The following is a 228,162-nucleotide window of genomic DNA, read 5'->3' as shown; positions in this document are numbered from 1 at the left end:
GGGCTCCCGGGAGGCCGATCCCGGTCCGGGGCGCGCCACGACGACCTCCGCGAGTGCGCCGATGCGCTCCGCGACGACCGCGGTGTCCTCCGGCGGGCAGATCACGCAGACATTCGGCCCCGCATCGGCGGTGGCCCACGCCCGGAGGCCCTCCGCGCGCAGCCGCGCGACGGCGTCGAAGATCGACCAGCTCACCGGGGTGAGGTACCGGATGGAGGGGTCGCTGCCTTGGATGACCGCGTGCATGCGCAACGCGTTGGTCTCGGTGATCCGGCCGAGCCGGTCGAGATCACCCGCCCGGCAGGCCTCGAGTGCGGACTCCAGGGTCTGGGCGGTGGAGGTGATCCACGCGGGGTAGAACGGGGAGGTCAGCGCGGTGCGCTTCATCGCTTCGCGGCTGGAGACGGCCTTCTCTCCGGCATCGACGGTCGCGATGACCATCTCGATCGCGGGGGCCTCGACCGGTTCCGCGAACGACCGCTCGTCGTCACCCGCGTGCCACACGGCGAATCGGGGGATGATGGAGCGGGCCGCGGATCCGGAGCCTCTCCGGGCCAGTCGGCTCAGCGCACGAGTGTCCAGGTGGAGTCCGTACGCCTCGGACGCGGCCTGGGCGAGCGCCGCGAACCCCGACGCGGATGAGGCGAGGCCGGCTGCCGAGGGAACCGTGTTCCAACTCACCACCTCCGCGCGGTCGTCGCGCCCCGCGAGACCGCGCACGTGGTCGAGGAAGCGCACGACCCGCTCGCGCACCGTCCCGTCGCGTTCGACGCCGTTGAGCACCACGCGGTCGGCGTGATCGTCGGTGGTGCGCACCGTCGTGGTCGTCGGGAAGATGTCGAGGGTCATCGACAGGCTCCCCGTCGCGGGGAGGTTCGCGGCGGTGTCGGCCTTGCCCCAGTACTTCACCAGCGCGATGTTGGGGTGGGCCTGCGCGGTGGCGACGGTCATGCGATCTCCATGTGGGTGGTCCAGGCCGCGGGTGCCCCGGCGGTGCGCAGGCGCGCGACGAGCTCGGCGGCATGGTCGGGGTCGTGTGCGAGAGCCAGGATGCATCCGCCCCGACCGCCGCCGGTCAGCTTGGCGCCGGGCGCACCGGCCGCGCGGGCCGCTGTGGCGAGGTGGTCCAGAGCCCGGTCGCCCACGCCGAGAACGCCCAGGTGTCGGTGGGCGTCGTCCATGGTCGTGCCCAGTCCTTCGACGTCGCCGTCCGAGATCTGGATGCGTGCGCGGGTGGTCAACGCCGACAACGCCGAGATCGCGTGGTCGAACACCGCGGGGGAGGACTGCTTGAGCGCCCGGACGGACTCGACCGCCTCGCGGGTGCGTCCGCGCACTCCCGAATCGGCGACCACCAGATGCAGCGGTGCGCCCACGGAGATGTGCTCGACGGTGCCGCGACGGAACCAGATCGGGCCGGAAGCGCACACGGCGCGTGCGTCCAGTCCGCTGGGAGAACCGTGGGCGGCGCGCTCGGCGTCCTGGACGAGGTCGAATCGTTCGTCCGGAGTGAGGGTGCGGCCGCGCGCTTGCGAAACGGCGCTGACGACGGCCGCCGCCACGGCGGCGCTGGAGCCCACCCCGCGCTCGGAGGGGATGTCGCTGTCGATGCGCACATGGACGCCGCCGAGGGCCGGATCATCCGTGCCGAGGGCCGCACGGACGGCGGTCACGGTGGGGCGGAGCCGGTCGGGTGCGGAGGAGAGAAGGCCGTGGAAGAGGGCGCTGTCGACGCGTGAGGCCTGCGTCGTGGTCGTCGCCTCGGCGCGGGCGCTGATCGAGGTGATCGGCAACGCGATCGCCGGGTGACCGTACACCACGGAGTGCTCGCCGAGGAGGATCACTTTGCCGGTGGCACGGCCTCGCCCGGTTCGAACCGGAGGGTCCCCGAGGAGAGCGTCGGCGGAGCGGGACGCGCGGGGCTGGGTGGGAGCGTCCCCGCGGAGGGCGCTCGCGTCGATCTCAGGGGTCATAGCGGGCGCCGAACAGCCTAACAGTCGGGGCTCGGCGGGGGCGGGGTGTCGGCCGTGCGGGGGCTCGGTGGGCTAAGGTGTGACCCGAATGCAACCTTTAACGCCGTCCCGTGAGACGGAGAAGGGAGCGACGATGAGCACGCGCACCGTGCTGCACGACGCTGACATGAGTCGGGCGCTGACCCGGATCGCCCACGAGATCCTCGAGTCGAACAAGGGGCCGGACTCCCTGGTCATCCTCGGGATCCCCACCCGCGGTGTCACCCTCGCCCGGCGCATCGCCGGCCTGGTCTCCCGCTTCGGCGGCGCCGAGGTCCCCGCCGGGTCGCTGGATGTGACCATGTACCGCGACGACCTCCACCGCAATCCCACACGTTCCCCGCGCCCCACGGAGATCCCCGCGGGCGGCATCGACGGCAGGACCGTCGTCCTCGTCGACGACGTCCTCTTCTCCGGCCGAAGCATCCGCGCGGCGCTGGACGCCCTCCAGGACATCGGGCGCCCCGCTGCGGTGCGTCTGGCGATCCTCGTGGACCGCGGGCACCGCGAGCTCCCGATCCGCCCGGACTTCGTCGGCAAGAACCTGCCCAGCGCACGCGACGAGCGTGTGAACGTGCGGGTCCTGGAGGTCGACGGGGTCGACGAGGTGGCGATCGGATCATGAGGCACCTGCTCGATACCCGGTCACTTCGCCGCGCGGAGGCGGTGGGCATCCTCGACGTCGCCGAGGACATGGCCGAAACCCAGCTGCGCGAGGTCAAGAAACTCCCGACCCTGCGCGGGAAGACCGTCGTCAACCTCTTCTTCGAGGACTCCACCCGCACCCGCATCTCATTCGAGGCGGCCGCCAAGCGGCTCTCCGCCGACGTCATCAACTTCTCCGCCAAGGGCTCGAGCGTGTCGAAAGGGGAATCCCTCCAGGACACCGCCCAGACGCTGCAGGCGATGGGCGCCGACGCGGTCGTGATCCGTCACGGTGCTTCGGGTGCGCCCCAGACACTCGCCACGAGTGGGTGGATCAGCGCCGGCGTGGTCAATGCGGGCGACGGGACCCACGAGCACCCGACGCAGGCGCTCCTGGACGCGTTCACGATCCGCAAGCGCACGCACGGCGCCGCGAGTCGGGGTCGCGACCTGGACGGTCTTCACGTGGCGATCGTCGGCGACATCCTGCACTCGCGGGTCGCCCGATCGAACGTCTGGCTGTTGACCACCCTGGGCGCACGGGTCACGCTCGTGGCTCCGCCCACGCTTGTGCCGCAGGATGTCTCGGCCTGGCCCGTCACCGTGCGCTACGACCTCGACGAGGCGATCGCGGACGCCCCCGACGCCCTCATGATGCTGCGTATCCAGGCGGAGCGGATGAACGCGGCGTATTTCCCCACTGAGCGGGAGTATTCCCGCCGGTGGGGGCTGGACCCGCTGCGTCTGGAGGCCCTGCCGACAGGTAGCATGGTCCTGCATCCGGGTCCGATGAACCGCGGCCTGGAGATCTCGGCGGCCGCCGCCGATTCCCCCCGAGCAACTGTGCTGGAGCAGGTCGCGAACGGCGTGTCCGTGCGCATGGCCGTGCTCTACCTCCTGCTGGCGGGCGACCAGTCCAGCGCGAACGAGAAGGAGGAAGGCCGATGAGCACCCTTCACGACGGTGCCGCGGGAGGCGCCCCCGTCCTCTACCGCGGTGTGCGGATCAACGGGGACGATCCTTGCGACCTGGTGGTCGAGGGCGGCCTCATCACCTCCCTCGACGGAGATGCGCCCGCAGGGGCCAAGAGCGTCGACGCCGACGGGCTCATCGCTTTGCCCGGCCTGGTCGATCTTCACGTGCATCTGCGCGAACCCGGGTTCGAGGCCTCCGAGACGATCCTCACCGGATCGCGCGCGGCCGCGGCAGGCGGGTACAGTGCCGTCTTCGCGATGCCGAACACCTCGCCCGTGGCCGACACCGCCGGCGTCGTGGAGCAGGAACTCGCGCTCGGGGAATCGGCCGGATACGTGCATGTCCAGCCCATCGGGGCGGTCACCGTCGGCCAGCGCGGCGAGCGGCTCGCCGAACTCGGGGCGATGGCCTCGTCGCGTGCCCGGGTCCGCGTGTTCAGCGACGACGGGTCTTGCGTGTGGGATCCGCTGATCATGCGCAGAGCGCTCGAATACGTCAAGTCCTTCGACGGCGTGGTCGCGCAGCACGCGCAAGACCCGCGGTTGACCGAGGGCGCCCAGATGAACGAGGGCACCGTGTCGGCCGAACTGGGCCTGGCCGGGTGGCCCGCCGTCGCCGAGGAGTCGATCATCGCGCGGGACGTGCTGCTCGCCGAGCACGTGGGCTCCCGGTTGCACGTGTGCCACCTCTCGACGGCGGGTTCGGTGGAGATCATCCGCTGGGCCAAGGCCCGAGGCGTGGACGTCACCGCCGAGGTGACCCCCCACCATCTGCTTCTCACCGAGGAGCTCGTGCGCGGATACGACCCCCGCTTCAAGGTGAACCCCCCGCTTCGACGCGACGAAGACGTGCGGGCCGTGCGGGAAGGCCTGGCCGACGGCACGATCGACATCGTCGCCACCGATCATGCGCCGCATCCGGTCGAGGCGAAATCGTGCGAGTGGGGGGCGGCCGCGCACGGCATGGTCGGACTCGAGAGCGCCGTGCGCGTGGTCCAGCAGAGCATGGTCGACACCGGGATGCTCGGGTGGGGCGATGTCGCCCGCGTCATGTCTGCGGCCCCCGCGCGAATCGGTCGACTCGCCGGGTACGGTACGGCGATCGAGGCGGGCGCACCCGCCTCGTTCACCCTCTACGACCCGCGTCCGGCCCGTCCGTTCACGGTCGCAGACCTGCGCGGACGAAGCGTGAACTCGCCCTATCTCGGTCGGGAGCTGCCCGGCGAGGTGCGGTGGACCGTCACGCACGGGCGGATCACGGTCGCCGACGGCGAGCTGGTCGACCTGGAGGGTCTCGCGTGACCCGGGAGGCCGCACTGCTGGTGGTGATGGCCGTCGCGGTGGCGCTTCTGGTGCTCGCCGCCTTCGGCTGGTGGCGCCGGTCCCGGCGCGATCGCGCCTTCGTACCGCCGATCGGGGAGATCCCCGCCGGGGCCACCGAGCGCGATCGGTTCCGCGCCCTCTATGTGGCCACCACCCGCGCGGACGAGCCGCTGGAGCGGCTGGCCATCCGCGGGATGGGTTTCCGCGCGGCGGCGGAGGTCGTCATCACCGACCGGGGGGTCGCCCTCCGACTCGCGGGGGAGCGTCCGCTCTTCCTGGCACGCACCCGTCTGCGGGACGTCGGTCAGTCCACCGTCGCGATCGACCGGGTGGTCGAACGGGACGGCCTCGTCCGCCTGTCATGGCGGATCACCGACGACACTGTCGTCGACACCTACCTCCGGCCGCAGGACTCCTCGGCCCGCGCTCTCGCCGACGCCCTCGGCGCATCCCTCACCCCGACAGGAGCAGACGCATGACTTCGCTGCTGACCACAGACCCCGCGGTCCTCGTCCTGGAAGACGGTTCCCGACACCCGGGGCGCGCCTACGGCGCGCGCGGGACGACCCTCGGCGAGGTCGTCTTCGCCACCGGCATGACCGGCTACCAGGAGACCCTCACCGATCCGTCGTACGCCGGTCAGATCGTGCTGCAGACGGCGCCGCACATCGGCAACACCGGCATGAACGCCGAGGACCGAGAGTCGCGACGCATCTGGGTCGCCGGCTACATCGTGCGCGACCCCTCCCGCATCGTGTCCAACTGGCGCTCCGAGGAGTCGCTCGACGACTCGCTCGCGGCCGATGGGATCGTGGGGATCAGCGGCGTCGACACGCGCGCGGTCACCCGCCGGATCCGGTCGGTCGGCAGTATGCGCGGCGGTGTGTTCTCCGGTGACGCGGCCGCCCTGGACGCGGAGGAGCAGCTGCGCATCGTGCGCGAAGCGCCCGAGATGACGGGGCGCAACCTGTCCGCAGAGGTCTCCGTCGCCGCGGTGGAGGTCACCCCGGCTCAGGGCGAGCGCATCGGAAACCTCGCGGTGCTCGACCTCGGCGTCAAGCAGGCCACCATCGTCAATCTCGCCGCGCGCGGTTTCGACGTGCACGTTTTCCCGCAGAGCGCGACCGTCGAGGACATCCTCGCGATCGACCCGGTCGCCGCGTTCTACTCGAACGGGCCCGGCGACCCGGCCGCCAGCGACGCCCACGTGCAGCTGCTGCGCGGCATCCTGGATGCCAAGCTGCCGTTCTTCGGCATCTGCTTCGGAAACCAGCTCCTGGGCCGCGCACTCGGCTTCGGCACCTACAAGCTCCCCTTCGGGCACCGCGGCATCAACCAGCCCGTGCTGGACAAGGCGACAGGCCGCGTGGAGATCACGTCGCAGAACCACGGGTTCGCCGTCGACGCCCCACTGGAAGGTACCGTCGACAGCCCCCACGGCTACGGCCGTGTGGAGGTCAGCCACATCGGGCTGAACGACCAGGTCGTGGAGGGGATCCGCGCCTTGGACATCCCGGCCTTCAGCGTTCAGTACCACCCCGAGGCGGCAGCAGGCCCGCACGATGCGAACTACCTGTTCGACCGCTTCCGCGACATGGTGACCGACACCCTGTCCGCCCGACACAACGACGCCCAGGAGGGTGGCCTCTGATGCCCAAGCGCGATGACATCCAGTCCGTCCTCGTGATCGGTTCCGGCCCGATCGTGATCGGTCAGGCATGCGAGTTCGACTACTCCGGCACCCAAGCGTGCCGCGTCCTCCGCGAGGAGGGGGTGCGGGTGATCCTCGTGAACTCCAACCCCGCGACGATCATGACCGACCCCGACTTCGCCGACGCGACCTACATCGAACCGATCTCGCCCGAGGTCATCGAGACGATCCTCGCGAAGGAGAAGCCCGACGCGATCCTGCCGACCTTGGGCGGTCAGACGGCACTGAACGCCGCGATGGCCCTGCACGACCGCGGGATCCTCGAGAAGTACGACGTGGAACTCATCGGAGCGAACGTCGACGCGATCCGCAAGGGGGAGGACCGCCAGGTCTTCAAGGAGCTCGTCATCGAATCCGGTGCCGACGTCGCGCAGAGCCGCATCTGCCACACCATGGACGAGGTCATCTCGGGGGCCGGGGAACTCGGCTACCCCCTGGTGGTGCGTCCCTCGTTCACCATGGGGGGCCTGGGTAGCGGCTTCGCATTCGACGAGTCCGACCTGCGCCGCATCGCCGGCGCGGGCTTGCGCGACTCTCCCACACACGAGGTCCTGCTCGAGGAGTCGATCCTCGGCTGGAAGGAGTACGAGCTCGAGCTGATGCGGGACAGCGCCGACAATACGGTCGTCGTCTGCTCGATCGAGAACGTCGACCCGGTGGGCGTGCACACCGGCGACTCGATCACGGTGGCGCCGGCACTGACCCTCACCGACCGCGAGTACCAGAAGCTGCGCGACATCGGCATCGACATCATCCGCGCGGTGGGGGTGGACACCGGCGGGTGCAACATCCAGTTCGCCGTCGATCCGGCCACCGGGCGCATCATCGTCATCGAGATGAATCCCCGCGTGTCCCGTTCGTCCGCGCTTGCGTCCAAGGCGACGGGCTTCCCGATCGCGAAGATCGCCGCGAAGCTCGCCATCGGCTATCGGTTGGACGAGATCCCCAACGACATCACGAAGGTCACTCCCGCGAGCTTCGAGCCGACGCTTGACTACGTCGTGGTGAAGGTGCCCCGCTTCAACTTCGAGAAGTTCCCGAAGGCCGACACCACCCTCACGACGACCATGAAGTCGGTCGGTGAGGCGATGGCGATCGGACGCAACTACACCACCGCGCTGCAGAAGGCCCTCCGATCGCTCGAGAAGCGCGGTTCGAGCTTCCACTGGGGCGAAGAGGAGCGCACCGTGGAGGAGTTGCTGGAGATCGCCAAGACCCCGACCGACGGGCGGATCGTCGTGCTGCAGCAGGCGATGCGCAAGGGCGCGACGGTCGCGCAGGCCTTCGACGCGACGAGCATCGACCCCTGGTTCCTGGACCAGATGGCGCTCATCAACGAGGTCGCGGAGGAGATCCGTGGCGCTGCCGAGCTGGACTCCGCCGTCCTGCGCCTGGCGAAGGACCACGGCTTCTCGGACGCGCAGATCGCCCAGTTGCGCGGCGTGGACGAAGCCGAGGTGCGTGGAGTGCGCCACGGGCTGGACATCCGCCCCGTCTACAAGACGGTCGACACGTGCGCGGGCGAGTTCCCCGCCCTCACGCCCTACCACTACTCGAGCTATGACACCGAGACGGAGGTCACGCCGTCGCAGCGCACGAAGGTGGTCATCATCGGCTCGGGACCGAACCGTATCGGCCAGGGTGTGGAGTTCGACTACTCCTGCGTCCACGCCTCGTTCGCGCTCAGCGACGCCGGCTACGAGACGATCATGGTCAACTGCAACCCGGAGACGGTCTCGACCGACTACGACACCTCCGACCGGCTCTACTTCGAGCCGTTGACCCTCGAGGACGTCCTCGAGGTGCTGCACGCCGAATCGCGGTCGGGGGAGATCCTCGGCGTGGTCTGCCAATTGGGTGGTCAGACCCCCCTCGGGCTGGCGAAGGGCATCGAGGATGCCGGGTACACGATCCTGGGAACCAGCCCGGCCGCGATCGACCTCGCGGAGGAGCGTGGGCTGTTCAGCGGCATCCTCGACGCGGCGGGCCTGGTCGCGCCCCGGCACGGGACGGCGACGGATGTCGACGAGGCCGTCGCCGTGGCCGAGGACATCGGCTACCCGGTCCTGGTGCGTCCGAGTTTCGTCCTCGGTGGTCGCGGTATGGAGATCGTCTACGACACGGCGAGCCTGCACGACTACTTCGTCCGGATCGCAGATCAGGCCATCATCGGTCCCGGCCTGCCCCTGCTCGTGGATCGGTTCCTCGACGACGCGATCGAGATCGACGTCGACGCCCTCTTCGACGGCGAACAGCTCTACATCGGGGGTGTCATGGAGCACCTCGAGGAAGCCGGCATCCACTCCGGCGATTCGAGTTGCACGCTCCCGCCGATCTCACTGGGACGCACCGATGTGGACCGTGTCCGTACCGCGACCCTCGCGATCGCGCAGGGCATCGGGGTGCGGGGCCTGCTGAACGTGCAGTTCGCGATCAGCGCCGGTGTCCTGTACGTCATCGAGGCGAACCCGCGGGCCAGTCGCACGGTTCCGTTCGTGTCCAAGGCGCTGGGCATCCCGCTGGCCAAGGCGGCTTCGCGCGTGATGGCCGGATCGAGCATCGCCGGGCTGATCGACGAAGGGCTCCTTCCCGCGGCCGACGGCTCGCGCGTGCCGCTGGACGCGCCGGTGTCCGTGAAGGAGGCGGTGCTCCCGTTCAAGCGCTTCCGCACCGCGGACGGCGAGACGGTCGACTCGCTCCTCGGCCCCGAGATGCGCTCGACCGGCGAGGTGATGGGGATCGACCGCGACTTCCCGACCGCGTTCGCAAAGAGCCAGCAGGCCGCCTACGGTGGGATGCCGACCTCCGGGACCGTGTTCATCTCGGTCGCCGACGACGACAAGCGCGCGATCATCCTCCCGGCCCATCGGCTGCGCGAGCTCGGATTCGATCTCGTGGCCACCGAGGGGACCGCGGAGATCCTGGCACGAAACGGTATCGCGGTGAAGGTTGTGGCGAAGTACTCCGAGACCCAGGAGTCCGGTGGCGCGAACGTGGTCGACCTGATCAACGCCGGCAGCATCGACATGGTCGTGAACACACCGTCGGGGGGCATGGCACGCGCCGACGGATATGAGATCCGTGCGGCGGCGGTGGCGGCGGACAAGGCCCTGTTCACCACGATCGCTCTCCTCGGTGCCGCGGTGAGTGCCCTGCCGGCGCTGCGCGAGGGGTTCGAGGTGCGGAGCCTCCAGGAGTACGCCGCGGACCGCGGCCGACGCGCATGACGGGCTTCGGGCAACGAGTGCGGTCGGTCCTCACCACGAGCGGTCCGCTCTGCGTGGGGATCGACCCGCACCCGGGGCTGCTCGCCGACTGGGGCCTCCCCGTCAGCGCGGTCGGCGCCCGCGAGTTCGGCCTCCGCGTGATCGACGCGGCGGCCGATGCGCAGGTGGCGATCGTCAAACCGCAGGTGTCGTTCTTCGAGCGCTACGGGTCGACCGGCTTCGCCGCCCTCGAGGACGTGCTGCGCGCAGGACGGGAGGCCGGCCTGATCACGATCGCCGACGCAAAGCGTGGCGACATCGGCTCGACCATGCAGGCGTACGCCGAGGCGTGGCTGACGCCGGGTTCCCCGCTGGAGGCCGACGCTCTGACGGTCAACCCGTACCTCGGCGTCGGTGCACTCGCCTCGGCCGCCGAGCTGGCGTACGCGCACGGAAAGGGGCTGTTCGCCCTCGTGGCGACGAGCAACCCCGAGGGGGTGGCGCTCCAGCGTTCCCGAGCCGAGGGCGGCCGGACCGTCGCGCGTGCGGTGCTCGACGAGGTCGGCGCGCTCAACGGCCGCCTCACCGCGCCGGGCGAGTGGGGAGGCGTCGGAGTCGTGATCGGCGCCACGGTCTCTTGGCACGAGACCGGCCTCGCCGTGACCGGGCCACCCGCGCCCATCCTCGCGCCCGGCTTCGGCTTCCAGGGCGCCCGGGCGCAGGACCTCGTGGGGATCTTCGGGGCGGACGCCCCGACGGTCATCGCGAGCGAGAGCCGCAGCATCCTCTCGGCGGGGCCGGACGGCCTCGCCGGAGCCATCCGAGACCGCTCTGAGCACTACGGGAGCGAGCGATGACCGTCACCTCACGACCTCCTGACGTCGACCGGATCGCCGCCTCGCGGCGGGCGGTCCAAGCGCGCCGCGCCCGCGCGGCGCTGAAGAAGGACATCGCGATGCGGGTCGTCGCGCCCCAGGACGTGCTCGAGCGCAGCGCGGATCCGGGGGATGCCCCGGCGGCGACGCTGCGGGTGACGGAGTTCCTGACGGCGTTGCCGGCGATCGGCGCCGGAAAGCGCGACCGGGTGCTCGGCGAGCTCGGCATCTCGCCGGTCAAACGCCTCGGCGGCCTGGGTGCACGCCAGCGCGCGGCCCTCGCGGCGTGGCTCGACGACCGGTTCCCGCCGGTACGGCCGCGTGCCGGTCGTAGCCGTCTCGTCGTGCTCGCCGGGCCGACCGCTGTCGGGAAGGGGACGGTCGCCGCACACATCGCCGCCCATCACCCGGAGATCCATCTGTCGGTCTCGGCGACGACACGGCCTCCCCGCCCCGGTGAGGTGGACGGCACCCACTATTACTTCGTCGACGACGACGAGTTCGACCGGATGATCGCCGACGGCGAGCTGCTGGAATTCGCGACAGTGCACAACCGATATCGGTACGGCACCCCTCGACGCCCGATCGAGGCCGCCCTCGCCGACGGGCGGAGTGTGCTGCTGGAGATCGACCTGCAGGGTGCGCGCCAGGTGCGGGCGGCGGACCCGGCCGCGACACTGGTGTTCCTCCTCCCTCCCAGCTGGGACGAACTGGTCGAGCGTTTGGTCGGGCGGGGCACGGAGGATGACGAGGAACGGGCCCGCAGACTGCGTACGGCGAAGGTCGAATTGGCCGCGCAGAACGAGTTCGACCATCGTGTCGTCAACGACACCGTCGCCGAAGCCGCCCGCAAGGTCGTAGAATTGTCCGAAGCGCCCGCGCGGTACTCGTCGCGCGCCTGACGCGCCGTCGACTCACCGCCACCGTCCGAACCAGGAGGTTCCCCATGGCCGGAACGAATCAGGGCATCATCGAGCCCCCCATCGACGCTCTCCTCGAGAAGGTCGATTCGAAGTACCAGCTCGTGATCTACGCATCCAAGCGTGCGCGTCAGATCAACGACTACTACTCCGATCTGCACGAGGGCAACCTCTTCGACAACGTCGGGCCGCTGGTCGACTCGACCGTCGAGGACAAGCCGCTCACGATCGCCATGCACGAGATCCACGAGGACAAGCTGCGCCTTCGCGCCGCCGAGTGATCCCGCCGACATCACCGGCCGCATGACCACGTCATGTCGGCCGGTGATGTCATACTGCCCGCGACCGTGATCCCCGTCTTCCTGGAGCCCCGATGAGCAACCTGCGCCTGTTCACCTCCGAGTCCGTGACCGAGGGGCATCCCGACAAGATCTGCGACCAGATCTCCGACAGCATCCTCGATGCGATCCTCGCCGAGGACCCGGAGGGTCGTGTGGCGGTCGAGACCCTCGTCACCACCGGGCTCGTCCACGTGGCCGGCGAGGTCTCCACCCGCGCCTACGTGGAGATCCCCGCGATAGTGCGCGATGTCGTCAACCGCATCGGCTACACCAGTAGCGAGACGGGTTTCGACGGCGACTCCTGCGGGGTGAGCGTCTCGATCGGCGCACAGTCTTCGGACATCGCCGCGGGCGTGAACAAGGCGTTCGAACAGCGTGAGCGCGGGTCGGTGGATCCGGCCGACGAACAGGGCGCCGGCGACCAGGGCATCATGTTCGGGTACGCCACCGACGAGACGCCGCAGCTCATGCCCATCGCGGCATGGACCGCCCATCGCATGGCCGAGCGACTCGCCGACCTGCGTCGAGGCGGGCGGTTGCCGTTCCTGCGCCCCGACGGCAAGACGCAGGTGACCCTCGGGTTCGACGGCGGTGTGCCGAAAACCGTCGAGTCGGTCGTGTTGTCCACGCAGCACCATCCGGACATCTCGCAGGATGACCTCCGCGAGCGGGTGCGCGCGGAGGTCATCGACCCCGTGCTGGCCGACACCGGGCTCGATCTGCCCGACGTGCAGTACTTCATCAACCCCGCCGGACCGTTCGTGGTGGGCGGGCCCAAGGGCGACGCCGGCCTCACCGGACGCAAGATCATCATCGACACCTACGGAGGGGCCTCCCGCCACGGCGGCGGCGCCTTCAGCGGGAAGGACCCGTCGAAGGTGGACCGCTCGGCGGCGTACGCGATGCGCTGGGTCGCCAAGAACGCCGTCGCGGCGGGACTCGCGGACCGCATCGAGGTACAGGTCGCGTACGCGATCGGCAAGGCCAGTCCGGTCGGTCTGTACGTGGAGACCTTCGGATCGGGTCACGTCGCCGACGAGACCATCACCCGTGCCATCCGGGACGTGTTCGACCTGCGACCGAAGGCGATCATCGACCGGCTCGACCTGCAACGTCCGATCTACGCGGAGACGGCGGCATACGGGCACTTCGGGCGGGACCTCCCGACCTTCACGTGGGAGCGCACCGACCGCGTCGACGAGCTTCGCGCCGCCGCCGGACTCTGAGGTGTCGGCCCGCCGCGTGGCGCGGGTGCTGGTCGATTCCCCGCTGCCCCAGCTGGACCGGCTCTTCGACTACGCCGTCCCGCGGGAGCTCGTCGACAGCGCGTCCGCCGGCGTCCGGGTCAAGGTGCCGCTACGCACGGCCGGGCGAACCGTGGAGGGATGGATCGTCGAAATCGTCGACGAGGAGCCCTCCGACCGGCCGCTGTCCGACGTGGATGAGGTCGTCTCACCTGTTCCGGTGCTGCCCGAGCGTCTCTACGCGCTCGCACGGCGGGTCGCCGATCGCTCCGCAGGATCGGCCAGCGGAGTGCTGAAAGTGGCCGTTCCTCGTCGCATGGTGCGTGCCGAGAAGGCACACCTGTCCGCCGGCACGGTCCCGACGCCCCGCGTCGACGACGTCGCGCGAGCGTGGGCCTACGAGCGACTGTCGGTCTTCCCCGGCGCCGAAGACCTGCTCCGCACGGGCGGGCGCGGAGCGATGTCGGCGCCGCCGGGCGTCGAGCCGGTCACTTCGGAAGGGGACGGGGCGCACACCCCGTATGTGGGCTCCTGGGCCCACATACTCGCCGCGATGGCCGTCGAGGGACTGTCACGAGGCCGCAGCACGATCATCGTCGTGCCCGATCACCGGGACCAGGATCAGGTCGAGAAGGTCCTGCGTGCGCGGCTCCCCGACGAGGCGGTCGTCCGATCGGACGCCCGGCAGAGCGGTCCGGCGCGGTATGCGGCCTACCTCCGCATGCTCGCCGAGGCGCCATGTGTCGTCGTCGGCAACCGGTCTGCGGTGTACGCCCCGGCGGCGGCGCTCGGCGCGGTGATCATCTGGGATGACGGGGATCCGCTGCTGGCCGAACCGCTCAGCCCGGGGGTCCACGCCCGCGACGCCGCCCTCGTACGGCAAGAGGCGGAGGGGTGCGCACTGGTCCTTGCGGGGCTCACCCGGACCACCGACGTCGAACGCCTGGTGTCGGTGGGATGGCTGCACGAGATCGCGCCGGCCCGCCGCGTCATCCCCAAGACCCTCCTCAGCGCCACCCGGGAGGGCGAAGGCCGCGGTCAGCGCATCCCCTCGGCGGCGTTCGCCGCAGCACGCGAGGCGCTGCAGCACGGCCCGGTGCTCGTGCAGGTTGCGCGGCCCGGCTATGCACCCGTCCTGGTCTGCGCCTCCTGCCGTCATCCGGCACGATGCGCGCACTGCGCCGGACCCCTCCGCGCGGTGCGCCACGGGGCCGTCCCGGCATGCGGCTGGTGTGGACGTTCGGCGCCCGCGTGGACCTGTGCGGAGTGCGCGGGGACGACCCTGCGTATGGCGTCTTCGGGCAGTGAACGCACGGCGGACGAACTGGGACGGGCGTTCGCCGGCGTGCGGATCGTCGTCGCCGACGGCGAGCATCCCGTCACCCATGTCGACGGCCGGCCCTCGGTGGTGGTGGCCACGCGCGGCGCAGAGCCGATCGCCGAGGGCGGATACCGTGCCGTCGTCTTGTTGGACGCCGAGCGGATGTTGTTGGCGGAGGACCTCCGCATCGGGGAGTCCTGTCTCCGGTGGTGGTCCAACGCCGCCGCCTTGGCCGCGCCCGGCGCCCCCGTCCATCTGGTGGGTGTCGCCGGTCCCGTCGCGCGGGCGTTCGCGACATGGAACCAGCCCGCATACGCCCGCGCCGAACTGGCCGAACGGGCACCGTTGCGGATGCCCCCGACGGTCCGCGTCGCGGCGCTCGAAGGAGACCGGCGCGCCGTGACCGAGGCGCTGGCCACTGTCCGCTCCGATGTCGACCGGCTCGACGACGGCAGCATCCTCGGACCGGTCGAGACCGAGGGCGGGGGAGTGCGCGCGCTCGTACGCTTCGACTACGCCGTCGGTCCCGCCGTGGCGCAGAGCCTGCGATCCTCACTCGTCGCGGCCGCCCTTCGTTCCCGCAAGCCCGCCAAGGGGCGTGTCCGCACCCCCGGCAATACACTCAGAGTCCGGGTCGACGTACCCGATCTCGATCTGTGAGGAGTCCATGCGTCTCGTCTTCGCCGGCACACCCGACCCGGCTGTCCCCTCGCTGTCCGCCCTCGCGCGCAGCTCCCACGAGATCGCCACGGTGATCACACGTCCCGATGCGCCGCGCGGCCGCAAGCGCGTGCTGACCCCGTCACCGGTCGCCGCCGCGGCGCAGGAGCTCGGGATCGACACCCTCAAGACCGCGCGCCTCGATGAGGACGCCACGGCCCGGATCTCGGAGGTCGGCCCGGATCTGGGGGTGATCGTCGCCTACGGCGGGCTTGTGCGCGAGCCCCTGCTGAGCGTGCCGGCACACGGCTGGATCAACCTGCACTTCAGCCTCCTGCCCCGCTGGCGGGGCGCGGCACCGGTGCAGCACGCCCTCATCGCGGGCGACCGTGTCACCGGGGCGGCCGTGTTCCGCCTGGTGGCCGCGCTCGATGCCGGCGACGTCTTCGCGCAACGGGAGGTACCTGTACACCCCGAGGAGACCGCCGGAGAACTGCTCCACCGTCTCGCGGAGCACGGTGCGGAGCTGCTGCTGGAGGTCGTCGACGAAATCGCCGCCGGGAACGCCCTCGCGCGCCCGCAGACCGGTGAGCCCACGCTGGCCCCCAAACTGACCATCGACGACGGTCGTATCCGGTGGGAAGAACCCACCGGGCGCGTGCTCGACCGGATCCGGGGCACCACTCCCGAGCCCGGTGCGCACACCACGGTCGACGGCGCGCGGCTGAAGGTCCTCCGTGCCGAGGCGGTCCACGACGTCGGTCACCTCGAGCCGGGACAGGTGGTGTGGGCGGACAAACGTGTGCTGGTGGGCACCCGCGACGGCGCGATCGCCCTCCTCGAGGTCCAGCCCGCCGGCCGGGGCGCCATGTCGGCCGCCGACTGGTGGCGCGGTCTACGCCGTGACGAGCTCAGGGTCGACTCATGACCGGCGCGCGGCAGGTCGCCTACGACACACTCCGTGCGGTCCACGAGTCCGACGCGTATGCGAACCTGCTGCTGCCGACCGCGATCGAACGGGCGGGCCTGTCCGAGGCCGACGCGGCGCTGGCCACCGAACTGACCTACGGGACACTGCGACGTCGGGGCACCTACGACGCGGTGATCGGCATCGCCGCCGACCGGGCGCCTTCGAGCATCGATCCCGGGATCCTCGACGCCCTCCGACTCGGTGTCCACCAGCTGCTGGCCACGCGGGTCGCTTCGCACGCCGCCGTGAATGAATCCGTGACCCTGGCCCGACGCGCCGGCGGGCGTGGCGCCGCGGGGTTCGCCAACGCCGTCCTCCGGCGCGTGTCCCGCGACACGCCGGGCGAGTGGTCGGACCGCGTGGTGCGTACCGCGAGGTCGGACGACGAAGCGATCGCCTTGGCCACCTCCCATCCGGTGTGGGTCATCCGTGCGTTCCGCCGTGCGCTGGCCGCCGAGGGGCGCGCGGACGAACTGGACGCGTTGCTGACCGCCGACAACGTCGCCCCACGGGTGACGATGGCGGCCCTCACCGGCCTCGCGGAACCCGGCCCGGAGGCCAGACGGACGCCGTTCTCGCCGCTGGGCTTCCGCCTCGGCGGCGGCGCGCCCGAGGCCGCCGTCACCGATTCGGGCGGACGCGTGCGGGTCCAGGACGAGGGGTCGCAGCTGGCCGCTCTCGCCCTGACGCGGTCACGTCCGGTGCAGGAGGGGGAGCGTTGGCTCGACCTGTGCGCCGGACCGGGCGGGAAGACGGCGATCCTCGCCGCGGAGGCACTGTCCGCAGGGGCGCGCCTGGACGCGAACGAGGTGTCTCCGGCGCGGGCCGGACTCGTGCGGCGATCCATCGCCGGTGTCCCGCTGGAGGTCGAGGTGACCGAGCGCGACGGACGCGACCTCACCGCGGAGCGCCCGGGCACATACGACCGGATCTTGGTGGACGCGCCCTGCACGGGCCTGGGTGCCCTGCGACGCCGGCCCGAGGCGCGGTGGCGCAAGGCGCCGGGTGACGTGCCCGAATTGACCGCGTTGCAGAGTGCGTTGCTGACGGGTTCGATCGAGGCGCTCGCCCCCGGTGGGGTCGTCGCCTATGTCACCTGTTCCCCGCATCTGGCCGAGACCGCCGGCGTCGTCGCCGAGGTTCGCCGTCGGTTCGGCGACGCGATCGAGGAGCTCGACGCACGTGATGTCGTGCGGCGGCTGGCCGTCTCCGAGCCCGACCTCGCGGAGCAGACGGACGGATCCGGCCGCGCACAACTGTGGCCACACCGGCACAACACCGATGCGATGTCCATCACTTTGCTCCGTCGACGTGCGTGAGGCGGCGGGGGAAGAATAATGGGGGTGTGAGCGACATCCGCATCAATCCCAGCATCCTCGCGGCCGACTTCGTCAACATGCAGGCCGAGCTCGCCCGAATCGCGTCGGCGGACTTCGTGCACGTGGATGTGATGGACAACCACTTCGTGCCCAATCTGACGTTCGGACCGCAGATGGTCGAACGCATCCAGGCGACCAGCCCGGTCCCGCTGGACGTGCACTTGATGATCGACGAACCCGAGCGTTGGGCGCCGGGCTATGCGGAGATCGGCGCGGCGTCGGTGACGTTCCACCTCGAGGCGTCCACCGAACCGGTGGCGCTGGCGCGACGGCTGCGACAGATCGGCGCACGCGCCGGTGTCGCGGTCAAACCGGACACACCGGTCGAGGGGCTGTTCGAGGTCCTCGACGAATTCGACCAGATCCTCGTCATGACCGTCGAGCCCGGGTTCGGCGGACAGTCCTTCCGCCCCGAGACGATGCCCAAGTTGCGAGCCCTCGCCGATCACGCACGGTCGGTCGGTTCGCGCGTCTGGCTGCAGGTCGACGGCGGGATCGCGGAATCGACGATCGCGCAGGCGGCGGAGTCCGGAGCCGACACCTTCGTCGCCGGTTCGGCCGTGTTCGGCGCAGACGAACCGGATGCCGCGATCGCCGCGCTGCGCTCACGCGCCGGGCATGCGCATCGCCACTGAACCCGCGCCGGGGCGCATCCGGGAGTCCGACGGACGGTCGGGGTGCGGGAGTTCGGTACGCTGGAGAGGTGAAGACCTTCGACGGCCTGTTCGGCGAGCTTGCGGCCAAGGCCGCGGAACGACCCGAAGGGTCGGGGACGGTGGCGCAGCTGGATGCCGGCGTGCATGCCATCGGCAAGAAGATCGTCGAGGAGGCCGCTGAGGTCTGGATGGCCGCGGAGTACGAGTCCGACGACGCGGCCGCCGAGGAGATCTCGCAACTCCTTTACCACCTGCAGGTGCTCATGCTCGCCAAGGGGCTGAGCCTGCAGGATGTCTACCGACATCTCTGAGCGCATCCCCCCACCCGCCGCCGGAGAAGAAAGTCCACTCACCATGCTTCGCATCGCCGTGCCCAACAAGGGCTCGCTCGCCGAGACCTCGGCGACCATGCTCGCCGAGGCCGGGTACACCGGTCGTCGTGACTCGAAGGAGCTGCACAAAGCCGACCCGGCCAACGGTGTCGAGTTCTTCTATCTGCGCCCGAAAGACATCGCGACCTACGTCGGATCGGGTGCACTCGATGTCGGCATCACCGGTCGCGATCTGCTGAAAGACGCGCGCATGCCCGGCGCCCGCGAGATCGAGGCCCTCGGCTTCGCCGGGTCCACGTTCCGGTTCGCCGCCCCTCCCGGGTCGTTCGGCGAGCTGACCGACCTCGAGGGAAGCCGCATCGCCACCTCGTACCCGGGCCTGGTCGACGCCTTCCTCGATGCACACGGCGTCGCCGTGGACCTCGTGCCGCTCGACGGTGCGGTGGAGTCTGCCGTCCGTCTCGGTGTGGCCGACGCCGTCGCCGATGTCGTCGAGACCGGCACGACCCTGCGCCAGGCCGGTCTCGAGGTCTTCGGGCCCCCGCTGCTCCAGTCCGAAGCGGTCTTGATCAGCGGCCCGGAGGATGCACCGGGTACCGAGACCCTGCTGCGCAGACTGCGCGGGGTCATGGTGGCGCGCCGCTATGTCATGGTCGACTACGACCTGCCCGCGTCCCTGGTCGACCGTGCCGTCGAGATCGCCGGCGGGATCGAGTCGCCGACCATCTCGCCGCTGCGGGACCCGGAGTGGGTCGCCGTGCGGGTGATGGTGGCCCGCTCGAGCGTCAACCGTGTCATGGACGAGCTGTACCAGCTCGGTGCACGGGCGATCCTCGTGACGGCCATCCACAACGCGAGGATCTGAGATGTCGGTCGTGTGCCGCGTCATCCCGTGCCTGGACGTCGCCGCCGGCCGCGTGGTGAAGGGGGTCAACTTCGAGAACCTCCGAGACATGGGCGACCCCGTGGAGCTCGCCCGGTTGTACTTCGCGCAGGGCGCCGATGAGCTCACCTTCCTGGACGTCACCGCGACCGTCGACGAGCGCTCCACGACCTACGACGTGGTTCAGCGCACGGCGGAGCAGGTCTTCATCCCCCTGACCGTCGGCGGCGGCGTGCGCACGCACGAGGATGTCGCCCGCCTCCTGGGTGTCGGCGCCGACAAGGTCGGGGTCAACTCCGCCGCCATCCGGCGCCCGGCCCTCATCGACGAGATCGCCGACCGCTTCGGGGCACAGGTGCTGGTGCTCTCCCTCGACGTCAAGCGGTCGCCGACGACACCCTCGGGTTTCGTGGTCACCACGCACGGCGGACGCACCGAGACCGACCGCGACGCCCTCTCGTGGGCGCGCGAGGCCATCGAACGCGGCGCCGGCGAGCTCCTGGTCAACTCCATCGACGCCGACGGCACCAAGGAGGGCTTCGACCTCGAGCTGGTCTCTCTCATGCGCGAGATCTCCTCCGTGCCGGTGATCGCCTCCGGGGGCGCCGGCGCCGTCGAGCACTTCGCACCCGCCGTGCGCGCCGGAGCGGACGCGGTGCTGGCCGCTTCCGTCTTCCACTCGGGTCAGTGCTCGGTCGGAGAGGTCAAGCGTGCGATGCGCGCCGACGGGATCGACGTGCGCGACAGCCGCCTGGCCACGGGGGAGGACGCATGACCGAGAGCGTGGACGACAAGATCGCCCGCGTCGCCTTCAACGCCGACGGCCTCGTCGCCGCGATCGTGCAGCAGTGGGACACGCGGGAAGTGCTCATGCTCGGGTGGATGGACGCCGAGGCACTCCGCCGAACTCTGACGCAGGGCCGGGTGACGTACTGGTCGCGGTCCCGTCAGAAGTATTGGCGAAAGGGCGACACATCGGGCCACTACCAGGAGGTCCGCGGCATGCGGCTCGACTGCGACGGCGACGCGATCCTCGTCAGCGTCGAACAGCACGGGCCGGCCTGCCACACCGGTACCCGGGCCTGTTTCGACGCCGACGACCTGTCCCCGGTGGTCGAGGGATGACGCGACGCCCGCGCAGCCTTGCGGTGCTCATGATCCTCGTCGCCGGAGCGCTCGGGGTCATATCCTCCACCCAGACCTGGCTCGTCGTGACCCTCGCGTCGGTCGAGGGTGAACAGCTTCCCGTCGCAGGCGCCGACGCCGTCCCGGTGCTCGCGCCCCTCAGCCTCGCCGCGTTGGCGCTCGGAGCTGCTCTGACGATCGTCGGCCGCGTCCTCGTCTACGCCTTCGGGGTGCTCACCGGGCTGCTCGGCGCCGTGGTCGCCGTCGCGTCCGCACGCGTGGCGATCGACACCCCCGTGGAGACGTACGCGTCCACCGTGACGGAGGCGACCGGGATCACAGGGCCACAGGCGGTGCGCGATCTGGTCTCCTCCACCGCCCTCACCCCTTGGCCCGTACTGACCGCGGTGGTGGCCGTCGTCATCGTCCTCGCCGGCGTTCTCACCCTCGTCACCGCGCACCGGTGGACCGGGAGCGGGCGTCGCTACCGTCAGGGGGTCGCCGACGACGCGACGGAGTCGGCCGGTCCCGGCGCCGACCCGTCGCGGCCGCGCGACGCGATCGACTCGTGGGACGACCTCTCACGGGGCGAGGATCCGACGTCCTGACCCGATAGACTTGAACGACCCGCGCAAACGGAGGAGATCCATGAGCAACCCCAACGGCGATCCCGGCCACGGCCACTCACCCGCAGCTTGGACCGCTGTGGTCATCATGCTCGTCGGCTTCGCCATCGGCACGACGGCCTTCTTCCTGGACATCCCGTGGCTCGTGTGGGCTTCGGCCGTGCTTGTGGTCGTGGGTCTCGTCGTCGGCTGGGTCATGGCCAAGGCCGGCTATGGCGTGAACGGTCCGAAGTACACCGCGAAAGAGCACTGAGCGTGCTCGCCGACCTGACGGCCGGCGCGGTGGCGGACGCCGAAGCCCGTGAACGCGAGCGCCCGCTCGCCTCGGTCGAGAAGGTCGCCCTCGCACAGCCCCCCGCGCGCGACGCGCTCGCGGCGCTGGCTCCGGCCGATCGCGTCAAGATCATCGCCGAGGTCAAACGCGCCAGCCCATCACGAGGTGATCTCGCCGAGATCCCCGACCCCGCACACCAGGCGTCCCGGTATGAGCAGGGCGGCGCATCGGCGATCTCGGTGCTCACCGAGGGACGCCGCTTCAAGGGGAGCCTCGCCGACCTGGAGGCCGTGCGTGACACCGTCACGGTGCCGGTGCTGCGCAAGGACTTCATCGCGACGGACTACCAAGTGCTGGAGGCCCGCGCAGCCGGTGCGGACCTGGTCTTGCTGATCGTGGCCGCACTGGAACAGGACGAGCTCCGCCGCCTGCACGATCTCACCGTCCAGCTCGGCATGACACCGCTGGTGGAGACACACAGCGCCGAGGAGGTCGATCGTGCCGCGGACATCGGTGCCCGACTGGTGGGGGTCAACGCCCGCAACCTGTCGACCTTCGAGCTCGACAAGGATCTCTTCGGTCGCCTGGCGCCGCGCCTGCCCGCCGACGCCATCAAGATCGCCGAGTCCGCCGTGCTCGCCCCGGCCGACGTGGCGCACTACCGCCAGGCCGGCGCCGATGTGGTGCTCGTCGGGGAAGCACTCGTCACGGGCGATCCCGTCGCCACCCTCGCCGCGTTCCTGAAAGCGGATGCGGCGGTCTCCTCTCCCACCGAAAGGAGCGGCGCATGAGTCTGCGCGACGCCCCCGGACCCTTCTTCGGCGACTTCGGTGGCCGGTACATGCCCGAATCCCTCATCGCCGCGATCGACGAACTCACCGAGGCATACGAGTCGGCCATGGCCGACGAGTCCTTCCTCGCCGAATTCCGCCGACTCCTGCACACCTACGCCGGCCGTCCTTCGGTCCTCACCGAGGTGCCCCGTTTCGCCGCGCACGCCGGGGGAGCGCGGGTGTTCCTCAAGAGGGAGGACCTCAACCACACGGGTTCCCACAAGATCAACAACGTCCTGGGCCAGGCTCTGCTGACCCGGCGTCTGGGTAAGACCCGCGTGATCGCCGAGACGGGAGCGGGCCAGCACGGTGTGGCCACCGCGACGGCGGCGGCCCTGTTCGGCTTCGACTGCACCATTTACATGGGTGAGGTCGACACCGAGCGTCAGGCGCTGAACGTCGCGCGGATGCGTCTGCTCGGAGCCGAGGTGATCCCGGTCACCACCGGTTCCCGCACTCTGAAGGACGCCATCAACGACGCCTACCGCGACTGGGTGGCCTCGGTCGAGACCACCAACTACATCTTCGGTACCGCGGCCGGTCCGCACCCGTTCCCGGCGATGGTCCGCGACTTCCAGAAGATCATCGGCGAAGAGGCGCGCGCCCAGTTGTTGGAGGAGACCGGCCGGCTTCCCGACGCCGTCCTCGCGTGCGTGGGCGGAGGATCGAACGCCATCGGCATGTTCGACGCGTTCCTCGACGACACGGACGTGCGCCTCTACGGCGTCGAGGCGGCCGGCGACGGTGTCGACACTCCGCGCCACGCGGCCTCCATCGGCCGGGGACGACCCGGCGTGCTCCACGGGGCGAAGACGTTCGTCCTCCAGGACGAGGACGGCCAGACGATCGAGTCTCACTCCATCTCCGCAGGACTGGACTATCCCGGCGTCGGACCCGAGCACGCGTGGCTCGCCGACCTGGGACGCGCCGACTACATCCCCGCCACCGACGACGAGGCCATGCAGGCCCTCCGCCTCCTCTCGCAGACCGAGGGCATCATCCCGGCCATCGAGTCCGCGCACGCGTTGGCCGGTGCGCTGCGGATCGGCCGCGAGCTGGGGCCGGATGCGATCCTCGCGGTCAACCTGTCCGGTCGCGGCGACAAGGACATGGACACCGCCGCGCGGTACTTCGAACTCTACGACGCGGCCGTGGACGCCGCGTCGTCGGCGGCGGCACCGCCCGTCGACGGCGCGAAGGGCGAGGGGGAGAAGCTGTGACATCGCGTGTCGCCGCCGCGATCGACGCGGCCAAGCAAGAGGGGCGTGGCGCCTTCGTCGGGTACCTCCCGCTCGGGTTCCCCGACCTGCAGACGAGCATCGACGCCGCGGTGGCCCTCGCCGAGAACGGTGCCGACATCCTCGAACTCGGCCCTCCCTACTCCGACCCGGTGATGGACGGCACGGTGATCCAGGAGGCCACGCAGGCGGCCTTGGCCGCGGGGTTCCGTCTCCGCGACACCTTCACGGCCGTGCGGGAGATCACGCGGCGCGTCGACGTGCCCGTCTTGGTGATGACGTACTGGAACCCTGTCGTGCAGTACGGCGTGGACCGCTACGCCGACGATCTCCTCGCTGCGGGCGGGGCGGGACTGATCACGCCGGACATCACCCCGGAGGCGGGGGAGGAGTGGATCGCCGCGAGTCGCCGCACCGGTCTGGACCGCATCTTCCTCGCCGCACCGACCTCTTCGGACGCGCGACTGCGCCTGGTCGTGCAGAACTCCACCGGCTTCGTCTACACCGTCTCCACCATGGGCATCACCGGCGAGCGGGCGGAACTCGACGCCGCCGCACGAGTCCTGGTGGGGCGGCTGCGCGCCCAGGGCGCCGAACACGCGTGCGTGGGCATCGGCATCTCCACGGCCGACCAGGTCGCAGGCGTCCTCGACTACGCCGACGGCGCCATCGTGGGGACCGCGTTGGTCCGGGCGTTGCGAGACGGCGGCCTCGACGGCCTGGCGGAGACGGCACGGGTCCTGGCCTCCGGTGCCCGAACGTCCGCGTCGGCGAACTAGACTCAGACCGCTCGCGCCCTCCGAGGGCGCCCCCTCTCGAAAAGGACGATCCGCCCACATGATGAACGCCGCCCTCAGCGTGGTCGCCAGCATCCCCAGCCCGACCGTCAGCTACATCGATCTCGGACCGCTGCGCATCCACTTCTACGCGCTGTGCATCATCGCCGGGATCGTCATCGCGGTGCTCCTGACCAACCACCGCCTGACCAAGCGCGGTGCCGAGCCCTGGGTCGTCATCGACATCGCCCTGCTCGCGGTCCCGCTGGCCATCATCGCGGCCCGTATCTACCACGTCGCGACACACCCGGGATTCTACTTCGGCGAAGGAGCCGACTTCTGGGCCGTCTTCCGCATCTGGGAGGGGGGCATCGCCATCTACGGCGCGCTCATCGGAGGTGCGGTGGGTGCCTGGTTGGGATGCCGCTGGACGGGCATCCGCTTCTGGTCCTTCGCCGACGCCCTGGCCCCGGGACTCCTGCTCGCGCAGGCGATCGGGCGCTTCGGAAACTGGTTCAACCAGGAGCTGTTCGGACTGCCCACCGACCTGCCGTGGGGGCTTGAGATCGACCCCGCGAACTCGGCGTTCCCCGCCGGTCTCGCCCCGGACACCCTGTTCCACCCCACGTTCCTCTACGAGGTGCTCTGGAACGGCCTGGGCGTGTTGTTCCTCCTCTGGGTCGGTCGCCGGTTCACCCTGCAGTGGGGACGCCTGTTCGCTCTGTACCTGGTCTGGTACAGCGCGGGACGAATCCTGTGGGAGTCGATCCGGATCGATCCGAGTGAGATCTACCTCGGACTGCGGACGAACGTATGGGCCGCCATCGCCGGGGTCGTCCTCGGTCTGGTCATCTTCTTCGTGCAGAAGCGCCGCCACCCCGGGCTCGAGCCCTCGCCCTACGTCTCCGGTCGCGAGTGGAGCCCTGAAGGCGCTGTACAATCGGCCGAAGACTTCGTCGACACCAGCGCACCCCCGTCAGCCGGAGCCGACACCCAAGACGCCACAAGCGCACTCCCCACGAAATAGAGCACCCCGCAACGCGTGCACCACGGGCCGACGTCGTCCCACCCTTGAGTATCAACGTGAGGACGGTAGGTATGGCATCGAGCCCCCGTCACAGCGCCGCTTCGGCTGGCGTGTCATCGACCCTGTCCGGGGGCTTCCCCGAGCGCCAGGGCATGTTCAACCCGGCGTTCGAGAAGGACGCCTGCGGTCTCGCGATGGTCGCGACCCTGCGTGGCGAACCCGGTCACGACATCGTCGACCTGGCGTTGACCGCGTTGCGCAACCTGGAACACCGCGGGGCGATCGGCTCCGACGCCGGAACCGGTGACGGCGCGGGGATCCTCACCCAGATGCCCGATGCGTTCTTCCGCGACGTCGTGCCGTTCACGCTCCCGCCGATGGGGGAGTATGCCGCGGGTCTGGCCTTCCTCCCGCAGGAGGCCGACGCGCGCAACACCCAGAAGGCCACGATCGAACGGATCGCGGGCGAGGAGGGGCTCACCGTCCTCGGCTGGCGCGAGGTCCCCACCGCCGACGACAACCTCGGACGTCTCGCCTTCGAGGCCCGTCCGGTGTTCGAGCAGCTCTTCGTGGCCGCGCGCCCCGCCGAGGGCGGCCCGGTCTCCGGTATCGCGCTGGACCGTCTCACGTACCGACTGCGCAAGCGATCCCGCAGTGAGGCGGGCGCGTACTTCGTGTCGCTGTCCTCGCGCACGATCGGTTACAAGGGCATGGTCACGACCTTGCAGCTCGAGCCGTTCTACCCCGACTTGCAGGACGAGCGCTTCGCCACGGAGCTGGCGGTGGTCCATTCCCGCTACTCGACGAACACGTTCCCCTCGTGGCCGCTCGCGCAGCCGCTGCGCATGATGGCGCACAACGGCGAGATCAACACCGTCAACGGCAACCGCAACTGGATGCGCGCGCGGCAGTCGCAGCTCGAGTCCGAACTGGTCGGCGACATCAGACCGCTCCTTCCGATCTGTACCGACGGCGCGAGCGACTCGGCTTCGTTCGACGAGGTCCTCGAGCTGCTCACCCTCACGGGCCGCTCGCTCCCGCACGCCGTCTTGATGATGGTCCCGGAGGCGTACGAGAAGCAGTCCGACATGGACCCGAAGCTTCGTGCGTTCTACGACTACCACTCCATCCAGATGGAGCCGTGGGACGGGCCGGCCGCGCTCATCTTCACCGACGGCACCCTCGTCGGCTCGACCCTGGATCGCAACGGGCTGCGTCCGGGCCGCTGGACCGAGACCACCGACGGCCTCGTCGTGATCGGCAGCGAGACCGGTGTGCTGGATTTCGAACCCGAGCGCATCAAGCGCCGCGGGCGGTTGCAGCCCGGACACATGTTCCTGGTCGACACCGCCCAGGGGCGAATCATCGAGGACGAGGAGATCAAGTCCGATCTCGCCTCGCTGCACCCGTGGCAGGAGTGGCTCGACGCCGGGCGTGTCCGCCTGTCCGAGCTCCCCGAGCGCGAGCACATCGTGCACCCGATCGCCTCGATCACCCGACGTCAGCGCACGTTCGGATACACCGAGGAAGAGGTCCGCATCCTGCTGACCCCGATGGGTCAGAACGGCGCGGAACCGCTCGGCGCGATGGGCTCGGACACCCCCGTCGCGGTGCTGAGCGAGCGACCCCGGTTGCTGTTCGACTACTTCACCCAGCAGTTCGCCCAGGTGACCAACCCCCCGTTGGACTCGATCCGCGAGGAGGTCGTCACCTCGCTGTCGTTGGGGTTGGGACCCGCACGGAACCTGCTGTCGTGGGGCCCCGACCACACCCACACCGTCACGCTGGATTTCCCGGTCATCGACAACGACGAGCTCGCGAAGATCCAGCACATCGACACCGCGGTGCCCGGGCGCAGCTCGGTCACCATCCGCGGGCTCTACCGTGTCGAGGCGGGCGAGAAGGGGATGCAGAAGCGCCTCGACCAGATGTGCGCCGAGGCCGACCGGGCGATCGAGGACGGCGCGGAGTACATCGTGCTCAGTGACCGGGACTCGAACAAGGACCTCGCTCCGATCCCGTCGTTGCTCATGCTCGCCGCCGTGCACCACCACCTCATCCGCAAGGAGACCCGCATGAAGGTGGGGCTCGTCGTGGAAGCCGGCGACGTCCGCGAGGTGCACCATGTCGCGACCCTCATCGGCTACGGCGCCTCCGCGGTCAACCCGTATCTGGCGATGGAGACGGTCGAGTACCTCGTGCGCGCCGGTTACATCACCGGCATCACCCCGGCCAAGGCCGTCGCCAACCTGATCAAGGCACTCGGCAAGGGCGTGCTGAAGATCATGTCCAAGATGGGCATCTCGACGGTATCGTCCTACGCCGGTGCGCAGGTGTTCGAGGCGGTGGGGCTGTCGCAGGAGTTCATCGACAAGTACTTCACCGGTACCGAGACCAAGCTCGGCGGTGTCGGCCTGGACGCCATCGCTTCCGAGAACGCCTCGCGGCACCACTACGCCTATCCGGAGGACGGTGCGGTGCGCGCACACGAGCGCCTGTGGACCGGCGGGGAGTACCAGTGGCGCCGCGACGGTTCGCCGCATCTGTTCAATCCCGATACGGTCTTCCGTCTGCAACATGCGACGCGGACCGGCCGCTACGACATCTTCCGTGAGTACACCAAGCTCGTGGACGACCAGGCGACCGAGTTGAAGACGCTGCGCGGGATGTTCAGGCTACGTACCGACGAGCGCACACCGATCCCGATCGACGAGGTCGAGCCTGTCTCCGAGATCGTCAAGCGGTTCCAGACCGGCGCGATGAGCTATGGCTCGATCTCGAAGGAAGCGCACGAGACGCTCGCCATCGCGATGAACCGCATCGGCGGCAAGTCGAACACCGGCGAGGGCGGCGAAGACGTCGACCGCCTCATGGATCCCTCCCGACGCAGTTCGATCAAGCAGGTCGCCTCGGGACGCTTCGGCGTCACGAGCCTGTACCTCACCGAGTCGGATGACATCCAGATCAAGCTCGCCCAGGGGGCCAAGCCCGGCGAGGGCGGCCAGCTGCCGCCGACCAAGGTGTACCCGTGGGTGGCGCGGACCCGTCACGCAACCGCCGGTGTCGGCCTGATCTCCCCTCCGCCGCACCACGACATCTACTCGATCGAGGACCTCAAGCAGCTCATCTTCGACCTGAAGCGTGCCAATCCGAAGGCGCGTATCCACGTCAAGCTGGTCAGCCAGTCCGGAATCGGCGCGGTGGCGGCCGGGACCGCGAAGGCCCTCGCCGACGTGATCCTCGTCTCCGGTCACGACGGGGGCACCGGCGCGAGCCCGATGAACTCGCTCAAGCACGCCGGGACACCGTGGGAACTCGGTCTGGCCGAGACCCAGCAGACGCTCATGCTCAACAACATGCGCGATCGCGTCGTGGTTCAGGTGGACGGTCAGATCAAGACCGGTCGAGACGTCATCATCGGTGCCCTGCTCGGCGCCGAGGAGTTCGGTTTCGCCACGGCGCCGCTCGTGGTCTCCGGCTGCATCATGATGCGTGTGTGCCACCTCGACACCTGTCCGGTCGGCGTGGCGACGCAGAACCCGGTGCTGCGCTCCCGGTTCACCGGGAAGCCCGAGTTCGTCGTGAACTTCATGGAGTTCATCGCCCAGGAGGTGCGCGAGTACCTCGCCTCCCTCGGGTTCCGCACCCTCGACGAGGCGATCGGCCACAACGAACTCCTCGATGTGGACGGCGCCATCCGGCACTGGAAGGCCAGCGGCATGGACCTCGCGCCCGTCCTGCAAGGTCCCGCTTTCGCGGACGACCTCGCCCGACGTCAGATCCGTGCCCAGGATCACGAGCTGGACGAGCACTTCGACGTGCAGCTCATCGAGCGTGCCCGTGAGGTCATCGACGGTGGCGGCGAGATCACGATCGACCTGCCGGTGCGCAACACCGCGCGGGCGGTCGGCACCCTGCTCGGGCACCACGTGACCGTCGCAAACGGCGAGAACGGTCTGACGAACGGTTCCATCCAGGTCAACCTCACCGGTTCGGCGGGGCAGTCCTTCGGGGCGTTCCTGCCGGCCGGCATCACGCTGCGTCTGGAGGGCGATTCGAACGACTACGTCGGCAAGGGCCTCTCCGGCGGCAAGGTGGTCGTACGCCCGCCGCGTGCCGCGACCTTCGACGCGTCGCAGAACGTGATCGCCGGAAACGTGATCGGCTACGGCGCGACGCGCGGTTCGCTCTTCCTCAGCGGAGTCGTGGGGGAGCGGTTCCTGGTCCGCAACTCGGGTGCCTCGGCGGTGGTCGAAGGTGTCGGAGATCACGCACTGGAGTACATGACCGGGGGTTTGGCGGTGATCCTCGGAAAGACAGGACGCAACCTCGGTGCCGGTATGTCCGGCGGCACGGCCTACGTGTACCGGCTCGATGAGGCGCAGGTCAACCGCGAGGCACTGGCCGGCGGCGAGTTGCAGCTCGGCGCACTGGGCTCCGGTGACGCCGCGATCCTGCGCGACCTGCTCGAACAGCATGTCGCCGAGACCGGCTCCGCGCTCGCGCAAGCCATGCTCGACGATTTCGAAACCGAACTCTCCCACTTCGTCCGGGTTCTGCCGCGCGACTACGCCGCGGTGCTGCAGACCCGACAGGACGCCGTCGATGAGGGGCTGGACCCCGACGGCGACATCGTGTGGAGCCGCATTCTGGAGGTGACAGGTGGCTGACCCCAAGGGATTCCTCAAGACGACCGAGCGGGAGCTTCCCGCCCGTCGCCCCGTCCCGGTACGCATCCTCGACTGGAAGGAAGTGTACGAACCGGGAGACTCCGCCGTCCTGCGCCGCCAGGCCGGCCGCTGCATGGACTGCGGCGTCCCGTTCTGCCACAAGGGGTGCCCGCTCGGGAACCTGATCCCGGAATGGAACGATCTGATGTGGCGCGGTGAGGGCCGCGCCGCCATCGAGCGCCTGCACGCCACGAACAACTTCCCGGAGTTCACCGGGCGGCTGTGCCCGGCCCCGTGCGAGAGTTCGTGCGTGCTCGGCATCAACCAGCCGGCGGTGACGATCAAGCAGATCGAGGTGTCGACGATCGACGAGGCCGTCTCCAACGGATGGGTCGAACCCGAGCCGCCGGAGCGCCTCACCGGCAAGACCGTCGCCGTGGTCGGCTCGGGGCCCGCCGGTCTCGCCGCCGCCCAACAGTTGACCCGTGCCGGACACACCGTCGCCGTCTACGAGCGCGACGACCGCATCGGCGGCCTGCTGCGGTACGGCATCCCGGACTTCAAGATGGAGAAGCGCCACATCGAGATGCGCCTGCGCCAGATGCAGGACGAGGGGACGCGTTTCCGTGCCGGTGTCGAGATCGGCACCGACATCACGTGGGACGACCTGCGCGCCCGATACGACGCCGTGCTCATCGCCACCGGCTCCACCGTCCCCCGGGACCTGCCGATCCCGGGGCGCGACCTCGACGGTGTCCATTACGCGATGGAATACCTCGTCGAGTCCAACAAGGCCGTCGCCGGCGACGCCGTGGCCAACCAGATCACCGCCGAAGGCAAGCATGTCGTCGTCATCGGTGGCGGCGACACCGGCGCCGACTGCATCGGTACCGCCCATCGCCAGCGTGCGCTCAGCGTAACCAACCTCGCGATCGGCAAGCAGCCTCCGAACGAGCGTCCCGAGAATCAGCCCTGGCCGATGACGCCGACCCTGTTCGAGGTGGCCAGTGCCCACGAGGAGGGCGGTGAACGCGCCTACCTCGCCTCGACGGTGGAGTTCCTCTCCAACGACGTCGGCGAGGTGCGTGCACTGCTGGTGGCCGAGACAGAGTTCGTCGACGGCAAGCGGGTCCCCAAGAAGGGCACCGAGCGTGAGATCCCGGCCGACCTGGTCCTCATCGCGATGGGCTTCACCGGCCCCGAGCAGGAGACGCTCGGCGCCCAGATGGGTACGTCGTTCACGTCGCGGGGCAACGTCCAGCGCGCGAAGGACTACCAGACCGACACGCCCGGCGTGTTCGTCGCCGGAGATGCGGGCCGCGGCCAGTCGCTGATCGTGTGGGCCATCGCCGAAGGCCGTGCCGCCGCGGCGGCCATCGACGAGCACCTCATGGGCGTCACCTCACTTCCGGCACCGGTCGCCCCGACCGATGTCGCGATCGGACTGCAGCCTGCGTAGTCTGGTCACGGCCATCAGGCCGACCTCACCCCCAGCACCCGGAGAAGACATCGGATGAGACGTGCCAAGATCGTCGCCACGCTGGGTCCCGCCACATCGTCGTATGAGATGGTCCGTGCGATCATCGACGCCGGTGTGGACGTGGCCCGCCTGAACCTCAGCCACGGCGACTACTCGGTCCACGACAACAACTTCGCCAACGTTCGCAAGGCGGCTGACGACGCAGGTCGCGCCGTCGCCGTGCTCGTCGACCTTCAGGGCCCGAAGATCCGCCTCGGCCGCTTCGCCGACGGACCCCACGAGCTCGCCGAAGGCGACATCTTCAAGATCACCGTCGAGGACATCCCCGGCACCAAGGAGATCGTCTCGACGACCTTCAAGGGCTTGCCGCAGGACGTCAAGGCGGGGGACTTCCTGCTCATCGACGACGGCAAAGTGCGTGTGAAGGTCCTCGAGACCGACGGCACGACCGTCACGACCGAGGTCGTCGTCGGTGGACCCGTGTCCAACAACAAGGGCATCAACCTCCCCGGGGTCGCCGTCAACGTGCCGGCACTGTCCGAGAAGGACGAAGACGACCTCCGCTGGGCGCTGCGCACCGGAGCCGATCTGATCGCGCTCTCGTTCGTCCGTTCCGGAAAGGACGTGCGCCGCGTGCACGTCATCATGTCGGAGGAGGGACGCCACGTCCCGGTCATCGCCAAGATCGAAAAGCCCCAGGCGGTGGACAACCTCGAGGAGATCATCGACGCGTTCGACGGCATCATGGTCGCCCGCGGTGACCTGGGTGTCGAACTGCCCCTGGAGGCGGTGCCGATCGTGCAGAAGCGCGCGGTCGAGCTGTGCCGTCGGATGGCCAAGCCCGTCATCGTCGCCACGCAGATGCTCGAGTCGATGATCAACAGTCCCGTCCCCACCCGGGCCGAGACCAGCGACGTCGCCAACGCCGTCCTGGACGGTGCCGACGCGGTGATGCTCTCCGGGGAGACCAGCGTGGGGGACTACCCCGTCGTCGTCGTGGAGACGATGGCCCGCATCGTGGATTCCACCGAGATGCACGGTCTGGAGCGCATCGCTCCGTTGCGCTCCAAGCCGCGCACCCAGGGCGGCGCCATCACGCTCGCCGCGCTCGAGGTCGCGGCCTTCGTCGACGCGAAGTACCTCTGCACGTTCACCGAGTCCGGCGACACGGCGCGCCGGCTGTCCCGCCTGCGCCCGGGCATCCCGATGATCGCCTTCACGCCCGACCCCGCCATCCGGCGACGGATGGCCGTCACGTGGGGTATCCGGTCGAGCCTGGTCGAGCATGTCCCGCACACGGACCGCATGTTCATCCAGGTCGACGACTACCTGCTGTCCAACGACCTGGCCAAGGTCGGCGACAAGGTCGTCGTGATCTCCGGCTCCCCTCCCGGGATCACCGGGTCGACCAACGACATCCGCATCCACAAGGTCGGCGACGCCGTGCACGGTGCCGCGCCGATCTACCAGTCGCGCGAGTAGCGACGGACGACGACGGAACGGTCGCGCTATCCTTGGCGCGACCGTTCCGTCGTCTTTTGGGGGATCTTCATGATCTGGGACATCTTCTTGTTCATGCTGATGGCGTTCTACGTCGTCGCGTACATCTTCGTCGTCGTCCTGGTGATCGTCGACCTCTTCCGCGACGACACACTCGCCGGGGGATGGAAGGCGTTGTGGATCCTCTTCCTCGTCTTCGTACCGATGCTGACGGCTCTGGTATACGTGATCGCACGCGGGCGGGGGATGGCGGCACGCTCGGCCCGTCGTAGCCACCCTGGGGCGGCCGAGGTCGACGACTACCGGCCGGGCGCGTCCGCGGACCCGTCCGGTGACATCGCCAAGGCCAAGGAGTTGCTGGACGCCGGCGTCATCAGCAAGGGCGAGTTCGATGCGCTCAAGAGCAAGGCCCTCGGCAACCAGTACTTCGGGTAGCGCGACGCCGTCCCCTCCCGACGCATGACAGGGTGGGGGAGTGCAGCTTCTCCGTGGAGGGTGGCCCTCCGACAACGTCCGTGCCAGGAACATCGAGACCGCGCGCGCCCTCGATGCCGAGGGCTTCGTCTTCCGAGGCTCCACGCGTGATGACGCATCCGCGGTCACGGCGCTCGTGCGCGCGCATCTGCCCGGTGCCGGCGCCTTCGAGTACGCCGCGTCCGACGGCGCGGTCGTCGCCGAAGCGCCCGACGGCACCGTCGCCGGCGTCGCCGTGGTGCGCGCGTCCTTGTCCCCGGAGCAGCGGGTCCTCGTGCAGGTCCGCGCCCTGGTGACCGCCCCGGCGCACCGCGGGCGCGGCACGGCGTCTCTGGCGCTGGCGGTGATCCCCCAGGTGATGGGACCCGACCTCTCGCCGCAGGTGGTGTTCGGTAACGCTGCGAGCGAACACGCCACGTTCTTCCAGCGCAATGGGTTCGATGTCCTGCAGCCGGGGGAGAAGCTCACCATCGGCGTCCCCCGCGACACGCTGCTCGCGGGCGCCACCCCGGGACCGTACGACACGTGGTTCGTCCGCGCGAGGTGATCGCACGGATCTCGTACCGGTGGTGGGAGTCGAACCCACACGCCCTTTCGGGCAACCGAGTTTGAGTCGGTCGCGTCTGCCATTCCGCCACACCGGCCAGTACCGACTAGACGATACCGTAGGATTCAAGGGTGACAGAGCAAGATCAGTCCGCGTCTGCGGCCAGCGCCCCCCGTCGAGTCGTCGTCGCCGAGGATGAGTCGCTCATCCGCCTCGACATCGTGGAGATCCTGCGCGACAACGGATTCGACGTCGTCGGAGAGGCCGGTGACGGCGAGACCGCCGTCCAATTGGCGACCGAACTCCGCCCCGACCTCGTTGTGATGGATGTCAAGATGCCGCAGCTCGACGGCATCTCCGCGGCCGAGAAGCTGAGCAAGAACAACATCGCGCCCGTCGTCCTGCTGACCGCGTTCAGCCAGAAGGAGCTCGTCGAGCGCGCCAGCGAGGCCGGAGCGCTGGCCTATGTGGTGAAGCCCTTCACGCCGAACGACCTGCTGCCGGCGATCGAGATCGCGCTGGCACGCCACGAGCAGATCATCACGCTCGAGGCCGAGGTCGCCGACATGGTCGAACGCTTCGAGACACGCAAGCTCGTCGATCGCGCCAAGGGTCTGCTGAACGAGAAGATGGGCCTGTCCGAGCCCGAGGCCTTCCGCTGGATCCAGAAGGCCTCCATGGACCGTCGCCTCACGATGCAGGATGTCGCGAAGGCGATCATCGAGCAGCTGGCCCCGAAGAAGGACTGACGACCGCCGACCCCTCGACCTCCCCGCCTGCCGACGGCCCCGCCGTCAGGAGGCGGGGAGGTTTTTGATGTGATTGGTGATCCGCACGGTGGAGCAGCGCCGCCCGCTCTCGTCCGTGATCACGATTTCGTGGACGGTCAGGCTGCGTCCGAGGTGGACGGGGGTGCACACCCCCGTCACGACACCGGCGCGTGCGGAAGCCGTGTGGGTGGCGTTGATGTCGACGCCGACGGCGAGTCGGCCCGGCCCGGCGTGGAGATTGGCCGCCATGGATCCGAGCGACTCGCCCAGCACCACGTACGCGCCGCCGTGCAGCAGCCCCACCGGCTGCGTGTTGCCCTCGACGGGCATGGTGGCGACGGCACGCTCGACGGTGAACTCCGTGATCCGGATCCCCATCTTCACGGCGAGGGGACCGATCCCTCGCTCGGAGGCCCAGTCGAGTCCGTCGACGGTGGACGCAGAGGTCATCGGAGTGCTCCTTCGTCGGCGCGGTTCAGGGCTGTCGGCACCCGCGTCTAGGCTTGCAGGGTGACGGACTCCGCAAAGCCTACCCTTCTGGTCGTGGACGGACATTCGCTCGCGTATCGCGCGTTCTACGCCCTTCCGGTCGACAACTTCTCCACCCGCGACGGCCAGCACACCAACGGGGTCTACGGCTTCCTGGCGATGCTGGTCAATCTGATCAAGGCCGAGAAGCCCACCCACATCGCCGTCGCCTTCGACACCTCCAGGCAGTCCTTCCGCACCCGCGAGTACACCGAGTACAAGGCCAACCGGTCTGAGACACCGCCGGAATTCGCGGGGCAGATCCCCCTGCTGAAGGAGTGCCTCGCGGCGATGAGCATCACCGTCCTCGAGAAGGAGGACTTCGAGGCGGACGACATTCTCGCCACCCTGGCCACAGCCGGTGCCGCCGAGGGCTTCGACGTGTTGGTGTGCTCGGGTGACCGCGACACCATCCAGTTGGTCGACGACGACGTCACCCTCCTGTATCCGAACGTCCAGGGCGTGTCGCAGCTCAAGCGTTACGACCGCGAGGCGGTCATCGAGCGCTACAAGGTGCCACCGGAGCAGTATCCCGATGTCGCGGCGCTGGTCGGGGAGACCAGCGACAACCTCCCCGGCGTCCCGAAGGTGGGCGAGAAGACGGCCGTGAAGTGGCTGACGCAGTTCGGATCACTCGACGAACTCCTCGCTCAGGCGGACACCATCAAGGGCGTCGTGGGCAACAATCTCCGTGAGCACATCGACGACGTGCGACGAAACCGCGCGCTGAACCGTCTGCTCCGCGACGTCGACCTGCCGGTCGTGCCGGCGGACCTCGCCGTCCGACCGATCGACGCCCAGGCCGTGCGGGACATCTTCGCCCGGTTGGAGTTCCGCACCCTCCTTCCCCGCGTGTTCGACGCCGTGGGCGTCGACGCCGCCGCCGCGCCGATGTCGGTCGCCCAAGCCCCCGCTCCGACCGAGCCGGACGCCGCGACCCTGTCGTCCTGGTTGGAACGCGCCGACGGCGAAGTCGGCGTGACCGTCACCACGCTGGGCGGCCTTCCCGAGCGGATCGGTCTCGCGAACGGAGAGGACGCCGTCGAAGTGGCGTGGAATGAGGACACGGCCGCGGTGCTGCGACCCTGGTTCGCCTCGGCCGCGCCGAAGGTCTTCTGCGACGCGAAGTCCCAAGTCAAGGCGCTCCGGCGCGCTGACGCGGTCGTCGACGCCCTCGCGTTCGACGTGCTCATCGCCGGCTGGTTGCTGCGCCCGAGCCTGCCCGACAAGTCCCTCGCCGACCTCGTCGAGAGCTACCTCGATGAGAAGCTCCCCGAATCGGACCCGACGCAGCTGGTCCCCGAGGAGGAGGGCGCGACCCCCGGTCAGCTGTCGTGGTACGCCCTCCGGGTGGGTGACGCGCTCAGGCAGAAGATCCCCGACCGGGTGTCCGACCTCCTCACCGAGATCGAGCTGCCGACACTCCTGACGCTGGCCGACATGGAGCTGGCCGGTGTCGCGGTCTCGCACCAGAAGCTCTCCACCTTCTCCGCGGAACTTGCCGCCCGCGCCGACGGCATCGCTCAGGATGCCTACGCGACCATCGGCCACGAGGTGAATCTCGGATCGCCGAAGCAGCTGCAGCAGGTGCTGTTCGATGAACTGGAGCTGCCGAAGACGAGGAAGACCAAGACCGGGTACTCCACCGACGCCGCCGTGCTGGCGGACCTGCAGGAGTCCAACCCTCACCCGTTCCTGAGTCTGCTTCTGCAACACCGGGAGGCCACCAAGCTGCGCCAGATCGTCGAGTCGCTGGATTCGGCCATCGGCGAGGACGGGCGCATCCACACCACCTACGTGCAGACCGGCAGCCAAACCGGACGCCTGTCGAGCACGGATCCGAATCTGCAGAACATCCCGATCCGCACGGAGGAGAGCAAGCTCATCCGTGCGGCGTTCGAGGTGGGAGCGGGCTATGAGACCCTCCTGACGGCGGACTACTCGCAGATCGAGATGCGGATCATGGCACACCTGTCCGGCGACGAAGGCCTCATCGAGGCGTTCAACACCGGCGAGGATCTCCACCGTTTCGTCGGAGCGCGCGTATTCGGGGTCGAGCCCGCGGAGGTCACCCCCGCGATGCGCACCAAGGTGAAGGCGATGTCGTACGGACTCGTCTACGGCCTGTCCGCGTTCGGGCTGTCCAAGCAACTGCGCATCGAGCAGTCCGAGGCCAAGGAGCTGATGCTCGAGTATTTCGCCCGGTTCGGAGCGGTGCGCGACTACCTGCGTTCCTCCGTCGAGCAGGCGCGGATCGACGGCTACACCGAGACCATCTTCGGGCGTCGCCGCCCCTTCCCCGACCTCGCCAGCCCCAACCGCGTACTCCGCGAGAACGCCGAGCGCGCCGCGCTGAACGCCCCCATCCAAGGCAGCGCCGCCGACATCATGAAGATCGCTCTGCTGAACATCCACGCGGAGCTCGGCGACGCCGGTCTGTCGTCCCGCGTCCTCCTGCAGATCCACGATGAGTTGGTCGTCGAGGTCGCACCGGGGGAGTGGGACGCAGTGGAGCGCATCGTCACCTCCCGTATGGGCGATGCCGCCTCGCTCACGGTGCCGCTGGATGTGCAGATCGGGCGAGGGGCGGACTGGAGCGAAGCCGGTCACTGACCACCCCTCATCCGCGCGGCGATCTTTTAGGCTCGGATCATGACAACCCCCGAACGCACCCCCACGCCGATCGACACGATCGCGGAGGCGTGGGTAGACACCGTCGCCGAGCTCGACCCGATGGTCGCGACGTACATCGGCCGGTTCGAGCACAACGATCGCTTCGCCGATTACTCGCCCGAGGGAATCGCCGCCGGCGCCGACGCCGCGCGCGGCACGCTCGCGCGTCTGAACGCCACCGACGCGACCGACGAGGTCGACGAGGTCACCAAGGAGGACCTCGCCCGCACCCTCGAGCTCGAGCTCGAGCTCCACGAGGCGCAGTGGCCGCTTCGTGATCTGAACGTCATCGCGTCACCGGCCCAGGACATCCGGTCGGTGTTCGATCTCATGCCCACCGACACCGTCGAGGACTGGTCGGTGGTCTCCGCACGGATGGCGGCGCTGCCCGCCGCGGTGGAGGGATACGCGCGGACCCTTCGCGAGGGCCTTTCGCGCGGCGTCGTGCCCGCGCGACGTCAAGTCGCCGAGGTCGCCGGACAGATCGCGCGTTACACCGCCGACAACGGCTTCTTCGCCGAGTTCGTCGCCGAGGCGTCCCCCCGGGACGGGCAGCTGCCGGCGAGTCTGTCTCGGGAACTGATCGACCATGCCAACGCCGCGCGGGTGGCCTACGACCGGCTCGGGACATTCCTCTCCCGGGAGCTCGCACCGGTGGCGGGGGAGAAGGACGCCGTCGGTCGCGAACTGTACGGACTGCACTCGCGACGGTTCCTGGGCGCCACGATCGACCTGGACGAGACGTATGAGTGGGGCCTCGAGGAGCTCGCGCGCATGGTCGCGGAGCAGGAGACGATCGCGGATGAGATCAAGGCCGGGTCCTCCGTGGAGGAGGCGGTCGCCTTCCTCGAACAGGACGAATCCCGCAAGCTGCACGGCACCGACGCCCTGCAGCGGTGGATGCAGCAGACCAGTGACCGGGCGGTGGCGGAGCTGGGTCGCACGCATTTCGACATCCCCGAGCCCATTCGGCGCCTCGAGTGCATGATCGCGCCCACGCGCGAAGGCGGCATCTACTACACCGGCCCCACCGACGATTTCTCGCGGCCCGGCCGCATGTGGTGGTCGGTTCCCGAGGGCGTCGAGTCCTTCGACACGTGGCGCGAGTTGACGACCGTGTACCACGAAGGCGTCCCCGGGCATCACCTGCAGATCGCCCAAGCCGTGTTCAACCGGTCGATGCTCAACTCATGGCGGCGCCTTCTGGCCGGCACCTCCGGGCACGCCGAGGGGTGGGCTCTGTACGCCGAGCGTCTCATGGAACAACTGGGATACCTGGACGATCCGGCCGACCGTCTCGGCATGCTCGACGGCCAGCGCATGCGCGCCGCACGTGTCGTCCTGGACATCGGCGTGCACCTGGAGAAACCTCGCCCGGACGGACGGGGGACGTGGGACGCGGACTACGCGTTGGAGTTCATGATGCGGAATGTGAACATGCCGGACGAGTTCGTGCGCTTCGAGGTCAACCGCTACCTCGGCTGGCCCGGACAGGCGCCGTCGTACAAGGTGGGCCAGCGCATCTGGGAGAACCTGCGCGATGAGTACGCGACCGCGCAAGGTGAGGCGTTCTCGATCAAGGAGTTCCACAAACGCGCGCTCGATGTCGGCGGCGTCGGGTTGGACACCCTGCGCTCAGCCCTCGTCTGACGTACCGTGCGAGCCCGACTCCGTGCCCGAGCGGTGCGATGGGAATACCCGACGCGGATGAGGTGTTCTCATGCGCGTGAATGAAAATGACCTGTCCGGCGTACAGCTGGGGCTCGACACCTTCGGTGACATCACGATCGACGCCGAGGGGACTGTTCTGACCCCGGCGCAGACGATCCGCAACGTGGTCGATCAGGCGGTACTCGCCGACGAGGTCGGCCTGTCCTTCTTCGGCGTGGGGGAGCACCACCGACCGGAGTTCGCCGTGTCCAGCCCCGAGATCGTCCTGGCGGCAGCGGCCGCCCGAACCCGTCGAATCCATCTCGGGACGGCGGTGACGGTGCTCTCATCCGATGACCCCGTGCGCGTCTTCGAGCGTTTCGCCACGCTCGACGCCGTCTCGAACGGGCGGGCGGAGGTCGTCCTCGGAAGAGGCTCCTTCATCGAGTCCTTCCCGCTGTTCGGGTACGACCTCCACGACTACGAGGTCCTCTTCGAGGAGAAGCTCGAGCTGTTCTCCCGTCTTCGCGACGAACGTCCCGTCACGTGGCAGGGCACGACGCGGGCGCCACTCGTCGACGCCGACGTGCACCCGAAGACGGAGTCGGGACGATTGCCGGCCTGGATCGGCGTGGGGGGATCGCCGGAGTCGGTGGTGCGCGCGGCGCGGCACGGGTACGGACTCATGCTCGCCGTCATCGGCGGACCGGCGGCGCGGTTCCGACCGTTCGCGGATCTGTACCGGCGCTCGCTCGACCAGCTGGGGCGTCCCGCTCTGCCCATCGGCATGCATTCGCCCGGCCACGTCGCCGACACGGACGAGCAGGCGTGGGACGAGGCCTATGACGGCTTCCAGGCGATGCACGACACCATCGGCCGCGAGCGAGGCTGGCCTCCCTTCAGCCGGCTCGCTTTTCAGCGTGAGGTCGGACCGGAGGGCGCGGCTTACGTCGGGTCGCCCGAGACGGTGGCCCGCAAGATCGCCGATGCCGTGCGCACCCTGGGTGTGGATCGCTTCAACCTGAAGTTCGCGACCGGGACGGTCTCTCATGACAAGCTGATGAGGAGTATCGAGCTTTACGGCACCGAGGTGGTGCCGCGCGTGCGCGAAATGCTCTCTTCGTGACCACCGTACGATGGGGCGCATGACAGACGGCGCCGGCCCCCGCATCTCGAATGCCGGCCGACGCCTGGATCGGTTGCCCTTCACCCGGCCACACGCCCGCGTACTCACCGGTTCCGGGCTCGGCTGGGCGCTGGATGCGATGGATGTCGGCCTCATCTCGTTCATCATCGCGGCCCTGGCGCAACAGTGGGACCTCGCCCCGTCGGAGACGGCGTGGATCGCCTCGATCGGTTTCATCGGCATGGCGATCGGGGCCAGTGTCGGCGGGCTGGTCGCAGACCGCATCGGCCGTCGGCAGGTGTTCGCCCTCACCCTTCTGGTCTACGGGTTGGCCACCGGCGCGAGCGCGTTGGTGGGGGGATTGGTCGCGCTGCTGATCCTGCGCTTGTTCGTCGGCCTCGGTTTGGGGGCGGAACTTCCGGTCGCCTCCACCTACGTCAGCGAGTTCGCGCCGGCCCGGATCCGTGGCCGTCTCATCGTCCTTCTCGAGGCGTTCTGGGCCGTGGGGTGGACCGCCGCCGCCCTCATCGGGTACTTCGTGATCCCGCTGTCCGCTGATGGGTGGCGCTGGGCGTTCCTGCTCGGGGCGATCCCGGCGGCATACGCGCTCGTGGTGCGCTGGGGCCTGCCGGAATCCGCGCGCTGGCTCGAAAGTCGTGGTCGCCACACGGAAGCCGATGCGGTCGTGGCGCGATTCGAAGCCGCCGCGGGGACCGCGCGCGTCGACACGGCGCCGATCGATTCGACCGATTCTCCCCGCCACCACGCGCCGACGCCGCCGAAGGCGTCGCTGCGGGCCATATGGGCGCACGACCTGCGTGTACGTACCGCGGCGCTGTGGCTGGTCTGGTTCTGCGTGAATATCTCCTACTACGGCGCGTTCATCTGGATCCCGACGCTTCTGGTCGCCCAGGGCTTCGACCTGGTCCGCTCGTTCCAGTTCACCCTGTGGATCACCCTCGCGCAGCTGCCCGGCTACGCCGTGGCCGCGTGGCTGGTCGAGGTATGGGGTCGTCGCGCCACCCTCTCGGTGTTCTTGGTGGGTAGCGCGGTCGCGGCGCTGATGTTCGGGACGGCGGCGTCCGAGGGCATGATCCTCGGCACGGGCATGGCCCTGTCGTTCTTCAACCTCGGGGCGTGGGGCGCCCTCTACGCGGTGACCCCGGAGATGTATCCGACCTGGTTGCGGGCCACCGGGGCGGGGTGGGCGGCGGGGGCCGGCCGGATCGCGTCGATCATCGCTCCGCTGTCGGTGCCGGTGCTGCTCGCCGTCGGCGGCGCGTCGGTACTGTTCACGGTCTTCGGAGCATTCTTCGCCCTCGCCGCGGTGGGGACCTGGGGGCTCGTGGACCGTCGGGGGGCGGCGCTGGATGAAAGGTGAGGACGGCATGGCTCGGGTGAGGTACGTCGCGATCGGCGACTCGTTCAGCGAGGGGGTCGGTGATGAACTTCCCGACGGGTCGGTTCGCGGCTGGGCGGACCTCGTGGCACGCGGCTGGGCCGACGGCTCCGGAGCTCCGGTCGAGTACGCGAATCTCGCGATCCGCGGCAAGCTCATCTGGCCGATCGTCCAGGAGCAGCTCGAGCAAGCCCTCGCGCTCCGCCCGACGCACCTGTCTTTCAACGGCGGTGGAAACGACATGCTCCGCCCCAGGGTGCCGTTGTCCCGCGTGACGGACGCGTTCAGCACGGTGCTCGAACGCTGCGATGAGGAGGGCGTCACGATGATCCTCCTCTCCGGTGCCAACCCGTCATCGCAACTCCCGTTGTCACGGCTCATCCAGTCGCGAGGGGACGAGCTGTCACGGCAGGTCGTCGCCCGCGTCGCCGATCGTCCGGACGTCATCAAAGCCCTCAACTGGCCGGACAGGGAACTCTCCCACCCGGGGTACTGGTCGCAGGACCGGCTCCATATGAACTCCCGTGGCCACCACCGTGTGGCTGCCCGCGTGCTCAGCGCACTCGGCGTCGAGGCTCCGGGGGAGTGGTGGTCGATGCCGCCGCTGGATCTGCCCCGACTCGGCGCGGGAACCTATGCCCGGGAACACCTCGGTCCGTGGGTGCGGCGACGGCTGACGGGGACATCCTCCGGCGACGGTCGCGCGGCGAAGCACCCGTCGTTGATCACCGTCGCCCCGGGCTCGGGCGAGGCCGCCGCGGCGTGACGCGGGGCATCGCGTTGTCAACTCACCCCGGGCATGACGAGGATGACGTCCGCCCGGCTCGCATGACCGAGCAAGTCGGCGTCGAGGACGCCCTCAACCAGGTCCGGTACCTGTCCGGCCACGGCGCCGCCCCCGCAGCACGAGTCCACTTCCATCGTCCTCGCTGTGCTCGAGACGCAGTCAACGAGAGACGGAGTAGACGAGGTCGACGAACTGCCCCGCCCGCTCGACGTCCCGAAGCGTCAACCGATCGGATGCGATTCGCCGGGGCAGGAGGGGCGCGCCGCCGCCGAGCGTGACCGGGGCGATCGACAGGCGCACCTCATCGAGCAGACCCGCATCGGCGAACTGACCGGCGAGATCGCCCCCACCCGTGATCCACACGTCACGGCCAGCCGCCGACGCGATGATCGCATCGATGTGGTCGACGACCGAACCGGCGACGAAACGAAGATCCGCTCCGTCGACCCCGGCACGCTCCCGACCGGTGAACACCCACGTCGCACGGTCGCCGAACGCGTCGCGCCACGTCTCGGGTCGTTCCCGCAGCCGTTCCTGCGCGCAGACCCACTCGAACGTCGAGGAGCCCATGACCTGGGCTCCCACCGAGTCCAAGAATCGGCCGAATGTCGCCATCGTCTCCTCGGAGGGGACCGCGAGGAGCCAATCCAGGGAGTGGTGGTCATCCGCGAGGAAGCCGTCGAGGGTGGTGGCGGTGGCGTAGACGACGCGGCTCATGGTTGCAGGCTAGGATCGGCCTCCGACATCGGACCGACGGCGGCGGCGCCACTGACGCCAGGCCGCGGTCGACCAGAGCGCCCACAGCACCAGGAGCGGTTGGAAGAGGAGACGGACGCCACGCGCGAGGTCGGAGTTCAGCCCGAAGGCATCGACGCCATCGACGAACTGCGCCACGTTTCCGGGGAAGACCGCGATGAAGAAGGCGGCCGTCGTCCACCCGACCTCGGTACGTCGGTGCGTCCACAGCGCCAGCGCGGCGCCCAGCGCGATCTCGACGATTCCGGACACCACGACCACGACGTCGGTCGGGAGGGGGACCCAGCCGGGCACCTGGGCGAGGAAGTCGGCTCGTGCGAAGGTCAGGTGGGCCGCGCCGGCGAAGATCAGGAAGATCGAGAGAGCGATGCGGGCGACGGTGCGAGCGATCTCCATGCGTCCTCCGAGTCCCGCCCGATGCGATCCGGTTGTCCGCGCCGGCCCGGCCAGCCTACGGCCCCGGGCCGGCGCGGCCCTGACAGTGGGAGAGTCGGTCGCTCACGCGATAGTTGACATAATGTGCATTATCGGTGATTCCACACCGACGTCGATCGTGGTCGTGCGGCACATGCGCCGTCGCGCCATAGTCTGGGTCGGTGCTCGAATCACTCACCGGCTTCGTCGTCGTGGGTGTCGCGATCGCCGTCGGGTACATCATCGCGCGCGTGGATCTGCTCGGCGAGCACGCCCGCCCCGTCTTGGCGCGTCTGACGTTCTTCGTCCTGTCTCCGTTCCTGTTGTTCGTCGTCCTCGCCGAAGCCGATGTGCGCACGCTGTTCTCCGCGCTCCTGCCCGTGTCTGCCATCGCCGCCGCGGTCGCGATCGGCGCATACGCGCTGGTGGCCCGCCTGGTATGGAGACGCGGTGTCGGCGAGACGACGATCGGTGCCCTCGGCGCCGGCCAGGTCAACTCCAACAACATCGGCATCCCCCTGTCGGTCTACCTTCTCGGTAGCGCCGCCTACCCGGCGCCGGTCATTCTTCTGCAGCTTCTCGTCCTCACCCCGATCACGATGGCCATCTTCGAGTCGGTCACCGCGCAGCGACGCTCCGCGGGACGAATCCTCCTGCGAACGGTCACCAACCCGCTCGTGATCGGGTCGACACTGGGCACGATGGTCGCCGTCAGCGGCCTGGAACTGCCCGCGGTCGCGATGGAGCCGGTGCGCCTGGTCGCGGACGCATGCGTGCCGGTGCTGCTCATCAGCTATGGCATGTCGCTGTTCGGCCAGCGCGTCCTCAGCGCGTCGGGCCGGCGCAGGGACGTCCTTCTCGCGACCGCGCTGAAGCTCCTCGTGATGCCGCTCACCGCGTGGGCGATCGCGGAGTTCGTCTTCGGTATGACCGACCACGAGGTGCTTGTCGTCGTCGTGTTGGCGGCCCTTCCCACGGCGCAGAACGTCTTCAACTATTCGCAGCGTTTCGGCATCGGCGAGACCATCTCCCGCGACACCGTGTTCCTGACCACCGTGGGGTGCGTGCCGATCCTGTTCGCCGCGACACTCCTGTGGGGCTGACCGCTCCCCCGACGGCCGACGATCCGCGTACAGTGGAGTCGAGCATTCCCAGAGAACTTTCAGAAAGGCCTCTCATGTCTCTCGAATCCGCGGAGAAGTCCGCCGTCAACGGCATCCGTACCGCGCTCGGCATCGGCGGCGTGCTCGCCGTGATCGTCGGGATCCTGATCCTCGCGTGGCCTGGTCGCACCGCGGCCGTCGTCACGGCGATCATCGCGATCTACGCCATCGCCGCGGGCCTGGTCTACGCAGGCCTCGGCATCTTCTCGAAGGCCAAGGGCGGCTGGTCGCGCGTGGGGCACATCGTGCTCGGCATGCTGTTCGTCATCGCCGGCATCGTCGCGTTCTTCAACCTGGCGCAGACCACCGAGTTCCTCGCGATCTTCCTGGGCATCCTCGTGGGTGTCATGTGGATCATCGAGGGTGTCGTGTCGCTGTCGACGCTGAGCGAGTCGCGTTCGAAGGGGTGGACGATCTTCTTCGCCATCCTGAGCATCATCGCCGGCATCGTGCTGCTGTTCAGCCCGCTGTGGGGTGCACTGGTGCTGTGGTGGGTGCTCGGAATCTCGCTGGTCGTACTCGGCATCGTGCAGATCATCCGCGCCTTCACGTTCAGCCCGCTGGACGCCTGAGCGCGACACACGGACAGGGCCCGCGCGTTCCGACGTGCGGGCCCTGTCCGTGTGTCAGGGCGCAACGGGCAGGTAGCGCGCCCACCAGTCGAGCACCGCGTCGAAACGCTCGACCCGGTGGCGAGGCTGCCCGGTGCGCGTGAGCTCATGGTCCTCGCCCGGGAAGACCAGCAGCTCCGCGGCGACCCCCTGACGTGTGAGCGCCGAGTAGTATCGTGTCGCCTGTTCCAGCGGACACCGATGGTCTGCTTCGGAGTGGATCACCAGCGTCGGCGTGCGCACGCGATCGACGACCGCCATCGGACTCTGCGCGGCGATCTCATCGGGGGCGGTTCCCACGTACTGGTCACCGAAGAACGACCCGATGTCGCTCGTGCCTTGGAAGCTGACCGGATCGAGGAACCCGCGTTCGACGATCGCGGCGGCGAACCGGTGGTCGTGGGCGATCGCCCACGCGGTCAGATACCCACCGTAGGAGCCGCCCATGATCCCGACACGACCGGCATCGAGTCGCGGGTCCTCCCCCGCGACGGCGTCGACGAAGTCGAGGACGTCGCGCAGGTCGTACGTGCCCATCGCCCTGCGGATGCTACGCCCGTGTGCACGCCCGTACCCGGCCGAGCCGCGCGGATTGCAGAACAGGACCGCGTAGCCCGCGTCGACGAGCACCTCGGTCTCGTCGAAGAGATGTATTCCGTAAGCGGCATGCGGCCCGCCGTGGATCTGGAGGATCACCGGATGCGGACCGTCTCCCTCCGGGACGGCACTCCACCCATGCACCGGGTAGCCGTCCCGGCCGATGATCTCGTGCTCGTCGACGCGGGCGCGCGAAACCGCCGCGGCCTGGGTGCCGAAAGCCGTCATCCGACGGACGGTGCGACCGTCCACGAGCATGAGTTCGCCGAAACTGTCGGAGGTGGCGACGGCCGCCAGCGTGCGGCCTCCGGCCGACGCATGGCCGGTGACCTCGACGTCCCCCGCCAAGACGGTGTCGAGGCGGCCGTCTCGGGCGACCCGTCGCAGGTGCACCCGCCCCCGGGTGCGCTGTTGTACGAGCACACCGTCCTCCGCGACCGTGAGATGGCTTCCCGCCTCCCCCAGGTCGACGCTGTCGGGATCGGTGAGCCGCCGCGTCTGGGCTCCGGAGATCTCGAACAAGCCGGTTCCGGCCGCGATGAAGTCCTGCCCGTCGTCTCCGACGTCGGCCGCCAAGGCGAACAACTCCCCGCCCGACGCGGCCAGTTCCGACACCGACAGGTTCGCCTGCGTACCGAGGACCTCCGCAAGCTCACCGGTGTCGATATCGATCGACACGATGCGCGAGCGCAGGTCACGGCGACCGGATTCGATCGTTTCCGCGACGACCACGACACGGCGACCGTCCAGCGCGAGTGACCCGTAGGACACGGAACCTTCGGTGAGGCGGCGGGCCACGGGGACATCGGACCGATCATCGGACTCGTCGAGGTTCGGCGCGGCCGGGTAGATGGGTTCCCCCTCGGGGTCGGAAACGGGGACCACGAACACGTGCGCGGGCCGATCGCCGACATAGCCGAGGCCGTTTGCCAGCCAGCGCACGCCCGTGATGCGTCGGGGCGGTTCCGCCGCGGCGTCCAGGCCGGGAACCGTGCCGTAGCGGCCCGGTTCCGGAACCCGCGCGAGGAAGATCGCCTCCCGCCCGTCCGGTGTCCAGGCGTACTCACCGACTCCCAGCGGCGCGTCGGTGACCTGCAACGCCTCGCCGCCACCGGCCGGGATGACGAACAGCTGCGGACGAGCCTGCGCGTCGCCGCGCACGAACAGCACCCGAGTGCCGTCCGGAGAGATGCGCGGGTTCGAGTCCGAGACGCCGCGCGTCACGCGGCGGGCCGTGCCACCGGGCAGCTCCACCCGCCACACCTGACCGACGTAGCGGTTCGCGCGCAGGTCGGGGCGGGAGGTCGCGAAGACGCCGAAGGAGCCGTCGCGGGCGATATCGGGTCGGCCGACGGCGATCAGGGTCTCGATCTCGGCCGGACGCATGTCACTCCCCCGCGAAGGACCCGGTGTCGCCGACCAGACGCGTGTTGTCCGCCGGGACCGGCTCGAGTGCGGCGAGTGCGACCTCGGCGGCGAACTCCGACACGTTGTAGAGTCGGCCGGCCGACTCGCGACGGTCCGCGATCGCACCCGGGTTCGCCCGCTCGAGGAGGGTGGCGGTGATCGTCCCCTCGATCATGTCACCGGAGACGACGACGAACTCGACCCCACGCTCGGTCAGCGCCGGGATGCGCTCCCGCAGCGCATCCTCGCCGGCGCGCTTGGACAGCGCGACCGGTTCGTATTCGGGCATCGTCGGGGTGGTGCGGATGAAGTGCGCCTGATGGCTGGTGACGAACACGACACGCGCCCCGGAAGACAGCAGCGGCAGCGCGGCCTCGAGCGCTCCGACCTGGGCGTCTCGGTTGAGCGTGAGCGCATAGTCTTCGGCCATGCCCGACTCCATGCCGCCCGAGGCGTTCAGCACGAGGATGTCGAGGGAACCGAACTCTCGCCGTACCTGGTCGAACATCGCGGCCACCGAGTCCGCGTCGGTGAGGTCCGCGCCGACCACCAGGACGCGAACACCGAGTTCGCGCAGCTCGTTCGCGAGCTTCTCCGCGCGGGGCGCCTTGTTGCGGTAGTTGATCACCACGTCGGCCCCGGCCTGGGCGAGATACCGCGCCGTATCGGCGCCGATGCCTCGCGAGGAACCGGTGACGAGGGCGGTCTTGCCGGACAGCGAACCGGCGGGAAGGGGCTGGGACATGGACTTCGCTCCTGGGTCGTGACGGGCGCGCGCGTCCACGCGGGCCGCTGTCGACCCTATCAATCGGCGCCCGGGCGACCCGGTGCGGCGCGGGCGTCGCCGGAACGGCCCCGTCGCACCGGCGCGTTGGTAGTGTTCGATCAAGCGGAAGGAGGAGCCGATGATGCCTGACCTGACGGCATATCTGTGGATCGTCTGGCTCGTGCTCGCGTTGCTGTTCGTGATCGTCGAATTGCTCACGCTCGAATTCACCTTCCTCATGCTCGCCGCCGGCACGCTCGTCGGTGGTCTGGGCGTCAACCTCCTCGGTGGGCCGTGGTGGCTTCAGGTCGCGGCGGCCGCGGCGATGTCCGCGCTCCTGCTGTTCACGATCCGACCGTTGCTCCTGCGTGCACTGCGCCGCTCGAGCGGTGACGCCAAGACCAACGTCGATGCGCTGTACGGCGCCGGCGGACGCGTCGTGGCACCCTTCGTCGACGGCGCGGGCAGCGTCAAGCTCGACAACGGCGAGACGTGGACGGCCCGGCCCGTCGCCGGAGTCCCCGACTCCGGGCTGGCACCGGGGACCCGTGTCATCGTGGCAGCGGTGCGCGGGGCCACCGTCGACGTCGCGCCCGCATCCACACTTCACGAGAGGGAGGCTGACCATGGTTGACGTCGGCTCGTTCATCGGGCAGATCTTCGTGATCGTCCTACTCCTGGTCATCGCGATCTTCGTGGTGGTCGTCATCTTCCGCTCGATCCGCATCATCCCTCAGGCCTATGCCGGGATCGTCGAGCGCCTCGGGCGCTACCAACGGACCCTCAGCCCGGGTCTGAATCTGCTCGTCCCGTTCGTCGACCGCCTGCGCCCGCTCGTCGACATGCGCGAGCAGGTCGTGTCCTTCCCGCCTCAGCCGGTCATCACCGAGGACAACCTGGTGGTGTCGATCGACACGGTGGTGTACTTCCAGGTGACCGATGCGCGGGCGGCCACCTATGAGATCGCGAACTACCTCAGTGCGGTCGAGCAGCTCACCACGACCACCCTCCGCAACGTCGTGGGCGGGTTGAACCTCGAGGAGGCGCTCACCAGCCGAGACAACATCAACGGGCAGTTGCGCGTCGTCCTCGACGAAGCCACCGGCAAGTGGGGTCTGCGGGTATCCCGGGTCGAGCTGAAGGCGATCGATCCGCCGCTGTCGATCCAGGACTCCATGGAGAAGCAGATGCGCGCCGAGCGTGACCGTCGCGCGGCGATCCTCACCGCAGAAGGCTCGAAGCAGTCACAGATCCTCGAGGCCGAGGGCCGACGCCAGTCTGAGATCCTGCGGGCCGAGGGGGACAAACAGGCCGCTGTGCTTCGTGCCCAGGGCGAGGCGGAGGCGATCGAGATGGTCTTCGACGCGATCCACGCCGGCGAACCCGACGACAAGCTCCTCGCCTACCACTACCTGCAGACCCTGCCGAAGATCGCCGACAGCGCCTCCAGCAAACTGTGGGTCATCCCCAGCGAGATGACCGAGGCCCTCAAGGGCATCGGTGCCGCATTCGGCGGGCGTGCCGAAGACATCCCACGCAAAGACCCGACGCCGCGGTCCAAGCCCAACGGCCCTACCCGCGCGGCCGCCGACGCGGCCCTGGCCGCGGCACGGGAGGCGGCCTCGGCCGCGGACGACATCGCCACGGAGGCGCGCAAGACCACACCGGGCACCGCAGCTGGCCCCGGTGAGGCACGCTAGACAGGTGCATCCCTGGTTCGACGCCTCCCCCACTCCCCGCGTCCTCGCCCACCGGGGCCTCCTGCGCGCGGCGGACGCCGACGCCGGGGTCGCGGAGAACTCCTTCGCCGCCGTGACGGCCGCACACGCCGCCGGCGCGGTGTACGTCGAATCCGACTGCCATCTCACGGCCGACGGCGAAGTCGTCCTCTTCCACGACACCGACCTGCGGCGGGTCACCGGCGACCCCCGAACGGTCGAGCAGGTGAGCCTGCGCGACCTCGACGACCTGATGTCCGCGCGCGGCGGTCTGGTCACGCTCCGCCAGGCACTGGAGGCCTTCCCCGACGTCTGCTTCAACATCGACGTGAAAGCCGCACGCGCCGCCGTCCCGGCCGGGCGCATCATCGCTCCACACGCGGAGCGGGTCCTCGTCACCAGCTTCGACGACCGACGCCGTCTCGTCGCACTGGAGGCCGCAGGTTCCGGCGCGACGCGGCCGGCGACGTCGGCGGGCTCGCGCACCGTCGCACGCTTCGTCGCGGCGGTCGCCGCGCGGTCCCGTTCCCTGGTGGGCCGCGCTCTGGCCGACGTGGACGCGCTGCAGGTACCCGAGCGACAGGGGCCCGTGCGCATCGTCTCGCCGCGCAGCATCGAACTCGCCCATGCCGCCGGCGTCGAGGTCCACGTGTGGACGGTCAACGCCCCGGAAGACATGTCACGGCTGATCGGCTGGGGAGTGGACGGCATCGTCACCGACGCTGCCGACGTCGCGCTCGCGGTGTTGGGTGATCGGTGACCGGCTCCGCCACGCGCGGGTGTCGGGCGGCGCTGTGCATCGACTGTGAATGGCGCCTCCGGGGTGCCTGTTCGGATGATTCGCACAGGTCTTGGCGTTATACCTGAGGATCGACGAGAGGACCACCCCCTATGGCAGACCGCAGTCTGCGCGGCATCCGACTCGGCGCCCAGAGCCTACAAAGCGAAGAGGGCGTCGTTTTCCACGACCGCGCGCAGCACACGTACTCGTGTTCGTCCTGTGGACGAGACACGGTGATCACCTTCGCCGCCGACGCGGAGGTCCCCGAGGCCTGGGAGTGCCGCACCTGCGGCGCCGAGGCTCTTCTGCGCATCGGCGAGGGTACGGCGACGGTGGACCACAGCGGCGACAAGGCCGCCCGCACCCACTGGGACATGCTCCTCGAGCGCCGCACGATCCCGGAGCTCGAAGAGCTTCTCGAGGAGCGTCTGGCCTACATCCGCGAACGTCGCGGGGCGGCCACGGCCACCGACAAGCTCAGCGCCTGACCCACGCTCATCGACCGGCGTCGGCTCCCTCGGGAGCCGACGCCGTCGTCGTTCCCACCGTGGAGGTGCCACGCGAGCGGACCCGGACCACCGCGCCCAGGCCGATCAGGACGGCGAGGCTCCCCCAGCCGAGGACGACCTGGACGGCCGGCCCGATGACCACGGCGGGGGTCAGCCCGGTGCGCAACGGCACGTCGGCGACCATCGCCCCCGCGACATCGGTCGGCAGCGCCTCGACGGTCGCACCGGAGGGATCGATGATCTGACTTGTCCCCACGGTCGACAGGTTGACCACGGAGCGCCCCGTCTCGATCGCGCGCATCCGGGCGAATGCGAGCTGCTGGAGGTTCTCATCGGTGTCGCGGAAGTCCGCGTTGTTGGTCTGCAGGACGTACACCTCGGCGCCATCACGGGCGCCCGTCCAGATCACGTCGTCGTAGATGACGTCGAAGCAGATCGCCAGGCCCACCCCCACGCCGTCGACGTCGAAGAAGGGCGCATTCGACCCCGGCGTGTACTCGCGCTGGATGAGACTGATCAGATCCGGCACGATGGCCTCGAAGAACCACCGATCCGGGACGTACTCCCCCATCGGAACCGGATTGACCTTGTCGTGCAGTTGCTCGGCACCGTTCTGCGCGGTCCAGAGGATCGAGGTGTTGAACACGTCGTCGCCACGCTCGGTCGCGGCGTTCACGATGAGCGGTGCGTCGGCGCGGGCGCTGAGTCCGTCCAGTGCCGCCGCCGTCGCCGGATCCTGCAGGGGGTCGTAGCCGATACCCCCCTCGGGCCACACGAGCACGTCGAGGTCGTCGTCGAGGATCGGCTCAGACGCCTCCAACTGGGCGTTCAGAACCTCGTAGGGCTCCCGCTGGTCGAAGTACGCCGACGGGCCGTTCCCCTGGACCGCTCCCACTCGCCACGTGCCGGCCGCGGCGGTCGGGAACGCCGGGACGACGAGCAGCAACGCGGCGGCCACCGCAGCGGGGAGGGCGGTGCGCACATCGCGGAACCCTCCGACGCGCACCGCTTCGATCACGGCGGCCGTGAAGACCACCATGAAGAAGGTCAAACCGCTCACGCCCACCCACGAGGCCACGTGGGCCAGAGGACTCTCGGACTGACTCATGCCGATGCGACCCCACGGGAACCCGGTGTAGGGCCATGAGCCCATGAACTGCTCCCGCATCGTCCACACGCCCCCGATGAGCATGGGAAGTCCGATGAGACGTGCCCAGCGCGACGGCCAGATTCGGGGGAACCAGCGATAGGCCAGGGTGAGCAGAACCGATCCGAGCGCCATGAACAGCGTCTCGATGCCCGCCAGCGCGAACCACGGGATGACGCCGAGGTATCGGGTGATCCACACGATGTGGATCAGGTAGAACGAGGCGCCGAAGACGAAACCGACCAGGAGGGCGCCGCCCACGCTCCGTCCGATGAGGGAGACCAGCGCGAAGCCCACGCCGACGAAGGCCAACGGCCACCACCCGATGTCGGGATACGCCGCATCCAACACGGCACCTCCCACGAGCGAGGCGAGCACCGCCGCCCACAGCGGCAGGACGGGCCGGGGGGCGGGGGCGAGACTCACCCGTCCAGCCTAATCCGGCGGCACCTGCACGGACGCGACGAGCGGCTCAGACCGAGCTGTAGGCGACGATGCCGCGGCGCACGGATTCGAGAGCCTGTCGGGCCGTGCGCGCCAGCTCGGGTTGCGCCACCAGCGACAGTTGATCCAGCAGGTCGATCGTCTGCTTGGTCCACCGCACGAAGTCGCCGGCCGCCATGTCGGCTTCGGCCAACACGGTGTCCAAGGGCAGACCGCGGGCCCAGCCGTGCATCGCCGTCGAGAGGTTCGCGGAGGGCGGCTCGGAGCCGGGGAGCCGGTGTTCGGTCTCGAGATCGTCGAGACGCTGCCACAGATCGGTGGTCTTCTCCAGGGCGATCCGGAACGCCCCGCGCGGAAGCCTGCGGTCCCCGTACCCACCGTCGTCGCGCCGTGGCTCGTACACCAGCGCGCATGCGATCGCGGCCAACGACGGCGCGTCCAGGACATTCCACAGTCGCAACCGCAGACTTTCGGCGACGAGCAGATCGCGTTCGCCGTAGATCCGCTTCATCGTGCGCCCGTCGGCGGTGAGCGTCGTGTCGCCGTCGTCGGACACCCGCACATAGCCGACCTCGTCGAGCACGTCGACGACCCGATCGAAGATCCTCGCCACGGTACCGGTACGGGATTCGATCTGGCCACGCAGTTTCCGCACCGTGCGATCGAGCTTGTGGTACCTCTCGGCCCACCGGGCGTGCCGCTCACGGTCCGGGCATTCGTGGCTCGGGTGACGTCGCATTCGATTGCGTAGCGACTGGATCTGACGCTGTCGCGCGTCGCGCGTCGCCCGTCCTGCCGTGACGTCCTTGCGGTTGATCTTCTCGATGTCGCTGAGTTCGCGGCGGATGGCGGCGTACTCGACGAAGTCGCCTCGATCGCACGTCATCGCCTCGGTGTAGCCCGCCAACGACTCCTCGGCGTCCTTGACCTGCCGAGCCAGGCCGACCACGCCACGGTCGGCTTGGAACTGCGCGAAGGAGGACTGGAGGATCTCCCGTGCCCGGTCACGCCCGAACCGGTCGATGAGGTTGACCGCCATGTTGTACGTCGGACGGAAACTGGAGTTCAAAGGGTAGGTGCGGCGGGAGGCGAGAGCGGCGACGGCCTGGGGGTCCACACCTTCGGTCCACTGCACGACGGCGTGACCTTCGACGTCGATCCCCCGGCGCCCGGCACGGCCGGTCAGCTGCGTGTACTCACCCGAGGTGATGGCCACTCGGGCCTCTCCGTTGAACTTCTCCAGCTTCTCCAGCACCACCGTGCGCGCGGGCATGTTGATGCCGAGGGCGAGGGTCTCGGTGGCGAAGACCGCCTTGACCAGTTTGCGCTGGAACAGCTCCTCGACGATCTCCTTGAAGGCGGGGAGCAGGCCGGCGTGGTGGGCCGCGACACCCCGTTCGAGGTTGTCCTTCCACTCCCAATAGCCGAGCACGCCGAGGTCCTCCTCGACGAGGTTGCGCGTGCGCTCCTCGACGATCTCCCGGATCAGGGCCCGTTCCTCGGGCGAAGTCAGCCGAACACCGGAGCGCCGCACCTGGATGACAGCCTGGTCGCATCCCGCCCTGCTGAAGATGAAGAAGATCGCCGGCAGGAGGTTGGCCCGACGGAGCAACTCGACCACATCTGGTCTGTCGAGTCGCTCGATGCGTTGCGGCTGCCCCGCCCGCTGCGGACGTCGTCCGCCGCGATGCGGGCGTCGGCCCCCGCCGCCCCGGCGTCCGCTGTCGTAACCGCCGCGGGCGGAACGGATCCGCAGCAGCTCCTGGTTGACCTGCGCGGTCGCGACCCCGGCACGGTCGTCGAACAACGGCAGCAGGTCGCCGCGGACGAGCACATGTTGTTCCAAGGGGACCGGGCGCGTCTCCGACACGATGATGTCGGTGTCACCGCGCACCGCGTCCAGCCAGTCTCCGAACTCCTCCGCGTTGGACACCGTCGCCGACAGGGCGATCAGTCGGACCGAGGGTGGGAGATGGATGATCACCTCTTCCCACACCGCGCCGCGGAAGCGGTCGGCGAGGTAGTGCACTTCGTCCATCACGACGAAGCGGAGCCCCTGCAACGCGGGTGAGTCGGCGTAGAGCATGTTCCGCAGCACCTCGGTGGTCATCACCACGATGCGCGCGGAAGCGTTGATGTTGGTGTCGCCGGTGAGCAGGCCGACCTCATCCGGGCCGTAGACCTCGACGAGTTCTCGGAACTTCTGATTGGACAACGCCTTCATCGGCGTCGTATAGAACGCCTTCTCTCCCGCGGTGGACATCGCCAGGTGGATGCCGAACTCCCCCACGATGGTCTTTCCCGCGCCGGTGGGGGCGGCCACCAGCACGCTGCGACCGCCCTCGAGCGCGTGGCACCCGGCGATCTGGAACGGGTCGAGTTCGAACCGTTGGCCGGCGGCGAACTCGCGGGTGCGCGGGTGCTCGCGCTCCTCATTGGCACGTGCGAAGCGCTCGGCGGGTGACAGCGTCACGTGGTGTTCCCTTCGGCGAGGAGCTTCTCCTCGCGCTTGCGGCGGCGCCGATCGAAGAACAGCGAGACCAGGGCCGCCGCGAAGAAGAGCACCGACAGGATCCCTGCGAGCAGGATCATCGACACGACGTCGGCACCGGGCGTGGCGACCGCGGCGAAGATCGTCGCGACGAGGACGGCCACGCGCCACCCCTTCAGGATGTCCCGGCCCGTCATCACGCCGGCGAGGTTCAACGCCACCAGGAAGACGGGCAGCACGAAGGCGACACCCACGACGATGACGAGTTTGAAGACGAAGTCGTAGTAGAACTTCGCATCGTAGAAGGATGCGCCGCCCTCGGGGACGAAGGTGGCCATGATCTCGACGATGTGCGGCATGACGGCCAAGCCCGTCCAGCATCCGGCGAAGAACAGCGGGATCGCCGCGGCCATGAACCCGAACGTGTACTGGACCTCTTTGCGGGTCAGGCCCGGCATGACGAAGGCCCAGATCTGCCACAACCACACCGGGGCGGACAGGAGCAGCCCGATGGCGAAGGCCATACGGATACGGAGGTCGAACGCGGAGGTGACGGTGCTGAACATCAGCTCCACCTCGATCTGGTCACCCCGATCTTCGGCGATGACGCGGATCGGTTCGGTGATCAGATGGATGACGAAGTCCGTGACGAAGAACGAGACCACCATGCCCACCAGGAGCGCGGCGGCCGCGATCATCAAGCGCTTGCGCAACTCGACCAGGTGTTGGCCGAGCGACATACGGCGGTCTCGCCGCGCCGTCTTCGTACCCTTGGCCGCGGGGGTCTCGGTCGCCACCGATCAGGGTTTCGGGTCGGATGCCCCGCCCGCGTTCGATGTCGACGAGGACTCGGCGGTCGGCGTCGGCGCGTCGGTGGCGTCGGCGTTCTTGGGCGCGTCCTCCTCCTTCATCGCCTTCATCTCGCCACGGAAGACACGGGCGGACTGGCCGACACTCTTGGCGAGGGCGGGCAGCTTCGCAGCACCGAACAGCAGCAGGATGACCGCGAGGATCAGCAGCAGGTGCCATGGGCTGAATGCGTTAGCCATGAGGAAGACTCCAGATCGTTGACCTTCATCCAGTCTACCCGCGCGTCCGTCGCCGGGAGCGGAACGCCTCGGCGGCGGGTCTCACGCCTCGCCGTACAGCTCCAGCGCGCAACGCGCCCAATCCGCGGCGGCCCTCCGCGCCCCTTCCGGTTCGAGGATCTCGAGGTCGCCGCCAAGCTTGGCGACCAGTCGCCGCAGACTGTTCTCATCGGCCACCCGCATGGTCGCGGTGGTCGTCCCCTTCTCGGTCTCGGTGTCGGCGCGCGCCAGGTAGTCACCGAGCAACGGTGCCGAGCTCGCCGGGAACCGGATGCGCACCGTGAGCTCGTCGGTGCCGTCGGCGAACCAGTCCGGCACCGGCTCGGTCGCGTGCGAGACCGGCAGGTCGGTGATCCGGATGTCGCTGACACGGTCCAGGTGGAAGGTGCGCATGGCCTCGCGCAGGTGGCACCACCCCTGCAGGTACCACTGCCCGTCGGCGATGCTGACCTTCACGGGGTCGACGGTGCGGGTCGTGGCCGGAGCGTCCGGGGCCTTGTAGGTGAAGGCCACCGCACGCCCGACCCGCAGCGCCTCCGCGACACGGTCGCGCACGTCGTCCACCGGCGCCGGGGCGACGATGAGATCGGCGGGCACGCCGGAGACACCGCGCGAGAGCTTGGCGAGCAGGCCCGCGAACAGGTCGCTGTCTCCGACACCGGGGATGCCGCGCGCGAGCTGCAGTCCGGCCAGGAGCGCCGCGGCTTCGCGGGCGGTCAGACGCGGCGTGCGCTCGAGCGCGACCGAGTGGGTGATCACGATGCGGTCGTCGCGGTCCAGCAGATCCCAGTCGATGTCGAACAGGTCATTGGCCATTTGCCAGAACCCGCCGTCGCCGGGCAGCCCGATGACGGTGAGCTTCTCGACCATGGCGCGCATCTGTTCGGGGGTGACGTCGAACTCTTCCGCCGCCTCCGCGACCGACACCTCGCCCTTGCCGATCAGGTACGGGACGAGTTGAAGGAGCAACGCGGCGCGATCGGTGGCCACCAGGGGCCTGCGCGACACGCTCACGATTCCCCCTCGTGACGCGCGAGCGCTCCACGGAGCCGGGCGACCACCGCATCCCGCAACGGCGCCGGTTCGACCACGCGCACCTCCGGGCCGTACGAGGCCAGTTCGTCGGCGAAGATGTGCAGGTCCACGAACGGGACGCGCAACCCCTGCTCCGCCTTCCTGGCGCGGCGCGTCAGCCGGAGGGACGCCTCGGTGCCGGGCTCGACCTCGAGGAGGGCGATGTTCCGCGCCGCGACCTCCTGCAGTCCGGACAGCGCCCGCTCCCCCGCGCCCACGCGCAGTGCCGCATCGAAGTGTTCTCGGGTGGCGGTGACCGCGCCGACGATCCGCGAGAGCAGGAACGTCCGTTCCTGCTCGACACCGAGGTCGTGCGCGAGGACATGCCATCGCCCCTCGTATTCGACGAGGGCGAGCGGACGCACACGCCGCGTGCGGGGGGCCCCTTCGCCGGGTTTGAGATAGGGGAAGGTCACCACGCGCGCATGCTCGATCGCCTGTTGCAGGGGGCCGAACGCCGCGTCGCTCGTACGCAGCCGTGGGGCGAACCCCTGGATCGGCGCATCCATCGGGATACCGAGGGCGCGGATCTTGCGCAGCCCGGCGCGCGCCTCGACCGACATCGAACTCTCGCTCCAGGCGCTTCCCGCCAGCGTCAGCAACGCCAGCTCCGCAGGCGAGAACTCGAGGTCGTCCGGGAGGGTGTATTCGGCGGCCGGTACCCGGTAGCGTGCCTCCCGCAGGTCGTCGGGGTCGGCCCAGTCGCCGATCGTCTCGATGGGGACGCCGAGCGCGCGCAGGTTCTCCTTGTCGCGCTCGAACATCTTCTCCAGGGCGTCCTTGCCCGCGCCGGCGTCGCGCTGCTCGCGATAGCCGCTCACGTTCGCGAGGATCGTGTCCTTGGTGAGGCCCTGATCGGTGGCCGTCAGCGCGACCACCAGGTTGACCAGTCGCTCCTCGGGCGGGGTCTTCACAGATGCGGTGGCCACGTCGCCAAGTCTAGGCAGACCACGCCACGGAGGGCGTTCAGGACGCCTCGTCGACGCCGAGGATGTCGATGACGAACACGAGGGTCGACCCCGCCGGAATGGAGCCGCTGGCCTGGTCGCCGTAGCCCTGATCGGGCGGGATGACGGCGAGCACCTGGGAGCCGACGGTCTGACCCTCCAGCGCGGCGGCGAAACCGGGGACGACCTGGTCGAGCGAAAGCGCCGCCGGAGACGCGTCCCACGTGGTGTCGAAGACCTCACGTTCGGCCCACGTCAGACCGGTGTACTGCACGCGTACCGTGTCGCCGGGCTCGACGACGTCGCCGTCGCCTTCGATGAGGGTCTGCACGACGAGGTCCTCCGGCGCGGTCGCGTCGGGGATGATGATGCCCGGGCGGCCGTCGGGGGCACGCACGACCGTGGGCATCCCGAGGCTCGAGTTGTACCGGAGCTCGCCCTCCGCCTGCGGCAGGTAGACCTTCCGCACATCGACGACGGCGAGCATCGACTCGTCCTCCGCGAGACCGGCTTGCGCGGCGTAGTCGGGGTTGATCCCATCCGCAGGAAGCCCGACGACGACGCGTGAACCCGCCTGCGCGCAGAGGAGGGCCTCCGACAGGCCCGGCAGTGCACTGACGATGTTCTCCATCGAGAAGACGTTCGACAGGTCTCCGTCGTAGGCCGTGGTCGCGAAGAGCTCGCCACTGTCGCCCGCGTAGAAGGCGTAGTCCATGACCAGAAGCTGGGAGTCGGTGGACAGCTCCGGCCCGTCGCCGTCGGTGAGGTGGTCCACGAGCACCTCGTCGACGTGGAACGGTGTGTAGACATCGACCCGCGGCTCGGTGGCGGTGCCGCCCTCGACCGTCACGAGCGACGCGAGGGCATCCGAGTCGCCCTCCACGCAGGGGGCGGGAGCGGCTTCGACGGTGCAGCCGACGAGGCCGACGGAGGTCAGTCCGACAAGGGCGAGGGCAGCGGAGATCTTGCGCACCGGTTCATCCTAGGCGGTCGGCGTGTCGTCGTCGTCTTCGCGCGCCGAGGCCATCCGCGCACCGGCGGCGGCCCGCTGGGCCTCCCGCACACGCTTGCGGAGATTCTTGTCCGTGATCTCCCGATCGCCGACCGCGCCGGGGGTCCACAGCTCGACGTCGTCGTCCGAGTAGCTCGACTTCGACGCGCGACGCTTCTGCTCGGGCGCGACCGCACCGGGCGCCAGGCGGCGCGCCCACACGAGGAACCCGGTGTGCGCGACCATCCGGTGGTCGGGGCGGACCGCGAGCCCCTCGACGTGCCAGCCGCGGACCATCGTCTCGTTCGCATCCGGCTCGGTGAACAGCCCCGTGCCCCGGATGTACTCCGCGACCCGGCTCAGCTGTGTCGCCGTGGCGACGTAGCAGACCACGACTCCCCCCGGTGTCAGCGCGTCGGCGACGACGTCGATGCACTCCCACGGGGCGAGCATGTCGAGCACGACGCGATCGATCGACCCGGGATCGACGGCCGCGGGAAGGGCTTCGGCGAGATCGCCGAGCTCGATACGCCAGTTCCCGGGTGATCGTCCGAGGAAGGTCTCCACGTTCGCCCGCGCGACGTCCGCGAACTCCTCACGCCGCTCGAACGACACCAGGGAACCGGCCTCACCGATCGCCCGCAGCAACCACATCGAGAGCGCGCCGGATCCGACCCCCGCCTCGACGACGCGCGCACCCGGGAACACATCGGCCTCCGCGAGGATCTGCGCGGCGTCCTTCGGGTACACGATCGCCGCGCCGCGTGGCATGGACATGACGAAATCCCGCAGCAGTGGGCGCAGCGCGAGATATTCGTGCCCGCCGCTGCCGGCGACGACCGATCCGTCGGGCTGGCCGATCAGCGACGAGTGTCGCAGCACGCCGTGATGGGTGTGCAGCTCGCCTTCCTCCCGCAGGGTGATGGTGTGCAGACGCCCCTTCGGGCCGGTCAGTTGGACGCGGTCGCCGACCCGGAACGGGCCGCTCGGACGTGCGGTGGTCATCGGTTCTCCGGGGTCGTGCGATGCGCGGCGTGGAGCGCCGCGAGGTCGTCGGGGGTGCGATCGGCCAGTGTCGGCCACAATTCGTGGGCACCGGCACCTTCGAGGGACACCATGAGCGGCACCCCGAGGGTCACCGCCCCGGACGCCGCGCCGGCGCGTACGCCGGTCGGCGAGTCCTCGATGGCGACGGCTTCGGCGGACGAGACCCCCAACGCCTCGCATGCCTGCAGATACGGATCGGGGTAGGGCTTGGGGCGGGCGACGTCGTCTCCGCCGACGACCACATCGAACGCGTCGAACCCGATCAGCGAGGTCACATGATCGGCCATCCGCCGCATCGACATCGTCACGAGCGCGGTCTTCAGGCCCGCGTCGCGCAGGGCGCGCAGCAGTTCACGGGCACCGGGCCGGAACGGCACGCCCTTGGTCGACAACTGCGTCATGACATCGGCGGTGAGGTGGTCGACGATGTCCTTCCTGCTCATCCGGACGCCCGCGGACTGGAGGATGCCCGCCGAGTCCTCCAGCGCGAGCCCGACCAGCTGGAGGGCCTGTTCGTGCGACCATGTGCCGCCGTAGCTCTCGATCAGCGGGGTCTCGGCGGCCATCCAGTAGGGCTCGGTGTCGACGAGGGTTCCGTCCATGTCCCACAGGACGGCGGAGAAAGGCGGGGAACTCACCCGCCCATGCTACGCACCCCGGCGCGGGTCGTCCGCGCCTGTGCCGCGCCGCGCGCATCCGGTGCAACGCCGGGACGGGTGGGGCGTGCCTATCCTGGAAGGACCGATCGGGGAGGTTGTGTGGACGCACTGGGACGCCGGGTACTGGTCGCCGCGTTCGACGGATGGAACGATGCCGGCGAGGCCGCTTCCGCCGCGCTCGCGCACCTCAAGGAGACCGGGGCGTACGAGCCGGTGTTCTCCGTCGACCCGGAGCTGTACTTCGACTATCAGTACACCCGTCCTCAGCTGGTCGCCGATGCCGAAGGACGGCGACGACTGACCTGGCCGGAGGCCACGGTGCTGCGCCCGACCCGGCCACAGGGGGACACCGAACTGTGGTTGCTCGGGGGCGTCGAGCCGGCCCGGGCGTGGCAGGCCTTCAGCGCCGAACTCGTCGATGTGGCCCTCCGGGAGGACGTCACCGGTTTCGTGTCCCTCGGGTCGATGATGTCGGATGTGCCCCACACTCGCCCGATCTCCGTCTTCGCCGGCAGCGAGAACGATCACGTCCGCGGTTCGCTGGGCCTCGAGCGCGGGAGCTACGAAGGTCCCGTCGGCATCCTGTCGGTGCTGTCCTCAGCCGCGGACGCCGCAGGGATCCCCACGGCGAGTCTGTGGGCGAGCGTGCCCCACTACGTCGCGGGGCACACGCCCTCCCCCAAGGCGACCCTCGCTCTGCTGGACCGATTGGAATCACTCACCGGTATCCCGATGGACCGCGGTCACCTCGTGACCGAGGCGATCGCGTGGGAGACGACCATCGACGCGGCGGCAGCCGACGACGAGGAGATGTCGGAATACATCCGTCAGCTCGAGGAGAACCGCGACACCGTGGACTCCCCCCAAGCCTCCGGCGACGCGATCGCACAGGAGTTCGAGCAATACCTCCGACGTCGCGGAGACGGCCCCTCCAAGCCGGGTCGCGACGACCGACGGTGACCGTCCCGATCAGTACGCGTCGATCACGCCCAGGCTCAGCAGCACGATGACGACCGTGCCGAGGGCCACGCGATAGACGACGAACGGCAGGAAGCTGTGCTGGGAGATCCAGCGCATGAAGAAGGCGATCACCGCGAGGGCCACGACGAAGGCGACCACCGTCGCCAGCGCCGTCTCTCCGAGCGAGAACACACCCGGCTCGTCCCAACTCTTGAACAACTGGTAGAAGCCGCTGCCGAACACGGCCGGGATGGCCAGGAGGAACGCGTAGCGTGCGGCTGCGGCACGCTCATAGCCCATGAACAGACCGGCCGTGATGGTGCCACCGGACCGTGAAACGCCCGGAATGAGGGCGAGGCTCTGCGCGAATCCGTAAACGACACCGTGACCCACGGTGAGATCCTTCAACTTCCGCTTCTTCGCACCGACGTGGTCGGCGATGCCCAGCAGGACGCCGAAGAAGATCAGCATCGCCGCGATGATCCACAGCGACCGGAAGGTCGTCTCGATCTGGTCCTGGAACAACAGGCCCAGGACGACGATGGGGATGCTTCCGACGATGATCAGCCACCCCATGCGGGCGTCCGGGTCACTGCGCGGGATCCGCCCGGCCAGCGCCAAGAACCAGTTCTTGATGATCCGCACGATGTCGCGCCAGAAGAAGACCACGACAGCGGCCTCGGTGCCGATCTGGGTGATGGCGGTGAAGGCCGCGCCAGGGTCCTGCGCGGTGGGGAGGAACTCGCCGAGGATGCGCAGGTGCGCGCTGGAGGACACGGGCAGGAACTCCGTGAGTCCCTGCACGAGACCGAGCACGATCGCCTCGAGCAGTTGCATGGGTCGCCTTTCGGTGAGGTCAGCAGGTGCGCAGCAGGTCGCCGAGCACGCGCCGGCCGAACACGAGGGATTCGACCGGCACCCGTTCGTCGACACCGTGGAACATTCCGGTGAAGTCGAGGTCGGCGGGAAGTCGCAGCGGTGCGAACCCGTATCCGGCGATCCCCAGGGCCGCCAGTGCTTTGTTGTCGGTGCCGCCGCCCATCAGGTACGGGATCACCGGGACGCCTGGATCGTGGCGACCGAGGGCGGCGACCATCGCATCGACGAGGTCACCCGAGAAGGGCACCTCCAACCCGATGTCGGTGTGGACCACTTCGATGGCGACGTCCTCTCCGACGATGCGTCGGATGTCCGCGAGGGCGGCTTCCTCGGTGCCCGGAAGGACCCGGACGTCGATGAGCGCCTCGGCCCGATCCGGGATCACGTTGTGTTTGTAGCCGGCGGTCAGTCCCGTCGGGTTGGTCGTGGTGCGCAACGTCGAGCGCAGGAATCCTGCCGCCGCGCCGGTGCGCAGCGCCAGGGCGTCCGGCCGCTCCCCCGCCGCCCCGGTGAGATCGCCGAGCATGCGGGTGAACTCGCGCGTGGTGGGTGTCAGATCGACGGGCCACTCGGTGCGTCCGAGTGCGGCCACCGCTTCGCCGAGTCGTGTCACCGCGTTGTCGTCATGCACGCTGGAACCGTGGCCCGCCCGCCCCGTGGCGACCAGCCGGATCCACACCAACGCCTTCTCGCCCACCTGCAGCAGGTAGGCGCGGCGATCGTCGACGTGGATCGAGTAGCCGCCGACTTCGCTGATCGCCTCGCTGGCCCCGGAGAACCATTCGGGGCGGTCCCTGACGACGAGTCTGGAGCCCTCGATCCCGCCGTTCTCCTCGTCGGCGAAGAACGCCAAGACGATGTCCCGATCCGGCTGCTCGCCGGCGCGGAGCATGTCGGCCACCGCCGTGAGGATCATGGCGTCCATGTCCTTCATGTCGACCGCGCCGCGACCCCACAGCATCCCGTCGCGGATCTCCCCGGCGAACGGATCGACCGACCAGTCCCCGGCGATCGCGGGGACCACGTCGAGATGGCCATGGAGCACGAGGGCCGGGCGGCCGGGGTTCTTCCCGGGGATACGGGCGTGCACGTTGGTGCGTCGCGGGATCGGCTCGTAGTAGTCGACGGCCAGTCCGAGCGCTTCGAGATATGCGCCCACGTACTCGGCGGCCTCCCGCTCCCCCGCTGCGCGCCCGCCGCCGTGGTTGGTGGTGTCGAAGCGGATGAGGTCTCGCGCCACGCGGGCGACCTCGGGGAGGTCGGAGGGGGTGGCAGGCATGCGCACCAGGCTACCGGGCGACGGCGCGGCTCCCGGACACGCGCGGGATGCCGGCGCGTGTGGGGATGCACTCAGAAGCATGCTAGGCTCGACCCTCGGTTGCGAAAGCTGCCGACCACCTGCGCGGGTGGCGGAATAGGTAGACGCGCTAGCTTGAGGTGCTAGTGCCCGTATTAGGGCGTGGGGGTTCAAGTCCCCCCTCGCGCACAGATCAGAAGGGCCCCGGAAGGGGCCCTTCTGCTGTTTCCGGCCCGCGATCGAGCGCCACGGAACCGCCCGTGTCCGACCGGTCCAGCTGTTCTCGTTGCAGAGAGAGGGTGGAATGACGGGGCGAGGTGGCTTCGGTGTCAGCCGACCGAGACGCCGAAGAGCAGCCCGAGGACGTATGTGACCGCGGCGGCGCCCCAGCCGATCGCGAGCTGGCGGAGCGCACGCGCCAGGGGTGGGGCGCCGGACAGGATCCCCACGAGGGCGCCGGTGGCCAGCAACGCCAGCCCGACCAGGGCGAGGGCGAGAAGGACCGCGGGCAGCCCCGACAGGCCGAACAGCCATGGCAGTACCGGCACGACCGCGCCGGATGCGAAGAACAGGAAGCTGGACCCCGCCGCCCTCCAGGCACCGCCCACGACCTCGCCCTCGTCCTCATCGGTGACCGGGCCCACGAGCGATCCCGATCCGCCGTCGCGCGCGACACCGACCACGTCCCGCGCACGGGCTTCGGCGGCGTCGGGGGACATGCCGCGGGTGCGGTACACCAGGGCCAGTTCGTTGGCATCCAGGTCGAGGTCCCCCAGCGCACCGTCGGCGTAGTCGCTCGGGCGGGCCGCGTCCAGCAGCTCCCGCTGGGACCTCACCGACACGTATTCCCCCGCCCCCATCGACAACGCCCCCGCGAGAAGACCGGCGACACCGCTGAAGAGCACGAACTGCGGCGCGACGCCGGTGGCTCCGATCCCCAGGACGAGCGCGAGGTTCGACACCAGCCCGTCGTTCGCCCCGAAGACGGCCGCACGGAAGACGCCGGACAGCCGTCGCCGACCGCGTGCCGCCAGTCCCCGCACGACCTCGTGGTGCACCCGCTCGTCGGCGGCCATCGTCGGCGTCGCCGCCGGGTCGTCGTCGTAGGGCGAGCGCGCTTCGGCGTTCTGGGCCAGCGCGAGGGCGAAGACCGTGCCGAAGTGTGCCGCCATGAAACCCAGGACGACGGTGGACGCGCTCCGACGCGGCAACCGCGCCGGTTCGCCGCCGAGAAGAGCCAACCAGTGCGCCTCGTGGCGCCCCTCCGCGTCCGCCAGCGCGAGCAGGATCGCCCGCTCCTCCCCCGTCCGGCGGGCCGCGAGGCGGCGGTACACCTCGGCCTCGGCGCGCTCGTCGACGAGGTAGCGGGCCCAACGGCGTCGCTCGCGTGCGGTGGCTGCGGGAGGTGAGGTGGGCACACTCCACCGTATCCATCGATCGATCTCCGACGGGATCCCCTCCACCGTGGTCGGGGATCCGTCGGGTCGGCGGCCCCGAGGACGTCAGGAGCGCACGCGCGCGCGAAGGAGCTCGATGCGGGACTGCAGCTGCGCGACGGTCGCCTGGGCGACGGCGGGACCGCCGCACAGCCGTCGCAGTTCGGCGTGCACCGCGCCGTGGGGCTCCCCGGACTGCCGTGCGTAGAGCCCGACCAGACTGTTCAGCAGCTGACGCTGCTCCTTCAGCGTGCGGTGCAGCGCCTGAGGGGGGACCTCCTGCGGCGGAGCCGTGCCGTCCGCGGCCTCCCGCGATTCGCGCTCCTTGCGATGCCGCCCCTGTCGCGCTTGACGCTGCATGAGCAGATCGTGCACGTGCTCAGGCTCGAGCAGTCCGGGCAGGCCGAGGAACTCCTCCTCCTCGGGTGTCCCGGGCACCGCCAACTGGCCGAACTCCCGACCGTCGTAGAGCACACGGTCGAAGTGGGCGCGCGAACCCAACGCCTGGTAGGAGAACTCCTCGGTGAGCGCGTCGGAGGCCTTCTCCTCACGCTCGGCCGCGTCCATGAGGTCTTCTTCGGCGTTCCACTCATCGTCGCCCTCGGCGTCCCGATCCAGCGCATGGTCGCGTTGGCGCTCGATCTCGTTGGCCAGCGACAGCAGCTGCGGCACGTTGGGCAGGAACACGCTCGCCGTCTCGCCACGGCGGCGGGCGCGCACGAAGCGTCCGATCGCCTGGGCGAAGAACAGTGGGGTCGACGCCGACGTCGCGTAGACCCCGACCGCCAGGCGGGGTACATCGACGCCTTCGGAGACCATGCGGACCGCGACCATCCAACGGCGTTCACTCCGGGAGAACTCCTCGATGCGGCCGGAAGCCTCGGCCTCGTCCGAGAGCACCACCGTGGGAGCCTCGCCGCTGATCTGTTCGAGGATCGCCGCGTACGCCCGCGCGGCGGTCTGATCGGTCGCGATGACCAGGCCGCCGGCATCGGGGACGTGCTCGCGCACCTCGGTCAGCCGACGGTCGGCCGAGCGGAGCACGGCAGGGATCCACTCCCCCTCGGGGTTCAGCGCCGTGCGCCAGGCCTGTGAGGTGACGTCCTTGGTGTTGTCCTGCCCGAGTTGGGCCTCCATCTCCTCGCCGGTTTTGGTCCGCCATCGCATCTGACCGGCGTAGACCATGAAGATCACGGGACGCACGACACCGTCCTCGAGCGCGCGACGGTAGCCGTAGCTGTAGTCGGTGCGCGACACGCGGATGCCCTTGTCGTCGGGGTGATACTCCACGAAGGGGATCGGCGCCGTGTCACTGCGGAACGGCGTCCCCGACAACAGCAGGCGCCGGGTGGCGCGTGCATAGGCCTCCCGCAGCGCGTCGCCCCAGCTGAGGGCGTCGCCGCCGTGGTGGACCTCGTCGAGGATCACCAGCGTGCGGCGGTCCAGGACCAGCTGCTGGTGTACGGACGCCTTCACCGCCACCTGCGCGTAGGTCACCGCCACGCCGTGGTAGTGCCGCGCGGGGGCGACGTGGCGATTGCTGAAGGCGGGGTCGAGTCGGATCGACACGCGGGCCGCCGCATCGGCCCACTGCGTCTTCAGGTGCTCGGTCGGGGCGACGACGACGATGCGATCGACGACGCCGCGCCGCAAGAGCTCCGTCGCCAGGCGCAACGCGAACGTGGTCTTTCCGGCCCCGGGCGTCGCGGCCGCCAGGAAGTCCCGGGGACCGGAACCGGGCCCGTCCGGCCCGTCCATCGAGAAGTACTCATCCAGCGCTTCGGCCTGCCAGGCGCGCAACCGCTGCGCCGTACCCCACGGGGCGCGCTGAGGGTACGTGGGCGAGAGGTGCTCGGCGGCGAAGCTGCCGAGGTGACTGTCGGCGGAGTGGGCCTCGGCCGCTGGAGCGTCGTCGAGCACCGGTTGTCCTCCCCTGTCCTCGTGTGGGTCCGCAGATGCGAGTGACTACCTTAGACGAGCGCGCCGACAGGGGCGTGCACCGGCGGCCGCATCGGGGATAGCCTCGTACCGGTCACGAACCGGAGGAGATCCATGTCTGACGTGAGCGAGAACCGCACGGCCTTCATCGAGAACAGCGGCCCCCATCCCTGGCGCCGCTATGTCGCCATCGGAGACTCGTTCACCGAGGGGATCGGCGATCCCGAGCCGGCCTCGCCCGGCGGACATCGTGGCTGGGCCGACCGCGTCGCGGAGGTCCTCGCCGCGCAGGTGGACGACTTCGCGTACGCCAACCTCGCGGTCCGCGGGCGTCTCATCGGTCAGATCGTCGCCGAGCAGGTCGAACCCGCCCTCGCGCTGAAGCCCGATCTGATCACCTTCTCCGCCGGCGGAAACGACGTGATCCGACCGGGCAGCGACCCGGATGCGGTCGCCGAGCTGTTCGAAGACGCCGTGGCGCGCCTGTCCCGCGACGGCGCGACCGTGGTGGTGTTCACGGGCATCGACACCGACTTCACGCCCGTGTTCCGGGGGATCCGCGGCAAGGTGGCGATCTACAACGAGAACATCCGTGCGATCGCCGATCGGTACGACGCGATCGTGGCCGACCAGTGGGCTCTCAAGGAGGTGCAGGACATGCGGTTCTTCGACGACGACCGCCTGCACATGAACGCCCTGGGTCACCACGAGGTCGCCCGCATGGTCCTCCGCGCCCTCAACGTCCCGAACGATCTGCATTCGATGCAACCGGACCCGCTTCCCCGTCAGACGTGGCGCAAGGCGCGCACGAGCGACCTGGTGTGGGCGCGGGAGTACCTGGTGCCCTGGGTCCTGCGACGCGTGCGCCACCAGTCCTCCGGCGACCACATCACCGCGAAGCGTCCGGAGGCGTTGCCGTTCGGTGCGGCGGCCGGGACGATCACCGAGGACGAGCAGGACTGAGGGCCCAGACGGCCACGGCGCCCGCGGCGGCGACGTTCAGCGAATCCACTCCCCCGGCCATCGGAATGGTCACGACGCTGTCGGCCGCCTGCACCGCCCGACGACTCAAGCCGTCGCCCTCGGCACCGAGCATGAGTGCGACCCGTGCATGTCCGGCCTGGCGGAACGTGTCCAGGTCGACGGCGTCGTCGGACAGTGCCAACGCCGTCAGATGGAAGCCCGCCCCGCGCAGCAGCTCCCGCGCCTCCGGCCACGCCGGCAGCCGGGTCCACGGCACCTGGAAGACCGTCCCCATACTCACACGCACGCTGCGCCGGTACAGCGGGTCGGCGCACCTGTCGGTGATGAGCACCGCGTCCGCGCCCAGCGCCGCGGCGCTGCGGAAGACCGCACCCACGTTGGTGTGGTCCACGATGTCCTCCAACACGACCACCAGCCGCGCACCGGCGACCGTCTCGGCCACGCCGGGAAGCTCGGGACGCTGGATCGAGGCCAACGCACCGCGATGCACCGCATACCCGGTCAGCTGCTCAGCGACCTCGCCCGGGACGACGTACACGGGGAGGTCGGGATGTGCGGCGGTCAGTCGCTCTGCGTCGGCGAGCCACTTCTCCTGCACCAGCATCGACCGCGGCCGATGCCCTGCGGCCAGGACCCGGTCGATGACCTTCGCCGATTCGGCGATGTACAGTCCACCTTCCGGTTCGCGCACCCGCCGCAGCGCGATATCGGTGAGGTCGCGATAGTCGCCCAGGCGGGCATCCCCCGCATCGTCCACGCGTTCGATCCGCACGTCCAGCTCCTTCCGACGACACCTGCCGTAACATCCTGGCAACCGCAGCCGCATACACTCGCATCGGGAGGTGATCCGGTGGCACTCACGACCGCGGGAGACGCCGCGCTCTCCCCGTCCGTCGCGGAGGCGATCGAGGCGCTGGCCGGGAGGCGCGTGGCGGTGCTCACCGGCGCGGGAGTCTCCACCGACTCCGGGATCCCCGACTACCGGGGTGAAGGCGCCCCGGTGCGCACCCCGATGACCGTCGAGCAGTTCCTCAGCAGCGAAGACGCGCGGCGTCGGTATTGGATCGGCAGCCATCTGGGATGGCGTTCCTTCGCCTCCGCCGCACCGAACCCCGGTCACACCGCTTTGGCGATGCTCGAGGAGCACGGAGTGACCACCGGCGTCATCACCCAGAACGTCGACGGACTCCATGTACGGGCCGGGAGCCGCCGTGTCGTCGAGCTGCACGGCACCATGCGCCGGGTCTTCTGCACGCAGTGCGGTCAGGTGTTCGACCGTCGGGATCTCGGCGAGCGGATCGAAGCGGAGAACCCCTGGATCACGGTTCCCGATCGCGTCGAGCTCGGCCCCGACGGAGATGTGCTCCCCGGTGGTAGCGACGGGTTCGTCGTCCCGGTGTGCACGGTCTGCCGCGGAATGCTCAAGCCGGACGTCGTCTTCTTCGGCGAGTTCATCCCGGGAGAGAAGTTCCGCGAAGCGGAGCAACTCGTCCGCACCAGCGACGCCCTCGTCGTGGCCGGGTCCTCCCTCGTGGTCAACTCGGGTATCCGACTGTTGGAACGCGCGCGCCGCCGACGACTTCCGATCGTGATCGTCAATCGCGGTCAGACCCGCGGCGACCGTCGCGCCACCGTCAAGGTCGACGCGGGGACCACCGAGGTCCTGCGTGCGTTCGCCGAGGCGCTGCCGTCGCGGGCGAGCGGCGCGTCTAGTCTCGAAGGGTGACCTCCCTCTTCCTCGTCCGACACGGCGAGACCGACTGGAACCGCCAGAGACGCATCCAGGGCTCGACCGACATCCCCCTCAACGACGCCGGACGCGCCCAGGCCGCCGAAGCCGCGCACCGTCTGCGCGGTCTGATCGACGCCGGTCGTCCGGTCGCCGTCGCCGCCAGCGACCTCGGTCGGGCGCAGGAGACCGCCGGGATCATCGCCGAGGAGCTCGCGCTGGGGCCGGTCGCGGTGTACCCGGACCTGCGCGAACGCTCCTACGGGGAGGCCGAGGGTCTGCGTCCGGAGGAGTTCTCCGAACGCTGGGGGTCGTGGGATCGCGCCGAGGTGCCCGGCGCCGAAGCGTGGCCCGCGGTGCGACGCCGCGCACTCCGCGGCCTCCGGGCTGCGGTGGGCGATGCCCGGCGCGCGACCGCGCCCGCGGCGAGCACCGTCGTGATCGTCAGCCACGGGGCACTGCTGCGCGAGCTCATCCGACACGCCAGCGCGTGCGAGTTCCCTCTCGACGGCGAGCGGCTGCCGAACGGCTCGATCCACCGGCTCCACGTCGAACGCGATCACCTCAGCCTGCTGTCGTACGAGGCCGCCGAAGACGCGCTCCGCGTGACTGCGACGACAGAGAGCATCGTCGCGTCCGGCCAGGCCTGACTCACCCCTCCGGTGCGACCTCGGCGCGTCGTCGCACCGCGCGTGCGTGACGGAGGACCGGTTCGTCGACCATGCGACCCTCGAACGCGAAGACGCCCCTTCGTCCCTCCGCGGCGCTGAGCACACCCCGCGCCCAGGCGACCTCGTCGGCCCGCGGCGCGTACGCCCGCCGCACGACCGCTACCTGAGCGGGGTGGATGCACGCGGTGGCGGCGAACCCCGATGCCGCGGCGTCGGACGCTTCGCGGGCGAGGCCCTTGGCGTCCGCGATGTCGAGGTGTACGGCGTCGATGGCGAACTTGCCGCGGGCCCCGGCCGCGAGGAGCACACGCGCCCGTGCGGTGCGTGCCACGTCGCGATAGCGGCCGTTCGGCTTGCGACTGGAGGTCCCGCCCAGGCTCGCGACGAGGTCCTCCGCCCCCCACATGAGTCCGCGCACGTTCGAGAGCGCCGCGAGATCGTCCGCGGCGACGATTCCGGCGGCGGTTTCGCACAGCGCGATCACGCCGAACCGGGGATCGATCCGCCCGATCTCGCGTACCGACTCCGCCTTGGCCACCATCACCGTGCGGAAGTCGGTCTGGGAGAGCGTCGCCATGTCGGAGGCGAAGTCGGCGGTCCCGGTCGGGTTGACCCGCACGATGACGCGATCCGGATCCAGATCCGCCTCGATCAACGCACCGCGCGCACGCGTTTTGGATGCCGGGGCCACCGCATCCTCCAGATCGACGATGACCGCGTCGGCGCGTGACATCGCTTTCGCGAAGCGTTCGGGGCGGTCGCCCGGGCAGAACAACAGCGCGGGTCCCCACGGGGCGTCGGTCATCGGGGTCCTTCCTCGTCGGGGGCATACCACATCAGCGCGGTGCGGATCGCGGTGGCGACCACCGTACCGTGCTGGTCGCGACCGGTGTGACGCATGGTCACCACCCCCTGTCCGGGCCGCGAGGCGGAGGGACGCGCGTCCAGGATCTCGGTTTCGGTGTAGAGCGTGTCCCCGTGATGCAGCGGAGCGGGGAAAGCGATGTCGGTGAGGCCGAGCTGGGCGACAAGGGTCCCCTGGGTGATCTGGGAGACCGAGGACCCCACCATCGTCGCGAGGGTCCACATCGAGTTCATGAGCCGCTCGCCGAACGGCTGTGTCGCGGAGAACGCCGCATCCAGGTGCAGCGCCTGCGTGTTCATCGTCAGGGACGAAAAGAGCGTGTTGTCGGCCTCCGTGGCGGTGCGTCCCGGGCGGTGACGGTACCGCGCCCCGACGACGAGCTCGTCGACGTAGAGGCCGCGCTGCTGGATCACCGGCGTCGGGTCGTGCGGCGACTCCGGCTCGGGAGAAGCGTTGTCCATCGCCGCCACGCTACCCGTCGAGCCCGAGTGCGCGCGCGATGACCAGCAGCTGCACCTCGCTCGTGCCCTCGCCGATCTCGAGGATCTTCGCATCCCGGTAGTGACGCGCGACGGGGAACTCGTTCATGAATCCGTTGCCCCCGAAGATCTGCGTCGCGTCCCGCGCATTGTCCATGGCCGCCTCACTCGCGGTGAGCTTGGCGATCGCGGCCTCGGAGGTGAAGGGCTTGCCGGCGTCGCGCAGTCTGGCGGCGTGATGCCACGACAGGCGTGCGTTGTGGACGCGCGCCTGCATCCGGGCGATGGTGAACTGGATGCTCTGGCGCGAGGAGAGCCGTTCCCCGAACACGATGCGCCGACGGGAGTAGTCGACGGCCTGCTCGAGACATCCCTCCGCCGCGCCGGTCGCGAGTGCCGCGATGGCGATACGGCCTTCGTCGAGGATGTGCAGGAACGACGCGAACCCCCGTCCGCGTTCGCCGAGGAGGTTCTCTGCGGGCACGCGCGCGCCGTCGAAGGTGAGCGGGTGGGTGTCGGATGCACGCCACCCGACCTTGTCGTAGGCGGGGCCGACCGTGAAACCGGGTGTGCCGCTGGGCACGATGATCGTCGAGATCTCCTTGCGCCCCTCCCGTCGGCCGGTGACGGCCGTGACGGTGACGAACCGCGTGATCGGCGTGCCCGAATTCGTGATGAACTGCTTCGCGCCGTCGATGACCCACTCGTCCCCGTCGAGCCGCGCGGTGGTGCGGGTGGCCCCCGCATCCGATCCCGCCTCGGGCTCTGTCAGGCCGAATCCCGCAAGGGCTTGTCCGGCGACGAGGTCGGGAAGGTACTGGGCGCGCTGCGCCTCGCTGCCGAACCGGTATACCGGCATCGCCCCCAGGCTCACCCCCGCCTCCAGGGTGATGGCGATCGACTGGTCGACACGGGCGAGGGCCTCGATCGCGATCCCCAGTGCCAGGTAGTCCCCGCCCTGCCCTCCGACATCCTCCGGGAAGGGAAGGCCGAACAGGCCGAGCTCCCCCATCTGTGCCACGACGTCCATCGAGAGCGTATGCGTGCGATCCGCCTCGTACGCCTGCGGGGCGACGACCTCTTCGGCGAACTCCCGCACGAGGCGGGCCAGCTCGCGTTCGTCATCGTCCAGGTCGTGGTGATCCATCAGGTTCTCCTTCGTTCTCCGGCGGCGGGTCTGCTCCGCCGTCGACGGAGGCGACCACGGCGAGCACATCGCCTCGACGCACCTGGTCGCCCGCTGCCACCGATGAGCGCACCCGCCCCGACCGCGGTGCGGTGACCGGCTGCTCCATCTTCATGGCCTCGACCGTCACGAGGACATCCCCGTCCTCGACCAGGTCGCCGTCGGCGACGTGGACGGCCACGACCGTCCCGGGCATCGGCGCCACGGCCTCGCGGGCACCCCCGCGCGCGTCCGCGCGGGTGTCGCGGCGGGCGAGGTCGCCGACGCGGCGGCGCGAGACCGGCCGTGCCGAGAAGATCCGTCCCGCCCGATGCGCCCACCACGTGCCGTCGACGTCGCGGGCGAGCTCCGCGTCGGGCGCCGCGTCCGGTTTCGGTCGCGCGCGGACGACGGAGTCGCCGTCGATGAGGAATGTCACCACCGGGGGCTCCGCGTCACCGAGGCGCCACCCGTCCATGCGGCCCCACAGCGGCCCGACGCGCACGCCCGTGGCCTGCCGGGCGAGCTCTGCGGACGCGATCCGCTCGAGCGTCTCCTCATCCGGGCGATCCGGCGCCGGGACGCCGACGCGTTCGATCAGTCCGGTGTCGAGACGGCCGGCCAGGACGTCTTCGTCGCGGGCGAGTCGTCGCAGGAAGGCGAGGTTCGTGTCGACGCCGAGCACGACGGTGTCCGCGAGCGCACGGTCCAGATCGCGCCACGCCTGCGCCCGCGTCGGCGCGTGGGTGATCACCTTCGCGATCATGGGGTCGTAGTGGGCGCTGATCGTCGAGCCGGTCTCGACCGCCGCATCGGTTCGTGCATCCCGTGGCGCACGCCACCGCGTGACGTCGCCGGTGGCCGGCAGGAAGCCCCGCGCCGGGCTCTCGGCATAGACGCGCGCCTCGACCGCGTGCCCGTCGACGCACACCGAGCCCTGTGTCATGGGAAGGGGATGCCCTTCCGCGACCCGCACCTGCAGCTCCACCAGGTCCAGACCCGTGATCTCCTCGGTGACGGGATGTTCGACCTGCAGGCGGGTGTTCATCTCGATGAAGAAGAACTCCTCCGGCCGGTCCGCCGAGACCAGGAATTCCACGGTTCCGGCGCCGCGATAGTCCACCGACCGCGCCGCGTCGCACGCGCTCCTGCCCAGCCGCTGCCGCGTGGGTTCATCGACCGCGGGCGACGGTGCCTCCTCGATCACCTTCTGATGCCGGCGCTGCAACGTGCACTCACGTTCGCCGAGATGGATCACTCCCCCGTGCGCGTCGGCCACCACCTGCACCTCGATGTGCCGCGGGCGTTCGATGAGCCGCTCCACGAGCAGAGCGTCGTCGCCGAACGAAGCCCGTGCGATCCGCCGGGCCGAGGCGATGGCCTCACGGAGCGACACCTCATCGCGCGCGACGCGCATCCCCTTTCCCCCGCCTCCTGCGGAGGGCTTGACCAGCAGCGGGTACCCCACTTCCCGCGCGCGTGCCACGGCGTCGTCGTCCGTGAGACCGGTCAGATCGAAACCCGGTACCGTCGGCACCCCCGACGCGGCGACGTGGGCCTTGGCGCGGATCTTGTCGCCCATGATCTCCAGCGCGTCTTCGCCCGGCCCGATGAACGCGATCCCGTGCGCACGGCATGCCCGCGCGAACGCGACGTTCTCCGACAGGAACCCGTATCCGGGGTGCACGGCGTCGGCGTCCGTGCGTCGCGCGGCGTCGAGGACCGCGTCGATGTCGAGGTAGCTGTCGGAGGCCGCCGCCGGGCCGATCCGCACCGCGGCATCGGCTTCACGGACGTGGGGAGCCGATGCGTCGGCGTCGCTGTAGACCGCCACGCTGCGCAGCCCGAGACGTCGAAGCGTCCGGATCACGCGGCGGGCGATCTCGCCGCGGTTGGCGACGAGCACGGTGGAGAAGTCGGTCGATCCCATGTCACATCCGGAACAGACCGAAGCCGGGATCGGGCAACGGCGTGCGGCTGACGATGTCGAGGGCGAGTCCGAGGACATCCCGCGTGTCCGCGGGGTCGATCACCCCGTCATCCCAGAGGCGGGCGCTCGCGTAGAAGGGATCCCCCTGCTCCTCATAGCGATCGCGGATCGGATCTTCGAAGGCGGCCTGCGCGTCGGCCGACCACGTTTCGCCCCGTGCCTGCATGGCGTCGCGTCGGACGGTCGACAGCACCGACGCCGCCTGCCGTCCGCCCATGACGGAGATCCGGCTGCCCGGCCACGACCACAGGAACCGCGGCGAGTACGCCCGCCCGCACATCGAATAGTTGCCTGCTCCGAAGGATCCGCCGATGATGACGGTCAGTTTCGGCACGCGAGTGGTCGCGACGGCGGTGACCATCTTGGCCCCGTCCTTCGCGATCCCGCCGGCCTCGGCGTCGCTGCCCACCATGAAGCCCGAGATGTTCTGGAGGAACAGCAGGGGGATGCCGCGCTGATCGCACAGCTCGATGAAGTGCGCCCCCTTGAGCGAGGAGTCACTGAACAGCACGCCGTTGTTGGCCACCACCCCCACGAGGTGACCGTGGATGCGCGCGAAGCCGGTGACCAGGGTCGTGCCGTACCGGCTCTTGAACTCGTGGAACTCACCCGCGTCGACCACACAGCTGATCACCGCGTGCACGTCGTAGGGCCGGTTCACGTCGACGGGCACCGTGTCGTAGAGGTCGCTCTGTGGGCGCAACGCGTCTCGCGGCGCCGTGACATCCGTGACCGGTGGCGCGGGCGGAGGGAGGGTGGCGATGATGTCGCGCACGATCTGGAGCGCGTGGTCGTCGTCCTCCGCGAGGTGGTCGACCACGCCGGAGCGGGTGGCGTGCATCTCGCCGCCGCCGAGTTCCTCCGCGGAGACCACTTCGCCGATGGCCGCCTTCACCAGGGGTGGGCCGCCGAGGAAGATCGTGCCCTGCCCGCGCACGATGACGGTCTCGTCGCTCATCGCCGGAACGTAGGCTCCACCGGCCGTGCACGAACCCAGGACCGCGGAGATCTGCGGCACGCCGGCGGCCGACATCCGCGCCTGCTGATAGAAGATCCGACCGAAATGGTCGCGGTCGGGGAACACCTCGTCCTGCATCGGCAGGTACGCGCCGCCCGAGTCGACCAAGTAGACGCACGGCAGGTGGTTCTCCGCCGCGATCTCCTGCGCCCGCAGGTGCTTCTTCACCGTCATCGGGTAGTAGGTGCCGCCCTTGACGGTGGGGTCGTTGCACACCGCCATCACGTGCCGACCGTGGATCAGACCGATGCCGGCGATCACGCCTGCGGCGGGGGTCGGGTCGTCGTAGAGTCCGTCCGCGGCGAGCGGGGCCACCTCGAGGAAGGGGGAACCGACATCGAGCAGACGCCGGATACGGTCGCGGGGCAGGAGCTTGCCCCGCGCGAGGTGCCGTTCCCGCGCCGACGGCGGACCGCCTTGGGCGACGCGTGACAACGCCGCGCGCAGGTGCTCGGCAAGCCGGGCCTGACCGGTCTCCCCCGTCGCCGATGGCCGGGCCGCGGCGGTGTCCGTCATGCCGTCTCCTTCGACGTCACGATCTCGTCACGCTCGTTGTCGGGGCGCGCGAGTGTTGGCTAGTGTTCACAGCACAGTTAGTATCGACTAACTGACCGTCAGGTTAGCGAGGATTAACTGGAATGACAAGGGGTGCCACCGAGCGCGATCGTGCGAAGGCAGACCGACACGATGCGCTCCTGCGCGAAGCCGCCCGGTTGTTCGCCGCGCGCGGCTTCAGCGGCGTGAGCCTGGAGGACCTGGGGTCGGCCGTCGGCGTATCGGGGCCTGCCGTGTATCGGCACTTCGCCGGCAAGCAGGCGCTTCTGGCGGCCATCCTGGTCGGCGTCAGCGAACGGTTGTGCGCCGGTGGACGGGCCGTCGCCGAGGCGACCTCCCCCGCGCGGGAACGCCTTGGCGCCCTCGTCCGCTTCCATGTGACTTTCGCCCTCACCGAGGCCGACGTCATCCGCGTGCAGGACCGCGATCTGGCGAGCCTGGCCGACGAAGACGCCCGTCGGGTACGCCGACTGCAGCGCGAGTACGTCGCCGTGTGGACCGACACCCTGGCCGAGCTATTCCCCGACGCCGAACCGGCCGAACTCCGGGTGCGCACCTACGCCTGCTTCGGTCTGATCAACTCCACGCCCCACAGTGTCCGCGGAGTGACCTGGAGTGTGCCGGACGGCCCTGCGGCACCGCTCCTCGAGGCGATGGCGTTGGCGGCCCTCACCGCCGACGCAACCGCCTGAGGCGCCTGCGCTACATCAGGAGCATGGCCCGCGCGGGATCACGCAGCACGTCGGCCACATCCCGGAGAAAGCGTGCCCCCTGCTCGCCGTCGACCACACGATGATCGAACGACAGGCTCAGAGTCATCACGTCGCGCAACGCGATGTCGCCGCGGTACTCCCACGGGATACGACGCACGGCGCCGACGGCGAGGATGCCGGCTTCGCCGGGGTTCAGCAGCGGTGTCCCCGCGTCGACGCCGAACACGCCGACGTTCGTGATCGAGAACGTGCTTCCGGTCAGCTCAGCCGGTGTCGACGTCCCTGCGCGCGCCCGCTCGGTGAGTGCCGCGAGGGACGCGGCCAGTTCGCCGAGCGACAGGGTCTCTGCGTCGGCGATCCGGGGGACGAGGAGTCCACGCGGCGTGGCCGCGGCGATTCCGAGGTTGACGTAGCCGAACTCGACGATCTCACCCGCATCCTGGTCCCACCGGGAGTTCAGGGACGGGTGGCGCCGGAGCGCGAGGCACACCGCTTTGGCGACCACGGCCAGCACGCCGATGCGCGCACCGGAGAAGGCCCCACTCTCGCGCAGCCGGGAGATCAGCGCCGTCGTCTCGCTCACGTCGACGGTGAGGAAGGTCGTGGCGTGGGGCGCCGTGAAGGCACTGGCCACCATCGCCTCGGCGGTGCGCCGGCGCACACCCCGAATGGGGATCCGCGTCTCCCGGTCGCGGCCGGCCGGAGCCGGTGCGCTCTGCGCGGTCGGCGACCCCGTGCCGGTCTGTTGTCGCGCCGCCGCGGCTTCGACGTCCTCCCGGGTCACCGCCCCGGCCGGACCGGACGGGGCGACCAACGCGATGTCGACACCGAGCTCCTTCGCGAGTCTGCGAACCGGTGGGGTCGACCGCGGACGCTCCGCCAGGGCATCGGGGTCGGTCCGGTACCGGATCGCGTCGTGCGGTGCGGCCTCGAGCACCGCGGTGTCGCCGACCGCCGGGCGGGCGGCGGGCAGGGACCTTCGGCGGCGACGGGGGCGCGTACCGCCATCCGCTGCCGCGCCGTAACCGACCAGGTTGGCCGGAACGGGGTCCTCGGTGCGCTCCGTGTCGCGTGATCGTTCGGGGCCTGCGGAGGCGTGAGGCGACGTGTCGTCCCCAGACGGCGTCTCCGAGCCCGTCTCGGGATCGACACTCACCAGCGGTGCACCGACCTCGACGAGCTCGCCTTCTCGCGCGTGGAGCGTGCGCACCACTCCGGCGAAGGGAGAGGGGATCTCCACCACGGCCTTGGCTGTCTCCACCTCGGCGAGGGTCTGGTTCAGCGTGACCGTGTCCCCCTCGGCGACGTGCCACTGGACGATCTCCGCCTCGGGCAGGCCTTCCCCGAGGTCGGGGAGGCGGAATTGGCGGGTCATCGGATCACCTCCCCGGCATGGGGCGAACTCAGCATCGCGTCACCCTCGAATCCCGGGTCACTGGCGGGGCGCCCGAGAACCCGATCGACGGCGTCGAGGATGCGGTCCAGATCCGGCACATGGTGCTTCTCGAGCTTGGCGGGCGGGTACGGGATGTCATGGCCGGTCACCCGCTCCGGGGGAGCCTCCAGATACGCAAAGCACCGCTCGACGACACTCGTGACGACCTCGCTGCCGACGCCGGCCTCGCCGCCGGCCTCGTGGGTGACCACGACGCGACCCGTCCGCCGCACCGATGCGGCCACGGTGCGGTAGTCCACGGGGGACAACGACCGGAGGTCGATGACCTCCAGCGAGACACCCTCCTCCTCGGCCGCGACGGCGGCATCCAGCGCGGTCTGCACCTGCGCGCCGTACGCGAGCACGGTCACGTCCTCGCCGTGCCGCGCCACGCGGGCCAGGCCCATCGGCGGCGCGTCGGCGAGATCGACGTCGAGGTCCACGTCCCCTTTGCGGTGATACAGACGCTTCGGCTCGAAGAAGACCACCGGGTCGTCGCACGCGATCGCCTGTCGCAGCATCATGTAGGCGTCCTGAGGCTGCGAAACCGCGATCACCCGCAGGCCGGCGGTGTGCACGAAGTAGGCCTCCGGAGACTCGGAGTGATGCTCGGCGGCGCCGACGCCACCGGCCCACGGGATCCGGATGGTCAGCGGCATCCTCACGCGGCCCTGTGTGCGATAGTGCAGCTTGGCGACCTGGCAGACGATCTGGTCGAAGGCGGGATACACGAACCCGTCGAACTGGATCTCGACGACGGGGCGGAATCCGCGATACGCGAGTCCGACCGCGGTCCCCACGATGCCCGACTCGGCCAGCGGCGTGTCGATCACCCGACCCGAGCCGAATTCGGCGAGCAGTCCGTCGGTGATGCGGAAGACCCCACCGAGTCGACCGATGTCCTCCCCCATCACGATCACACGGTCGTCGTCGGTCAGGGCCCGGCGCAGACCGTGCCCCAGGGCCGCGCCCATCGTCATCTGCGTCATCGTGTCGCTCCCTGGTCCGAGAAGCCGTCCAGGTACGCCGCAAAGCGGTCCCGCTGCGCCGCGAGCCCGGCATGCGGCTCGGCGTAGACGTCGTCGAAGACCGTGAGCGGTTCGCGGGAGACGGCGCCCAGCGTCGCGTCCCGGACGGCAGCCGCCCATGCATCCGCTTCGCCGGCCACGGCCGACGCGAAGTCCTCGTCCCACGCGTGCTCGTGCCGCAGCAGTGCCTCGAGCCGTTCGAGGGGGTCGCGTCGAGCCCACCGTTCCTCCTCCTCGGCCGAGCGGTAACGTGTCGGATCGTCCGAGGTCGTGTGCGGGCCCATGCGATAGGTCACCGCCTCGAGGAAGGCGGGTCCGCGACCGGATCGCGCGTGATCGGCGGCCCATCGCATCGCGCCCAGACACGCCAGCACGTCGTTGCCGTCCACCCGCATGCTGGGCACGCCGAATCCGGGTGCACGGCCGGCGATCGGGAAACGGCTCTGGACGGTGACGGGTTCGGAGATCGCCCATTGGTTGTTGGAGCAGACGAACACGACCGGCGCGCCGAACGACGACGCGAACACCATCGCCTCGTTCACATCGCCTTGGCTCGTGGCGCCGTCGCCGAAGTAGGCGACCGCGATCTCGTCGGCGCCGTCGCGCTGGACCCCCATCGCGTAGCCCACGGCATGCAGGGTCTGTGCGCCGATGATGATCTGGGGTGGCGCGGTGCGCATGCGTCGGTGGTCGTAGGTGGAGTGCACCTCACCGCGCCACGCGAGCACGACGTCGGACGGTTGGGCGCCACGGACGAATCCGACCCCGAGCTCCCGGTAGCTGGGGAAGACGAAGTCCTCGGGGCGCAATGCGCGGGCCGTTCCGATCTGGGTCGCCTCCTGACCGCGGCACGGCGCCCACAGCCCCAACTGCCCTTGGCGTTGCAGGGCCACGCCCTCGGCGTCTGTACGTCTGACCAGCGCCATGTCACGGTAGAGCCCGCGCAACATCTCGTGGTCGACGTCCTCGACCCATCGGTCGAGCTCGGCGTCCGCGACACGCGTCCCGTCGGCGCGGACCAACCGCGCGACGTCATCGGTGTCGGTCGCGGGCTCGGCGGTCGGATTCAGGGTGTGCACCATCGTCATCCCTCCTCGCACGCTCGCCCTCGTGAGGCTTCGCGCGCCGTTTCTGCCGGCCTCGTCGCCGGCAGAGCCGACGATACGTCCGCATATCACCTAGCTCAAGCATCCTCATCAGCCATGAGCATGTTGCGTACGGATACCCCCTACCCGCGTGCTAATGTTTCGCACTATGACCATGCTGGATCGCACCGATCTCGAGCTCCTGTCGGCCCTGTCCACCGACCCCCGTGCCACGGTCGTCGCTTTGGCCGAACGCCTCGGGCTCTCTCGGAACACCGTTCAAGCGCGCATGGCGCGACTGGACCGCTCCGGGGTGTTCCTGTCGTTCGAGCGGGCGATCTCGGCCTCGGCGCTCGGCTTCCCGATCGAGGCGTTCATCAGCGTCATGGTCCGACAAGCCGACCTCCCCCGCATCCGCGCGGAACTGGCCGGTGTCCCCGAGGTCGTCCAAGCCGACGGACTGAGCGGCCAGGTCGACCTCCTGGTGCGCGTGGCGTGCCGCGACACGCAGCACCTGTTCGACACCGACGGGCGCATCCTCTCCATCGACGGCGTGGAACGCACCGAGACCTCCCTCATCATGGGCGAGGTGATCGGATATCGCGTCGCGCCGCTGATCGAGATGGCCTCGCGGGAGAGCTGAGCCTCACCCCCCGGCCGGTGCGCCCAGGAAGCGGTCGATGGCACGGGCCGCAGCCTGCGGCGTCTCGTAGTGGATGAGGTGGCCGACGTCGGGGATCTCGACGAGAGAGGCCTGGGGGAACATCGTCGCCAGCACCCGCTCGGCCTCGATGGGAGTGATGTCGTCGCGGTCGGCCGCGATCAGCAGGGTGGGAACGTGGATGTCGGGCGCGAAGGCCCGCACATCGTTCGAGACCGAGGCGACGAAGGCGTCGTGAAGGACGTCCCGGTCGGCGAAGCCGGAGAAGTAGGCGTCGTGTTGGCCGTGCACGAAGCGCCGGAGATCGGGGTCCTTCGTCTTGGCCATCGACACACTCATCACCCGGACGATCACGCGGTTGCGCAACAGCCACTCGCCGACGGGGGCGGGGAGGGACGCGCCGGCGCGGTAGTAGAGCACCGCGAGCCGCGTGAGCACACCGCGCGGCCCCTCCAGTGCCGGCGCGCCGATGGGGTTGATGAGGATCAGTCGGGGCGTGACCAGCCCCGCCGCGACCGCCGCGGCCGCGACGATCGAGCCGAACGAATGCCCGAGCACGATGGCGCCCGGGGCCACGGCGCCCGCGAACGCGATCAGCCATCGCGCGTACGCGTCGAGATCGTGCGTGGTCTGCGCAAGCGGAGGGGTCTGGCCGAAGCCCGGAAGGTCCGGCATCACGAACCGGACACCCGGAACGAAGGCGACAACCGGCTCGAGCCCGTGATGATCCCCCCGGAATCCGTGGACGGCGAGGACCGTGGTCCTCGCATCCGGGTCACCGTACTCCCACCACGCCGTGGTCGAGCCGAGGACCTGCGTCTCGTGGCGACGCACCGGGATCGTGGCCAGACGGGAGGCGTAGGGATGCACGGCGCTCACCCACCGAGTCTACGGCGGGTGCGGCGCACAACGACGACGGCCCCGCCGAAGCGGGGCCGTCGCTGCGCGTGGGGCTTACTTCGAGCCGAAGTTCTTGAAGCGCTGGTTGAACTTCTCGACGCGACCGGCCGAGTCCATGATGCGCTGCTTGCCGGTGTAGAACGGGTGCGACGACGACGAGATCTCGACGTCGATCACGGGGTACTCGACTCCGTCGAGCTCCATGGTCTTGTCACTGGTGACCGTCGAACGGGTCAGGAAGGTCTCGCCCGAACCGAGGTCGCGGAAAACGACGGCCTTGTAGTCGGGGTGGATGTCAGTCTTCATGGCATTCCTTGAGGGGTCGGGCCCCGTCGGTTCTGAGGGACCGGTGAAAGTCGAAGGCGCAGCGGCACCAGCGGATGAGTCTACCAGGGATCTCCCTCGGGTCGGCAATCGCCGTCAGGATGTCGCGCGCGCGGCGTAACGGCCGTCGTGCTCGGTGAGTTCGATCGACAGGCCGAACGCCTCGGTCAAGGCCTCGGAGGTGAGCGTGTCGCGGATCGGGCCGGCGGTGACGACTTTGCCGTCCCGCAGCAGCAGCACATGGGTGAACCCGACCGGGATCTCCTCCACGTGGTGGGTCACCATGATCATCGCCGGAGTCGTCGGTGCCTGGGCGTAGCCGCCGAGCAACGACAGCAATTCCTCGCGCGCCCCCAGGTCGAGGCTCGCGGTCGGCTCGTCCAGCAGCAGGAGCTCCGGGTCGGTCATGACCGCGCGTGCGATGGAGACGCGCTTGCGTTCCCCATCGGACAGCGTCCCGAAGGTCCGATCCGCGAGGTCGTCGAGGTTCCACTCGGCGAGGACGCGCAGCGCGCGACGCTCATCGATGTCCTCGTAGTCCTCGCGCCAGCGACCGAGCACACTGAAGGCGGCCGTCAGGACGACGTTCAGGACCGTCTCGCCCGGCGGGACCCGTCGGGCGAGCGCGGACGAGGCGAACCCGATGCGGGGGCGCAGTTCGAACACGTCGCTGCGCCCCAGGCGCTCCCCGAGGACCGTCACCGACCCCGAGGTCGGGTGCATCATCGTGTCGGCCATCTGGAGCAGCGTCGTCTTGCCGGCTCCGTTGGGCCCGAGGATCACCCAGCGCTCATCGTCGTTCACCGACCAGTCAAGGTGATCGATGATGTCCCGGGCGTTGCGGCGGACGACGACGTCGGAGTATTCGAGCACCTGCGGCATGCGTCCAGCTTATCGGCCGGCGGCACCCACTTCGCGGTACAGCGCGGCGGTCTGCTCGGCGATCGCCTCCCAGCTGAATTCCTCGGCGGCCCGTCGCCTCCCGGCCTCCCCGTAGGCGCGGGCGCGTTCGGGGTCGGAGACGACCTCGGTGAGCACCCGCGCGAGGTCCGCGACGAACGCGTCCGGGTCGATGGGCGTGCCGGTGCCGTCCTGCACCTGGTCGATCGGCACCAGGCGCCCGGTCACCCCGTCGGAGACGACCTCGGGGATCCCCCCGGTGGCGGTGCCGACGACCGCGGCGCCGCAGGCCATCGCCTCCAGGTTCACGATGCCGAGAGGTTCATAGACGGAGGGGCACACGAAGGTCGTCGCGGCGGCCAGGATCGTGCACAGTTCGTCACGCGGCAGCAGGCGGTCGATCCAGACGACGCCCTCGCGCGTGGACTGGAGACGGCGCACCAGCTCCTCCACCTCCGCCATGATCTGCGGCGTGTCCGGCGCCCCCGCGCACAGGATCAGCTGCACGTCGGACGGCAACGCCTCTGCGGCCCGCAGCAGGTAGGGAAGCCCCTTCTGCCGCGTGATCCGACCGACGAACACCACGGAAGGGCGGTCGGGGTCGATGCCGGAGGACCGCAGGAACGCGTCGTCGCGCACCGGTCGCCACTGCCGGACGTCGATGCCGTTGTAGATGACGCGCACGCGATCGGGATCGAGCGAGGGATAGCTGCGCAAGATGTCGCCACGCATGCCCTCGCTGACCGCGACGATCGCCGCGGCACCCTCGTAGGCGGTCTTCTCGATGTAGCTCGACACGGCGTAGCCGCCCCCGAGCTGCTCGGCCTTCCAGGGACGCAGCGGTTCGAGACTGTGGGCGGTGACGATGTGCGGGATGCCGTGCAGCAACGAGGCGAGGTGGCCGGCGAAGTTCGCGTACCAGGTGTGACTGTGCACGACGTCGGCCCCGGCGACGTCTCCGACGATCTCCAGGTCCGTCCCGAGCGTCTGCAGAGCGCCGTTTGCGGCGGCCAGTTCGGTCGGCACTCGATAGGAGGTCGTGTCGGGCTCGTCGCGATCGGCGCCGAAAGCGCGCACCTGCACCTCGATCGCACCGCGCAGCGCGCGCACGAGTTCGGTGACATGGACCCCCGCCCCGCCGTAGATCTCGGGCGGGTACTCCTTGGTGACGATGTCGACGCGCATGGGTCGAACGCTAGTGCATCCGACCCACACCTCACACCCCTCGGCGAATCGCCCGCAACCCCTGGCCCGCGCGCTCACCGGACCCCTAGGGTGGAGCCATGCCACGGACGCCGAAGGTCTTCGGAATCATCCTCGCCGGGGGCGAGGGAAAGCGACTCATGCCCCTGACGGCGGATCGGGCCAAACCGGCCGTGCCGTTCGGCGGCCAGTACCGACTCATCGACTTCGCCATTTCCAATCTGCTCAACTCGGGTCTGCGCCAGATCGTCGTCCTGACGCAGTACAAGTCCCACAGCCTGGACCGGCACATCTCCCAGACCTGGCGGATGTCGGCCCTGCTGGGTTCCTACGTGACGAGCGTCCCGGCCCAGCAACGCCTGGGCAAGCGTTGGTTCTCGGGTTCCGCGGACGCGATTCTCCAGAGCCTGAACCTCATCAACGACGAAAAGCCCGACATCGTCGTCGTCATCGGCGCGGACCACGTCTACCGGATGGATTTCCAGCAGATGCTCGCCGCCCACATCGAATCCGATGCGCGCGCCACCGTGGCCGGCATCCGGCAGCCCATCGGATTGGCCGACCAGTTCGGGGTCATCGACGTCGAACCCGACGATCCGGCACGCATCCGACAGTTCCTCGAGAAGCCGCACGATCCGGTCGGACTCGCCGACTCCCCCGGCGAAGTCCTGGCCTCGATGGGCAACTACATCTTCGACACCGACGCCCTGATCGAGGCCGTCGAGTCCGACGGGGAGATCCCGACCTCCAACCACGACATGGGCGGCGACATCGTGCCGTATTTCGTCGGGCGAGGGGAGGCGGGCGTCTACGACATGAAGCGCAACGACGTCCCCGGTTCGACCGACCGCGACCGCTACTACTGGCGCGACGTCGGGACGATCGACTCGTTCTTCGACGCGCACCGTGATCTGATCTCGACGCTGCCCGTGTTCAACCTTTACAACACGGAGTGGCCCATCCACTCACAGACCGTCAATTCTCCGCCGGCGAAGTTCGTCCGCGACTCGGTCGGGAGGATCGGCAATGCGATCGACTCGATCGTTTCGCTCGGATCGGTCCTGTCCGGCACGCATATCGAGCGCAGCGTGGTCGGACCGTGGACGCTCGCGGGAGGCGGCTCGACGATCACCGACGCCGTCCTCTTCGATCACGTCCACGTCGGCCAGGGTGCGCGGATCCATCGGGCCATCCTCGACAAGAACGTCGTCCTCGCCGACGGGGCCACCATCGGCGTGGACCGCGAACGCGACCTCGCGCGCGGGTTCACCGTGACCGAGTCGGGCATCACGATCGTCGGCAAGGGCGTGCACGTCGAGGTCTGAGCGCCCGCTAGCGTGGAACCGTGCCCCACGATTCCGCCGCGTTCCTCGTCGTTCTCGACGCTGATTCCACCCTCATCCGCAACGAGGTCATCGAGCTCCTCGCCGACGAGGCCGGTCGCGGCGCCGAGGTCGCGGCGGCCACCGACGCGGCGATGCGCGGCGACGTCGACTTCGCCACATCATTGCGCCAGCGGGTCGACGCGCTCGCCGGGGTGCCGGTCTCCGCTTTCGATCGCGTCATCGCACGCATCGACCCCACGCCCGGCGTCCGGGAGTTCATCGACGAGGTCCACCGCCGCGGCGGGGTCGCCGCGGTCGTCTCCGGCGGATTCCACGAGATCCTCGACACCGTCGCTCCCTCGCTGGGGGTGGACCGGTGGCGGGCCAACCGCCTCGAGCAGCGGGACGGCGCGCTGACCGGACGGGTCTTCGGAGACATCGTCGACGCCGCGGCGAAGGCGGCGTCCCTGCGAGAATGGGCGGATCGGGCGGGAGTCCCCCCGACCTCGACGATCGCGATCGGGGACGGCGCGAACGATCTCGAGATGATGGCGGCGGCCGGTCTGGGCGTGGCCTTCAACGCCAAGCCGGCGGTGCGCCGGCGCGCGGATCTCGTCGTCGGACCGGTCGACCTCCGCGACGTGATCCCGTTGCTGCCCTGACGCGTCGCGACGGGCGCACCGCCCCGATTCAGTGCCCCATGCCGAGACCGCCGTCGACCGGGATCACCGCACCGGAGATGTAGGCGGCGGCGTCGGAGGCGATCCAGGTGACGACACCGGCGACCTCGTCCGGCGAGGCGAAACGGCCGGCGGGGATGCTCTTCTTGTATTCCGCCTGCGTCTGCTCCGGCAGCTCGGCGGTCATGTCCGTCTCGATGAAACCGGGCGCGACGACGTTCGCCGTGATCCCCCGCGCGCCCAGTTCCCGGGTCAGCGAACGCGCGAACCCGACCAGTCCGCTCTTGGAGGCGCTGTAGTTGATCTGACCGGCCGACCCGAGCAGTCCGACGACGCTGGAGATGAGGATCACCCGGCCCCAGCGCTTCTTGAGCATCCCCTTCGATGCCCGCTTCACGACACGGAACGACCCGCCGAGGTTCGTCGAGACGACGTCGTCGAAGTCGTCTTCGTTCATGCGCAGCAGGAGCATGTCGCGCGTGATGCCCGCGTTCGCCACGACCACGTCGACCGGGCCGAGCGCGTTCTCGACCTCGCTGAAGGCCGCATCGACGGCGGCGGCGTCGGTCACATCCGCGCGCACCGTCAGCGTCCCCTCGGGGCCCTCACCGCTGCGGGCGGTGACCGCCACCCGATACCCATCGGCGACGAAACGCTCGGCGATCGCGCGACCGATGCCGCGGTTGCCGCCGGTGACGAGGACGACGTGCTCTGTGGACATGCGGATGCTCCTTCAAGTCGCGGGACGGGCCCGGAACAGCCTAGCGGGCACGCGATTGACACCCTCCCGGGGCACTGCCACGCTGGGGACGCGGACGAAGGAAGGCCACCCGATGACACAGCCCGGACCGTACGAGGCACCGACTCCCCCCGGCACCCATCCCGCGCCCGCGCCGGGGACCCATCCCGGCGGATACGCCCCCGCGTACCCCGCCTACCCGGCCTACCCGACGGGACCGCGCACCAATTCGCTCGCGATCGTGTCGTTGATCGCCTCCATCAGCGCGTTCGTCGTCCTGCCGTTCCTCGGTTCGCTCGCCGGTGTCATCACCGGGCACATGGCCCTTTCGCAGATCTCCCGTTCCGGCGAGCAGGGGCGTGGCCTTGCCTTGGCCGGCCTCATCGTCGGATACGTCGGGCTCGGTCTCGTGGTGCTCGGGATCATCGCCTTCGCGCTGTTCTGGGGCTTCCTGTTCGCCGCCATGTCACAGGCGGCATACACCTGAGCACGGACTCCGCACCCGCGCGCGGGCGTACCCTGGAGTCATCGTGAAGAACACGCACCCGTCGGCGACCTCCCTCCCCCGCGCTCCGCGCGAGGGTGCCGACTCCCGCACGCGCACCTACCTGATCACGATGGGGATCCGCGTGCTGTGCTTCGCGCTGATGGTCCTCGTCACCCCCTACGGGTGGTGGACCTGGGTCTTCGGCGCGGGGGCGATCTTCCTCCCCTATATCGCCGTCGTCTTCGCCAACGTCGCGTCCGATGTCAGTGACGCCACGATCGAGAGCCCCGAACGCGCGCTGACCGCAGGACCGGTCGCCGACGACGTCGGCGACGCGTCTCCGGGCGCGCCTCCCGAGGCACCCCGGATCATCCGCGTCGAGGAGTCCCGGGAGGACCGGGATGCCTGAGGCGCAGTGCTCGCGGGCCGGGTGCGTCGCCACGGCGATGTGGCGGATCGACTGGCGCAACCCGCGCATCCACACGCCGGACCGCCGGAAGACCTGGGTGGCGTGCGATGAACACAAGGACTACCTGCGAGAGTTCCTCGCCGCACGGGAGTTCCCGCTCGAAGTCTCGACCCTCGCCGTCGCCTCATGAGCCGTTCCCCCGCCCCCACCGCCGTGCGCTGGTCGGGATATGTCGCCGTCGCCGTGCTGTTCGCGGTCGCCTGCGCGTTCTTGTCCCACTGGCAGTTCGAACGCAACGAGGAACGGGCCACCGAACTGGCGCTGGTCGATCGGAACTACGACGCCGAGCCCGTGCCCCTGGACGAGCTCATCACCGAAGGATCGCAGCTCGACGCCGACGACGAATGGCACCCGGTGGCGCTCACCGGCCGATATCTGGCGGACGAGCAGCTTCTCGTGCGCAACCGCCCGCACGGTGGCACCGCGGCCTTCGAAGTCCTCGTCCCCTTCCAGCTCGACAGCGGACGCATCCTGATCGTCGACCGAGGCTGGGTCGCGCCCGGCGAGAGTCAGCGCGAGCCGGACGAGGTCGCCCCACCACCGGAGGGTGAACTCGACATCGTCGTCCGTCTCCGACCGGGCGAACCCCTCACCTCCAGCGGCGAATCGATCGACGACGGCCAGGTTCCGACGATCAACCTCCCGCTCATCGCCGGCGTCGTCGGCGACGGCGACGGCGACGGCGACCGGGTCGAACAGAGCGCGTACGGCGCCCTCGTGAGCGAGGACCCCGCGCCCACATCGGTGTTGGGCGCTCTGGATGACCCGTCGGAGGATCCGGGCCCCCATCTGTCGTATGCGATCCAGTGGATCCTGTTCGCCATCATGGGGTTCATCTTCATCGGCTACATGATCCGCACCGAGATCCGCGCGCGCCGCGAAGACGCCGACGACGAGGGGCACGAAGATCCCTCGGCGCCCTCCGACTCGGCAGCGGGGCGCCGTCATCGACGCGATCGCGACGCCGAGACCGAGGATGCCCTCGTCGACACGCTCGGCTGATCAGGCCGGACGCCCGGTCACGCCAACGTGATCAGGTCGATGTAGTCCCGACCCCAGATGTCCTCGACGCCGTCCGGCAGGATCAGCACACGCTCGGGGTTCAACGCCTGCACCGCGCCCTCATCGTGCGAGACCAGCACGACGGCACCCTCGTAGTGCGCGAGCGCTCCGAGGATCTCCTCCCGTGAGGCCGGATCCAGGTTGTTCGTCGGCTCATCCAACAACAGCACGTTCGCGCTCGAGACCACCAGCGTCGCCAGTGAAAGGCGGGTCTTCTCGCCCCCCGAGAGCACCCCGGCGGGTTTGAGCACGTCGTCGCCGGTGAACAGGAACGAGCCCAGCACCTTCCGCGCCTCGGTGGCGTTGATGTCCGGCGCCGCCGACATCATGTTCTCCAACACCGACCGTGAGACGTCGAGGTTCTCATGCTCCTGCGCGTAGTAGCCGATCTTGAGGCCGTGGCCGGGGTCCACACCGCCGGTGTCGGGAGCGTCCACCCCGGCGAGGATACGTAGCAGGGTCGTCTTGCCGGCGCCGTTCAACCCCAGCACCACGACCTTCGAGCCCCGGTCGATGGCCAGGTCGACGTCGGTGAAGATCTCCAGCGAGCCATAGGACTTCGACAGATTCGACGCCGTGAGAGGAGTCTTGCCGCACGCGGCGGGCTTCGGGAACCGGAGCTTGGCGACCCGATCGTCCTGGCGCACATCGTCGAGGCCGGAGAGGAGCTTGTCCGCCCGCGCCATCATCTGGTGCGCGGCGGCGGCCTTCGACGCCTTCGCACCGAACTTCGCGGCCTGCTGTTGCAGCGCCGTGGCCTTCTTCTCCGCGTTGGCGCGCTCCTTCTTGCGCCTCTCCTCGTCGGCGACCCGCTGGCGCAGGTAGTTCTTCCAGTTCATGTTGTAGACGTCGATGGCCTGACGGTTCGCGTCGAGGTAGAACACGCGGTTCACCGTCTCCCCGACCAGCTCGACGTCGTGGCTGATGACGATGAGGCCACCTTTGTAGGTCTTCAAGAACTCGCGCAGCCAGACCACACTGTCCGCGTCGAGGTGGTTGGTGGGTTCGTCCAAGATCATCGTCTGCGCGTCCGAGAACAGGATGCGCGCCAGTTCGATGCGTCGCCGCTGTCCGCCCGAGAGCGTCTTCAACGGCTGGTCGAGGATGCGATCAGGCAGCGAGAGGTTGTGTGCGATCGAGGCCGCCTCCGCCTCTGCGGCATAGCCGCCCAACGCTTCGAATCGCTCGGTGAGGTTGGCGTATTTCCGCATCGCCCGCGCGGCGACGTCCGCGTCGTCCGACGCCATCGCCTCGGAGGCGTCGCGCATGCCGATCGCCAACGTGCCGAGGCCTCGGGCATCGAGGATGCGGGTGCGCGCGAGCATCTCGGGGTCTCCGGAGCGGGGGTCTTGGGGAAGATATCCGAGTTCCCCGGACCGGTCGACCCGGCCGTCGGAGGGCAGGACATCGCCGGCGAGGACCTTGGTCAGCGTCGTCTTCCCCGCGCCGTTTCGCCCCACCAACCCGATCTTGTCGCCGTCGGAGACGCGGAAGGAGACCTCTGACATGAGAACGCGCGCGCCGACGCGGATCTCGAGGTCGTGCACGGCAAGCACAGCGATCGTCCATTTCGTTGGTGACAGGGGACAAGCATGGCCGACGGCCAGCCTCCTAGTATAAGTCGGGACGGCCCGGAGCCCACCGGGCGCACTTCCGAAGGAGCGTCATGACCATCGCAGCCCCGTCCCCCACCCGCCGTCGCGTGCTCGCCGACGTGATCGCGCGCCCCGAGGGGCGCGCACGCGCGCTCGCGACTGATGCCGCGCTCGTGCTCGCGGGCGCCGCTGTCGTCGCCGTGCTGGCGCAGGTGTCGATCCCGCTGTGGCCCGTGCCGATCACCGGGCAGACCCTCGCGGTCGTGGTGGTCGGCGCCGCGCTCGGCGCCCGCCGAGGCGCACTCGCCCTGACGACTTACCTGCTCGTCGGACTCGCCGGCCTCCCCGTCTTCGCCGACTTCACCGGCACCGTGGCCGCGATCGCCAAGCCGAGCTTCGGGTTCGTCCTCGGGTTCATCGGCGCGGCGTTCGTCGCCGGATGGTTCGCCCAGCGAGCGTGGGACCGCAAGCCCTGGCTCGCTTTCCTCGGTTTCGCCGCCGCGAGCGCCGTGCCGTTCGTCGTCGGCATCCCCTACATGGCGCTCATCCTCAACGGCGTGCTCAGGCTCGATCTCTCGGCCTGGCAGCTGCTCGAAGCCGGCCTGTTCCCGTTCATCGTCGGTGGCATCGTCAAGGCGGCACTCGCCGCCGCGCTCATCCCGGCCGTCTGGGCGCTCGTGCGGCGGGTGGATTCCACCCGAGACTGATCGACGCACACAAGGGCGGCGCTCCGGAGACGGGGCGCCGCCCTTGTGTCTGCTCCGGCGGGTGCCAACGACCCGACGACTCCTGTACGGTAAGCCTGCCCTAACTTTCTAGGAGGACCCGTGTTCCGTTCCCCCCACACCCGCTGGACCGTCATCACTGCCGCCACCACCACCCTCGGACTCGCCCTCGCGGGCTGTGCCGGTACCGCCGCGGAGACATCGGCGACCGACGCCGCAACCGGCGACGACACATTCCCCGTGACGATCCCGCACGTCTACGGCGAGACCGTGATCGAGGCCACCCCCGAGCGGGTCGCCACCGTCGCGTGGTCCAACCACGAAGTGCCCCTGGCGCTGGGCGTCGTCCCGGTCGGCATGGCCGAGGCCACATGGGGCGACGACGACGGCGACGGCGTCCTCCCGTGGGTGGAAGACCGGCTCGAGGAGCTGGGCGCCGAGACGCCCGTGCTCTTCGACGAAACGGACGGCCTGGACTTCGAGGCGATCGCGGACACCGCCCCGGACGTCATCCTGGCCTCGTACTCGGGGATCACACAGGAGGACTACGACACCCTGAGCAAGATCGCCCCGGTCGTGGCTTACCCCGAGGTGGCCTGGGCCACGTCCTACGAGGACATGATCCGCATGAACTCCGCGGCGCTCGGCCTCTCCGCCGAAGGTGACCAGCTCATCGACGAACTCCACGCCCAGGTGGACGCGGCACTCGCGAAGCACCCGGACCTCGCCGCATCGTCGGTGCTGTTCTCCTACATCGACCCGAGCGATTTCAGCCAGATCGGCTTCTACACCACCCTCGACACGCGTCCCGGCTTCCTCCAGAGTCTCGGGGTACCGGTGCCCGACGTCGTCGTCGCCGGGTCCGAGGGAAGCGACCAGTTCTACACGACCGTGTCGGCGGAACAGGCTGACCACTTCGACGACGTCGACATCTTCGTGACCTACGGCGAGGCCGACGGAGCGATCATCGAGCAGATGCAGGCCGACCCGCTCCTGTCGCAGATCCCCGCCATCGCCGCGGGACAGGTCGCCATCCTCGAGAACTCCACCCCGCTGGCCGCATCCGCCAACCCGTCACCGCTGTCCATCGGCTGGGGCATCGAGGAGTACTTCGCCCTTCTCGCGGGCGCGCTGGACTGACCTCCCGTGACCACCGTCACACGACCGTCGCCGGATGCCGCCACGCCGCGGCGCCCGGCGAAGTCGCGTGCGGCCGGACTCGTCGCGTCGGGGGTCGTCCTGCTCGCCCTGTGCCTGTGCTCGCTGGCGTTCGGGGTGCGCAGCGTGTCGATCGAGGATGTGCTGGCCGTGGCGGGCGGACAGGTCGACACCGTGTCGCAGGCGGCCGTGTCGGCCCGCATCCCGCGGACCGTGCTCGCCGTCCTCATCGGCGCCGCACTGGCGCTGTCGGGCGCCGCGATGCAGGCCGTCACGCGCAACCCCCTCGCCGACCCGGGCATCCTCGGCGTCTCCGGGGGCGCAGCCCTCGCCGTCGTCGTCGGGTTGGCGTTCTTCGGGTTGGCCACACCGTACGCCCTGATCACCGTCGCCATCGTCGGCGCCGCCGTGGCCGCGGTCTTCGTCTACGCGGTCGGCTCCCTGGGCCGCGGCGGGGCGACCCCGCTCAAACTCGCACTGGCCGGAGCCGCCATCTCTGCGGCGTTCGCCTCGGTGACCAGCGCCGTACTCCTGCCGCGTGCCGATGTCATGGAAGCGTTCCGCTTCTGGCAGATCGGCGGCGTCGGCGGCGCGACATGGGATCGGATCGGGATCGTGGCCCCCGTTCTCGCGGTCGGCGCGCTCATCGTGTTCCTCACCGCTCGCGGTATGGACTCCCTCGCCCTGGGGGACGACGTGGCCGCAGGTCTCGGCGAGGACGTCGCTCGCACCCGCCTGGTCGCTTCCACGGGCGCTGTGGTCCTGTGCGGCGCCGCGACGGCGGTCGCCGGACCGATCGCGTTCGTGGGCCTTGTCATCCCCCATCTGTGCCGCCTGCTGGTGGGCCCCGACCAGCGGTGGGTGCTTCCGTTCACGGCCGTTCTCGGTGCGGCCCTGCTCGTCGCGGCCGACGTCGTCGGACGGCTGATCGCCCGCCCGGAAGAGATCGAGGTGGGGATCGTCACCGCCCTGATCGGGGCACCGGTGTTCATCTGGATCGTGCGCAAGCAGCGGGTGAGGGAGCTATGAGCAGCCAGGTCGTTACCGACGGGAGGCGCTCCCGCCTGCGCGCCCGCCGGCGCACCGTCAGCGCACTCGCCGCCCTCGTCGTCGTCACATTCGCCCTGTCGCTGATGGTCGGCGGCACCTTCTACAGTCCGCTGGAGGTCATCCGCGTGATCGCCGGCGAGGAGGTCCCCGGCGCCTCGTTCACCGTGGGCGAGCTCCGGCTGCCCCGCGCGGTGCTGGGGGTTCTGACCGGGTTCGCCTTCGGTGTCGCCGGGGTGACCTTTCAGACCATGCTCCGCAATCCCCTCGCGTCCCCGGACATCATCGGCATATCCACCGGCGCGAGCGCGTCCGCCGTGTTCGGGATCGTGATTCTCGGACTCGGCGACACGGGCGTCTCCTTCCTGGCCCTGACGGGCGCCCTCGCCACCGCCCTCGTCGTGTACCTGCTCTCCCTCAAGGACGGGTTCACGGGCACGCGTCTGATCCTGATCGGGATCGGTGTCGCCGCGATGATGCACAGTCTCGTGACGTGGACCCTCTCTCAGGCGCCGTCCTGGTCGCTGGCCGCCGCCATGCAGTGGCTCACCGGGAGTCTCAACGGCGCCACGTGGGGGACGGTCGCGCCGCTGGCGGCCGCGTTCGCGATCCTCGTGCCGATTCTGGCGCTGCAGGGTCGCTCGCTGGACCTGCTGCGGCTCGGTGACGACTCCGCGGCCGGACTGGGCGTGCGCGTGGACCGCACGCGCCTGCTCGTGATCGTCTCGGCGGTGGCACTCCTCGCCTTCGCGACGGCGGCAGCCGGCCCGATCGCCTTCGTCGCCTTCATGTCGGGTCCGATCGCCGCACGCCTGGTGGGTCCGGCGGGTGGCCTGCGACTACCGGCGGGGCTCGTGGGTGCGGCCCTCGTGCTCGTGTCCGACCTGGTCGCCCAGTACCTGCTCGGCACCCGCTTCCCCGTCGGTGTCGTCACCGGTGTCCTGGGGGCGCCGTATCTGGTTTACCTGCTCATCAGGACCAATCGCTCCGGAGGCTCCCTGTGACCGCATCACTGCCCGTGCTTTCCGCACGCGACATCTCTCTCGCCTACGGCGATCGGCACATCGTCGACGGCCTCGACGTGACGATCCCTCCGGGGAAGATGACGGCGATCATCGGTGCCAACGGATGCGGGAAGTCGACGCTGTTGCGCGCGCTCGCCCGGCTCCTGACGCCCCGCCGCGGCGACGTGCTGCTCGATGACACGCCGATCCGTTCGCTCCCCTCCAAGCGCGTGGCCCGGACGATCGCGCTGCTGCCGCAGAATCCCACGGCACCGGAGGGGATCGCGGTAGGCGACCTCGTCGGCCGGGGACGGCACCCGCATCAGAAGTTCCTGGCCCGGCTCGGTCCGCACGACGACGCCGTGATCGCCCGCGCCTTGGAGGCCACCGGGACCACCGAGCTGGCCGACCGCGCCGTCGATGAGTTGTCCGGCGGCCAACGGCAACGCGTGTGGATCGCCATGGCCCTCGCGCAGGACACCGACATCCTCCTCCTGGACGAGCCGACGACGTTCCTCGACGTGTCGCACCAGATGGAGGTGCTGGATCTGCTGACCGATCTGAATCGGCGCGGACGCACCATCGTGATGGTCCTCCACGACATGAACCTCGCCGCCCGCTACGCCGACCACATCATCGCGCTGAAGACGGGACGGATCGTCGCCGCGGGCACCCCGGACGTGGTCATGACGGAGGACACGATCCGCGGGGTGTTCGATCTCGACGCGCTCGTGACGAGGGATCCCGTCTCGGGTGCTCCGCTCGTTCTCCCCCGCGGGCGTCACCATCCGACCAGGGGGTCCCGCGAGAAGGGCGATGCACATGAGCACGCCGATGCGTGAGACCTCCCGGTTCTTCCGCGCCACCGTCGCCCGGGTGACCGACCTCACACCGAGCTTCCGCCGGTTCACCTTCACCGGTCCCGACCTCGACCAGTACGGCGACACAGGATGGGACCAGCGCGTCAAGCTCGTCTTCCCGAGCCGGTCGGTCGGCATCGACGCGATGCCGACCGGACCCGACTGGTTCAGCGCATGGCGGGCACTCGACGAGGCGCGGCGTCCCCCGTTCCGCACCTACACGACGCGCGCGGTCCGCCATGCCGAGCGCGAGGTCGACATCGACATGGTCGTCCACGAGGTCCAGGGGCCCGCCTCCGCATGGATCCAGCGCGCCCGGCCCGGCGACGACGTCCTGATCTTCGCGCCGACGACCGCGCACGACGGCATCGGCTCCGGGATCGACTTCGTCCCGCCCGCCCGTGTCGAGGACTTCCTCCTGGCCGGTGACGAGACGGCTGCTCCGGCCATCGCGGTCATCCTGGAGCAGTTACCCGCGACGGCGCGGGGAGTCGTGGCTGTGGAGGTGCCGGAGGGCGCGGACCGGAGTTACCTCCCGTCGCACCCGGGTTTCGAGCTGGACGTCTCTGCGCGCGGCGACGGCGAACGGCACGCGCGGTTGATCCGTTCGGTCACCGAGATCGCCGCCGAACGGCTCCCTGACGGCCGCGGAGCGCAGGTGGAGGAGATCGACATCGACACCCAGCTGCTGTGGGAGGTTCCCCGCACCGCCAAGGGCGGTGCTGCGCTCACGAGCGCTCCCCTCTACGCGTGGCTCGCCGGGGAAGCCTCCGGCATCAAGACCTTGCGCCGACATCTCGTCGCAGATCATGGCGTGGACCGCCGGGCGGTCGCGTTCATGGGCTATTGGCGGCAGGGGCGTGCGGAGGTCTGAGGGTCAGTACCCGCTCGGCGCGACCGGGACGACCGCCCGAAGACGGGGGCATCGACCCCGCCATGCCACCGATCTCGAGATGCACGACGTCAAATGGCGAAGCCGAGGGCTCTCATCATGTCGCGGCCGTCATCGGTGATGCGCTCCGGCCCCCACGGCGGCATCCAGACCCAGTTGATCCGAAACCGGTCCACCACAGCATCCAGTGCCTGCGCCGTCTGCTCCTCGAGCACGTCGGTGAGCGGACAGCCCGCTGAGGTGAGGGTCATATGGATCACCAGGGCATCGTTTTCGTCGTCCCAGGCGAGATCGTAGATGAGCCCCAGGTCGACGACATTGATCCCCAGTTCCGGATCCATGACATCTTTGAGCGCCTCGGAGACCTCGTCGAACTTCTCGGGCGTGAGCGTCACGGTCATGTAACGATTCTATGCCCCTGCGTCGACCGTCGGCTCCGCGACCTGTTGCACGAAGCGATCGTAACCTTCGTCTTCCAGTCGGTCCGCCAGTTCCGGGCCGCCTTCTTCGACGATGCGTCCCTTGACCATCACGTGAACGTGATCCGGGCGGATGTAGCGGAGGATGCGCGTGTAGTGGGTGATCAACAGCACACCGAGATCGGTCTGCTCCTTTGCGCGGTTGACGCCCTCGGACACGATCTTCAGGGCGTCGACGTCGAGACCGGAATCGGTCTCGTCGAGCACCGCGAGCTTCGGACGGAGCAACTCCAGCTGGAGGATCTCGTGTCGCTTCTTCTCGCCACCCGAGAAGCCCTCGTTGACGTTGCGTTGCGCGAAGACGGGGTCCATGCGGAGGTTGGTCATCGATTCGCGCACGTCCTTGGTCCAGGAACGGATCGCGGGGGCTTCACCGTCGATCGCGGTCTTGGCGGTGCGGAGGAAGTTGGTGACCGTCACGCCGGGGATCTCCACCGGGTACTGCATCGCCAAGAACAGCCCCGCACGGGCCCGCTCGTCGACCGACATCTCGAGCACATCCTCCCCGTCCAGGGTGATGCTGCCGCCGGTGACGGTGTACTTGGGGTGGCCGGCGATCGTGTACGCGAGCGTGGACTTGCCCGAGCCGTTCGGGCCCATGATGGCGTGGGTCTCACCGGTGCGGATGGTCAGCGTGACGCCGTTGAGGATCGGGGTCGCCCCGCTCTCGGTCTCGACCGTCACATGCAGGTCGCGGATCTCGAGGACAGTCATGGTGTGTTCCTTCTCACTTCACTTCTTTGGTCACGGCCGGATCGATCATGACGTCATCGCCGTGGATCTCCACGACGTAGACGGGGACCGGTTCGTAGGCCGGAAGGTTCTGGGGCTTGCCGGTGGTCAGCGAGAACGCCGAGCCGTGAGCCCAGCATTCCAGCGTGTCGCCGTCGACGAAGCCCTCCGACAGGGAGATGTCGCCGTGCGTGCACGTGTCACCGATCGCGTGGACCACGCCCTCACTGTCGAGCACGACGGAGATGGGGACCCCGTCCAACTCGACCAGATGCGCCGTGTCCTGCTCGAGCTCACTCAGTGAGCAGGCCCGCTGCGCGCTCACGCGGCACCGTCCTCGAGTTCTCGTTCGATGGCCGCCGTCAGCTGGGCTTCGAGGTCGGGGATGCCGATGCGCTGGACGATCTCGGCGAGGAAGCCGATCACGACGAGGCGACGCGCCTCCTCCTCGGCGATCCCGCGAGCCTGCAGGTAGAAAAGCTGCTCGTCGTCGAAGCGTCCGGTCGCGCTGGCGTGTCCGGCGCCCTGGATGTCACCGGTCTCGATCTCGAGATTCGGGATCGAGTCGGCGCGCGCGCCTTCGGTGAGCACCAGATTGCGGTTGGCCTCGTACGAGTCCGTCCCGACCGCGTCGGAACCGATGAGGACGTCGCCGATCCACACGCTCCGCGCCGACGCACCCTGCAGCGCACCCTTGTACAGCACGTCGCCGGTGGTGTGCGGGCCTTCGTGGTGCAGGTAGACCTGACTCTCGAGGTGCTGCCCGGAGTCGGCGAAGGACAGTCCGTACAGCCGCCCCTCGGCGCCGGATCCGGCGAGCCGGACGGACGGATTGACCCGCACGACCGAACCGCCGAAGGTCACCACGACATGCGTGAGCTGTGCGTCCTTGTCCACGCGCGCCTGGTGCGAGGCGGCGTGCACCGCGTCGTCCTCCCACCGCTGCACGCTGACGACCTTCAGCCGCGCGCCGTCGCGCACGATGATCTCGACGTTCTGCGCGTACTGCGCCGAGCCGCTGTGGTCCAGGACCACCGTCGCGCGGGAGTTGGGCGCGGCCTCGAGGACGATGTGACCGTTCGCGTGACGCTCGGCGCCGGTACCGCGCAGCGAGATGACGAACGGCTCGTCGTGCTCCTCGTCTGCGGCGATGCGCACGTGCAGTGCGTGGGGGCAGCGCTTCCACGCCGTGGCGCTGATCAGATCCTCGGGACGGAAGACCTCACCCCGGGGGGCGTGGTCAGGATCGGAGGACTCGACCAGATGGGCGGCGACGGCGTCGACGTCGTATTCGACGGCGAGGTCGCCGGTCTCGGTCTCCTCGTCGACGAACAGCGGCGCCAGCCGCGCCAGCGGAGAATGGCGCCAGTTGACTTCGCGTCCCGTCGGACGCGGGAAGTCGGCAGGGTCGTAGGACGTGGGACGCTCCGAACGCGTCTGCACGGGCACGAAGGAGCCCGCCCCGTCCGAATGCGGCACTGATCCGGGCACCGTCGTGGGTGCCTGTGTGGTGGTCGTCATCTAGCCGACGGATCCTTCCATGCCCATCTCGATGAGCTTGTTGAGTTCCATGGCGTACTCCATGGGCAGTTCGCGGGCGATCGGCTCGATGAAGCCACGCACGATCATCGCCATCGCCTCATCCTCCTCGAGCCCGCGCGACTGCAGATAGAACAGCTGCTCCTCGCTCACCTTCGACACCGTCGCCTCGTGTCCGAGCTGCACGTCGTCGACGCGGATGTCGATGGCCGGGTAGGTGTCCGAGCGCGAGATCGTGTCGACCAGCAGCGCGTCGCAGCGCACCGTGTTCGCCGAGTGGTGGGCGTTCTCATCGACCCGCACCTCGCCGCGGTAGCCGGCGCGACCACCGCCGCGCGCGATCGATTTCGACACGATGGACGACTGCGTGTGCGGCGCCATGTGGATCATCTTGGCGCCGGCGTCCTGGTGCTGACCGGGGCCGGCGAACGCGACCGAGAGGGTCTCGCCCTTGGCGTGCTCGCCCATCAGGAAGATCGACGGGTACTTCATGGTGACCTTCGACCCGATGTTGCCGTCGACCCACTCCATGGTCGCGCCCTCGTGCGCCACCGCGCGCTTGGTCACGAGGTTGTAGACGTTGTTCGACCAGTTCTGGATCGTGGTGTAGCGCACACGGGCGTTCTTCTTCACGATGATCTCCACCACGGCGGAGTGCAACGAGTCGCTCTTGTAGATCGGCGCGGTGCAACCCTCGATGTAGTGGACGTAGGAATCCTCGTCGGCGATGATCAGCGTGCGCTCGAACTGACCCATGTTCTCGGTGTTGATCCGGAAGTAGGCCTGCAGCGGGATCTCGACGTGGACGCCCTTGGGCACGTACACGAACGAGCCGCCGGACCACACCGCGGTGTTCAGTGCCGCGAACTTGTTGTCACCGGCGGGGATCACCGTGCCGAAGTACTCCTCGAAGAACTCGGGGTGCTCCCGCAGCGCGGTGTCGGTGTCCATGAAGATGACGCCCTGCCGCTCCAGATCCTCCTGGATCTGGTGGTAGACGACCTCGGACTCGTACTGGGCGGCGACACCGGCGACCAGGCGCGCGCGCTCGGCCTCGGGGATGCCGAGCTTCTCGTACGTGTTCTTGATGTCCTCGGGGAGGTCCTCCCAGGACTGCGCCTGCTTCTCGGTGGAGCGGACGAAGTACTTGATGTTCTCGAAGTCGATGTCCGAAAGGTCAGCACCCCACGTCGGCATCGGTTTGCGCTCGAACAGCTGGTGACCCTTGAGGCGGGTCTTGAGCATCCACTCGGGTTCGTTCTTCAGGCGCGAGATGTCTCGCACGACGGCCTCGGTAAGACCGCGTTTGGCGCTCGCGCCGGCGACATCGCGGTCGTGCCATCCGAATTCGTACACCCCCAGGCTCTCGAGCTCGGGACGGTCGATAAGCACATCCGACATGGCTCAACTCCTCTCTTGGGCCACAACGGTGTCATCCGCGCCGGCATTCCAGACCCTCCGGGAGTTTCGAAGGCGGATGCCGCTGGGTGGGCCCGATCACAGGCGCTCGTTCGCGCGCCTAGACTGTCAGTGATGCGAAACGCGACAGCGTCGCATCCCGAACCACTCGATTCTACAGGGTTCACCGACGGTCGCGCCGAGCGAGAGCCGATGCGTTGGACCCGGAAGGTCGCGCATGCCCAGCCCCCTCTCCCCCGTCGATGACGCCCCCGCCTCCCCGCCCCACCGCGGAGTCTGGGGTCGCGTCATCCGGTCGCTTCCCGACCACGTCGACGGGCGCGTCGTGGCAGCGGCGTGGGCCACCCTCGTCGTCCAGATCGGGATCGTGGCCACCGGCGGCCTGGTGCGCCTGACCGGATCGGGGCTGGGCTGCCCGACCTGGCCGCGGTGCACGGAGGACTCGTTCGTCGCGACCGAGGAGATGGGCATCCACGGCGTGATCGAGTTCGGCAACCGTCTGCTCACGTTCGTCCTGGTCGCCGTCGCGATCATCACCTTCCTGTTCGTCGTGCGGATGCGCCGCCGGCGTCCCGACCTGTTCTGGCTCGCCCTCGCGATCGGACTCTACGTCCCGGTGCAAGCCGTCATCGGCGGCATCACCGTGCTGACGAACCTGAACCCCTACGTGGTGGGCCTGCACTACTTCGCCTCGGTCCTGCTGGTGGCCCTGTCCGCGGCACTCGTGGTTCGGGTCTATGCCGAGCCGGGCCCGCGCCGGATGGCCGTTCCCCGCTCTTATCGCGCGCTGGTGTCCCTCACCGCACTCGGGGTGCTCATCACCGTGGTCGTGGGCATCCTGGTAACCGGCTCGGGACCGCACGCGGGCGACGGCGGTGCTGCCCGGAACGGGTTGGATTCCGAGATCATGCAGCACGTCCACTCGTGGCCGGCGTACGTGACGCTCGCCCTGTCGGTGGCGATCTTCGTGCTGGCCTTCCGCGCGCCGGCAGCACTGCGCCTCCCCCTGTGGACCGGTCTGTTGCTGCTGACCGAGGCGGCACAGATCACCGTCGGGCTCTGGCAGGCCCGCAGCGGACTGCCGATCGCCCTGGTGAACATCCACATGGTGCTCGCCGTCGTGCTCGTCGCCGCGATGACCGCGGTCGTGATGCACCAGTCGCTGTCGGTCGGCGCGAAGGGTCGCTCATAGGGGAATCATCGGATTCGCCCATCGCGAGCCGAGGGTCCGCATAGCGGGCACACGGGCGCCGCGGGAATCGTGTCCGAAGTCACGGCCGACCGGGCCGTGCGTGAGGAGCGAACACGACTATGACCACCCGCCCCCGCCTCGTGCGCAGCATCCCCTTCTGGATCCTCCTGGCCGGTTCCGCCGGAGTCGCCGGCTACGGCGCGAGCATGGTGACCGGCACGCTGGATTCGATGACCACCACCCTGCTCGACGGCTCCGCGACCGGTGTCGACGTCTACGTCGGCCAGTCCACGGCCGTCGTCGGCGCCGTCCTGATCGGGGCCGGGGTCCTCGGTTTCCTGCTGACGCTCGCCGTCGCCACGGCAGCGACTCTGCGTCCCGTCACGGCACCGGAGGTCATCGAACCGCCCCGGGCCGACCCCGACTCCGAACTCGAAGACGACGCCACGCCCGTCGAAGCGCCGACGGACGACGAGATCGTCGACGCGGAGCCGACGAACTCCGATCGCGACCCCGTCCGCGCGGACTGAGCGCGCGGCCCGCTGCGACTCAGAAGGGCAGCAGCGGGTCGACGGCGATCGCGACGAACAGCAGAGTCAGGTACGTGATCGACGCGTGGAAGACGCGCATCGGTTTGGGCTCGGTCCCGCGCACGGCGCGGTTGTAGAGCACGTGCGACTCGTAGATGAACCATCCACCGAACACCAGCGCGGACGCGGTGTAGACGAGACCCATCGGGGCCACCGGGATCAGCAGCAACGAGCACACCACGGTCGCCCACGCGTACAGGATGATCTGCAGGCCCACCTGGGAGCCGTTGCGGGTAGCGCCCAGCATGGGGACATCGACGTCGTCGTACTCGTCCTTGTACTTCATCGACAGCGGCCAGTAGTGCGGCGGCGTCCACAGGAAGACCAGGACGAACAGGATCACCGGAGGCCAGGCGAGCGATCCGGTGACGGCCGTCCAGCCGATCAGCACCGGGAAGCACCCCGCGATCCCACCCCAGACGATGTTCTGTTCGGTGCGGCGTTTGAGGAGCATCGTGTAGATCACGACGTAGAAGAAGATCGCGCCGGCGGACAGCCCCGCCGCGAGCGCGTTGGTGGTGACCAGCAGCCAGACCGTCGACGCGACCGCGAGCGACCAGGCGAACATCAGCGCCCCGCGCGGGGACACCTCTCCGGTCACGAGCGGTCGGTTCTCGGTGCGCTGCATGTGGGCGTCGATGTCGCGATCGAGATACATGTTGAACGCCGCCGCGGACCCGGCACTCATGGATCCACCGAGCACCGTCGCGAGCACCAGCCACAGGTCGGGCAGGCCGCCCTGCGCCAGGATCATCACCGGCACCGTGGTCACCAGGAGCAACTCGAGGACGCGAGGCTTGGTCAGCGCGATGTACGCGAGGATCGTCCGTCGAATCGATCGGGGTTGCCGGGTCTGCCGGTCGCCGGTCTGAGCCGTCGTCGTGGTGTGCATCTCCCCCGCCATCGCCGCCTGAACAATCACCTCAGTCTATGGCATCCACGTCGTCCCGACCGTCGGGGAATGCCTCGCAGAGGGGTCCGTCACATGGCGTCGATCTCGTGTGACGGCGCGGAAGGTCCCCGCTATGCTGGCAAGACACGCGCGCCTCACGCGCCCATCCCCCACTTCGCCACCGGCTGATCCGGGGGCCCCTCCGTGTGAGCGCACCCTCGAGAAAGGCCCTCTGTGTCGGAACTGCGTTGGGAAGAGATCGATCGGCGCGCGGTGGACACCGCGCGCGTGCTCGCGGCGGATGCCGTCGAGAAGGTCGGCAACGGTCACCCGGGAACGGCGATGAGCCTCGCTCCCGCGGCCTACCTGCTCTATCAGCGGGTCATGAACCACGACCCGAACGATGTGCACTGGCCCGGACGCGACCGGTTCATCCTCTCCGCAGGGCACTCCTCCCTCACGCAGTACGTCCAGCTCTACCTCGGCGGGTTCGGACTCGAGCTGGACGATCTGAAGTCGTTGCGCACGTGGGGCTCGAAGACGCCCGGCCACCCCGAGTTCGGCCACACGGACGGTGTGGAGATCACCACCGGTCCGTTGGGCCAAGGGTTGGCGTCGTCGGTCGGATTCGCCTACGCCGCCCGCTACGAGCGCGGCCTGTTCGACCCCGAGGCCGCCCCGGGTGAGTCGCCGTTCGACCACCACATCTTCGTCATCGCCTCCGACGGTGACATCCAGGAGGGCGTCACCAGCGAGGCGTCCTCGCTCGCGGGCCACCAGGAGCTCGGCAACCTCGTCGTGCTCTACGACGCGAACCAGATCTCGATCGAAGACGACACCAACGTCGCCTTCACCGAAGACGTCGCGGCGCGCTACGCGTCGTACGGATGGCACGTGCAGACGGTCGACTGGAAGAAGACCGGCGAATACGTCGAGGACGTCGCCGCCCTGTACACCGCGATCGAGGCGGCGAAGGCCGAGACGAACAAGCCGTCGATCATCGTGCTCAAGACGATCATCGGCTGGCCCGCCCCCGGCAAGCAGAACACCGGCAAGATCCACGGATCGAAGCTGGGCGGCGACGAGCTGAAGGCCACCAAAGAGGTCATGGGACTCGACCCCGAGCAGATGTTCGCGGTGCCGGACGACGTCATCTCCCACACGCGCTCGCTGGCCGAGCGCGGCGCCGCCGCACACGCGCAGTGGCAGGAGCGATTCGACGCCTGGGCTGCGGCGAACCCCGAGCGCAAGGCGCTGTGGGACCGTGTCAACGCACGCGAGCTGCCCGCCGACCTCGCCGAGTCACTCCCGGTCTTCGAAGCCGGCAAGGACGTCTCCACCCGTGCGGCGTCGGGCCAGGTCATCAACGCCCTCGCCGCGCAGCTTCCGGAGCTGTGGGGCGGGTCGGCCGACCTCGCGGAGTCGAACCTGACGACCATCAAGAACGCGGCTTCGTTCATCCCGACCAAGTGGTCGACCGATGAATGGTCCGGCAACCCCTCGGGACGCGTGCTGCACTTCGGCATCCGCGAGCACGCGATGGCGGCGATCGTCAACGGCATCGTGCTGCACGGCCCGACCCGCGCGTTCGGTGGCACGTTCCTGATCTTCAGCGATTACATGCGCCCGTCGGTGCGTCTGGCCGCGCTCATGAACATCCCGTCGATCTTCGTGTGGACGCACGACTCCGTCGCACTCGGCGAGGACGGTCCCACCCACCAGCCGATCGAGCAGCTCGCCACGCTGCGGGCCATCCCGAACTTCACGGTGGTGCGCCCGGCGGACGCGAACGAGACCGCCGTGGTGTGGCACGAGATGCTCCGCCGCCACGCGGGCCCGTCGGGGATCGCGCTGACCCGTCAGAACATCCCCACCTTCCCGCGCGGCTCAGGTGAGGCCACCGGTGACACGTTCGCCTCCGCGGACCTCGCCGCCAAGGGTGCCTACGTCCTCGCCGAGGCCCCGTCAGGTACCCCCGATGTGATCATCATCGCCACCGGTTCCGAAGTGCAACTGGCCGTCGCGGCCCGTGAACAGCTGGCAGCCGAAGGCGTCGGCGTGCGGGTCGTGTCCGCACCGTCGCTCGAGTGGTTCGCCGAGCAGGACGAGGCCTACCGAGAAAGCGTGCTCCCGGCGACGGTCACCGCGCGCGTGTCGGTCGAAGCCGGCCTCGCCCTCACGTGGCGCGACATCGTCGGCGACCGTGGCCGATCCGTCTCGATCGAGCACTTCGGCGCCTCCGCCGACTACAAGACACTGTTCGAGAACTTCGGCATCACCACCGACGCGGTCATCGCCGCCGCACGCGAGACCATCAAGGAGAACGCATGAGCACCCCCACCGCACGTCTGGTCGAAGAGGGCGTCAGCATCTGGCTCGACGACCTGTCCCGGCAGCGCATCACCAGCGGCAACCTCGCCGACCTCATCGTCACCCGCAACGTCACCGGCGTGACGACGAACCCGACGATCTTCGCCGGCGCGCTCGCCAAGGGTGAGTCCTACGACGGTCAGGTCGCGATCCTGGCCAAGGACGGCGCCGACGTCGAGCGGGCCATCTTCGAGATCACCACCGACGACGTGCAGGCCGCGTCCGACGTCTTCCGCCCGGTGTTCGACGCCACCGGAGGCGTGGACGGTCGCGTGTCGATCGAGGTCTCCCCCGAGCTCGCGCACGACACCGAGGCCACGATCGCGGAGGCGCGCAAGCTCGCCGCCAAGGTCGACCGCCCGAACGTGCTGATCAAGATCCCCGCCACAAAGGCCGGTCTGCCGGCGATCACCGAGGTCATCGGTGCGGGCATCAGCGTCAACGTCACGTTGATCTTCAGCCTCGAGCGTTACGACGAGGTCATCGACGCCTACCTCGCGGGGGTCGAGAAGGCACAGGCGGCCGGTCACGACATCTCGCAGATCCAGTCGGTCGCGTCGTTCTTCGTCTCGCGCGTGGACAGCGAGGTCGACAAGCGCCTCGCCGCGATCGGCACCGATGCGGCGAAGGCCCTCGCCTCACGCGCCGGCCTCGCCAACGCCCGCCTCGCGTACGAGCTGTTCCAGAAGCGCTTCGCCTCCGACCGTGCACAGTCGCTCCTGGACGCGGGCGCGACCGTCCAGCGTCCACTGTGGGCCTCCACCGGTGTCAAGGACCCGGCGCTGCCGGACACCCTGTACGTCACCGATCTGGTCGCGAAGGGCACGGTCAACACCATGCCGGAGAAGACCCTCGAGGCGACGTTCGACCACGCCGACGTGACCGGGGACACCGTCACCGGCACCTACGCCGAGTCGCACGACTTCTTCACCCAGCTGGAGGCTGTGGGCGTCGACTTCGCCGATGTGACGCGCGTTCTGGAGGATGAGGGCGTGGCGAAGTTCATCGCCTCGTGGCACGAGTTGCAGGAAACCGTCAAGTCCGCTCTGGCCGGCGCCGAGGCGTGAGGTGAGCTTCCACCTCCACCTGTCCGGCCACGCGCAGGATGTGGTCGAACAGACGTTGCCGGGACTGGTCTCGAGCCTGGTCGCGTCGGCGATCACCGCCGGCGACGACAGCCTCTGGGGCGCCGCGGCGCAGGCCGAGGCGTCCCGGCGGCTCGGGTGGGTGCAGGCCGTGAGCGTGTCCCGCCCGCTCGTCCCGGAGATCCTCGCGCTGCGTGAGGACCTGCTCGCACGGGGCACCACGCGCATCGTGCTCGCCGGAATGGGCGGATCCTCGCTCGCGCCCGAGGTCATCGCGCAGACGGCCGGCGTCCCCCTGGTGATCCTCGACTCGACGGCGCCGGGCGAGGTCCTGGCCGCCATCGACGGCGACGCCGAGGCCGGAGGACTCGCGCAGACCGTGCTCGTCGTCTCCAGCAAGTCGGGGACGACCCTCGAGACAGACTCCGCGATGCGGACTTTCGAGGCGGCCTTCCGCGACATCGGCATCGACCCCGCCGAACGCATCGTCGTGGTGACCGACCCGGGGTCCCCGCTCGAGATGACGGCGCGCGACGCCGGGTACCGGCTGTTCACGGCCGACCCGACCGTCGGCGGTCGTTACTCGGCTCTGACGGCATTCGGCCTCGTCCCCACGGGACTGGCCGGCGTGGACATCGTGGAACTGCTCGACGAGGCGGAGGCCACGCTGCTCGAGGTCGCGATCGACGACCCGGGGAACCCCGCGTTGGTCCTGGCCGCCGCGATCGCCGGAGGCGACCGGCGCCGTGACAAGCTCGGGCTCGTCTCGGACGGGACACACATCGTGGGCCTGCCCGCGTGGATCGAGCAACTCATCGCAGAATCCACGGGCAAACAGGGGACCGGCATCCTGCCGGTGCCGTTGCTGACCGTCTCCCCCGAGCTCGAGGCCCGCCCCGACGACCTCCAGGTGGTCCGCCTGGTGGACGACGCCGCCGCGTTCCATCTCTTCGAGCACCATCACGGAGAGGTGCTCGTCAGCGGTTCGCTCGGCGCGCAGTTCGTGGTCTGGGAGTACGCCACCGCGATCGCGGGTCGGATGCTGGGGATCGATCCGTTCGATCAGCCCGACGTGGAATCGGCCAAGACCGCCGCGCGTGGTCTCCTCGACTCACGGCCGGTCCCGACCGAGCCTGCGTTCTGCGTCGACGGTGTCGAGGTCCGCGCCAGCGAGTCGACTCTGACCGAGCCGGGAACACTCGCGGGTGTCCTCGACGAACTCTGGTCACGCGTGCCGGAGAACGGGTATGTGGCGATCCACGCCTACGTCGACCGCCGCAGATACGCACAGCTCGAAGGACTGCGCGAGCTCGCCGCCGCGGACTCGGGCCGACCGACCACCTTCGGCTGGGGCCCGCGGTTCCTGCACTCCACGGGCCAGTACCACAAGGGGGGTCCCGCAGCCGGCGTCTTTCTGCAGATCCTGGAGGGGGGCGAGGTCGATCTGGAGATCCCGGGACGCCCGTTCACCTTCGGGCAGCTGATCCGGGCGCAGGCCGCAGGAGACGCCGCGGTCCTCGCCGAGATACACGGCCGACCGGTCGTCACTCTGACCCTGACCGACCCTCAGGCCGATGTCATGTCGCTGTTCGAAGCGACGCAATAGGAGAACAATCGAATGACGGTGGAGATCTCGCGCGGGCACAACCCCCTGCGCGACCCCGACGATCGCCGACTGAACCGCATCGCGGGCCCCAGCGCTCTGGTGATCTTCGGCGTGACGGGAGACCTGTCCCGCAAGAAGCTCATGCCCGCGGTGTACGACCTCGCCAACCGCGGCCTTCTGCCCCCGGGGTTCGCCCTGGTCGGTTTCGCACGCCGCGACTGGGCCGACCAGGACTTCGCGGAGGTGGTCCACGAGGCGGTGCGCAAGCACGCCCGGACCGAGTTCCGCGAGGAGACCTGGCAGCAATTGCTGCAGGGCATCCGCTTCGTGCCAGGCGAATTCGACGACGACGACGCCTTCGTCCGTCTGCGTGAGACCGTCGAGAAGCTCGACGTCGAGCGCGGCACGATGGGCAACCACGCCTACTACCTGTCGATTCCGCCCAAGGCATTCCCGGTCGTCGCCGAGCAGCTGAAGAAATCGGGCCTGGTCGACGACACCGCCGACCGCCCCGACCGCTGGCGTCGCGTCGTCATCGAGAAGCCGTTCGGCCACGACCAGGAATCGGCTCAGGAACTCAACGACGCCCTGCGCTCGGCGTTCCCGGCCGATTCGATCTTCCGCATCGACCACTACCTGGGTAAGGAGACGGTTCAGAACATCCTGGCGCTCCGCTTCGCCAACGAGCTGTACGAGCCGATCTGGAATCGCAACTACGTCGACCACGTGCAGATCACCATGGCCGAGGACATCGGTGTGGGTGGACGCGCGGGCTACTACGACGGCATCGGCGCAGCGCGCGACGTGATCCAGAACCACCTGCTCCAGCTGCTCGCGCTCACCGCGATGGAGGAGCCCATCACCTTCAACGCCGCGGATCTGCGCGCGGAGAAGGAGAAGGTCCTCGCCGCGGTGACGCTGCCCGACGACCTCGCCTCCTCCACCGCACGCGGTCAGTATGCGGGCGGGTGGCAGGGTGGCGAGAAGGTTCTCGGCTTCCTCGAAGAAGACGGTATGAACCCGCAATCCGCCACCGAGACGTATGCGGCGATCACGCTCGGGATCAACACCCGCCGCTGGGCGGGTGTGCCGTTCTACCTCCGGACCGGGAAACGTCTCGGCCGGCGTGTGACCGAGATCGCGGTCGTGTTCAAGCGTGCGCCCGAACTGCTGTTCACACGATCGCAGACCTCCGGCCAGGGCCAGAACGCGCTCGTGATCCGCGTGCAGCCCGACGAGGGCGTCACGATCCGGTTCGGCTCCAAAGTCCCCGGTGCGGGCGCCCAAGTGCGCGACGTCACCATGGACTTCGGCTACGGCCACGCCTTCACGGAGGCCAGCCCCGAGGCGTACGAGCGCCTCATCCTCGACGTGCTGCTCGGTGACCCGCCGCTGTTCCCCCGCCACGAAGAGGTCGAGCTCTCCTGGAAGATCCTCGACCCGATCGAACGGTTCTGGGAGTCGCAGGGCGGCCCCGTCGAGCAGTACGCACCCGGATCGTGGGGCCCGGCGTCCGCCGATGAGCTCCTCGCCCGCGATGGCCGCACCTGGAGGCGCCCGTGATCATCGATCTCCCCGACACCACCGTCAGCCAGATCAGCCGCGCGCTGGTCAACGTCCGCGAGGAAGGCGGCGCGGTCGCGCTCGGTCGCGTGCTGACCCTGGTCATCGTGACCCGTGAATCGGCGATGGAAGAAGCCATCGACGCCGCCAACGACGCGTCGCGCGAACACCCGATGCGCGTGATCGTGTTGATGATCAACTCGACCGACGACGAGGAGCCGCGTCTCGACGCGCAGATCCGCGTCGGCGGAGACGCGGGTGCGAGCGAGGTGGTGACCTTGCGCGCACACGGCGAGGCCGGCGCCTCGAACCTCGAAAGTCTCGTCACCGGCCTGCTGCTCTCCGACGCGCCCGTGGTCGTGTGGTGGCCCAACCAGACCCCCGACGATGTGTCGGAGACCTCGATCGGGCGCATCGCCCAGCGCCGCATCACCGATGCCGCGACGAAGGCCGACCCCGCCGGCTGGGTGTCTTCCCTGGGTGAGCACTACGCACCGGGAGACACCGACCTCGCGTGGACTCGGCTGACGCGCTGGCGCGAACAGCTCGCGGCGATCCTCGACCAGCCTCCCTACGAACCGGTCACGTCCGTCCGCGTCCGCGGCGCGGCTGACTCGCCTTCCACCGCCCTCCTGGCCGCGTGGCTCCGCCTCGCCCTCGACGTTCCTGTGGACTGGGGATATCTCGATCCACAGGACTGGCCCCACGGCATCAAGAACGTCACGCTGGTGCGCTCCAGCGGTGACGTGACGCTGGAGCGTCCCGATTCCGGCGTCGCGATCCTCTCGCAGCCCGGCCAGCCCACGCACGAGCTGGCCTTCCCCCGGCGGACACTGCGCGAATGCCTCGCCGAGGAGTTGCGGCGTCTGGATGCCGATGTCCTGTACGGTCGGGTCATCACCGAAGGGTGGAGCCGCCTGGACGCCCCGTCGAAAGGTCTGCATGACTGAGCACCTCGTCGAAAAGCGTGTCGTGATCGCCTCCGATCCCGACACGCTCGCGCGGGCGGTCGCGGAACGCTTCATCCACCGCGTCCGCAAGCGCGTCGACGCGGGCGCCATCGCGCATGTCTCCCTCACGGGTGGTTCGATGGGCGGTCGCGTCCTCGCCGCCGCACGGGATCTCGCCGGCGACGTGACCTGGTCGAAGGTGCACTTCTGGTGGAGCGACGAGCGGGTCCTCCCCGCGGGCTCAGCGGACAGGAACGAGACCCAGGCGCGGCACGCGCTGCTGGATCACATCGACATCCCCGCCGACAACATCCACGCGATGGCCGCGTCCGACGGCGGCCTGCAGCTGCAGGAGGCGGCAGACTCCTACGCGGCGGAACTGGGACGATTCGCCTCGGAGGACTCCGCGTGGCCGCGATTCGACGTCACCTTCCTCGGCGTCGGACCCGACGGGCACATCGCGTCCCTGTTTCCGGACCGACCCGAGATCCAGATCGTCGATCGCGCGGTGGTCCCGGTGACGGATTCGCCGAAGCCGCCCGCGATCCGGCTGACGATGACCCGCCCGGTGATCAACTCATCGCAGCGGGTCTGGATGGTCATGGCCGGCCCGGACAAGGCCCCTGCCCTGGGCCTGGCGCTGGCGGGCGCGAGCTACACCAGCGTTCCGGCCGCCGGCGCGAAAGGCCGAGGGCGTACCGTGTTCTTCGTCGACCAGGCCGCCGCGGCGCAGGTCCCCCCCGAACTCATCGATCGCGACTACTGAGTCGCATCACGCGGAAGAGCCGGCCCCGAAGGGCCGGCTCTTCCGCGTGATGCGACGTCTCAGGACTGTCCGCGGCGATCGCGAAGCTGCTGCAGGGCGTCGTCGAGAAGCTGGGCGGCCTCGTCGTCGGAGCGCCGCTCCTTCACGTAGGCCAAGTGGGTCTTGTACGGCTCGGTCTTGGCGACGGCGGGCGGGTTCTGCTTGTCTCGGCCGGCAGGAAGCCCCGAGTGCGGTGAGTCGATGACGTCGGGGATCTCGTCCGGGTCGATGTCGGCGACGAAATAGCGGACGGTCTCATTGCCGAGCGCGTCCCAGTAAGACACCGCGATCCGGTCGGCGTGATAGCCGTGGTCCTGCTCGCCCATCGGCCCGGCGCCCACACGCGTGCCGCGGATGGCATTTCCTCCCGTGGCCATCAGAAGGCCTGGAACTTGGTGATGAGGCCGAGCGCCACGATGGACACGAACCACGCCAACGCCAACACGACCGTGAAGCGGTTGAGGTTGCGCTCCGCAAGGCCCGAGGAACCCAGCGCGGAGGTCATACCGCCACCGAACATGTCGGACAGGCCACCGCCGCGACCTTTGTGGAGAAGGATGAGGAGGGTCAGCAGGAGGCTGGTGACACCCAGCAGCACCTGCAGGACGAACTCGAGGACTTCCACGGGATCACTACACCTTTCGTCGACCGCGACGGATCGCACAAGGGATCAGTATACGCAAAGCGACGCCCCGGCCGCCGTGCGGCGGCCGGGGCGTGTCGGTCATACCCCGACGTGCTTCTGGTATCGGATGATCGACGAGAACTCGTCGATCAGGAGGCTGGCCCCGCCGACGAGTGCGCCGTCGACATCGGGCTGCCGCATGAAACCGGCGATGTTCGCCGCCTTCACCGAGCCGCCGTAGAGAATTCTCGTGCGGGCGGCCGCATCGGCGTCGAGTTCGGCGGCGAGGACGTCACGGAGTTTCGCGCACACGTCCTGCGCCTGCTCCGCGGTCGCCGCCTGGCCGGAACCGATGGCCCAGACCGGCTCGTAGGCGACCACGACCTCGGCGGATGCAGGCACGTTCTCCAGAGCCGCCTTCAACTGCGATACGGGAACCGCGCTCGCTCCGTGCTTGTCCAGATCCTCCGCCGTCTCGCCGACGCAGATCACCGGCACCAGCCCGTGCCGCAATGCCGCCTGCACCTTGGCCGCGACGATCTCGTCCGTCTCCGCGTGGTATTCACGGCGCTCGGAGTGTCCGATGATGACGTATCCGCAGTCGAGCTTGCTCAGGAAGGCGCCGGAGATCTCCCCGGTGTAGGCACCGGAGTCCTTCGTCGACAGGTCCTGCCCGCCGAGCGCGAACGGGATCTTGTCGGCGTCGAGGAGCGTCTGCACGGTACGCAGATCCGTGAACGGCGGGAAGACCGCCACCTCCACACTGTCCTCGTCGTGCTTGGCGTCCTTGAGCGTCCAGTGCAACTTCTGCACGAACGCCACCGCCTGCAGGTGGTCGAGATTCATCTTCCAGTTACCGGCGATGAGCGGCGTACGGGCGCCGTTCGCGTTCACTGCTGCCATCCGAGGACCTCCAGTCCGGGGAGCTTCTTGCCTTCCAGGAATTCCAGGCTCGCGCCGCCGCCGGTCGAGATGTGCCCGAAGTCGTCGTCCGCGAAACCGAGCTGACGAACCGCGGCGGCGGAGTCGCCGCCGCCGACGACACCGAGACCGTCGACCTTCGCGAGTGCACCGGCGACCGCGCGGGTGCCCGACTCGAACGCCGGCATCTCGAACACGCCCATGGGCCCGTTCCAGAACACCGTACGGCTGTCACCGATACGCGCGGCGAACTCCTCCGCGGTGCGCGGCCCGATGTCCAGGCCGAGACCGGAAGCGCCGAACGGCGTGTCCTCCAGCGCGTCCGCGCCCGCGACCACGTGATCGGCGTCGGCGGAGAACGCCGACGCCACGACGACGTCGACCGGCAGGACCAGTTCGACACCGCGCTCCTTCGCAGCGGCGATGTAGCCGCGGACCGTATCGAGCTGATCCTCTTCGAGAAGGCTCGAGCCGACCTGGTGGCCTTCGGCCGCCAGGAAGGTGAACATCATTCCGCCGCCGACGAGCAACCGGTCCACGCGTGGGAGCAGGTGTTCGATCACGCCCAGCTTGTCGCTGACTTTCGACCCACCGAGCACGACCGAGTACGGACGCTGGGGATTCTCGGTGAGGCGATCCAGGACCTCGAGCTCTTTGGCGATGAGGAGACCGGCCGCGGAGGGAAGCAGTTCGGCCAAGTCGTAGACGCTCGCCTGCTTGCGGTGGACCACACCGAAGCCGTCCGAGACGAGCGCGTCGCCGAGCTCGGCCAGTCGCGCGGCGAAGGCCGCACGCTCGGCATCGTCCTTCGCCGTCTCGCCCGCGTTGAAACGCAGGTTCTCGATGACGGCCACGTCTCCGTCCTCGAGCGAGGAGACCGCATCGTGGGCGGATTCCCCGACGGTGTCGCGCGCGAACGCGACCGGCTGACCGAGCAACTCCGACAGCCGCTGCGCGACCGGCTCGAGGCTGTAGGCCGGGTTGGGCTCACCCCCGGGTCGACCGAGGTGGGAACAGACGACCACCTTCGCGCCCTGGTTGATCAGTGCGTTGAGCGTGGGCAAGGAGGCCCGCACACGGCCATCGTCCGTGATGACCCCGTCCTTCAGGGGGACGTTGAGGTCACAACGGACGATGACGCGCTTGCCTGCGAGCGACCCCAGGGAATCGAGGGTGCGCAGTGCCATGGTCTGACTCAGAGCTTCGACGCGACGAGTTCGGTCAGGTCGACCAGGCGGTTGGAGTAACCCCACTCGTTGTCGTACCACGACGACACCTTGACGAGGTTGCCGCTGACGTTCGTCAGACCCGCGTCGAAGATCGACGAGTGCGGGTCGTGGACGATGTCGGTGGAGACGATCGCGTCGGCGTTGTACGCGAGGTAGCCGGCGAGCTCACCCTCGGCGGCGGCCTTCTCGTAGGCGGCGTTGATGGTCTCCTTGGTCAGCCCCTCGGTCGGGGTCACCAGTGTCAGGTCCACGATCGAGCCGGTGGGGATCGGCACCCGGTAGGAGGATCCGCTGAGCTTGCCGTTCAGCTCGGGCAGGACCAGGCCGATGGCCTTGGCCGCACCGGTCGAGGCGGGAACGATGTTCAGCGCTGCGGCGCGGGCGCGGTGCAGGTCGCCGTGCGGGCCGTCCTGGAGGTTCTGATCGGCGGTGTAGGCGTGGGCGGTCATCATGAAGCCGCGCTCGATGCCGAAGTTGTCGTTGAACACCTTCGCCAGCGGCGCCAGGCAGTTCGTCGTGCACGACGCGTTCGAGATCACGTGCATCGTCTCGGGATCGTACTCGGAGTCGTTCACGCCCATGACGAACGTGCCGTCGACATCGGTGCCGGGGGCCGAGATGAGGACCTTCTTGGCCCCACCCTGGATGTGCTTGGAGGCGTCCGCCGCCTTGGTGAAGCGACCGGTGGACTCGATGACGATGTCCACGCCCAGGTCACCCCAGGGGAGGTTGGCCGGGTCGCGCTCTTCGAACACCTTGATGCTCTTGCCACCGACGGTGATCGAGTCGCCGTCGAAGGAGACCTCTTCGGCGAGGCGTCCGCCGACGGAGTCGTACTTGAGGAGGTGGGCGAGCGTCTTGTTGTCGGTGAGGTCATTCACCGCGACGATCTCGAGGTCAGCGCCCTGCTCGAGTGCAGCGCGGAGGAAATTACGTCCAATGCGGCCGAAGCCGTTGATACCGATCTTGACAGTCACGGAGTCGCTCCTGAGGTGTCGTGCGCGGGTGCGCGATTGTTGCGATTCAAACGGACGGCGGCGTCCCGGCGAGCGTTCCCGCCGGGACACCCGCGCTCGCTATGACAGTACCAGCAGGCCCGAGGTCTTCTCACGGGCGGCATCGAAGCGCTGTGCGACGTTCTGCCAGTCTGCGATGTTCCAGACCGCCTTGACGTAGTCGGCCTTGACGTTGAGGTAGTCCAGGTAGAAGGCGTGCTCCCACATGTCCAGCTGGAAGATCGGGACGGTTCCCATCGCGGTGTTCGCCTGCTGGTCGAACAGCTGCTGGATGATGAGCTGCTCACCGATCGGGTCCCAGCTCAGGACGGCCCAGCCGGACCCCTGGATACCGGTCGCAGCGGCGGTGAAGTGCGCTTGGAACTTCTCGAAGCCGCCGAAGAACTCGTCGATGGCCGCGGCGAGCTCGTTGCCCTCGGGGCGGCCGCCACCCTCGGGCGAGAGGTTGGTCCAGAAGATCGAGTGGTTCACGTGGCCGCCGAGGTTGAACGCGAGGTCCTTCTCGAGCTTGTTGACGCCGCCCAGATCGCCCGACTCGCGGGCCTCGGCGAGCTTGTCCAGCGCGGTGTTGGCGCCGGTCACGTACGCCTGGTGGTGCTTGTCGTGGTGCAGCTGCATGATCTTGCCGCTGATGTGCGGCTCGAGCGCGGCGTAATCGTAGGGGAGGTCGGGCAAGGTGTATTTCGCCATGTTCTCTACTTCCTATCGGCGTCGCGCCGAGGACCCCGGCGCGGCGAGGGTGACGTGTTCATCCTACTGACGGTAAAGGGCGCGATGAGGGGGTTGCATCCCTCGCGCGAGGTGTGAGCCGGAAGTCAGTCGTCCACTCCGGCCGGTACGGCCGACTCGGTGCCGGGTATCCCCTCGGATTCCGCCTTCTTGTCGGCCATCGCCAACAAGCGGCGGATGCGGCCGGCCACGGCGTCCTTGGTCATCGGCGGATCGGCGTGGTGGCCGAGTTCGTCCAGACTGGCGTCACGGTGGGACAAACGGAGCTCCCCCGCTTGCCTGAGGTGGTCCGGGACCTCGTCGCCGAGGATCTCCAGGGCCCGCTCGACACGGGCGCACGCGGCGACGGCGGCCTGTGCGGATCGCCGGAGGTTCGCGTCGTCGAAGTTGACGAGCCTGTTCACGCCCGCCCGCACCTCACGCCGCTGGCGCATCTGGTCCCAGTCGGCCGCGGCCTTGGTCGCACCCATGTGCGCGAGCGTCAGCCGGATGGCCTCCCCCTCGCGGACCACCACGCGGGGGATGCCCCGCACCTCGCGCGCCTTCGCCGGGATGCTCAGGCGGTGGGCGGCGCCCACCAGCGCCATGGCCGCTTCCGAGGACGGGCACGCGACCTCGAGCGATGCGGAGCGACCGGGCTCGCTCAACGACCCCGAGGCCAGGAACGCGCCGCGCCAGACCGCGGACAGATCCTCGCGATTCCCCGTGGTCAGTTTGTTGGGCAAGCCGCGGACCGGGCGACGCCGCTGGTCGAGCAGGCCGGTCTGGCGGGCGAGGGTCTCGCCGCCCTCGATCACCCGGACCGCGACGTGACCGCCGGCGCGTCCCGCGGAACTCTGCACGTGCGCGAGCTCGGGTCGTACACCGTAGAGCTCCATCAACTCGCGCGCCACCCGGCGGGCGAGGACATCCGAGTCCAGCTCGGCTTCGACGGCCACCCGGTTGGCGATCGAGTGCAGTCCGCCGGAGAAGCGGAGCAACGATGTCAACTCGGCCACGCGGGCCGTCGGTCGCGGGTCTCGTACGGCGACGAGTTCGGCCTTCACGTCGGCAGTCAGCGACACGTGTCTCCTCGGTCTTTCTCGGGTGGAACGATCTTCCAGCCTACTCGCGACCGAGGTCGCGATGTGTCAGCCGGACGGCGACCCCGGGGGTGCCGGACAGTCTGGCCGCCAGCTCCCGTGCCGTCGCGACGGAGCGGTGCTTTCCCCCGGTGCATCCGACGGCGATCACCGAGTGCCGCTTGTTCTCACGCTGATATCCCTCCAACACCGGCGCCAGCGCCGCCGAGTAGGAGTCGATGAACTCCCTCGCGCCCGGTGCCGCGAGCACGACCTCTCGCACGGCGTCGTCCTCGCCGGTAAGGGATCGTAGATCTTCGTTCCAGTACGGGTTGGGCAGGAAGCGCATGTCGGCCACCACGTCGGCATCCGGGGGAAGGCCGTACTTGAACCCGAAACTCATGATCGTCAGCGTGTGACGCGCCGCCCCCTGCTCGGCGAACAGCTCGCCCACGCGCGTGGCGAGCTGGTGGATGTTCATCGCCGACGTGTCGACGATGACGTCCGCATCTTCGCGCACCGGCGCCAGCCTCGCACGCTCGGCCCGGATCCCGTCCACGATCGTCCCGTCGCCCTGGAGGGGGTGCGGTCGACGCACGGCCTCGAACCGTCGCACCAGGACGGTGTCGGAGGCGTCCAGGAACAGCACCCGGATGGGGCGCCGCGCCCGCAGCGCCCTCATCGCCTCGGGCAGCTCGGAGAACAGTCCGCGCCCGCGGACGTCGACGACGACCGCGACGCGGGGCAGGTTCCCCGCGGCGAGTTCGGTGAGGTCCAGGAGCGGTTTGAGCATCTGCGGGGGCAGGTTGTCGACCACGTACCAGCCGAGATCCTCGAGCGCATTCGCCGCCGTGGACCTGCCGGCGCCGGACATACCCGTCACGATGAGCATCTCGCCGACCACGGGGGCCTGGTCGTCTTCAGCCATTGCGCTCTCCCGTCATCGTCCCCAGCCTATCGAGCCGCCAGATGCGCGTGGATCGACGCGGCGAGTTTGGGGCCGATACCCGGGAGCTCCTCGATCTGCTCGGGGGTGGCGTCTTTGAGCGCCGCGACCGACCCGAAGTGCCGCAACAGGGCCTTGATCCGGGCCGCCCCGAGCCCGGGAACCTCCGCCAATACCGACTGGATGTCGCGGCGGCGCCGCTTGCGCTGGTGGGTGATCGCGAAGCGGTGCGCTTCATCGCGGAGACGCTGCAGCAGGTAGAGCGCCTCGGAGGTGCGGGGAAGGATCACGGGGTACTCTTCGCCCGGCAGCCACACCTCTTCGAGCCGCTTGGCGATTCCGCACAGCGCGACCTCCGAATGTCCCGCCTCCGCGAGGGCCCGTGCCGCGGCCTCGACCTGCGGCCGCCCCCCGTCCACGACGAGCAACTGCGGGCGGTAGGCGAACCGGGGTCGCTTCCTCTCGGTCACGACCTCGCCGTCCGCGACCGGGTTCGAAACCGTCCCCGGATCCTCGTCCGGCTGGTCGAGATAGGCGAGACGGCGTCGCAGGACCTGACGCAGCGAGTCGGTGTCGTCGGTCGTCTCCGCGATCCCGAACGATCGGTACAGATCCTTGCGGGGAAGTCCGTCTTCGAAGACCACCATCGACGCCACGACGTTCGTGCCGGCCAGATGCGACACGTCGTAGCACTCGATGCGCAGCGGCGCCTCGCCCAACCCGAGTGCCTCCTGCAGATCGGTCAGCGCCTGCGATCGGGAGACGTAGTCGCTGGTGCGACGGGTCTTGTGGAGGTTGAGGGCCTGCTGGGCGTTGACCGTCGCCGTGGCCAACAGCTCCGCCTTGCGGCCGCGCCGCGCGACCTGCAGCGACACCGGGCGGCCACGCCGATCACGCAACCACTGCTCCAGCTCGGCCGCGTCCTCGGGCAGCGACGGGACCAACACCTGCCGAGGGATGTCGGCGCCGGCCGCCTCACCGTAGGTGCGCTGGAGGACCTGCTCGACCAGGTCGGCCCCCGAAATGTCGAGCTCCTTCTCGATCGTGGTGGCGTGCACGCCGCGCACCCGCCCGCCACGCACGACGAAGTGCTGCACGGTAGCGGCGAGCTCGTCCTCGTCGATTCCGAACAGGTCGGCGTCGGTGTCTTCGCCGAGCACGAGCGCACTCCTGTTGAGAACCGCCTCGATCGCCGACAGCTGATCGCGATAGACCGCCGCGGCCTCGTAGTCCATCGCCGCCGACGCTTCGCGCATGCGCGCGGTGAGCTCCCGCGCGAAGCGCTGGTCTCCCCCGGCCATGAAGGCGACGAAGTCCTGCACGATCGCCCGATGCTCTTCGACGCTCACCCGCATCGAGCACGGGCCCCCGCACCGACCGATCTGGCCCGGGAAACACGGCCGGCCGGTCGCCATCGCCTTCTTGTAGCTGGAGTCGCTGCACGTGCGGATCGGGAAGACCTTGATCATCTGGTCGATCGTGTCGTGCACCGCCCACACCTTCGGATACGGACCGAAGTACTTCGCACCTTTGATGCGCCTGTTGCGGGTGACCAGGACGCGCGGAGCTTCGTCGCCGAGTGTGATCGCCATGAAGGGGTAGGACTTGTCGTCGCGGTACTTGACGTTGAACGGCGGATCGAACTCCTTGATCCACATGTACTCCAGCTGCAGGGAGTCGACATCCGTCGCGACGACGGTCCACTCCACCGAGGCCGCGGTCATCACCATGCGACGTGTCCGCTCGTGCAGCGTGTGCGGCGGCGCGAAGTAGTTCGACAGTCGGGAACGGAGGTTCTTCGCCTTCCCCACGTAGAGCACGCGTCCCTCCGCATCGCGGAAGCGGTACACGCCCGGGTCGGTGGGGATCTCCCCCGGCTTGGGCTTGTAGGGAAGCGACGACATCGGGGTCAGCCGGCCTTGCGCGCCTCGGCGCGCTCGGCCGGGAAGAGCACCTCGGCGAGGAAGGTGCCGGTGTGGCTCTCCTCGACGCGCGCGACCTGCTCCGGTGTCCCCGTCGCCACGAGCGTCCCGCCGCCGGACCCGCCCTCGGGACCGAGGTCGATGATCCAGTCCGCCGACTTGATCACGTCGAGGTTGTGCTCGATGACGATCACCGAGTTGCCCTTGTCGACCAGCCCGTTGAGGACCTCGAGGAGTCGTCGCACGTCTTCGAAGTGGAGACCTGTGGTGGGCTCGTCGAGCACGTAGATGCTCCGACCGTTCGATCGGCGCTGCAGCTCGGTGGCCAGCTTGACGCGCTGCGCCTCACCGCCGGAGAGTGTCGTCGCGGATTGACCGAGTCGCACATAACCGAGCCCCACGTCGACCAGGGTCTTCAGATAGCGGTGGATCGCCTGGATCGGCTCGAAGAACTCGGCAGCCTCCGAGATCGGCATCTCGAGCACCTCGGCGATGTTCTTGCCCTTGTAGTGCACCGAGAGCGTGTCTCGGTTGTACCGCTTCCCGTGGCACACCTCGCAGTCGACGTACACGTCCGGGAGGAAGTTCATCTCGATCTTGATGGTGCCGTCGCCCGAGCACGCCTCACAGCGGCCGCCCTTGACGTTGAAGCTGAACCGACCCGGCTGATAGCCGCGTGCCTTGGCCTCCGGGGTCTCGCTGAACAGGCCGCGGATGCGGTCGAAGACCCCCGTGTACGTCGCGGGGTTCGAGCGTGGCGTGCGTCCGATCGGCGCCTGGTCGACGTGTACGACCTTGTCGAGGTTGTCGAGTCCGGTGACCCGCGTGTGCTTGCCCGGCACATTGCGGGCGCCGTTCAGGCGCTGCGCGAGCACCCGGTACAGGATGTCGTTCACGAGCGAAGACTTCCCCGAGCCGCTCACGCCCGTGACGGCGGTGAGCACGCCGAGGGGGAAGTCGACCGTGACGTTGCGGAGATTGTTCTCGCGTGCACCCACGACCGAGATCTGGCGCTTGCGGTCTCGCTTGCGTCGCGTCTGGGGGGTGGGGATCTCCCGTCGACGCGCGAGATAGTCACCCGTGATCGACGTCGGGTCCGACAGCAACTCCGCCAGCGGCCCCGAATGCACCACCTCACCCCCGTCGACCCCGGCGCGCGGGCCGATGTCGACGATCCAATCGGCGGCATGGATCGTCTCTTCGTCATGCTCGACCACGATGAGCGTGTTGCCGAGGTCGCGCAGCGTCACGAGGGTCTCGATGAGACGTCGGTTGTCGCGCTGATGCAGACCGATCGACGGTTCGTCGAGAACGTACAGCACGCCGGTCAGCCCGGAACCGATCTGCGTGGCCAATCGGATGCGCTGCGCCTCGCCGCCGGAGAGGGAGCCGGCGGAACGGCTGAGATTGAGGTAGGTCAGGCCGACCTGGATGAGGAAGTCGAGCCTGGCCCTGATCTCACGCAGCACCTGCGCGGCGATCTTCGCCTCCCGCTCGGTGAGGGTCATCTCCGCGAAGAACCGCTGTGCCTCGGCGAGGCTCAACCGTGACGCCTCGGCGATGGAGTGTCCGTGCACGCGGACGGCGAGGACCTCGGGCTTCAAACGTGCCCCGTCGCACACCGGGCAGGGGACCTCGCGCAGGTACTCCGACCAGCGCTGACGCTGCGTGTCCGACTCCGCCTGGAGGTACTGGCGCTCGATGTAGGGCACGACACCTTCGAACCCCGATGAGTAGCGCATCTCCCGGCCGTAGCGGTTCTTCCACTTGACCGTCACCTTGTAGTTCTCGCCGTGCAGGACCGCGTCTCGAACGGCCTGCGGCAGTCTCTTCCACGGGGTGTCCAGTGAGAAGCCGAGATCTCGCGAGAGGCCCTCGAGGAGCCGTTCGTAGTACTGGAACAGTCCCTTCCCCTGTGTGGTCCACGGGATGATCACGCCCTCGCGGATCGAGAGCTCCTCGTCACCGAGCATGAGTTCGACATCCACCGACATGCGTGTTCCCAGGCCCGAGCAGGCCGGACACGCGCCGAACGGCGCGTTGAAGGAGAAGGTGCGCGGTTCGATCTCGGTCAGCTGCAACGGATGGCCATTGGGGCAGGCCAGCTTCTCCGAGAAGGACTGCCACGCGTCATCGCCCTCCGCGTCGACGAAGTTGACCTGCATGACACCGCCCGCGAGTCCCAGCGCGGTCTCGACCGAATCGGTCACGCGGCCCAGGATGTCAGGGCTTGACACCAGCCGGTCCACGACGACGGCGATGTCGTGCTTGTAGCTCTTCTTCAGTGTCGGCGGCTCGGCCAGCTGGATCAGCTCTCCGTCGACGACCGCGCGGGCGTACCCCTTCGACGAGAGCTCTTTGAAGAGGTCGACGAACTCCCCCTTCTTCTGGGTGACCACCGGCGCCACGATCTGATAGCGCGTACGGTCGGGCAGTTCCATGAGTTGATCGGCGATCTGCTGAACGGTCTGCCGCTGGATGACCTCGCCGCACTCCGGACAGTGGGGCACACCGATGCGGGCCCACAACAGGCGCATGTAGTCATGGATCTCGGTGATCGTTCCCACCGTCGAGCGCGGGTTCCGGTTGGTCGACTTCTGGTCGATCGACACCGCCGGGCTCAGCCCTTCGATGAAGTCCACGTCGGGACGGTCCACCTGACCGAGGAACTGCCGGGCGTAGGCACTCAGAGACTCGACGTAGCGACGCTGGCCTTCGGCGAAGATCGTGTCGAACGCGAGGCTCGACTTCCCCGATCCCGACAGCCCCGTGAACACCACGAGGGAATCACGCGGAATGTCGAGGTCGACGTCCTTCAGATTGTGCACGCGAGCACCGCGCACACGGAGCGTGTCGCTCGATGGCGCGGTGGATTTTCCGGTGAGTGAGACAGGGACGATGGGCACCCGTCAAGTGTAGGCGGGCCCTCCGACATCGGCTCCGGAGCGCGTTCGCCTGCGGCGCACACGCCTCGCGCACCCTCAGCGCGAGAGGATCCGACGCTGCGAGCTGATCACGCCGGTGTCGAAGCCCGCGAGGTGCAGCCCGCCGTGGAACCGGGCGTGCTCGATCTTCAGGCACCGGTCCATGACCACCGCGACCCCCGCATCCTCCGCGATCGCCGCGGCCCGTTCGTTCCAGGATCCCAGCTGCAGCCACAGCGTCGATGCGCCGACGGCGACCGCCTCCGCAGCCACACCGGGCAGATCGTCGTGGCGGCGGAACACGTCGACGAGGTCGGGCACGACGGGAAGATCGGCCAGCGACGCGTACGCGGGACGCCCGAGGATCGTCTCGGCGCGGGGATTGACGAAGTAGAGGTCGTACGGCGAGCTGCCGGTGAGGTAGGTGGCGACGAAGTAGCTCGCGCGTGCGGGGTTGTCGGATGCACCGACGATCGCGACGGAGCGGGTCCTGCGCAAGATGTCATGGCGCTCGTGTGCGTCGGGCCCCCGCCACGTTCGGTCGTCGACCGCCGGGCGTGCGGTGGGCAGGGCACAGGAGACGGCGTCGGTCATCGGGTCGTTCCGGTCGCTTCGGTGAGGGCTCGGTCGAGATCCCACAGGATGTCCTCGGGGTCTTCGAGCCCCACGGAGATGCGGATGAGGTCGGCCGGTGTACCGGCCGCGGCGAGTTGCTCGGGCGTGAGCTGCCGGTGGGTGGTCGAGGCGGGATGGATGACGAGGGTGCGGGCGTCCCCCACATTGGCCAGATGCGACGCGAGCGTGACCGCGTCGATGAAGGTCTCCCCCGCGGCCCGCGCCGCGTGCTCCCGGGACACGTCATCGGAGAACTCCCCCGACGGAGCGACGCCGAAGGCGAAGACCGCGCCCGGTCCGAGCGGGAGGTATCGCCGTGCGCGGTCCGCGTGCGGGTGCCCGTCCAGGCCCGCCCAGGTGACGAACGACACGCGCCGGTCGGAATCGAGCCACTCCGCGACGATCCGGGCGTTGGCCAGGTGCGCATCCATGCGCTGGGGCAGCGTCTCGATCCCCTGCAGCAGGGTGAAGGCGGCCTGCGGGTTCAGGGACGGGCCGATGTCGCGCAGCTGCTCGCTGCGGAGTTTGGTCAGGAACCCGTACTCGCCGAAATTGCCCCACCAGGTGATGCCGCCGTAGGAGGCGACGGGCTCGGTCATCGCGGGGAACGTGCCGTTGCCCCAGTCGAACGTCCCGGCCTCGACGACGACGCCGCCCAGGGCCGTTCCATGACCGCCGAGGAACTTGGTGACCGAGTGGATGACGATGTCGGCACCGTGCTCGATCGGGCGCAACAGGTAGGGCGTCGCGAGGGTCGCATCGACCACGAGCGGGACACCCGCCTCGTGGGCCACCTGCGCCAGTCCGGCGATGTCGGCGATCTCGCCACCCGGATTTCCGATGGCCTCGGTGTAGACGACCTTGGTCTCGGGACGGATCGCGGCGGCGTAGTCGGCCGGGTCCGACGACGCCACGAACGTCGTCTCGACGCCGAATCGGCGCAGCGTGACATCGAGCTGGGTGATCGTCCCGCCGTACAACTGGGACGATGCCACGACGTGGTCTCCGGCCCCGACGAGGGCCGCGAAGGTGATGAACTCCGCGCTCATACCGCTCGCGGTCGCCACCGCACCGATGCCCCCCTCGAGCGACGCCATACGTTCTTCGAGCGCGGCCACGGTCGGATTGCCGATGCGGGAGTAGATGTTGCCGTACTTCTGCAGAGCGAACAGGTTCCCCGCGTCGGCGGCGTCGTCGAAGACGAACGAGCTCGTGTGGTAGATCGGCACGGCGCGGGCTCCCGTGGCGGCATCGGGGGTACCGCCGGCGTGCAGCGCCCGTGTGCGGAATCCGAATCGGTGCTCGGTCACTCGTTCTCCTGGTCCTCGGCGGTGTGCGCCGTCTCGGTGACTCCCTGCAAGCGGGCGACGGCGTCGCGCACGCCGTCGACGGCCGCGGGGTTCTGCAAACCCGTCACGTCGCCCAACACGTCACCCTGCCACACCTGCATCAGCAGACGACGCAGGATCTTGCCGGAGCGGGTCTTGGGTAGATCGGGCACGAACACGACGTGGGTGGGTTTCGCGACCGGGCCGATCTCCCGTGCGACCTGTGCGCGCAACGTCTCGACGTCGACGGGTGCGCGTGTGACCACGAACGCGGCGACCGCATGCCCGGTGACCGGGTGTTCGACCCCTGCGACACCGGCCTCGCCGACGGCGGGATGGGCGACCAGCGCTGACTCGATCTCGATGGTCGACAGGCGGTGGCCGGAGACGTTCACGACGTCGTCGAGCCGCCCGAGCACGCGGATCTCACCTCGGGCGTCCACGGTCGCGGAGTCCCCGGCCACGTAGTAGCCGCCCCACTCGCCGTGCCCGGCGAACCGCGCCCAGTAGGAGTCGCGGTAGCGATCGGGCGAGCGCCAGATCGTCCGCGCCATCCCCGGCCAGGGCCGGCGGATCACGAGCGTCCCCGACCGGCCCGGCGACACGGGAAACCCGTCGTCGTCGACGACGGCAGCATCGATGCCGGGCAGGGGCAGGGTCGCCGACCCGGGCGTGAGCGTCGTCGCCCCCGGTAGCGGCGCGATCATCGCCGCCCCGGTCTCGGACTGCCACCACGTGTCCACGATCGGCAGAGTGCCCCGTCCGTGATTGCGGCGGAACCACATCCAGGCCTCGGGGTTGATGGCTTCGCCGACCGTACCCAGCAACCGCAACGACGACAGGTCGTATCCCGCCGGCACCTCGTCACCCCACCAGGTCATGAAGGTACGGATGAGAGTCGGTGCCGTGTAGTACACCGTGACGCCGTATCGCTCGATGATCTCCAGGTGTCGCTGCCGGTGCGGGGCGTCGGGTGTGCCCTCGTAGATCACCTGTGTCAGACCGTTCGACAGTGGCCCGTAGATCTCGTACGTGTGCGCGGTCACCCACGCGAGGTCAGCGGTGCACCAGTGGATGTCGTCGGGTTTCGCGTCGAAGTGCGCCCAGTGCGCCCAGCTCGCGTGCGTGAGGTACCCCCCGGAGGTGTGGACGAGACCCTTGGGGCGTCCCGTGGTCCCGGATGTATAGATGATGAACAGCGGATGTTCCGCCTCGAATGCCCGTGGTCGGTGCACCTCGGGTGCGGCGTCGACGACATCGTGCCACCACCGGTCACGGCCGGGGCTCCAGGGCACCGCCTGTCCGGTGCGTCGGACGACCAGGACGTGTTCGAGTTCGGTCAGGCCCGCGACGGCGGCGTCGGCCGCCGACTTCACCTCGACGGCTCGGCCGCGCCGCCATTGACCGTCGGAGGTGACCAGGAGCTTCGCCCCGGTGTCTTCGAGGCGGAACCTGACCGCTTCTGCGGAGAACCCGCCGAACACCAGCGAGTGGACGGCCCCCACGCGTGCGCACGCCAACGCGATGACGACCGTCTCGATGAGGACGGGCAGGTAGACCACGACACGGTCGCCCGGCTCTATGCCCAACCGCTCGAGAGCGTGCGCGGCTTGCGCGACACGACGCCGCAGGTCCCGGTAGGTGACCGCAACCCGGTCTCCCGGCTCACCCTCGAAATGCAGGGCGACCTTCTCACCGAGCCCCGCCTCGACGTGACGGTCGACGCAGTTGACCGCGACGTTGAGGCGCCCGCCCTCGAACCAGCGCGCCGAGGGAACCGTCAGCCGACCACGCTCGTCGGGGACGGGAGGGCTCCAGTCCAGTGCGGTCGACCATGGGGTCTCCCATACCAACCGCCGTGCCGCCTCCTCCCAGAAGCGGATCGGATCGGCCTCGGCGGCCGCGTAGGCGTCGGCGCCGACGTTGGCCTGCGCGACGAAATCCGGATCCGGTGCGAAGGTCCGGTGCTCACTCAGCCGAGACTCCTCGGTCGGCGGCGGAAGTGTCGTCGACATGATCTCGTCCTCAGAGCCAGCGCTTGAGCACGGCCCGCTCGAACAGCGACAGCAGCGCGTTGGTCACGGTGCCCAAAAGCGCGAGCAGCACGATCGCGAGGATGATGCGGTCGACGCGCCCGTTGTACTGGGAGTCGATGAGCAAGAAGCCCAGGCCCATGGAGGCCGCGATCAGCTCGGCGGCGACCAGGAACAGCCATGCCTGGGCGAGGCCCAGTCGCAGACCCGCCACCATCGACGGCACGACCGCCGGCAACTGGACGGTCCGCAGCAGGGACCCACCGCGCAGGCCGAAGGAACGTCCCGCCTCGACCAGGTGCGGGTCGACCCGATGCAGCCCGGCCGCGACGGTCGTGAAGACCGGGAAGAAGGCACCGATCGCGATCAGGGTCACCTTCGAGTCTTCGCCGATCTGCATCCAGAGGATCAGCAACGGCACCCAGGCGAGCGAGGGCACCGCGCGCAGCGCGATGATCGTCGGTCCGAGCAGCACCTCGCCGGCGCGGGACAGTCCGACCACCGCGGCGACCGCGAGACCGAGGACCGATCCGATCAGGAAGCCCACGATCACGCGCTGGGTCGAGATGGCGATGTGCAGCCACAGGTCTCCGTCGGCGGCGAGCTGTACGCCGGCCTGGACGACCGACCCGGGGGTGGGCAGCCGGTAGGTCGGGATCAGACCGGTGGTCGTGACGAACTGCCACGCGGCCAGGAGGAGCAGCGGCACCAGCAGACCGCCGCCGATGCGCACACCGCGGCGCGCCCAGAAGGGCGTCGCCGTGAGTCCGGCACCGTCCTTCCGGGGCGTGCGGGTCGCTGTGGTCTCGAGGGTCATTCGCTCGTCGCGTTCAGGGCGAATTCGTCGTACACGATGGTCTCGAGCGCCGCATCGAGGGCGTCCTGGCCGCCCTGGACGTCGCCTGAGTCGACGAGGACGGGAGAGATGCGTTCGAGCACGGCGATCTGGTCCGCTCCCGGAACGCCCGAGACGTCGAGGTTGGAGCGCTCGATGATCACCGTCTCGGCGACCGCGGCGTCCAGACCCGACGCCTCGGCGAGCAGGGCGGCGGTCTCCTCGGGGTTCTCCAGGGCCCAGATGCGCGCCTGCTCGTACGCGTCGACGACGACCTGCGCGACGTCGGCGTGGTCGTCGATGAACTCCTCGGTCGCGTTGAGGAAGCCGTAGGTGTTGAAGTCGACGTTGCGGTAGACCAGGGTCGCGCCGGAGTCGATCTCGGCACCGGCCATGATCGGGTCCAGCCCCGCCCACGCGTCGACGGACCCCGCAGCCAGCGCCGACCAGCCGTCCGCGTGCTGCAGGTTCTGCACCTCGACGTCGTCGACCGACAGGCCCGCCTCGTCGAGGGTTTGCAGGAGGAAGAAGTACGGGTCGGTGCCCTTGGTCGCGGCGATCGACGTGCCGGCCAGGTCGTCGACCGTGCCGATGTCACTGTCGGCGCCGATCACGATCGCCGACCACTCCGGTTGGGAGTAGATGTCGATCACCTTGATGGGAGAGCCGTTCGCCCGCGCGAGCAGGGCCGCGGAGCCGGCAGTGGAGGCGATGTCGGCCGAGCCCGAACGGAGGAGCTCGTTGGCGGTGTTCGAGCCGGTGGACTGCACCCATTCGACGGAGACGTCGTCACCGAGCGCCTGCTCGATCAAGCCCTGGTCGCGCAGCACGAGACTGAGCGGGTTGTAGGTGGCCCAGTCAAGGGTGAGCTGATCGGTCGACCAGTCCCCGGACCCCGACGTGTCGCCGGTGGCTGCGGCGTTCTCCCCGGCGATGCAGCCGGTCGTGAGCATCGCCATCGCACCGGCGAGGACGATCGCGGGTACGGTACGGCGGATGACGGTGCTCATCGGGTCTCCTCAGGAGTGTTGTGGTGATGGGTGTGCACGCCGAGTCCCTCCAGGAGGGTGGCGCGCAGGTCCGCGAGCGCGCGGTCGGCGCGGTCGCGAGGTCTGGTCCCGGAGACCGGTATGATCTGTGCGATCGACGACGTCCCCGGGTCCGTCGCGCGCAGGGAGGTCAACAAGACGACACGATCGGCGAGGTAGAGCGCCTCCTCGACGTCGTGGGTGACCAGCAGGATGGTCGTCGGCTGGGCGGCATGGACATCCAGCAGCAGATCCTGCATACGCAGACGAGTGAGCGCGTCGAGAGCGGCGAACGGCTCATCGAGCAGGAGCACGTCAGGATTGCGGGCGAGTGCACGGGCGAGTGAGGCGCGCTGCGCCATCCCCCCGGAGACCTCGCGCGGCCGCAGGTCTGCGGCATGGTCGAGACCGACCAGTTCCAGCAGTTCACGCACACGATCCCGGCCGGCCGCGCGCGCGTGCCGACGTCGCCCGCGGAGGCGGGGCAGGCCCAGCTCGACGTTCTGCGCCAGCGTACGCCACGGCAACAGCCTCGGTTCCTGGAACGCGATGGCCGCACGATCGTCGGTGTCGACAAGGCTGTCGCCGTCGAACGTGATCGCCCCGTGGGTCGGCTGGTCCAGACCGCCGACGAGGCGGAGGAGAGTCGACTTGCCGCAGCCGGAGGCGCCGATGACCGCGACGATTTCGCCGGCCGGCAGCTCCAGATCGACGCCCCGCAACACATCCACGGCGCCGCCGGGCGTGCCGAACGTACGACCGACGGCATCCAGGCGCACCGCACCCCCGTGCGACGGCGTCGCGGTGGATGCAGGGGCCTCGAGTGTCGTGGTCACGCAGTAAGGGTGACAGAACGGCTCGCGTGCTCACGAACCGGTCGCAACATCACGAAACAATGCCTCCGAAGCCGCGCCGCGGCTCCTCACCCGCGCCGCATCAGTCCCCCGCGCCGGCCGCGCCGACGAACGCGCCGAGTGCGTCGCGCACCGTGGCGAGGTCCGCCGGGGCGAGCCCGGTGGCGGCCATGACCTGCGCCGGGACGTCGAGTGCCCGACGGCGAAGGGCGCGCCCTTCCTCGGTGAGCGCGATCTCGAGCACACGTTCATCCGCCGCACGACGTCGGCGTGTCAGGCGCCCCTGCGCCTCCAGGCGCTTGACCAGCGGCGACAGCGTGGCCGGTTCCATCGCCAGCGCCTCAGCGAGTCGCCCGAGCGAGCGCGGGGACTGCTCCCACAGCGCCAGCATGACCAGGTACTGCGGGTGCGTGAGTCCCAACGGCTCGAGGATGGGACGGTAGACGGACACCACGTTGCGCGCCGCCGTGACGATCGCGAAGCACACCTGGTTCTCCAGCAGCAGCGGATCCGGATCCCGGTCGGTCGACTCGGTCATCTCTCCCCCATCCCTTAGTACACTAATGATCATGGCACGAACTACTGATGGGTCCGCGGAGACACCCGAGCGTGAGGGTCTGCGCGCCCGGGTCCGGGCCGCCGGAGGCTGGTACGCATACCTGAACGCGCGACTCATCCGTGTCGCGGGCCCCGCATCCGTCGGCCCCTACGACACGACGCCCGAGCCGTCGCGGCACGAGCGCCCGTGCCCGTTGTGTCGGCGGGCGATGTCGTCGCACACCGTCGACCGTTCCGGCCCCAAGCCGCTCCTGCACTGCCCACGCACGATCGCGTGAGATCGGCGACGGGAGGGTCGCGCTCAGGCGTGACCGGCCTTCTCCATCGCGCGCAATTCCTTCTTGAGATCCTGGACCTCGTCACGTAGACGGGCAGCCAACTCGAATTTCAGCTCGGTCGCCGCGGCGAGCATCTGATCGGACAGGTCTTGGATGGTCGCCTCGAGTTGCTGGGCGCCTTCGGCGGCGATGCCCTCCCGGCGCAGCTGCGGCGTCGCAGAGCGCCCCTTTCCACTCCTGGTCTTGGCGGCGTCCTTACGCGAGAGCATGTCGTTCGTGTCCGAGGCCTCGCGCGCGAGCACCTCGGTGATGTCGGCGATGCGCTTGCGCAGAGGTTGCGGGTCGATTCCATGCTCGGCGTTGTAGGCGAGCTGCTTCTCGCGACGGCGCTCGGTCTCGTCGATCGCGTTGCGCATCGAGTCGGTCATCGTGTCGGCGTACATGTGGACCTGCCCGGAGACGTTTCGCGCCGCCCGCCCGATCGTCTGGATGAGCGAGGTACCCGACCGCAAGAAGCCCTCTTTGTCGGCATCCAGGATCGACACGAGCGACACTTCGGGGAGGTCGAGTCCTTCACGAAGCAGGTTGATCCCCACCAGCACGTCGTAGACACCCGCGCGCAGTTCGGTGAGCAACTCCACCCGTCGCAGGGTGTCGACGTCGGAGTGCAGGTATCTCACCCGAACGCCATGCTCGCCGAGGAAGTCGGTCAGTTCCTCGGCCATCTTCTTGGTGAGCGTGGTGACCAGAACACGCTCGTCCCGCTGCACCCGGAGCCGGATCTCCTCCAGCAGGTCGTCGATCTGACCCTTCGACGGTTTGACGATGATCTCCGGGTCGACCAGCCCCGTGGGTCGGATGATCTGCTCCACGATGCCGTCGGCGATGCCCATCTCATACCGACCGGGGGTGGCGGAGAGGTAGACACTCTGTCCGATGCGCTGCTTGAACTCGTCCCATCGCAACGGACGGTTGTCCATCGCGCTCGGCAGGCGGAACCCGTGGTCGACGAGGGTGCGCTTGCGCGACGCGTCACCTTCGTACATGGCGCCGATCTGAGGGACCGTGACATGGGACTCGTCGATGACGAGCAGGAAGTCGTCGGGGAAGAAGTCCAGCAGCGTGTGCGGGGGCTCCCCCGCCGATCGGCCGTCGAGGTGACGCGAGTAGTTCTCGATACCGGAGCAGAAGCCCAGTTGCTGCAACATCTCCAGGTCGAAGGTCGTGCGCATGCGCAACCGCTGCGCCTCAAGCAGCTTGTTCTGCGACTCCAGATCGGCCAGCCGCCCGGCCAACTCCTCCTCGATGGTCCCGATCGCGCGCTGCACCGTCTCGGTGGCGGCGACATAGTGCGAAGCGGGGAAGATGGGCACCGACTCCATCTTCTGCACGACATCGCCGGTGAGCGGGTGCAGCATGTAGAGCGCCTCGATCTCATCGCCGAACATCTCGATCCGGATCGCGTACTCCTCGTAGACGGGGATGATCTCGATCGTGTCGCCGCGCACACGGAAGTTCCCGCGCGAGAAGTCGACGTCGTTGCGGTTGTACTGCATCGAAATGAACTTGCGGATGAGCGCATCCCGGTCGTACCGCTCCCCCACCTGCAGGGCGACCATCGCACGCAAGTACTCCTCCGGTGCACCCAGACCGTAGATGCACGACACGGTCGAGACCACCACGACGTCGCGACGCGACAGCAGGGCGTTGGTGGTCGAGTGCCGCAGACGCTCGACCTCGGCGTTGATCGACGAGTCCTTCTCGATGAAGGTGTCCGTCTGTGGGACGTACGCCTCCGGCTGGTAGTAGTCGTAGTACGACACGAAGTATTCGACCGCGTTGTGCGGCATCAGGTCGCGGAACTCGTTCGCGAGCTGCGCCGCGAGGGTCTTGTTGTGCGCGAGCACGAGCGTCGGACGCTGCACCGCCTCGATGAGCCACGCGGTGGTGGCCGACTTCCCCGTACCGGTCGCCCCGAGCAGGACGACGTCGGTCTCGCCGGCGTTGATGCGTGCGGCCAGGTCGGCGATCGCCTGCGGCTGATCGCCGCTGGGGCTGTAGTCGCTGACGACTTCGAAGGGGCGCACGGAGCGGGTGGTCTGCACCCTTCCAGCGTAGGCGCGACCTCCGACATCGGCGCCGCCGACGACGGGTACCCCTCTCGCTGCGTGTGGGCCGCCCTACAGTGGAGGGATGCTGGAGTTCCTGGTCGGTACGGGGCTCGCCGCATCGGCGGGCCTGAACGCCTGGATGCCGCTGCTCGTACTCGGCCTCGCCGACCGCCTTCTGCCGGCCGTGACGCTCCCGGCGTCCTGGGCATGGCTCTCGAGCGACATCGCGCTCTGGATCATCGGCGCCCTCCTTGTGTTCGAGATCATCGCCGACAAGGTCCCCGCCGTCGACACCCTCAACGACGTCCTGCAGACCGTGGTCCGCCCCGCCTCGGGCGGCATCGTCTTCGGTGCGGGCGCGAGTGCGGAGACGGTGTCGGTCACCGACGCCGAAAGCCTGTTCTCGGACTCGTCGTGGGTGCCGATCCTGACCGGTATGGCGATCGCCCTCGCCGTGCACGGGGTGAAGGCGGCGTTCCGTCCCGTCGCCAACGCCGCGACCGGCGGGATCGCCGCCCCGGTCGTCAGCACCGTCGAGGACGTCTCGGCGCTCCTGCTCGCGGTGCTCGCGATCGTGGTGCCCGTCCTCGCCGCACTCGCCCTGGTCGCGGGGGTGGCCGCGATGGTCGTCGCGATCCGACGCTTCCGGGGACGACGGCGCGCGGGGCCGGCCGACGGCACCACCTGAGCGGCCGGCGTCAGCTCCGCGTCCCGGCGATGCGAGCCGGGAGGGAGGCCCACAGCTCGTCGACCTGACGGTGGGTCTCGGAAAGGTCGCCGGCCGTGTCGATGACCACGTCCGCGAACCGGAGCCTGTCGTCGTCGGAGATCTGGGCGGCCAACCGTGCATCCGCATCGGACGCGCTCATACCCCGGATCTCAACGAGGCGCCGACGACGCAACGCCGCGGGAGCGTGCGCCACGACGATCAGCTCCCAGGGATCCTCGGACCGCGCCTCGGCGAGCAGGGGGACGTCGTACACCACGACCGCGTTGGGATCGTCGTCGAACGCCCGGCTGAACCGACGGTGCGACTCGGTCTTCACGGCGGGGTGGACGATGTCGTTGAGGGCACGGACCGCAGCGTCGTCACCGAAGACGACGCTGCCGAGCGCCGAGCGGTCGAGCGACCCGTCCGGTCTGATCATGTGTTCTCCGAAGCGCCCGGCGATCGCCTCGAGCACAGGTGTCCCGGGGCTCTGCACGTCGCGGACGATCTGGTCGGCGTCGACGATCACCGCACCGTGCGCGGCGAGGCGCGACGCGATGGTCGACTTTCCCGAGGCGATCCCTCCGGTCAGGGCGATGAGGGGCATGCCACGAGCATGCCACGGTCGACCGGTCGGCGGTGTCACTGCCCCGCGCGGGCCGCGGCGGGTTCTGGAGCGGTCCCGTAAGAGGCCACGAGGTCGACTTCTTTCGCGTGCCCCGGAAGGAAGATCCAGACCACGGCCGCGCCGAGCGCTATGGCGATCGCGCCGACCGCGTACGCGGCGATCGAGCCGGCCTCCAGGCTCTGCTGCGCGGCCTGCAGGATCTGATCCTTGTACTGCGGGTTCTGGTCGGCCACCTGCAGCGCCGACGCATAGGAGGACTGCAACGCCGCCGTGACCTCGGCGCTGATGCTCGATGCTTCCCCCGACTCGGCGATGATTGCGCCGAAGGAGCGGGCGAACCCCGCGGCGAGAATCGCGCCGAGCACCCCCTGCATGATCGACCCGCCGAGGTCGCGCTGCAGATCTGCGGTGGCGGAGGCCATACCCACCCGACGCACCGGTGTCGACTCGGTGATCGCCCGCGACGCCGGGGTCATCGCGAATCCCGCGCCGATGCCGATCGCCAGATACGCCAGGCTGAGGTACCAGAACGGCGTGTCTTCACCCCAGAACAACATCGTCACGAAGCCGGCGAGCACGAACACGTAGCCCAGCAGCATCGTGAAGCGCGAACCGCGGGTGAGTACGAGCTTGGCCGATTGCGGCGCCACCGCCAGGAGGCCGATGCCGGCCGGGACGATCGACAGGGACGCTTCCAGCGTCGAGTAGCCGAGGATGTTCTGCTGGAACTGCTGCCCCACGAACATGGCCCCGATGAGGGAGCCGAACACGATGAGACCGCCGGTCGCCGGCGCCCAGAACATCCGACGTCGCGCGACCGAAAGGTCGTACAGGGGTGAGCGCGCGGTCATCTGACGCCACCCGAACACGCCGATGAGCACGACGGCCGCGCCCAGGAGCACACCACCGAACACGGCCGTCTCGGGGGCGAAGACGGTCGCGAGACCGAGCACGAGTGCAGCGATCATGAACACCGACAGCACGCCTCCGACGTGGTCGACGGGCTCATCGGACTCGGCGACATGCGAGGGGACGACGATGATCACCAGCACGAAGCCCGCAAGGGCGATCGGGACCGCGAGCAGGAAGGCCGAGCCCCACCAGAACCACAGCAGCAGCACGCCGGCCAGCACCGATCCGATGACCGTGGCCGTCGCGCTGACGGCCGACCAGAGGGCGATCGCGACCGTGCGTCGGCGCCCGGGCGACCACAGCGCGGTGATCAACGACAGCGTCGTGGGGTAGGCCATCCCCGCCGAGATCCCGGTGAGCACCCGCGCGGCGATGAGCATCTCGACCGATACGGAGAAGGCCGCCAACACGCTCGCGACGACCGTGAGTCCGAGCCCGAGGACGAGCAACTGCTTGCGGCCGTATCGGTCTGCCACAGCCCCCAGGTACATCACCGACATCGCCAAACCCAGCGCGCAACCGACCGCCACCAGGTTCAGGGAGGTCTGACTTGCGCCGAACGCGTCGCCGATGTCGGGGAGGGCGATGTTCGCCGCGGCGAGATTGATGTTGCAGACCAGGGCACCCAGGATGAGCGCGGTCAGGACGAAGGGGGCGCGCTCGGGCGCGTCTGCGGAGGTGTTCGACGAGGGGGGCGAGGTCACGGCCCTTACCCTAGCGATGAGCGCACGACGCGGTGCGGTTCGCGGTCTGGAAGGATCACCTCATGGCCGCCCCGATCAGCCCCGCCCGCCTCTCCCTGCTCGTGGCGGTGGTCCTCGCGCCGCTGGTCGTGGTGGCGGCGACCCCGTTGACCGGGACCCTCGGGCCGACCGTCCTGGCGGCGATCGCGACGGCAGGTTCGCTCCGGCGCGGCGCACCCGCGATGTGGCGCATGGCCGCGTCGTCGACGATCGTCGCCCTGCTGGCGGCGTTGATCCCCACGACCGGGCCCGCACTGCCTGTCCTGGGCACCGCGCTGGTGGTCCTCACCTCACTCGCCACCAGCGCCCTCCCCCGGGTGGGTCTCACCAGCTCTGGCGGCATGGTGGTGACCATCGGCGCGCTCCTGGTCATCAATCCCGTGGTGACGCCGGCCGACGCTGCAGGACCATGGGCGGCCGCGCTGGTCATCACGCTCGTCGTGGGCGCCACGTCGGCGTGGATCGCCGGAATCCTCTCCGCCGCACTCCGCGGTCGCACCCTGCCGGAACCGGATCTGCCCACGCCGACGATCCCCTACAGCATCCTGCTCGCGGTGCTCGCGGGGTCTTTCACCCTCGTATGCCTCCTGGTGTTCCCCGACTCCAACGCCTGGTGGACGGTGCTGACCATCGCCATCGTCCTGCAGCCCACACGGGACCGCCTCTGGTCCAAGCTCGGCGCGCGACTGCTGGGAACCCTCGTCGGCGGCGGGGTGGCGGCGATTCTCGGCCTCGTGCTGCCCCCCGCCATCGCCCCCGCGATCCTCGGGCTCCTGGCTCTCGCGGCCAACGTCGTGCTCACGGTCCGGGGCGCGCCCTACTGGCAGTCGGCGACGGCCGTCACGATCACCGTCGTGATGCTCACCTTCGACCGCGGCGATCTGTTGCAGGGAGATCTCCAGCGCATCCTGTTCACCGCGTCCGCCGCGGGCGCGACCGCGCTGGCCGTCGTCCTGCTCGATGTCCTGCCGGGCGCACGCTCGACCCCGCGCGCCGGCTGAGACGGCGACGGGCCGGGACCCCGAAGGATCCCGGCCCGTCGACCGTCGGTAGGTGTCGGCTCAGCGGCCCGACAGCTTCTCGCGAAGCGCAGCGAGCGCCTCGTCGTCGGCGAGGGTGCCCGCCGAGTTGCTGTCGGAGGCGAAGGTCGACGAAGGCGTCTCGCCGGCGGCGGCGGAAGCGGCCTCGGCCTCCATGGCCTTGACGACGGCGGCCTTGTGAGCCTCCCAGCGGGCGTGGGCGGCGGCGTACTCCTGCTCCCACTTCTCCCGCTGCTCGTCGAAGCCGTCCTTCCACTGGTTGGTCTCCGGGTCGAAGCCCTCGGGGTACTTGTACTCCCCGTTCTCGTCGTACTCGGTGACCATGCCGTAGAGGGCCGGGTCGAACTCGGTTCCGAACGGGTCGACCGACTCGTTGGCCTGCTTGAGCGACAGCGAGATCCGACGGCGCTCGAGGTCGATGTCGATGATCTTGACGAAGACCTCTTCACCGACGGAGACGACCTGCTCGGCGAGCTCGACGTGCTTGCCGGACAGCTCCGAGATGTGCACGAGGCCCTCGATGCCGTCCGCGACGCGGACGAAAGCACCGAACGGGACGAGCTTGGTGACCTTGCCCGGCGCGACCTGACCGATCGCGTGGGTGCGGGCGAACACCTGCCACGGGTCTTCCTGGGTGGCCTTCAGCGACAGCGAGACACGCTCGCGGTCCAGGTCCACCTCGAGAATCTCGACCGTGACCTCCTGGCCGACCTCGACGACCTCGGAGGCGTGCTCGATGTGCTTCCACGAGAGCTCGGAGACGTGGACGAGACCGTCGACGCCACCGAGGTCGACGAACGCACCGAAGTTGACGATCGACGACACGGTGCCCTTGCGGACCTGACCCTTGTGCAGGTTGTTGAGGAAGTTCGAACGCGACTCCGACTGGGTCTGCTCGAGGAGCGCACGGCGCGAGAGCACGACGTTGTTGCGGTTCTTGTCCAGTTCGAGGATCTTCGCCTCGAGCTCCTGGCCGAGGTACGGCGTGAGGTCGCGGACGCGACGCAGCTCGATCAGCGAGGCGGGGAGGAAGCCGCGGAGCCCGATGTCCACGATCAGACCACCCTTGACGACCTCGATCACCTGACCGGTGACGACGCCGTCGTTCTCCTTGATCTTCTCCACGTCGCCCCACGCACGCTCGTACTGCGCGCGCTTCTTCGACAGGATGAGGCGACCTTCCTTGTCCTCCTTCTGGAGAACGAGGGCTTCGACCTCGTCGCCGACATTGACGACCTCGTTGGGGTCGACGTCGTGCTTGATGGAGAGCTCACGCGAGGGGATGACACCCTCGGTCTTGTAACCGACGTCGAGGAGCACCTCGTCGCGGTCGATCTTCACGACGGTGCCTTCGATGAGGTCTCCGTCGTTGAAGAACTTCAGGGTCTTCTCGACCGCGGCCATGAAGTCCTCAGCAGATCCGATGTCATTGATGGCGACCTGCTTGGTGGCCGGGGCGGTCGTTGCGGTAGTCATGTAGTGGGTTGTCCTAAAGGGTTGTGTGCTCGGGCTCCGTCCGCGGGCATGCAGGATGCCGCCGGCGGAGCGAAACGGATTGTGGTCATGCGATGTCACGGACGTCGGCCTCGGATCGAATGCACGCAACAGGGCGTGCGGATGAGGCCACAGGAGTGACAGTCAATGCTAACAGAGCGTGACGGCGTGATTCCAGCCCGCGGTGAGCTTCCCGTACGTGCCGTCAGGTGAGCTCGTCGAGCCACTCGCACGCGAGGCGGTGCGCACGCAGTCCGTAGTCGAGAGTCGCACGCTGGTAGGCGAAGATCTCCCGATATCCTTCCGGCACCGGTTGCGCATCGAGGACGCGTTCCACGGCCTCCAACTCGGCCCGCGCGGCCGCCGCACTCGCCCGCAGCATGTCCAGGACCTCGTCCCGCTGCGTCCCCGCGGGCATGAGCCCGAGCAGGTACACCTTCGCGAGCATGACGCGTTCCGGATTGGCCCCCTCCCCCGGCGTCCGCATCCACTCGCGCCATGCGGCGACACCGGACGGCGTCGCCGTATGCACTTTGCGACCACGGACCGACCCCGGTTCCTCCCGCACCGACACCAGCCCGTCTGCCGAAAGGCGCGCGAGAGCGCGCTGGATGCTTCCGAAGCTCGCGCTGTAGAACAGCGACGCGCCCGCCGCGAACTGCTTGTGCACGTCGTACAGCGACATCGGCGCGAGCATGAGCATCCCGAGGATCAGGAATTGCATGTGGACCTCCCGTGCGACTCCCCCTATATTACCCTTAGGTATATCGAAAGGGTGCCATGTCCAGCCACCGTCCCCGGCGCGCGACACGGTCCGATCGCGCGCTCGCCACGATGGCGAAAGTCGTCGCGCGCAGCGACCGCCGCCGCCGCGAGCTGCCCGCTGTGCAGATCCTCGTGCGCGGGCCGGGGATCGAGTTCACCCACGGCGACCGGACGCGCCCGTTCCATGCCGCGAGCGTCGCGAAGATGATGACCGCGACCCTCGCGTTCCGCCTCGCCGAACGAGGACTGCTCGATATGGACGCGCCATTGACCGGTCTTCTGCCGGCCGCGGAGACGAGCGGACTGTTCGCCCGCGACGGCCGAGACGCGGCGGCCGAGGTCACCCCGCGCATGCTCGCCGCCCACACCAGCGGCGCCGCCGACTACTTCGAAGGCGGCAACGACACCGGCAGGCCCTTCCCGAGCATCCTCGCCGACGACCCGGCGCGCCGGTGGAGCCCGGCGGAGCTCCTGGACTTCACGCGCGATCACCAGTCGCCCTCGGACGGGCCCGGAGCAGGATTCCTCTACTCCGACACCGGATACGTCGTCCTGGCGCGCGTGATCGAGGAGACGGGCGGCGAGAGCTTGGCCGCCCAACTGCACGGAGGCATCTTCGCGCCGACGGGCATGACATCGTCCGCGCTGGCTTTCCACACGGTCCCCGGCGGCGCGACGGCGACCGACACCCCCCGCCGCGAGATGGACATCGCACCGATCGTCGTCGACGGTGTCGACCTGGCCGACACCGGCGCACTCAGCTGCGATTGGGGTGGCGGGGGCGTCGTTTCGACACTGGATGACCTCGCGCGTTTCTCGGAGGCATGGCACGCCGGTGAGCTGTTGGGGGAGGCGGGCAGGGAGGCGATGCGAGAAGTCCGCCATCGATTCCGCCGCGGCATCCACTACGGTGCGGGCCTCATGCAGGTGCGCTACGCGGAGTTCTTCCCGCTGCTGCGCCGACTCCCCCACCCCGTCGGGCACCTGGGCGTCACCGGAACGCACCTGTTCTGCGCGCCCGAGCCGGGCGTGACTATCGTCCTCAACGCACACTCGACCGCGGAGATGGTCCACAGCTTCCGGTTGCACATCCAGCTGATGCAGGCGGCCGTCTCCATCGTGCGCGGGTGAGCATCACACGGAGTGGGCCACGAAACGGAGCCCGTCGGCGCCCCAAGGGCTCTTCGTCCCACCCTCCGACGTGCCGCGCCTCGAGGATGAACAGCACATCTGCGATGCCCGTCCGAACGAAGCGCGCGACCGTGGGGGCGCGACCGGTGACAGCCGACCGGTCCTCGGCGACGGCATCTGCGGGCTCGACCGATCAGCGGCGGTCGGCCGCCGCGAGGATCGTCCGCGCGGCGGCGATGGCCGCATCCACCATCCCGATTCCGGCGAGCCGCGACGAGGCGAGCGCGCCTTCGTGGAGGCACATCAGTTGCAGCCCGAGGTTCTCCGGTCGCATGAATGTCGCCTCGCGTGCGAGCGTGGTGAACAGCTCGCGCAACCACTGCTTCTCCGCTGCAGCAACCGAGAAACCCGGGTGGACATCGTCGGGGATCTCGGCGAGGGCGTTGATGAATGCGCACCCGCGAGGGTTGCCCCGACTCCACTCCGCGAGCACGTGGAACGGGATGAGCAGACGCTCGTCGGGCGCCGTGACCTCGTCGAGGCGCGCGAGCAGCAGCCGCCGCCACCTCCGGTCCCGCTCGAGGAGGTAGGTCGCCACCAACACGTCCTTCGAGCCGAACCGGTCGTAGAGGGTGCGCTTGGTGACCCCGGACGCCGAGGCCACCGCGTCCACTCCCACCGCGGTGATGCCTCGCGCATAGAACAGCTCCGCGCCGGCGTCGAGGATGCGGCGGGCGGCGGGAGTGAGCGTGTCGGGGTCGAGTGCGGTTGCCTTCACCGTCCAGTGAACCTATCGTGAGAGGAGTGACTTCACAGATCAGTGTACCCGGGCGCGATGCCCCGGACACCCCACGGATGACCGCCGCCCGCATCCACGCCCACGGGGGGTCCGAGGTCCTCACCGTCGACCGAGTGCCCGTCCCCGAGCCGGCGGCGGGCCACGTCCGGGTACGCGTCACCGCAGCCGCTCTGAACAACACCGACCTGTGGACCCGCGAAGGTGCGTATGGGATCCGCGGCGACCATCCGAGCCCCGCGGGATGGATCGGCCCGATCGACTTCCCCCGCGTCCAGGGCGGCGACGCCGCCGGGGTCGTCGACGCGGTCGGTGAGGCCGTGCACGATTCCCTGATCGGCGCACGTGTCGTCGTCGACCCGGCCACGTACGACGGGCCGGGCGATCACGCTCTCCCTGCGCGTATCCTCGGCAGCGAGTACGACGGTGCGTACGCCGAGTACCTCGTGGTCGCCGCCGACGCCGTGCACCGGGTGGACAGCTCCCCCCTGGATGACGCGCAGTTGGCGGCACTCCCGATCGCGTACGGCACCGCAATGGGCATGATCGAGCGCGGCGGCATCGCTTCGGGCGACACGATCGTGGTCACCGGCGCCTCGGGAGGGGTCGGGATCGCGCTCGTCCAGCTCGGCGTCGCCCGCGGGGCCGAGGTCATCGCGATCTGCAGCGCAGGGAAGGCCGACGGCGTTCGCGATGCCGGAGCCACCCACATCGTGGATCGCGCCGGAGACGCGTGGGCGCAGGTCGGCCGCATCGCGCCGGACGGGGTCGCCGCCGTGCTGGATGTCGTGGCAGGCACGAACGTGCACGCGGGGGTGCCCCACCTCCGGCCTGGGGGCCGCTGGGTCGTCGCCGGAGCTCTGGGCGGACACGACATCAACATCGACGTGCGAAGCCTCTACCTGCGGAATCTGTCGATCGTCGGGTCGACGATGCACACCCGCCCCCACTTCCGCGCGCTCATCGATCTCGCACGGAACGGGGCGGTGCGCCCCCTCATCGCCCAGACATTCCCCTTGACGGAGGTGCACCGCGCGCAGGAGGAGCTCGGATCGCGCCGACACGTCGGCAAGCTCGTCCTCCTCCCCGGCGGGGGCGCATAGGCTCCTCGGCATGAGCCCGTCCCGCCCGCGCGCCGCGCGATACGCCAAACGGCGCGCGAAACGGGTGGCGGCCTCGGGGAGCGATCTCACCGACGCACAATGGACGGCGATCGTCGCAGCCTGGGGGATGTGCGCCTACTGCGGCACCGAAGGCGTGCCGATGCAGAAGGACTGCGTCATGCCGATCTCGCGCGGTGGGCGGTACACCCTCGAGAACGTGGTCCCGGCGTGCCGCTCCTGCAACGCGAGCAAGTGCAATGACGAGGTGACCGGGTGGATGCGACGCAAGCGACTCGACGAACCCGCCTTTCTCCGCCGGTGGGTCGCCGTCCTCGCCGACCTGCGCGCGGCATCACCACCGGCCCGGTGAGGGCGCACGCGAGACCGGACACCCGTCGGGACCGGTCAGACGACCGCGAGGAAGCCCAGTACAGCTGCGGCGATCGACAGCACCATCAACACCAGTGACGTCGTCGCCTTCTCCTTGCGACGGATGTGGACGACGGTGGCGCCGACCATGAGAACCGCGAGTGCGATCGCGGCGATGGGCGCGAGCACCGGCGCGATGCCGGTCAGCGGAGGCAGGATGAGGCCGACGGCGCCGAGGACTTCGGCGATGCCGATGAGGCGGACGGTCACGGCACTGAAGCCGTCGGTCCACTCCATGCCCGATTCCCGGAGCTGATCCTTGTGGCGAAGCGTCTTCATGGCGCCGGCCATGAGCATGGCGGCGGCGAGGAGTCCGGCGACGATCCAATAGGCGACGATCATGAGGGTCCTTTCACACAGTGATGCCGGTTACGATCAGTAACCGGCATCACGAGTATGGACACTCGAGGGGCCGCCTGCAAAAGGCACACCCATGTAACCGCCCGACGGCGAAACGGAGAAGACCATGGCGATCGACGTCACACCCCCCGTCCTCCCCCCGCAAGCCCCGACGGGCCTCGAGGTGTGCGGCGGCGGTGACGCGGACGCCCTCGCGATCAGAGAAGTCCTCAATCGGGTGGGCGACAAGTGGTCGTTGCTGGTGATCGGGACCCTCCGCGGCCAGCAGATCCGCTTCACCGAGCTGCGGCGGCGGATCCCGGGTGTCTCGCAGCGGATGCTGACACTCACACTCCGACAGCTCGAACGCGACGGCCTCGTCGTTCGGACGGCCCATCCCGAGGTTCCTCCCCGCGTCGAATACGCTCTCACCGACCTCGGCGCGACCCTCGTGGATGTGGCCATCGGTCTGGCATCGTGGGCGAGGGCGAACTACCCGGAGATCCAACGATCACGCGAGCGGTTCGACGCCGGCACTTCTTGACGTATCTGAGCGAACCATGAACGCTCTAGGTGTGTGAGCCACCCGAGGCTCACCGACACCAGGGGGCCCTATGCGCACGTCCAGCCGTCTCACCTCACTCGCCGCGCTCACCGCCGGCGGTGTCGTCCTTCTCACCGGATGCTTCGCCAACCCGATCGAACAGCTCGTCGGCGGGGGCGCCGAGGATGCCGTCGAACGCCTCATCGAGGAGCAGACCGGCACCGACATCGACATCGACACCGGAGACGGCGTCGATGTCCCCGCGGGATGGCCGGCGCTTCCCCTCCCCGACGGCGACCTGCTCGCCGCCTATGAGGTGGATGGCGCCTTCTCGCTCTATTACCAGATCACCGACCCCGCGACCGCGGAGAGCCTCGTCGCCACTCTCGAGGGGCAGGGGTTCGAATCCATCAGCTCCGGTGAGGTCGGCGATCTCAAGACGGTGCTGTTGCAGACGCCCGAGTGGAGCGTGAACGTCGGCTGGGGATTCGAGGACGGCGACGTCGTGACGTTGAGCTACTCCGCCTTCCCCACGGAGTGAACCGCCGGACCCACGCGCGGGCGTCGACGCACGGAAGCCACCGAGGTCGCTCCCGTCAGATGCACACCTCGACCGGACACGCCATGCCCGCGAGGTAACGTTCGGGTCACATTCAGGTCCGATCTGGCAGACTCGGTGATTCGTGTCTGCTTCTGCCGACGCGGAACGCCGTTCTCACGGCGCGGATACCCGATACGGAACCTGGTTTTGATGCACACGAACACGACTACCTCCCCCGTCTCCAGCCGGCGCGCCCGCCGCGAGGTCGCGCGACGCAACCGACGTCGTCCCGCGATCGCGGCGGCAAGCCTTGCGATCGGCGTCCTCGCCGTGGGCGCGGTCACCGGCACCACCGCCGTCTCGCAGGCCTCGGCCTCTTCGACACCGGCGCTCACCGCGTACGCACTCGCGTCGAACACGACCGCCACGCCCGCGCCGACCGGATCTGCGACGAGCTTCGATCTCGATGACATCACCGACGACGCCGAACAGGCTCTCGCCGCCGCCGACGACGCGCTCGAATCCGTGGAAGACGTCGAGGACGACGTGGCCGAATCCGGCCTCGATCTCGGCGACGCGGCGACCGAGGTCGACACGACCGCCCTCGAGGAGGCGATCGACGACCTCGACGGTGCCCACCTGCTGCCCTCCCCCGCCGTGGCCGACCTGACCGACGACGTCGCGGCGCTGGTCGCCGCCGTGTCGGAGGACGTCGCCGGCATGCGCGGAAGCCTCGAGGCGGCCGAGCAGAAAAAGGCCGAAGAAGAGGCTGCGGAGAAGGCCCGCCAAGAAGCCGAAGCTGCCGCGGCCGCCGCAGCCGCCGCCGAGGCGGAGGCCGCCGCAGCCGCCGCAGCCGAACAGTCCACGTCGACCGAAGCGTCCACAGGTGTGGCGAACCCCGGCTACGCGTCCGGCGGCACCAGCGCCGGCGAAGCGCAGTCGATCGCGCGTGGCATGCTCAGCGGATACGGCTGGGGGGACGACCAGTTCAGCTGCCTGGTCGCGCTCTGGAACAAGGAGTCCGGCTGGAACTACCAGGCCTACAACGCTTCCAGCGGCGCCTTCGGCATCCCTCAGGCACTCCCCGGAAGCAAGATGGCCTCGGCCGGCGCCGACTGGCAGACCAACGCGGCCACTCAGATCTCGTGGGGCCTGGGGTACATCGGGGGCCGCTACGGCTCGCCGTGCGGTGCGTGGGACCACTCCCAGGCGGTCGGCTGGTACTGACCCCCTCCGGCTCCGGAGCGACTCGGCCCCGTCCCCCTTCGGGTGGGCGGGGCCTTCCGCGTTTCAGCCCGGAAGAGTCAGCGGGAACTCGCGGTCCTGATCCCACGGCTCCGTCCAGCCGAGCCGGTCGAACAGGCGGTCCAGCAGCATCGCGGTGAAACCCCACACGAGATGCTCACCGTCCGCGTGCGGAACGACGAAGGCCGGGCCGCGCCACGACTGTCCCTCCCGCCGCACCGAGACCGTGCCGCGGCGCCGGGCATCGAGGAGGTCCGCGACCGGCACCCGGAAGACATCCGAGGACTCACGTTCGTCCACCACGCGCACCGGGGAGGGACTCCGCCACCAGCCGAGCACCGGTCGGACCAGGTGTCGCGAGTAGGCCAGCGGCACCTCCTCGAGCACACCGAGCACGTCGACCCCGGCCGGGTCGAGGCCGGTCTCCTCACGGGCCTCCCGCAGCGCGGCGTCGACAGGTCCGGTGTCACCGGGGTCGACCCGCCCTCCGGGGAACGCGATCTGTCCGGCGTGTGAGCTGAGCGTCGTGGCGCGCGCCAGCAGGAGCACGTCGAGGTCGGCCGATACCGCCGCGTCGTGGGCGTCGTGGTCGCTCGGCAGGTCGTCGAGGACACCGAACAGCATGAGCACCGCGGCCCGCCGCGACCCCGGCGCCCGCGGCAACGACCGGAGGGCGGAGCGGTCCAGATCGCTCCCGTGCCCGGCGGCGACCGCGGCCAGCTCGGCGCGGGCGCTGCGGGCGGAAACGGGGACGGACATCCCCCCAGGCTACGCCGCTATCGGGCGGTCAGCCCTGCAGGAACACCTCGGGATCGAACTCCTCGATCGGGATCACGCGCACCCGCGGAAGCGGCGCGTCGAACGCCTCGGCGTCGTACTCCAGATCGAACAGCTCGAGACCGGGGAGGTTGGTGTACTCACTGCTGCGGAACTCGTGGAATGCCAGCACCCCGAGACGGCGGCTTCCATCGGCGAGGTGGCCGAGATCCTCCACGAAGTCGCGGTCGTGGCTCACGAGCACCACATCGCCGTCATGGTCCGCCAGCGCGCGCAGCGTGCGCTGGATGGCGATGTCGACGACCTTCTCCTCGGAGGAGCCCGACAGGGACACCGGTTGGTACCCCAACGCGAGCAGCGCCTGGACGAACGACATCGGCAGGTGGGCGGAGGCGTTGAGGAAGAACAGCCCCCGCGCGGGCTGACCCCATCGGGTGGAGACGAAGCTCAGAAGACGGTCCCACCGCGGTCGCTCGTCGGGCTGGGGGCGTCGCCCGAGGATCGACGATCCCAGGGTGGCGTCGATGTTCTCGCCGTCGACGAGCACCCATGTGGTGCGTTCGGTCATGTCGTCCTTCCGATCACGGCGTACGGAGTACCTTCTCCATCGCCTTTCCCTTGGCCAACTCATCGACGAGTTTGTCGAGATAGCGGATCTTCTGCATCAGCGGATCATCGACGTCCTCGACCCGCACCCCGCAGACCACACCGGTGATGCGGTCCGCATGCGGGTTGAGACGGGCGTCGGCGAAGAACTCCTCGAACGTCTCCCGTCGGCCGATCCGACGGGAAAGCTCCGCGTCGTCGTAGCCGGTCAACCAGGTGATCACCTCATCGACCTCCGCGCGCGTGCGGCCTTTTCGTTCCGCCTTCGCCACGTACATCGGGTACACCTCGGCGAAGGGCATGGTGAAGATCCGGTGCATGATCAGCCCCCCAGGTAGGTCTCGGCGACGCGTCGCAGGTCCCATAGGTCGCTGACGCCGGCGAGCTCGCGCGCCGAGTGCATGGACAGGATCGGGATACCCACGTCGACCGTGCGGATCCCGAGCCGCGTCGCCGTGATCGGCCCGATCGTCGACCCGCAGGGCACCGCGTTGTTGGAGACGAACTCCTGCGCGTGGACGCCGGCATCGGCGCACCACCCGTTCCACGCCGCCGCACCGACCGCGTCGGTGGCATACCGCTGGTTGGCGTTGATCTTCAGGATCGGGCCCGAACCGAGCACCGGCTGGACGACCGGATCGTGTTTGTCCGCATAGTTGGGATGCACGGAATGGCCGACGTCACTCGAGACGCACCACGAATCCGTCAACGACCGGAGCTGCTGCTCACGATCCGCACCCAGGCCGAGCCAGAGCCGTTCCAGGACATCGGAGAGGAACGGGCCGGCCGCACCCGAGCGGGTCCCCGAGCCCACCTCTTCGTGGTCGAACACGGCGAGCAGGGGGATGTGGTCGGTGGCGGTGTCCGCCGCTGCGACGAGGGCCATCACCCCCGCGTGAACAGAAGCGAGGTCATCGAGCCGTCCGGCGGCGAAGAAGACGTCGTCGCGGCCGAAGACCCCTCCACGAGCCGCGTCCGCGGTCACGATGTCGTATCCGCGGATGCGCCCCGGATCGACGTCGGCGCCCGCGGCCAGCTCCGCGAGCAGATCCGCGGACTCTGCGCCGCCGAGCCCCCACACCGGCTGGGTCTGGGACTGCTTGTCGAGGGCAAGCCGGTCGTTGACCTCGCGGTCGAGGTGGATCGCGAGCTGGGGCAGCCGCAGGAGCGGGCCGGTCGCCGCGAGCACGTCACGTCCGTCATCGAGCACGAGACGCCCGGCCAGGCGCAATTCACGGTCGAGCCACGAGTTCAACATGGGCCCGCCGTACACCTCCACCCCCGCCTGCAGCCAGCCGAGACGCCCGGTCGTGGGCCGGGGCTTGAGCTTGAACCCCGGGGAGTCGGTGTGCGCCCCGAAGATCCTGACGCCGGTGGCCGCCGTCGCCGTACCGGGGACGGCCCAGGCGATCGCGGCGCCGTCACGCACCACGACGAATCGTCCCCCCGTGGCGGAGAGCCACGACTCCCCCTCCCGCAACCGGACGAACCCCGCATCCTCCAACCGACGCGCGACCTCCTCGGCCGCGTGAAAGCTCGAGGGTGCGGCGGCGATGAACTCGGCGAGGTCTGCGGCGTGGTCGAGGGCGTCGGTTGCGGTGGGCACGGGGTGGTTCTCTCCTGACGGTGCGGACGCGGCGGTGCTTTCGAGCGTAGTCACCCCGTCAACGCGAGGGCGGCGGGGAGGAGGAGACCGCCGCGGCAGGGGTGTGGTCGGTCTGCTCCTTCGCGAGCGACCAGACACCTGCCATCGCCGCGGCACCGGCCACGGCGAAGATCGGGAAGCTCCACAATGGTGCGGACGCTGCCTCCTGCAGCACCGTGATGCCGAGGACGACGGCGACGAAAGGGTCGACGACGGTGAGCCCGGCCACGACCACCTGAGGGCCGTTGACGGTGTGCGCCGTCTGCACGAACCAGATCGACAAGGCCCCGGCGACCGCGATCCCCGCAGCGCAGGCGATCGTGAGCAGGTTGGTCTCGTCGAGGGTGATGTCACGATGGTGGATCGCGGTCTGGATGCGCAGGATCACCGTCTTGCCGAGCGTGGCCACGAATCCGGAGTACAGGCCGCCCAGCAGCACGTACAGGACCGGCGGTGTGCGCCGTCGGCGGAAGCCCGCCAGGCCGGCGAAGGTCGCAGCGAGGACGACGAGCAGGACGATGAGCACGGCGATCAGCTGTTCGTCCGTGATGGTCGTCTGCTCGCTGACCGCGGCGGCGACCGACACGAACACGCCCAGGCTGATCACGCACACCGCGATCGAGACGACCTCCCGCACACGCGGCGCGGTCTTCGTGACCAAGGCGGTCAGCACGGAGGCGAACACCAGGGCGATCACGCCCACCGGCTGCACGACGATCAGGGGGGCGAACGCGAGCGCCGCCAATTGCACCAGGATCGCGAGGCCGAACAGCGCACTGCCGCCCAGCCACACCGGATCGCGCGCGAGGCGCCAGAACCGGGCCGGACCGATCCCCGAGCTGTCCGCCGTCGTGCGCGCGACGCCCCGTGACTGCAGGAAGTTGCCGAGGGTCAGGAACAACGCGGAGATCACCGCGAGCACGATGCCGATGATCGGAAAGGACGTGATGGTCACCGGGTCGCCCCTCTCGGTCGCACGTGGTCCACGCTATCGGCAACGCCTCGACCGACGCGAACGCCCCTACGGGAGACGGCGTGCGAGGATCCCGGCAAGGAGCGCGTGCAGCAACGCCGGGACCGACGCGAACATGAGCGCCGTCCCCGCAACCGGGTCGTCGGGACGCAGGACCGCCCCCGCGATGAGAAGGCCCGCGAACAGCACGGCCGAGACGACGCGTCGCGCGAGGGTCTCGAGCCCGCGCACCCGTGCGTCCAGGCGCGGGGAGTCCACCGCCAACCTCCCGTCCTCCAGCCGGGTCAGCACGTCGTCGACCCGGCGCGGCATCCTCGCCACCAGTCCCGCGACCGAGGCGGCCTCCGATGCGAACGCCTGCACGAGGTTCCCGCGCTCGTCGCGGATGAGGCGTTGCGCGTACGGCTCGACCGCCTCCCAGATGTTGAACGCCGGGTCGAGCGCGCTGCACACACCCGACGTGAGTGATACGGCACGGATGACCAGCAGGAAGTTCTCCGGAAGCTGGAACGGCATGCGCCGCACCAGATCGCGGAACTCCATCGCGAAGTCGCGGAACTCCCGCGGATCGACCTCCTGCAACTCGGCGAACCCCATGCCGCCGAACCGGGCGAAGAGGGTCGTCATCGCCCGCTCGAGTTCGCCGGTATCTGCCGAAGGGAGGAGCACGCCGACGTCACGGATGCTCTCGACCAGGTGACGACCGTTGCGCGAGGCCACGGCGATGATCACCTGTTGCAGGCCCCGGCGGAGTCGATCGGGCACCTCCCCCATCATCCCGAAGTCGATGAACGTCAGTGTCCACGGCCTGGGACCGTCCGGCGTCGGCGTGACGAAGACGTTCCCCGGGTGTGGATCGGCGTGGAAGTACCCGTTCGTGAACAGCTGCTCGAACATCACCGCGGCGAACTCGTGGGCGACCTCGCGCGGATCGATCCCCGCCTCGCGCAGGGCGTCGCGGTCGTTGATCTTGATCGCGGTGACATCCTCGAGGGTGAGAACACGCCGCGTCGAGCGCTCCCAGGCGACCTGCGGGGTCGCCACACGTGTGTCGTCGGCGAAGTCCTCTCGGAACCGCTCGGCGTTGGCCGCCTCGTGGAGGTAGTCGATCTCCTCCAGGCTGGTCACCGCGAACTCGTCGAGGAGCGCGGGAAGGTCGACGTGTTCACGCACCACACGCACGCGGCTGAGCCACGCCGCGACCCGGCGGAGCGCGGCGAGATCGACATCGACGATCTGATCGATCCCCGGACGCTGGACTTTGACGACGACGTCGGTGAAGCCGGCGTGCGTCGCTTCTGCGGCCACCAGGCGCGCACGATGCGCCTGACCGAGGGAGGCCGCCGCCAGCGGTATCGGTTCGACCTCCTCGAACACCGTCGACAGGGACGCCTGCAGCTCCGACTCCGCGAGGGCCCGAATCGCCTCGAAGTCCACGGGCGGGACCTCGTCCTGCAGGCCTTCGAGTTCCTTCGTGATCACCGGTGGCAGCACATCGAGACGCGACGACATGAACTGTCCGACCTTGATCATCAGGCCGCCCAGGGCCACGGCAAGCGTGTGGAAGTTGCGCGCGAGACGCTGCAGCCGGCGGGCTCGACCGCGCGCCGCGAACGATCCGAGACCGATACGCGGCAGGAACAGCTCGAACCACCACGCTTGGAGCATGTAGCGCGCGGCGAAGCGCAGAATGCGCCGGTAGCGGGCGCGGGTGCTGCCCCCGTCGGTCATCGAGCCTCCTGAGTGCGACGCCCGATGCCGACGTCGGGCCGGCATCCGATCAGTCCTGGGCGAGGATCGAGTAGAGCTTACGACGCGCGTCGTCGAGCACGTCCTCGGCCTCGGCGACCTGCTCGGCGGTGCCGTGTTGCGCCACCTGCGCGGCGGCCTGCGCCAACTTCACGCCGGCCTTGGGCAACGTGGCGGCGCGGGCGGCGTCCTTCATCCCGGGCATCTCCCACGGCGCCGACCCCTCCGTGCGCGACTCGGCTTCGGCACGACCGACCTCCGTGAGCGAATAGGTCTTCCTGCCGCCGGATTCCTCGGCGACGATCAGCCCCTCGTCGGCGAGCATCTGCAGGGTCGGGTACACCGAACCGGGGCTCGGCTTCCACATGCCCCCACTGCGCTCGCCGATCTCGGCGATGATCTGATATCCGTGCATGGGCTTCTCCTGCAGCAGCGACAGAACCGCAGAACGCACATCCCCCCGTGCCATGCGCGCCGGGAAGCGCTGTTCGAAGGCCTCTCGGAGCTGGTCCATCGCATCGAAGAGGCCGCCCCCTGCGGCGCCGAAACCTCGGCCGGAGCCGAACGGTCCGGATGAGAATGACGTGGTCACGATTGCTCCCCTCCACGCTCGCCGATCGGTGAGCGATAGTTGACGATATATCGCTACCGTACGCCCGAGGTGGACGGGCAAGGTCGTTTCCCAGCGAGTTGTCAGCGGTGCAGCACCCTGGCGTCAGAGGACGACCCGACGGTCGTCGACCTCGACGACGCACCGGCTGGAGGTCCAGCAGGTCGAGGGCGCGCTCGACATGCTCGCGATCCTCCGCACGGCGCCCCGAACCCCCGTGGGGACGTGCCCGCGCCGTTGGGGCTAACCTCAGTCGAATCCGGTAGCACATCGGGCGTCCCCACAGCCGACCTCCAGGCCGCGCCGCGCGAGCGCGCCTGACAGTCGCCTGAGACATCTCGCCCCACGCGACCCGCGACCCCCGGCGGGGCTGAGATACTGCAGGAAATCGCCGATTGCGCCCCGGGCGGGCGCGCGCGAGTCCGATCCCGACAAAGGAGGGTGCCGCATGACCGACGACGAGGGAACCATCACCGAGGTCGAGGGGCTCGAGACCGCCGTCCTCGCCGGAGGGTGCTTCTGGGGGATGCAGGATCTGATCCGCACGCAGCCCGGAGTCATCCAGACTCGGGTCGGCTATACAGGTGGAGCCAATGCGCACGCCACCTACCGCCACCATCCCGGGCACGCGGAAGCCGTCGAGATCGTGTTCGATCCGGCGAAGACGACCTACCGCGACATCCTGGCGTTCTTCTTCCAGATCCACGACCCGACCACACGGAACCGCCAGGGCAACGACATCGGCACGAGCTACCGATCCGCGATCTTCCCGCTCGATGCCGAGCAGGAGCGCGTCGCCCGCGACACCATCGCGGATGTCGACGCGTCGGGCCTGTGGCCGGGTCCCGCCGTGACGACGATCGAACAGGTCGGTCCGTTTTGGGAGGCCGAGCCGGAGCACCAGGACTACCTGCTGCGCATCCCGAACGGCTACACGTGCCACTTCCCGCGGCGAGATTGGGTCCTCCCGAAGAGGTCTCAAGCCACGACCTGAGGCGACGCGGATGAGCCGAGCCGGATCTCCCGTGATCGGGGTGTCCGGCTCGGCGTCTTCGGCGGTGTGCGCCCTCAGTGATCGTCGCGCACGGTGGCGCCATCGTCCGGCGCGGGGGTATCCGGAGACGGCAGCGGCGGTGGCGCCTCCTCCGACCCCTCGGGCGCCGGGGCGAGCGTGTCACTCTCCCCCGCCGCCAGTCGCGTCCGGTCTTCGGCGCTCAAGTGTTCTCGTTCGCTCATGTCGACACCGTACGAAGCCCCCGCTCGGCGCGCACCGGGTTGACAATCTGTGCGACCGTTGAGATGCCGCCGCGGGTGCGGACAGGCGACGTTCGAGAGGATGAGACGACGGTGGGCGGATACGACGACCTCACGGAAGCGGACCTTCGGGAAGCGGGGAGCATGAAGTGGACCGCCTATCCCGGGAAGACCGGGGCGTGGGTCGCCGAGATGGATTTCGGTGTCGCCCCGGCGATCCAGGAGGCGATCTCGACAGCCGTCTCCCGCGGTCTGACCGGGTACCTTCCCGCCTGGCTCACCGCCGAACTCGCCGAAGCCACCTCCGATTGGTACGCGGACCGGTTCGGCTGGCGGATCCCCGTCGGTCGCATCCACCCCGTACCGGACGTGATCGCCGCCTTCGAGGCGACGATCACCCGCTTCACACCCGCCGGGTCCGCGGTGATCGTGCCGACTCCGGCCTACATGCCGTTCCTGTTCGTGCCCCAGATGCACGGACGGGAGGTGATTCAGGTACCCGCCGTCGAACGCGGCGGACGCATGACGATGGATCTGGAGGCCATCGGACGCGCGTTCGACGACGGCGCGGGGCTTCTGGTGCTCTGTAATCCGCACAACCCCCTGGGCACCGTGTTCAGCCACGACGAGCTGACCGCCGTCGCCGATGTCGTGGAGGCGAAGGGCGGGCGCGTCTTCGCGGACGAGATCCACGCACCGCTCGTCTACAGCGGCGCCCGACACATCCCCTATGCGTCGGTCTCCGCCGTCGCGGCGGGACACACCATCACGGCGGCCTCGGCCTCGAAGGCGTTCAACCTCGCCGGGCTGAAGTGTGCCCAATTGGTCATCTCGAACGATGCCGACGCCGCGGTGTGGGCCGAACACGCCGGATGGGCCGGACACGGCACGGCAACACTCGGCGTGGTGGCCAACATCGCCGCCTACCGCGACGGTGGTGACTGGCTGGCCGAGACCGTCGACTACCTCGACGGCAATCGCCGCACCCTCGTCGAGATGCTCGCCCGGCATGCGCCGAAAGCACGCGTGACGATGCCCGAAGGTACCTACATCGCGCTGATCGACTTCCGTGCGTACGCGGTGGAGGGCGACCTCGGCGAATGGTTCCGCACCCACGCCGACGTCGCGCTGACCGACGGCGCCGCCTGCGGGGAGGTGGCCGCGGGACACGCCCGCATCATCTTCGCGCTGCCCCGTCCGCTCCTCACCGACGCGATCGCCCGGATCGGCGCGGCCCTCGCCCGTCACGAGCAGGACCGCGCGGAGCACGCCTCCGTCGGGTGACGGCGCGGACGCGGCCCGTCGAGCGGCTACCGGTCGCCGCGTTGACGACGGCTACGGGCGGACGCGGACCCGGCGTTCGCCGAACCCGACCACGTCGTCGATCTGCAACTGTCGCCCTCGGCGACGATCGACCTCGCCGTTGACCGTGACATAGCCATCGATGATCGCCTCTTTGACGTCACCGCCGGAGTCGAGCAAGCCGGCGTACTTCACGAACTGACCCAGACGGATGCCGTCGCCGCCGATCGGCACATCATCGATCGGTGGGGAATCGGTCATGAACAGATCGTACCGAGCCGCACCGACCGATCGCGTCATACGCTGTCGGGGTGGACGCCGTGATCCGATTCGCCGCCGATGGCGACATCGCCGATCTCCAGGAGGTGGAAGCCTCGGCGGACGAGGCGCTGGCGGCGTTCTTCCGGCTCGACGAAGCGCTCGAGGCGGAGACCGGTGCCGAGCGGGCGAGCATGCCCGGGTTCCTCCTGGTGGCCGAGCTCGAGGGGCGCATCGTCGGGTTCGCCCAGGTCGTCGAAGCAGAGGCCCTGTGCCACCTCGAGCAGATGTCGGTGCGCGGCTCCGCAGCCCGGCGCGGCATCGGTACCGCGCTCCTGGAGGCCGCCCTGGAGACGGCCGCCTCCCGCGGGCACGCGGAGATGACGCTGCGCACCTTCGTCGAACCGCCCTTCAACGCCCCTTTCTACGCCCGGCACGGTTTCGTCGAACGCACCCCGGGCCGCAGCGGCCTCCTCGCCGAGATTCTGCACGCCGAGCGCGACCTCGATCGTCTCGGTCCGCGTGTGTTCATGGGCGTCGCGTTGCGCGCGCCATATGTGCCCGGGCGCGAGGGCGCGGTCATCCCCCGGCCGCGTCGGTGACGGGTTGCCGCAGGATCGTGCGGAGCTTCTCGGGCGCGGCACGCCGGGGATCGCTGAGGTAGATCTCGTGATGGTGGCCCCGCATCCGCAGCCCCTTGCCCGGGATCACGTGGTCGTGCAGATGGGCCAGCACCGGCCCCTCGTCGTCGTAGGGACCGACGTGGAGGGTCTGGATGCAACGGCCCTCGTCGAGGGTGTCGATCCGCAGGCGGTCGATCGCCGGCGCGTCCTTTTCGAGGGCGGCGGTCGTCGCGAGATCGAGCTGGTCATCCCGGATCCAGTCCGGCACGACCATCATGGCCCGCCACGACCACGCGGAGGGGTCGCGCGCGGAGGTGAAGGCGGTGAAGTCGTCCGCCCACCACAGCGCCTCGAGCGGACCGACGACGTAGTCACGCCCCAGCCCGCGTTTGCTCGCGAACTTCACGGCGAACGAGAACGGGAACAGCGTCGCGAGGGCGTCACGGTAGTCCGCTGACGTGTTCGGATCCCCGGATCCGTCGATGACCGCATAGCGTCGCGGTGGCAGCACGACATCGTCGAACACGTCGCGGCGGGCGGCGTAGCCGGAGAGCTCACGCTTCAGATCGACCTTCACCACAGGTTCCTCCCCACTCCGCACCCGAACGTCAGGCGGCGCGCGACCTCATCACCGGCGCCGCGATCGCGCGCCAACCGAGCAGGCCGACCAGGAGCACCACCGCGGTCACCGCGATGAAGGACACCTCGGTGCCGGCGCCGAACGCGGCACGCACCAATACGCCGATCACGACCGTCGCACCCCAGATCGGCACCCCGGCACGCAGCGGGGACAGCGGCCCTCGCCACGCCCGCGAGAGCAGCCATCCGGCCGTGAGGCCGACCAGGAAGGGGAACGACGTCGCCCACAGCCCGGCCCATACGCCCTCGTCATGGGAGGCGCGACCGATGGCGACGAAGGCGATCACAACGGCGAGGTCGGCGACGACGGCACCGACGACGGTGCCGCTGCGCGGACGAGTCTGCACGGTCTGGCTCACCCTCTCACCATCCCACGGATCCCGCGGCGCCCTTGAACGGACCCACCACGTCCGGGGTGATCCACCCACCGTAGAAGGTGCCGTGCTGGGGCTGCACGAGCACCCCGCCGATCTCGCACCGGTCCATCCCCTCGGCGTAGACGGCGACCCGACCGGCCAGCGCCTCGAAACCCGGCATCGGCGACGGGTAGGTCCATGCGGCTCGCGGACGGACCTGTCCGCCGCCGTGCACGTCGAAGTAGCGGGCCCGGCCCTTGAATTCGCACATCGAGGCGCCGTCGCCGCGGACGAGCGCGCCGTCGGTGAAGGCGTCGATCGGCAGGTAGTAGGTCGGCGGATGACTGGTCTCCAACACACGGACGACGTCGGCGGTGTCGACGACGACCTCACCTCCGAGCGCGATCGTCGCGCGGGCGTCGACGGGCTCGACCCGCGGCGGACGCGGGTAGTCCCACACCGATTCCTGGCCCGGGCCCACCGGGAAGGGCTGAGGGTGACGCATGCTCCCAGGGTAGGGCCCCCGGAGGACCGGGCGCCTCCCGGTGTCGACCTACGCGCGCGGGGCGAGGTCTGCGCCGAGCGCTTCACGCCCGTCGAACACGAAGCACTCGCCGCTCCAGTGCGCACCGCCGACCTGTTCGAGGTAGCCGAGGATGCCGCCGTCGAGCTGTCGCGCGTCGACGCCCAGCTCGCGCAGATGGATCGTGGCTTTCTCGCAGCGGATGCCGCCCGTGCAGTAGCTGACGACCGTCTTGCCTGCAAGCTCGTCTCGAGCGGCTCCGGCGGCACCCGGGAACTGTGTGAAGCGCTCGAGCCGCCAGTCGATCGCCCCGTCGAAGCGCCCGTAGTCGACCTCGAATGCGTTGCGGGTGTCGAGCAGGACCACGTCGCGCCCATCGTCGTCGACGCCGGCGTCGAGCCAGCGTCGGAGCTGCTCCGGTGACACCGCCGGCGCCCGACCGGCCGACGGAGAGATCGTCGGGCGGTCCATGCGGATGATCTCGCGCTTGATCTTCACGAGCATCTTGCCGAACGGCTGCGACGGCGACCAGCTCTCCTTCGCCGTCAGCTCGGCGAAGCGCGCATCCGCGCGCAGGTCGTCCAGGAACGCGCGGACGACCTCTTCGCCACCCGCGAGGAAGAGATTGATCCCCTCCTCGGCGAGGATGATCGTGCCGCGCAGACCCGATGCCATCGCGCGCGCCCGCAACACCTCACGCAACCCTGCGAGGTCGTCGAGAGGGGTGAAGAGGTAGGCGCTGATGTTGAGCACGCGTGTCACCCGTCCAGGCTACGCGCCAGCCGTGCACCGTACGCTGCGGGCGATCTGCGCACCACCGTGTATCGGCGCCGTGAACCCCTGTCAAGGACGGCAGGCGGACCCGCCGTGCCGGATAGCGTGGCGACACCCCTCGTCAAGGAGGCACCTCGTGTTCCACCAGCCCCCACCCCCGCGTCCCCTCGTGTCGGTGGTCATCCCCGTCAAAGACGACGCCGGCCCCCTCGAGCACTGCCTGCGCGGCCTGTCCCGGCAGAGCATCGCCCTCGAGGAGATCATCGTCGTCGACAACGGATCCCGTGATGCGTCGGCGGCCGTCGCCCGCGCACACGGCGCGACGGTCATCACGTGCGGCGCACCGGGCATCGCCGCCGCCGCCTCCGCGGGGTACGACGCCGCCCGGGGCGAGGTGATCCTGCGTCTGGACGCCGACTGCTCGCCGCAGCCGGGATGGGCACGGACGATGGTCGAGGCGTTGCAGAACGACCCGCAGACCGGCGCCGTGTTCGGCGGCGCGTCCTTCCACGACGGCCCGTCGTGGCTGCGACGCCCTCTCGCGGCGGCGTACCTCAGCGCGTACGTCGCGATCGTCGGGACGACCCTGGGCCACTGGCCGCTCTTCGGGTCGAACCTCGCGATGCGCGCGGATGCGTGGCATGCCGTGAGCGCCTCCGTACACCGGTGGGACGTCGACACCCACGACGACATCGACCTGGCGTTCCATCTCGGCGAACGCCACCGCATCGCCGCGGTGGGTCCCGAGCACATGACCATCTCGATGCGCCCGTTCGCCGACGCGGGCCTGTTCGCAGCACGGGTGCGCAAAGGCTTCCGCACGGTCACGATGCATTGGCCGCACGACTTCCCGCCGGTGCGATGGGATCGGCGGGCACTGCGCCGGGTGACGCGCCGAGCCCGCGAGCGTCGGGCGCGTGACCTCCACCGCCTCGCCGCGTGATGGACACCGCCCTGATCGGCGCCGCCGCCCCACCGTCGTTGCACGTGATGTCGTTCAACATTCGACGGCGCCTTCCGATGTCGATCCGATCGGTCGACCGATGGGACCGGCGCCGCCGCGCCGTGGAAGCGCTCATCCGCACCGAGAAGCCGACGGTGCTGGGGGTGCAGGAGGCGATGCCGGAACAGGCCGACGTCGTCGCCGCGGCCCTCGGTGCGGATCACCAAAGGCTCGGCCGCGGCCGCGACCGCGATGGGAAGGGCGAAGGCTGCCCGCTGTTCTGGGACGCACGGAGACTGGATCTCCTCTCGGGAGAACAGGTCGCGCTGTCACCGACACCCCACGAGCCCGGTTCGCGCGGTTGGGGCAATCCGGTACCTCGCGTCGCGGTGGTCGCCCGCTTCCGAGACCGGTCCACCTCCGACGAATTCGTCGTCGTCAACACCCACCTGGATGTCTTCTCGCGTCGTTCGCGTCTGCACGCCGCCCGCCTGTTGCGCGCCGTGCTGACCACGACGTCCGGCGTCGGCATCATCCTGGGCGACATGAACGCACGTCCGGGTTCGGCGACCGCCCGGGAGCTGTGGCGTGACGGCCTGCGCGACGCGTGGACCTCGGCCGATCGACGGCTCACCCCCGAGTGGGCGACCTTCGCCGACTACCGGGAGCCGCGCCGAGGCGCCCGTATCGACTGGATCGGGGTGACCGACCGCGTGCACGTGGACGCGGTCGGGATCGGCACATTCCGCACCGCCGGCGGCTGGCCCTCCGACCATCTGCCCGTCCACGCGCTCGTGCGGGTGACGCGGTGAACACGCTCGCGCGGAACTTCCTCCGCCCCGTGCACGGGCCCGTGGCGGCCGGTGCGGATGTGATGCGCGCCGTCGGGCTCGTCAGCGTCGCCGCGGCCCTCCTCCTCCACGACCCCACCGACGCGGGGATCCTCGCTTTCACCCTCCCCGGGCTGATGGTCCCCCGCTTCCTCGCGATGCGCCCGGGCGCCGATCTGGCCTTCGGCGTGATCCTTCTCACGGCGGCGTGGAGCAACGTGTACGACCTCTATACGCGGCTGCCCGGCTGGGACCTCGTCGTGCATGCGGCGGCCACCGCGGCCCTCACCGTCGCGGCGTACCTGCTGCTGGCCCACGCGCGGGTGGTGCCACCGGCGGCCGGCCCCCGAGGCTCGCGGCGCGCCGTCATCGTTTTGTCCCCGGTCATCGGGCTCGCGATCAGCGCTGTGTGGGAGATGGTGGAGTGGACCGGGCGCGAGTTCGTCACCGACACGATCTTCGTCACCTACACCGACACGATCGGCGACATGGCCGCGGGCGCGGTCGGCGCCACCCTGGCCGGGCTCCTGATGGCGGTCGTCCGCGTCGAGGATCGGCCTGCTCGCCGCTGACGGGGTCGGCCGCGCGGGCCGCGCGGCGCCGCAAGAGTGCCGCACGAATCACAGAAGATTCCCTGTCAACCCCCCTGGAGATCGAGGCCGGTTCCGCGCACAATGGTGTTGCCCCTCGCAGGAGCAGAAAGCCGCACACTTTCATGACCATCGCGATGATGCCTTCGTCAGCCCAGTACGTCCTGGTCGATCTCGAAGACGACGGACGTTTGATCCATGACACCCGCTTCGCGGAGAACGATTCACGACGCCTCGTGGCGTTCATCGAGCCCACCCCGGACGGCCACGTCGATGTCACCTGGCTACGTTCCCTCCCGTTGCGCACCCGCTTCCGGGACGCCGAGGCCGCCCTCGCCGAGATCGAGTCCTGGTCGGCACTCGAACGCTCCGGCGGGGCCACGCCGCCCGTTCCGATCGCGCACTACGCCCCGCGTCGGATCGCGCCGCCGCCCTCGCGGCGCGTCCGGCCCGCGTGAGCAACACGCGCTGCGCCGCTCAGGCGTGGCCGACGCGCTGCTCGGGCTCGTCTTCCGCATCGTCCGCACGCAGGCGGCGCCGCCACGTCAGGTCGACGAGGCCGACGACCAGGGCGAGAGCGAGGAAGACCGCGGCGGTCAGCATCCCGAACGCGTACGCGTCGTGGAAGACCACGATGTCACTCGCCGTCCCCTCCTCGCGATAGATCGTCGCGTAGAAGAAGGAGAGGGCGACCGCCGTGCCGATCGCGGTGCCGATGCGCTGACCGAGCTGGCCCACCGATCCGGCAAGGCCCCCTTCCGTCACCGGGATGTCCGCCAGGGCGAGGGTCTGATTCGGCGAGATGACCAGTCCCCCGCCGAGACCGCCGACGACCATCGCCGCCGCCATCGCCCACGCCGTGTACGGCGGCGGCACGAACACCGCCACGACCACCAAGAGGCCGGTCGCGGTGAGCACGGCGGTCAGGCCCCATACCACCAAGGGGCGACCGAAGCGGTTGACGAGGGTGCCACCGACCCACGACCCGGCCGCGCTCGTGACGGCGAAACCGATCGACACCATTCCGGCGAAAACCGGTTCGAGCCCGAGGCCGTCCTGCAGGAAGAGGTTGGTCAGCAGGAAGACCGACGGGAGGGCGGCGAAGTACGACGTCGCCAGCAACGTCCCGTTGCGGTACGAGTGAACCCGGAACAGACGCAGCGGTACCAGCGGCGCTTTGCCGGTGGCCTCGTAGCGCCGCTCCCACAGCACGAAAGCCCCCACGAAGAGCACGAACGCGACCAGAAGCCACCATCGGAGCGGATCATCGTCGGGCGAACCCGTCGTGAACAGGAACGGAAGCATGAGCGAGACGACCGCCAGGGCGAACAGGACGGTCCCGAACGGGTCGAGTTCCAGCGGCCGCCGGGTGCGGCGGTGGAGCGGGGGCAGGAGCCAGATCGCCAACCCGATCGCCGCCAACCCCAGGGGGACGTTCATCCAGAAGATCCACCGCCAGCCATCCTGCGCTCCGCCCAGTGCGATCGCGAGACCGCCGATGGTCGGGCCGAGTGCGGTGGAGATGCCGATGATCGCCCCGAAGGCGCCGAACGCCTTACCGCGCGCGGGTCCGCGGAACAGCTCCTGGATGATGCCGAGCACCTGGGGCATCTGGATACCGGCGGCCACACCCTGCAGCAACCGCGCGATCAGCAGGACCGTCATCGACGGGGCCACCGCACAGACCAGGCTCATCACCGTGAACAGGCTCAACCCGATGATGAACAGGGCCCGGCGCGAGCGCTGGTCGCCGAGTCGTCCGGCCGGGACGAGGACGAGGCCGAAGGTCAGCACGTACCCGGAGACGATCAGCCCCAGTTCGGTCGAGGCGGACCCGAACGCATCCTCGATGGACGGGAGGGCGACGTTGACCTTCGTCAGGTCCAGGATCGTCAGCGCCGCGACGGAGACGCAGACGGCGAATGCGCGCCAGGTCTGAGCCTGGGTGGGAACGGGGATGTCGGTGGTGGCCGGCGACGGGGTCTGCGAGGTCCGGGGGCGCTCTGTCATCTCGTCGCTCATCAGGGTCAGGCTATCGCCCCCGGTCGCCCCGGGGCGTCTCCGGGGGTGGTTGACTGGGACCATGCGCGAGACGGCGATGTTCCCTCTCAGCAGTGTGCTGATGCCCTACATGCCGCTGCCGTTGCGCATCTTCGAGTCGCGCTACCTGGTGATGCTCGGCAACCTGCTCGACGAGGAGGATCCGCAGTTCGGCGTGGTCCTCATCGCCCGGGGGCCGGAGGCCGGCGGTGGGGAGCAACGGTTCTCGACCGGGACTCTCGCACGCGTCTCCCGTGTGGCGGCGCGCGAGGACGATCTGCAGCTCGTGGCGATCGGCGGTGGGCGCTTCGAGGTCGAACAATGGCTCGAGGACGACCCGTATCCGCGGGCGCTGGTGCGCGAGCTGCCGATGCCCGAGTGGGACGACGCACTCCTGCCGCTACGCACGCGTGCCGAGCAGACGGTGCGCCGCCTGATGTCGATGACGGCCGAATTCGCCGAACAGGCGTGGGATGCCGACATCGAGTTGGCGGATGACCCCACCCACGCCTGTTGGCAGCTGGCGGGCATCGCACCGTTGAGCACCCTCGATCACCTCGCGCTCCTGCAGGCTTCCTCACTCGAAGCGTTGCTGAGCGACCTCATCGCACGGTGCGACGACGCCGAGCCGCTGCTGACGGCACCGGCTCCCGACCACGCGTTCCAGGCTGAGCTCGACGATCTCCTCGACGCCGACGGCGACACGGACGACCCGGAGACCGAAGCCCCGGACGATGCTCCCCGTTAGGAGCGAGTGGCGGGCCGTGCGTGGACGACGCGTCGGATCAGACGCACCGCGGCCCGTGCAGGCACGCCGATGACGAATGCGGCGCGGCCGGTCGGAGAGCGGTCGAGCGCCCCGAGCACGCTCTTGCGCTCCCATGCGTCGCGGAGCGCTCCGCCTCGTCGAGGCCACGGGGGGCGGTGGGGCAGGAAGCCCGTCCGTCGCGCCGTGGCCAGGTCTCCCAGCACGTCGAGCCACGTGTCGTCGGCCGGCCGGTGGAAATAGTTGTCCTCGAGCCATCCCGCTTCGGGGTCGCGGAAGTCCCGCGCGATCACCGACTCCTCCCCCGCGAGCAGGCCGCTACCGACGAAGACGGTGTTGATGAGGTCCGGTCCCACGCCGAAGGTGTCCAGCGCGATCACCGGGGTGCCCTGTGCCACCGCCTCGACGGCCGCGGTGGACGAGACCGTCACGAGGCCCGCCGCGCGCGTCAGCGCGGCGCCCATCGGCTCTGTCGAGAAGACGAGATTCGGGGGAACGGGTCCGAGGGAGGCGATGAGGTCGGGGTATCCGTCGTACTCGCGGTGGGTCTGGCTCTCGCCCTTGACCCCGCGCAGTTTCACCACCACACGGCGGTTGGGATGAGCCTGCGCGGCCCGGACGAGCATGCGGGCGACACGAAGCCGGTCCACCCGCTCACGGGGCACGATCGCCTGCGCGGCGAACACCAGGTCGTCACCGCGCACCTCACCGTCACGGGTCACGTCGGCGCGCGCGAACGGCAGCCGCGCGAGCGCGAAACGCTGCGCGATGCCCCTCTCGATCGCCACCGCGGTGAACTCCCTCACCTCACGGTGCGAATGCAGCACGAACGCGTCACACTGCGCCCGGTAGACCAGGGCCTTCCGCGTCGCGGGCACGGAGATGCCGGGCAACCCGGTCGCGATGACCGCCTCCGGCACCGCCGCCGCGACCAGCCGTGCGAGGACCCGCACCAACGGGCCCCGGGCGGCGAGCATGACGACATCGGGTCCGACCTCGCGCACCCGATCGAGCAGGTCGTCGTATCCGACGCGGGTGGCACCCTCCACTCCACTGCCGGTCAGGGCCGCCCGCTCCTGGGCGTCGCTGACCACGAGCGGCGTCTCGAGCACGAGGAGAGTGCCCGCCACCACATCGGGCCGCGACCCGAGCAGCGCGGCCGCCCATTTGACGTAGGAGTCGGTGTCGGCGATCGCGACGACACGGAGCCTGCCGGATGTCACGCGGGGACGCGGCGCAGCTTCGCCATCGGCGCCTGTTCGCTGTCGAAGACCCGCTTGACTCCGTCGCCGAGGGCGGACTCGATGATGCGGATGTCGCGCACGAGGTGGTTCAGGCCGGTCGGTTCGAGGGAGGCCGCGTGGTCGGACCCCCACATGGTGCGATCGAGCGTGATGTGGCGCTCGACCACCGTCGCGCCCAGGGCCACCGCGGCCAGCGAGATCTGCAGTCCGCGCTCGTGACCGGAATACCCCACCGGAACTCCGGGGTACCTTTCGCGCAGCGTCGGGATGACCCGGAGGTTCGCCTCCTCCGGCTCCATCGGGTAAGTCGAGGTCGCGTGCAGCAGAACCAGGTTGCCCGTGCCCAAAACCCCGATGGCACGATCGATCTGCTCCGACGTCGACATACCCGTGGACAAGATCACCGGTTTGCCGGTGTCGCGCAGCGCCTCCAGCAGTTCGGTGTCGGTCAGTGACGCCGAAGCGACCTTGTGGGCGGGGACGTTGAGCTCTTCGAGGAACGCCACACTCGGCACGTCCCACGGCGACGCGAACCACTCGACGCCCCGCAGGAGCGCGTGGTCTGCGAGCGCGATGTACTCGTCGCGGCCGAACTCGATGCGCGTGCGGTATTCGAAGTAGGTCATCGTGCCCCAGGGCGTTTCGCGCGGTACGTCGCGCATGTGCTCGGGGGTCGAGATGGCGGGGGTGCGCTTCTGGAACTTCACCGCATTCGCCCCGGCGTCGGCGGCGACGTCGATGAGGCGCTTGGCGATCTCGACGTCGCCGTTGTGGTTCAGCCCGATCTCGGCGATCACGTACGTGGGCCGACCGCCCCCGATGACGGTGTTTCCGATGGTGACGGTCATGCGTTGCTCCTCATGGTGGGTGCCGCGGGCGCGGCGGACGGAGAGTCGGGGGCGATGCCTCGGGCGGCGAGCACCCGCTCGGCGACCTCGCGGACCGCTCCCGCACCGCCGGAGGCGGTGAGGACGGTGCGCGCCGCGGCCAGCACGAGCGGGTGCGACTCGGGGACGGCGATCGGCCAGCCGACGAGTTCGAGGCATGCCAGGTCGTTGACGTCGTTGCCGACGTACGCGAGTCGGTGCAGGGGGATGCCGTGCTTCGCCGCCCATTCCACGAGCGCCGCGGCTTTGTCGTCGAGTCCTTGGGCGACATGGACGCCGAGCTTGCGGGCCCGGGTGGACACGACGGGGTTGCGTTCGGTGGACAGGATCACGACGGGCACGCCGGACCGGCGCAGCAGCGCGACGCCCATGCCGTCGGAGCGACTCACGCGCACGAACTCGGTGCCGTCGGCGTCGACGAAGGCACGGTCGTCGGTGTGGACGCCGTCGAAGTCGGTGATCACCGCATCCACGTCGATCGGCCCCTCGATCGGGGTCGGTGCGATGGAGCGCAGACCGGCCGCCGCCATCGCCCGAGCGACATCGAGCTCTTCCGCCGTGTCGATCTCGATCGCGGTGTTCTCGGGCACCTCGACGATGCGTATGCGTCCGAAGAAGCGGTGCCCCGCCTCCCGGAAGCCGGCGGCGTCCATGACGTAGAAGGCGCCCGTCTCGAGGAAGTGCGGCTCGCGATCCTGGCGCCGCGGTCGGTGCGCGGCGTCGTGGTTGACGCCGGATGCGCCCCCGTCCGCCTCGGTCCGCCACAGGAAGCCGTACGTCTCGACGGCGGAGAAGGCACTGTCGGTGCGACCGGCCTCGACCTCGGCGACCGCCGTCGTGAGGGCGTCGGTGTCGATGAAGGGCGAGGTCGCCTGCAGGAACGCGAGGGTCCGTGTCCGCGTACCCGCCGACTCCAGCACGTCGAGCGCGTGGAGCAGTGCGCTCTCGGAGGTGGCGGTGTCGCCGGAGATCGCGTCGGGCCGTTCGACCACGGTCGCCCCCCATTCGCGCGCGACGGCGGCGATGGTCTCGTCGTCGGTCGAGACCACGACGAGGTCGATCGCGGGGGAAGCCTTGGCTGCGGCGATCGCACGCGCGACCAGCGGCACGCCCCCGACCCGCCGCAGATTCTTCCCCGGCACGCCTTTCGATCCCCCGCGTGCGGGGATGATCGCGACGACGCGGGTCTGTTCGCGCGCGACATCGTGCTCGCGGGCGGTCATCGCACCGCCCGCCGCCGGTGCCGGGTGCCCGGTTGACGTTCGCGCAGCACCGCGGCGGAATCCCGCAGGACGAGGGGAAGCGTGGTGGTCGTCGACGAGGCGAGCGTCAACACGTCGAGCCGCTCCCGGACCCCGGCCAGCACGAGCTCGACCGGGAGGTCCAGCCGCTCGATGATCACGTGCGGCACCTCCGCGACCGCGGCCAGCTGCTCGTCGGACTCGCGCCGGTGCGGCAGGTAGGTCACGGGAGCGATCGACGCTTCGTGCGCGACCCAGTCGAGGTAGACGTCGCGGTCCATGCGACCGTCGTCGGGGCGAGCGCTGCCGAGCACGACGCGTGAGGTGCGGAACGGATGCGGCGTGGCGGTTTCGCGTGTGAACGCGAACGCGTGACGGGTCACCGGGACGCCGAGTTCGGCCAACGCGTCGCGACGGGCGTAGCCGAGGTCGAAGGCGGTGAAGATGTCGACATCGCCCGCGAACGCGCGAGAGACGAGGTGAGCGTGTGCGAGGGGCCCTACGCGTGTCGTGAGGCCGCGTTCCTGGTTGCCGGGGCGCGTGTACGGTCGGCGCCCGACGAGGGTGTCCGCGTACGCGATCGCGTTCGCCCCGTCGTCCAGGAAGGTCACCCGCCGAGGGCGGAGCACCGCCGCGGCCAGACGGAACTGCCCCGAATACCCGTCACCGACGAGCCAGTGACGATGCCGCGCCAACAGCCCCCAGGGGATTCCGAGGTACGGGTGGGTGTCGGAGAACCGCGCACCGCGCGCCAGCAGTTCGTCGGCGGTCTCGGACATCTGCGCCGTGAGCCTTCCGGCCAAGACGACCGATTCGCGGTGCGCGTGTGCCCACTCGGCCGCTCCGATCAGCTGCAGGGGGGACTCGACCCACGCCAGCGGTGCCACATCGCGTGCCATTGGACCTCCGGGTCACGGGAAGACGCGGAAGACAGCCCCCCGCCTGTCTCTACACGGTGGGTGCGCAGGGTGAACCCGGCGAGGGGGCGCACTGTCCGGCTCATGGCGGAATGGTGAACGATCGGTGGCGGTGCCTGTGGACAACCGTGCGCCCGGCGCGGCGGGCACGGCTACGTTTGTGCCGTGATGAGTCGTGCCACCACCGTCCTCACCCGCAGTCTCGGGGTGCTGATCGTCACGGCCGCGCTCGCCGGCTGCGCCCCGACACCCGAACCGACCCCCACCCCCACAGGCTTCGCGTCGGAGGAAGAGGCCTTCGCCGCCGCCGAGGAGACCTATCGCGCCTACGTCGACGCGCTCAACGACGTCGATCTCAGCGACCCGGAGACGTTCGAGCCCGTCTACGCCCTGACGACGGGAGAAGCAAACGCTGGGGCACGGGAGACATTCTCGGAGTACCACGCGAATGGATGGCAGGTGAACGGAACGACCATCGCTACAGTCATCGTGGAGCTCCCGAAGGGTGAGGCATTTGCCACAAAACTAGACCTCGCCATTTGTCTCGATGTGTCCGACGTCGACGTCGTTGACCCCACTGGGGATTCGGTGGTTGGCTCTGATCGGCCTCCCGTACAAGCAATGACCGTGTCGATGACGCGCGGCGGCGCCACGTGGCGGATTAGCGAGATCACTGGTCGCGAGGGTCCTCCAGAGTGCACATAACGGTAGCTATCGCAGCGCTTGCATTCGCGGTTGGTTCTGCCGCGGCAACCTTCGCTCCCACGTCAAACGCCTGCGATGGTGCGGGGTGGGTCGATGCCTGCACAACGACGAGCGACGGGGCGCAGGTGGACCTGGGCGCGTCCATGGGCGGATCGGGCGGCACGGCAGGCCCTGGCACGCACAGCGGTGGTGACGACGGGGACGGCGGGTGGCACGGCGCGGACGAGGATTCCGCGGAGGCGGTGCCGGACTGCATGCCGGGGTTCTGTGATCGGGGCAACTACGACGTGTTCGTGTACCCCACGGTCACCGCCGACGATCTGGTCTCCTTCCGCCCCGTCGGACCCTCGATCGACAACGAGCCGTCCGGGTTCGCGGTGGTGGGCCTGCCGACCAACGTCTACGCCGCCGCCTCCGAACAGAACATGGCCGGCGAGTTGCTCGGACACGAGGTCGCCGTGCGGTTCGTACCGGTCGGGTTCGAGTTCGATTACGGCGACGGCACCACCTCGTCCTCCACGACCGGGGGCGCGCCATGGGACGCCCAGGGCTCGCCGCAGTTCACCCCCACCGACACCGGTCACACCTATGACGCGCGCGGCACGTACATCGTCACCGCCACCGTCGTGTACGACGCCTCCGTCGATTGGGGGCACGGCTGGCGGCCGGTCGTCGGCGCCGTCCGTGCGCAGAGCACGGGTCACCCCGTCGAGGTGCTCGAGGCCCGGACCGCCCTCGTGGAGCGTTCCTGCGCGGAATCGCCGCGCGGACCGGGATGCTGACCCCGCAACCCCGGGCGGGAGGCGCCACGGCACCTCTCCCGCGCGGCGTTGCGCACTGCTAGCGTCGGCGTTCTCAGATCGCCGCCGAGAGGAACACGAAGGGAGCTCACCTGTGAGCGACACCACCCCCGCCGCGGGAGCGGCGAGACCACGCGAGCAGTGGACCGGACAAGTCGGCTTCATCCTGTCGGCGATCGGCTCGGCCGTCGGGCTCGGCAACATCTGGCGGTTTCCGGGGGTGGCCTACGAAAACGGCGGCGGCGCGTTCCTCATCCCGTACCTCGTGGCCCTCATCACCGCGGGCATCCCCATCCTGTTCCTCGACTACGCGATCGGGCACCGCTTCCGCGGGGCCGCGCCCACGGCCTTCCGTCGCCTCGGCGGCCGCTCCGGCCGCTGGCTCGAGTCGCTCGGCTGGTTCCAGGTGACCATCGCCTTCGTCATCGGCCTGTACTACACCGCGGTCATCGCGTGGGCGCTGAGCTTCTTCGTCTTCTCCTTCGACCTGCGGTGGGGTGACGACCCGGCGGGCTTCCTGTTCGGCGAGTACCTGCGGATCCCCGAGGACAGCGTCTTCACCCTCGACTTCGTCCCCGGAGTGCTCATCCCCCTCGCGCTCGTGTGGATCGCGGCGATCGTCGTGCTCGCCCTGGGTGTGGCCAAAGGCCTCCAGCGCGTGAACGTCGTGTTCCTGCCACTGCTGGTCGTCGCGTTCCTGATCCTCGTGGTCCGCGCCCTGTTCCTCGACGGGGCCGCCGATGGGCTCAACGCGCTGTTCACGCCGAACTGGACGGCCCTCACCGACCCCGACGTGTGGATCGCCGCCTACAGCCAGATATTCTTCTCCCTGTCGATCGCGTTCGGCATCATGGTCACCTACGCGTCGTACCGCCGGCGGCGCTCGAACCTCACCAGCCCCGGCCTCGTGGTCGCCTTCGCCAACTCGTCGTTCGAGATCCTCGCGGGTATCGGCGTGTTCGCCACGCTCGGCTTCCTCGCGTTCCGTCAGGGTGTCGCCGTCTCCGACCTCGACGGCATCGCCGGGGTCGGCCTGTCGTTCGTCACCTTCCCCGCGATCGTGTCCGAAATGCCCGGCGGCCCGATCTTCGGCGCGCTCTTCTTCGGATCGCTGGCCATGGCCGGATTCACCTCCCTCGTCTCGGTGCTGCAGGTGGTCATCGCCGCTGTCCAGGAGAAGCTGTCGATCTCACGCCGTGCGGCGGCCGTGGGCATCGGGGGCGTCTCCGCCGTGCTGTCGATCCTGTTCTTCTCCACGACCACCGGCCTGTTGGCCCTCGATGTGACCGACATGTGGACGAACAACATCGGCATCGTCGCCTCCGCGGTCATCATGACGATCGTCGTCATCTGGGTGCTGCGCCGCGGCCCCGAACTCCGCTACCACCTCAACGCCCTCTCCACCTTCCCCGTCGGACCGGTGTGGATCGGGCTCGTCGGCGTGCTCGCCCCGCTCGTCCTCGGATACATGCTCGTGGCGCGCATCATCACCCTCATCACCGAGGGGTACGACACGTACCCGTTCTGGTACCTCGGCGTGTTCGGCTGGGGGGCGATCGCGGTGCTCGTCATCGGGGCGGTCGTCGGGACGCTCGTGCCGTGGCGCCACTCCCCCGACCACTACCGGGCGTGGCCGCCGTACCCGCCCGAGCCCGACGCAAGCCGCAACAAGGAGGCTGGACGATGACCCCCCTCGCCATTACGTCCCTCATCCTCGCCATCGTCGTCGTGTGGGGAGGGCTCATCGCAAGCACCCTGTTCCTGCGCGCGCGTCCGGAGGTCGAGTCCTACCCGCCGGGAGGGATCGACGACCACCGGGAGGATCTGGGCATCATCGAACACGACACCTGATCCTCCCGGGTGCCGATCAGTCGTCGTTGACGACGACGGTGAAGGTCAGGTCTTCGATACCGCCGTCGTCATTGGACATGACGACCTCTGTGCTCCCCGCGGCCAAAGCGGTCACACCGGGGTTGAAGGTCGCACTGTCCTCCACCCGGCCCGCGGTGAACTCCGCCACCGAGGTGTCGGCGACCTCGCCGCTGTAGCTGTCGACCGGCAGATCCCCGGTGTCGATGTTCAAGACCTGGCCGACGACCAGATCGACCGTGGTCCCCTGCAGGTCACCGGCGTCCATGGTCACCGGCGCGATCACCGGACCGTCCGAGGACGACGAGCAGCCGCTGAAGGCCACGGTGGCTCCGACGATGACGAGGGCCGCGGCCCAGTTCTTCATTCGCATATCCCCACCCTGGCAGAACGTCCGCCCTGTCCGCGCTCGGCCGCCGTGACAGGATGAAGCCGTGACCGACCGTCTCATGCTCCTGGACACCGCTTCGCTGTATTTCCGCGCCTTCTACGGCGTCCCCGACACGGTCAAGGCGCCCGACGGGCGGCCGGTCAACGCCGCGCGGGGACTGCTCGACATGATCGCCCGGCTCGTGAGCGTCTATGAACCCACCCACATCGTGGCCTGCTGGGACGACGACTGGCGGCCCCGGTGGCGGGTGGATCTGATCCCGACCTACAAGGCACACCGGGTCGTCGAGGTCGTCCCCGCCGGAGCGGATGTCGAAGAGGTCCCCGACCCGCTCGAGGTGCAGATCCCCGTGATCCGGGAGGCGCTCGGCACGCTCGGCATCCCGATCGTCGGTGCCGCCGAACACGAGGCCGACGATGTCATCGGGACCCTCGCCACCCGCTCGACGATGCCGGTCGACATCGTCACCGGCGACCGTGACCTCTTCCAGCTCGTCGACGACGACCGCGGGGTGCGGGTCGTCTACACCGCGCGGGGGATGAGCAACCTCGCCGTCGTCGACGACGCGTTCCTCGTGGACAAGTACGGGGTCCACGCGTCGCAGTACGCCGACTACGCAACGCTCCGCGGCGACGCCTCCGACGGCCTGCCCGGCGTCGCCGGGGTAGGTGAGAAGACCGCGACGACCCTTCTGCGCACCCACGGTGACATCGCCGGGATCATCTCGGCGGCGCAGGCCGGTGAGGGGATGACCCCCGCCCAGCGCACCAAGGTGCTCGCCGCGCTCGACTACCTCGCCGTCGCACCCACCGTCGTCGAAGTGGTGCGCACCCTGGACCTGCCCGACGTCGACGCGCGGATCCTCCCCCGGCCCGCCGACGAGGCGTCACGCACCGCCCAGGTCGCCGAACGCTGGGCGCTCGGGTCATCCATGGCACGGGCCGTCGAGGCCCTCGGCGCGCGCGGCTGAGCCGCCGATCCGATCAGCGTGAGCGTGCCGCACTGATGACCGCACCCATGAGCAGCACCGCGTAACCGAGGGCGACCGCGAGGGTGATCCCGAGCGTCGCCGTCCACGCTCCGGTCAGATCGTGCACACCACCCAGCAACGGCGCGGCGGTCGCGCCCAGTGCATAGCCGCCACCCTGCACCAGCGCCGACATCCCGGTCGCCTCGGCATCGTTGCGGGCGACGGCCACGAGCGTGCTGAAGATCACGACGAAACCCCCGGCATGACCCATCGCCCCAATGCTCACCCACACCCACAGCGACTCCGGCGCCACCGACATCCCGAGCGCCAGGACGACCCACGAGGCGCAGATGACGGCAGCGGGCACCAGGCGAGGGGTGTACCGGGTGAGGACCGGAATGAGCAGCGCCCCCACGATGCCGACCCCCTGGAACAGCGATGCCAGCGCACCCGCGGATGTGGCTCCCACGCCGAGCAGATCCGCGGTCATCGTCGGCAACCACGTGCTGAACCCGTAATACAGGAACGCCTGCAGGGCGAAAGCACCCACCAGCAGCCACACGACAGGGCGCCGCAACCACGAACGCCCCCGCCGCTGCACCACCACAGGCGTGGGACCGGTCAGACTCGCCGGGTCCCAGCCCTCGGCGTCGGCGGGTGCGGGCGCGGCGCCCGAGAAGCGCTCGCCGAAAACGCCGCCGGCGCGCCGTTCGCGGGCGAGGCAGAACCCCCACAGGACGATCCCGCCGATGGTGAGCGACGCCCAGCCGAACAACGCGAGGGACCAGCCGACGATCTCGGCGACGGGCGCGGTCAACAGCGTCGTGAGGAGAGAGCCGACGTTGAGCGTCGCCGTGTACGCGGCCGTGACCACCCCGACGCGCTCCCCCGGCACATCCCGGCGGATGATCACCGGGGTCACGACGTTCCCGACCGTCACGGCCGACCCGATCACGACCATCCCGATCAGGAGCGGACCGAAGCCGGGCAGCGTACGGATGACGGTGCCGACCAGAACGCCGACCAGCGAGAGCAAGAGGGCGAGCTCGGCACCCGCTCGGCGGATCACGATCGCCGCGAGCGGCGTGAGCAGCGCGAACATCAGGACGGGCGCGGTGGTCAACAGGCCCGCCTGCGCCGAGGGGATCCCCAGGTCGGCGGCGATGTCCCGGAGCACCGGCGTCGGCGCCACGATGTGTCCTCGAAAGCTCAGTGCGGCGACGAGGATGCCGGCCACCACCAGCCACGGGAACGCGCGCCGCACAGCGGGGTCCCCGGCTCGCGTCATCCGTCGAGTCTACGGATCCTGCATCGGACGCTGTCCGCGCTCACCCCCGCGCGGTCCACGCCCGCAGGCGCTCCAGCGACCACGTGGTCACGATCCGCTCCGGGGGGACGCCCAGACGCTCCGCCCGGGCGGCCCCGTGATCCACGAGGGAGAGCTGCCCGGGCGCATGGGCGTCCGAATCGATCGAGAACATGCAACCCGCCTCGAGTGCGAGCAAGATGAGCTCGTCCGGCGGATCCTCCCGCTCCGGGCGACTGTTGATCTCCACCGCCGTGCCGTGGGCGGCACACGCGGCGAAGACGGCACCGGCGTCGAGATCGGAGGGAGGTCGCGTGCCGCGACTTCCCTCGACGAGGCGCCCGGTGACGTGGCCGAGCACGTCCACACGCGGATCCGACACGGCGGCGACCAGCCGACGCGTCATCGCGCGTCGGTCCATGCGGAGCCGGGAGTGTGCCGATGCGACGACGACGTCCAGCTCGTCCAGGAGGTCGGGGTCCTGGTCCAGCGATCCGTCGTCGAGGATGTCGACCTCGATCCCGGTCAGCAAGGTGAAACCGTCGCCGCTGTGTCGCGGGGCGAGGGCGATCTGTTCCCGCAGGCGCTGCGCCGAAAGGCCGTTGGCCACGCGCAGTCGAGGGGAATGGTCGGTGAGCGCAAGGTATTCGTGGCCGAGCGCCCGCGCCGCCTCGACCATCAGGTCGATCGAGGTGGACCCGTCGGACCACTCGCTGTGGCTGTGCAGATCGCCGCGCAGCAACGCCCGCAATCGGGAGGCCTCCTCCACACCGGCGCTCGTGCGGAGCGCGGCCAGACGGTCGGGCACGCGGCCCTCCATCGCCTGCCGGATGACGGTGAACGACGACTCGCCGATGCCCTTGCGTGCGCGGAGCGCGGTCGTGTCGGCCAGCTCACCCTCGCTCAGGCCTGCGATCGCGTCGGCCGCGGTGCGGAACGCCTTCGACTTGTAGCGCGAGGACCGCTCCCGCTCGAGCAACGTCGCGATTTCGGTCAGCGCGTCGTGCGGGTGCATCGCCGTCGTCTCAGTCGGCGAGATCGCGGGTGGCGGACACCCACCCGTCGAGGGTGCGAAGCGCCGCTCCGGTGTCCACCGCGTCCCGTGCGGTCTCCATCGCCTCGCCGAGCCGGTCCCCGATCGGACGCTGCGCCTGTGAGGCGTCGCGGAACAGCCGGTATGCGACGATGCCCGCAGCGGCGTTCAGCAACACGATGTCCCGCACCGGACCGGTCTCCCCGGCGAGGACCCGACGGACCACGGCGGCGTTGTGCTGGGGATCTCCGCCGACGAGGTCCTGGATGTCGGCGAGGGGCAGTCCCAGGTCACGGGGATCGAGGTCGTGCTCGTGGATGTCGCCGCGACTGACCTCCCAGACCCGCGAGTGGCCCGTGGTCGTGAGCTCGTCGAGCCCGTCGTCACCGCGGAAGACGAGTGCGGTGGCCCCCCGGTTGCGGAACACCCCGGTGATCAGGGGCACACGCTCCAGACTGGCGACCCCGACGGCGTTGGCCTCCGCGCGGGCGGGATTGGACAGCGGACCGAGGAAGTTGAAGACGGTCGGGACGCCGAGCTGTTTGCGCACGGGACCGGCGTGGCGGAACCCGGGGTGGAAGGCGGAGGCGAAGACGAAGGTGATCCCTGCCCGTTCCAGCGTGGCCTTCACCGCCTCGGGCTCCAGGGTCAGTGCCACGCCGAGGGCGCCGAGCACGTCCGAGGACCCCGATGCCGAACTCGCCGCCCGATTGCCGTGCTTGACCACCGGGATACCGGTCGCAGCGGCGACGACGGAGGCCATCGTCGACACATTCACCGTCCCGAACCGGTCACCTCCGGTGCCGACGATGTCCAGCACCTCAGAGCTGACCGGCAACGGCACCGCTGCTTCGAGGATCGCGTCGCGGAATCCGACGACCTCGTCGATCGTCTCCCCCTTGGCACGCAGGGCGATCAGGAACGCTCCGATCTGGCCCTCGGTCGCCTCGCCGGCCATGATCCGACGCATCGCCCATGTCGACTCCGACACGCTGAGGTCGCGTCCGTCGAGCAGGGTGGTCAGGATCTCCGGCCATGAAGTCAGCTCCGCCATGCGACCGAGCCTATCCGGCGCGCGACTCGCGCGGATTCACGGGCTCCACTCGGCGGGTTCGCGGCTGCCGCATAGGGTCCTGATCGGCGTTTTGACGGTGGCACTTAGGTCCGCCTTACCCGGATCGGACACGATTGACCACCCCGGGTTGGAAATATCCCGCCGCAGAATCGGCAATAATGGTGGGCGTGACGACCACGCCAGCGACCTATGCCCAGGCGATGCGTTCCGTCAAGCGCCCGGATCCGGTCGCCGTCGGAACCATCGTGTGGCTCGGCAGCGAGGTGATGTTCTTCGCGGGTCTCTTCGCGATCTACTTCACGCTGCGGAGCACCTCCCCCGATCTGTGGGCCCAGGAGACCCAGCTGCTGAACGTGCCCTACGCGTTCGCGAACACGATCATCCTCGTGCTGTCCTCCGTGACATGCCAGATGGGTGTCTTCGCGGCCGAGCGCTTCCAGCCGTACAGCGGTGAGGTCAAGGGCCGTCGACGCTGGGGCATGGTGCCGTGGTTCTGGCTGACCTTCGCCCTGGGCGCGATCTTCGTCTCGGGCCAGGTCTGGGAGTACGCCCAGCTCGTCTACGAAGGCATGCCGATCACGGCCAACGCCTACGCCTCGGCCTTCTACCTCACGACCGGCTTCCACGCCCTGCACGTGACCGGTGGTCTGGTCGCCTTCCTGCTCGTGATCGGACGCGCGTACGCGGTGAAGAACTTCGGTCGCAAGGAGATGACCTCGGCGATCGTGGTCTCGTACTACTGGCACTTCGTCGACGTCGTCTGGATCGCCCTGTTCGCCGTCATCTACTTCCTGAAATAGAGCGGAGCTGATTCCTCACATGGCACGCACGAACCCGCGCCGCTCCAAGGGCCGCCGCAGTCCGTGGGCGGCCGCCGCCCTCATCGGCGTCGGCCTGTTGCTGACCGGAGGCGCCTACGCGGGCGCCTCCGCCGCGATGGCTGCGACGACCGACGAGACCACGGCCACGGCCCTCACGGTCGAAGACGGCCAGAAGCTCTTCCAGGCCAACTGCGCCACCTGTCACGGCCTCGACCTCCAGGGCACCGAGAACGGTCCGTCCTTGTACGGTGTCGGCGAGCTCTCGGTCGAGTTCCAGGTCGCCACCGGCCGGATGCCGCTGCAGATGCAGGGCCCGCAGGCGCCGCAGAAGCCGGTCCAGTTCACGGACGAGCAGATCGCCGCGATGGCAGCCTACGTACAGACCACCTCGCCCGGCCCGGAGTTCCCGGCCGCCGACGTTCTGGACGGCGAAGGCGACATCGCCCGTGGCGCGGAGCTGTTCCGCATCAACTGCGCGATGTGCCACAACGTCGCCGCCGCCGGCGGTGCACTCACCGAGGGCAAGTACGCTCCGGAGCTGACCGAGACCAGCGCGCTGCACATGTACGCGGCGATGGTCACCGGTCCCCAGAACATGCCGGTCTTCAACGACATGACCCTCAGCCTCGAGGACAAGCGCGACATCATCTCGTCGCTGCTGTTCATCCAGGAGAACGAGTCGCCGGGCGGCTTCAAGCTCGGATCGCTGGGTCCGGTGTCGGAGGGTCTGTTCATCTGGATCTTCGGAATCGGATCGCTGATCGCCATCACCGTATGGATCACGGCGAAATCCAACTGACCCTTCCCTGACACTGAAAGCACCTACGAGGAGCACCATGGCAAACGAGGACGACGCGCTCGAGCACGAGAGGGCTTCCTGGAAGCCCTCCCCCGGGCTCGCCGTCGCGGTGAGCGACCCGGTGCGCACACCCGACCTTCCGCCGCACCGTGAGCGCATGACCGACAAGGACCCGGCGGCGATGAAGCGCGCCGTCCGCACGGTCTACACGCTCTTCTACCTCTCCGTCGCGGGGAGCATCTGGGCCGTCGCGGCCTACATGCTCTTCCCGATCGAGAGCGGCTCGATCGTCGACATCCGCTACAACAACCTGTTCGTGGGTCTCGGCATCGCGCTGGCGCTGCTGGCGATCGGGATCGGCGCCATCCACTGGTCGAAGGCCGTGATGAGCGACAAGGAGTTCGTCGAACCCCGTCACGCCACGCGCGGTCGCGACTCTGTGCGCGAGGCGGCCGTCCAGGTGTTCGACGACGCCAATGAGGAGTCCGGTTTCGGTCGTCGCACGATGATCCGCAACTCGCTCATCGCCGCCCTCGCCGCATCGGTCGTCCCCGGCATCACGCTCTTCCGCGGCCTCGCTCCGGAAAACTCCCCCGAGAACCCGCACGGCGGAGACCCGGTGTACCTGCTCAGCCACACCATGTGGAAGGAAGGCTCGCGCCTGGCGCACGACCCCGAGGGCACGCCCATCCGCGCCGCGGACATCACCCTCGGGTCGGCCGTGCACGTGATCCCCGAGGAGCTCGCCGAGCTCCACCACGACGAGGGCTACCTCGAGGAGAAGGCCAAGGCCATCGTCCTCCTGATGCGCATGCCCCCGGAGGACATCATCGAGTCGCCCGAGCGCGCCGACTGGTCCTACGACGGAATCGTCGCCTACTCGAAGGTCTGCACGCACGTCGGCTGCCCCGTCGCGCTGTACGAGCAGCAGACCCACCACCTGCTGTGCCCGTGCCACCAGTCGCAGTTCGACGTCTCGGACGGCGCGAAGGTGATCTTCGGACCCGCAGCACGCCCGCTCCCCCAGCTGCCGATCACGGTGGACGATGAGGGCTACCTCATCGCACGGAGCGACTTCACCGAACCCGTCGGCCCGAGCTTCTGGGAGCGCCATTGAGTACGACTCACCCCACCGAGAACGTGACTCAGGAGCCCGCCGTTTCTGAGGCCAAGTCCGGTCGAGACAAGCCCCTCGGCGGCCGATTCGTCGGCGCCGCATCGAACTACCTCGACGAGCGCACGAGCATGTCGGGCATCGTGAAGGAGCTCGGCCGCAAGATCTTCCCCGACCACTGGTCGTTCATGCTCGGCGAGATCGCTCTGTGGAGCTTCGTCGTCGTTCTTCTGTCGGGAATCTTCCTCACCTTCTTCTTCCAGGCGTCGATGGTCCCCACGCACTACACGGGCGCGTACATTCCGATGCGCGGTGTCGAGATGTCGGCGGCCATGGACTCTGCCCTGCGGATCTCCTTCGACATCCGAGGCGGACTGCTGGTCCGTCAGATCCACCACTGGGCCGCGCTGGTCTTCGTCGCCGGTATCGGCGTCCACATGCTCCGCGTGTTCTTCACCGGTGCCTTCCGCAAGCCCCGCGAGCTGAACTGGGTGATCGGCTTCGTGCTCTTCATCCTCGCCATGGCCGAGGGCTTCACCGGATACTCCCTCCCCGACGACCTGCTCTCCGGAAACGGTCTGCGGATCATCGACGGCATGATCAAGGGCATCCCGCTGATCGGGACCTGGACGTCGTTCCTGCTGTTCGGCGGCGAGTTCCCCGGCATGCAGATCGTCGGACGTCTGTACACGCTGCACATCCTGCTGCTGCCGGCGATCCTGGTGGCATTGCTCGCGCTGCACCTCATGTTGATGATCATCAACAAGCACACGCAGTTCGCCGGCCCCGGCCGCACCAACAGCAACGTCGTCGGCTTCCCGATGATGCCGGTGTACATGTCGAAGATGGGGGGATTCTTCTTCATCGTCTTCGGTGTGATCGTGCTGATCGCGTCGCTGTTCACCATCAACCCGATCTGGAACTACGGCCCGTACGACCCGTCGCCGGTCTCTGCGGGTACCCAGCCGGACTGGTACATCGGCTTCGCCGACGGTGCGTTGCGACTGGTGCCGCCGCACTGGGAGTTCGTGTTCCTCGACCGCACCTGGTCGATGAACATCCTCGTCCCGATCGCCGTCCTGGGTCTGTTCATCGTCCTGGTGCTCATCTACCCGTTCATCGAGGCATGGGTCACCGGTGACAAGCGCGAGCACCACATCGCTCAGCGTCCGCGCAACGCCGCGACCCGCACCGCGATCGGTGCCGCCGGTGTCGTGTTCTACGCAGTGCTGTGGGCCGCCGCCTCGTCGGACATCATCGCGACGCACTTCAAGGTCACGATGGAGGGTGTCATCCACAGCCTCCAGGCGATGCTCATCCTCGGGCCGATCATCGCGTACTTCGTCACCAAGCGCATCTGCATCGCGTTGCAGAAGAAGGATCGCGAAATCGTCCTGCACGGCTACGAGTCAGGCCGCATCGTGCGCCTCCCGGGCGGCGAGTACATCGAGGTCCACCAGCCGGTCGACGAGTACGAGCGTTGGCGCCTCGTCGATGCGGAGACCTACGAGCCTCTCGTGGTGCGACCGAACGACAAGGGCCGGATCCCGTGGCACGAGAACCTGCGCGCTGCGCTGTCGCGGTGGTTCTTCGAGGACCGCCTCGCACCGCTCACGCAGGCCGAGCTCGATGAAGCGAGCGCGCACCAGCACCACACGCTGGAGCACATCGCCACCGAAGAGGACGCCGAGATCCAGGGCGCTCACGAGCGCGCCGGCGTCCCCGACGCGCCCCACGTCCCGATCGACGACGGTCACAACCCCGAGACGGCGAACCGCCCCTCGAACGTCATCGTCCCCGACGAGGACGACGAGAAGAAGAAGTAATCGTCCACGATATCGAGACGGTGGCCGTCCCCTCCGCGGGGGCGGCCACCGTCTCGTTATGGTGAGAGCATGCACACCGATCCCCTCACGTACTTCGAGAACAAGCTCGCCCACGAGACCGACGCCAGCGACGTGTACGCGGCACAGAAGGCCGGTGACCCGTTCGTCCTCGTCGACGTGCGTAGCGACGACGCATGGCGGCAGGGCCGCATCCGCGGCGCCATCCACCTCCCCCACCAGCGCATCGCGGATGAGGCGGCCGCGCGCGTTCCCGAGGGCACACCGGTGGTCGTCTACTGCTGGAGCCCCGGCTGCAACGGTGGGGCCAAGGGCGCCGCCGCGTTCGCACGACTCGGGTACGCGGTCAGGGAGATGATCGGAGGCTACGAGTACTGGGTGCGCGAGGGGCAACCCACCGTGGACGACGAGGGGGACCTGCCCCGGGTCTTCGATCCACAGGTGATGACCGTCCGCTCCTGAACGTCACGGACCACCGGCCGACACTCAGCCGATACGCTCGCTCTGCCACAGCTCGTCATCGTCGAGCCCCTCTGCGAAACGCCCTGCGGCCGCGCCGGCGAACTGCACGCGCTCTTCCGATCGCATCGAGTCGGACGCCATCACGTCGCACACGACAGCCGTGACGTTGTCGAGGGTGCCCGCATGCAAGGCCCGCCGTACGAGCTCGTCCGCCGTCTCCTGCGCCGTCGCCGCACCATCGAGCAAGACCTGAGAGACCACATCTTCCGGGACGTAGTCGGTCAGTCCGTCACTGCACAGCAGCCACCGGTCGCCGACCGCCAGAGCGGTCTCGGCGACGGCGACGACATCTGCCTCACCACCGGCCAGTGACGCGGTGATGATGTTGCGACGCGGATGGGTGGCCGCATCCTCCGGTGAGATGATGCCCCGATCGACCAACACCTGGACGTACGAGTCGTCCCGTGTCTGCCGTCCGACGATTCCGTCTCGCACACGGTAGGCGCGCGAGTCGCCGGAGTGGGCGACCAAGAGGTCTTCGGCATCCGTGAGGAACACCCCGGTGAACGTCGTCGCCATGCCCCGCAGCGAAGGGTCGCGTTCAGTGTGCGCCCTCAGGTCCCAGTTGGCTTCGAGGATGCGCTCACGCAGCGCCTGCGCGGTCCACGACGCCACACGACCGGCCACGAGACGGTGGATGAGCGCGGCCGACGCGAGGTCCCCGGATGGACCACCACCGACGCCGTCGGCGACAGCAGCACCCCACGGCGACGCGAAAGCCGCGTCCTGGTTGGTCTCGCGGTACGAGCCGACGTCGGACGCGGCTGCCGCAACGAGGCGGTAGGCCACGCTCAGCGGGCGAAGTATCCGCGGTAGTACTCGTAGACCCAGCCGACGATGGCGACGAGGAAGACGGCGAACCCGATGGGCACCATCCACGAGCCGACGGCGAGACCGATGAAAGCGATCGACGCCGAGAAGGCCAGCACGATCGGCCACCACGACCAGGGGCTGAACTCTCCCAGTTCCGGGTCCCCGTCATCGATGTCGGCGGTGAGCACGTCCTCGGGCAGCTCCCCGCCCTGGGCCTTGTGCACGCGGTCGACGTAGAACGCGATCATCACGCCCATGAAGCCGGCGAAGAACAGTGCCACCGTGCCGACCCACTCGATCGCGGTGTACCACGGCACGTCCGGGTGACCGATGATGTTCCACGCCGTATAGACGATGCCGATCAGAAAGAAGAACGCGGTGAGGATCCACCAGAGTCCGACGTTGGTACGCACTTACTTGACCTCTCCCTGGGCGACGTCGACAACCGGCGTCTGCGGCGCGTCCTTCGCGGGTCCGACACCGACCGGGATACCCGCCTCGGGGTGGTTCAGGTCGAAGGCGGGGCGCTCACTGCGGATGCGCGGGATGGACGTGAAGTTGTGGCGCGGGGGCGGGCAGGAGGTCGCCCACTCGAGCGAACCGCCGTAGCCCCACGGGTCGTTCACGGTGACCTTCGGCGCCTTGCGCGAGGTCAGCCAGACGTTGAACAGGAAGGGGATCATCGACGCGCCCAGGATGATCGAACCGATCGTCGACACCTGGTTCTGCCACGTCCAGCCGTCGGCGGCGGAGTAGTCCGCGTAGCGACGCACCATGCCGTCCACACCCAGCCAGTGCTGGATCAGGAACGTCATGTGGAACCCGATGAACAGCAGCCAGAAGTGCACGTAGCCGAGGCGCTCGTTGAGCATCCGCCCCGTCCACTTGGGCCACCAGAAGTAGAAGCCCGCGAACATCGCGAACACGACCGTTCCGAACACCACGTAGTGGAAGTGGGCCACGACGAAGTAGGAGTCGGAGAGGTGGAAGTCCAGCGGCGGCGACGCGAGGATCACTCCGGTGAGCCCTCCGAAGACGAACGAGATCAGGAAGCCCAGCGCGAACACCATCGGTGTTTCGAAGGTCACCGATCCTCGCCAGAGCGTACCGATCCAGTTGAAGATCTTCACACCCGTGGGAACGGCGATCAGCATCGTCATGACGGCGAAGAAGGGCAGCAGGACCCCCCCGGTGACGTACATGTGGTGCGCCCACACCGCGACCGACAACGCGGCGATGGAGATGGTCGCGTACACCAGCGTCTTGTATCCGAAGATCGGCTTGCGGCTGAAGACCGGGAAGATCTCGGAGACGATGCCGAAGAACGGCAACGCGATGATGTAGACCTCCGGGTGGCCGAAGAACCAGAACAGGTGCTGCCACAGGAGCACGCCGCCGTTCTGCGGGTCGTAGATGTGCGCACCGAGGACGCGATCCGCGGCCGCGGCGAGGATGGCCGCGGCGAGCACAGGGAAGGCCATCAGGATCAGGATGCTCGTGATGAGCGTGTTCCACGTGAAGATCGGCATGCGCCACATCGTCATACCCGGGGCGCGCATCGTCAGGATCGTCGTGATGAAGTTCACGGCGCCGAGGATCGTGCCGAAACCGCTCATCCCGAGGCCGAGCATCCACAGGTTCCCGCCGACACCGGGCGAGAAGCTCGCATTGGCCAGCGGCTGATAGGCGAACCATCCGAACGCGGCGGCACCCTGCGGGGTGAGGAAGCCGGCGACCGCGATGGTCGAACCGAACAAGAACAGCCAGAAGGCGAAGGCGTTCAGTCGCGGGAACGCCACATCGGGCGCGCCGATCTGCAACGGCAGGATCGCGTTGGCGAAGCCGGCGAACAGCGGCGTCGCGAACATCAGCAACATGATCGTGCCGTGCATCGTGAACAGCTGGTTGTACTGCTCCTTGGTGGGCACGATCTGCATGCCGGGCTCGAAGAGCTCCGCGCGGATGATGAGCGCCATGACGCCGCCGAGCATGAAGAACAGCACGGAGGCGATCAGGTACATGTAGCCGATCGTCTTGTGGTCGGTGGAGGTGATCCACTTGACCACGATGTTGCCCTTCTGCTCGACGCGGGTCGAGCTCATGAGGGCTGCCTGACGCGGCGGCACGGTCTTCGGGCGGGTCGATTCCTGCGGCAGAGTCGTGGCCATGATCACTCGTCTCCCTCGGAGCTGTCGCCCGTGCCGGGCAGGTTCTGCAGGCGGTCGTACGCCTCGTTGATGTTGCCGGTCTGCCCGGCGGCCTCGAGGGAGGCGAGGTAGTCCTCGTACTCCGCCTCGCTGACGACCTTGACGTTGAAGAGCATCATCGAGTGGTATTCGCCGCAGAGCTCGGCGCACTTGCCCGCGTACTCCCCCTCACGGGTCGGCGTGAAGGACCAGTAATTGTCCTTGCCGATGTACATGTCCTTCTTGTACAGGAAGTCGATGATCCAGAAGGAGTGGATGACGTCGCGGGAGTTGAGCTTGATCTCGACCGTCTTGTCGACCGGCAGGTACAGCGTCGGCAGCTGCTCCTGGTCGATGTTCCCCTGCTCGTCGGGCTGGGCCTGGATACCCATGCTCCACACGGCGTCGGAACCGTCCTCCTGCTCGCCGTTGTACTGGAAGTCCCACGCCCACTGCTTGCCGATGGCGGTGATCGACACGTCGGGGTCGTCGTAGCGGGTCTCGAGGATGGTCTGGTCACGCGCCGTGAAGGCGAAGAACCCGATGACCAGGATGAGCGGCACGACCGTGTAGAAGATCTCGATCGGCATGTTGTAGCGCAACTGCACCGGAAGGCCGGTCTGACCCTTGCGGCGCCGGTAGGCGATCATCGCCCACAGCATCAGGCCCCACGTGACCACGCCGACCGCGAGGAGCACGATCCAGGAGTTGACCCACAGCCCGGAGACCATCTCGGTCCGGTCGGTGGCCGGAACGCCGTCCTCGGTGAATCCGGGGAGGAATCCGTTCAGCTCTGTCGGACTGCATCCGGCGAGTGCTACGGCCGTGGCGATCCCGATCGGGATGACGGCCCAGCGGAGACGGCGTTTCGAGTGCACGGTGCACCTTTCCGGGTCGCGGGTATTGCTCAAGCCAGTCTAGAGCAACCTCCCATGCACTTCAGGCCAACCACACAGGTGGACCTCCGCGGGCACGGGTCACGCGGGACGGGCCCGGGGGTTCTCTCGAACCCGCCGGACCCGTCTGAATCCCGTGGTGATCAGTGGAAGCTGTCGCCGCAGGCGCAACTTCCGGCCGCGTTGGGGTTGTCGATCGTGAACCCCTGCTCGGAGATCGTGTCTTTGAAATCGATCATGGCGCCGTCGAGATACGGCACGCTCATGTCGTCGACGATGACCTCGACGCCGTCGAAGTCGACGGCCTTGTCGCCGTCGAGGAATCGCTCATCGAAGTACAGCTGGTAGATCAGTCCGCTGCAGCCGCCGGGCTGGACGGCGACGCGCAGGCGCAGGTCGTCGCGGCCTTCCTGCTCCAGGAGGTTCTTCACCTTCTGCGCGGCTGCGTCCGTCAGCGAGACGCCGTGTTCACGGACGGGCTGGTCGGTCGTCAAGGCGGTGTCGGTCATGACGCTCCTTCGGGGTGGTTCGCGCCGCGGCGCGAGGACGATGCGACGATTCTACGCGCCGCTCGGAGCGCACAGGGCGGACTCACGCGCCGCGTCGGTTCAACCGCGCCAACAGCAGCGCCTCCGACGTCATCGCGTGACGGAAGGTGTCCAGATGAAGGGACTCGTTCGGGCTGTGCGCGCGTGCGTGCGGGTCCTCCACCCCGGTCACGAGGATCTGCGCCTCCGGGAATTCGCGGACGAGGTCGGAGATGAACGGGATCGATCCACCGACGCCGAGGTCGACCGGCGGTACGCCATAGCCCTCGCTCAGCGCCTCCCGCGCCTCGGCGACGGCCCAGCCGCCGGTGTCGACGAGGAAACCGTCGCCGAGGTCGATGTCGGTGAAGGTGAGTTGCGCACCCCAGGGCGCGTGCGCACGCAGGTGCGCCTCGATCGCCGCGTAGGCGTCCGCGGCGGACTGCCCCGGGGCGATCCGGGCGCTGACGACGACCGACACCTCCGGGTTGAGGGTGTTCGAGGCGTTCTTCACCGTGGGCGCGTCGATCCCGGTCACGGTCAGCGACGGCTTGTTCCACAGTCGGCCGAGGATCGACCCCGTCCCGATCGGCGTGACTCCGTCGGGGAGCCCGGCCTCCGACCGCAGCGTCTGCTCGCTGTGCTCGGGCGTCGGCGCGTCGTGCGCGACGAGGCCTTCGACGGCGACGGAGCCGTTCGCGTCCCACAGCGTCGACAGGAGGGTCACCGTCGCCATCATCGCGTCCGGGACCGCTCCCCCGAACATGCCGGAGTGCGAGGCGTGGTCGAGGGTCTTCACGGTCAGCGTGAAACGCGCGTTGCCGCGCAGGCTGACCGTGAGGGCGGGTGTGGACGCGTCCCAGTTGGTGGAGTCCGCGACGACGATGACATCCGCACGCAGGTCGTCGGCGTTGTCGGAGAGGAACTGCGCGAACGAGCGCGACCCCGCCTCCTCCTCCCCCTCGATGAACAGCGACAGCCCCAGGTCGAAGTCGGGTCCGACGGCGTCGACGAGCGCACGGATCGCCCCGATGTGTGCCATGATGCCGGCCTTGTCGTCCGCCGCTCCGCGACCGTAGAGTCTTCCTCCGCGCACGGTCGGCTCGAAGGGGGGTGTCTCCCACAGCGCCTCGTCGCCGACGGGTTGGACGTCGTGGTGCGCGTACAGCAGGATCGTGGGCCGCCCGTTGCGGGCGGCGCGGCGGGCGAGAACCGCCGGCATGCCCACCTCGTCGGTTCCGGGGATCGTCGCGTGACGGATCGACACCTCGTCGAAGACGCCGGTGTCCTCGGCGAGTTGCGCGACCGCCTGCGCGGTACGACCCACCTCCGACGCGTCGAAGCCCGGAAACGCGACGGAGGGGATCCGCACCAGCGCGCCGAGATCGGCCAGTGCGGACGGGATGCGGGCGGCCGCCGCGGCCGTGACCGCGTCGTCGGGAGTCTGCTCAGAAGCCATGCGGGTAATCTTAAGTGCAGCATCTCCCGCGATCCGAGGATTCATCGTGCCCCACACCCCCGCCGCACCGGCGCCCAAGGACGAGTCGACCGAGACCGAGACGTCGGCCACCGGCAAGGGCCGCCCCACCCCGTCCCGCGCCGAACGCGAGGCCGCCCGCAAGCGTCCCCTCGTGCCCGACACCAAGGAGGCGAAAGCGCGGCAACGCGCCGAGCTCGCCGCCAAACGCGAGAAGGCACGCCAGGGCATGGCCGCCGGCGAGGAGAAATATCTCCCGCAGCGCGACAAGGGGCCGCAGCGCAAGTTCGTGCGCGACTTCGTCGATGCCGGATGGCACCTCGCCGAGTTCGTCATGCCCGCGATGATCCTCGTGATCATCGCGACGCTCGTGCCGGTGGTCGAAGTGCAGTACTACGCGCTGCTGGCGCTGTGGGGTTTCATCATTTTCGTCGTCGGCGACATGGTCTACACCTCGATCCGTGTCAGAAGTGCGGCGAAGACGAAGTTCGGCGAGGGCCGCGTGGAGAAGGGCCTCGGCTGGTACGGGGCCATGCGGATCGTGCAGATGCGCTTCCTGCGCCTGCCCAAGCCGCAGGTCAAGCGGGGTGAGTACCCCGCCTGAGCGCGGTCAGGCGCCGGTTGATCTGGCGTGCCCACAGCGGTCCGCGGTAGAGGAACGCCGTGTAACCCTGGACGAGGGTCGCGCCGGCGTCCAGGCGCTCCTGCACATCATCACCGGTCTCGACCCCACCGACGGAGATGACGCAGAAGTCGGGGTCCGGGACGGCGGCGCGCACGATACGGAGCACCTCCAACGCACGTCGACGCAGGGGGCCGCCGGACAGACCGCCCGCGCCCGCCGCGGCGACCACATCGTCGTCGGTGTTCAGGCCCTCGCGGGAGATCGTCGTGTTCGTCGCGATGAGGCCGGCCAGGCCCAGATCGCGCGCGAGCACCGTGACGGCGGTCACCTCGTCGTCGGGGAGGTCCGGAGCGATCTTGACCAGCAGGGGGGTGTCCCCCGAGGCGTCGCGCACCGCTTCCAGGAGCGGGCGCAGCGTCTCCACGGCCTGCAGCCCACGCAGACCCGGTGTGTTGGGTGAGGACACGTTGACCACGAGATAGTCGGCGATCGGTGCGAGCAGGCGCGTGCTTCGAAGGTAGTCCTGCGTCGCGGCGTCCACGTCGACCACACGGCTCTTCCCAATGTTCGCGCCCAGCACCGCGCGGGAGCGGCGACGGCGAAGACGCAGTAGGCGGAGGGCCGCCGCCTCGGCGCCGTCGTTGTTGAAGCCCATGCGGTTGATCACGGCACGATCCGGGATCAAGCGGAACAGTCGTGGCCGGGGGTTCCCGGGCTGCGCGATCGCGGTGACCGTGCCGACCTCCACGTGCCCGAAGCCGAGGGCGTACAACCCGGCCGCTCCGTGCACGTTCTTGTCGAATCCGGCGGCGACCCCGAAGGGGGATGCGAAGTCGAGACCGAGGGCGCTCGTGCGCAGATCGGGCGTCGGTGCCGTGAACCGGCGGACGAACGAGGACACACCGGGTAGCCCGAGCCCACGGATGACGAGCATCGCGGCGTGATGGGCCGTCTCGGGATCCATACGGGTCAGGACGGTCCGGAAGAGGAAGGGATACATCCCTCCCAGGTTATCGGTGGCGCGGGCACCCGGTGATCAAGCGAACCTTCACCCCTCCGCGGACTCGTCTTCCCCCGGTCGGCTGTGACGGTCCGGGTGGTCGAGTCGGAGTTGGTCGATCGCCGCTTCGAAGTCTTCGAGGGAGTCGAACGCCTGGTAGACACTCGCGAAGCGGAGGAACGCGACTTCGTCGAGGTCGCGCAGAGGTCGGAGGATCGCCAGACCGATCTCATTGGTGTCGATCTGCGACGAACCGGTTTGGCGGATCGCCTCCTCGACCGTCTGGGCCAGGACCGCCAGGTCACTCTCGGTGACGGGCCGCCCCTGGCAGGCCTTCCGCACGCCGCTCATGACCTTCTCCCGGCTGAACGGCTCGATGACGCCGGACCGCTTGATCACGTTCAGGCTCGCCGTCTCGATCGTGGAGAACCGCCCACCGCACTGCGGGCACTGACGACGTCGACGGATGCTGAGACCGTCGTCACTCGTGCGCGAGTCGATGACACGCGAGTCGGGATTCCGGCAGAACGGGCAATGCATGAGGGCTCCTACGCCTCGAAGCGCGCCGTGACGGCTTCACCGTGCGCGGGAAGCTCCTCCGCCTGGGCCAACGCGACGATGCCGTCGGCGACCGCGGCGAGGGCATCGCGGTCGTAGTGGATGACCTGCTGCGGGCGCAGGAAGGTCGAGGCGGACAGGCCCGAGGAATACCGCGCCTGCCCCCCGGTCGGCAGCACGTGGTTGCTGCCCGCGAGGTAGTCGCCGAGACTGACCGGCGAGTAGGCGCCGACGAAGACCGCACCGGCGTTGACGAAACGCTCCACGCCAGGATCGTCGAGGAAGACCTCGAGGTGCTCGGGGGCATAGGCGTTGCTGAAGGCGATCGCGGTGTCGACGTCGTCCACGAGGACCGTCGCGGACTGGACACCCCGGAGAGCCTCGGTCGCGCGCGCCGCGTTCCTCGTACCGGCCACGCGGGCCCGCACCTCGCGCTCGACCGCCTCCGCCAGTTCGGATGACGGGGTCACCAAGACCGCCGAGGCCTGTTCGTCATGCTCGGCCTGACTGATGAGGTCAGCCGCCACCAGGCGGGGATCGGCGCCGGCGTCGGCGACGATGAGGATCTCGGTCGCGCCCGCTTCGGAGTCCACACCCACCAGGCCGGCGACGACGCGCTTGGCCGATGCGACGAAGTTGTTCCCCGGGCCGGTCACGACGTCGACGGGATCGAGGTCGATCTCCGGGACACCGTGCGCGAACGCCGCCACCGCGCCGGCGCCGCCGACGGCGTAGACCTCGTCGATGCCCAGCAGACGGGCCGCCGCGAGGATGTCCGGGTGGACACGTCCGTCGTGATCCGCCTGCGGGGGTGAGGCCAGCGCGATCCGTTCCACCCCGGCCACCTGCGCGGGCACGACGTTCATCACCACCGACGAGGGGTAGACGGCCTTGCCGCCGGGCACATACACGCCCGCGCGGCCGACCGGGCGCCAGCGCTGCTCGACGACCGCTCCCGGTGCCACCTGTGTCCGCTGTACCGGCGGCACCTGCGCCGCCGACGCCCTCCGGACGCGGTCGATGGCCTCCTCGAGTGCCGCGCGCACCTCAGCGTCGAGTCGCGCAAGCGCCTCGTCGAAGTGCTCCCGCGGCACGCGGAGGGCGTGCCCCTGGACCCCGTCGAAGCGGGAGGCCTGCTCGCGCAATGCGACCTCGCCGCGTTCGGCGACGTCGGAGACGATCGCCGCGGCGGCCGTCAACGCGTCGGCGCGGGCGACCCCGGCGCGCGGGACGGCGGCGAGCAAGTCCGAGGCCGTGAGCGAGCGGCCTCGGAGATCGATGGTGCGGAGCATCCGTCTAGGTTAACCGCTGGCGTTCAGCCGCGCGTGACGCCGTCGACCTCGTGGAGGTAGCCGACCGTGCCGTCCTCGTCGCGGACGACGAAGACGGCACCGCGGTCTTCGATGACGAGCGCCCACGCGGTCGGGCCGATGCGGAACAGCGGCGCCCCGGTCTCGTCGACCACATCGCGTTCCTCGGGCACGAGCGCCCAGAACGCCTGCTGCCGAGCGGGGCGGTCGATCTCGATCGTCTCGTCGCCGTCGACCGGCTCGAACGTGCCGCGGGTCTGGCTGGGGGTGAACTCGTCCGCGTCGGAGCCGTCCGTGGCGGGTGCGTCGTAGCGCGCTTCGCCGGTCCACTCCGCGCCCGGTGCGGTGTCGTCGGCCGACACCGCAGCAGGCTCCGGCACGGGGCGCGGTTCGACCGCGCGCACCGGACGGGCGTTGCGGTGCGCGGGGACCTCCGGGCGCGCCTGGAAGTCCTGGGAGAACGGCGGGATCAGCGGCGCGAAGACGGTGAGCACGACGCCCGCGAGCATCAGGGCCAACTCGACCCAGATCACCCAGGAGCGCAGCCACAGCCCGCTGTCGATCGCGACCGCGACCGTTTCCCAGACCATCTGCAACCACAGCAGCGCCGCAAAGGAGAAGACGACCGAGGCGAACTGGTCGATGCCCAGCGACCCGACCCTTCGGATGCCCTGCGGCGATAGACGGCGAAGGGCCAAGAGGAAGACGGCGACCGTCGGCAGGCCGATCGTGATGATCCACAGCAGGCCGGAGGTCCAGACCGAGTCGAAACGCGCGACGGTCACGGAGAAGAAGGAGACGACGAAGGCGACGAGCCAGACGCCTCCCAGTGTGATCTCACGGATCGTGAAAGGACCGACCCCGTACTGCGGCGCAGGACCGTCGTGGACCTCTGCCTCGGTGGCCGTGGCGGAGGCGGAGGCGGAATCCAGCGTCTCGGTGGTCTCGTCGTACTGCTCGTCGGTCACAATCGTCCTTCCCTGCGCGATGTGCTCGCACGTCGTCCGATCCTACTCGCGCCGGATGAGACGCACATGAGACGACGCGCCTCGGGCGCGCCGTCTCAGCCCAGGCAGTTCGGTCCGAGCAACCCCTTGAGGTCACCGTAGAGGTCTGCCGACACGGTGACCGGCATCGGCACCTCGAAGACCTTCGCGGTGCCGCCCTTATGCAGCCGCAGCGTGACCTCGGTGTCGCCGGCGTGACGCCGGAGCACATCCGCCAGGTCGTTCACGAGAGACTCGGTGGCGCGTTGCTCGGGGACCGCCAGGACCAGGGGCCCCGCGGGGTCGAAGGTGCCCAGGTCCGGGACGAATGCCGCCTGCGCGTGGAGGTTGAGTCCGTCATCGCGACGGGAGACGCGGCCGCGGACGACGAGGATCGAATCCGGCTGGAGCATCGACTGGAACTCGGTGTACGTCTTGCCCATGAACATGACGGTCACCTCGCCGTCGAAATCTTCGACGGTGACCATCCCGTAGGGGTTGCCGCTGGATTTCGCCACACGGTGCTGGACGCTCGTGAGAAGGCCCGCGACGGTCACCTGGTCGCCGTCCTGCAACTCCTCGGAGGCCAACAGGTCGTGGATCGAGATCGACGCGTGCTTTGCGAGGGGGATCTCCAGCCCGGCGAGGGGATGATCGGAGACGTAGAGGCCGAGCATGTCGCGTTCGAACGCGAGCTTGTCCTTCTTGGTCCACTCGGGACGATCCGGCACCTTCGCGACCTGCTGCGGCTCGTCATCGCCCCACAGACTGTCGAAGTCGAAGCCCACCTCGCCGTGCGCCTCGCGTCGTTTGTCGAGCACCGCCTGTTCGACCGCGTCCTCGTGGATCTCGACCAGGGCGCGCCGCGTGTGACCCATCTCGTCGAAGGCACCGGCCTTGATGAGCGACTCGACCGTCCGCTTGTTCGCCACCTGCGCCGGGACGCGGTTCAGGAAGTCGTGGAACGACGTGAACGGTCCGCTCTGCCGGGTCTGCACGATCGCTTCGACGACGTTCGCCCCGACATTGCGGACCGCCTCCAGCCCGAAGCGGATGTCTTCGCCGACGGCGGCGAAGAAGCGGATCGACTCTCCGACGTCCGGCGGGAGCACCTTGATGCCCATGCGACGGCATTCGTTGAGGTAGACGGCGAGCTTGTCGCGCGAGTCGCCGACGCTGGTCAGCAGCGCGGCCATGTACTCGGCCGGATAGTGGGCCTTCAGGTAGGCGGTCCAGTACGACACCAGCCCGTAGGCGGCGGTGTGCGCTTTGTTGAACGCGTAATCGGCGAACGACTCCAGCACGCGCCACAGCGTGCCCTGCGCCTCCTCGGAGAAGCCACGCTCGGTCATCCCGCCGAAGAAGATCTCCTTCTGCTTGTCGAGCTCGGACTTCTTCTTCTTGCCCATGGCGCGCCGCAGCAGGTCGGCCTGTCCGAGTGTGTAGCCGGCCACGCGCTGCGCCACCGCCATCACCTGCTCCTGGTACACGATGAGCCCGTACGTCGTGTCGAGGATGTCGGCCAGCGGTTCGGCCAGTTCCGGATGGATCGGCTCGATGTCCTGTTGGCCGTTCTTGCGCAACGCGTAGTTGATGTGCGAATTCACGCCCATCGGTCCCGGGCGGTACAGCGCGAGCACGGCGGAGATGTCCTCGAAGTTGTCGGGCTTCATCAGCCGCAGCAGGGACCGCATGGGTCCGCCGTCGAGCTGGAAGACACCGAGCGTGTCACCGCGCGCGAGCAGCTCGTAGGACGCCTCGTCCTCGAGGTCCAGGTCTTCCAGGATGAGGGGTTCGCCGCGGTTCATCTCGATGTTCTCGAGCGCGTCGTTGATGATCGTGAGGTTGCGCAGCCCGAGGAAGTCCATCTTGATCAGGCCGAGGGACTCGCACGACGGGTAGTCGAACTGTGTGACGATCTGACCGTCCTGCTCGCGGCGCATGATCGGGATGATGTCCAGGAGCGGCTCGCTGGACATGATCACACCGGCCGCGTGCACGCCCCACTGGCGCTTCAGGTTCTCCAGCCCCACGGCGGTGTCGAAGACCGTCTTGGCCTCGGGGTCGGTCTCGACGAGCGTGCGGAACTCCACCGCTTCCTTGTAGCGAGGGTGCTCTTTGTCGAACATGCCGGTCAACGGCACGTCCTTGCCCATGACCGCGGGGGGCATCGCCTTGGTCAGCCGCTCCCCCATGCTGAACGGGAACCCGAGCACGCGCCCGGCGTCCTTCAACGCCTGCTTCGCCTTGATCGTTCCGTACGTGACGATCTGCGCGACGCGCTCGTCGCCGTACTTCTCCGTGACGTACTGGATCACCTCGCCGCGGCGACGGTCGTCGAAGTCGACGTCGAAGTCGGGCATCGAGACGCGGTCGGGGTTGAGGAACCGCTCGAAGATGAGCCCGTGCTTGAGCGGGTCCAGGTCGGTGATCTTCATCGCGTACGCGACCATCGAACCGGCCCCCGAACCGCGCCCCGGCCCCACCCGGATCCCGTTGTCCTTGGCCCAGTTGATGAAGTCGGCGACCACGAGGAAGTAGCCCGGGAACCCCATCTGGGTGATCACACCGGTCTCATACTCGGCCTGCTTGCGCACCTCGTCCGGGATGCCGCCGGGGTAGCGCTCGTGGAGGCCTTTCTCGATCTCCTTGACGAACCAGGAGTCCTCGGTCTCCCCCTCCGGGACCGGGAAGCGCGGCATGTAGTTCGCGCTGGTGTTGAACTCCACCTGGCAGCGCTCGGCGATCAGCAACGTGTTGTCGCAGGCGGACGGGTTGTCCCGGAAGACCTGGCGCATCTCGGCGGGCGACTTGATGTAGTAGCCGTCGCCGTCGAACTTGAACCGCTTCGGATCGTCGAGGGTCGATCCCGACTGCACGCACAACAGCGCCGCATGGCTTTTCGCATCGTGCTGGTGGGTGTAATGCGAATCGTTGGTGGCCAGCATCGGGATGTCGAGATCCTTGGCGATCTTCGTGAGGTCCTCGAGGACGCGTCGTTCGATCGACAAGCCGTGATCCATGATCTCGGCGAAGTAGTTCTCCTTGCCGAAGATGTCCTGGAACTCCGCCGCCGCGGCGCGTGCCGCGTCGTACTGTCCCAGACGCAGCCGCGTCTGGATCTCGCCCGAAGGGCACCCCGTCGTGGCGATGAGGCCCTTGGAGTATTTGTGCAGGAGCTCGCGGTCCATGCGCGGCTTGAAGTAGTAGCCCTCCATGCTCGCCAGCGACGACAGCCGGAACAGGTTGTGCATCCCCTCCGTCGACTCCGACAGGAGGGTCATATGGGTGTACGCGCCCGCACCGGAGACGTCGTCACTCACCTGCTCGGGAGAGCCCCATCGCACCCGCGCCTTGTCGGACCGGTGCGTTCCGGGGGTGACGTAGGCCTCGATGCCGATGATCGGATTGATGCCGACGTCCTTGGCGGCGTTGTAGAACTCGAACGCCGCGAAGGTGTTGCCGTGGTCGGTCACCGCGATGGCGGGCATCTCGAGGCGGGCCGCCTCCTGCACCATCGAGGTGATGCGGGCGGCGCCGTCGAGCATCGAGTATTCGCTGTGCACGTGCAGATGGACGAAGGAGTCGGATGCCACCCGTCGAGTCTAAGTCGCGCCTCGGACCGCGGGCCCGGACCGCTCAGCGGGTCGGCTAGCGTGGAGCCGTGCCCACCCCTGACTTCATCCTCGACCTGCGTCGTTTCATCGGTACGCGCCCGCTCTTTCTGACCGGCGTGACCGCGGTCGTCATCCGGGGCGATGAGGTACTGCTGGGCCGCCGCTCGGACAACAACGCGCTGACCCCGGTGACCGGCATCGTCGACCCGGGTGAGGAGCCCGCAGATGCGGCCGTGCGGGAGGCGGAGGAGGAGGCCGCGGTGGGCATCCGGGTCGATCACCTGGCGTGGGTCCATCAGATCCCGCGGATCGTCTACGCCAACGGCGATCAGACCGACTATCTCGATCTGACCTTCCGCTGCTCGTGGGTCTCCGGCGAGCCGTACCCCGCCGACGGCGAGATGACCGAGGTCGGCTGGTACGCCGTCGACGATCTGGAGGCCCTCGACCTCGACGCCGACATGCGCGCGCGGATCGCCGCGGCCCTGGTCGACGGCCCGACGGCCTTCGAAGGCGGTCGCTGAGCGGCCCGACCCTCCGATCAGTCCTCGGCGAGCAGATCCAGCGCGTGGGCGAGGTCGTCCGGGTACGCGGAGGTGAATGTGACCCACTCCCCCGTGACCGGGTGGCCGAAGGCGAGCTGTCGGGCATGGAGCCACTGGCGGATCAGGCCCAGCCGTGCGGACAGTGTGGGGTCGGCGCCGTAGAGCGGGTCACCGACGCACGGGTGACGATGGGCGGCCATGTGCACACGGATCTGGTGGGTGCGCCCGGTCTCGAGGTGGATCTCGAGCAGGGACGCGCCCCGGAAGGCCTCGAGCGTCTCATAGTGGGTGACCGAGTCCTTGCCCGCCGGGGTGACGGCGAACTTCCACGAGTGCGAGGGGTGGCGGCCGATCGGCGCGTCGATCGTCCCGGCGAGTGGGTCCGGGTGACCCTGCACGACGGCGTGGTAGATCTTCTCGACCTCGCGTTCCTTGAACGCGCGCTTGAGCGCCGTGTAGGCCCGTTCCGTCTTCGCGACGACCATGAGCCCGCTGGTGCCCACGTCGAGGCGGTGCACGACGCCCTGTCGCTCGGGTGCTCCGCTGGTGGCCACGCGGAATCCCCCCGCGGCCAGGGCGCCGAGGACGGTCGGACCCTCCCAGCCGACGGAGGGGTGCGCCGCGACACCGGAGGGCTTGTCCACGACGACCATGTCGTCGTCGTCGTACACGATCCCGAGGTCGGGCACCTCTACGGGGACGACCTCCGGTTCGCGGCGGTCCTCCCAGGTCACCTCCACCCAGGCACCGGCTTCCAGCCGGTCTGACTTGCCCAGCTTCCGCCCGTCGGCCAGCACGCCACCGGCTTCGGCGACGTCGGCGGCGAACGTGCGCGAAAAGCCCAGCATCTTCGCCAGTGCGGCGTCCACGCGCGCACCCTCGAGGCCGTCGGGGACGGGGATCATGCGGGTGGGCACGTCAGTCGCCCACCGGCTCGTCCGAGACGGTGGGCACGTCCGCCGACTCCCGGGTGCCGTCCAAGCGCACGCCGCGCAGGATCAGGACCGCCACGACGATCATCATGGTCACGATGAAGATGTCGGCGACGTTGTAGATCGCCGGGTTCATCCAGAACCACATCCACGGGGTGAGGATGAAGTCCACGACGTGTCCGATCCCGAATCCCGGCTCGCGGAACAGGCGATCGAACAGATTGCCCAGCACGCCGCCGAGCAGCAGACCGAGCGTCACGGCCCACACGCGCGAGCGGACCGACCGGATCACGATGACGGGTATCGCGACGGCGACGACGCCGAGGGCGATCGTGAAGATCCAGGTGTACCCCTCGCCCAGCGAGAACGCGGCCCCCGGGTTGTACACCAGATACCACTGGAGGAATTCCCCCCACACCGGGACGGCTTCGCGAAGCGGGAGGTTCTCGATCGCGAGATACTTCGACAACTGGTCGGCGGCCAGCACCGACGCCGCGAGGATCGCGACGAGGATGCCGGCCGCCGCCGTGTGAAGAGGGGCTCGGCCTCTCAAAGGCCGATCGCCGACACCGGGGTCGAGCCCGACGAGGTCGACGTGGTCTCGAGGTCGCGGAGCTTGCCCTCGATGTAGCTGCGCAGCTGAGCGCGGTAGTCGCGCTCGAAGTTGCGCAGCTCGGTGATGCGGCCTTCCAGCGTGGTGCGGTCGCGCTCGAGGCGCGCCATCTCGTCGCGACCCTTCGCCTCCGCCTCGGCGACGATGGTCGCCGCCCGGGACTGCGCGTCGGCGATCAGCTGGTCACGCTGCGCCTGGCCCTCGGCCACGTACTCATCGTGCAGGCGCTGGGCCAGCTCGATGATGCCCGCGCTCTGCGCACCGGCGGCCCCACCGGCCGCGGCGGGGGCCTCGGCTGCGGGTGCCTCGGCGGCGGGGGCCTCGGCTGCGGGTGCCTCGGCGGCGGGGGCCTCCGCGGCGGGGGCCGAGGCGGCGGGAGCCTGCTCGCCCGACTCGTATGCGGCGAGCTTGGACTTCAGCTCCTCGTTCTCCGCGATGGTCTTGCGCCACTCCACGACGATCTCGTCGAGGAAGTCGTCCACCTCGTCCGGGTCGAAGCCCTCCTTGAACCGGACGTGCTGGAACTGCTTGGTGACGACGTCATCGGGGGTCAATGCCATGGGTGGTACCTCTTTCGAGCGCGTTTCGCTGGCCGATGCGGGGCCCGAGGGCGGATGCCGACGGGGTCGCTATCAGGAAAGCATAGCCGGGGGTTCGGGGGGTGTCGAAGGGGGATCAGCTCGCCGCGATCGACCGTGTCACCGAGAGGAGGATGAAACAGACCAGCATCGTCAGGGCGAAGCCGAAGTCGATGGCCACCGCGCCGACGCGCAGCGGCGGGATGAAACGACGGAAGAGTCGGATCGGCGGGTCGGTGATCGTGTAGACGAGTTCGGCGACGACGAGGCTGAAGCCGCGCGGCCGCCATTCCCGGTTGAACACCGGGATCCACTCGAGCACGAGGCGACCGAGCAGGACGAAAACATAGATCAGCAGCAGGAAGTTGAGGATCCCTGCGACGATCTGGAGGACGCCCACGACCTACGAGGTGTGTGCGAACGGCACGGCGTCGGGGTCGGCCTGCGCCACGGCACCCTCACCCGACACCGAGACGTTCTCGGGCGAGAGCAGGAACACCTTGCTGGTGACGCGCTCGATACGTCCGTACAGACCGAGCGACAGACCACTCGCGAAGTCGATGAGTCGGCGCGCGTCGGCATCGCTCATCTGCGAAAGGTTGATGATCACCGGCACGCCCTCACGGAAGCTCTCGGCGATCACCTGTGCGTCGCGGTACTGCTTCGGGTGCACCGTCAGGATCTCGCTGACCTGGGTGGCGACCGGCTGGCGCACGACGGCGGGGCGGTGGATCGGCGTCACCGGCGCGGTGGTCTTCTCCGTCGCCTGCGGCTTGCGGGAGGTCTGCTGCTGAGGCTCGGCCTCTTCGTAGACCTCTTCTTCGTCTGCGAGTCCCAGGTACACCATGGACTTCTTCAGCACGTTCGACATCGTTCCTCCCTGTTCGCCTGTCGGCGAGGATCGCTCATCCTGGTTCCGAGGTTAACCGCGGTCGGGCCTCGGACCGGTGATTGCCGAGCCGATCCGCAGGTGTGTCGCACCCGCGGCGATCGCCTCGGCGAAGTCGGCGGTCATCCCCGCCGACATCCAGGTCGCCTGCGGTGCGATCATCCGCACCCGCTCGGCGAGGTCGGCGAGTGCCGCGAACGCGGGCGCCGGCTCCGCACCCAGCGGCGCGACGGCCATGACGCCGCGCAGCGTGAGTGTCTCGCACGCTTCGACGTGCTCGGCGAGACGCTCGAGTCCCCCCGGGGCCACCCCACCACGGGCGGGGTCGTCGGTGAGGTTGACCTGCAGCAGCACATCCAAGTCGGGCATGCCCTCACCCGCACGATCCAGCGCATCGGCGAGCTTCTCGCGGTCCACGGAGTGCACGACCGACGCTGCCGCACGGATGGCGCGTGCCTTCTTGGTCTGCGCCTGCCCGATGAAGTGCCACCGCAGTCCGTCACGAGGACCGACCAGCTCCGCCTTCGCGCTGAATTCCTGCTGCCGGTTCTCCCCGACGTCGCGCACGCCCAGATCGTACAGATCGGTCACGAGGTCGGCCGCGTGGAACTTGGTGACCACGATGCGCGTGATCTCCTCAGGCGCACGACCGACCGCCCGCGCCGCTTGCGCGACGCGGGCGTCGATGTGCGCCAGACGCTGCGCGAGGGACGGGTCCGCCATGGACTACTTCAAGAAGTCCGGGATGTCGAGGTCGTCGTCGTTGAACGCCGAGTCGTAGGACGACTCGGGCAACGCCGGAGCGGCGACCGAGACCTTCTCCACGGGCGCCGGGACGGGCGCCGCCTCCTCGTCGCGTTCCTTCGCCGCATCGTCGGCAGAGGTCGAGGGGAGCACGGGGGTGGCCGCGGTGGTCACCCGCGCCGATCCGACCGGGTCGAGACGGAGCGAGGGTTCTCCCCCGTCGAAGCCCGCGGCGATCACCGTGACACGAACCTCGTCGCCGAGGGTGTCGTCGATCACCGTGCCGAAGATGATGTTCGCCTCCGGATGCGCGGCCTCCTTGACCAGCTGGGCCGCGTCGTTGATCTCGAAGATGCCGAGATTCGACCCACCCTGGATCGACAGCAGTACACCGTGTGCCCCCTCGATCGAGGCCTCCAGCAAAGGCGACTCGACCGCCAGCTCGGCCGCCTTGATGGCCCGGTCGGCCCCTCGGGCGGAACCGATGCCCATCAGCGCCGATCCCGCACCCTGCATGACCGATTTGACGTCGGCGAAGTCAAGGTTGATCAGACCGGGCGTGGTGATGAGGTCGGTGATGCCCTGCACACCGGCCAGCAGGACCTGGTCCGCGGTGGCGAAGGCCTCCATCATCGAGATGCCGCGATCGCTGATCTCCAGGAGCCGGTCGTTGGGCACCACGATGAGGGTGTCGACCTCTTCCTTCAGCTTCGCCACGCCGGACTCCGCCTGGCTCTGCCGACGACGCCCTTCGAAGGAGAACGGCTTGGTCACGACACCGATGGTCAATGCGCCGATCGATTTGGCGATCTTGGCGACCACCGGCGCACCGCCGGTGCCGGTCCCGCCACCCTCGCCCGCGGTGACGAACACCATGTCGGCGCCACGGAGGGCTTCCTCGATCTCATCGCCGTGATCCTCGGCCGCGCGTCGACCCACCTCGGGGTCCGCTCCGGCTCCGAGACCGCGGGTGAGCTCGCGGCCGACGTCGAGCTTGACGTCGGCGTCGCTCATCAGCAGTGCCTGGGCGTCGGTGTTGACCGCGATGAACTCGACGCCGCGAAGGCCGAGTTCGATCATGCGGTTGACCGCGTTGACGCCGCCGCCGCCGACGCCGACGACCTTGATCACCGCAAGGTAGTTCTGGTTCTGGCTCATGCGGGCCTCCGTCTCATCCGAACCCAACCTTCAACCTCTACTAGAGGCTTAAAGAATTGCCCGGTATGCAATTCCTGAGAACGAACGTATGCGCCCGAGGCGCCTGCGTTCGGAGGGTCGCGGCGTGTCGCGCAAACCTCATCCGCGACAGGTCCGAACCGCCGCCACGACGTCAGCCGACGACGACGACATCCGGCGAGGACACGTCGTAGAGGGCGACGTCGTCCGGCGGGGTCACGCCCATCTGCCGTTCGAGGACGAGCGCCTTCAGGGCCGAGTCGTCGGCGTTGCCCCAGACGACCTGCGTTCCGGTCCCGCCGAGGGTGAGCGTCACATCGTCCGCGGAGGTCGCCGCCACCTCGGTGACCTGTGCGCGTATCGCCTCGGGCAGGCTCCGGACGACCTTTCCCACCGCCTCGAACGCCGCGGAGTCGGTCCCGCCGACGACGTCGAGCACGGGCGCCCCCTCGGGGAGGTCGGGCGTCGTCGACAGGGCGACCCCCGCGGCGTCGACGAGCGTGAACCCGGCGGGGCCTGCCACCACGCCGATCGGTGTGCGCTCCACGATCCGCACCACGAGTTCGTGCGGTGGCCGCGCCTCGAGGGTGTAGGTCTCAACGAGGGGGAAGGTGACCAAAGCCGCCTTGACGGCACTCTCGTCGACGAGGGGCATGGGGGTACCGAGCTGCCCTGCCAGCGCCTCCTCGACCGTCTGGGCGTCGAGGGCGTCGGCGCCCACCACGCGGATACTCTCGACCGCGAACAACGGGGAGTAGGCGGCTCCGAGGCTGACCACCACGAGTGTGACCAGTGCACCCACCGACCACAGCCACACTGCACGGCGTCGGCGCTGTCGCACGGTGAACCGCCGCATCTCGGCCCGCAGCGCGCGGCGTCGCGCCCGCGCCGCACGCCACACACCGCGCCACCCTGTCTGCTCGGGCTCGTCGCCGGTCTCGCCCTCGGGGCGTGGGCCTTCCCCGGAACTGCGACCGGCGACCTCCTCCAGGTCCACGACCGGGGCGAGGGGTTCCGGGGGCGGCGGGTCCACGGGGCGCGCATCGGCCGGATCCGACTCGACATGCGGGATTCGCGAGGCCCCGTCGTCGCGGTTCGGGCGCGGCGGCGGAGGAAGCGGTGACGGCCGGCGCACCGGGTGCTACTCCCTTGCCGCGGCGTCCGTGTCGCCCGCGAGGGCCTGGAGCACCTGTGGGATGATCAGGTGCACGTTTCCGCATCCGAGGGTGATGATGTAATCGCCGTCTCGGGCGACGGCGGCCGTGTGGTCCGCGGCCGCCTGCCAGTCGGCGACGAAGTGCACGCGACCCTGGTCGGCGAACGCCTCTGAGACGAGCGCGCCGGTCACCCCGGGCACCGGGTCCTCCCGCGCACCGTAGACGTCGAGGACGACCGTGTGGTCGGCGAGCGTCTCCAGGACCTCTGCGAACTCCCGGTACATCGCCTGCGTCCGGGAATAGGTGTGGGGCTGGTGGAGCGCGATGATGCGCCCGTCGCCGACGACGGTACGGGCCGCGGACAAGGCGGCCGCGACCTCGGTCGGGTGGTGCGCGTAGTCGTCGAACACACTGACGCCGCGTTCGACGCCGTGCAGTTCGAAGCGACGCACGGTTCCCGAGAACCCTTCGACGGCGCGCACGGCCGACTCGAGCCGCCAACCGAGGCTGAGCAGCACCGCGACCGCTCCGGTGGCGTTGATCGCGTTGTGCGCGCCCGGGATCGGGAGCTGCGCGTCGACACGTTGCCCCGCGTATTCGACGGCGAAGGCCACCGGCCCGTCGGTACGGATGTCGACCAGTCGCACGTCCGCGTCCGGGCTCTCCCCGAAGGTCACGACGGTGTCGTGGGAGATGCGCTCCCGCACACGTCGCGCGCCCCTGTCGTCGGCGGAGATGACGACGGCTTCGCGCGCCCCGTCCGCGAAGCGGGCGAAGGCGTCGTCGAAGGCCTCCGCCGTGCCGTAGTGATCGAGGTGATCGGCGTCGATGTTGGTGATGAGCGCGATGGAGGTCTCGTACAGAAGGAACGTGCCGTCCGACTCGTCTGCCTCGATGACGAAGAGATCATCGGCCCCCATGCCGCTGGAGGCGCCGAGCTGCGCGATGACGCCGCCGCTGACGAACGTCGGGTCGTCGCCGAGGTCGCGCAGGGCCGTGACGATCATGCCGGTGGAGGTCGTCTTTCCATGGGCCCCGGCCACCGAGACGAGGCGGCGGCCTCCGATAAGCCAATACAGCGCCTGCGATCGGTGGATCACATGCAGTCCGCGCTCCTTCGCGAGGAGGAACTCGGGATTCTCCGGCCAGATGGCACCGGTGTGCACGACGGCGTCGACGTCACCGGCCAGGTTGGCCGCGTCGTGCCCGACATGGACCGTCGCGCCGAGCTCGGCGAGTTCCCGGAGCGCGTCGCTGTCGGCGCGATCCGATCCGGACACGCGGATGCCGCGCTGCAGGAACATCCGCGCCAGCCCCGACATGCCGGAACCGCCGATGCCGATGAAGTGGGCAGCCTCGATCCGCTCGGGGATCGGGAGGGAGAGGTCGGGTCTGATCATGACCCGACAATCCTAGGCCGGGCCGGGCCCCCGGCTCTTCCCGGCGCGCTGGGAGGGTGCTGATTGTGTTGACACGAAGCATAGGCTGCGGCGAGGATGAGCGCCGATGAGATTCACCGTCGACGCCGCCCTCTCCGTCCCGCCGTTCGAGCAGTTGCGCACCCAGATCGTCCACGCCGTTCGGGAAGGAGCCCTCGCACCGGGGACACGGCTGTCCCCGGTGCGCGCACTGGCCCAGGAGCTCGGGGTGGCGCCCGGCACCGTGGCGCGCGCCTACCGGGAGCTCGAGGCCGCGGGCATCATCGAGACCAACGGGCGCGCGGGGACCTTCGTGGCGATGTCGTCCGATCCGGCACGGCGTCGGATCGAGGTCGCCGCGGCGGAGTTCGCCGCACAGGTGCGGGCGGTGCGCATGGATCCCGAGGAAGCCCTGACCGTGGTGACGGACGCGCTGCGACGGTGACCTCTCATGCGTGACCGGCGTGATCGATCATCGCCAAGAGGTTTTCGGTACCGGACCGGGTGCCGACGTGGGTCGCCGCCCGTACCATCGCCTCCCGACGGGAGGCGTCGGCGAGCAGAGGGAGCACCTCGTCGCGAACGCGCTCGGCGGTGAAATCGCCGTCGTCGATCAGGAGCGCCGCCCCCGCCTCGACGGCGGAAGAGGCGTTCAACGCCTGTTCGCCGTTGCCGACCGCGTACGGCACGTACACCGCCGGGATCCCCAGCGCGCTGATCTCCGAGACCGTCGCCGCGCCGGCGCGCGAGACGATGACATCCGCGAGGGAGAAAGCCAGATCCATCCGGTCGACGTAGCGGCGCACCGCGTACCCGTCGACGCCGGGGTCGGCAAGACTCGACCGCTCCCCCGTGACGTGCAGCAGCTGCCACCCGGCGCCGACCACGTCGCGCCAGGCGCCACCGTGTCCCTCGCCGAACGCCTCGTTCAGGCGGCGGGCGCCCAGCGACCCGCCGAACACCAGCAGCACCGGGCGCTCGGCGTCGAGGCCGAAGTGCTCCGCCGCGTCGGAGCGTAGCGCCGCCCGGTCGAGTTCGACGATCTCGCGACGCAACGGCATGCCGACCACGGACCCGCGCCGCAGGGGCGTGCCCTCGAACGCCACGCCGACGCCGGCGGCGCGGCGCGCGCCGAGGATGTTCGCCAGCCCGGGCTTCGCGTTGGCCTCGTGCACGACGAACGGCACCTTCTCGCGGGAGGCCGCGACGTACGCCGGCGCGGAGGCGTAGCCGCCGAATCCCACCACGACGTCGACGTCGCGATCACGGATGTGCTCCTTCACCTGTGCGACGGCACGGCGGAAGCGCACGGGGAACGCCACCGCGTCGCCGTTGGGACGCCGCGGGAAGGGGACCTTGTCGACGATGAGCAGCTCGTAGCCGCGCTCCGGGACCAACCGGGCCTCGAGCCCCTCACGGGTGCCGAGCACGAGGACGGCGGACTCGGGATCACGCGCGCGCAGACCGTCCGCGACGGCGAGCAGGGGATTGACGTGTCCGGCGGTTCCTCCGCCGGCGAGAAGGTAGGTGGTCACTCACCCGATCTTCGCACGTCGACCCGGATTCGGCGGAGCCGCGACGGACGATGTGCGCACCGGCAGCGAGCGGGCACACGCCAGGAGCACCCCGGTGGCCACCAGGAGCGAAAGCAGTGATGTGCCACCCTGCGACATGAACGGAAGCGGCACGCCCAGCACGGGGAACACCCGCAGCACGACACCGATGTTGATCAGCGCCTGCCCGACGATCCACACGGTCACCGAACCGGCCACGATGCGCACGAACGGGTCGTCGGTCTTGCGGATCACGTGGAACGCACCGACCGCATAGAGGGCGAACAGCGCCAGCACGACGATGCACCCGATCAGGCCGAGCTCCTCGCCGACGATGGCGAAGATGTAGTCGTTCGCCGCGGCGGGGAGCCAATCGTACTTCTCCTTCGAGTTGCCCAGGCCCAGTCCGAACACTCCGCCCTGTGCGAGACCGAAGATGCCGTGCATGGGCTGGTAGCACTCGTCGAAGTAGTCGCAGTCCGCATCGAGGAAGCTCATGATCCGCGCCATACGGTTGGGGCTGGTGACCGCAAGCGCCACCACCGCACCCACCGCGATGATCAGCGGCAGGATGAAGATGCGCAGCTTCACGCCGGAGAAGAACAGCGCCGCGAGCACGATCAGCACGAGGATCATGCCCGTGCCGAGGTCACGACCGGCCAGGACGGTCGCGATCACGGCGCCGGCGACCGGGACCACCGGGATGAACACGTGCCGCCACAGCCCGAGCAGGGTCTGCTTGCGGAAGAGGACGAAACCGAGCCACAGCGCCAGCGCGAGCTTGAGGAACTCGGAGGGCTGTGCCTGGATCCCCCCGATGACGATCCAGTTCCGGTTGCCGTCGTTCTCCACCCCGAGCGGGGTGAACACCAGGAGCTGGAACACGGTCGCACCGATCAGCGCGGGCCACGCGATGCGCTTCCAGAAGCGGATCGGCAGGCGGCTCGCGATGAACATCAGGGGGATACCGAGCGCGGCGAAGACGCCTTGCTTCAACGCGGCGTCCCACGGCGCCTCGCCCGAGGCCGCGGAGGTGGCGGAGGTGGCGGACAGGATCATGACCAGACCGAAGCCGGTCAGAATCAACGCCGTGGAGGCGATGAGCAGGAATTCGCTCGGCACGGGCGCGAAGACGCGCCCGAGCGAGACACGGGCGGTCAGACCGCCACGCGAGTCGTCGCCCTCAGCGGTCGCCGGGGGCGGTGTGTGCGTCGTGCTCACCCTGGTCCCCCTTCGCGATCCGCTCCTGCACCGCAGCGGCGAAACGTCGCCCGCGGTCGGCGTACGAGGCGAACTGGTCGAAGGAGGCCGCTGCGGGGGCGAGGAGGACCACGTCTCCGTCGGCGACGACTCCGGCCGCCAGTTCGACGACCCGTGCCATGACCTCCTCAGTGTCATCGGAGGCGACCTCGAACACCGGCACCGCGGGCGCGTGTCGTTCGAATGCCGCCACGAGCGGGGCACGATCCGTGCCGATGACGATCGCCGCTTTGGCGCCGGGCCCTCGTGCGGCCACGAGCTCGCTGATGTCGACGCCCTTGAGGAGGCCGCCGACGACCCAAACCGCGCCGGGGTATGCGGCCAGCGACGAATGGGCGGCGTGGGGGTTGGTGGCCTTGGAGTCGTCGACCCAGGTCACTCCGTCGGTGACGGCGACGACCTGCATGCGGTGGGGGTCGAGTGCGAAGGTGGTGAGGGCGTCCCGCACGGCGGCCGGCGGCGCTCCGACCGCGCGGGCGAGGGCGGCTGCGGCGAGGATGTTCGACACCAGGTGCGGCGCGGCGAGGCCCTGCGCGTCGAGGTCGGCGAAGGTCGTCAGTTCCAGTGCGCTCGTGCGGCGGTCGTCGACGAATGCCCGGTCGACGACGATGCCGTCGACGACGCCCAGATCGCTCGGACCGGGGACACCCAGGTCGAACCCGATCGCTCGGGCCCCCTCGACCACGTCGGCCTCCTCGACCATGAGGCGGGTCGCCTCGTCGGCCTTGTTGTACACGCAGGCGATGCGGGTGTGGTCGTAGACGTGCGCCTTCGCGTCACGGTAGCCCTGGAAGGAGCCGTGCCACTCGAGGTGGTCGTCGGCGAGGTTCAGACACACGCTCGCGGCCGGCGAGACCGGATCAGGGCTCTCCTGCAGACCGAGGTACCAGAGCTGGTGGCTCGACAGCTCGACGACGAGGACGTCGAATCCGGACGGGTCGCGGACCGCGTCGAGCACCGGCGTGCCGATGTTCCCGACCGGCGCGGCGCGGACGCCGGCGGCGACGAGCATCGTCGCGGCCATCCGCGTGGTGGTGGTCTTGCCGTTCGTGCCGGTGATCAGCAGCCAGTCCGCCGCGGTGCCGTCCTCCCGCGTGACCTTGTCGCGCACGCGCCAAGCCAGTTCGATGTCGCCCCACAGCGGGATGCCCGATTCCCGCACCCAGCGGATGAGCGGATGGTCGGGGGCGAACCCCGGGGAGGCGACGACCACCTCCGGGGCGAAGGCCGCCAGGTCTTCGGGCACGGCCTCGAGCGAGCCGGTCCAGGCGCGCACACCGATGACCGGAAGCAGCCGTGCATACTCCTCGGCGGCGCTCTCGGTGACCACGAGCACATCGGCGCCGAGTTCGGCGAGCGTGTCGGCCGCGGAGAAGCCGGTGACCGAGAGCCCGAGGACGGCGACCCGCAGTCCCTTCCAGTCGGCGTACCAGCTGGTGAGCGAGGTGAGGCGGTCGTCGGTCATGTGCGGGCGAGCCATTCGACGTAGAAGAGTCCGACACCCGAGACGGCGAGCAGCCCCGCGATGATCCACATGCGCACGACGATCGTGACCTCGGCCCAGCCGCGCATCTCGAGGTGATGGTGCAAGGGACTCATGAGGAACAGTCGTTTGCCGCGGGTGAGCTTGAAGTACAGGCGCTGCAGGATGACCGAGCCCGACGCGACCACGTAGACGCCGGCGACGAGCACCATGAGCAGTTCGGTGCGGGTGAGGATCGCCATCGCGGCGATGACGCCGCCGATGGCCATGGAACCCACGTCGCCCATGAAGACGTTCGCCTTCGGTGCATTCCACCAGAGGAAGCCGACGAGGGCCCCGACGAAGGCTGCGGAGACGATGGCCAGATCGAACGGATCACGCACCTCGTAGCATCCGCCCTGCACGTCGGGCAGCAGCACCTTGCCCCCGGCACATGCCTGGTTGAACTGCCAGAAGGCGATCAGCGAATACGCGCCGACGACGAAGATCCCCGCGCCCGCGGCGAGCCCGTCGAGGCCGTCGGTGACGTTGACGGAGTTCGACGCCGCGACGCCGATGAGCATGATCCACACGAGGTAGATCAGCCATCCGATGATGGGGCCCAGGGCGAAGAACCACAGGATCGGGACGTCCCGGAACACCGAGACGTAAGGCGAAGCCGGCGTGGTGCCTGCGAGGTTCTGGAAGCTCAAGCCCACGACCGCGAACGGCACGACGACGATCACCTGACCGAGCACCTTCCGCCAACCGGACAGTCCGAGACTGCGTTGGCTTCGCACCTTCATGTAGTCGTCGACGAAGCCGACCACACCGAACCCCACCATGAGCCACAGGACCATCAGTCCCGAGATCGTCGGCGGATTGTTGCCGACGTACGCACCGATGAAGTACCCGATGATCGTGCCGACGATGAAGATCGTGCCGCCCATCGTGGGCGTGCCACGCTTGGCGCCGTGCTTGGGGTTGTTGCCGCTCTCGGGCGTGCGGATGACCTGACCCCACCCCCACGTGCGGAACAGGCGGAGGAAGACGGGGGTGAGGAACAGGGTGAAGGCGAGCGAGATCGCCGCCGCGGTCAGCAGGGACCTCACGAGAACACCTCTCCGAGTCGGTCGCCGAGATGACGGAGCCCGGCGGAATTCGAGGACTTCACCAGCACGCGGTCCCCCTCGCGCAGCTCGTCCACGAGATAGTCGAAGGCCTCGTCCGCGGTCGAGAAGAAGACGGCCTCGCCGTCCCAGGATCCTTCGCCCACCGCGGAGAGGAACAGCCGCCGGGCGTCGTCGCCGACCACCACGATGCGTTGGATCCCGAGCCGCACCGCGATAAGCCCGACGCGGTCGTGCTCCTCCCCCGCATACTCCCCCAGTTCACTCATCGCACCGAGCACCGCGACCATGCGCTCGCCCGGCGCCGTGATCTGCGCGAGGGTGCGCAACGCGGCGGCCATCGAGTCGGGGCTGGCGTTGTAGGCGTCGTTGATGATGCGCACACGGTCGCCGCCGAGCGGCTGCATGCGCCACCGCTCGGCGAGTTCGACGGCTTCGAGTCGTGCGATCGCGGCGTCGACGTCGACGCCGAACGCGATCGCGGCGGTGAGGGCGGCGAGGGCGTTCATCACGTGGTGCTCCCCGAGGACGCGCAGGCGGAGGGTCCGCTCGCGACCGTCCACGACGAGGGAAGCCGTCGTCCCGGAGGCGGACACCTCGACATCGACGGCGCGCACGTCGGCGCGCTCGCCCCGCCCGAACCACCGCACGGTCGTGCCGTTGTCATCCGCGATGGGGGCCATGGCCGCCACGCGGGGGTCGTCGACGTTCAGCACGGCGACGCCGCCCGGCCGCAGCGCGCGGACGAGTTCGGACTTCGCATGGAAGGTCGCCTCGATGCCACCGAATCCGCCGGCGTGGGCCATCCCCACCATGAGCACGATGCCGAGGTCGGGTTCGACCAGACCCGCCAGACGCGCGATCTCCCCGGGGGCGCTGGCACCGAACTCGCTCACGAGGAAACGGGTCTCGTCGGTGACGCGGAGCATCGTCAACGGCGCACCGACCTCGTTGTTGAACGACGCGCGGGGGGCGACGGTGCCGCCTTCCTCCTCGAGGATGCGCGCCAGCAGGTTCTTCGTCGTGGTCTTGCCGTTCGACCCCGTGACGCCGGCGATGCGCAGGTCGCCGCGTCCTCGGACGGTGGCGACGACGTGTTTCGCGAGCTCGGCGATCGCGGTCACGACGTCGTCGACGACGATCTGGGAGACCGCCGCATCGACCGGGTGCTCGACGAGGGCGAGGGACGCACCCGCTTCGGCCGCACCGGGCACGAACAGGTGACCGTCGGTGGTCTCACCGGGCTTGGCGACGAAGACGTCGCCCGGTCCGATGTTGCGGGAGTCGGTGTCGACGGTCCCCGACACCACGGTGTCGGGGGTGTCGTCGCCGGACAGGACGGGGCGGCCCGAGACGATCCGGGCGAGCTGTGCGATGGTGAGCGCGATCATAGGTTCTCCGGCCGTCTCACTCACCCGAACTTGGGGAGCTCCTCCGGCGCCGATGTCGAGGGCATGACCCGGTAGTTCTTCAGCACCTGGGTCATGGCCTTCTGGAACGCCGGGACGTTGGCCGAAGACGATGCTACCTTCGTCGGCTCGTCGAGGTTGACGAGCACGATGTACTGCGGGTCCTCCGCGGGGGCGTATCCGATGAGGGTGGTGAAGTACGCACCCGCTTTGTAGCCCCCCTGTCCGTCCGTCTTCTCCGCCGTTCCGGTCTTGCCGGCCATGCGATACCCGGCGATCGCGACATCCTCCGCGTAGGTGCTCTGCAAGAACACGTTCTCGAGCATGGTGCTGACCTGGTGGGCGGTCTCCTCGCTGATCACGCGGACCGGATCGGGCAGGTCGGGCTCGATGACGGTCCCGTCCGCGAGGGTGCAGGACTCGATCAAGGACAGCGGCACGCGGACGCCGTCATTGGTGATCGCGGTGTAGGCCTGCGCGAGTTCGGGCATCGTGGTGACCAGCCCCTGCCCGAACGACGTGTTGTACAGGGTCTGGTTGTCCCACTCGTCGACGGGTCGGATGTATCCGGTCTGGGCGGACGGGTACCCCACGTCCACGCCTCCGCCGATGCCGAAGTCGGTGAGGTAGTCGTACCGGGTCTGTGCGGACACCCGTTCGCTGAACTTCGACACCGCGACGTTCGACGAGTCGATCAGCGCGCCGGTCAGCGTGTACGTGTACGACGGGTGCACGAAAGCGTCGCGCACCCGCGCACCGTTGGGGAAGGTCTCGAAGCTCGCGGCGTCGACGGTGGAGTACGGCGTCTGTGCACCGGTGTCGAGAAGGGTCGCCGCGGTGAGCGCCTTGAAGGTCGAACCAGGCTCCCGCTGAGCGGTGAACAGCTGGCTGTAGCGCGCATCCACATCCGCAGCCTCGACGTCGTTCGGGTCGACGGTCGGGTATTCGGCTGCGGCGCGGATCTTGCCGGACTCCGCTTCGACGACGAGGATGCTGCCGTACTGCGCACCCATGTCCTGCGCCTGCTCGGCGATGAGCTGCTGCATGTACCACTGCAGGTCGCGGTCGATCGTCAGTTGCAGGGTGCCGCCGTCCACGGCGGGCTCCTCGAGGGAGGTCCCGGGGATGATCACCCCGTCCTTGCCCTTCTGGTAGCTCAGGGTGCCGTCCGACGCTTCGAGGCACGCGTTCTGGCTGAGCTCCAAACCGGCCAGGGGCACACCGTCGCTGCCGACGTAGCCGACCAGGCCCCCCGCGACGGCGCCATCGACGTAGGTGCGGTCGGGACGCGGCTCGAAGTAGAGGAAGGGCACCCCCAGCGACACCAGGTCGCGGTACTGCTGGGTACTGAGCCCCTGCGCCAGCTGGGCGTACTGCGAGTCGGGGTCGGCGGCCAGCGCCTCGTCGACGACCCGCATGACCTCTTCACCACTCTGACCGGTGATCGCACCGATCTCTGCGGCCACCGTGGGCCACGGGACGACTTCGCTGTCGCCGCTTGCGTCGGCCCGACGGATGTCACCGGCGTTGGAGGGGTCCAGCTGTGCATCGTAGGTGAGCACGCTCCCGGCGAGCTGCTCCCCGTCGGCGTCGACGATCGTGCCCCGCGTGCCGTAGAGCTCCTGCGACCCGCCGAAGGCCCACGACAGCGAGTCCTCGATGTGGTCGTCGGCGTTCACAACCTGGATGTCGACCAGCCGCACGATGAAGGCGGCCAGCACCGAGAGGACCACGGCGAGGGCGACGACGGTGCGGCGCCGCGGACTGCGGGATGCGCGAGTCGTCATGGGTTCAGCGTGTCGCAGGTGTGGGCAGACCGTCTGTCACCGGCAGCGGCGTGTCGGCGGCCAGGCCCATCTCCTCGGCGGTCACCGGGTCACCGGCGATCGTGGCGTCCGGCGCGGTCACGAGGGGGGTCTCGGAGATGAGGGCGTTCTCGACGGCGCCGCGCCCGATCGCATCCACCGACGACACCGTTCCGGCGGCCTCTTCGGCGCCGATCACGGCACCGTCGCTGAGGCGGAGGTACGCGGGTGTCTCGTCGATGACCATCCCGAGCGCCGCCGCGTTGGCGGCGAGGTATTGCGGCGAGCTCAACCCGGCCAGCTCGTCGGCGAGGATCTGCTTCTGATAGGTCAGGTCGCGCTGCTGGCTCGTCAGCTCGGCGATGTCATAGGAGGTCTGGGTGATCAACACCGACAACGCCATTTGGGCGCCGGTGATCGCGAAGGCTCCGAGCAGCGCGATGATGCCGTAGAGGAGTTTCGGGCGGCGTTTGCGGTCGGGCTCCGCGACGGCGTGCAGGCGCCGCTCGGGCGCGTCGACCGGCCGCCGGAGCGGATGAACGGCGGGAGCGGTGCTCATCGCGCCTCCCTCACTCGTTCGGCGGCACGCAGACGCACCGGGATGGCGCGCGAGTTGCGCGCACGCTCTTCCTCGGACGCCAGCTCCGCCCCCTTGACCAGGAGCCGGAACCGCGGGGCGTGTTCGGGGAGCTCGACCGGGAGGCCGGCGGGCGCCGTCGAGGCGCTGGCCCGGGCGAACGCGCGCTTGACGAGGCGATCCTCGAGCGACTGATACGACAGCACGACGATGCGGCCGCCCACCGCCAACGCGCCCATCGCCGCCGGGATCGCCCGTTCAAGGGCCGCGAGCTCGCCGTTGACCTCGATCCGGAGCGCCTGGAAGACGCGCTTGGCGGGGTGCCCGGCGCGCTGGACCGCCGCGGGAGTGGCATCGCTGAGGATCTGAACGAGTTGCCCGGATCGCTCGATCGGCGCCTCGGCGCGGGCCGCGATGATCGCCCGCGCGTACCGGCCGGCCAGCTTCTCCTCGCCGTACCGCTCGAAGATGCGGCGGAGGTCACCTTCGCCGTACGCGCCGACCACATCGGCCGCGGTCATCCCGATGCTCTGGTCCATCCGCATGTCCAACGGCGCATCCTGCGAGTACGCGAAGCCGCGCTCGGCGACATCGAGCTGCAACGACGAGACGCCGAGGTCGTAGAGGATGCCGTCGACGCGGTCGACACCGGCCTCGCGCAGCGCCGCGTCGACCCCGTCGTACACCGTGTGCACGAGGGTCGTGCGGTCCGCGAACCGTTCCAGCCGTCGGCCCGCGATCCCGAGCGCGTCCTGATCGCGATCGAGGCCGATGAGGTGCAGGTCGGGGAACCGCTCGAGGAGGGCCTCGGAGTGGCCGCCCATGCCGAGCGTTCCGTCGATCAACACGGCACCCGGCTTCTGGAGCGCCGGGGCGAGCAGCTCGACGCAGCGCTCGAGCATGACGGGGGTGTGGAGGTCGCGTGCGTCCATGATGTCGATGGGCGGTCCCTCTTCGCTGATCCCCATCCGTTCCTGACCTGACGCCGGGGAAGTGGTGTCAGGGCTGGACGGCTGGGAGTCGGCGCAGAGGGCTCAGAACAGCCCCGGGATCACCTCCTGCTCCATCTCGGCGTAGGTCTCTTCGTTGCTCTCGGCGTAGGTGTTCCAGGCCTCGGCGTTCCAGATCTCGGCATGGGCGCCGACACCGGTCACGACCAGGTCCTTCTCCAGCCCCGCGTAGGCACGCAGCGGCGGCGGGATCGTGATGCGGTTCTGGCTGTCGGGTTTCTCGGCGCTGGCCCCGGACAAGAACATGCGCAGGAAGTCGCGCGCCTGCTTGTTCGCCAGGGGCGCTTCGCGGATGCGCTCGTGCACGCGCTCGAACTCCTCCGTGGCGAAGACGTAGAGGCAACGGTCCTGCCCCCGGGTCACGACGACTCCGCCGCCGAGGTCGTCGCGGAATTTGGAGGGAAGGATCACGCGGCCCTTGTCGTCGAGCTTGGGAGTGTGCGTGCCCAACAGCATGTGCCACTCACCCCCACCCTTCGTCCGGCCCCTCCAGGATGCTCGCCACTTTACTCCACTTTCCTCCACTTCGTAACACTTCGATCGCGATTTCCTCCCCCTGACGTGCGGAAAGCCGTTCCCCGCATCACACGGAGAACGGCTCGGACACAAAAAAACACCGGCCCGAAGGCCGGTGTCTCAGAAGAAGTGGAGGGAGGTGGAGGGATCAGCGCTCACCTTGACGACGATCCCAGCGATCGTTCATGCGATCCATGAACGAGGGCCCCGAAGGGCGCGCGGCGGATGCCGTTGCCGGCGGCTTCACCGACGGGCTCACCGTGCCGCCTCGCATCGGCGTGACCGCCAGGACAACACCGCCGAGCATGACGACGAAACCGATCACGCCCACCACGATGAGCTGCAGGGCGACGCCGACGATCAGGCCGGCCAGGCCGAGAAGCACCAGGATCGTGCCGTAGACGATGTTGCGGTAGCTGAGGGATCGGCCGCCGTCGGGGGCGGTGACCACATCGGCCTCGTTGCGCATGAGATGGCGTTCCATCTCATCGAGCAGACGCTGCTCCTGTTCGGACAGTGGCATGCATCCCCCTCTGGACTGCTGTTATCTTCCCGACATTCTACCCGGGCTGTCGATTACTAGGCTAGGCCCGTGTCAACCGCTCCAGACCTCCCCCAGGTGATTTCCCAGCGACTGGATACTTTCGTCGCCGCTCAGCGCCGCGACGCGGCCGCGTGGGGAGACGAGGCGACCCTGCTCGTCGACGCCGGCGCCGCGGCACTGCGGGGCGGGAAGAGGCTGCGTGCACGGTTCTGCATCACGGGGTGGCGGGCGGTCGCCGCCGCCGGCGGCGGCGGGCCGACGCAGCAGATCCCGGACGCGGTCCTGGACACCGCCGCCGCGCTCGAGGTCTTCCACGCCGCCGCACTCGTCCACGACGACATCATCGACAACTCCGACACCCGGCGTGGCCACCCCGCCGCGCACAAGGCGCTCGAATCCCACCACACCGATGCCGGGTGGGACGGTGACCCCTCGGCCTTCGGGCGCTCCGGAGCGATCCTGCTGGGCGATCTGCTCGTCGCCTGGTCCGACGACCTCCTCGAGGCGGGTCTGGCCCCCCTCACCCCGCCCCGCGCCGCACGCACCCGCACCGAGTACGCGACGATGCGACGCGAGGTCACCGTCGGCCAGTTCCTCGACGTCGCCGAGGAATCCACCTGGACCACGCAGCCCGATGACACCCACGCCGCACGGGCGCTCCGGGTGGCCGAACTGAAATCGGCCCGCTACAGCATCCTCCAGCCCCTCCTCATCGGCGCAGCCCTGGCGGGGGCCGATGAGACGCAGACCGCCGCGCTGGCCGCCTTCGGCACACCCGTGGGGCTGGCGTTCCAGGTGCGCGACGATGTGCTCGGCGTGTTCGGCGACACGCACCAGACCGGCAAGCCCTCGGGCGACGACCTGCGGGAGGGCAAGCGGACGGTGTTGATCGCGTACGCCCGCGACGCCCTCGAGCCGGGCCCGCGACGTCTCATGGACGAGATGCTCGGCGATCCCGACCTCGAGCCGGACCAGATCGCCGCCCTTCAGCGCACCATCATCGACACGGGTGCGCTCGACCGCGTCGAGACGCTCATCTCCGACTGGGCGCGACAAGCCGACCGTGCCCTGTCGGGCGCCCGCCTGGACAACGCCTCGGTCGGTCAGTTGCGCGATCTCGCCCGCGCGGCCACGGTGCGCTCGACCTGACCGGGATCAGGCGAGGGTCTGCGCGACGCGACGTACCTCGCTCTTGCGGCCTTCCCGGAGCGCCTCGATCGGGGCTGATCCGATGGAATCCTCCGGCGTCAGCAACCAGTCGATGGTCTCCTCGTCGTCGAAACCGGCGTCGTGCAACACGATGACGGTCCCCCGCAACGCCGCGAGCGGCTTGCCGTCGGCGATGAACGCGGCGGGAACCCGCGGAGCACCGTGGCGTCGCGAGGCCACGAGATACGACTCGTCGAGCAGTCGCTTGACACGTCCGAGCGATTCGTCGAGCAATTCCGAGATCTCGGGGAGCGTCAACCAGTCGGTCGGCGTCGCAGCAGCATCCTCTGTCACCCCTTCACTATCTCACCTGCACGTCGGCCGGCGGTACGCAGACGACCCTGTGGAGTCCGCGTCGGGCGGGGTGGCGCACCGGGGCTCACAGGCGGGCGTCCGTAGACTTCACTCGTGAGCACGAGTCAGCAGACGGATCCGCTGATCGGCCGTCTGGTCGACGGCCGATACCGTGTGCGTGCTCGCATCGCCCGGGGCGGCATGGCGACCGTCTACGTCGCGACGGACCTGCGCCTGGAACGTCGCGTCGCCCTCAAGGTGATGCACGGCCACCTGAGCGACGACTCGGTCTTCCAGAGCCGGTTCATCCAGGAGGCGCGGGCCGCCGCGCGGCTCGCCGATCCGCACGTGGTGAACGTGTTCGATCAGGGCCAGGACGGCGACATGGCCTATCTGGTCATGGAGTACCTGCCCGGCATCACGCTCCGGGAGCTCCTCAAAGAGCAGCGCCGACTGACCATCCCCCAGGCGATCTCGATCATGGACGCCATCCTCTCCGGACTCGCCGCGGCGCACCGCGCGGGAATCGTCCACCGCGACGTCAAGCCGGAGAACGTGCTGCTGGCCGAGGACGGGCGCATCAAGATCGGCGACTTCGGCCTCGCCCGCGCGACGACGGCGAACACCGCGACCGGTGCGCAGTTGCTCGGCACGATCGCCTATCTGGCGCCGGAACTGGTCACCCGCGGTACCGCCGATGCCCGCAGCGACATCTATGCGCTCGGGATCATGCTCTACGAGATGCTCACCGGCGAGCAGCCCTACCGCGGCGAACAGCCGATGCAGATCGCATACCAGCACGCCACCGACTCGGTGCCCCGCCCGAGTGTGAAGAACCCCGGCGTCCCAGAGCAGCTCGACGAGCTGGTGCTGTGGTCGACCGAGAAGCTGCCGGACGACCGTCCGCTGGATGCGCGTGTGATGCTCGAGCGGCTCCGTGAGATCGAACGGGAACTCGGCGTGTCCCCCCAAGTGACGCGCACCGTGGGCACCGGTGTCGTGCGCGACGAGACCGGCGCTTCCGGGGAGCTCACCAAGGTCCTTCCGGCCGCCGTGACCGGGCCGGCGGCGATCGTCGACGACGTCGACAACACCTCCCGACTCCGGCAGGCGTCCCGCCGGCGTTCCCGCAAGGGGGCGTGGATCCTCGTTCTCGTGGTGGTGCTCACCGCGTTCGCCGGCGGGGTCGGCTGGTGGTTCGGCTCCGGGCCGGGTTCGCAGGTCGCGGTCCCCGACCTCGGCGGCCTGACCTTCGAGCAGGCGCAGAGCGCGTTGGCCGGCGAGACGCTCATCGCCGCGGAACAGGGCGTCCACAGTCTCGAGGTCGAACGCGGCCTCGTCGTCGAAACCGATCCCGAGGCGGGGGCACGCGTCGACAAGGAGACCGAGGTCACCGTCCGCGTCTCTCTCGGCCCCGCAGAGGTTTCCTTCACGGGCCTGACGGGGCAGGCCGAGGATGACGTGCGTGCGCAGCTGGAGGGTGCCCGCATCGCGGTCGGCGAGAACGAGGACTTCTACACCGATGCCGAATCCGGTCTCGTCGTGGGCGTGCTCGTGACGCCGCGCGACGGCGGCGATCCCGTCGAGTGTGGGGAGGAGTGCACGGTCAACGAGGGCGACAGTGCGATCCTGAGCGTCTCCCTCGGTCCACTCCCCTCGGTGCGCGACATGACCGAGAGCGACGCACGCACCACGCTCGAGGGGGCCGGCATCGAGGTGGCCTCGGTCTCGCAGGAGGCCAGTACCGAGATCGCCGAGGGACGGGTGATCTACATGACCGACCGCGAGGGCGGCGGCTGGTGGCGCCCCGGGGACCGGACGAGCCTCGTGATCTCGAGCGGCCCTCCCCTGTTCCCCGTCCCCGACGTGGTCGGCATGACCCGCGACAGCGCGGCCGACGCCCTGCGCGCCGAGGGGTTCGAGGTGAACTACTCCGCACTGTGGAATGTCTGGCCCGACGACCTGACCGAGGTGTCCACCCAGGATCCCGCCGGTTCGAGCATGCGGGTGCGCGGGACCACGGTGACCCTGCAGATCACCGTGACCGGCTGAGTCAGCGGTTCTCGAGCTCCTCGGCGACGAGGAACGCCAGCTCCAGCGACTGCATGTGGTTCAGGCGCGGGTCGCACAGTGACTCGTAGCGCGTGGCGAGGGTCGCCTCGTCGATCATCTCCGAACCACCCAGGCACTCCGTGACGTCGTCTCCGGTGAGTTCCACGTGGATGCCGCCCGGGTGCGTCCCGGTGGCCCGGTGCGCCTCGAAGAAGCCACGCACCTCGTCCACGACATCGTCGAACCGACGTGTCTTGTACCCGGTCGGCGTCGTGATCCCGTTGCCGTGCATCGGGTCGGTGACCCACAGCGGGGTGGCGCCGGAGTCCTTGACGGCCTCCAGCAACGGCGGCAGTGCGTCGCGGATCTTACCGGCCCCCATACGGGTGATGAACGTCAGTCGTCCCGGCTCGCGCTCGGGATCGAGCTTGTCGATGAGTTCGAGCGCGACCTCCGGCGACGTGGAGGGGCCGAGCTTGACGCCGATGGGGTTGCGGATCTTCGAGAAGTAGTCGATGTGCGCGCCGTCGAGCTCGCGGGTGCGCTCCCCGACCCACAGGAAGTGCGCCGACGTGTTGTACGGCGTCGCGGTGCGGGAATCGATCCGCGTCATGGGGCGCTCGTAATCCATCAGCAGACCCTCGTGCCCGGTGTAGAACTCCACGCGCCGCAGCTCGTCGAAGTCCGCGCCGGCGGCCTCCATGAACTTGATGGCGCGGTCGATGTCGGTCGCCAGACGCTCGTAGCGCTGGTTGGCCGGGTTCTGCGCGAAGCCCTTGTTCCAGCTGTGCACCTCGCGGAGGTCGGCGAATCCGCCCTGGGTGAACGCGCGGATCAGGTTCAGCGTCGACGCGGCGGTGTGGTACCCCTGCAACAGACGCCGCGGGTCGGCGGTGCGCGAGGCCTCGGTGAAGTCGAAACCGTTGACGATGTCGCCGCGGTAGGCCGGCAAGGTCACGTCGCCGCGGGTCTCGGTGTCCTTCGACCGCGGCTTGGCGAACTGGCCCGCCATGCGCCCCATCTTCACGACGGGCATCGAGGCGCCGTACGTGAGGACGACGGCCATCTGCAGCACCGTCTTGATCCGGTTGCGGATCTTCTCGGCCGTCGCCCCGGCGAAGGTCTCGGCGCAGTCGCCCCCCTGCAGCAGGAACGCCTGCCCGGCGGCCGCACGGGCGAGCCGCTCACGAAGCAGGTCGACCTCGCCGGCGAACACGAGGGGCGGGAGTCCGGCGATCTCCTCCGACACCGCGGCGACCGCGGCGGGGTCAGGCCACGCCGGCTGCTGCTTGATCGGGAGGTTCCGCCACTGGTCGAGAGGGTCTAGCTGCTGGGGCACCCGACAAGTCTAGCCGCGCTGGACGAGACGGTCCTTCACCGTCGAGGCGTACACGTCGTCGTAGCGCTGTTCCCCCAGACGCTGCAGGGCGACCATGATCTCGTCGGTGATGGAGCGCAAGATGTAGCGGTCGCCTTCCATCCCTTCGAACCGCGAGAAATCCAACGGTTCACCGATGACCACGCCCACCCGCACGACGCGGGGGATCCGGCGGCCGATCGGCATCATCGTGTCGGTGTCGACCATGACGACCGGGACGACGGGCACGTGCGCTTCAAGCGCCATGCGTGCGATGCCGGTGCGCCCACGGTAGAGGCGCCCGTCCGGGCTGCGTGTGCCCTCCGGGTAGATCCCGAGCAGGTCACCGCGCCCGAGGACCTGGAGCCCGGTGTTGAGGGACGCCTCGGAGGCCTTGCCTCCCGACCGGTCGATCGGGAGCTGCCCGGTGGCCTTGAAGAACACCCGCGTGGCCCAGCCTCGCAGGCCTTTGCCGGTGAAGTAGTCGCTCTTGGCGAGGAAGGAGACGGGACGGTCGATCATCAGGGGCAGGAAGATCGAGTCGGCGAACGAGAGGTGATTGCTCGCGAGGATCGCCGCCCCCTGCGCGGGGATGTTGCGTCGACCGACGATCCATGGCCGGAAGATGGCCTTGACCACCGGTCCGATGACCACGTACTTCATCAGCCAATAGAACATCGCTACGCGACCTCCGCCAGATCCGCGACGCCGATCAGGCCGGCATCGTTTCCGAGCTGCGCGATGGCGAACTCCGCCACCGGCCGCTCGCCATAGCCCGGCAACGCGGTGCGATATGCCTCGCGCATCGGCACCAGCAGGTCTTCGCCGAGGCCGGCGACTCCCCCGCCGATGACGAACAGCTCCGGGTCCAGCACCGCCTGGAATCCGCCGCACGCCTCGCCGAGCGCCGTCGCGACACGTCGGATCGCTTCGATCGCCCCCGCGTCGCCCGCGAGCACCAGACGCGAGATCGCGGGACCCTTCAGCCCTCCGGTCTCCCGCCGCAGTTCCGCCAGTCCCGCACCGATCCCGGTCTCGTCTTCGGCGATCTCCTGGGCCTCCCGTTGCAGGGCGCGGCCCGAGGCGTACTGCTCGAGGCAGCCGTTCTGACCGCAGCCGCACGGGCGCCCGTCACGGATGAACCGGATGTGGCCCAGTTCCCCGGCGATGCCGTGACCGCCCACGAGCAACGTGCCGTCGATGACGACCGCACCGCCCACGCCGGTGCCCATCGTCAGCATGGTCATGTTGTCGACGTGCCGTCCGGCACCGAATCGGAACTCGCCCCACCCCGCGGCATTGGCATCGTTCTCGATGGTCACGGGAACGTCGATGCGGGATGCCAGCGCCGCCTTGATCGGTTCGTCGCGCCACGCGATGTTGGGCGCGTGAAGCACGACGGCGCGATCACGGTCGATGAACCCGGCCGCTGCGACGCCGACCGCCGCGACCTCGTGGTTCTGGGCGAAATGGCGCGCCATGTCGACCACGGCGTCGGCGAGCGAGGCCGTGTCGGTGGGTGTGGCCACGCGCAACTTCTCGACGATGCGGCCTTCGGCGTCGACGACGCCTCCCGCGATCTTCGTGCCACCGATGTCGATACCGACCTTGAGCAACGTCATCCTTTCCGGCCGACCGCAGGCGCGACGGCGGAACCACTCTAGTAGGGCGAGGCGAACGACGAACCGGGCACGCCTCGCGGGGGCGGCTCCCGCCGAAATCGAACGCCGCTCGGTTACACTCGATTCACAGTCCGACACCGAAACCGCCCCCGGTACCAAAGGAGTTGCCGTGACCGAGTTCACCATCCCCGCCGTCGTTCCCGCCGATCCAGACGCGAACATCACCGACCTGCTCGTCGACCGGGTCAACGAGACCCCGAATCGGGCGTTGTTCGCCGTGCCGGAGGGCACCGGCTGGCGCGACATCACCGCCGCGCAGTTCCACAAACAGGTGATCGCGCTCGCGAAGGGCCTCGTCGCCGCGGGCGTCGAGCCCGGCGACAAGGTGGGCTTCATCGCCCGCACCACCTACGACTGGACCCTCGTCGATTTCGCCCTGTTCTTCGCCGGTGCCGTGATGGTTCCGATCTATGAGACGTCCTCGTCCTCCCAGATCGCCTGGAACCTCGCCGATTCCGGCGCCGTCGCCTGCATCGTCGAGTCCGAGGACCACTCCGCCCGACTCGCCGAGGTGCGCGGGGAACTCCCGCTGATCCGCTCGGTGTGGGCGATGCACGACGGTGATCTCGACCGTCTCGTCTCCGAGGGCACCGGTGTCGAAGACGACGAGATCGAACGCCGACGCAACTTGGCCAACGGCGACGACATCGCCACGCTCATCTACACCTCCGGTTCGACAGGCCGCCCCAAGGGGTGCGTGCTGACCCACAGCAACTTCGTCGAGCTCACGCGCAACTGCTTCGTGTCGCTCAACGATGTGTTGACCACACCCGGCGCCTCCACGCTGCTGTTCATCACGACCGCACACGTGTTCGCGCGCTTCATCTCGATCCTGAACGTGCACGCCGGCGTCAAGACGGGCCACCAGCCCGACACCAAGCAACTGTTGCCGGCACTCGGGTCGTTCAAACCGACCTACCTGCTGGCCGTTCCGCGCGTATTCGAGAAGGTCTACAACTCCGCCGAGCAGAAGGCCGAAGCCGGCGGCAAGGGCAAGATCTTCCACGCCGCCGCCAACGCGGCGATCGAGCACTCCAAGCTGGAGCAGGAGGGCAAGAAGGTCCCGCTGGGGCTCCGCCTGAAGTTCCGACTGTTCGACAAGCTCGTCTACAGCAAGCTGCGCGACGCGATGGGCGGCAGGGTCATCTACGCCGTCTCGGGTTCGGCCCCGCTCGGGCCCCGCCTCGGGCACTTCTTCCACAGCCTCGGCGTCGTGATCCTCGAAGGATACGGTCTGACCGAGACGACCGCGCCGGCGACCGTGAACACGACCCAACTGATGAAGATCGGCACGGTCGGCCCCGTCATCCCCGGGGTCGGTGTGCGCATCGCGGACGACGGCGAGATCCAGGTCAAAGGCGTCAACGTCTTCAAGGAGTACTGGCGCAACCCGGAGGCCACCGCGGCGGCCTTCGACGGCGAGTGGTTCCACACGGGCGACATCGGCGCGTTCGACGCCGACGGGTGCCTCACGATCACCGGCCGAAAGAAGGAGATCATCGTCACCGCCGGCGGCAAGAACGTCGCCCCGGCGGCACTCGAGGACCCGATCCGCGCCAACCCGATCATCGGTCAGGTCGTCGTCGTCGGCGACCAGAAGCCCTTCATCTCCGCGCTGATCACCCTCGACCCCGAGATGCTCCCGACGTGGCTTGCCAACAACAACCTGCCCGAGGACATGTCACTCGAAGACGCCGCGAACAACGACGCCGTGCGCGCAGAGGTCCAGAAGGCGATCGACCACGCGAACACGCTGGTCTCACGCGCCGAGTCCATCCGGAAGTTCACCATCCTCGCGACGGAGTGGACCGAGGCCTCCGGACACCTGACGCCCAAGATGAGCATCAAGCGCAACGTGATCATGGACGACTTCTCGGCCGAGATCGAGGAGATCTACGACGTCCCCGTGAACACGACCAACGTCTCCTTGAAGTAGCGTCCACGAGACGGAGAAGGAGGAGGACCCGGTCGATGTCGGGTCCTCCTCCTTCTGCGCGCAGGTCAGAACCAGTCTGACTCTCGGATCTCGCGCATCGCGATCTTGCGGGTCTCGGGCGCGAGCCGGGTGAGGTAGAGCTTGCCGTCGAGGTGATCGGTTTCGTGCTGCAGGGCCTGGGCCATGAGCCCGTCGCCCTCGAGGACCACCTCGCGACCGTCCACGTCGATGCCGCGTGCCGCGGCGTACGGGTAACGCAGCGCATCGTGCCAGAGGCCCGGCACCGACAGACAGCCCTCGCCGATGTATTCCGGATCCCCCGAGAGCTCGATGATCTCGGGATTGAGCAGGTACCCGATGTCGCCGTCGATGTTGTAGCTGAACGCGCGCAGCCCGACTCCGATCTGCGGCGCCGCGACACCCGCACGGCCGGGGGGTTCGACGGTGTCGAGGAGATCCCGGACGAGCGAGCGGATGCCGTCGTCGATGGTCTCGATCGTCGCGCAGGGCGCCCGCAGGACCGGGTCGCCGAAGATGCGGATCGCGCGGACGGCCATCTCAGGCCGCCGCCGGCGTCGAGCGGAGCCCCTCCACGACCACGGCGGCGAGGTCGCGGGCGGCCTGCCGCGTCCCCGCGTCGAGGTCGCGGAACACGATGGACGATCCTGTGGCGATGTGGGCGTCGTACGGCATCCGGACGACGGCGCGCACCCGCGTGCGGAAATGGGCTTCGAGCTGGTCGAGCTGGACGAGCGGTGCACCGGGGCGACCGCTGTTGAGGACGACGACGGCCTTGCGGACCTGCTCGGCGTATCCGTTCGTCTCCAGCCAGGTCAAGGTCTCCGAGGCGAGTCTGGCCTCGTCGACACTGAGACCGGCGACGAGCACGAGCTGATCGGCCAGGTCCAGTGTCGCGCCCATCACGGAGTGGACGACTCCGGTACCCGTGTCCGTGAGGACGATGGAGTAGTAGTGCGCGGCCACGCTCGCGACGTCGTGGTAGTCGCGACCGTTGAAGGCCTCGGACACCTGGGGATCGGCGTCCGAGGCGAGCACGTCGAGCCGCGTCTCGTCGCGGGCGACGATCGAGGAGATGTCGCTGTAGCCCGAGACCTGACCGCGAACGCGCGCCAGGTCGCGCACCGTCTTGCCGCTGGTGCGCCCGATCCGGTCGGCGAGGGTACCCCGGTCGGGGTTCGCGTCGACGGCGATCACGCGGTCGTCCCGCGCGTCGGCGAGGGCCATACCCAACAGGGTCGTGACCGTGGTCTTTCCCACACCGCCCTTGCGCGACATGACGGGGACGAATCGCGCGGCGCCGGGCAGCGGTGCCGCGATCTTGCGATCGAGCTCTTTGCGCGCCTGCGCCTTCTTGCTGTCACCGAGGTGGATGCGCTTGCCCGACAGAGCGTAGATGAGCTGTTGCCAGTAGCCCTCCGGCTCGGGACGGGCCATCTGGGCGGGGTCGAGCAACCGGTCGGCGGTGAGCAGGTCTGCGGTCTCACGGCCGGCTTCGAACTCGCCGAGGCGCTTCGAGGTCAACGCGACCTCGGCGCGGGTCTGCACGCGCTCGACCTCCTCGGCGCGTCCGGTCGGGTGGGGTTCACCGGGGTGCTGAGCTTCCCATCGGGTGGCCGGGACGCTGCCGGTGTTCGCCTCACCGGCGGCCGCAGAGCGCGAGGTCGCCGCGGGTGCGGATACACCCGTCGTCGGCGCGGGCGACGGAGCGTCGGTCGGGGTCTCGGACACTCTCTCATCCTGCCCGAGCGATGCCTCGTGCGGCGAACCCTGCGCGACGTCGGGCTCGACATCGGAAACGGCACCGGATGCGGCCTCCGGCACGGGGCGAGACGGCGCCACGTCGGGGGCTTCCGCAGCCGCGCCCGGCCCGTCGCCGTCGTCACCGGCCTCGGGCTCGACGTCGGTGATGATCTCGGCGGTGTGCGCGTCGATGTCGACGGTCACGAACGGCTGCTCGCCGGTCTCCAGGTCCCCCTCCACGACGTCCTCGTCCGCCGACTCCGGGTCGGTGGGCTCAGCGGCCTCGGCGGGCGCGGATGCCTCGGAGGACTCGCCGTCGACGACGGCGTCTCCGACGACATCGCGCACGAACGACACCTCGTCGTCGACCACGTCTTCGTCGTCGTCGTCGTCGCCATGGACGACCGGCAACGACACCGACACCTGCTGCGTGGATGTGCCGAGCAGGCCGATGGCATGGGTGTCGAGGTTCCCGGCGTCGTCGAGGACGGCGTTCTCGGCCGCCTCGTCGTTCGGCGAGTGGTCGGGATGATCGGGGTTCACGGGGTGCTCCTGAGGTTCTCGCGCGCGTAGGCGCGCCTTCCAGGCTAACCCGCGGGCGTGATGACGACCAAAAGGTCACCCGCGTCGACCTGCGCGGTGGCGGCGACCGCCAACCGCTCCACGACACCGTCGACCGGGACGGTGATGGCCGCCTCCATCTTCATCGCCTCGATCGAGGCGACCGGCTGGCCGGCCGCGACGGTGTCCCCCACGCCCACCTTCACCGTCACCACTCCGGAGAACGGCGCCGCCACCTGACCCGGCTTGGACGTATCGGCCTTCTCCACCTGGTGGGTCTCGACCGTGATGCTGCGATCCCGCACGAACACCGGGCGAAGCTGCCCGTTCAGGGTGGTCATCACCGTGCGCATACCCTTGTCGTCGGCCTCACCGATGGCTTCGAGGCCGACGAAGAGCTTCACACCGCGGTCGATCTCGACCACGTGCTCACCGCCGGGCTCGAGCCCGTAGAGGTAGTCGGCGGTTTCGAGCACGCTCAGGTCACCGAAGACCTCGCACGACTGCTCGTAGGCGCGCGTCGGTGCCGGGAACAGCAGGGTGTTGAGGGCGCGGCGTCGCTCGGCGGCGTCCCCGGCCAGGGCTGCGGACTCGTCGGCGGTCAGCGGGGTGACCCCCGTCTTGACATCACGCCCCTGCAGCACCTTCGAGCGGAACGGCTCCGGCCATCCGCCCGGCAGATCACCCAGCTCGCCGGCCATGAAGCCGACGACCGAGTCGGGCACATCGTATTTCTCCGGGTTGGCCTCGAAGTCGGCGGGATCCGCTTTCACGGCCGCCAGATGCAACGCGAGGTCACCCACCACCTTCGAAGAAGGCGTCACCTTGGGGACACGTCCGAGGATCCGGTTCGCCGCGGCATACATGTCCTCGATCAACTCGAAGTCCTCCGCGAGCCCGAGCGCGATGGCCTGTTGACGGAGGTTCGACAGCTGGCCGCCGGGGATCTCGTGGTGGTAGACGCGGCCGGTGGGCCCGGGCAGACCGGACTCGAAGGGCGCATACAGATTGCGGACCGCCTCCCAGTACGGCTCGAGATCGTTCACCGCCGACAGGTCCAGTCCGGTGTCGCGTTCGGTGTGCGCGAGCGAGGCCACCAGCGCCGACAGGGACGGCTGGCTCGTCGTCCCCGACATCGGTGCCGCCGCGGCATCGACCGCGTCCGCGCCCGCGGCACTGGCCGCCAGCAGCGTCGCGAGCTGCCCCCCGGCGGTGTCGTGGGTGTGGACGTGGACCGGCACGTCGAAGCGCTCGCGGAGCGCCGAGACGAGCGTGGACGCCGCGGCGGGCCGCAACAGACCCGCCATGTCCTTGATCGCCAACACATGGGCACCGGCCTCGACGATCTGATCGGCCAGCTTCAGGTAGTAGTCGAGCGTGTACAGATCCTCGGCCGGGTTGAGCAGATCCCCGGTGTAGCAGAGAGCGACCTCCGCGAGCCCGGTGCCGGTGGCCAGCACCGAATCGATCGCGGGGCGCATCTGCGCCACGTCGTTGAGTGCGTCGAAGATGCGAAAGATGTCGACCCCGGTGGCCGCGGCCTCGCGCACGAACGCGTCCGTGACCTCGGTCGGGTACGGCGTGTATCCGACCGTGTTGCGACCTCGCAGCAGCATCTGGATGGCGATGTTCGGCAACGCCGACCGCAGCTTCTCGAGCCGCTCCCACGGGTCTTCGCTGAGGAAGCGCAGCGCGACGTCGTAGGTGGCACCGCCCCAAGCCTCCACAGACAGCAGCTGCGGGGTCATCCGGGACACGTACGGTGCGACCGCCAGGAGGTCCTTCGTGCGCACGCGCGTGGCCAGCAGCGACTGATGGGCGTCGCGGAAGGTCGTGTCAGTCACGCCCAGCGCCGTCTGCGACCGCAGCGCGGCGGCGAAGCCCGCGGGGCCGAGGTCACGGATCTGCTGTCGTGTTCCGTCGGGCGCCTCGGCGGCCAGGTCGATCGCCGGGAGCTTCTGACGCGGCTCGACGGTCACCGGGTTCGATCCGTGCGGCTTGTTGACAGTGGTGTCCACGAGCCAGTTCAGGATCTTCGTTCCCCGGTCCTTCGACTCGCGTCCCCTCAGCAACCCGGGTCGTTCGTCGATGAACGAGGTGCTGATGTCGCCGGCGATGAACGACGGGTCGTCCAGCACCGCCTGCAGGAACGGGATGTTCGTGGATACGCCGCGGATGCGGAACTCCGCCAGCGCGCGTCGCGCCCGCAGCACCGCGGCACCGAAGTCGCGACCGCGACACGTCAGCTTGGAGAGCATGGAGTCGAAGTGCGGGCTGATCTGCGCGCCCGCGGCGGTCGTCCCGCCGTCCAGCCGGATGCCCGCACCACCGGGTGAACGGTAGGTGGTGATCTTGCCGGTGTCGGGGCGGAAGCCCTGCGTGGGGTCCTCGGTCGTGATGCGGCACTGCAGTGCCGCGCCGCGAAGCTGGATGCGATCCTGCGAGAGCCCGAGATCCTCGAGCGACTGTCCCGACGCGATGCGCATCTGCGACTGCACGAGGTCGACGTCGGTGACCTCCTCGGTCACGGTGTGCTCGACCTGGATCCGGGGATTCATCTCGATGAAGACGACTTCACCCGTGCGGGGGCCGGCGGTTTCGAGGAGGAACTCGACGGTGCCGGCGTTCTCGTATCCGATCGACTGCGCGAACGCGATCGCGTGGGCGTGGAGAGCTGCGGCGACGTCGGGCTCGAGGTTGGGTGCCGGAGCGATCTCGATCACC

Annotated in this window: 224 protein-coding genes and 2 tRNA genes (2 of these 226 running past the window's edge); 101 read left to right on the top strand and 125 right to left on the bottom strand. The window is 69.1% G+C overall.

Annotated features, from left to right (window positions below; translation table 11 throughout):
- On the bottom strand, positions 1–951 hold the 5' portion of the coding sequence (mvaD, locus tag ABD204_RS10860) for a diphosphomevalonate decarboxylase (RefSeq protein WP_194424845.1). 9 nt of this gene lie to the left of the window's left edge; only the first 951 of its 960 coding nucleotides appear in the window; its start codon is at positions 949–951; the stop codon falls past the left edge of the window.
- The gene (gene mvk / locus ABD204_RS10855; RefSeq protein WP_194424846.1) at positions 948–1,973 is read right to left on the bottom strand and encodes a mevalonate kinase; all 1,026 of its coding nucleotides are present in this window, start codon (positions 1,971–1,973) and stop codon (positions 948–950) included. The genes mvaD and mvk overlap by 4 nt, the downstream gene beginning before the upstream one ends.
- A gap of 88 nt (positions 1,974–2,061) precedes the next feature.
- Here mvk and pyrR point away from each other — a divergent pair, with 88 nt between their 5' ends.
- The 29 genes from pyrR (at position 2,062) to ABD204_RS10710 (ending at position 34,022) form a co-directional block, all read left to right on the top strand.
- Positions 2,062–2,637: a bifunctional pyr operon transcriptional regulator/uracil phosphoribosyltransferase PyrR gene (gene pyrR / locus ABD204_RS10850; protein ID WP_277816681.1), complete on the top strand. Its 576-nt coding sequence runs from the start codon at positions 2,062–2,064 to the stop codon at positions 2,635–2,637.
- The gene (locus ABD204_RS10845; protein ID WP_194424848.1) at positions 2,634–3,605 is read left to right on the top strand and encodes an aspartate carbamoyltransferase catalytic subunit; all 972 of its coding nucleotides are present in this window, start codon (positions 2,634–2,636) and stop codon (positions 3,603–3,605) included. The genes pyrR and ABD204_RS10845 overlap by 4 nt, the downstream gene beginning before the upstream one ends.
- A complete protein-coding gene (locus tag ABD204_RS10840) occupies positions 3,602–4,933 on the top strand; it encodes a dihydroorotase (protein ID WP_194424849.1) in 1,332 nt (443 codons plus the stop codon). Before ABD204_RS10845 ends, ABD204_RS10840 begins: the two co-directional genes overlap by 4 nt.
- Complete coding sequence (locus ABD204_RS10835) at positions 4,930–5,433, top strand: PH-like domain-containing protein (protein ID WP_194424850.1); 504 nt, start codon at positions 4,930–4,932, stop codon at positions 5,431–5,433. The genes ABD204_RS10840 and ABD204_RS10835 overlap by 4 nt, the downstream gene beginning before the upstream one ends.
- Complete coding sequence (gene carA, locus ABD204_RS10830) at positions 5,430–6,605, top strand: glutamine-hydrolyzing carbamoyl-phosphate synthase small subunit (RefSeq protein ID WP_194424851.1); 1,176 nt, start codon at positions 5,430–5,432, stop codon at positions 6,603–6,605. Before ABD204_RS10835 ends, carA begins: the two co-directional genes overlap by 4 nt.
- Positions 6,605–9,892, top strand: coding sequence for a carbamoyl-phosphate synthase large subunit (gene carB / locus ABD204_RS10825; protein ID WP_194424852.1), 3,288 nt, complete (start codon positions 6,605–6,607; stop codon positions 9,890–9,892). Before carA ends, carB begins: the two co-directional genes overlap by 1 nt.
- The gene (pyrF, locus tag ABD204_RS10820; RefSeq protein WP_194424853.1) at positions 9,889–10,728 is read left to right on the top strand and encodes an orotidine-5'-phosphate decarboxylase; all 840 of its coding nucleotides are present in this window, start codon (positions 9,889–9,891) and stop codon (positions 10,726–10,728) included. Before carB ends, pyrF begins: the two co-directional genes overlap by 4 nt.
- A complete protein-coding gene (gmk, locus tag ABD204_RS10815; RefSeq protein ID WP_194424854.1) occupies positions 10,725–11,648 on the top strand; it encodes a guanylate kinase in 924 nt (307 codons plus the stop codon). Before pyrF ends, gmk begins: the two co-directional genes overlap by 4 nt.
- Positions 11,649–11,692: 44 nt before the next feature.
- Positions 11,693–11,947, top strand: coding sequence for a DNA-directed RNA polymerase subunit omega (gene rpoZ, locus ABD204_RS10810; RefSeq protein ID WP_071043502.1), 255 nt, complete (start codon positions 11,693–11,695; stop codon positions 11,945–11,947).
- Positions 11,948–12,039: 92 nt separating this feature from the next.
- Complete coding sequence (metK, locus tag ABD204_RS10805) at positions 12,040–13,233, top strand: methionine adenosyltransferase (RefSeq protein ID WP_194424855.1); 1,194 nt, start codon at positions 12,040–12,042, stop codon at positions 13,231–13,233.
- Positions 13,234–13,249: 16 nt separating this feature from the next.
- The gene (locus ABD204_RS10800) at positions 13,250–15,232 is read left to right on the top strand and encodes a primosomal protein N' family DNA-binding protein (RefSeq protein WP_322597622.1); all 1,983 of its coding nucleotides are present in this window, start codon (positions 13,250–13,252) and stop codon (positions 15,230–15,232) included.
- A gap of 7 nt (positions 15,233–15,239) precedes the next feature.
- The gene (fmt, locus tag ABD204_RS10795) at positions 15,240–16,160 is read left to right on the top strand and encodes a methionyl-tRNA formyltransferase (protein ID WP_194424857.1); all 921 of its coding nucleotides are present in this window, start codon (positions 15,240–15,242) and stop codon (positions 16,158–16,160) included.
- On the top strand, positions 16,157–17,521 hold the full coding sequence (locus ABD204_RS10790) for an RsmB/NOP family class I SAM-dependent RNA methyltransferase (RefSeq protein ID WP_194424858.1): 1,365 nt from the start codon (positions 16,157–16,159) through the stop codon (positions 17,519–17,521). Before fmt ends, ABD204_RS10790 begins: the two co-directional genes overlap by 4 nt.
- Before the next feature lie 26 nt (positions 17,522–17,547).
- Positions 17,548–18,216, top strand: coding sequence for a ribulose-phosphate 3-epimerase (gene rpe, locus ABD204_RS10785; RefSeq protein ID WP_322597623.1), 669 nt, complete (start codon positions 17,548–17,550; stop codon positions 18,214–18,216).
- Between the two features lie 68 nt (positions 18,217–18,284).
- A complete protein-coding gene (locus ABD204_RS10780) occupies positions 18,285–18,548 on the top strand; it encodes a phosphoribosyl-ATP diphosphatase (protein WP_194424860.1) in 264 nt (87 codons plus the stop codon).
- 43 nt (positions 18,549–18,591) lie between these two features.
- Positions 18,592–19,434 carry an ATP phosphoribosyltransferase gene (gene hisG, locus ABD204_RS10775; RefSeq protein WP_194424861.1) on the top strand — a complete coding sequence of 281 codons (843 nt, stop codon included), beginning with the start codon at positions 18,592–18,594 and terminating at the stop codon, positions 19,432–19,434.
- 1 nt (position 19,435) lies between these two features.
- A complete protein-coding gene (gene hisF, locus ABD204_RS10770; RefSeq protein ID WP_194424862.1) occupies positions 19,436–20,227 on the top strand; it encodes an imidazole glycerol phosphate synthase subunit HisF in 792 nt (263 codons plus the stop codon).
- Positions 20,224–20,577, top strand: a complete 354-nt coding sequence (hisI, locus tag ABD204_RS10765; RefSeq protein ID WP_194424863.1) for a phosphoribosyl-AMP cyclohydrolase — start codon at positions 20,224–20,226, stop codon at positions 20,575–20,577. The genes hisF and hisI overlap by 4 nt, the downstream gene beginning before the upstream one ends.
- The gene (locus ABD204_RS10760) at positions 20,574–21,185 is read left to right on the top strand and encodes a Trp biosynthesis-associated membrane protein (protein ID WP_194424864.1); all 612 of its coding nucleotides are present in this window, start codon (positions 20,574–20,576) and stop codon (positions 21,183–21,185) included. Before hisI ends, ABD204_RS10760 begins: the two co-directional genes overlap by 4 nt.
- Positions 21,186–21,225: 40 nt before the next feature.
- Positions 21,226–21,456 carry a DUF6704 family protein gene (locus ABD204_RS10755; protein WP_194424865.1) on the top strand — a complete coding sequence of 77 codons (231 nt, stop codon included), beginning with the start codon at positions 21,226–21,228 and terminating at the stop codon, positions 21,454–21,456.
- Between the two features lie 2 nt (positions 21,457–21,458).
- Entirely contained in the window at positions 21,459–22,268 is an 810-nt protein-coding gene (gene trpC, locus ABD204_RS10750) for an indole-3-glycerol phosphate synthase TrpC (RefSeq protein WP_194424866.1), read from the top strand.
- Positions 22,265–23,530 (top strand): tryptophan synthase subunit beta, encoded by a 1,266-nt coding sequence (trpB, locus tag ABD204_RS10745; protein WP_194424867.1) that lies wholly within the window; start codon positions 22,265–22,267, stop codon positions 23,528–23,530. Before trpC ends, trpB begins: the two co-directional genes overlap by 4 nt.
- Positions 23,527–24,327, top strand: coding sequence for a tryptophan synthase subunit alpha (gene trpA, locus ABD204_RS10740; RefSeq protein WP_194424868.1), 801 nt, complete (start codon positions 23,527–23,529; stop codon positions 24,325–24,327). Before trpB ends, trpA begins: the two co-directional genes overlap by 4 nt.
- A gap of 58 nt (positions 24,328–24,385) precedes the next feature.
- A complete protein-coding gene (gene lgt / locus ABD204_RS10735) occupies positions 24,386–25,351 on the top strand; it encodes a prolipoprotein diacylglyceryl transferase (protein WP_194424869.1) in 966 nt (321 codons plus the stop codon).
- Between the two features lie 71 nt (positions 25,352–25,422).
- The gene (gene gltB, locus ABD204_RS10730) at positions 25,423–30,021 is read left to right on the top strand and encodes a glutamate synthase large subunit (protein WP_194424870.1); all 4,599 of its coding nucleotides are present in this window, start codon (positions 25,423–25,425) and stop codon (positions 30,019–30,021) included.
- Positions 30,014–31,480: a glutamate synthase subunit beta gene (locus ABD204_RS10725; protein WP_194424871.1), complete on the top strand. Its 1,467-nt coding sequence runs from the start codon at positions 30,014–30,016 to the stop codon at positions 31,478–31,480. The genes gltB and ABD204_RS10725 overlap by 8 nt, the downstream gene beginning before the upstream one ends.
- 54 nt (positions 31,481–31,534) lie before the next feature.
- Entirely contained in the window at positions 31,535–32,983 is a 1,449-nt protein-coding gene (gene pyk / locus ABD204_RS10720; protein WP_194424872.1) for a pyruvate kinase, read from the top strand.
- A 69-nt stretch (positions 32,984–33,052) separates the two neighbouring features.
- Positions 33,053–33,436, top strand: coding sequence for an SHOCT domain-containing protein (locus ABD204_RS10715; protein ID WP_194424873.1), 384 nt, complete (start codon positions 33,053–33,055; stop codon positions 33,434–33,436).
- 40 nt (positions 33,437–33,476) lie between these two features.
- Positions 33,477–34,022, top strand: coding sequence for a GNAT family N-acetyltransferase (locus ABD204_RS10710; protein WP_194424874.1), 546 nt, complete (start codon positions 33,477–33,479; stop codon positions 34,020–34,022).
- A gap of 14 nt (positions 34,023–34,036) precedes the next feature.
- Here the strand turns inward: ABD204_RS10710 and ABD204_RS10705 are convergent.
- Positions 34,037–34,119, bottom strand: a tRNA-Leu gene (locus ABD204_RS10705).
- Positions 34,120–34,153: 34 nt separating this feature from the next.
- Here ABD204_RS10705 and ABD204_RS10700 point away from each other — a divergent pair.
- On the top strand, positions 34,154–34,771 hold the full coding sequence (locus ABD204_RS10700) for an ANTAR domain-containing response regulator (RefSeq protein ID WP_071043741.1): 618 nt from the start codon (positions 34,154–34,156) through the stop codon (positions 34,769–34,771).
- A gap of 45 nt (positions 34,772–34,816) precedes the next feature.
- Here the strand turns inward: ABD204_RS10700 and ABD204_RS10695 are convergent, their stop codons facing one another.
- Complete coding sequence (locus ABD204_RS10695) at positions 34,817–35,242, bottom strand: PaaI family thioesterase (RefSeq protein WP_194424875.1); 426 nt, start codon at positions 35,240–35,242, stop codon at positions 34,817–34,819.
- A gap of 60 nt (positions 35,243–35,302) precedes the next feature.
- Between ABD204_RS10695 and polA the strand changes: the two genes are divergently transcribed.
- The 5 genes from polA (at position 35,303) to ABD204_RS10670 (ending at position 42,934) form a co-directional block, all read left to right on the top strand.
- Positions 35,303–37,933, top strand: a complete 2,631-nt coding sequence (gene polA, locus ABD204_RS10690; RefSeq protein ID WP_194424876.1) for a DNA polymerase I — start codon at positions 35,303–35,305, stop codon at positions 37,931–37,933.
- A 39-nt stretch (positions 37,934–37,972) separates the two neighbouring features.
- Complete coding sequence (locus ABD204_RS10685) at positions 37,973–39,643, top strand: DUF885 domain-containing protein (RefSeq protein ID WP_194424877.1); 1,671 nt, start codon at positions 37,973–37,975, stop codon at positions 39,641–39,643.
- Positions 39,644–39,713: 70 nt separating this feature from the next.
- On the top strand, positions 39,714–40,769 hold the full coding sequence (locus tag ABD204_RS10680) for an LLM class flavin-dependent oxidoreductase (protein ID WP_194424878.1): 1,056 nt from the start codon (positions 39,714–39,716) through the stop codon (positions 40,767–40,769).
- Positions 40,770–40,788: 19 nt separating this feature from the next.
- A complete protein-coding gene (locus ABD204_RS10675; protein WP_194424879.1) occupies positions 40,789–42,150 on the top strand; it encodes an MFS transporter in 1,362 nt (453 codons plus the stop codon).
- A 7-nt stretch (positions 42,151–42,157) separates the two neighbouring features.
- Complete coding sequence (locus tag ABD204_RS10670; protein WP_194424880.1) at positions 42,158–42,934, top strand: SGNH/GDSL hydrolase family protein; 777 nt, start codon at positions 42,158–42,160, stop codon at positions 42,932–42,934.
- A gap of 180 nt (positions 42,935–43,114) precedes the next feature.
- Here the strand turns inward: ABD204_RS10670 and ABD204_RS10665 are convergent, their stop codons facing one another.
- Positions 43,115–43,672, bottom strand: a complete 558-nt coding sequence (locus ABD204_RS10665) for a dihydrofolate reductase family protein (RefSeq protein WP_194424881.1) — start codon at positions 43,670–43,672, stop codon at positions 43,115–43,117.
- 9 nt (positions 43,673–43,681) lie between these two features.
- Entirely contained in the window at positions 43,682–44,107 is a 426-nt protein-coding gene (locus tag ABD204_RS10660) for a DoxX family protein (protein WP_194424882.1), read from the bottom strand.
- 200 nt (positions 44,108–44,307) lie between these two features.
- Here ABD204_RS10660 and ABD204_RS10655 point away from each other — a divergent pair, with 200 nt between their 5' ends.
- Both ABD204_RS10655 and ABD204_RS10650 read left to right on the top strand, forming a co-directional pair.
- Positions 44,308–45,228, top strand: a complete 921-nt coding sequence (locus ABD204_RS10655) for an AEC family transporter (RefSeq protein ID WP_194424883.1) — start codon at positions 44,308–44,310, stop codon at positions 45,226–45,228.
- Between the two features lie 74 nt (positions 45,229–45,302).
- Positions 45,303–45,860, top strand: coding sequence for an HdeD family acid-resistance protein (locus tag ABD204_RS10650; protein ID WP_194424884.1), 558 nt, complete (start codon positions 45,303–45,305; stop codon positions 45,858–45,860).
- Positions 45,861–45,914: 54 nt separating this feature from the next.
- Here ABD204_RS10650 and ABD204_RS10645 read toward each other — a convergent pair whose 3' ends face one another.
- Both ABD204_RS10645 and ABD204_RS10640 read right to left on the bottom strand, forming a co-directional pair.
- Positions 45,915–47,882, bottom strand: coding sequence for a S9 family peptidase (locus tag ABD204_RS10645; protein ID WP_194424885.1), 1,968 nt, complete (start codon positions 47,880–47,882; stop codon positions 45,915–45,917).
- Between the two features lies 1 nt (position 47,883).
- Positions 47,884–48,648: an SDR family oxidoreductase gene (locus ABD204_RS10640; RefSeq protein WP_194424886.1), complete on the bottom strand. Its 765-nt coding sequence runs from the start codon at positions 48,646–48,648 to the stop codon at positions 47,884–47,886.
- Between the two features lie 163 nt (positions 48,649–48,811).
- On the opposite strand from ABD204_RS10640, the gene ABD204_RS10635 reads away from it, so the two are divergent.
- The 4 genes from ABD204_RS10635 (at position 48,812) to ABD204_RS10620 (ending at position 51,656) form a co-directional block, all read left to right on the top strand.
- Positions 48,812–49,303, top strand: coding sequence for an NfeD family protein (locus tag ABD204_RS10635; RefSeq protein WP_241747991.1), 492 nt, complete (start codon positions 48,812–48,814; stop codon positions 49,301–49,303).
- The gene (locus tag ABD204_RS10630) at positions 49,296–50,369 is read left to right on the top strand and encodes an SPFH domain-containing protein (RefSeq protein WP_194424888.1); all 1,074 of its coding nucleotides are present in this window, start codon (positions 49,296–49,298) and stop codon (positions 50,367–50,369) included. Before ABD204_RS10635 ends, ABD204_RS10630 begins: the two co-directional genes overlap by 8 nt.
- Before the next feature lie 4 nt (positions 50,370–50,373).
- Positions 50,374–51,147: a glycerophosphodiester phosphodiesterase family protein gene (locus tag ABD204_RS10625; protein WP_194424889.1), complete on the top strand. Its 774-nt coding sequence runs from the start codon at positions 50,374–50,376 to the stop codon at positions 51,145–51,147.
- Between the two features lie 131 nt (positions 51,148–51,278).
- Complete coding sequence (locus ABD204_RS10620; protein WP_194424890.1) at positions 51,279–51,656, top strand: RNA polymerase-binding protein RbpA; 378 nt, start codon at positions 51,279–51,281, stop codon at positions 51,654–51,656.
- Between the two features lie 7 nt (positions 51,657–51,663).
- On the opposite strand, the gene lnt is transcribed toward ABD204_RS10620, so the two are convergent.
- From lnt to ABD204_RS10575, 9 genes are all read right to left on the bottom strand, one after another.
- Entirely contained in the window at positions 51,664–53,250 is a 1,587-nt protein-coding gene (lnt, locus tag ABD204_RS10615) for an apolipoprotein N-acyltransferase (RefSeq protein ID WP_194424891.1), read from the bottom strand.
- A 46-nt stretch (positions 53,251–53,296) separates the two neighbouring features.
- Entirely contained in the window at positions 53,297–55,741 is a 2,445-nt protein-coding gene (locus tag ABD204_RS10610; protein ID WP_194424892.1) for a DEAD/DEAH box helicase, read from the bottom strand.
- On the bottom strand, positions 55,738–56,499 hold the full coding sequence (gene tatC / locus ABD204_RS10605; protein WP_194425032.1) for a twin-arginine translocase subunit TatC: 762 nt from the start codon (positions 56,497–56,499) through the stop codon (positions 55,738–55,740). The genes ABD204_RS10610 and tatC overlap by 4 nt, the downstream gene beginning before the upstream one ends.
- A gap of 60 nt (positions 56,500–56,559) precedes the next feature.
- Entirely contained in the window at positions 56,560–56,808 is a 249-nt protein-coding gene (tatA, locus tag ABD204_RS10600; protein ID WP_194424893.1) for a twin-arginine translocase TatA/TatE family subunit, read from the bottom strand.
- Positions 56,809–56,889: 81 nt separating this feature from the next.
- Entirely contained in the window at positions 56,890–57,861 is a 972-nt protein-coding gene (locus tag ABD204_RS10595) for a helix-turn-helix transcriptional regulator (RefSeq protein WP_409263995.1), read from the bottom strand.
- Complete coding sequence (locus tag ABD204_RS10590) at positions 57,858–58,850, bottom strand: helix-turn-helix transcriptional regulator (RefSeq protein WP_194424894.1); 993 nt, start codon at positions 58,848–58,850, stop codon at positions 57,858–57,860. The genes ABD204_RS10595 and ABD204_RS10590 overlap by 4 nt, the downstream gene beginning before the upstream one ends.
- A 37-nt stretch (positions 58,851–58,887) precedes the next feature.
- Positions 58,888–59,841 (bottom strand): FKBP-type peptidyl-prolyl cis-trans isomerase, encoded by a 954-nt coding sequence (locus ABD204_RS10585; RefSeq protein ID WP_194424895.1) that lies wholly within the window; start codon positions 59,839–59,841, stop codon positions 58,888–58,890.
- 9 nt (positions 59,842–59,850) lie between these two features.
- Entirely contained in the window at positions 59,851–60,864 is a 1,014-nt protein-coding gene (locus tag ABD204_RS10580; RefSeq protein WP_194424896.1) for a tRNA (adenine-N1)-methyltransferase, read from the bottom strand.
- On the bottom strand, positions 60,861–61,544 hold the full coding sequence (locus ABD204_RS10575) for an HAD family hydrolase (RefSeq protein WP_322597624.1): 684 nt from the start codon (positions 61,542–61,544) through the stop codon (positions 60,861–60,863). The genes ABD204_RS10580 and ABD204_RS10575 overlap by 4 nt, the downstream gene beginning before the upstream one ends.
- Positions 61,545–61,664: 120 nt before the next feature.
- On the opposite strand from ABD204_RS10575, the gene ABD204_RS10570 reads away from it, so the two are divergent.
- Positions 61,665–62,525, top strand: coding sequence for a PAC2 family protein (locus ABD204_RS10570; RefSeq protein WP_194424897.1), 861 nt, complete (start codon positions 61,665–61,667; stop codon positions 62,523–62,525).
- Between the two features lie 9 nt (positions 62,526–62,534).
- On the opposite strand, the gene ABD204_RS10565 is transcribed toward ABD204_RS10570, so the two are convergent.
- Positions 62,535–63,362 carry an undecaprenyl-diphosphate phosphatase gene (locus ABD204_RS10565; RefSeq protein ID WP_194424898.1) on the bottom strand — a complete coding sequence of 276 codons (828 nt, stop codon included), beginning with the start codon at positions 63,360–63,362 and terminating at the stop codon, positions 62,535–62,537.
- A gap of 19 nt (positions 63,363–63,381) precedes the next feature.
- Positions 63,382–64,683: a M20/M25/M40 family metallo-hydrolase gene (locus tag ABD204_RS10560; protein WP_194424899.1), complete on the bottom strand. Its 1,302-nt coding sequence runs from the start codon at positions 64,681–64,683 to the stop codon at positions 63,382–63,384.
- A gap of 121 nt (positions 64,684–64,804) precedes the next feature.
- Here ABD204_RS10560 and ABD204_RS10555 point away from each other — a divergent pair.
- Positions 64,805–64,890 (top strand) — tRNA-Leu (locus tag ABD204_RS10555).
- A gap of 140 nt (positions 64,891–65,030) precedes the next feature.
- Here ABD204_RS10555 and ABD204_RS10550 read toward each other — a convergent pair.
- A complete protein-coding gene (locus tag ABD204_RS10550; protein ID WP_194424901.1) occupies positions 65,031–66,119 on the bottom strand; it encodes a VIT1/CCC1 transporter family protein in 1,089 nt (362 codons plus the stop codon).
- An 84-nt stretch (positions 66,120–66,203) separates the two neighbouring features.
- Complete coding sequence (locus ABD204_RS10545) at positions 66,204–68,057, bottom strand: DEAD/DEAH box helicase (protein WP_194424903.1); 1,854 nt, start codon at positions 68,055–68,057, stop codon at positions 66,204–66,206.
- 132 nt (positions 68,058–68,189) lie between these two features.
- Here ABD204_RS10545 and ABD204_RS10540 point away from each other — a divergent pair, with 132 nt between their 5' ends.
- On the top strand, positions 68,190–69,038 hold the full coding sequence (locus ABD204_RS10540; protein WP_194424904.1) for an SGNH/GDSL hydrolase family protein: 849 nt from the start codon (positions 68,190–68,192) through the stop codon (positions 69,036–69,038).
- Here ABD204_RS10540 and ABD204_RS10535 read toward each other — a convergent pair.
- A complete protein-coding gene (locus ABD204_RS10535; RefSeq protein WP_194424905.1) occupies positions 69,016–69,831 on the bottom strand; it encodes a TrmH family RNA methyltransferase in 816 nt (271 codons plus the stop codon). The two genes, ABD204_RS10540 and ABD204_RS10535, sit on opposite strands and share 23 nt — an antisense overlap.
- A gap of 78 nt (positions 69,832–69,909) precedes the next feature.
- Between ABD204_RS10535 and ABD204_RS10530 the strand changes: the two genes are divergently transcribed.
- Together ABD204_RS10530 and ABD204_RS10525 are read left to right on the top strand one after the other, a co-directional pair.
- Positions 69,910–70,785 (top strand): Sir2 family NAD-dependent protein deacetylase, encoded by an 876-nt coding sequence (locus tag ABD204_RS10530; protein WP_194424906.1) that lies wholly within the window; start codon positions 69,910–69,912, stop codon positions 70,783–70,785.
- Positions 70,782–71,438: a histidine phosphatase family protein gene (locus tag ABD204_RS10525; RefSeq protein ID WP_194424907.1), complete on the top strand. Its 657-nt coding sequence runs from the start codon at positions 70,782–70,784 to the stop codon at positions 71,436–71,438. Before ABD204_RS10530 ends, ABD204_RS10525 begins: the two co-directional genes overlap by 4 nt.
- Position 71,439: 1 nt before the next feature.
- Here ABD204_RS10525 and ABD204_RS10520 read toward each other — a convergent pair whose 3' ends face one another.
- From ABD204_RS10520 to ABD204_RS10500, 5 genes are read right to left on the bottom strand one after another with little or no spacing between them, the layout of a single operon-like run.
- Positions 71,440–72,264: an HpcH/HpaI aldolase/citrate lyase family protein gene (locus ABD204_RS10520; RefSeq protein WP_194424908.1), complete on the bottom strand. Its 825-nt coding sequence runs from the start codon at positions 72,262–72,264 to the stop codon at positions 71,440–71,442.
- Entirely contained in the window at positions 72,261–72,785 is a 525-nt protein-coding gene (locus ABD204_RS10515; RefSeq protein WP_194424909.1) for a MaoC family dehydratase, read from the bottom strand. Before ABD204_RS10515 ends, ABD204_RS10520 begins: the two co-directional genes overlap by 4 nt.
- A gap of 10 nt (positions 72,786–72,795) precedes the next feature.
- Positions 72,796–73,950: an acyl-CoA dehydrogenase family protein gene (locus ABD204_RS10510; RefSeq protein ID WP_194424910.1), complete on the bottom strand. Its 1,155-nt coding sequence runs from the start codon at positions 73,948–73,950 to the stop codon at positions 72,796–72,798.
- Positions 73,925–75,898: an acetyl/propionyl/methylcrotonyl-CoA carboxylase subunit alpha gene (locus ABD204_RS10505; RefSeq protein ID WP_194424911.1), complete on the bottom strand. Its 1,974-nt coding sequence runs from the start codon at positions 75,896–75,898 to the stop codon at positions 73,925–73,927. Before ABD204_RS10505 ends, ABD204_RS10510 begins: the two co-directional genes overlap by 26 nt.
- Before the next feature lies 1 nt (position 75,899).
- Entirely contained in the window at positions 75,900–77,492 is a 1,593-nt protein-coding gene (locus ABD204_RS10500; RefSeq protein WP_194424912.1) for a carboxyl transferase domain-containing protein, read from the bottom strand.
- A gap of 122 nt (positions 77,493–77,614) precedes the next feature.
- On the opposite strand from ABD204_RS10500, the gene ABD204_RS10495 reads away from it, so the two are divergent.
- Positions 77,615–78,223, top strand: a complete 609-nt coding sequence (locus ABD204_RS10495; RefSeq protein WP_194424913.1) for a TetR/AcrR family transcriptional regulator — start codon at positions 77,615–77,617, stop codon at positions 78,221–78,223.
- 10 nt (positions 78,224–78,233) lie between these two features.
- Here the strand turns inward: ABD204_RS10495 and ABD204_RS10490 are convergent, their stop codons facing one another.
- From ABD204_RS10490 to pdhA, 3 genes are read right to left on the bottom strand one after another with little or no spacing between them, the layout of a single operon-like run.
- Entirely contained in the window at positions 78,234–79,619 is a 1,386-nt protein-coding gene (locus ABD204_RS10490) for a dihydrolipoamide acetyltransferase family protein (RefSeq protein WP_194424914.1), read from the bottom strand.
- Positions 79,616–80,668 carry an alpha-ketoacid dehydrogenase subunit beta gene (locus ABD204_RS10485; RefSeq protein WP_194424915.1) on the bottom strand — a complete coding sequence of 351 codons (1,053 nt, stop codon included), beginning with the start codon at positions 80,666–80,668 and terminating at the stop codon, positions 79,616–79,618. Before ABD204_RS10485 ends, ABD204_RS10490 begins: the two co-directional genes overlap by 4 nt.
- Positions 80,665–81,795 carry a pyruvate dehydrogenase (acetyl-transferring) E1 component subunit alpha gene (gene pdhA, locus ABD204_RS10480; protein ID WP_409263996.1) on the bottom strand — a complete coding sequence of 377 codons (1,131 nt, stop codon included), beginning with the start codon at positions 81,793–81,795 and terminating at the stop codon, positions 80,665–80,667. The genes ABD204_RS10485 and pdhA overlap by 4 nt, the downstream gene beginning before the upstream one ends.
- A gap of 166 nt (positions 81,796–81,961) precedes the next feature.
- On the opposite strand from pdhA, the gene ABD204_RS10475 reads away from it, so the two are divergent.
- Entirely contained in the window at positions 81,962–82,435 is a 474-nt protein-coding gene (locus tag ABD204_RS10475) for an Lrp/AsnC family transcriptional regulator (RefSeq protein WP_194424917.1), read from the top strand.
- A 3-nt stretch (positions 82,436–82,438) separates the two neighbouring features.
- Here the strand turns inward: ABD204_RS10475 and ABD204_RS10470 are convergent, their stop codons facing one another.
- The 4 genes from ABD204_RS10470 to glgA all read right to left on the bottom strand — a co-directional run bounded on the left by ABD204_RS10470 (position 82,439) and on the right by glgA (position 85,762).
- The gene (locus ABD204_RS10470) at positions 82,439–83,332 is read right to left on the bottom strand and encodes an alpha/beta fold hydrolase (RefSeq protein WP_194424918.1); all 894 of its coding nucleotides are present in this window, start codon (positions 83,330–83,332) and stop codon (positions 82,439–82,441) included.
- Between the two features lie 75 nt (positions 83,333–83,407).
- Positions 83,408–83,659 (bottom strand): type B 50S ribosomal protein L31, encoded by a 252-nt coding sequence (locus ABD204_RS10465; protein ID WP_194424919.1) that lies wholly within the window; start codon positions 83,657–83,659, stop codon positions 83,408–83,410.
- Positions 83,660–83,773: 114 nt separating this feature from the next.
- Positions 83,774–84,559, bottom strand: coding sequence for an ABC transporter ATP-binding protein (locus ABD204_RS10460; protein ID WP_194424920.1), 786 nt, complete (start codon positions 84,557–84,559; stop codon positions 83,774–83,776).
- A gap of 9 nt (positions 84,560–84,568) precedes the next feature.
- Positions 84,569–85,762, bottom strand: a complete 1,194-nt coding sequence (glgA, locus tag ABD204_RS10455) for a glycogen synthase (protein WP_194424921.1) — start codon at positions 85,760–85,762, stop codon at positions 84,569–84,571.
- 98 nt (positions 85,763–85,860) lie between these two features.
- On the opposite strand from glgA, the gene ABD204_RS10450 reads away from it, so the two are divergent.
- Positions 85,861–87,105 carry a glucose-1-phosphate adenylyltransferase gene (locus tag ABD204_RS10450; protein WP_194424922.1) on the top strand — a complete coding sequence of 415 codons (1,245 nt, stop codon included), beginning with the start codon at positions 85,861–85,863 and terminating at the stop codon, positions 87,103–87,105.
- 20 nt (positions 87,106–87,125) lie between these two features.
- Positions 87,126–87,767, top strand: a complete 642-nt coding sequence (serB, locus tag ABD204_RS10445; RefSeq protein ID WP_194424923.1) for a phosphoserine phosphatase SerB — start codon at positions 87,126–87,128, stop codon at positions 87,765–87,767.
- A gap of 28 nt (positions 87,768–87,795) precedes the next feature.
- Here serB and fabG read toward each other — a convergent pair whose 3' ends face one another.
- Positions 87,796–88,506: a 3-oxoacyl-ACP reductase FabG gene (fabG, locus tag ABD204_RS10440; RefSeq protein WP_194424924.1), complete on the bottom strand. Its 711-nt coding sequence runs from the start codon at positions 88,504–88,506 to the stop codon at positions 87,796–87,798.
- A 112-nt stretch (positions 88,507–88,618) separates the two neighbouring features.
- On the opposite strand from fabG, the gene ABD204_RS10435 reads away from it, so the two are divergent.
- From ABD204_RS10435 to ABD204_RS10420, 4 genes are read left to right on the top strand one after another with little or no spacing between them, the layout of a single operon-like run.
- Complete coding sequence (locus ABD204_RS10435) at positions 88,619–89,011, top strand: DUF4190 domain-containing protein (protein WP_194424925.1); 393 nt, start codon at positions 88,619–88,621, stop codon at positions 89,009–89,011.
- A gap of 43 nt (positions 89,012–89,054) precedes the next feature.
- Positions 89,055–89,420 (top strand): DUF3099 domain-containing protein, encoded by a 366-nt coding sequence (locus ABD204_RS10430; protein ID WP_194424926.1) that lies wholly within the window; start codon positions 89,055–89,057, stop codon positions 89,418–89,420.
- A complete protein-coding gene (locus ABD204_RS10425) occupies positions 89,413–89,610 on the top strand; it encodes a hypothetical protein (protein ID WP_194424927.1) in 198 nt (65 codons plus the stop codon). Before ABD204_RS10430 ends, ABD204_RS10425 begins: the two co-directional genes overlap by 8 nt.
- Positions 89,607–90,482, top strand: a complete 876-nt coding sequence (locus ABD204_RS10420) for an SURF1 family cytochrome oxidase biogenesis protein (protein ID WP_194424928.1) — start codon at positions 89,607–89,609, stop codon at positions 90,480–90,482. The genes ABD204_RS10425 and ABD204_RS10420 overlap by 4 nt, the downstream gene beginning before the upstream one ends.
- 17 nt (positions 90,483–90,499) lie before the next feature.
- Here the strand turns inward: ABD204_RS10420 and ABD204_RS10415 are convergent, their stop codons facing one another.
- Complete coding sequence (locus tag ABD204_RS10415; protein WP_194424929.1) at positions 90,500–92,098, bottom strand: ABC-F family ATP-binding cassette domain-containing protein; 1,599 nt, start codon at positions 92,096–92,098, stop codon at positions 90,500–90,502.
- Between the two features lie 110 nt (positions 92,099–92,208).
- Between ABD204_RS10415 and ABD204_RS10410 the strand changes: the two genes are divergently transcribed.
- The 6 genes from ABD204_RS10410 (at position 92,209) to ABD204_RS10385 (ending at position 97,805) form a co-directional block, all read left to right on the top strand.
- Complete coding sequence (locus ABD204_RS10410) at positions 92,209–92,844, top strand: biotin transporter BioY (RefSeq protein ID WP_194424930.1); 636 nt, start codon at positions 92,209–92,211, stop codon at positions 92,842–92,844.
- A gap of 120 nt (positions 92,845–92,964) precedes the next feature.
- A complete protein-coding gene (locus tag ABD204_RS10405; protein ID WP_322597625.1) occupies positions 92,965–94,002 on the top strand; it encodes an iron-siderophore ABC transporter substrate-binding protein in 1,038 nt (345 codons plus the stop codon).
- 6 nt (positions 94,003–94,008) lie between these two features.
- The gene (locus ABD204_RS10400; protein WP_194424931.1) at positions 94,009–95,049 is read left to right on the top strand and encodes a FecCD family ABC transporter permease; all 1,041 of its coding nucleotides are present in this window, start codon (positions 94,009–94,011) and stop codon (positions 95,047–95,049) included.
- Positions 95,046–96,071 carry a FecCD family ABC transporter permease gene (locus tag ABD204_RS10395; RefSeq protein ID WP_194424932.1) on the top strand — a complete coding sequence of 342 codons (1,026 nt, stop codon included), beginning with the start codon at positions 95,046–95,048 and terminating at the stop codon, positions 96,069–96,071. The genes ABD204_RS10400 and ABD204_RS10395 overlap by 4 nt, the downstream gene beginning before the upstream one ends.
- Positions 96,068–96,913 carry an ABC transporter ATP-binding protein gene (locus ABD204_RS10390; protein WP_322597626.1) on the top strand — a complete coding sequence of 282 codons (846 nt, stop codon included), beginning with the start codon at positions 96,068–96,070 and terminating at the stop codon, positions 96,911–96,913. Before ABD204_RS10395 ends, ABD204_RS10390 begins: the two co-directional genes overlap by 4 nt.
- A complete protein-coding gene (locus ABD204_RS10385; protein ID WP_194424933.1) occupies positions 96,894–97,805 on the top strand; it encodes a siderophore-interacting protein in 912 nt (303 codons plus the stop codon). Before ABD204_RS10390 ends, ABD204_RS10385 begins: the two co-directional genes overlap by 20 nt.
- A gap of 89 nt (positions 97,806–97,894) precedes the next feature.
- Here ABD204_RS10385 and ABD204_RS10380 read toward each other — a convergent pair whose 3' ends face one another.
- The 5 genes from ABD204_RS10380 to sufB are packed head-to-tail and all read right to left on the bottom strand — an operon-like array spanning position 97,895 to position 101,974.
- The gene (locus ABD204_RS10380) at positions 97,895–98,224 is read right to left on the bottom strand and encodes a metal-sulfur cluster assembly factor (RefSeq protein ID WP_194424934.1); all 330 of its coding nucleotides are present in this window, start codon (positions 98,222–98,224) and stop codon (positions 97,895–97,897) included.
- Between the two features lie 9 nt (positions 98,225–98,233).
- Entirely contained in the window at positions 98,234–99,016 is a 783-nt protein-coding gene (gene sufC / locus ABD204_RS10375) for a Fe-S cluster assembly ATPase SufC (protein ID WP_194424935.1), read from the bottom strand.
- Positions 99,017–99,029: 13 nt separating this feature from the next.
- On the bottom strand, positions 99,030–99,359 hold the full coding sequence (locus ABD204_RS10370) for a non-heme iron oxygenase ferredoxin subunit (protein WP_194424936.1): 330 nt from the start codon (positions 99,357–99,359) through the stop codon (positions 99,030–99,032).
- A complete protein-coding gene (gene sufD / locus ABD204_RS10365) occupies positions 99,356–100,555 on the bottom strand; it encodes a Fe-S cluster assembly protein SufD (RefSeq protein WP_194424937.1) in 1,200 nt (399 codons plus the stop codon). The genes ABD204_RS10370 and sufD overlap by 4 nt, the downstream gene beginning before the upstream one ends.
- The gene (gene sufB, locus ABD204_RS10360; protein ID WP_194424938.1) at positions 100,556–101,974 is read right to left on the bottom strand and encodes a Fe-S cluster assembly protein SufB; all 1,419 of its coding nucleotides are present in this window, start codon (positions 101,972–101,974) and stop codon (positions 100,556–100,558) included.
- A gap of 235 nt (positions 101,975–102,209) precedes the next feature.
- Here sufB and ABD204_RS10355 point away from each other — a divergent pair, with 235 nt between their 5' ends.
- On the top strand, positions 102,210–103,184 hold the full coding sequence (locus ABD204_RS10355; protein ID WP_194424939.1) for a COX15/CtaA family protein: 975 nt from the start codon (positions 102,210–102,212) through the stop codon (positions 103,182–103,184).
- A gap of 119 nt (positions 103,185–103,303) precedes the next feature.
- Positions 103,304–103,714: a dinucleotide-utilizing enzyme gene (locus ABD204_RS10350; protein ID WP_194424940.1), complete on the top strand. Its 411-nt coding sequence runs from the start codon at positions 103,304–103,306 to the stop codon at positions 103,712–103,714.
- Positions 103,715–103,733: 19 nt separating this feature from the next.
- Here ABD204_RS10350 and ABD204_RS10345 read toward each other — a convergent pair whose 3' ends face one another.
- Complete coding sequence (locus ABD204_RS10345) at positions 103,734–104,666, bottom strand: heme o synthase (RefSeq protein ID WP_194425037.1); 933 nt, start codon at positions 104,664–104,666, stop codon at positions 103,734–103,736.
- Positions 104,667–104,900: 234 nt separating this feature from the next.
- Here ABD204_RS10345 and tkt point away from each other — a divergent pair, with 234 nt between their 5' ends.
- Genes tkt through pgl form a run of 6 tightly spaced genes read left to right on the top strand, consistent with a single transcriptional unit; the run spans position 104,901 to position 113,006 of the window.
- Entirely contained in the window at positions 104,901–106,997 is a 2,097-nt protein-coding gene (tkt, locus tag ABD204_RS10340; protein ID WP_194424941.1) for a transketolase, read from the top strand.
- Positions 106,994–108,103, top strand: a complete 1,110-nt coding sequence (gene tal, locus ABD204_RS10335) for a transaldolase (protein ID WP_194424942.1) — start codon at positions 106,994–106,996, stop codon at positions 108,101–108,103. Before tkt ends, tal begins: the two co-directional genes overlap by 4 nt.
- Position 108,104: 1 nt before the next feature.
- Positions 108,105–109,727, top strand: coding sequence for a glucose-6-phosphate isomerase (locus ABD204_RS10330; protein ID WP_194424943.1), 1,623 nt, complete (start codon positions 108,105–108,107; stop codon positions 109,725–109,727).
- 12 nt (positions 109,728–109,739) lie between these two features.
- Positions 109,740–111,290 (top strand): glucose-6-phosphate dehydrogenase, encoded by a 1,551-nt coding sequence (zwf, locus tag ABD204_RS10325; RefSeq protein ID WP_194424944.1) that lies wholly within the window; start codon positions 109,740–109,742, stop codon positions 111,288–111,290.
- The gene (locus ABD204_RS10320; RefSeq protein ID WP_194424945.1) at positions 111,287–112,240 is read left to right on the top strand and encodes a glucose-6-phosphate dehydrogenase assembly protein OpcA; all 954 of its coding nucleotides are present in this window, start codon (positions 111,287–111,289) and stop codon (positions 112,238–112,240) included. The genes zwf and ABD204_RS10320 overlap by 4 nt, the downstream gene beginning before the upstream one ends.
- Positions 112,233–113,006, top strand: a complete 774-nt coding sequence (gene pgl / locus ABD204_RS10315) for a 6-phosphogluconolactonase (protein ID WP_194424946.1) — start codon at positions 112,233–112,235, stop codon at positions 113,004–113,006. The genes ABD204_RS10320 and pgl overlap by 8 nt, the downstream gene beginning before the upstream one ends.
- A gap of 59 nt (positions 113,007–113,065) precedes the next feature.
- On the opposite strand, the gene ABD204_RS10310 is transcribed toward pgl, so the two are convergent.
- From ABD204_RS10310 to ABD204_RS10230, 17 genes are all read right to left on the bottom strand, one after another.
- Positions 113,066–113,422, bottom strand: coding sequence for an RNA polymerase-binding protein RbpA (locus ABD204_RS10310; protein ID WP_194424947.1), 357 nt, complete (start codon positions 113,420–113,422; stop codon positions 113,066–113,068).
- Complete coding sequence (gene secG / locus ABD204_RS10305; protein WP_194424948.1) at positions 113,422–113,670, bottom strand: preprotein translocase subunit SecG; 249 nt, start codon at positions 113,668–113,670, stop codon at positions 113,422–113,424. Before secG ends, ABD204_RS10310 begins: the two co-directional genes overlap by 1 nt.
- Before the next feature lie 99 nt (positions 113,671–113,769).
- Positions 113,770–114,573, bottom strand: a complete 804-nt coding sequence (gene tpiA, locus ABD204_RS10300; RefSeq protein ID WP_206697391.1) for a triose-phosphate isomerase — start codon at positions 114,571–114,573, stop codon at positions 113,770–113,772.
- Complete coding sequence (locus tag ABD204_RS10295; protein WP_194424949.1) at positions 114,561–115,778, bottom strand: phosphoglycerate kinase; 1,218 nt, start codon at positions 115,776–115,778, stop codon at positions 114,561–114,563. The genes tpiA and ABD204_RS10295 overlap by 13 nt, the downstream gene beginning before the upstream one ends.
- Positions 115,779–115,786: 8 nt before the next feature.
- Positions 115,787–116,797, bottom strand: coding sequence for a type I glyceraldehyde-3-phosphate dehydrogenase (gene gap, locus ABD204_RS10290; protein ID WP_194424950.1), 1,011 nt, complete (start codon positions 116,795–116,797; stop codon positions 115,787–115,789).
- A gap of 99 nt (positions 116,798–116,896) precedes the next feature.
- Positions 116,897–117,526: a superoxide dismutase gene (locus tag ABD204_RS10285; protein ID WP_194424951.1), complete on the bottom strand. Its 630-nt coding sequence runs from the start codon at positions 117,524–117,526 to the stop codon at positions 116,897–116,899.
- A gap of 125 nt (positions 117,527–117,651) precedes the next feature.
- Entirely contained in the window at positions 117,652–118,629 is a 978-nt protein-coding gene (gene whiA, locus ABD204_RS10280; protein WP_194424952.1) for a DNA-binding protein WhiA, read from the bottom strand.
- Positions 118,630–118,669: 40 nt separating this feature from the next.
- Complete coding sequence (rapZ, locus tag ABD204_RS10275) at positions 118,670–119,554, bottom strand: RNase adapter RapZ (protein WP_194424953.1); 885 nt, start codon at positions 119,552–119,554, stop codon at positions 118,670–118,672.
- Positions 119,555–119,580: 26 nt separating this feature from the next.
- Positions 119,581–121,476: an excinuclease ABC subunit UvrC gene (gene uvrC / locus ABD204_RS10270; protein WP_194424954.1), complete on the bottom strand. Its 1,896-nt coding sequence runs from the start codon at positions 121,474–121,476 to the stop codon at positions 119,581–119,583.
- Between the two features lie 5 nt (positions 121,477–121,481).
- A complete protein-coding gene (uvrA, locus tag ABD204_RS10265; RefSeq protein WP_194424955.1) occupies positions 121,482–124,400 on the bottom strand; it encodes an excinuclease ABC subunit UvrA in 2,919 nt (972 codons plus the stop codon).
- A 75-nt stretch (positions 124,401–124,475) separates the two neighbouring features.
- Positions 124,476–125,012 carry a CoA-binding protein gene (locus tag ABD204_RS10260; RefSeq protein ID WP_194424956.1) on the bottom strand — a complete coding sequence of 179 codons (537 nt, stop codon included), beginning with the start codon at positions 125,010–125,012 and terminating at the stop codon, positions 124,476–124,478.
- Entirely contained in the window at positions 125,009–126,343 is a 1,335-nt protein-coding gene (locus ABD204_RS10255; RefSeq protein WP_194424957.1) for an O-acetylhomoserine aminocarboxypropyltransferase/cysteine synthase family protein, read from the bottom strand. The genes ABD204_RS10260 and ABD204_RS10255 overlap by 4 nt, the downstream gene beginning before the upstream one ends.
- The gene (gene acs / locus ABD204_RS10250) at positions 126,340–128,376 is read right to left on the bottom strand and encodes an acetate--CoA ligase (protein ID WP_194424958.1); all 2,037 of its coding nucleotides are present in this window, start codon (positions 128,374–128,376) and stop codon (positions 126,340–126,342) included. The genes ABD204_RS10255 and acs overlap by 4 nt, the downstream gene beginning before the upstream one ends.
- Before the next feature lie 10 nt (positions 128,377–128,386).
- On the bottom strand, positions 128,387–129,211 hold the full coding sequence (locus ABD204_RS10245) for an ABC transporter permease (protein WP_194424960.1): 825 nt from the start codon (positions 129,209–129,211) through the stop codon (positions 128,387–128,389).
- A complete protein-coding gene (locus ABD204_RS10240) occupies positions 129,208–130,239 on the bottom strand; it encodes an aliphatic sulfonate ABC transporter substrate-binding protein (protein ID WP_194424961.1) in 1,032 nt (343 codons plus the stop codon). Before ABD204_RS10240 ends, ABD204_RS10245 begins: the two co-directional genes overlap by 4 nt.
- Positions 130,236–131,093: an ABC transporter ATP-binding protein gene (locus tag ABD204_RS10235; RefSeq protein WP_194424962.1), complete on the bottom strand. Its 858-nt coding sequence runs from the start codon at positions 131,091–131,093 to the stop codon at positions 130,236–130,238. Before ABD204_RS10235 ends, ABD204_RS10240 begins: the two co-directional genes overlap by 4 nt.
- Before the next feature lie 100 nt (positions 131,094–131,193).
- Positions 131,194–131,649 (bottom strand): MarR family winged helix-turn-helix transcriptional regulator, encoded by a 456-nt coding sequence (locus ABD204_RS10230; RefSeq protein ID WP_194424963.1) that lies wholly within the window; start codon positions 131,647–131,649, stop codon positions 131,194–131,196.
- 31 nt (positions 131,650–131,680) lie between these two features.
- On the opposite strand from ABD204_RS10230, the gene ABD204_RS10225 reads away from it, so the two are divergent.
- Positions 131,681–131,947, top strand: coding sequence for a hypothetical protein (locus tag ABD204_RS10225; protein ID WP_194424964.1), 267 nt, complete (start codon positions 131,681–131,683; stop codon positions 131,945–131,947).
- Positions 131,948–131,970: 23 nt separating this feature from the next.
- Here the strand turns inward: ABD204_RS10225 and uvrB are convergent, their stop codons facing one another.
- Positions 131,971–134,052 (bottom strand): excinuclease ABC subunit UvrB, encoded by a 2,082-nt coding sequence (gene uvrB / locus ABD204_RS10220; protein WP_194424965.1) that lies wholly within the window; start codon positions 134,050–134,052, stop codon positions 131,971–131,973.
- A gap of 88 nt (positions 134,053–134,140) precedes the next feature.
- Here uvrB and ABD204_RS10215 point away from each other — a divergent pair, with 88 nt between their 5' ends.
- Entirely contained in the window at positions 134,141–134,746 is a 606-nt protein-coding gene (locus ABD204_RS10215) for a DUF4126 domain-containing protein (RefSeq protein WP_194424966.1), read from the top strand.
- Between the two features lie 10 nt (positions 134,747–134,756).
- Here ABD204_RS10215 and coaE read toward each other — a convergent pair whose 3' ends face one another.
- Both coaE and ABD204_RS10205 read right to left on the bottom strand, forming a co-directional pair.
- Positions 134,757–135,374: a dephospho-CoA kinase gene (gene coaE, locus ABD204_RS10210; RefSeq protein WP_194424968.1), complete on the bottom strand. Its 618-nt coding sequence runs from the start codon at positions 135,372–135,374 to the stop codon at positions 134,757–134,759.
- A gap of 35 nt (positions 135,375–135,409) precedes the next feature.
- Positions 135,410–137,011, bottom strand: coding sequence for an MFS transporter (locus ABD204_RS10205; protein ID WP_194424970.1), 1,602 nt, complete (start codon positions 137,009–137,011; stop codon positions 135,410–135,412).
- A gap of 62 nt (positions 137,012–137,073) precedes the next feature.
- Here ABD204_RS10205 and ABD204_RS10200 point away from each other — a divergent pair, with 62 nt between their 5' ends.
- Positions 137,074–138,051: an FUSC family protein gene (locus ABD204_RS10200; protein WP_194424971.1), complete on the top strand. Its 978-nt coding sequence runs from the start codon at positions 137,074–137,076 to the stop codon at positions 138,049–138,051.
- Between the two features lie 60 nt (positions 138,052–138,111).
- On the opposite strand, the gene rpsA is transcribed toward ABD204_RS10200, so the two are convergent.
- Entirely contained in the window at positions 138,112–139,566 is a 1,455-nt protein-coding gene (gene rpsA / locus ABD204_RS10195; RefSeq protein WP_322597627.1) for a 30S ribosomal protein S1, read from the bottom strand.
- Positions 139,567–139,789: 223 nt separating this feature from the next.
- Positions 139,790–140,308, bottom strand: a complete 519-nt coding sequence (locus ABD204_RS10190) for a PadR family transcriptional regulator (protein ID WP_194425272.1) — start codon at positions 140,306–140,308, stop codon at positions 139,790–139,792.
- Between the two features lie 56 nt (positions 140,309–140,364).
- On the opposite strand from ABD204_RS10190, the gene ABD204_RS10185 reads away from it, so the two are divergent.
- Positions 140,365–141,480 carry a serine hydrolase domain-containing protein gene (locus tag ABD204_RS10185; protein ID WP_194425273.1) on the top strand — a complete coding sequence of 372 codons (1,116 nt, stop codon included), beginning with the start codon at positions 140,365–140,367 and terminating at the stop codon, positions 141,478–141,480.
- A gap of 193 nt (positions 141,481–141,673) precedes the next feature.
- Here ABD204_RS10185 and ABD204_RS10180 read toward each other — a convergent pair whose 3' ends face one another.
- Entirely contained in the window at positions 141,674–142,258 is a 585-nt protein-coding gene (locus ABD204_RS10180; RefSeq protein WP_194425274.1) for a TetR/AcrR family transcriptional regulator, read from the bottom strand.
- Positions 142,259–142,335: 77 nt separating this feature from the next.
- Between ABD204_RS10180 and ABD204_RS10175 the strand changes: the two genes are divergently transcribed.
- Both ABD204_RS10175 and ABD204_RS10170 read left to right on the top strand, forming a co-directional pair.
- Positions 142,336–143,379, top strand: a complete 1,044-nt coding sequence (locus ABD204_RS10175; RefSeq protein ID WP_194425275.1) for a zinc-binding dehydrogenase — start codon at positions 142,336–142,338, stop codon at positions 143,377–143,379.
- Positions 143,380–143,389: 10 nt separating this feature from the next.
- On the top strand, positions 143,390–143,749 hold the full coding sequence (locus tag ABD204_RS10170) for an HNH endonuclease (RefSeq protein WP_194425276.1): 360 nt from the start codon (positions 143,390–143,392) through the stop codon (positions 143,747–143,749).
- A 35-nt stretch (positions 143,750–143,784) separates the two neighbouring features.
- On the opposite strand, the gene ABD204_RS10165 is transcribed toward ABD204_RS10170, so the two are convergent.
- Positions 143,785–144,150, bottom strand: a complete 366-nt coding sequence (locus ABD204_RS10165) for a DoxX family protein (protein ID WP_194425277.1) — start codon at positions 144,148–144,150, stop codon at positions 143,785–143,787.
- Between the two features lie 124 nt (positions 144,151–144,274).
- Between ABD204_RS10165 and ABD204_RS10160 the strand changes: the two genes are divergently transcribed.
- The 3 genes from ABD204_RS10160 to ABD204_RS10150 all read left to right on the top strand — a co-directional run bounded on the left by ABD204_RS10160 (position 144,275) and on the right by ABD204_RS10150 (position 146,459).
- A complete protein-coding gene (locus ABD204_RS10160; protein WP_194425278.1) occupies positions 144,275–144,691 on the top strand; it encodes a winged helix-turn-helix transcriptional regulator in 417 nt (138 codons plus the stop codon).
- A 70-nt stretch (positions 144,692–144,761) separates the two neighbouring features.
- The gene (locus tag ABD204_RS10155) at positions 144,762–145,232 is read left to right on the top strand and encodes a hypothetical protein (RefSeq protein ID WP_194425279.1); all 471 of its coding nucleotides are present in this window, start codon (positions 144,762–144,764) and stop codon (positions 145,230–145,232) included.
- Between the two features lie 210 nt (positions 145,233–145,442).
- Positions 145,443–146,459: an aggregation-promoting factor C-terminal-like domain-containing protein gene (locus tag ABD204_RS10150; protein WP_194425280.1), complete on the top strand. Its 1,017-nt coding sequence runs from the start codon at positions 145,443–145,445 to the stop codon at positions 146,457–146,459.
- 63 nt (positions 146,460–146,522) lie between these two features.
- Here the strand turns inward: ABD204_RS10150 and ABD204_RS10145 are convergent, their stop codons facing one another.
- The 7 genes from ABD204_RS10145 to ABD204_RS10115 form a co-directional block, all read right to left on the bottom strand.
- Complete coding sequence (locus tag ABD204_RS10145; RefSeq protein ID WP_194425281.1) at positions 146,523–147,236, bottom strand: NUDIX hydrolase; 714 nt, start codon at positions 147,234–147,236, stop codon at positions 146,523–146,525.
- Positions 147,237–147,264: 28 nt separating this feature from the next.
- A complete protein-coding gene (locus tag ABD204_RS10140; protein WP_194425282.1) occupies positions 147,265–147,822 on the bottom strand; it encodes an NYN domain-containing protein in 558 nt (185 codons plus the stop codon).
- Between the two features lie 13 nt (positions 147,823–147,835).
- Positions 147,836–148,180 carry a DUF2200 domain-containing protein gene (locus ABD204_RS10135; protein ID WP_194425283.1) on the bottom strand — a complete coding sequence of 115 codons (345 nt, stop codon included), beginning with the start codon at positions 148,178–148,180 and terminating at the stop codon, positions 147,836–147,838.
- 2 nt (positions 148,181–148,182) lie between these two features.
- Positions 148,183–149,466, bottom strand: a complete 1,284-nt coding sequence (locus ABD204_RS10130) for a M18 family aminopeptidase (RefSeq protein WP_194425284.1) — start codon at positions 149,464–149,466, stop codon at positions 148,183–148,185.
- Between the two features lie 58 nt (positions 149,467–149,524).
- Positions 149,525–150,460, bottom strand: a complete 936-nt coding sequence (locus ABD204_RS10125; protein WP_194425285.1) for a DMT family transporter — start codon at positions 150,458–150,460, stop codon at positions 149,525–149,527.
- 66 nt (positions 150,461–150,526) lie between these two features.
- Entirely contained in the window at positions 150,527–152,209 is a 1,683-nt protein-coding gene (locus tag ABD204_RS10120; protein WP_194425286.1) for an ABC1 kinase family protein, read from the bottom strand.
- Between the two features lie 49 nt (positions 152,210–152,258).
- A complete protein-coding gene (locus tag ABD204_RS10115) occupies positions 152,259–152,819 on the bottom strand; it encodes a PadR family transcriptional regulator (RefSeq protein ID WP_322597628.1) in 561 nt (186 codons plus the stop codon).
- 466 nt (positions 152,820–153,285) lie between these two features.
- Between ABD204_RS10115 and msrA the strand changes: the two genes are divergently transcribed.
- Positions 153,286–153,831: a peptide-methionine (S)-S-oxide reductase MsrA gene (msrA, locus tag ABD204_RS10110; RefSeq protein ID WP_194425287.1), complete on the top strand. Its 546-nt coding sequence runs from the start codon at positions 153,286–153,288 to the stop codon at positions 153,829–153,831.
- 74 nt (positions 153,832–153,905) lie between these two features.
- Here the strand turns inward: msrA and ABD204_RS10105 are convergent, their stop codons facing one another.
- Entirely contained in the window at positions 153,906–154,073 is a 168-nt protein-coding gene (locus ABD204_RS10105) for a hypothetical protein (protein ID WP_194425288.1), read from the bottom strand.
- Positions 154,074–154,184: 111 nt separating this feature from the next.
- On the opposite strand from ABD204_RS10105, the gene ABD204_RS10100 reads away from it, so the two are divergent.
- A complete protein-coding gene (locus ABD204_RS10100; protein WP_322597629.1) occupies positions 154,185–155,375 on the top strand; it encodes a MalY/PatB family protein in 1,191 nt (396 codons plus the stop codon).
- Positions 155,376–155,426: 51 nt separating this feature from the next.
- On the opposite strand, the gene ABD204_RS10095 is transcribed toward ABD204_RS10100, so the two are convergent.
- The gene (locus tag ABD204_RS10095) at positions 155,427–155,654 is read right to left on the bottom strand and encodes an RNA-binding S4 domain-containing protein (protein WP_194425290.1); all 228 of its coding nucleotides are present in this window, start codon (positions 155,652–155,654) and stop codon (positions 155,427–155,429) included.
- Between the two features lie 50 nt (positions 155,655–155,704).
- On the opposite strand from ABD204_RS10095, the gene ABD204_RS10090 reads away from it, so the two are divergent.
- Positions 155,705–156,253, top strand: coding sequence for a GNAT family N-acetyltransferase (locus ABD204_RS10090; RefSeq protein WP_322597630.1), 549 nt, complete (start codon positions 155,705–155,707; stop codon positions 156,251–156,253).
- Here the strand turns inward: ABD204_RS10090 and ABD204_RS10085 are convergent.
- From ABD204_RS10085 to ABD204_RS10070, 4 genes are read right to left on the bottom strand one after another with little or no spacing between them, the layout of a single operon-like run.
- Positions 156,231–156,851 carry a GyrI-like domain-containing protein gene (locus ABD204_RS10085; protein WP_194425291.1) on the bottom strand — a complete coding sequence of 207 codons (621 nt, stop codon included), beginning with the start codon at positions 156,849–156,851 and terminating at the stop codon, positions 156,231–156,233. The genes ABD204_RS10090 and ABD204_RS10085 overlap by 23 nt on opposite strands.
- 31 nt (positions 156,852–156,882) lie before the next feature.
- Entirely contained in the window at positions 156,883–157,272 is a 390-nt protein-coding gene (locus ABD204_RS10080) for a DUF3054 domain-containing protein (protein ID WP_322597631.1), read from the bottom strand.
- Between the two features lie 4 nt (positions 157,273–157,276).
- Positions 157,277–157,774, bottom strand: coding sequence for a DUF427 domain-containing protein (locus tag ABD204_RS10075; RefSeq protein ID WP_194425292.1), 498 nt, complete (start codon positions 157,772–157,774; stop codon positions 157,277–157,279).
- Positions 157,775–157,822: 48 nt separating this feature from the next.
- Positions 157,823–158,554: a sulfurtransferase gene (locus tag ABD204_RS10070; protein WP_194425293.1), complete on the bottom strand. Its 732-nt coding sequence runs from the start codon at positions 158,552–158,554 to the stop codon at positions 157,823–157,825.
- A gap of 148 nt (positions 158,555–158,702) precedes the next feature.
- Here ABD204_RS10070 and ABD204_RS10065 point away from each other — a divergent pair, with 148 nt between their 5' ends.
- The 4 genes from ABD204_RS10065 (at position 158,703) to ABD204_RS10050 (ending at position 161,387) form a co-directional block, all read left to right on the top strand.
- Complete coding sequence (locus ABD204_RS10065) at positions 158,703–159,509, top strand: glycosyltransferase family 2 protein (RefSeq protein ID WP_322597632.1); 807 nt, start codon at positions 158,703–158,705, stop codon at positions 159,507–159,509.
- Positions 159,509–160,321 (top strand): endonuclease/exonuclease/phosphatase family protein, encoded by an 813-nt coding sequence (locus ABD204_RS10060; RefSeq protein WP_194425400.1) that lies wholly within the window; start codon positions 159,509–159,511, stop codon positions 160,319–160,321. The genes ABD204_RS10065 and ABD204_RS10060 overlap by 1 nt, the downstream gene beginning before the upstream one ends.
- Positions 160,318–160,911 (top strand): DUF2238 domain-containing protein, encoded by a 594-nt coding sequence (locus tag ABD204_RS10055; RefSeq protein ID WP_322597633.1) that lies wholly within the window; start codon positions 160,318–160,320, stop codon positions 160,909–160,911. Before ABD204_RS10060 ends, ABD204_RS10055 begins: the two co-directional genes overlap by 4 nt.
- A gap of 158 nt (positions 160,912–161,069) precedes the next feature.
- Positions 161,070–161,387 (top strand): hypothetical protein, encoded by a 318-nt coding sequence (locus ABD204_RS10050; RefSeq protein WP_322597634.1) that lies wholly within the window; start codon positions 161,070–161,072, stop codon positions 161,385–161,387.
- Between the two features lie 19 nt (positions 161,388–161,406).
- Here the strand turns inward: ABD204_RS10050 and ABD204_RS10045 are convergent, their stop codons facing one another.
- Positions 161,407–162,951: an MFS transporter gene (locus ABD204_RS10045; RefSeq protein WP_241748091.1), complete on the bottom strand. Its 1,545-nt coding sequence runs from the start codon at positions 162,949–162,951 to the stop codon at positions 161,407–161,409.
- Between the two features lie 61 nt (positions 162,952–163,012).
- Here ABD204_RS10045 and ABD204_RS10040 point away from each other — a divergent pair, with 61 nt between their 5' ends.
- Positions 163,013–163,717, top strand: coding sequence for an LON peptidase substrate-binding domain-containing protein (locus ABD204_RS10040; protein WP_241748092.1), 705 nt, complete (start codon positions 163,013–163,015; stop codon positions 163,715–163,717).
- Here ABD204_RS10040 and ABD204_RS10035 read toward each other — a convergent pair.
- The 4 genes from ABD204_RS10035 to ABD204_RS10020 are packed head-to-tail and all read right to left on the bottom strand — an operon-like array spanning position 163,714 to position 168,006.
- Positions 163,714–164,958, bottom strand: a complete 1,245-nt coding sequence (locus ABD204_RS10035; protein WP_194425296.1) for a DUF6716 putative glycosyltransferase — start codon at positions 164,956–164,958, stop codon at positions 163,714–163,716. The two genes, ABD204_RS10040 and ABD204_RS10035, sit on opposite strands and share 4 nt — an antisense overlap.
- Positions 164,955–165,827 carry an N-acetylneuraminate synthase family protein gene (locus ABD204_RS10030; protein ID WP_194425297.1) on the bottom strand — a complete coding sequence of 291 codons (873 nt, stop codon included), beginning with the start codon at positions 165,825–165,827 and terminating at the stop codon, positions 164,955–164,957. Before ABD204_RS10030 ends, ABD204_RS10035 begins: the two co-directional genes overlap by 4 nt.
- Positions 165,824–167,089 (bottom strand): acylneuraminate cytidylyltransferase, encoded by a 1,266-nt coding sequence (locus tag ABD204_RS10025; protein ID WP_194425298.1) that lies wholly within the window; start codon positions 167,087–167,089, stop codon positions 165,824–165,826. Before ABD204_RS10025 ends, ABD204_RS10030 begins: the two co-directional genes overlap by 4 nt.
- Positions 167,086–168,006: a hypothetical protein gene (locus tag ABD204_RS10020; protein WP_194425299.1), complete on the bottom strand. Its 921-nt coding sequence runs from the start codon at positions 168,004–168,006 to the stop codon at positions 167,086–167,088. The genes ABD204_RS10025 and ABD204_RS10020 overlap by 4 nt, the downstream gene beginning before the upstream one ends.
- Positions 168,007–168,189: 183 nt before the next feature.
- Here ABD204_RS10020 and ABD204_RS10015 point away from each other — a divergent pair, with 183 nt between their 5' ends.
- The 4 genes from ABD204_RS10015 (at position 168,190) to ABD204_RS10000 (ending at position 171,380) form a co-directional block, all read left to right on the top strand.
- Positions 168,190–168,729 (top strand): hypothetical protein, encoded by a 540-nt coding sequence (locus ABD204_RS10015; protein WP_409263997.1) that lies wholly within the window; start codon positions 168,190–168,192, stop codon positions 168,727–168,729.
- A 125-nt stretch (positions 168,730–168,854) separates the two neighbouring features.
- Positions 168,855–169,511, top strand: coding sequence for a hypothetical protein (locus ABD204_RS10010; RefSeq protein ID WP_194425300.1), 657 nt, complete (start codon positions 168,855–168,857; stop codon positions 169,509–169,511).
- 112 nt (positions 169,512–169,623) lie between these two features.
- Positions 169,624–171,216 (top strand): sodium-dependent transporter, encoded by a 1,593-nt coding sequence (locus tag ABD204_RS10005; protein WP_194425301.1) that lies wholly within the window; start codon positions 169,624–169,626, stop codon positions 171,214–171,216.
- Positions 171,213–171,380 carry a methionine/alanine import family NSS transporter small subunit gene (locus tag ABD204_RS10000; RefSeq protein WP_194425302.1) on the top strand — a complete coding sequence of 56 codons (168 nt, stop codon included), beginning with the start codon at positions 171,213–171,215 and terminating at the stop codon, positions 171,378–171,380. The genes ABD204_RS10005 and ABD204_RS10000 overlap by 4 nt, the downstream gene beginning before the upstream one ends.
- Positions 171,381–171,396: 16 nt before the next feature.
- Here the strand turns inward: ABD204_RS10000 and ABD204_RS09995 are convergent, their stop codons facing one another.
- Positions 171,397–171,765: a hypothetical protein gene (locus ABD204_RS09995; protein WP_241748093.1), complete on the bottom strand. Its 369-nt coding sequence runs from the start codon at positions 171,763–171,765 to the stop codon at positions 171,397–171,399.
- A 67-nt stretch (positions 171,766–171,832) separates the two neighbouring features.
- On the opposite strand from ABD204_RS09995, the gene ABD204_RS09990 reads away from it, so the two are divergent.
- The gene (locus ABD204_RS09990; RefSeq protein WP_194425304.1) at positions 171,833–172,759 is read left to right on the top strand and encodes a 5'-3' exonuclease; all 927 of its coding nucleotides are present in this window, start codon (positions 171,833–171,835) and stop codon (positions 172,757–172,759) included.
- Positions 172,760–172,772: 13 nt separating this feature from the next.
- Here the strand turns inward: ABD204_RS09990 and ABD204_RS09985 are convergent, their stop codons facing one another.
- The 3 genes from ABD204_RS09985 to trpD are packed head-to-tail and all read right to left on the bottom strand — an operon-like array spanning position 172,773 to position 176,152.
- Positions 172,773–174,047, bottom strand: coding sequence for an MFS transporter (locus tag ABD204_RS09985; protein ID WP_194425305.1), 1,275 nt, complete (start codon positions 174,045–174,047; stop codon positions 172,773–172,775).
- Positions 174,048–174,087: 40 nt separating this feature from the next.
- Entirely contained in the window at positions 174,088–175,080 is a 993-nt protein-coding gene (locus ABD204_RS09980) for a PHP domain-containing protein (RefSeq protein WP_194425306.1), read from the bottom strand.
- A gap of 10 nt (positions 175,081–175,090) precedes the next feature.
- Positions 175,091–176,152: an anthranilate phosphoribosyltransferase gene (gene trpD, locus ABD204_RS09975; RefSeq protein ID WP_194425307.1), complete on the bottom strand. Its 1,062-nt coding sequence runs from the start codon at positions 176,150–176,152 to the stop codon at positions 175,091–175,093.
- Between the two features lie 179 nt (positions 176,153–176,331).
- Between trpD and ctaE the strand changes: the two genes are divergently transcribed.
- The 5 genes from ctaE (at position 176,332) to ABD204_RS09950 (ending at position 181,213) form a co-directional block, all read left to right on the top strand.
- Positions 176,332–176,973: an aa3-type cytochrome oxidase subunit III gene (gene ctaE / locus ABD204_RS09970; protein ID WP_194425308.1), complete on the top strand. Its 642-nt coding sequence runs from the start codon at positions 176,332–176,334 to the stop codon at positions 176,971–176,973.
- A 19-nt stretch (positions 176,974–176,992) separates the two neighbouring features.
- Positions 176,993–177,793 carry a cytochrome bc1 complex diheme cytochrome c subunit gene (gene qcrC, locus ABD204_RS09965; RefSeq protein ID WP_194425309.1) on the top strand — a complete coding sequence of 267 codons (801 nt, stop codon included), beginning with the start codon at positions 176,993–176,995 and terminating at the stop codon, positions 177,791–177,793.
- Between the two features lie 37 nt (positions 177,794–177,830).
- Positions 177,831–178,910 (top strand): cytochrome bc1 complex Rieske iron-sulfur subunit, encoded by a 1,080-nt coding sequence (gene qcrA / locus ABD204_RS09960; RefSeq protein WP_194425310.1) that lies wholly within the window; start codon positions 177,831–177,833, stop codon positions 178,908–178,910.
- 23 nt (positions 178,911–178,933) lie between these two features.
- The gene (qcrB, locus tag ABD204_RS09955) at positions 178,934–180,733 is read left to right on the top strand and encodes a cytochrome bc1 complex cytochrome b subunit (RefSeq protein ID WP_322597646.1); all 1,800 of its coding nucleotides are present in this window, start codon (positions 178,934–178,936) and stop codon (positions 180,731–180,733) included.
- A gap of 69 nt (positions 180,734–180,802) precedes the next feature.
- The gene (locus tag ABD204_RS09950; protein WP_194425312.1) at positions 180,803–181,213 is read left to right on the top strand and encodes a rhodanese-like domain-containing protein; all 411 of its coding nucleotides are present in this window, start codon (positions 180,803–180,805) and stop codon (positions 181,211–181,213) included.
- A gap of 24 nt (positions 181,214–181,237) precedes the next feature.
- Here the strand turns inward: ABD204_RS09950 and ABD204_RS09945 are convergent, their stop codons facing one another.
- From ABD204_RS09945 to ABD204_RS09920, 6 genes are all read right to left on the bottom strand, one after another.
- Positions 181,238–182,062 carry a PP2C family protein-serine/threonine phosphatase gene (locus tag ABD204_RS09945; RefSeq protein WP_194425313.1) on the bottom strand — a complete coding sequence of 275 codons (825 nt, stop codon included), beginning with the start codon at positions 182,060–182,062 and terminating at the stop codon, positions 181,238–181,240.
- Between the two features lie 2 nt (positions 182,063–182,064).
- Positions 182,065–182,499: a cytochrome c oxidase subunit 4 gene (locus ABD204_RS09940; protein ID WP_194425314.1), complete on the bottom strand. Its 435-nt coding sequence runs from the start codon at positions 182,497–182,499 to the stop codon at positions 182,065–182,067.
- Positions 182,500–184,254 carry an aa3-type cytochrome oxidase subunit I gene (gene ctaD / locus ABD204_RS09935; RefSeq protein WP_194425315.1) on the bottom strand — a complete coding sequence of 585 codons (1,755 nt, stop codon included), beginning with the start codon at positions 184,252–184,254 and terminating at the stop codon, positions 182,500–182,502. It abuts the gene before it with no gap.
- 2 nt (positions 184,255–184,256) lie between these two features.
- Positions 184,257–185,150 (bottom strand): aa3-type cytochrome oxidase subunit II, encoded by an 894-nt coding sequence (ctaC, locus tag ABD204_RS09930; protein ID WP_194425316.1) that lies wholly within the window; start codon positions 185,148–185,150, stop codon positions 184,257–184,259.
- 161 nt (positions 185,151–185,311) lie between these two features.
- A complete protein-coding gene (gene erpA, locus ABD204_RS09925; RefSeq protein ID WP_194425317.1) occupies positions 185,312–185,677 on the bottom strand; it encodes an iron-sulfur cluster insertion protein ErpA in 366 nt (121 codons plus the stop codon).
- Positions 185,678–185,759: 82 nt separating this feature from the next.
- The gene (locus tag ABD204_RS09920; RefSeq protein ID WP_194425318.1) at positions 185,760–187,154 is read right to left on the bottom strand and encodes a dipeptidase; all 1,395 of its coding nucleotides are present in this window, start codon (positions 187,152–187,154) and stop codon (positions 185,760–185,762) included.
- A gap of 46 nt (positions 187,155–187,200) precedes the next feature.
- Between ABD204_RS09920 and ABD204_RS09915 the strand changes: the two genes are divergently transcribed.
- The gene (locus ABD204_RS09915) at positions 187,201–187,776 is read left to right on the top strand and encodes a DUF3043 domain-containing protein (protein ID WP_322597635.1); all 576 of its coding nucleotides are present in this window, start codon (positions 187,201–187,203) and stop codon (positions 187,774–187,776) included.
- Here the strand turns inward: ABD204_RS09915 and ABD204_RS09910 are convergent.
- The 5 genes from ABD204_RS09910 to dnaE form a co-directional block, all read right to left on the bottom strand.
- Positions 187,751–188,797, bottom strand: coding sequence for a quinone-dependent dihydroorotate dehydrogenase (locus ABD204_RS09910; RefSeq protein ID WP_194425320.1), 1,047 nt, complete (start codon positions 188,795–188,797; stop codon positions 187,751–187,753). The genes ABD204_RS09915 and ABD204_RS09910 overlap by 26 nt on opposite strands.
- Before the next feature lie 48 nt (positions 188,798–188,845).
- The gene (gene nrdR / locus ABD204_RS09905) at positions 188,846–189,337 is read right to left on the bottom strand and encodes a transcriptional regulator NrdR (protein ID WP_194425321.1); all 492 of its coding nucleotides are present in this window, start codon (positions 189,335–189,337) and stop codon (positions 188,846–188,848) included.
- Positions 189,338–189,345: 8 nt separating this feature from the next.
- Complete coding sequence (hisD, locus tag ABD204_RS09900) at positions 189,346–190,647, bottom strand: histidinol dehydrogenase (RefSeq protein WP_194425322.1); 1,302 nt, start codon at positions 190,645–190,647, stop codon at positions 189,346–189,348.
- 23 nt (positions 190,648–190,670) lie between these two features.
- The gene (locus ABD204_RS09895) at positions 190,671–191,633 is read right to left on the bottom strand and encodes a hypothetical protein (protein WP_194425323.1); all 963 of its coding nucleotides are present in this window, start codon (positions 191,631–191,633) and stop codon (positions 190,671–190,673) included.
- A gap of 95 nt (positions 191,634–191,728) precedes the next feature.
- Positions 191,729–195,199, bottom strand: a complete 3,471-nt coding sequence (gene dnaE / locus ABD204_RS09890; protein ID WP_206697572.1) for a DNA polymerase III subunit alpha — start codon at positions 195,197–195,199, stop codon at positions 191,729–191,731.
- A gap of 116 nt (positions 195,200–195,315) precedes the next feature.
- Between dnaE and ABD204_RS09885 the strand changes: the two genes are divergently transcribed.
- Positions 195,316–195,792: an NUDIX hydrolase gene (locus ABD204_RS09885; RefSeq protein WP_194425325.1), complete on the top strand. Its 477-nt coding sequence runs from the start codon at positions 195,316–195,318 to the stop codon at positions 195,790–195,792.
- Between the two features lie 17 nt (positions 195,793–195,809).
- Here the strand turns inward: ABD204_RS09885 and ABD204_RS09880 are convergent, their stop codons facing one another.
- From ABD204_RS09880 to murC, 9 genes are all read right to left on the bottom strand, one after another.
- On the bottom strand, positions 195,810–196,718 hold the full coding sequence (locus ABD204_RS09880; protein WP_206697574.1) for an RluA family pseudouridine synthase: 909 nt from the start codon (positions 196,716–196,718) through the stop codon (positions 195,810–195,812).
- Between the two features lie 13 nt (positions 196,719–196,731).
- Positions 196,732–197,298, bottom strand: coding sequence for a signal peptidase II (lspA, locus tag ABD204_RS09875; protein ID WP_194425327.1), 567 nt, complete (start codon positions 197,296–197,298; stop codon positions 196,732–196,734).
- A complete protein-coding gene (locus ABD204_RS09870; protein ID WP_194425328.1) occupies positions 197,295–197,918 on the bottom strand; it encodes a DivIVA domain-containing protein in 624 nt (207 codons plus the stop codon). Before ABD204_RS09870 ends, lspA begins: the two co-directional genes overlap by 4 nt.
- A 115-nt stretch (positions 197,919–198,033) precedes the next feature.
- Positions 198,034–198,336: a YggT family protein gene (locus ABD204_RS09865; RefSeq protein ID WP_194425329.1), complete on the bottom strand. Its 303-nt coding sequence runs from the start codon at positions 198,334–198,336 to the stop codon at positions 198,034–198,036.
- A gap of 3 nt (positions 198,337–198,339) precedes the next feature.
- A complete protein-coding gene (locus ABD204_RS09860) occupies positions 198,340–198,807 on the bottom strand; it encodes a cell division protein SepF (protein ID WP_194425330.1) in 468 nt (155 codons plus the stop codon).
- Positions 198,808–198,858: 51 nt separating this feature from the next.
- A complete protein-coding gene (locus ABD204_RS09855) occupies positions 198,859–199,548 on the bottom strand; it encodes a YggS family pyridoxal phosphate-dependent enzyme (protein ID WP_194425331.1) in 690 nt (229 codons plus the stop codon).
- 3 nt (positions 199,549–199,551) lie between these two features.
- On the bottom strand, positions 199,552–200,727 hold the full coding sequence (gene ftsZ, locus ABD204_RS09850) for a cell division protein FtsZ (protein WP_194425332.1): 1,176 nt from the start codon (positions 200,725–200,727) through the stop codon (positions 199,552–199,554).
- Between the two features lie 172 nt (positions 200,728–200,899).
- Positions 200,900–201,778, bottom strand: coding sequence for an FtsQ-type POTRA domain-containing protein (locus tag ABD204_RS09845; protein ID WP_322597636.1), 879 nt, complete (start codon positions 201,776–201,778; stop codon positions 200,900–200,902).
- Positions 201,779–201,886: 108 nt separating this feature from the next.
- Positions 201,887–203,302 carry a UDP-N-acetylmuramate--L-alanine ligase gene (murC, locus tag ABD204_RS09840; protein ID WP_194425333.1) on the bottom strand — a complete coding sequence of 472 codons (1,416 nt, stop codon included), beginning with the start codon at positions 203,300–203,302 and terminating at the stop codon, positions 201,887–201,889.
- Between the two features lie 106 nt (positions 203,303–203,408).
- Between murC and ABD204_RS09835 the strand changes: the two genes are divergently transcribed.
- Positions 203,409–203,765 (top strand): GntR family transcriptional regulator, encoded by a 357-nt coding sequence (locus ABD204_RS09835; protein ID WP_194425334.1) that lies wholly within the window; start codon positions 203,409–203,411, stop codon positions 203,763–203,765.
- Positions 203,766–203,769: 4 nt separating this feature from the next.
- Here the strand turns inward: ABD204_RS09835 and ABD204_RS09830 are convergent, their stop codons facing one another.
- The 10 genes from ABD204_RS09830 to ABD204_RS09785 form a co-directional block, all read right to left on the bottom strand.
- Entirely contained in the window at positions 203,770–204,855 is a 1,086-nt protein-coding gene (locus ABD204_RS09830) for a UDP-N-acetylglucosamine--N-acetylmuramyl-(pentapeptide) pyrophosphoryl-undecaprenol N-acetylglucosamine transferase (RefSeq protein ID WP_194425335.1), read from the bottom strand.
- Entirely contained in the window at positions 204,856–206,094 is a 1,239-nt protein-coding gene (gene ftsW / locus ABD204_RS09825) for a putative lipid II flippase FtsW (protein WP_194425336.1), read from the bottom strand.
- Positions 206,057–207,598 (bottom strand): UDP-N-acetylmuramoyl-L-alanine--D-glutamate ligase, encoded by a 1,542-nt coding sequence (murD, locus tag ABD204_RS09820; protein WP_194425337.1) that lies wholly within the window; start codon positions 207,596–207,598, stop codon positions 206,057–206,059. Before murD ends, ftsW begins: the two co-directional genes overlap by 38 nt.
- A complete protein-coding gene (mraY, locus tag ABD204_RS09815; RefSeq protein ID WP_194425338.1) occupies positions 207,595–208,707 on the bottom strand; it encodes a phospho-N-acetylmuramoyl-pentapeptide-transferase in 1,113 nt (370 codons plus the stop codon). The genes murD and mraY overlap by 4 nt, the downstream gene beginning before the upstream one ends.
- Positions 208,704–210,116: a UDP-N-acetylmuramoyl-tripeptide--D-alanyl-D-alanine ligase gene (locus ABD204_RS09810; protein WP_194425339.1), complete on the bottom strand. Its 1,413-nt coding sequence runs from the start codon at positions 210,114–210,116 to the stop codon at positions 208,704–208,706. The genes mraY and ABD204_RS09810 overlap by 4 nt, the downstream gene beginning before the upstream one ends.
- 20 nt (positions 210,117–210,136) lie before the next feature.
- Positions 210,137–211,921, bottom strand: coding sequence for a peptidoglycan D,D-transpeptidase FtsI family protein (locus ABD204_RS09805; RefSeq protein WP_194425340.1), 1,785 nt, complete (start codon positions 211,919–211,921; stop codon positions 210,137–210,139).
- A 4-nt stretch (positions 211,922–211,925) separates the two neighbouring features.
- The gene (ftsL, locus tag ABD204_RS09800; protein ID WP_194425341.1) at positions 211,926–212,498 is read right to left on the bottom strand and encodes a cell division protein FtsL; all 573 of its coding nucleotides are present in this window, start codon (positions 212,496–212,498) and stop codon (positions 211,926–211,928) included.
- Complete coding sequence (gene rsmH / locus ABD204_RS09795; protein WP_194425406.1) at positions 212,495–213,448, bottom strand: 16S rRNA (cytosine(1402)-N(4))-methyltransferase RsmH; 954 nt, start codon at positions 213,446–213,448, stop codon at positions 212,495–212,497. Before rsmH ends, ftsL begins: the two co-directional genes overlap by 4 nt.
- 102 nt (positions 213,449–213,550) lie before the next feature.
- The gene (gene mraZ / locus ABD204_RS09790) at positions 213,551–213,982 is read right to left on the bottom strand and encodes a division/cell wall cluster transcriptional repressor MraZ (RefSeq protein ID WP_194425342.1); all 432 of its coding nucleotides are present in this window, start codon (positions 213,980–213,982) and stop codon (positions 213,551–213,553) included.
- Between the two features lie 208 nt (positions 213,983–214,190).
- Positions 214,191–214,565: a DUF3040 domain-containing protein gene (locus ABD204_RS09785; protein ID WP_194425343.1), complete on the bottom strand. Its 375-nt coding sequence runs from the start codon at positions 214,563–214,565 to the stop codon at positions 214,191–214,193.
- 69 nt (positions 214,566–214,634) lie between these two features.
- On the opposite strand from ABD204_RS09785, the gene ABD204_RS09780 reads away from it, so the two are divergent.
- A complete protein-coding gene (locus tag ABD204_RS09780; protein ID WP_194425344.1) occupies positions 214,635–215,735 on the top strand; it encodes a polyprenyl synthetase family protein in 1,101 nt (366 codons plus the stop codon).
- A 6-nt stretch (positions 215,736–215,741) separates the two neighbouring features.
- On the opposite strand, the gene ABD204_RS09775 is transcribed toward ABD204_RS09780, so the two are convergent.
- Positions 215,742–216,089, bottom strand: a complete 348-nt coding sequence (locus ABD204_RS09775) for an Rv2175c family DNA-binding protein (protein WP_194425345.1) — start codon at positions 216,087–216,089, stop codon at positions 215,742–215,744.
- 114 nt (positions 216,090–216,203) lie between these two features.
- Here ABD204_RS09775 and pknB point away from each other — a divergent pair, with 114 nt between their 5' ends.
- A complete protein-coding gene (gene pknB / locus ABD204_RS09770; RefSeq protein ID WP_194425346.1) occupies positions 216,204–218,141 on the top strand; it encodes a Stk1 family PASTA domain-containing Ser/Thr kinase in 1,938 nt (645 codons plus the stop codon).
- A 1-nt stretch (position 218,142) separates the two neighbouring features.
- Here pknB and ABD204_RS09765 read toward each other — a convergent pair whose 3' ends face one another.
- Genes ABD204_RS09765 through ABD204_RS09755 form a run of 3 tightly spaced genes read right to left on the bottom strand, consistent with a single transcriptional unit; the run spans position 218,143 to position 221,114 of the window.
- Positions 218,143–219,480 (bottom strand): class II 3-deoxy-7-phosphoheptulonate synthase, encoded by a 1,338-nt coding sequence (locus ABD204_RS09765; protein WP_194425347.1) that lies wholly within the window; start codon positions 219,478–219,480, stop codon positions 218,143–218,145.
- A gap of 9 nt (positions 219,481–219,489) precedes the next feature.
- Positions 219,490–220,176 (bottom strand): lysophospholipid acyltransferase family protein, encoded by a 687-nt coding sequence (locus ABD204_RS09760; RefSeq protein WP_194425348.1) that lies wholly within the window; start codon positions 220,174–220,176, stop codon positions 219,490–219,492.
- Between the two features lie 2 nt (positions 220,177–220,178).
- A complete protein-coding gene (locus tag ABD204_RS09755) occupies positions 220,179–221,114 on the bottom strand; it encodes an ROK family protein (RefSeq protein ID WP_194425407.1) in 936 nt (311 codons plus the stop codon).
- Between the two features lie 175 nt (positions 221,115–221,289).
- Here ABD204_RS09755 and ABD204_RS09750 point away from each other — a divergent pair, with 175 nt between their 5' ends.
- Positions 221,290–223,116, top strand: coding sequence for an AMP-dependent synthetase/ligase (locus ABD204_RS09750; RefSeq protein WP_194425349.1), 1,827 nt, complete (start codon positions 221,290–221,292; stop codon positions 223,114–223,116).
- Between the two features lie 65 nt (positions 223,117–223,181).
- Here ABD204_RS09750 and def read toward each other — a convergent pair whose 3' ends face one another.
- The 3 genes in view from def to ABD204_RS09735 are tightly spaced (at most 44 nt apart) and all read right to left on the bottom strand, a layout consistent with a single transcriptional unit that may run on beyond the window.
- Positions 223,182–223,673: a peptide deformylase gene (def, locus tag ABD204_RS09745; RefSeq protein ID WP_194425350.1), complete on the bottom strand. Its 492-nt coding sequence runs from the start codon at positions 223,671–223,673 to the stop codon at positions 223,182–223,184.
- Between the two features lies 1 nt (position 223,674).
- The gene (locus ABD204_RS09740) at positions 223,675–225,420 is read right to left on the bottom strand and encodes a nucleotide-binding protein (protein WP_194425351.1); all 1,746 of its coding nucleotides are present in this window, start codon (positions 225,418–225,420) and stop codon (positions 223,675–223,677) included.
- A 44-nt stretch (positions 225,421–225,464) separates the two neighbouring features.
- Positions 225,465–228,162 carry the 3' portion of a pyruvate carboxylase gene (locus ABD204_RS09735; RefSeq protein WP_194425352.1) on the bottom strand. It continues 710 nt past the right edge of the window, so only the last 2,698 of its 3,408 coding nucleotides appear in the window; its start codon lies off the right edge, out of view — the gene reads right to left on this strand; it ends in the stop codon at positions 225,465–225,467.

The organism is Microbacterium aquimaris (assembly GCF_039531285.1).
Classification (GTDB): Bacteria; Actinomycetota; Actinomycetes; order Actinomycetales; family Microbacteriaceae; genus Microbacterium; species Microbacterium aquimaris.
The sequence above is the reverse complement of the archived record's forward strand: the minus strand, read 5'-3'. Positions and strand labels throughout refer to the sequence as shown.

Bases quoted from the DNA above. Each gene is read 5' to 3' on its own strand.
- mvk (WP_194424846.1), bottom strand. From the start codon at position 1,973: ATGACCCCTGAGATCGACGCGAGCGCCCTCCGCGGGGACGCTCCCACC.
- pyrR (WP_277816681.1), top strand. From the start codon at position 2,062: ATGCAACCTTTAACGCCGTCCCGTGAGACGGAGAAGGGAGCGACGATG.
- ABD204_RS10845 (WP_194424848.1), top strand. From the start codon at position 2,634: ATGAGGCACCTGCTCGATACCCGGTCACTTCGCCGCGCGGAGGCGGTG.
- ABD204_RS10840 (WP_194424849.1), top strand. From the start codon at position 3,602: ATGAGCACCCTTCACGACGGTGCCGCGGGAGGCGCCCCCGTCCTCTAC.
- carA (WP_194424851.1), top strand. From the start codon at position 5,430: ATGACTTCGCTGCTGACCACAGACCCCGCGGTCCTCGTCCTGGAAGAC.
- carB (WP_194424852.1), top strand. From the start codon at position 6,605: ATGCCCAAGCGCGATGACATCCAGTCCGTCCTCGTGATCGGTTCCGGC.
- pyrF (WP_194424853.1), top strand. From the start codon at position 9,889: ATGACGGGCTTCGGGCAACGAGTGCGGTCGGTCCTCACCACGAGCGGT.
- gmk (WP_194424854.1), top strand. From the start codon at position 10,725: ATGACCGTCACCTCACGACCTCCTGACGTCGACCGGATCGCCGCCTCG.
- rpoZ (WP_071043502.1), top strand. From the start codon at position 11,693: ATGGCCGGAACGAATCAGGGCATCATCGAGCCCCCCATCGACGCTCTC.
- metK (WP_194424855.1), top strand. From the start codon at position 12,040: ATGAGCAACCTGCGCCTGTTCACCTCCGAGTCCGTGACCGAGGGGCAT.
- fmt (WP_194424857.1), top strand. From the start codon at position 15,240: ATGCGTCTCGTCTTCGCCGGCACACCCGACCCGGCTGTCCCCTCGCTG.
- ABD204_RS10790 (WP_194424858.1), top strand. From the start codon at position 16,157: ATGACCGGCGCGCGGCAGGTCGCCTACGACACACTCCGTGCGGTCCAC.
- hisG (WP_194424861.1), top strand. From the start codon at position 18,592: ATGCTTCGCATCGCCGTGCCCAACAAGGGCTCGCTCGCCGAGACCTCG.
- hisF (WP_194424862.1), top strand. From the start codon at position 19,436: ATGTCGGTCGTGTGCCGCGTCATCCCGTGCCTGGACGTCGCCGCCGGC.
- hisI (WP_194424863.1), top strand. From the start codon at position 20,224: ATGACCGAGAGCGTGGACGACAAGATCGCCCGCGTCGCCTTCAACGCC.
- ABD204_RS10760 (WP_194424864.1), top strand. From the start codon at position 20,574: ATGACGCGACGCCCGCGCAGCCTTGCGGTGCTCATGATCCTCGTCGCC.
- ABD204_RS10755 (WP_194424865.1), top strand. From the start codon at position 21,226: ATGAGCAACCCCAACGGCGATCCCGGCCACGGCCACTCACCCGCAGCT.
- trpB (WP_194424867.1), top strand. From the start codon at position 22,265: ATGAGTCTGCGCGACGCCCCCGGACCCTTCTTCGGCGACTTCGGTGGC.
- lgt (WP_194424869.1), top strand. From the start codon at position 24,386: ATGATGAACGCCGCCCTCAGCGTGGTCGCCAGCATCCCCAGCCCGACC.
- gltB (WP_194424870.1), top strand. From the start codon at position 25,423: ATGGCATCGAGCCCCCGTCACAGCGCCGCTTCGGCTGGCGTGTCATCG.
- pyk (WP_194424872.1), top strand. From the start codon at position 31,535: ATGAGACGTGCCAAGATCGTCGCCACGCTGGGTCCCGCCACATCGTCG.
- ABD204_RS10715 (WP_194424873.1), top strand. From the start codon at position 33,053: ATGATCTGGGACATCTTCTTGTTCATGCTGATGGCGTTCTACGTCGTC.
- ABD204_RS10695 (WP_194424875.1), bottom strand. From the start codon at position 35,242: ATGACCTCTGCGTCCACCGTCGACGGACTCGACTGGGCCTCCGAGCGA.
- ABD204_RS10685 (WP_194424877.1), top strand. From the start codon at position 37,973: ATGACAACCCCCGAACGCACCCCCACGCCGATCGACACGATCGCGGAG.
- ABD204_RS10680 (WP_194424878.1), top strand. From the start codon at position 39,714: ATGCGCGTGAATGAAAATGACCTGTCCGGCGTACAGCTGGGGCTCGAC.
- ABD204_RS10675 (WP_194424879.1), top strand. From the start codon at position 40,789: ATGACAGACGGCGCCGGCCCCCGCATCTCGAATGCCGGCCGACGCCTG.
- ABD204_RS10670 (WP_194424880.1), top strand. From the start codon at position 42,158: ATGGCTCGGGTGAGGTACGTCGCGATCGGCGACTCGTTCAGCGAGGGG.
- ABD204_RS10665 (WP_194424881.1), bottom strand. From the start codon at position 43,672: ATGAGCCGCGTCGTCTACGCCACCGCCACCACCCTCGACGGCTTCCTC.
- ABD204_RS10660 (WP_194424882.1), bottom strand. From the start codon at position 44,107: ATGGAGATCGCTCGCACCGTCGCCCGCATCGCTCTCTCGATCTTCCTG.
- ABD204_RS10650 (WP_194424884.1), top strand. From the start codon at position 45,303: ATGTCTCTCGAATCCGCGGAGAAGTCCGCCGTCAACGGCATCCGTACC.
- ABD204_RS10645 (WP_194424885.1), bottom strand. From the start codon at position 47,882: ATGCGTCCGGCCGAGATCGAGACCCTGATCGCCGTCGGCCGACCCGAT.
- ABD204_RS10640 (WP_194424886.1), bottom strand. From the start codon at position 48,648: ATGTCCCAGCCCCTTCCCGCCGGTTCGCTGTCCGGCAAGACCGCCCTC.
- ABD204_RS10635 (WP_241747991.1), top strand. From the start codon at position 48,812: ATGCCTGACCTGACGGCATATCTGTGGATCGTCTGGCTCGTGCTCGCG.
- ABD204_RS10630 (WP_194424888.1), top strand. From the start codon at position 49,296: ATGGTTGACGTCGGCTCGTTCATCGGGCAGATCTTCGTGATCGTCCTA.
- ABD204_RS10620 (WP_194424890.1), top strand. From the start codon at position 51,279: ATGGCAGACCGCAGTCTGCGCGGCATCCGACTCGGCGCCCAGAGCCTA.
- tatC (WP_194425032.1), bottom strand. From the start codon at position 56,499: ATGTCGCTCGGCCAACACCTGGTCGAGTTGCGCAAGCGCTTGATGATC.
- tatA (WP_194424893.1), bottom strand. From the start codon at position 56,808: ATGGCTAACGCATTCAGCCCATGGCACCTGCTGCTGATCCTCGCGGTC.
- ABD204_RS10580 (WP_194424896.1), bottom strand. From the start codon at position 60,864: ATGACCACCGCACGTCCGAGCGGCCCGTTCCGGGTCGGCGACCGCGTC.
- ABD204_RS10565 (WP_194424898.1), bottom strand. From the start codon at position 63,362: ATGCAACTGCTCGAGGCGATCGTGCTCGGTCTCGTGCAGGGACTCACG.
- ABD204_RS10560 (WP_194424899.1), bottom strand. From the start codon at position 64,683: ATGCCTGCCACCCCCTCCGACCTCCCCGAGGTCGCCCGCGTGGCGCGA.
- ABD204_RS10540 (WP_194424904.1), top strand. From the start codon at position 68,190: ATGTCTGACGTGAGCGAGAACCGCACGGCCTTCATCGAGAACAGCGGC.
- ABD204_RS10520 (WP_194424908.1), bottom strand. From the start codon at position 72,264: ATGACCGACGCCCCGTGGGGACCCGCGCTGTTGTTCTGCCCGGGCGAC.
- ABD204_RS10515 (WP_194424909.1), bottom strand. From the start codon at position 72,785: ATGGACAACGCTTCTCCCGAGCCGGAGTCGCCGCACGACCCGACGCCG.
- ABD204_RS10510 (WP_194424910.1), bottom strand. From the start codon at position 73,950: ATGGATCACCACGACCTGGACGATGACGAACGCGAGCTGGCCCGCCTC.
- ABD204_RS10505 (WP_194424911.1), bottom strand. From the start codon at position 75,898: ATGGGATCGACCGACTTCTCCACCGTGCTCGTCGCCAACCGCGGCGAG.
- ABD204_RS10500 (WP_194424912.1), bottom strand. From the start codon at position 77,492: ATGACGGACACCGCCGCGGCCCGGCCATCGGCGACGGGGGAGACCGGT.
- ABD204_RS10495 (WP_194424913.1), top strand. From the start codon at position 77,615: ATGACAAGGGGTGCCACCGAGCGCGATCGTGCGAAGGCAGACCGACAC.
- ABD204_RS10490 (WP_194424914.1), bottom strand. From the start codon at position 79,619: ATGACCCGCCAATTCCGCCTCCCCGACCTCGGGGAAGGCCTGCCCGAG.
- ABD204_RS10485 (WP_194424915.1), bottom strand. From the start codon at position 80,668: ATGACGCAGATGACGATGGGCGCGGCCCTGGGGCACGGTCTGCGCCGG.
- pdhA (WP_409263996.1), bottom strand. From the start codon at position 81,795: ATGACGATGGTGCACACCCTGAATCCGACCGCCGAGCCCGCGACCGAC.
- ABD204_RS10475 (WP_194424917.1), top strand. From the start codon at position 81,962: ATGACCATGCTGGATCGCACCGATCTCGAGCTCCTGTCGGCCCTGTCC.
- ABD204_RS10465 (WP_194424919.1), bottom strand. From the start codon at position 83,659: ATGAAGACTGACATCCACCCCGACTACAAGGCCGTCGTTTTCCGCGAC.
- ABD204_RS10460 (WP_194424920.1), bottom strand. From the start codon at position 84,559: ATGCCGCAGGTGCTCGAATACTCCGACGTCGTCGTCCGCCGCAACGCC.
- glgA (WP_194424921.1), bottom strand. From the start codon at position 85,762: ATGCGCGTCGACATCGTCACCAAGGAGTACCCGCCCGAGATCTACGGC.
- ABD204_RS10450 (WP_194424922.1), top strand. From the start codon at position 85,861: ATGCCACGGACGCCGAAGGTCTTCGGAATCATCCTCGCCGGGGGCGAG.
- fabG (WP_194424924.1), bottom strand. From the start codon at position 88,506: ATGTCCACAGAGCACGTCGTCCTCGTCACCGGCGGCAACCGCGGCATC.
- ABD204_RS10435 (WP_194424925.1), top strand. From the start codon at position 88,619: ATGACACAGCCCGGACCGTACGAGGCACCGACTCCCCCCGGCACCCAT.
- ABD204_RS10425 (WP_194424927.1), top strand. From the start codon at position 89,413: ATGCCTGAGGCGCAGTGCTCGCGGGCCGGGTGCGTCGCCACGGCGATG.
- ABD204_RS10420 (WP_194424928.1), top strand. From the start codon at position 89,607: ATGAGCCGTTCCCCCGCCCCCACCGCCGTGCGCTGGTCGGGATATGTC.
- ABD204_RS10410 (WP_194424930.1), top strand. From the start codon at position 92,209: ATGACCATCGCAGCCCCGTCCCCCACCCGCCGTCGCGTGCTCGCCGAC.
- ABD204_RS10395 (WP_194424932.1), top strand. From the start codon at position 95,046: ATGAGCAGCCAGGTCGTTACCGACGGGAGGCGCTCCCGCCTGCGCGCC.
- ABD204_RS10385 (WP_194424933.1), top strand. From the start codon at position 96,894: ATGAGCACGCCGATGCGTGAGACCTCCCGGTTCTTCCGCGCCACCGTC.
- ABD204_RS10380 (WP_194424934.1), bottom strand. From the start codon at position 98,224: ATGACCGTGACGCTCACGCCCGAGAAGTTCGACGAGGTCTCCGAGGCG.
- sufC (WP_194424935.1), bottom strand. From the start codon at position 99,016: ATGACTGTCCTCGAGATCCGCGACCTGCATGTGACGGTCGAGACCGAG.
- sufD (WP_194424937.1), bottom strand. From the start codon at position 100,555: ATGACGACCACCACACAGGCACCCACGACGGTGCCCGGATCAGTGCCG.
- sufB (WP_194424938.1), bottom strand. From the start codon at position 101,974: ATGTCGGATGTGCTTATCGACCGTCCCGAGCTCGAGAGCCTGGGGGTG.
- ABD204_RS10355 (WP_194424939.1), top strand. From the start codon at position 102,210: ATGCCCAGCCCCCTCTCCCCCGTCGATGACGCCCCCGCCTCCCCGCCC.
- ABD204_RS10350 (WP_194424940.1), top strand. From the start codon at position 103,304: ATGACCACCCGCCCCCGCCTCGTGCGCAGCATCCCCTTCTGGATCCTC.
- ABD204_RS10345 (WP_194425037.1), bottom strand. From the start codon at position 104,666: ATGCACACCACGACGACGGCTCAGACCGGCGACCGGCAGACCCGGCAA.
- tal (WP_194424942.1), top strand. From the start codon at position 106,994: ATGAGCACCCCCACCGCACGTCTGGTCGAAGAGGGCGTCAGCATCTGG.
- zwf (WP_194424944.1), top strand. From the start codon at position 109,740: ATGACGGTGGAGATCTCGCGCGGGCACAACCCCCTGCGCGACCCCGAC.
- pgl (WP_194424946.1), top strand. From the start codon at position 112,233: ATGACTGAGCACCTCGTCGAAAAGCGTGTCGTGATCGCCTCCGATCCC.
- ABD204_RS10310 (WP_194424947.1), bottom strand. From the start codon at position 113,422: ATGGCCACGGGAGGAAATGCCATCCGCGGCACGCGTGTGGGCGCCGGG.
- tpiA (WP_206697391.1), bottom strand. From the start codon at position 114,573: ATGGCAGCAGTGAACGCGAACGGCGCCCGTACGCCGCTCATCGCCGGT.
- ABD204_RS10295 (WP_194424949.1), bottom strand. From the start codon at position 115,778: ATGGCACTGCGCACCCTCGATTCCCTGGGGTCGCTCGCAGGCAAGCGC.
- ABD204_RS10285 (WP_194424951.1), bottom strand. From the start codon at position 117,526: ATGGCGAAATACACCTTGCCCGACCTCCCCTACGATTACGCCGCGCTC.
- rapZ (WP_194424953.1), bottom strand. From the start codon at position 119,554: ATGGCTGAAGACGACCAGGCCCCCGTGGTCGGCGAGATGCTCATCGTG.
- uvrC (WP_194424954.1), bottom strand. From the start codon at position 121,476: ATGTCGTCGCTTCCCTACAAGCCCAAGCCGGGGGAGATCCCCACCGAC.
- ABD204_RS10260 (WP_194424956.1), bottom strand. From the start codon at position 125,012: ATGACCGACGCCGTCTCCTGTGCCCTGCCCACCGCACGCCCGGCGGTC.
- acs (WP_194424958.1), bottom strand. From the start codon at position 128,376: ATGTCGACGACACTTCCGCCGCCGACCGAGGAGTCTCGGCTGAGTGAG.
- ABD204_RS10245 (WP_194424960.1), bottom strand. From the start codon at position 129,211: ATGACCCTCGAGACCACAGCGACCCGCACGCCCCGGAAGGACGGTGCC.
- ABD204_RS10240 (WP_194424961.1), bottom strand. From the start codon at position 130,239: ATGAGCACCGTCATCCGCCGTACCGTACCCGCGATCGTCCTCGCCGGT.
- ABD204_RS10230 (WP_194424963.1), bottom strand. From the start codon at position 131,649: ATGACCGAGTCGACCGACCGGGATCCGGATCCGCTGCTGCTGGAGAAC.
- ABD204_RS10225 (WP_194424964.1), top strand. From the start codon at position 131,681: ATGGCACGAACTACTGATGGGTCCGCGGAGACACCCGAGCGTGAGGGT.
- ABD204_RS10215 (WP_194424966.1), top strand. From the start codon at position 134,141: ATGCTGGAGTTCCTGGTCGGTACGGGGCTCGCCGCATCGGCGGGCCTG.
- coaE (WP_194424968.1), bottom strand. From the start codon at position 135,374: ATGCCCCTCATCGCCCTGACCGGAGGGATCGCCTCGGGAAAGTCGACC.
- ABD204_RS10200 (WP_194424971.1), top strand. From the start codon at position 137,074: ATGGCCGCCCCGATCAGCCCCGCCCGCCTCTCCCTGCTCGTGGCGGTG.
- rpsA (WP_322597627.1), bottom strand. From the start codon at position 139,566: ATGACTACCGCAACGACCGCCCCGGCCACCAAGCAGGTCGCCATCAAT.
- ABD204_RS10190 (WP_194425272.1), bottom strand. From the start codon at position 140,308: ATGCAATTCCTGATCCTCGGGATGCTCATGCTCGCGCCGATGTCGCTG.
- ABD204_RS10185 (WP_194425273.1), top strand. From the start codon at position 140,365: ATGTCCAGCCACCGTCCCCGGCGCGCGACACGGTCCGATCGCGCGCTC.
- ABD204_RS10175 (WP_194425275.1), top strand. From the start codon at position 142,336: ATGACCGCCGCCCGCATCCACGCCCACGGGGGGTCCGAGGTCCTCACC.
- ABD204_RS10170 (WP_194425276.1), top strand. From the start codon at position 143,390: ATGAGCCCGTCCCGCCCGCGCGCCGCGCGATACGCCAAACGGCGCGCG.
- ABD204_RS10165 (WP_194425277.1), bottom strand. From the start codon at position 144,150: ATGATCGTCGCCTATTGGATCGTCGCCGGACTCCTCGCCGCCGCCATG.
- ABD204_RS10160 (WP_194425278.1), top strand. From the start codon at position 144,275: ATGGCGATCGACGTCACACCCCCCGTCCTCCCCCCGCAAGCCCCGACG.
- ABD204_RS10155 (WP_194425279.1), top strand. From the start codon at position 144,762: ATGCGCACGTCCAGCCGTCTCACCTCACTCGCCGCGCTCACCGCCGGC.
- ABD204_RS10150 (WP_194425280.1), top strand. From the start codon at position 145,443: ATGCACACGAACACGACTACCTCCCCCGTCTCCAGCCGGCGCGCCCGC.
- ABD204_RS10145 (WP_194425281.1), bottom strand. From the start codon at position 147,236: ATGTCCGTCCCCGTTTCCGCCCGCAGCGCCCGCGCCGAGCTGGCCGCG.
- ABD204_RS10140 (WP_194425282.1), bottom strand. From the start codon at position 147,822: ATGACCGAACGCACCACATGGGTGCTCGTCGACGGCGAGAACATCGAC.
- ABD204_RS10135 (WP_194425283.1), bottom strand. From the start codon at position 148,180: ATGCACCGGATCTTCACCATGCCCTTCGCCGAGGTGTACCCGATGTAC.
- ABD204_RS10120 (WP_194425286.1), bottom strand. From the start codon at position 152,209: ATGACCGACGGGGGCAGCACCCGCGCCCGCTACCGGCGCATTCTGCGC.
- msrA (WP_194425287.1), top strand. From the start codon at position 153,286: ATGACCGACGACGAGGGAACCATCACCGAGGTCGAGGGGCTCGAGACC.
- ABD204_RS10105 (WP_194425288.1), bottom strand. From the start codon at position 154,073: ATGAGCGAACGAGAACACTTGAGCGCCGAAGACCGGACGCGACTGGCG.
- ABD204_RS10095 (WP_194425290.1), bottom strand. From the start codon at position 155,654: ATGACCGATTCCCCACCGATCGATGATGTGCCGATCGGCGGCGACGGC.
- ABD204_RS10075 (WP_194425292.1), bottom strand. From the start codon at position 157,774: ATGCGTCACCCTCAGCCCTTCCCGGTGGGCCCGGGCCAGGAATCGGTG.
- ABD204_RS10060 (WP_194425400.1), top strand. From the start codon at position 159,509: ATGGACACCGCCCTGATCGGCGCCGCCGCCCCACCGTCGTTGCACGTG.
- ABD204_RS10050 (WP_322597634.1), top strand. From the start codon at position 161,070: ATGCCTTCGTCAGCCCAGTACGTCCTGGTCGATCTCGAAGACGACGGA.
- ABD204_RS10045 (WP_241748091.1), bottom strand. From the start codon at position 162,951: ATGAGCGACGAGATGACAGAGCGCCCCCGGACCTCGCAGACCCCGTCG.
- ABD204_RS10040 (WP_241748092.1), top strand. From the start codon at position 163,013: ATGCGCGAGACGGCGATGTTCCCTCTCAGCAGTGTGCTGATGCCCTAC.
- ABD204_RS10030 (WP_194425297.1), bottom strand. From the start codon at position 165,827: ATGACCGTCACCATCGGAAACACCGTCATCGGGGGCGGTCGGCCCACG.
- ABD204_RS10025 (WP_194425298.1), bottom strand. From the start codon at position 167,089: ATGACCGCCCGCGAGCACGATGTCGCGCGCGAACAGACCCGCGTCGTC.
- ABD204_RS10020 (WP_194425299.1), bottom strand. From the start codon at position 168,006: ATGGCACGCGATGTGGCACCGCTGGCGTGGGTCGAGTCCCCCCTGCAG.
- ABD204_RS10000 (WP_194425302.1), top strand. From the start codon at position 171,213: ATGACCCCCCTCGCCATTACGTCCCTCATCCTCGCCATCGTCGTCGTG.
- ABD204_RS09995 (WP_241748093.1), bottom strand. From the start codon at position 171,765: ATGAAGAACTGGGCCGCGGCCCTCGTCATCGTCGGAGCCACCGTGGCC.
- ABD204_RS09985 (WP_194425305.1), bottom strand. From the start codon at position 174,047: ATGACGCGAGCCGGGGACCCCGCTGTGCGGCGCGCGTTCCCGTGGCTG.
- ABD204_RS09980 (WP_194425306.1), bottom strand. From the start codon at position 175,080: ATGCACCCGCACGACGCGCTGACCGAAATCGCGACGTTGCTCGAGCGG.
- trpD (WP_194425307.1), bottom strand. From the start codon at position 176,152: ATGGCGGAGCTGACTTCATGGCCGGAGATCCTGACCACCCTGCTCGAC.
- ctaE (WP_194425308.1), top strand. From the start codon at position 176,332: ATGGTGGGCGTGACGACCACGCCAGCGACCTATGCCCAGGCGATGCGT.
- qcrC (WP_194425309.1), top strand. From the start codon at position 176,993: ATGGCACGCACGAACCCGCGCCGCTCCAAGGGCCGCCGCAGTCCGTGG.
- qcrA (WP_194425310.1), top strand. From the start codon at position 177,831: ATGGCAAACGAGGACGACGCGCTCGAGCACGAGAGGGCTTCCTGGAAG.
- ABD204_RS09950 (WP_194425312.1), top strand. From the start codon at position 180,803: ATGCACACCGATCCCCTCACGTACTTCGAGAACAAGCTCGCCCACGAG.
- ctaD (WP_194425315.1), bottom strand. From the start codon at position 184,254: ATGGCCACGACTCTGCCGCAGGAATCGACCCGCCCGAAGACCGTGCCG.
- erpA (WP_194425317.1), bottom strand. From the start codon at position 185,677: ATGACCGACACCGCCTTGACGACCGACCAGCCCGTCCGTGAACACGGC.
- ABD204_RS09920 (WP_194425318.1), bottom strand. From the start codon at position 187,154: ATGGCTTCTGAGCAGACTCCCGACGACGCGGTCACGGCCGCGGCGGCC.
- ABD204_RS09910 (WP_194425320.1), bottom strand. From the start codon at position 188,797: ATGTATCCCTTCCTCTTCCGGACCGTCCTGACCCGTATGGATCCCGAG.
- nrdR (WP_194425321.1), bottom strand. From the start codon at position 189,337: ATGCATTGCCCGTTCTGCCGGAATCCCGACTCGCGTGTCATCGACTCG.
- hisD (WP_194425322.1), bottom strand. From the start codon at position 190,647: ATGCTCCGCACCATCGATCTCCGAGGCCGCTCGCTCACGGCCTCGGAC.
- dnaE (WP_206697572.1), bottom strand. From the start codon at position 195,199: ATGCTCGACGGCGCCGCCCGCATCACCTCGATGGTGCAGGAGGCGGCC.
- ABD204_RS09880 (WP_206697574.1), bottom strand. From the start codon at position 196,718: ATGATCCCCGTCCCCGACGGCCTCGAGGGTGCGCGCGTGGACGCCGCA.
- ABD204_RS09870 (WP_194425328.1), bottom strand. From the start codon at position 197,918: ATGGCATTGACCCCCGATGACGTCGTCACCAAGCAGTTCCAGCACGTC.
- ABD204_RS09860 (WP_194425330.1), bottom strand. From the start codon at position 198,807: ATGTCGAACGTGCTGAAGAAGTCCATGGTGTACCTGGGACTCGCAGAC.
- ABD204_RS09855 (WP_194425331.1), bottom strand. From the start codon at position 199,548: ATGGCGGACCCGTCCCTCGCGCAGCGTCTGGCGCACATCGACGCCCGC.
- ftsZ (WP_194425332.1), bottom strand. From the start codon at position 200,727: ATGAGCCAGAACCAGAACTACCTTGCGGTGATCAAGGTCGTCGGCGTC.
- murC (WP_194425333.1), bottom strand. From the start codon at position 203,302: ATGATCAGACCCGACCTCTCCCTCCCGATCCCCGAGCGGATCGAGGCT.
- ABD204_RS09835 (WP_194425334.1), top strand. From the start codon at position 203,409: ATGAGATTCACCGTCGACGCCGCCCTCTCCGTCCCGCCGTTCGAGCAG.
- murD (WP_194425337.1), bottom strand. From the start codon at position 207,598: ATGACCGACGACCGCCTCACCTCGCTCACCAGCTGGTACGCCGACTGG.
- ABD204_RS09810 (WP_194425339.1), bottom strand. From the start codon at position 210,116: ATGATCGCGCTCACCATCGCACAGCTCGCCCGGATCGTCTCGGGCCGC.
- ABD204_RS09805 (WP_194425340.1), bottom strand. From the start codon at position 211,921: ATGACGACTCGCGCATCCCGCAGTCCGCGGCGCCGCACCGTCGTCGCC.
- ftsL (WP_194425341.1), bottom strand. From the start codon at position 212,498: ATGAGCACCGCTCCCGCCGTTCATCCGCTCCGGCGGCCGGTCGACGCG.
- rsmH (WP_194425406.1), bottom strand. From the start codon at position 213,448: ATGGACGCACGCGACCTCCACACCCCCGTCATGCTCGAGCGCTGCGTC.
- mraZ (WP_194425342.1), bottom strand. From the start codon at position 213,982: ATGCTGTTGGGCACGCACACTCCCAAGCTCGACGACAAGGGCCGCGTG.
- ABD204_RS09785 (WP_194425343.1), bottom strand. From the start codon at position 214,565: ATGCCACTGTCCGAACAGGAGCAGCGTCTGCTCGATGAGATGGAACGC.
- ABD204_RS09760 (WP_194425348.1), bottom strand. From the start codon at position 220,176: ATGTTCTATTGGCTGATGAAGTACGTGGTCATCGGACCGGTGGTCAAG.
- def (WP_194425350.1), bottom strand. From the start codon at position 223,673: ATGGCCGTCCGCGCGATCCGCATCTTCGGCGACCCGGTCCTGCGGGCG.